The organism is Sorangium sp. So ce296 (assembly GCF_051529605.1).
Lineage (GTDB): Bacteria > Myxococcota_A > Polyangia > Polyangiales > Polyangiaceae > Sorangium > Sorangium cellulosum_D.
Window position 1 is genome coordinate 10,137,672 of the sequence record NZ_CP150325.1, and the last position, 230,686, is coordinate 10,368,357.

At 72.0% G+C, this 230,686-nt stretch carries 174 protein-coding genes and 4 pseudogenes (2 of these 178 only partly in view); 94 read left to right on the forward strand and 84 right to left on the reverse strand.

All coding sequences use genetic code 11. From position 1 onward, the window contains the following. From WME98_RS37705 to WME98_RS37715, 3 genes are all read left to right on the forward strand, one after another. Positions 1–185, forward strand: partial view of a DUF6691 family protein gene (locus WME98_RS37705; protein WP_437946527.1) — the 3' portion only. 307 nt of this gene lie to the left of the window's left edge; 185 of the gene's 492 nt are visible here — the last part of the coding sequence; its start codon lies beyond the left edge, outside the window; the stop codon is at positions 183–185. Positions 186–348: 163 nt separating this feature from the next. Continuing rightward, the gene (locus WME98_RS37710; RefSeq protein ID WP_437946528.1) at positions 349–1,731 is read left to right on the forward strand and encodes a hypothetical protein; all 1,383 of its coding nucleotides are present in this window, start codon (positions 349–351) and stop codon (positions 1,729–1,731) included. 235 nt (positions 1,732–1,966) lie between these two features. After that, positions 1,967–4,807 (forward strand): hypothetical protein, encoded by a 2,841-nt coding sequence (locus WME98_RS37715; RefSeq protein WP_437946530.1) that lies wholly within the window; start codon positions 1,967–1,969, stop codon positions 4,805–4,807. Between the two features lie 215 nt (positions 4,808–5,022). On the opposite strand, the gene WME98_RS37720 is transcribed toward WME98_RS37715, so the two are convergent. Both WME98_RS37720 and WME98_RS37725 read right to left on the reverse strand, forming a co-directional pair. Continuing rightward, positions 5,023–5,619, reverse strand: coding sequence for a hypothetical protein (locus tag WME98_RS37720; RefSeq protein WP_437946531.1), 597 nt, complete (start codon positions 5,617–5,619; stop codon positions 5,023–5,025). An 11-nt stretch (positions 5,620–5,630) separates the two neighbouring features. After that, positions 5,631–7,058, reverse strand: a complete 1,428-nt coding sequence (locus tag WME98_RS37725) for a PQQ-dependent sugar dehydrogenase (RefSeq protein ID WP_437946532.1) — start codon at positions 7,056–7,058, stop codon at positions 5,631–5,633. A gap of 367 nt (positions 7,059–7,425) precedes the next feature. Here WME98_RS37725 and WME98_RS37730 point away from each other — a divergent pair, with 367 nt between their 5' ends. Both WME98_RS37730 and WME98_RS37735 read left to right on the forward strand, forming a co-directional pair. Then, complete coding sequence (locus WME98_RS37730) at positions 7,426–7,833, forward strand: nuclear transport factor 2 family protein (protein ID WP_437946533.1); 408 nt, start codon at positions 7,426–7,428, stop codon at positions 7,831–7,833. Next, on the forward strand, positions 7,815–9,326 hold the full coding sequence (locus WME98_RS37735) for an ArnT family glycosyltransferase (protein ID WP_437946535.1): 1,512 nt from the start codon (positions 7,815–7,817) through the stop codon (positions 9,324–9,326). Before WME98_RS37730 ends, WME98_RS37735 begins: the two co-directional genes overlap by 19 nt. A gap of 282 nt (positions 9,327–9,608) precedes the next feature. On the opposite strand, the gene WME98_RS37740 is transcribed toward WME98_RS37735, so the two are convergent. Further along, the gene (locus tag WME98_RS37740) at positions 9,609–10,034 is read right to left on the reverse strand and encodes an STAS/SEC14 domain-containing protein (RefSeq protein WP_437946537.1); all 426 of its coding nucleotides are present in this window, start codon (positions 10,032–10,034) and stop codon (positions 9,609–9,611) included. Positions 10,035–10,119: 85 nt separating this feature from the next. Then, positions 10,120–10,545 carry an STAS/SEC14 domain-containing protein gene (locus tag WME98_RS37745; protein ID WP_437946539.1) on the reverse strand — a complete coding sequence of 142 codons (426 nt, stop codon included), beginning with the start codon at positions 10,543–10,545 and terminating at the stop codon, positions 10,120–10,122. A gap of 566 nt (positions 10,546–11,111) precedes the next feature. On the opposite strand from WME98_RS37745, the gene WME98_RS37750 reads away from it, so the two are divergent. The 9 genes from WME98_RS37750 (at position 11,112) to WME98_RS37790 (ending at position 20,144) form a co-directional block, all read left to right on the forward strand. Then, complete coding sequence (locus WME98_RS37750) at positions 11,112–12,245, forward strand: substrate-binding domain-containing protein (RefSeq protein ID WP_437946540.1); 1,134 nt, start codon at positions 11,112–11,114, stop codon at positions 12,243–12,245. Between the two features lie 289 nt (positions 12,246–12,534). Next, complete coding sequence (locus tag WME98_RS37755) at positions 12,535–12,978, forward strand: iron chaperone (RefSeq protein WP_437946542.1); 444 nt, start codon at positions 12,535–12,537, stop codon at positions 12,976–12,978. Between the two features lie 236 nt (positions 12,979–13,214). Continuing rightward, a complete protein-coding gene (locus WME98_RS37760) occupies positions 13,215–13,364 on the forward strand; it encodes a hypothetical protein (RefSeq protein ID WP_437337454.1) in 150 nt (49 codons plus the stop codon). Between the two features lie 929 nt (positions 13,365–14,293). Continuing rightward, positions 14,294–14,491, forward strand: a complete 198-nt coding sequence (locus tag WME98_RS37765; RefSeq protein ID WP_437954066.1) for a helix-turn-helix domain-containing protein — start codon at positions 14,294–14,296, stop codon at positions 14,489–14,491. A gap of 444 nt (positions 14,492–14,935) precedes the next feature. Beyond that, positions 14,936–15,685: a phytanoyl-CoA dioxygenase family protein gene (locus WME98_RS37770; RefSeq protein ID WP_437946543.1), complete on the forward strand. Its 750-nt coding sequence runs from the start codon at positions 14,936–14,938 to the stop codon at positions 15,683–15,685. Between the two features lie 739 nt (positions 15,686–16,424). Continuing rightward, a complete protein-coding gene (locus WME98_RS37775; protein WP_437945562.1) occupies positions 16,425–17,006 on the forward strand; it encodes a DUF6431 domain-containing protein in 582 nt (193 codons plus the stop codon). 123 nt (positions 17,007–17,129) lie between these two features. After that, positions 17,130–18,521, forward strand: coding sequence for a DDE-type integrase/transposase/recombinase (locus tag WME98_RS37780; RefSeq protein WP_437945563.1), 1,392 nt, complete (start codon positions 17,130–17,132; stop codon positions 18,519–18,521). Beyond that, the gene (locus WME98_RS37785) at positions 18,508–19,329 is read left to right on the forward strand and encodes an ExeA family protein (RefSeq protein WP_437945564.1); all 822 of its coding nucleotides are present in this window, start codon (positions 18,508–18,510) and stop codon (positions 19,327–19,329) included. Before WME98_RS37780 ends, WME98_RS37785 begins: the two co-directional genes overlap by 14 nt. 248 nt (positions 19,330–19,577) lie before the next feature. Next, a complete protein-coding gene (locus WME98_RS37790; protein ID WP_437946545.1) occupies positions 19,578–20,144 on the forward strand; it encodes a glycoside hydrolase family 30 beta sandwich domain-containing protein in 567 nt (188 codons plus the stop codon). Positions 20,145–20,169: 25 nt separating this feature from the next. Here the strand turns inward: WME98_RS37790 and WME98_RS37795 are convergent, their stop codons facing one another. The 5 genes and pseudogenes from WME98_RS37795 to WME98_RS37815 form a co-directional block, all read right to left on the reverse strand. Beyond that, entirely contained in the window at positions 20,170–21,354 is a 1,185-nt protein-coding gene (locus WME98_RS37795; protein ID WP_437946546.1) for a poly(ethylene terephthalate) hydrolase family protein, read from the reverse strand. A 684-nt stretch (positions 21,355–22,038) separates the two neighbouring features. Further along, entirely contained in the window at positions 22,039–22,698 is a 660-nt protein-coding gene (locus WME98_RS37800) for a transposase (protein ID WP_437946548.1), read from the reverse strand. Positions 22,699–22,897: 199 nt separating this feature from the next. Then, positions 22,898–23,236, reverse strand: a pseudogene (locus WME98_RS37805) (transposase zinc-binding domain-containing protein); the annotation flags it as partial. Between the two features lie 681 nt (positions 23,237–23,917). Beyond that, a complete protein-coding gene (locus WME98_RS37810) occupies positions 23,918–24,040 on the reverse strand; it encodes a hypothetical protein (RefSeq protein WP_267898722.1) in 123 nt (40 codons plus the stop codon). 193 nt (positions 24,041–24,233) lie between these two features. After that, positions 24,234–24,713, reverse strand: a complete 480-nt coding sequence (locus WME98_RS37815; protein ID WP_437946549.1) for a hypothetical protein — start codon at positions 24,711–24,713, stop codon at positions 24,234–24,236. Positions 24,714–25,811: 1,098 nt separating this feature from the next. On the opposite strand from WME98_RS37815, the gene WME98_RS37820 reads away from it, so the two are divergent. Then, the gene (locus WME98_RS37820) at positions 25,812–26,597 is read left to right on the forward strand and encodes a hypothetical protein (protein ID WP_437946551.1); all 786 of its coding nucleotides are present in this window, start codon (positions 25,812–25,814) and stop codon (positions 26,595–26,597) included. Then, positions 26,597–27,514: a hypothetical protein gene (locus tag WME98_RS37825; RefSeq protein WP_437946553.1), complete on the forward strand. Its 918-nt coding sequence runs from the start codon at positions 26,597–26,599 to the stop codon at positions 27,512–27,514. Before WME98_RS37820 ends, WME98_RS37825 begins: the two co-directional genes overlap by 1 nt. Before the next feature lie 45 nt (positions 27,515–27,559). Here the strand turns inward: WME98_RS37825 and WME98_RS37830 are convergent, their stop codons facing one another. Further along, complete coding sequence (locus tag WME98_RS37830; protein WP_437946554.1) at positions 27,560–30,880, reverse strand: beta-propeller domain-containing protein; 3,321 nt, start codon at positions 30,878–30,880, stop codon at positions 27,560–27,562. Between the two features lie 516 nt (positions 30,881–31,396). Between WME98_RS37830 and WME98_RS37835 the strand changes: the two genes are divergently transcribed. Continuing rightward, positions 31,397–32,095: a hypothetical protein gene (locus WME98_RS37835; RefSeq protein ID WP_437946555.1), complete on the forward strand. Its 699-nt coding sequence runs from the start codon at positions 31,397–31,399 to the stop codon at positions 32,093–32,095. 187 nt (positions 32,096–32,282) lie between these two features. Here WME98_RS37835 and WME98_RS37840 read toward each other — a convergent pair whose 3' ends face one another. Further along, positions 32,283–33,485, reverse strand: coding sequence for a C1 family peptidase (locus WME98_RS37840; RefSeq protein WP_437946556.1), 1,203 nt, complete (start codon positions 33,483–33,485; stop codon positions 32,283–32,285). Between the two features lie 737 nt (positions 33,486–34,222). Between WME98_RS37840 and WME98_RS37845 the strand changes: the two genes are divergently transcribed. Continuing rightward, complete coding sequence (locus WME98_RS37845) at positions 34,223–35,824, forward strand: glycoside hydrolase family 43 protein (protein ID WP_437946557.1); 1,602 nt, start codon at positions 34,223–34,225, stop codon at positions 35,822–35,824. Between the two features lie 157 nt (positions 35,825–35,981). Here WME98_RS37845 and WME98_RS37850 read toward each other — a convergent pair whose 3' ends face one another. The 6 genes from WME98_RS37850 to WME98_RS37875 form a co-directional block, all read right to left on the reverse strand. Further along, the gene (locus tag WME98_RS37850; protein WP_061623227.1) at positions 35,982–37,223 is read right to left on the reverse strand and encodes a hybrid sensor histidine kinase/response regulator; all 1,242 of its coding nucleotides are present in this window, start codon (positions 37,221–37,223) and stop codon (positions 35,982–35,984) included. A 118-nt stretch (positions 37,224–37,341) separates the two neighbouring features. Next, positions 37,342–38,520 carry a protein kinase domain-containing protein gene (locus WME98_RS37855; protein ID WP_437946559.1) on the reverse strand — a complete coding sequence of 393 codons (1,179 nt, stop codon included), beginning with the start codon at positions 38,518–38,520 and terminating at the stop codon, positions 37,342–37,344. Positions 38,521–39,260: 740 nt separating this feature from the next. Further along, positions 39,261–40,088 (reverse strand): metal-dependent hydrolase, encoded by an 828-nt coding sequence (locus WME98_RS37860; protein WP_437946560.1) that lies wholly within the window; start codon positions 40,086–40,088, stop codon positions 39,261–39,263. Positions 40,089–40,686: 598 nt separating this feature from the next. Then, the gene (locus tag WME98_RS37865; protein WP_437946561.1) at positions 40,687–41,169 is read right to left on the reverse strand and encodes a hypothetical protein; all 483 of its coding nucleotides are present in this window, start codon (positions 41,167–41,169) and stop codon (positions 40,687–40,689) included. Between the two features lie 28 nt (positions 41,170–41,197). Beyond that, positions 41,198–45,043: an RHS repeat-associated core domain-containing protein gene (locus tag WME98_RS37870; protein ID WP_437946562.1), complete on the reverse strand. Its 3,846-nt coding sequence runs from the start codon at positions 45,041–45,043 to the stop codon at positions 41,198–41,200. A gap of 155 nt (positions 45,044–45,198) precedes the next feature. After that, complete coding sequence (locus WME98_RS37875) at positions 45,199–46,098, reverse strand: hypothetical protein (protein ID WP_437946564.1); 900 nt, start codon at positions 46,096–46,098, stop codon at positions 45,199–45,201. Positions 46,099–46,844: 746 nt separating this feature from the next. Between WME98_RS37875 and WME98_RS37880 the strand changes: the two genes are divergently transcribed. The 19 genes from WME98_RS37880 (at position 46,845) to WME98_RS37970 (ending at position 68,167) form a co-directional block, all read left to right on the forward strand. Next, positions 46,845–48,773: a serine/threonine-protein kinase gene (locus WME98_RS37880; protein ID WP_437946565.1), complete on the forward strand. Its 1,929-nt coding sequence runs from the start codon at positions 46,845–46,847 to the stop codon at positions 48,771–48,773. Between the two features lie 161 nt (positions 48,774–48,934). Beyond that, the gene (locus WME98_RS37885; protein ID WP_437946566.1) at positions 48,935–49,225 is read left to right on the forward strand and encodes a hypothetical protein; all 291 of its coding nucleotides are present in this window, start codon (positions 48,935–48,937) and stop codon (positions 49,223–49,225) included. Then, the gene (locus WME98_RS37890; RefSeq protein WP_437946567.1) at positions 49,222–49,920 is read left to right on the forward strand and encodes a sigma-70 family RNA polymerase sigma factor; all 699 of its coding nucleotides are present in this window, start codon (positions 49,222–49,224) and stop codon (positions 49,918–49,920) included. Before WME98_RS37885 ends, WME98_RS37890 begins: the two co-directional genes overlap by 4 nt. Positions 49,921–49,946: 26 nt before the next feature. Next, on the forward strand, positions 49,947–50,696 hold the full coding sequence (locus WME98_RS37895) for a hypothetical protein (RefSeq protein WP_437946568.1): 750 nt from the start codon (positions 49,947–49,949) through the stop codon (positions 50,694–50,696). Between the two features lies 1 nt (position 50,697). Beyond that, positions 50,698–51,834, forward strand: coding sequence for a PEGA domain-containing protein (locus WME98_RS37900; protein WP_437946570.1), 1,137 nt, complete (start codon positions 50,698–50,700; stop codon positions 51,832–51,834). A 32-nt stretch (positions 51,835–51,866) separates the two neighbouring features. Next, on the forward strand, positions 51,867–53,474 hold the full coding sequence (locus WME98_RS37905; protein ID WP_437946572.1) for a hypothetical protein: 1,608 nt from the start codon (positions 51,867–51,869) through the stop codon (positions 53,472–53,474). Positions 53,475–53,478: 4 nt separating this feature from the next. Beyond that, positions 53,479–53,760 carry a hypothetical protein gene (locus tag WME98_RS37910; protein ID WP_437946573.1) on the forward strand — a complete coding sequence of 94 codons (282 nt, stop codon included), beginning with the start codon at positions 53,479–53,481 and terminating at the stop codon, positions 53,758–53,760. A gap of 123 nt (positions 53,761–53,883) precedes the next feature. Beyond that, positions 53,884–54,660: a PP2C family protein-serine/threonine phosphatase gene (locus WME98_RS37915; RefSeq protein ID WP_437946575.1), complete on the forward strand. Its 777-nt coding sequence runs from the start codon at positions 53,884–53,886 to the stop codon at positions 54,658–54,660. Position 54,661: 1 nt separating this feature from the next. After that, on the forward strand, positions 54,662–57,334 hold the full coding sequence (gene tssI, locus WME98_RS37920; protein WP_437946576.1) for a type VI secretion system tip protein TssI/VgrG: 2,673 nt from the start codon (positions 54,662–54,664) through the stop codon (positions 57,332–57,334). Between the two features lie 14 nt (positions 57,335–57,348). Beyond that, positions 57,349–58,329: a type VI immunity family protein gene (locus tag WME98_RS37925; protein ID WP_437946577.1), complete on the forward strand. Its 981-nt coding sequence runs from the start codon at positions 57,349–57,351 to the stop codon at positions 58,327–58,329. Between the two features lie 300 nt (positions 58,330–58,629). Further along, positions 58,630–60,036, forward strand: coding sequence for a hypothetical protein (locus WME98_RS37930; RefSeq protein WP_437946578.1), 1,407 nt, complete (start codon positions 58,630–58,632; stop codon positions 60,034–60,036). Positions 60,037–60,040: 4 nt separating this feature from the next. Next, positions 60,041–60,391, forward strand: coding sequence for a hypothetical protein (locus tag WME98_RS37935; RefSeq protein ID WP_437946579.1), 351 nt, complete (start codon positions 60,041–60,043; stop codon positions 60,389–60,391). A 137-nt stretch (positions 60,392–60,528) separates the two neighbouring features. Then, a complete protein-coding gene (locus tag WME98_RS37940) occupies positions 60,529–61,305 on the forward strand; it encodes a PP2C family protein-serine/threonine phosphatase (protein ID WP_437946581.1) in 777 nt (258 codons plus the stop codon). Between the two features lies 1 nt (position 61,306). Next, a complete protein-coding gene (tssI, locus tag WME98_RS37945; RefSeq protein WP_437946582.1) occupies positions 61,307–63,982 on the forward strand; it encodes a type VI secretion system tip protein TssI/VgrG in 2,676 nt (891 codons plus the stop codon). Then, positions 63,979–64,974, forward strand: a complete 996-nt coding sequence (locus WME98_RS37950; protein WP_437946584.1) for a type VI immunity family protein — start codon at positions 63,979–63,981, stop codon at positions 64,972–64,974. Before tssI (WME98_RS37945) ends, WME98_RS37950 begins: the two co-directional genes overlap by 4 nt. A gap of 301 nt (positions 64,975–65,275) precedes the next feature. Next, entirely contained in the window at positions 65,276–66,682 is a 1,407-nt protein-coding gene (locus tag WME98_RS37955; RefSeq protein ID WP_437946585.1) for a hypothetical protein, read from the forward strand. A 22-nt stretch (positions 66,683–66,704) separates the two neighbouring features. Beyond that, positions 66,705–66,968 carry a hypothetical protein gene (locus WME98_RS37960; protein ID WP_437946586.1) on the forward strand — a complete coding sequence of 88 codons (264 nt, stop codon included), beginning with the start codon at positions 66,705–66,707 and terminating at the stop codon, positions 66,966–66,968. Positions 66,969–67,113: 145 nt separating this feature from the next. Further along, positions 67,114–67,890, forward strand: a complete 777-nt coding sequence (locus tag WME98_RS37965) for a PP2C family protein-serine/threonine phosphatase (RefSeq protein WP_437946588.1) — start codon at positions 67,114–67,116, stop codon at positions 67,888–67,890. Between the two features lie 85 nt (positions 67,891–67,975). Continuing rightward, positions 67,976–68,167, forward strand: coding sequence for a type VI immunity family protein (locus WME98_RS37970; RefSeq protein WP_437954067.1), 192 nt, complete (start codon positions 67,976–67,978; stop codon positions 68,165–68,167). A 329-nt stretch (positions 68,168–68,496) separates the two neighbouring features. On the opposite strand, the gene WME98_RS37975 is transcribed toward WME98_RS37970, so the two are convergent. Next, entirely contained in the window at positions 68,497–68,934 is a 438-nt protein-coding gene (locus WME98_RS37975) for a nucleotide triphosphate diphosphatase NUDT15 (protein WP_437946589.1), read from the reverse strand. 213 nt (positions 68,935–69,147) lie between these two features. Here WME98_RS37975 and WME98_RS37980 point away from each other — a divergent pair, with 213 nt between their 5' ends. Beyond that, positions 69,148–69,831: a hypothetical protein gene (locus WME98_RS37980; RefSeq protein WP_437946590.1), complete on the forward strand. Its 684-nt coding sequence runs from the start codon at positions 69,148–69,150 to the stop codon at positions 69,829–69,831. 14 nt (positions 69,832–69,845) lie between these two features. Here WME98_RS37980 and WME98_RS37985 read toward each other — a convergent pair whose 3' ends face one another. From WME98_RS37985 to WME98_RS38000, 4 genes are all read right to left on the reverse strand, one after another. Beyond that, positions 69,846–70,694: a PhzF family phenazine biosynthesis protein gene (locus tag WME98_RS37985; RefSeq protein ID WP_061622005.1), complete on the reverse strand. Its 849-nt coding sequence runs from the start codon at positions 70,692–70,694 to the stop codon at positions 69,846–69,848. A gap of 111 nt (positions 70,695–70,805) precedes the next feature. Continuing rightward, the gene (locus tag WME98_RS37990; RefSeq protein ID WP_437946591.1) at positions 70,806–71,696 is read right to left on the reverse strand and encodes a tRNA1(Val) (adenine(37)-N6)-methyltransferase; all 891 of its coding nucleotides are present in this window, start codon (positions 71,694–71,696) and stop codon (positions 70,806–70,808) included. A 59-nt stretch (positions 71,697–71,755) separates the two neighbouring features. Beyond that, the gene (locus WME98_RS37995; RefSeq protein ID WP_437946592.1) at positions 71,756–72,448 is read right to left on the reverse strand and encodes a hypothetical protein; all 693 of its coding nucleotides are present in this window, start codon (positions 72,446–72,448) and stop codon (positions 71,756–71,758) included. Between the two features lie 235 nt (positions 72,449–72,683). After that, positions 72,684–73,622: an SIMPL domain-containing protein gene (locus tag WME98_RS38000; RefSeq protein ID WP_437946594.1), complete on the reverse strand. Its 939-nt coding sequence runs from the start codon at positions 73,620–73,622 to the stop codon at positions 72,684–72,686. 156 nt (positions 73,623–73,778) lie between these two features. Here WME98_RS38000 and WME98_RS38005 point away from each other — a divergent pair, with 156 nt between their 5' ends. Beyond that, entirely contained in the window at positions 73,779–75,992 is a 2,214-nt protein-coding gene (locus WME98_RS38005; RefSeq protein WP_437946595.1) for a serine/threonine protein kinase, read from the forward strand. Between the two features lie 30 nt (positions 75,993–76,022). Beyond that, complete coding sequence (locus WME98_RS38010; protein WP_437946597.1) at positions 76,023–76,670, forward strand: hypothetical protein; 648 nt, start codon at positions 76,023–76,025, stop codon at positions 76,668–76,670. Here the strand turns inward: WME98_RS38010 and WME98_RS38015 are convergent, their stop codons facing one another. The 4 genes from WME98_RS38015 to WME98_RS38030 form a co-directional block, all read right to left on the reverse strand. Beyond that, positions 76,671–78,233, reverse strand: a complete 1,563-nt coding sequence (locus tag WME98_RS38015; protein WP_437946598.1) for a 4-hydroxyphenylacetate 3-hydroxylase N-terminal domain-containing protein — start codon at positions 78,231–78,233, stop codon at positions 76,671–76,673. A gap of 386 nt (positions 78,234–78,619) precedes the next feature. After that, positions 78,620–81,091, reverse strand: a complete 2,472-nt coding sequence (locus tag WME98_RS38020; RefSeq protein ID WP_437946599.1) for a SpoIIE family protein phosphatase — start codon at positions 81,089–81,091, stop codon at positions 78,620–78,622. A gap of 17 nt (positions 81,092–81,108) precedes the next feature. Further along, positions 81,109–81,486: a hypothetical protein gene (locus WME98_RS38025; RefSeq protein ID WP_437946600.1), complete on the reverse strand. Its 378-nt coding sequence runs from the start codon at positions 81,484–81,486 to the stop codon at positions 81,109–81,111. Next, on the reverse strand, positions 81,467–81,991 hold the full coding sequence (locus tag WME98_RS38030) for a hypothetical protein (protein WP_020734683.1): 525 nt from the start codon (positions 81,989–81,991) through the stop codon (positions 81,467–81,469). The genes WME98_RS38025 and WME98_RS38030 overlap by 20 nt, the downstream gene beginning before the upstream one ends. A gap of 307 nt (positions 81,992–82,298) precedes the next feature. Between WME98_RS38030 and WME98_RS38035 the strand changes: the two genes are divergently transcribed. Together WME98_RS38035 and WME98_RS38040 are read left to right on the forward strand one after the other, a co-directional pair. Beyond that, entirely contained in the window at positions 82,299–85,502 is a 3,204-nt protein-coding gene (locus WME98_RS38035; protein WP_437946601.1) for a PQQ-dependent sugar dehydrogenase, read from the forward strand. Between the two features lie 44 nt (positions 85,503–85,546). Further along, positions 85,547–85,630 (forward strand): annotated as a pseudogene (locus WME98_RS38040) (hypothetical protein); the annotation flags it as partial. 393 nt (positions 85,631–86,023) lie between these two features. Here the strand turns inward: WME98_RS38040 and WME98_RS38045 are convergent. Further along, the gene (locus tag WME98_RS38045; protein WP_437946602.1) at positions 86,024–90,076 is read right to left on the reverse strand and encodes a serine/threonine-protein kinase; all 4,053 of its coding nucleotides are present in this window, start codon (positions 90,074–90,076) and stop codon (positions 86,024–86,026) included. A gap of 398 nt (positions 90,077–90,474) precedes the next feature. Here WME98_RS38045 and WME98_RS38050 point away from each other — a divergent pair, with 398 nt between their 5' ends. Further along, the gene (locus tag WME98_RS38050; protein WP_437337477.1) at positions 90,475–90,894 is read left to right on the forward strand and encodes a hypothetical protein; all 420 of its coding nucleotides are present in this window, start codon (positions 90,475–90,477) and stop codon (positions 90,892–90,894) included. Here WME98_RS38050 and WME98_RS38055 read toward each other — a convergent pair. From WME98_RS38055 to WME98_RS38065, 3 genes are all read right to left on the reverse strand, one after another. Further along, positions 90,891–92,564, reverse strand: coding sequence for a hypothetical protein (locus WME98_RS38055; RefSeq protein ID WP_437946604.1), 1,674 nt, complete (start codon positions 92,562–92,564; stop codon positions 90,891–90,893). The two genes, WME98_RS38050 and WME98_RS38055, sit on opposite strands and share 4 nt — an antisense overlap. Further along, positions 92,557–96,765 carry a DUF6531 domain-containing protein gene (locus WME98_RS38060; protein WP_437946605.1) on the reverse strand — a complete coding sequence of 1,403 codons (4,209 nt, stop codon included), beginning with the start codon at positions 96,763–96,765 and terminating at the stop codon, positions 92,557–92,559. Before WME98_RS38060 ends, WME98_RS38055 begins: the two co-directional genes overlap by 8 nt. Before the next feature lie 411 nt (positions 96,766–97,176). Then, entirely contained in the window at positions 97,177–97,614 is a 438-nt protein-coding gene (locus WME98_RS38065) for a hypothetical protein (protein ID WP_437946606.1), read from the reverse strand. A 159-nt stretch (positions 97,615–97,773) separates the two neighbouring features. Between WME98_RS38065 and WME98_RS38070 the strand changes: the two genes are divergently transcribed. Together WME98_RS38070 and WME98_RS38075 are read left to right on the forward strand one after the other, a co-directional pair. Then, positions 97,774–98,061, forward strand: a complete 288-nt coding sequence (locus WME98_RS38070) for a hypothetical protein (RefSeq protein ID WP_437946607.1) — start codon at positions 97,774–97,776, stop codon at positions 98,059–98,061. Between the two features lie 19 nt (positions 98,062–98,080). Continuing rightward, complete coding sequence (locus tag WME98_RS38075; protein ID WP_437946609.1) at positions 98,081–98,995, forward strand: hypothetical protein; 915 nt, start codon at positions 98,081–98,083, stop codon at positions 98,993–98,995. A gap of 47 nt (positions 98,996–99,042) precedes the next feature. Here WME98_RS38075 and WME98_RS38080 read toward each other — a convergent pair whose 3' ends face one another. After that, positions 99,043–99,579: an N-acetyltransferase family protein gene (locus WME98_RS38080; protein ID WP_437946611.1), complete on the reverse strand. Its 537-nt coding sequence runs from the start codon at positions 99,577–99,579 to the stop codon at positions 99,043–99,045. A 211-nt stretch (positions 99,580–99,790) separates the two neighbouring features. Here WME98_RS38080 and WME98_RS38085 point away from each other — a divergent pair, with 211 nt between their 5' ends. After that, on the forward strand, positions 99,791–100,231 hold the full coding sequence (locus WME98_RS38085; RefSeq protein ID WP_437946612.1) for a CBS domain-containing protein: 441 nt from the start codon (positions 99,791–99,793) through the stop codon (positions 100,229–100,231). Positions 100,232–100,309: 78 nt separating this feature from the next. On the opposite strand, the gene WME98_RS38090 is transcribed toward WME98_RS38085, so the two are convergent. The 3 genes from WME98_RS38090 to WME98_RS38100 all read right to left on the reverse strand — a co-directional run bounded on the left by WME98_RS38090 (position 100,310) and on the right by WME98_RS38100 (position 103,502). After that, positions 100,310–100,681: a hypothetical protein gene (locus WME98_RS38090; RefSeq protein ID WP_437946613.1), complete on the reverse strand. Its 372-nt coding sequence runs from the start codon at positions 100,679–100,681 to the stop codon at positions 100,310–100,312. 77 nt (positions 100,682–100,758) lie between these two features. After that, positions 100,759–101,388: a hypothetical protein gene (locus WME98_RS38095; RefSeq protein ID WP_437946614.1), complete on the reverse strand. Its 630-nt coding sequence runs from the start codon at positions 101,386–101,388 to the stop codon at positions 100,759–100,761. Then, positions 101,385–103,502 (reverse strand): hypothetical protein, encoded by a 2,118-nt coding sequence (locus tag WME98_RS38100; protein ID WP_437946615.1) that lies wholly within the window; start codon positions 103,500–103,502, stop codon positions 101,385–101,387. The genes WME98_RS38095 and WME98_RS38100 overlap by 4 nt, the downstream gene beginning before the upstream one ends. Before the next feature lie 196 nt (positions 103,503–103,698). Between WME98_RS38100 and WME98_RS38105 the strand changes: the two genes are divergently transcribed. Together WME98_RS38105 and WME98_RS38110 are read left to right on the forward strand one after the other, a co-directional pair. Then, on the forward strand, positions 103,699–104,661 hold the full coding sequence (locus WME98_RS38105) for a hypothetical protein (protein ID WP_437946616.1): 963 nt from the start codon (positions 103,699–103,701) through the stop codon (positions 104,659–104,661). Between the two features lie 69 nt (positions 104,662–104,730). Continuing rightward, positions 104,731–105,219: an N-acetyltransferase family protein gene (locus tag WME98_RS38110; protein WP_437946617.1), complete on the forward strand. Its 489-nt coding sequence runs from the start codon at positions 104,731–104,733 to the stop codon at positions 105,217–105,219. A 77-nt stretch (positions 105,220–105,296) separates the two neighbouring features. On the opposite strand, the gene WME98_RS38115 is transcribed toward WME98_RS38110, so the two are convergent. Together WME98_RS38115 and aroE are read right to left on the reverse strand one after the other, a co-directional pair. Then, positions 105,297–106,517 carry a vWA domain-containing protein gene (locus WME98_RS38115; protein WP_437946618.1) on the reverse strand — a complete coding sequence of 407 codons (1,221 nt, stop codon included), beginning with the start codon at positions 106,515–106,517 and terminating at the stop codon, positions 105,297–105,299. Positions 106,518–106,959: 442 nt separating this feature from the next. Further along, positions 106,960–107,784 (reverse strand): shikimate dehydrogenase, encoded by an 825-nt coding sequence (aroE, locus tag WME98_RS38120; RefSeq protein WP_437946620.1) that lies wholly within the window; start codon positions 107,782–107,784, stop codon positions 106,960–106,962. Between the two features lie 311 nt (positions 107,785–108,095). Here aroE and WME98_RS38125 point away from each other — a divergent pair, with 311 nt between their 5' ends. Beyond that, a complete protein-coding gene (locus WME98_RS38125) occupies positions 108,096–110,342 on the forward strand; it encodes a molybdopterin oxidoreductase family protein (protein WP_437946621.1) in 2,247 nt (748 codons plus the stop codon). A gap of 62 nt (positions 110,343–110,404) precedes the next feature. On the opposite strand, the gene WME98_RS38130 is transcribed toward WME98_RS38125, so the two are convergent. Continuing rightward, positions 110,405–111,052, reverse strand: coding sequence for a class I SAM-dependent methyltransferase (locus WME98_RS38130; protein ID WP_437946622.1), 648 nt, complete (start codon positions 111,050–111,052; stop codon positions 110,405–110,407). Positions 111,053–111,085: 33 nt separating this feature from the next. Next, positions 111,086–113,707 (reverse strand): aminopeptidase N, encoded by a 2,622-nt coding sequence (pepN, locus tag WME98_RS38135; protein ID WP_437946623.1) that lies wholly within the window; start codon positions 113,705–113,707, stop codon positions 111,086–111,088. Between the two features lie 927 nt (positions 113,708–114,634). Here pepN and WME98_RS38140 point away from each other — a divergent pair. Together WME98_RS38140 and WME98_RS38145 are read left to right on the forward strand one after the other, a co-directional pair. After that, positions 114,635–115,432: a Uma2 family endonuclease gene (locus tag WME98_RS38140; RefSeq protein WP_437946625.1), complete on the forward strand. Its 798-nt coding sequence runs from the start codon at positions 114,635–114,637 to the stop codon at positions 115,430–115,432. Between the two features lie 540 nt (positions 115,433–115,972). Further along, positions 115,973–116,896 (forward strand): Uma2 family endonuclease, encoded by a 924-nt coding sequence (locus WME98_RS38145; protein ID WP_437946626.1) that lies wholly within the window; start codon positions 115,973–115,975, stop codon positions 116,894–116,896. Positions 116,897–116,945: 49 nt separating this feature from the next. Here WME98_RS38145 and WME98_RS38150 read toward each other — a convergent pair whose 3' ends face one another. Further along, positions 116,946–118,037 (reverse strand): lysylphosphatidylglycerol synthase domain-containing protein, encoded by a 1,092-nt coding sequence (locus tag WME98_RS38150; RefSeq protein WP_437946628.1) that lies wholly within the window; start codon positions 118,035–118,037, stop codon positions 116,946–116,948. 174 nt (positions 118,038–118,211) lie between these two features. Further along, the gene (locus WME98_RS38155) at positions 118,212–119,312 is read right to left on the reverse strand and encodes a TauD/TfdA family dioxygenase (RefSeq protein ID WP_437946630.1); all 1,101 of its coding nucleotides are present in this window, start codon (positions 119,310–119,312) and stop codon (positions 118,212–118,214) included. A gap of 140 nt (positions 119,313–119,452) precedes the next feature. Between WME98_RS38155 and WME98_RS38160 the strand changes: the two genes are divergently transcribed. Then, positions 119,453–119,593, forward strand: coding sequence for a hypothetical protein (locus WME98_RS38160; RefSeq protein ID WP_437946631.1), 141 nt, complete (start codon positions 119,453–119,455; stop codon positions 119,591–119,593). A gap of 94 nt (positions 119,594–119,687) precedes the next feature. Here WME98_RS38160 and WME98_RS38165 read toward each other — a convergent pair whose 3' ends face one another. The 5 genes from WME98_RS38165 to WME98_RS38185 form a co-directional block, all read right to left on the reverse strand. After that, complete coding sequence (locus WME98_RS38165; protein ID WP_437946632.1) at positions 119,688–120,524, reverse strand: matrixin family metalloprotease; 837 nt, start codon at positions 120,522–120,524, stop codon at positions 119,688–119,690. Between the two features lie 263 nt (positions 120,525–120,787). Then, entirely contained in the window at positions 120,788–121,696 is a 909-nt protein-coding gene (gene rarD, locus WME98_RS38170) for an EamA family transporter RarD (protein WP_437946634.1), read from the reverse strand. A 134-nt stretch (positions 121,697–121,830) separates the two neighbouring features. Then, a complete protein-coding gene (locus WME98_RS38175) occupies positions 121,831–122,700 on the reverse strand; it encodes a hypothetical protein (RefSeq protein WP_437946636.1) in 870 nt (289 codons plus the stop codon). Then, on the reverse strand, positions 122,697–123,188 hold the full coding sequence (locus WME98_RS38180) for an RNA polymerase sigma factor (RefSeq protein ID WP_437946637.1): 492 nt from the start codon (positions 123,186–123,188) through the stop codon (positions 122,697–122,699). The genes WME98_RS38175 and WME98_RS38180 overlap by 4 nt, the downstream gene beginning before the upstream one ends. Before the next feature lie 111 nt (positions 123,189–123,299). After that, positions 123,300–123,614 carry a hypothetical protein gene (locus WME98_RS38185; RefSeq protein WP_437946639.1) on the reverse strand — a complete coding sequence of 105 codons (315 nt, stop codon included), beginning with the start codon at positions 123,612–123,614 and terminating at the stop codon, positions 123,300–123,302. A 1-nt stretch (position 123,615) separates the two neighbouring features. On the opposite strand from WME98_RS38185, the gene WME98_RS38190 reads away from it, so the two are divergent. The 4 genes from WME98_RS38190 to WME98_RS38205 all read left to right on the forward strand — a co-directional run bounded on the left by WME98_RS38190 (position 123,616) and on the right by WME98_RS38205 (position 127,282). Beyond that, positions 123,616–125,007 carry a sigma 54-interacting transcriptional regulator gene (locus tag WME98_RS38190; protein ID WP_437946641.1) on the forward strand — a complete coding sequence of 464 codons (1,392 nt, stop codon included), beginning with the start codon at positions 123,616–123,618 and terminating at the stop codon, positions 125,005–125,007. Between the two features lie 549 nt (positions 125,008–125,556). Next, positions 125,557–126,039, forward strand: a complete 483-nt coding sequence (locus tag WME98_RS38195) for a hypothetical protein (RefSeq protein WP_437946643.1) — start codon at positions 125,557–125,559, stop codon at positions 126,037–126,039. A gap of 22 nt (positions 126,040–126,061) precedes the next feature. After that, positions 126,062–126,532: a hypothetical protein gene (locus WME98_RS38200; protein WP_437946645.1), complete on the forward strand. Its 471-nt coding sequence runs from the start codon at positions 126,062–126,064 to the stop codon at positions 126,530–126,532. 384 nt (positions 126,533–126,916) lie between these two features. Then, positions 126,917–127,282: a hypothetical protein gene (locus WME98_RS38205; RefSeq protein WP_061629219.1), complete on the forward strand. Its 366-nt coding sequence runs from the start codon at positions 126,917–126,919 to the stop codon at positions 127,280–127,282. Positions 127,283–127,423: 141 nt separating this feature from the next. Here WME98_RS38205 and WME98_RS38210 read toward each other — a convergent pair whose 3' ends face one another. After that, positions 127,424–127,798 (reverse strand): thioredoxin family protein, encoded by a 375-nt coding sequence (locus WME98_RS38210; protein ID WP_044988165.1) that lies wholly within the window; start codon positions 127,796–127,798, stop codon positions 127,424–127,426. A gap of 100 nt (positions 127,799–127,898) precedes the next feature. On the opposite strand from WME98_RS38210, the gene WME98_RS38215 reads away from it, so the two are divergent. The 5 genes from WME98_RS38215 (at position 127,899) to WME98_RS38235 (ending at position 132,547) form a co-directional block, all read left to right on the forward strand. Next, positions 127,899–128,435, forward strand: coding sequence for an RNA polymerase sigma factor (locus WME98_RS38215; protein ID WP_437946646.1), 537 nt, complete (start codon positions 127,899–127,901; stop codon positions 128,433–128,435). Positions 128,436–128,536: 101 nt separating this feature from the next. Continuing rightward, the gene (locus WME98_RS38220) at positions 128,537–129,334 is read left to right on the forward strand and encodes an N-formylglutamate amidohydrolase (RefSeq protein ID WP_437946647.1); all 798 of its coding nucleotides are present in this window, start codon (positions 128,537–128,539) and stop codon (positions 129,332–129,334) included. 200 nt (positions 129,335–129,534) lie between these two features. Beyond that, positions 129,535–130,347 carry an SRPBCC family protein gene (locus WME98_RS38225; protein WP_437946649.1) on the forward strand — a complete coding sequence of 271 codons (813 nt, stop codon included), beginning with the start codon at positions 129,535–129,537 and terminating at the stop codon, positions 130,345–130,347. Positions 130,348–130,584: 237 nt separating this feature from the next. Further along, entirely contained in the window at positions 130,585–131,367 is a 783-nt protein-coding gene (locus WME98_RS38230; RefSeq protein WP_437946650.1) for a hypothetical protein, read from the forward strand. Between the two features lie 43 nt (positions 131,368–131,410). Beyond that, positions 131,411–132,547 (forward strand): phytanoyl-CoA dioxygenase family protein, encoded by a 1,137-nt coding sequence (locus tag WME98_RS38235; RefSeq protein ID WP_437946651.1) that lies wholly within the window; start codon positions 131,411–131,413, stop codon positions 132,545–132,547. Between the two features lie 42 nt (positions 132,548–132,589). Here the strand turns inward: WME98_RS38235 and WME98_RS38240 are convergent, their stop codons facing one another. Next, the gene (locus WME98_RS38240) at positions 132,590–136,588 is read right to left on the reverse strand and encodes an ATP-binding protein (RefSeq protein ID WP_437946653.1); all 3,999 of its coding nucleotides are present in this window, start codon (positions 136,586–136,588) and stop codon (positions 132,590–132,592) included. A gap of 499 nt (positions 136,589–137,087) precedes the next feature. Here WME98_RS38240 and WME98_RS38245 point away from each other — a divergent pair, with 499 nt between their 5' ends. Genes WME98_RS38245 through ureG form a run of 7 tightly spaced genes read left to right on the forward strand, consistent with a single transcriptional unit; the run spans position 137,088 to position 142,340 of the window. Next, entirely contained in the window at positions 137,088–137,942 is an 855-nt protein-coding gene (locus tag WME98_RS38245) for an urease accessory protein UreD (RefSeq protein WP_437946655.1), read from the forward strand. Between the two features lie 10 nt (positions 137,943–137,952). Next, entirely contained in the window at positions 137,953–138,303 is a 351-nt protein-coding gene (locus WME98_RS38250; protein WP_437319734.1) for an urease subunit gamma, read from the forward strand. 18 nt (positions 138,304–138,321) lie between these two features. Next, the gene (locus tag WME98_RS38255) at positions 138,322–138,633 is read left to right on the forward strand and encodes an urease subunit beta (RefSeq protein WP_437940528.1); all 312 of its coding nucleotides are present in this window, start codon (positions 138,322–138,324) and stop codon (positions 138,631–138,633) included. Positions 138,634–138,645: 12 nt separating this feature from the next. Then, positions 138,646–140,367: an urease subunit alpha gene (gene ureC, locus WME98_RS38260; RefSeq protein ID WP_437946656.1), complete on the forward strand. Its 1,722-nt coding sequence runs from the start codon at positions 138,646–138,648 to the stop codon at positions 140,365–140,367. Position 140,368: 1 nt separating this feature from the next. After that, on the forward strand, positions 140,369–141,022 hold the full coding sequence (locus tag WME98_RS38265) for an urease accessory protein UreE (protein WP_437946657.1): 654 nt from the start codon (positions 140,369–140,371) through the stop codon (positions 141,020–141,022). Beyond that, positions 141,019–141,699 carry an urease accessory protein UreF gene (locus WME98_RS38270; RefSeq protein ID WP_437946659.1) on the forward strand — a complete coding sequence of 227 codons (681 nt, stop codon included), beginning with the start codon at positions 141,019–141,021 and terminating at the stop codon, positions 141,697–141,699. Before WME98_RS38265 ends, WME98_RS38270 begins: the two co-directional genes overlap by 4 nt. Next, a complete protein-coding gene (ureG, locus tag WME98_RS38275) occupies positions 141,696–142,340 on the forward strand; it encodes an urease accessory protein UreG (RefSeq protein WP_061629215.1) in 645 nt (214 codons plus the stop codon). The genes WME98_RS38270 and ureG overlap by 4 nt, the downstream gene beginning before the upstream one ends. A 174-nt stretch (positions 142,341–142,514) precedes the next feature. On the opposite strand, the gene WME98_RS38280 is transcribed toward ureG, so the two are convergent. The 4 genes from WME98_RS38280 to WME98_RS38295 all read right to left on the reverse strand — a co-directional run bounded on the left by WME98_RS38280 (position 142,515) and on the right by WME98_RS38295 (position 148,997). Then, on the reverse strand, positions 142,515–144,098 hold the full coding sequence (locus WME98_RS38280; RefSeq protein ID WP_437946661.1) for a carboxylesterase/lipase family protein: 1,584 nt from the start codon (positions 144,096–144,098) through the stop codon (positions 142,515–142,517). 371 nt (positions 144,099–144,469) lie between these two features. Further along, a complete protein-coding gene (locus tag WME98_RS38285) occupies positions 144,470–144,988 on the reverse strand; it encodes a peptidylprolyl isomerase (protein ID WP_061629217.1) in 519 nt (172 codons plus the stop codon). Positions 144,989–145,195: 207 nt separating this feature from the next. Beyond that, the gene (locus tag WME98_RS38290) at positions 145,196–146,392 is read right to left on the reverse strand and encodes a lipase family protein (RefSeq protein WP_437946662.1); all 1,197 of its coding nucleotides are present in this window, start codon (positions 146,390–146,392) and stop codon (positions 145,196–145,198) included. A gap of 571 nt (positions 146,393–146,963) precedes the next feature. After that, positions 146,964–148,997, reverse strand: a complete 2,034-nt coding sequence (locus WME98_RS38295) for a WD40 repeat domain-containing protein (protein WP_437946663.1) — start codon at positions 148,995–148,997, stop codon at positions 146,964–146,966. A gap of 211 nt (positions 148,998–149,208) precedes the next feature. Between WME98_RS38295 and WME98_RS38300 the strand changes: the two genes are divergently transcribed. The 3 genes from WME98_RS38300 (at position 149,209) to WME98_RS38310 (ending at position 152,404) form a co-directional block, all read left to right on the forward strand. After that, complete coding sequence (locus tag WME98_RS38300; RefSeq protein WP_437946664.1) at positions 149,209–149,385, forward strand: hypothetical protein; 177 nt, start codon at positions 149,209–149,211, stop codon at positions 149,383–149,385. 158 nt (positions 149,386–149,543) lie between these two features. Next, entirely contained in the window at positions 149,544–151,301 is a 1,758-nt protein-coding gene (locus WME98_RS38305; protein ID WP_437946666.1) for a DUF4041 domain-containing protein, read from the forward strand. Between the two features lie 335 nt (positions 151,302–151,636). Continuing rightward, positions 151,637–152,404, forward strand: a complete 768-nt coding sequence (locus WME98_RS38310; RefSeq protein ID WP_437946667.1) for a Uma2 family endonuclease — start codon at positions 151,637–151,639, stop codon at positions 152,402–152,404. 30 nt (positions 152,405–152,434) lie between these two features. On the opposite strand, the gene WME98_RS38315 is transcribed toward WME98_RS38310, so the two are convergent. From WME98_RS38315 to WME98_RS38345, 7 genes and pseudogenes are all read right to left on the reverse strand, one after another. After that, complete coding sequence (locus WME98_RS38315) at positions 152,435–153,568, reverse strand: hypothetical protein (RefSeq protein WP_437946669.1); 1,134 nt, start codon at positions 153,566–153,568, stop codon at positions 152,435–152,437. 103 nt (positions 153,569–153,671) lie between these two features. Continuing rightward, positions 153,672–153,947, reverse strand: coding sequence for a hypothetical protein (locus WME98_RS38320; RefSeq protein WP_129574727.1), 276 nt, complete (start codon positions 153,945–153,947; stop codon positions 153,672–153,674). Beyond that, positions 153,944–154,459 carry an HNH endonuclease gene (locus WME98_RS38325; protein WP_437954068.1) on the reverse strand — a complete coding sequence of 172 codons (516 nt, stop codon included), beginning with the start codon at positions 154,457–154,459 and terminating at the stop codon, positions 153,944–153,946. The genes WME98_RS38320 and WME98_RS38325 overlap by 4 nt, the downstream gene beginning before the upstream one ends. 147 nt (positions 154,460–154,606) lie before the next feature. Beyond that, positions 154,607–160,605: pseudogene (locus WME98_RS38330) on the reverse strand (RHS repeat-associated core domain-containing protein); the annotation flags it as partial. Positions 160,606–160,891: 286 nt separating this feature from the next. Next, entirely contained in the window at positions 160,892–161,761 is an 870-nt protein-coding gene (locus WME98_RS38335; protein ID WP_437946670.1) for a hypothetical protein, read from the reverse strand. Positions 161,762–162,621: 860 nt separating this feature from the next. Further along, on the reverse strand, positions 162,622–163,770 hold the full coding sequence (locus WME98_RS38340) for a hypothetical protein (protein WP_437946671.1): 1,149 nt from the start codon (positions 163,768–163,770) through the stop codon (positions 162,622–162,624). Positions 163,771–164,149: 379 nt separating this feature from the next. Continuing rightward, entirely contained in the window at positions 164,150–164,764 is a 615-nt protein-coding gene (locus tag WME98_RS38345) for a response regulator transcription factor (protein WP_437946672.1), read from the reverse strand. Here WME98_RS38345 and WME98_RS38350 point away from each other — a divergent pair. The 3 genes from WME98_RS38350 to WME98_RS38360 all read left to right on the forward strand — a co-directional run bounded on the left by WME98_RS38350 (position 164,763) and on the right by WME98_RS38360 (position 168,247). Further along, complete coding sequence (locus tag WME98_RS38350) at positions 164,763–166,148, forward strand: hybrid sensor histidine kinase/response regulator (RefSeq protein WP_437946673.1); 1,386 nt, start codon at positions 164,763–164,765, stop codon at positions 166,146–166,148. The genes WME98_RS38345 and WME98_RS38350 overlap by 2 nt on opposite strands. A 51-nt stretch (positions 166,149–166,199) precedes the next feature. Then, a complete protein-coding gene (locus WME98_RS38355) occupies positions 166,200–167,570 on the forward strand; it encodes a hybrid sensor histidine kinase/response regulator (protein ID WP_437946674.1) in 1,371 nt (456 codons plus the stop codon). Between the two features lie 272 nt (positions 167,571–167,842). Further along, on the forward strand, positions 167,843–168,247 hold the full coding sequence (locus WME98_RS38360) for a hypothetical protein (RefSeq protein WP_061629006.1): 405 nt from the start codon (positions 167,843–167,845) through the stop codon (positions 168,245–168,247). 121 nt (positions 168,248–168,368) lie between these two features. Here the strand turns inward: WME98_RS38360 and WME98_RS38365 are convergent, their stop codons facing one another. Together WME98_RS38365 and WME98_RS38370 are read right to left on the reverse strand one after the other, a co-directional pair. Beyond that, entirely contained in the window at positions 168,369–169,373 is a 1,005-nt protein-coding gene (locus WME98_RS38365; protein ID WP_437946675.1) for an STAS domain-containing protein, read from the reverse strand. A gap of 6 nt (positions 169,374–169,379) precedes the next feature. Beyond that, entirely contained in the window at positions 169,380–170,567 is a 1,188-nt protein-coding gene (locus WME98_RS38370; protein WP_437946676.1) for an FIST signal transduction protein, read from the reverse strand. Between the two features lie 453 nt (positions 170,568–171,020). Here WME98_RS38370 and WME98_RS38375 point away from each other — a divergent pair, with 453 nt between their 5' ends. Continuing rightward, positions 171,021–171,884 (forward strand): Uma2 family endonuclease, encoded by an 864-nt coding sequence (locus WME98_RS38375; protein ID WP_437946678.1) that lies wholly within the window; start codon positions 171,021–171,023, stop codon positions 171,882–171,884. Between the two features lie 33 nt (positions 171,885–171,917). Here WME98_RS38375 and WME98_RS38380 read toward each other — a convergent pair whose 3' ends face one another. Continuing rightward, on the reverse strand, positions 171,918–172,316 hold the full coding sequence (locus tag WME98_RS38380) for a hypothetical protein (protein WP_437946679.1): 399 nt from the start codon (positions 172,314–172,316) through the stop codon (positions 171,918–171,920). Positions 172,317–172,412: 96 nt separating this feature from the next. Here WME98_RS38380 and WME98_RS38385 point away from each other — a divergent pair, with 96 nt between their 5' ends. The 3 genes from WME98_RS38385 to arfB all read left to right on the forward strand — a co-directional run bounded on the left by WME98_RS38385 (position 172,413) and on the right by arfB (position 177,753). Then, positions 172,413–173,933 carry a DUF1990 family protein gene (locus tag WME98_RS38385; protein WP_437946681.1) on the forward strand — a complete coding sequence of 507 codons (1,521 nt, stop codon included), beginning with the start codon at positions 172,413–172,415 and terminating at the stop codon, positions 173,931–173,933. A gap of 221 nt (positions 173,934–174,154) precedes the next feature. Further along, positions 174,155–177,085 (forward strand): DUF2169 domain-containing protein, encoded by a 2,931-nt coding sequence (locus tag WME98_RS38390; RefSeq protein ID WP_437946683.1) that lies wholly within the window; start codon positions 174,155–174,157, stop codon positions 177,083–177,085. Positions 177,086–177,324: 239 nt separating this feature from the next. After that, positions 177,325–177,753, forward strand: a complete 429-nt coding sequence (gene arfB, locus WME98_RS38395) for an alternative ribosome rescue aminoacyl-tRNA hydrolase ArfB (RefSeq protein ID WP_061623050.1) — start codon at positions 177,325–177,327, stop codon at positions 177,751–177,753. Between the two features lie 10 nt (positions 177,754–177,763). Here the strand turns inward: arfB and WME98_RS38400 are convergent, their stop codons facing one another. Both WME98_RS38400 and WME98_RS38405 read right to left on the reverse strand, forming a co-directional pair. Further along, positions 177,764–178,720 (reverse strand): Uma2 family endonuclease, encoded by a 957-nt coding sequence (locus WME98_RS38400; protein ID WP_437946685.1) that lies wholly within the window; start codon positions 178,718–178,720, stop codon positions 177,764–177,766. 70 nt (positions 178,721–178,790) lie between these two features. Beyond that, positions 178,791–179,300 carry an NUDIX hydrolase gene (locus WME98_RS38405; RefSeq protein ID WP_437946686.1) on the reverse strand — a complete coding sequence of 170 codons (510 nt, stop codon included), beginning with the start codon at positions 179,298–179,300 and terminating at the stop codon, positions 178,791–178,793. 230 nt (positions 179,301–179,530) lie between these two features. On the opposite strand from WME98_RS38405, the pseudogene WME98_RS38410 reads away from it, so the two are divergent. After that, positions 179,531–179,689, forward strand: a pseudogene (locus WME98_RS38410) (AraC family transcriptional regulator ligand-binding domain-containing protein); the annotation flags it as partial. A 153-nt stretch (positions 179,690–179,842) separates the two neighbouring features. Here the strand turns inward: WME98_RS38410 and WME98_RS38415 are convergent. Beyond that, positions 179,843–181,228: a lipase family protein gene (locus tag WME98_RS38415; protein WP_437946688.1), complete on the reverse strand. Its 1,386-nt coding sequence runs from the start codon at positions 181,226–181,228 to the stop codon at positions 179,843–179,845. A gap of 437 nt (positions 181,229–181,665) precedes the next feature. On the opposite strand from WME98_RS38415, the gene WME98_RS38420 reads away from it, so the two are divergent. Both WME98_RS38420 and WME98_RS38425 read left to right on the forward strand, forming a co-directional pair. After that, positions 181,666–182,340 carry a hypothetical protein gene (locus WME98_RS38420; RefSeq protein WP_437946690.1) on the forward strand — a complete coding sequence of 225 codons (675 nt, stop codon included), beginning with the start codon at positions 181,666–181,668 and terminating at the stop codon, positions 182,338–182,340. Next, positions 182,312–182,479, forward strand: a complete 168-nt coding sequence (locus WME98_RS38425) for a hypothetical protein (protein ID WP_437946691.1) — start codon at positions 182,312–182,314, stop codon at positions 182,477–182,479. The genes WME98_RS38420 and WME98_RS38425 overlap by 29 nt, the downstream gene beginning before the upstream one ends. 6 nt (positions 182,480–182,485) lie before the next feature. Here WME98_RS38425 and WME98_RS38430 read toward each other — a convergent pair whose 3' ends face one another. The 4 genes from WME98_RS38430 to WME98_RS38445 all read right to left on the reverse strand — a co-directional run bounded on the left by WME98_RS38430 (position 182,486) and on the right by WME98_RS38445 (position 187,314). After that, positions 182,486–183,310, reverse strand: a complete 825-nt coding sequence (locus tag WME98_RS38430; RefSeq protein WP_437946692.1) for a hypothetical protein — start codon at positions 183,308–183,310, stop codon at positions 182,486–182,488. A gap of 44 nt (positions 183,311–183,354) precedes the next feature. Beyond that, complete coding sequence (locus tag WME98_RS38435; protein ID WP_437946693.1) at positions 183,355–184,401, reverse strand: nicotinamidase; 1,047 nt, start codon at positions 184,399–184,401, stop codon at positions 183,355–183,357. 57 nt (positions 184,402–184,458) lie between these two features. Next, complete coding sequence (locus WME98_RS38440; RefSeq protein ID WP_437946694.1) at positions 184,459–186,375, reverse strand: hypothetical protein; 1,917 nt, start codon at positions 186,373–186,375, stop codon at positions 184,459–184,461. A 75-nt stretch (positions 186,376–186,450) separates the two neighbouring features. Then, positions 186,451–187,314, reverse strand: coding sequence for a protein phosphatase 2C domain-containing protein (locus WME98_RS38445; RefSeq protein WP_437946695.1), 864 nt, complete (start codon positions 187,312–187,314; stop codon positions 186,451–186,453). Between the two features lie 833 nt (positions 187,315–188,147). On the opposite strand from WME98_RS38445, the gene WME98_RS38450 reads away from it, so the two are divergent. The 4 genes from WME98_RS38450 (at position 188,148) to WME98_RS38465 (ending at position 196,347) form a co-directional block, all read left to right on the forward strand. Continuing rightward, entirely contained in the window at positions 188,148–194,666 is a 6,519-nt protein-coding gene (locus tag WME98_RS38450; RefSeq protein WP_437946697.1) for a DNRLRE domain-containing protein, read from the forward strand. A gap of 66 nt (positions 194,667–194,732) precedes the next feature. Then, positions 194,733–195,062, forward strand: coding sequence for a carboxypeptidase-like regulatory domain-containing protein (locus WME98_RS38455; RefSeq protein ID WP_437946698.1), 330 nt, complete (start codon positions 194,733–194,735; stop codon positions 195,060–195,062). 361 nt (positions 195,063–195,423) lie between these two features. Next, positions 195,424–195,819, forward strand: a complete 396-nt coding sequence (locus WME98_RS38460) for a hypothetical protein (RefSeq protein WP_437946699.1) — start codon at positions 195,424–195,426, stop codon at positions 195,817–195,819. Positions 195,820–195,822: 3 nt separating this feature from the next. Further along, complete coding sequence (locus WME98_RS38465) at positions 195,823–196,347, forward strand: hypothetical protein (RefSeq protein WP_437946700.1); 525 nt, start codon at positions 195,823–195,825, stop codon at positions 196,345–196,347. A 95-nt stretch (positions 196,348–196,442) separates the two neighbouring features. On the opposite strand, the gene WME98_RS38470 is transcribed toward WME98_RS38465, so the two are convergent. Then, entirely contained in the window at positions 196,443–197,132 is a 690-nt protein-coding gene (locus WME98_RS38470; RefSeq protein WP_437337552.1) for an NUDIX hydrolase, read from the reverse strand. 280 nt (positions 197,133–197,412) lie between these two features. Here WME98_RS38470 and WME98_RS38475 point away from each other — a divergent pair, with 280 nt between their 5' ends. Further along, positions 197,413–198,276 carry an STAS domain-containing protein gene (locus tag WME98_RS38475; RefSeq protein ID WP_437946702.1) on the forward strand — a complete coding sequence of 288 codons (864 nt, stop codon included), beginning with the start codon at positions 197,413–197,415 and terminating at the stop codon, positions 198,274–198,276. A gap of 60 nt (positions 198,277–198,336) precedes the next feature. On the opposite strand, the gene WME98_RS38480 is transcribed toward WME98_RS38475, so the two are convergent. Then, positions 198,337–199,842 carry a L,D-transpeptidase gene (locus WME98_RS38480; protein ID WP_437946703.1) on the reverse strand — a complete coding sequence of 502 codons (1,506 nt, stop codon included), beginning with the start codon at positions 199,840–199,842 and terminating at the stop codon, positions 198,337–198,339. 204 nt (positions 199,843–200,046) lie between these two features. Between WME98_RS38480 and WME98_RS38485 the strand changes: the two genes are divergently transcribed. Genes WME98_RS38485 through WME98_RS38495 form a run of 3 tightly spaced genes read left to right on the forward strand, consistent with a single transcriptional unit; the run spans position 200,047 to position 201,271 of the window. Further along, positions 200,047–200,178 carry a hypothetical protein gene (locus WME98_RS38485; RefSeq protein WP_257792777.1) on the forward strand — a complete coding sequence of 44 codons (132 nt, stop codon included), beginning with the start codon at positions 200,047–200,049 and terminating at the stop codon, positions 200,176–200,178. Positions 200,179–200,190: 12 nt separating this feature from the next. Next, positions 200,191–200,733 (forward strand): RNA polymerase sigma factor, encoded by a 543-nt coding sequence (locus tag WME98_RS38490; protein ID WP_437337555.1) that lies wholly within the window; start codon positions 200,191–200,193, stop codon positions 200,731–200,733. Further along, positions 200,723–201,271, forward strand: coding sequence for a hypothetical protein (locus WME98_RS38495; RefSeq protein ID WP_437337556.1), 549 nt, complete (start codon positions 200,723–200,725; stop codon positions 201,269–201,271). Before WME98_RS38490 ends, WME98_RS38495 begins: the two co-directional genes overlap by 11 nt. Positions 201,272–201,295: 24 nt before the next feature. Here the strand turns inward: WME98_RS38495 and mmsB are convergent, their stop codons facing one another. The 3 genes from mmsB to chvE all read right to left on the reverse strand — a co-directional run bounded on the left by mmsB (position 201,296) and on the right by chvE (position 205,364). After that, positions 201,296–202,561, reverse strand: coding sequence for a multiple monosaccharide ABC transporter permease (mmsB, locus tag WME98_RS38500; protein ID WP_437946705.1), 1,266 nt, complete (start codon positions 202,559–202,561; stop codon positions 201,296–201,298). A 7-nt stretch (positions 202,562–202,568) separates the two neighbouring features. Next, the gene (gene mmsA / locus WME98_RS38505) at positions 202,569–204,101 is read right to left on the reverse strand and encodes a multiple monosaccharide ABC transporter ATP-binding protein (protein WP_437946707.1); all 1,533 of its coding nucleotides are present in this window, start codon (positions 204,099–204,101) and stop codon (positions 202,569–202,571) included. A gap of 138 nt (positions 204,102–204,239) precedes the next feature. After that, positions 204,240–205,364 (reverse strand): multiple monosaccharide ABC transporter substrate-binding protein, encoded by a 1,125-nt coding sequence (gene chvE / locus WME98_RS38510; protein WP_437946709.1) that lies wholly within the window; start codon positions 205,362–205,364, stop codon positions 204,240–204,242. 256 nt (positions 205,365–205,620) lie between these two features. Between chvE and WME98_RS38515 the strand changes: the two genes are divergently transcribed. From WME98_RS38515 to WME98_RS38525, 3 genes are all read left to right on the forward strand, one after another. Then, positions 205,621–206,013, forward strand: a complete 393-nt coding sequence (locus WME98_RS38515; protein ID WP_061622771.1) for a DUF2809 domain-containing protein — start codon at positions 205,621–205,623, stop codon at positions 206,011–206,013. Between the two features lie 98 nt (positions 206,014–206,111). Next, on the forward strand, positions 206,112–206,522 hold the full coding sequence (locus WME98_RS38520; RefSeq protein WP_437946711.1) for a GFA family protein: 411 nt from the start codon (positions 206,112–206,114) through the stop codon (positions 206,520–206,522). Positions 206,523–206,550: 28 nt separating this feature from the next. After that, the gene (locus WME98_RS38525) at positions 206,551–207,669 is read left to right on the forward strand and encodes a DUF3089 domain-containing protein (RefSeq protein WP_437946713.1); all 1,119 of its coding nucleotides are present in this window, start codon (positions 206,551–206,553) and stop codon (positions 207,667–207,669) included. 56 nt (positions 207,670–207,725) lie between these two features. On the opposite strand, the gene trxA is transcribed toward WME98_RS38525, so the two are convergent. The 9 genes from trxA to WME98_RS38570 form a co-directional block, all read right to left on the reverse strand. Beyond that, positions 207,726–208,124: a thioredoxin gene (gene trxA / locus WME98_RS38530; protein ID WP_061622774.1), complete on the reverse strand. Its 399-nt coding sequence runs from the start codon at positions 208,122–208,124 to the stop codon at positions 207,726–207,728. Positions 208,125–208,263: 139 nt separating this feature from the next. After that, entirely contained in the window at positions 208,264–208,710 is a 447-nt protein-coding gene (locus WME98_RS38535) for a hypothetical protein (RefSeq protein WP_061622775.1), read from the reverse strand. Positions 208,711–208,717: 7 nt separating this feature from the next. Next, on the reverse strand, positions 208,718–209,107 hold the full coding sequence (locus WME98_RS38540; RefSeq protein WP_437337562.1) for a DUF4150 domain-containing protein: 390 nt from the start codon (positions 209,105–209,107) through the stop codon (positions 208,718–208,720). Positions 209,108–209,119: 12 nt separating this feature from the next. Continuing rightward, entirely contained in the window at positions 209,120–209,770 is a 651-nt protein-coding gene (locus WME98_RS38545; protein WP_437337563.1) for a DUF3540 domain-containing protein, read from the reverse strand. 35 nt (positions 209,771–209,805) lie between these two features. Beyond that, a complete protein-coding gene (locus tag WME98_RS38550; RefSeq protein ID WP_437946715.1) occupies positions 209,806–210,849 on the reverse strand; it encodes a pentapeptide repeat-containing protein in 1,044 nt (347 codons plus the stop codon). Continuing rightward, the gene (locus tag WME98_RS38555; protein WP_437946717.1) at positions 210,846–213,512 is read right to left on the reverse strand and encodes a DUF2169 domain-containing protein; all 2,667 of its coding nucleotides are present in this window, start codon (positions 213,510–213,512) and stop codon (positions 210,846–210,848) included. The genes WME98_RS38550 and WME98_RS38555 overlap by 4 nt, the downstream gene beginning before the upstream one ends. Positions 213,513–213,612: 100 nt before the next feature. Then, the gene (locus tag WME98_RS38560; protein WP_437946719.1) at positions 213,613–216,039 is read right to left on the reverse strand and encodes a type VI secretion system Vgr family protein; all 2,427 of its coding nucleotides are present in this window, start codon (positions 216,037–216,039) and stop codon (positions 213,613–213,615) included. 95 nt (positions 216,040–216,134) lie between these two features. After that, on the reverse strand, positions 216,135–218,879 hold the full coding sequence (locus WME98_RS38565; protein WP_437946721.1) for a DUF2169 domain-containing protein: 2,745 nt from the start codon (positions 218,877–218,879) through the stop codon (positions 216,135–216,137). A gap of 693 nt (positions 218,880–219,572) precedes the next feature. Continuing rightward, positions 219,573–223,496 (reverse strand): protein kinase domain-containing protein, encoded by a 3,924-nt coding sequence (locus WME98_RS38570; RefSeq protein ID WP_437946723.1) that lies wholly within the window; start codon positions 223,494–223,496, stop codon positions 219,573–219,575. 276 nt (positions 223,497–223,772) lie between these two features. Here WME98_RS38570 and WME98_RS38575 point away from each other — a divergent pair, with 276 nt between their 5' ends. After that, positions 223,773–224,207: a hypothetical protein gene (locus WME98_RS38575; protein ID WP_437946725.1), complete on the forward strand. Its 435-nt coding sequence runs from the start codon at positions 223,773–223,775 to the stop codon at positions 224,205–224,207. A gap of 17 nt (positions 224,208–224,224) precedes the next feature. Here the strand turns inward: WME98_RS38575 and WME98_RS38580 are convergent, their stop codons facing one another. Together WME98_RS38580 and WME98_RS38585 are read right to left on the reverse strand one after the other, a co-directional pair. Beyond that, positions 224,225–224,665, reverse strand: coding sequence for a hypothetical protein (locus WME98_RS38580; protein WP_437946727.1), 441 nt, complete (start codon positions 224,663–224,665; stop codon positions 224,225–224,227). 315 nt (positions 224,666–224,980) lie between these two features. Beyond that, positions 224,981–226,546: an AbgT family transporter gene (locus tag WME98_RS38585; protein WP_437946728.1), complete on the reverse strand. Its 1,566-nt coding sequence runs from the start codon at positions 226,544–226,546 to the stop codon at positions 224,981–224,983. Positions 226,547–226,758: 212 nt separating this feature from the next. Between WME98_RS38585 and WME98_RS38590 the strand changes: the two genes are divergently transcribed. Further along, positions 226,759–230,686: the 5' portion of an AAA family ATPase gene (locus WME98_RS38590; RefSeq protein ID WP_437946729.1), read on the forward strand. 1,091 nt of this gene lie beyond the right edge of the window; 3,928 of the gene's 5,019 nt are visible here — the first part of the coding sequence; its start codon is at positions 226,759–226,761; its stop codon lies beyond the right edge, outside the window.

Genomic DNA, 230,686 nt, shown 5'->3' on the forward strand with positions numbered 1-230,686 from the left:
TCGGCTGGGGGCTGGCCGGCTATTGCCCCGGGCCGGCGCTCGTCTCTCTCTCGACCGGCTCCGGCGCCGTCCTCGCCTTTGTCCTGGCAATGGCGGCGGGCATGGCGATCGCGCATTTCGCCGCCGCGCCGAGGAGCGCGCCGGCGGACGCGGCGACGGCGGGCCGCACAGCGCGCGACCCGTGACCCGTCGCGCCCGGGCACAGTGGCGCGCGCTCCGGGCAATGTGTCTTGCGGCGCACGCCCCCGCGATGTAATGCTCCTCTCCCAATGCTTGATGCTGGCCGCGGTCCGCCGCGGGCTGGTGGACGAGCATCATCGGCCTTTACCAACGCTGGGAGAGCGAGCCATGAAGCTTTCATTTCGCCCCTTTCTGGGGGCGACGGTTTCCCTTTGTCTGTTATCCGCCTGCGTCGAGCACGTCGACTCGACCGAGCTCGAGTCCGCCGAGGCCGCCGCCGAGACCGACGCCGAGGCGGCCCTCGAGGCGGCGAGCGACGAGCAGCCCTTCGAGGTCTGGGCCGTCGACCAGTCCGACACGAACGGGCTGACGTACGGCGGCACGCTCTACATTTACGATGGACAGGCGCTCTCGACCGGCCGCGGGGTCACGCCGGCCGTCGCGGAGGTCATCGACCTCGGGGGCGACGCCGCGTCGCTGTGCTTCGACCAGACCGGCGCCAACCCGGTCCGGCCGCACATGCTCTTCTTCAACGCCACGCGCACCCACGCGGTGCTGTCCTTCGTGGCGAGCGGCCACGTCGTGATCTTCGACGCCGCGACCCGCGCGCCGGTCGCGTGCCTCCGCGCGTCGCAGGGCGCGGACGGGGCGCGGCAGGCGCACGCCGCGGTGCCGGCGCCCGACGACTCGTACATCCTGGTGGCCAACCAGAACGGCAAGCTGCTCGAGCGCATCTCGACCAATTACGCCACAGGCACCTTCGCGTGGGATCCCGCCGCGAAGCTCAACCTGGCCACGTGCGTCGCGCCGAGCGGCGATCCCTGCCAGTTCCCGGGCATCCGGCCCGACAACGCGCCCATTTGCCCGATCATCGACCAGGCGGGCGCCCATGGCTTCATCACGCTGCGCGGAGGGGGCCTGTTCGTCGTCGACCCTGCGGCGACGCCGATCCAGATCGTGGGCGAGTACAACGTCGGCGCCGTGCACGGGAACGGGTGCGGCGGCGTCGAGGCCGGCGGCTCGATGTTCATCAACTCCGGCGGGGGGACCGCGGCGAACCTCGATCAGTTCGACGTGTACCGATTCCCGCTCGCCGGTTATGCGCCGACGAACCCGGTCAACACCCCGGCGCCCCAGGTGGTGTTCACCGACGGCTCCGCGGACCGCGACGCCCACGGCATGCTGCTGACGAAGCGCGGCCGCACCATCTGGGCGCTGGACCGGATCCAGGGCGTGGCCGAGGTCTTCAACGTCAACACGAACGCGCACGTGGCCACCGTCGACCTGAAGGGCCCGCTGTCGAGCGACCCTGCGCCGGACCTCATGGACCTGTCGCCGTCGGGCAACCGCATCTTCGTGACCCTGCGCGGCCCGACGCCGCTGAGCGGCGATCCGCACGCGTCGGTGGGCAGCACGCCCGGGGTCGGCGTGGTCCAGGTCACCCGCGGCGGCAAGCGCGGCAAGCTCAAGCGCATCACGCCGATCACCAACATCGACGCCGGCGGCGTGCAGCGGGCCGACCCGCACGCGATCCGGGTGCGCCTGCTCTGAGCGCGCTGCAGCCGGCGCCGACGCCGGCGACCGCGGCGAAGCTCTCGTCGCAGGCCGTCGCTTGCGGCAGGCGCCGCCTTCCTGACCTCTGAGCCGACAGAAGATTCTCTAGGCGATCTGGTCACCTCGGAGAAACGACGCTATATCGACATGACGCAGTTGCTGAAATCTTGGAACCTGGATTGCTCTTCGCGCTCTGCGGTGAGTCTACCAAAGCGGCCCTTCAAGAGGTTTCATGAACAAGCGTTCGCTTCATCCACGCTGCAACGTGGCGACTGTGCCATGTCCTGCGCGCTCTCGGTCGGTCCTCTCTTGGCGCACCTTTTCTGATGATTCCTCACTCCTCGCCCGGCTCTGCGGCGCGACAGCGCTGCTCCTCGCCTGTTCCGCGGGCGAGCCGACGGACGCGTCCGATGCTGCCGCTGGCGGCGGCGGAACCTCGGGTGGCGGTGGCCAGATCTCCGGCGGAACCTCTGGCGGCGGCGACGCTTCCGGCGGCGGCGGCACCTCTGGTGGCGGCGGCGACGCTTCCGGCGGCGGCGGCGACGCTTCCGGCGGCGGCGGCGACGCTTCCGGCGGCGGCGGCACCTCTGGTGGCGGCGGCGACGCTTCCGGCGGCGGCGGCGGCGTCTCCGGTGGCGGCGGCGACGCTTCCGGCGGCGGCGGCGACGCTTCCGGCGGCGGCGGCACCTCCAGCTCCGGCGGCGGCGGCGACGCTTCCGGCGGCGGCGGCACCTCCAGCTCCGGCGGCGGCGGCGATGCTTCTGGCGGCGGCGGGGCGCCGCACGATCCCTGCCCTGAGCTGAGCGCGGGCGCGGTTCTCCCCGAGCTGGACATCAACCTTCCTGCCACTACGCCGCGCGCCGGGATGGAGCTCACCCCGGCGCTGGCCTCGGACGGGATCAACTTCCTGCTCGTCTGGGCCGACGAGCCTTGGGACAGATACGGAACCGACCTTCTCGCCGCGCGCATCGCGCCTGATGGCACGGTGCTCGACCCCGAGCCCTTGGTCATCGCCGCCGGGCCCAGCGACGAGGGCGTACCGACCGTCACCTTCAATGGGACCCATTACGTCGTCGCCTGGGCCGATGACACCCGAGGTTGGGGAGCGCCGTCCCCGGCGAGCGACATCCGCGCCGCCCGGATCAGCCCCGACGGCGTGGTGCTCGATCCCGGCGGCTTCGTCGTCAGCAGCGCCGACCAGCCCGACTCCTGGCCCACTGCAGTCTCGCTCGGAGCAACGACCGTGGTGGCCTGGACTGCGGATGGCGATGACGTCCGGTTCGCCCGCATCTCGCCTTCCGGCGACGTCCTCGAGCCAGGCGGCGTCTCAGTCGGCTCGACCTCGCTCGGCTCGCGCCCTTGGCCCTCGGATGGCCGCGTGGCTCTCGCGACCGATGGCACGAGCGCGCTCCTCGCCTGGGAGAATGACGGCGTGCTCCTCGCCACGCGCATCAGCGCCGAGGGCGCGGTGCTCGATCCCGGCGGCGCCCCGGTCGCGACCGGCGGCGAATGGCAGCCGGTCGCGACCTTCGACGGCGAGCAGTACTGGATCGTGTGGAAAGGCGACGGCGTGCGCGCGACGCGCGTGACGATCGGCGGCGAAGTGCTCGATCCCGGGGGGCTCTTGGTCCACGCGGGCGAGAGCGGGAGCGACACAAACGTTGCGGCCGCCGCCAACGGCGATGATCTCGTCGTCGTCTGGGCGACGCCCAGGGAGGATGATGCCTCCGGCACGGTCGACCTCCGCGCAGCCCGGGTGAGCCGCACCACCGGCGCGGTGCTCGATCCCGGGGGCGTGGTCCTGGCTTCCGACTCGCCCATGTACACCGACCCAGCCATCGCGGCAGGTCCCGACGGCGCCTTCGTGGTCTGGATGCAGGAGGCCTGGTGGCTGGACGGGTCGTCGACCTGGGACATCTTCGGCGTGGCGCTGCACGGGGCTCCGCGCGACGCGTCCGGCCCGGTGCCCGTCGCCATCTCCCCGGCGAACCAGTTCACGCCGGCCGTGACCTTCGACGGGCAGAACTACGTCGTCGTCTGGTCGGACCAGCGCAACAAGGATCGCAGCATCTACGCGGCCCGCGTCAGCCCGTCGGGGGATCTGCTCGATCCTGCGGGCATCTTCGTGGCCAACGCGGTGGGCTGGACCGACGTTGTGCCGCGCCCCGTCTTCGATGGTCGAAACACCGTGATCGTCTGGACGATATGGGACTGCTGCGGTTTCAGCCAGGCATATGCGGTCAGGCTGAGCCCCGGGGGCGTGGTCCTGGACAACGCCCCGATCCCGCTGCCAGAGTCGGAATCGGAAGGCAGGCCCGTGCACGACAACATGAGCGTCGCCTCGGACGGGCACGGCGTCATGATCGCGACGATGAACGAGCTAGGCGAGGTCGAGCTCGTCCGTCTGAGTCAGGCAGGAGTGCCCGAGCTGCTGCCGGCAAGCCCTCCGGAGATCGGCGGACGCTCCATTTCCCTCGGCTTCGACGGCGTGAATTACCTGCTCACGTGGACCGCGTACGACAGCTGGAACGAGCACGGGCCTGTCGGTACGCTCTACGGAGCTCGGGTGCGCCCGTCAGGGGAATGGCTGGATCTCACGGGCTTCCGCATCTCGCATCAGGACGCTCTGTCGGCGGCGCCGGCCGTTCCGGCCATCACGCGGCACGGCACCGGTAGCCTGCTCGTCTGGGAGGAAGAGAACCCCGGGAAGATCGGCCTCTACGCGACCGAGATCAGCTCCGACGGGACCGTGCTTCAGCCCGGCGGCGCCTTGCTCGCCCCGATCAACCGGACGCCCAGGACCTGGAGCGATACGAACCCGGCCATCGCCTCGGACGGCGCGCGCTCCGTGGCGGTGTGGGCGAACGCCGGCGCGGACGGGCTCGATGTGCTCGGCGCCGAGATCCTGGGCAGCGAGGAGGTGCCGGCGTTGTTCACGGTCTCCGCGGCTCCGGACACGGAAGGGTGGCCGCGCATCAGCACCTGCGGTCCGGGGAACGCGTTCGTGACCTACACGCGACGCGGGCCCACGGGCATCCTCGATGTGCGCGGGCGGCTGCTCGGCGGGCGCTGAGCTCCTGGGCCGCGCGCCCTGCGCCGGGCCGGCCTTCACGCGCAGGCGCCGTGGAGCGCTGGTGCCGCGGAGGAGCGCCGCGGCACCGGCGCTCCACGGCGCTCCTTCGCGGCGAGGAGCGACGCTCTCACCGCGCCTGCCACGGGTCGACCAGCGCCGCGGCGCGCGGCCGTCCGCGCCGGCCAAGGAGCCCCCCAGCGCGGCGCGGCCCCGCCTCACACCCGCTCGCCGTAGAGGATCGAGACCGCCGCCATCTCCAGCATCAGCTCCTTGAGGATGAGCTGGTCGGTGGACTTCTCGGCCTCCACGTCGAAGGCGAGGTCGCGCAGCTCGTGATGGGCGAGGGCGAGGCCCAGCTGCTCGGCGATGGCGAAGGCGCCCATGGCGTCGAGGTTGAGCATGAGCAGGTGGTGCAGGTCCTTCCAGTTGCCCTTGGCGCCCCCCGCGACCCCCTCGACAGCGTCGAGCGCCTTGCGCGCCACGTCCATCGCGACGCCCGCGAGGCCTCGCGTCCGGTCCGCCGCCTCGCGGCCGATCGTGCGGGGGAGGCGGCGGGCCACCTCCTCGTGCCTGCGCGCGCGGTCGAGGATCTCCGCGAGGAACTGGCGGATGTTGGGCTCCTCGACCTTGGGGACGGCGATCTCCAGGGCGTTGCGGAAGGCCGTCTGCGCCGTGACGACGTTGGCGAGCCAGCGGGCCGCACGATCGAGGTGCGCGTCCCAGGTCTCATCGTCGAGATTCAGCAGATAGGGGCCTTCGACGGCCGCGGGTCCGGCACCCTCGGGATCGGCCTCTTCGATTCCATCCACCATCTCTGCCTCCCTCACCGCTTCGTCACGCGCCAGATCACGCCCGTATGGGCGTAGGCGACCACGTAGCTGCGCGTCGCCGTGTTGTTGCCAAAGTCGAGCACATAGAGGCTCTTGCCGTCAGGGCTGAACGCGCAATCCACGGGCCGCTCGATTCCACCGCTGCCTGGGGTGCCGGAAGCGGGACCGGGGGCCCGGTTTCGCAGGAACGGCTCCCCGGTGCCCGCCGCGATGTCGCAGCGGACGACCTGGAAGCCCCGGCCCAGGGCGGCCTCGCGGTTCGTGTTGAGCGGTGCGTAGGTGCCGAACTGGCAGACGAAGGCATGGCCGCGGAAGCCGAACGCATCCGAGCGGCTGAAGGCGAGCTTCCCGAGCGCCGTGTGCGGCGGGAAGAGGAAGACCGCGGGACCGGCCCACGGCGGCGGGTGCTCGAGGAAGGGCTCGGCCGCTTTGCCCCGGATCGGCCGATGGGACTCGTGCCACGCCGGGAGGCCGTCGCCGCAGAGGTCCGGATAGCCGAACCACTCGGGCGCTTCGACCTCTCCGGGCGGGACCCGGGCGTTCTTGATCCGCCAGATGCGGTCCGGGTCCTCGCCGATGGCGCGCTCGCCCTTCTCCTCGAAGTCGTTGTCGGTGGCGTAGAGGTGGCCGTCTTCCCCGAAGGCGAGCCCGAAGGGGTTGCGGATGCCCCAGGCGAGGAGCTCGAGCTCGCTCCCATCGGGCCTGGAGCGCCAGACGGCCGAGTTGCACTTGAGCTGGCCCTTGACGACTTGGCCCTTCGTCACGGGTGTGCCGAACGGTTGGAACGGTCCGGTCTCGGCATAGTAGGGGAAGGGCAGGCGCGGGTCGCGCGCCCAGACGGTGTTGCCGGTGAGCGTGACGTCCTGGCCCGGCACGTCGTGCGCGTGGGGGTGTTTGGCGACGTCCACGGTGAAGCCCTCGGGCACCACGACGCCCTGCAAGCCCACGGAGCCCTGGCCGAAATACATCCTCCCGTCGTGCGGCCCGAAGACCGGCCCCCCGGGCTCGTGCCAGCCGCCCGAGGGGATCCCGTCCACGAGCACGACGCGCTCCCTGGTCCGCAGGTCATGGCGCGTGACCCGCATGTGGTAGCCGCCCTTGAGCGAGACGTAGAGATGGCCGTCGCGGGCCGCCATGCCGCGGGGACCGCCCAGGTCCTCCACCGCGAAGACCTCCGGGGCCCGTCCCGGGGCCATGCGCCAGATGCGCGGTGTCATATAAGGCCGGGTGGGCCAGGTGCTGCCGCCTTCGGCGACGAAGAGCGTGCCGTCCTCGTCGAAGCAGAGGGCGCAGGGGAAGGAGAGGCCCGCCACGACGGGCTCCACCTCGTAGCCCTCCGGGGCCCAGACATCCGCCGCGTCCACGCGGCGGCGCACGGGCGTGGGCAGGTCCTTCAGCGCCTCCATCGAGACGCGCTTCATCTGCGGCTGCATCGAGTCCCCCCGTCGCGTCCGGCCCCCTCCCATGGGGGTCGGCGCAACGAACGTGGCGCATTCAAGACGGCCGTCGAGGGGGATCTGCGCTCTCCACGCGCCCGACGGGCAGCGGGCGTGGATGCGCTGGTTTGCCCGAAGGACATCGAGCGCAGGACGTCGACGCGCTGCCGGAGCCTCGCCGCTCGCCAGCGCCCGCGGGCTCTGCCGAGATCGCCCGCGCGCGGCGGTCGCGCGCCGAAGCGTCCCGGAGGTCTCCGGCGATGCGCGAGCGAGCGGCGGCGGCGAGCGGCGCCCGGCCCGGGGGCGGGCGGCAATTGACTTTCGGATCGCGTTTGGATTTCCTGGCCCCGCGATGGAAAGCATGGTCGAGGCCGCGGTGAAGACCTACATCGACGCGGCGAGCGAGCGGGACCCAGAAAAGCGGGCAGCGATGCTCGAGGCGTGCTTCGCGCCCGACGGGCGCGTCGTCTCACGCAGCCGCGAGATCCGAGGGCGAGCAGCGGTCGCCGACGAAATCGCGAAGCTGCTCGCGGATCCGCTGCTGGTGCGAGTCCGCATGCTCAGCGTCATCGACGCGGGGAACACCACGTTTCGGTTCCGTTCGGTCGTCGAGCGCAGTAATGGCGAGAATTTCGAGTTCTTCGACGCGGGTGAGGTAGACGCTACGGGCCGCATCTCGCTCGTGCTCACGTTCGCCGGCCCTCTACGTGAAGCTGCTGACCGCTCGGATCTCGTGGGCCCATGGGCCGCATCCGGGTAGACCGAGCGGCGTTGATGGGCGCTGCGGCGACGGCGCTGGTGCACCTGCCATTCTTGCGCGGATATGGTTACTTCCGCGATGAGCTCTATTATCTGGCCTGCGCTCGGGAGCTCGACTTCGGCTACGTCGACCATCCGCCGCTCTCGATTGCGCTGTTGTGGCTCGTGCGCCGCACGCTGGGCGAATCGGTGGTCGCCCTGCGGTGGGTGCCCGCGCTGGCGCACGCGCTCACGGTGGCGATCGCGGCGTGTACGGCGCGCACGCTGGGGGGCGGGCGCGCGGCGCAGGCGCTCGCCATGCTGGCGACCGCGCTCGCGCCCGTGGTCCTGGGGCTCAGCTCATTTTACTCGATGAACGCGCTGGATCTGGCGCTCTGGGGCGCCAGCACCTTGTTCTTCGTGCGCGTGCTTCAAGAGGACGACTCGAAGTCCTGGGTGGCGCTCGGGGCGACGCTCGGGCTCGCGCTGCTCAACAAGCTCGGCGCGCTCTGGTTGATGGCGGGCATGGGCGGCGGTCTCCTGTTGACGCGCCGCGATCTGCTGCGGACACGCGCGCCTTGGCTAACGCTGCTGGGCGCGCTGGCGTGCGGCGTTCCGTACCTGCTCTGGCAGATGAAGCACGGCTGGCCCACGGCCGCGTTCTTGCGAGGGGCCACCCAGTCGAAGATGGCGGAGGTGTCCTGGGCTGGCTTCCTGCTCGGGCAAATCGAGATGATGCATCCGCTTTTTGCGCCGATCTGGCTGGCCGGGCTCGGCTATCTCTGGATCGCTTCACGCGGTCGGCTGCGTCCGGTGGCCATCGCGTATCTGGCGATCTTTGCGCTGCTCGCCCTGAGCGGAAAGAGCCGCGCGAGCTACCTGGCTCCGTATTACACGGTGTTGCTCGCGGCGGGCTCGGTCGCCGTCGACGGCCTCCGTCGACGCTGGGTGAAGCCGCTGGTCATCGTCGCGGTCGCGCTCGGCGGGGTCGCGACGGCGCCTCTGGCGTTGCCGATCTTGCCGGTGCACCGCTATCTGGCGTACGCGAGAGCCCTTGGCGTCGCCCCGGCCACCGAAGAAAAGAAGCACGTGGAGGCGCTCCCGCAGCTGTACGCGGACATGCACGGCTGGGACGCGGTGGTCGCGGCGGTCGCCCGAGCTTACGCCACGCTCGAGCCCGAAGAACGCGCGCAGGCCGGCATCTTCACGGCCAACTACGGCGAGGCCGGCGCCGTCGACCTCCTGGGGCCGAGCCGAGGCTTGCCGCGGGCCATCAGCGGTCACAACAATTATGGGCTTTGGGGGCCGCGCGGCGTGCGCGGAAATGTGCTTTTGGTCGTCGTCTCTCCGCGCGATCGAGGGCGGCTCGATGCGCTCTTCGAAGAGGTCACGCCGGTCACTCCATTGAGCTGCGGGTTGTGCATGCCTTATGAGGCGGAGTCCTGGGTGTACCGCTGCCGGGAGCCCCGCGTGTCCCTGGCCGCAGCTTGGCCGAGCCTGATCCACTACGATTGAGCGGCGCGATACCTCCGGCTCTGCGTCCGCCGCGCCCCTCCAGGCGCCCCCGACCCCCCGGGAAGGCGGCCGAACGTAGCCGGCGGCGTCACCACTGGCGGTCAGAATGTCACTGGCCGTCTGCCTGTCTCGGTCGTCGCTGCTGTTTCCGGCGACCGCTCGTCATCGCGCGCGCCCGTCAGCGGGGGCGCTGGAGCGCCGCGGCGGCGCATAGAGCTTCGAGCACGGAAGACGCGAAGAAGGCGCACATCCGCCCCCGCAGGCGCGCCGCGGAGGGTGGCGTCACGCCTGGATCCGCCGCCCGGCCCGGAGCGCTCCCCGCTGCTTGAGGAGCCACGCGCGCGCTTCGGCTTCCGTCTCGAAGAACACGAGCAAGGGGAACCGCTTCGTGAGGAGGCTGATGCTCTTCACGACGAGCGTCGCCATGACGCGGATATGGAAGCCCGCTCCGAAGACCGCGATCCCGTCGAGGCGCGCCGTGCGCAGCCCGTCCAGGTACACCTTGCGCGCCGCCGGCGTGACCGCCCCGCAGCGACGCGCGTCGGCGAGCACCAGCACCTCGCGGCCGCTGTCCGTCAGGCGCTGGAAGGCGTCCACGAGCGCGCGCGCGTTGTCCTCCAGGACATCGCCGTCGGTCGCGATGACCAGGAGGCCATCGGGCTCCTCGCGGAGCTCGAAGCTCGCGCCCGCCGGACGGGGATCGCTCATGCCAGGCATGGTAGCCCATCCCCGCGACGCGCGTCCTGCGCGCCGGCGCTGCGCCGATGGCGCGCGCCTCGGCGGGCGGCGGGCGTCATGCGCCCTGCCGCTGCGTGGCCCGGAGCGCGTCTCGCCGGGCGAGCAGCCACGCGCGCGCCTCGTCCTCCGTGTCGAAGAACGCCAGCGGATAGACCTCGCCCGTGAAGAATTGCACGCTCCTCGAGGCGAGCGTCGTCACGACGCGCACGGAGAAGCTCGCCCCGAAGCTCGCGACCCCGCCGAAGCGCACGCCGCGCAGCTCTCCCGCCAGCGCGCTGCGCGCCGCCGCCGTCAGGGTCCCGACGCGGCGGGCGTCGGCGAGCACGAAGACCTCGCGACCGCTCTCCCACACGCGCCGGAACACGGCGCAGAGAGAGCGCGCGATCTCGTCCGAGATATCGCCCTCGATGGCGAAACAAAGAACGCCGTCGGCGTCCTCGCGGAGGAAAGGGCATGCGTCCTCGGAACGGGGCTCGCTCATCTCCAGCAGGCTAGCGCATCGGGCGCACGGCACGACGAGCGCTCGTGGGGCCGGCGCGGGAGAGCGCTCGCCGGGTGACGCGCCTCACCGAGCGCCGCTCCGCGCGCTGCCGGCGAGCGCGTCGCCCGGCGCGTATGAACGAGGTCGGCGCGGATCCGCCTCGGCGTCCTCGTGCTCACCGCTCGGCTGAGGAGCCGCCAATCACGTACAAGGAACGCGATCTCCGAGGATGGATCCTGGTCCCAGAGGTTTCCACAGCAGCTTGGCGTGATCCAGCCACCCAGATTGGAAGTTTTCGCCCTGGACGCCGCTTGACATGCGGCTCCTCGCTGTGATGCGATGTCCATCAGGTCGCGCAAGGACTCGATGTGACCTGTCGCGTCGCATCGCTCCGGGGGAACAGGCACGTGATGCGCTGGCCGCTTGTCCGCTGCCGACTCGATCGTCGTGATCGAGTGGGCCGCCTCCGAACGCCGGGCGCGCATCAGGTCTGATCTGCGCGCAAGGGTGCCGCGCGCGACCGCGCGAACCACGCACGAACGAGCGACGACGTAGCAGGGGGTCTCATGACGATGATTGGGCGAAACTGGGCAGTGGCCATCGGGCTCATGCTGACGACGGCGGCATGCGGCTCGAGCGATCCGGACGCGGCGCAGACAGCCGCGCCCATCCAGCGAACGCCGCTTCCTCGGAGCGAGTTCATCCCGCTCGAGATCGAGGCGACCATCGACGAGCTCGTCGCCGAGATCAACAAGACCTCGATCGAACCGATGCAGATCGCGGTGTTGCTGAAGTCCCTCGACGGCTTCTTTGCGCCGATCGCCACGGGCGCGAACCGAGCCATGGGTGAGCTCGGGGCCTCCGGGAGGGCCACGGGGAACGTGCTCGCGCCTTACAGCACTGAGACAGAGCTAGAGGAATTGATGAAATTCCAGACTCAGCACATCGAACGGTCGGTGGCGGAAGGCGCCGAGGGGATAGTCATCACGCCCGTCGGCGAAGGCAACGCGGCCGCGCTCGACGAGGCCATCGCGAAGGGGATCCCCGTGGTGACGCTCGACGCCGACCTGGTGAGCTCGAAGCGCCAGATCTACGTCGGGGTACTCAACGAGTATGCCGGGGCCCTGGCAGGGAACACCCTGCTCGAGATGCTGCCCGAGGGGCCGGGCACGGTGCTCATCCACGGCTGGGCCGACCCGATTTGGGTCGACGGTGTCAATCGAACTCAGGGCGCCAGGGACGTGTTCGAGGCAGCCGGTTACCACGTTCTGGTACATCAGTCCATCTATCATGACCAAGCCATGGACGTCGAGTTGATGAGAGGCGAGATCGAGGACGCCGACCCGCCCGTCGTGGGCCTGATCGGAATGTTCATCGACTCGTATCGATGCGTGCTGGCCGCGGACGCCGCGGACGCGCCGGACCTCCCCATCGTCACCTTCGACTTCGCGCCGGAGACCGCCGATTATATGCGCCAGGGTCGCATCCAGGCCACGCACGTCCAGCGGCAGTACTACGAGGGGTACCTCGGGCCCTACATCGCCTACGGCATCAAGAGCATCGGCCTCGACGCGACCAAGGAGATCCTCGCGCCGCAGCTCGTCGAAGGCAGCCAGTTCGACCTCGGCGTCGACGTGGTCACGTGGAAGAAGGTCGACGCCTACAACGAGTTCCTCTACGAGGTCGGCGCAGAGCAGTAGCGGCGCGCGGCTCGAGGAGGATCGGCTCCGGCCTCGGTTCGCCACAAGGCCCGATGAGAGGCGGGCAGCACCCGACGCGGAGGCAGGTCGGCTGCATGCAACGGTTAGGCGATGTCGTCCCCAGCAAGGAGCGCAAGTCCTCGGACCGGCAGCGAAGTTTGGGCGGCGGAGCAACTCCACCCCCTTGTAGAGTGCCTCAGCGCGATTCGCTGGTCCCGTTGTGCCGGTACGACGGGCAAGGGCAAGGTCAGCTACGCGCGCCATCGCCGGACGTGCTAGGCCTTCGCGTATGCCGACCCCCAAGCCCGCTGATGTCGATGCGTACCTCGCTGCCCAACCTCCCGAAGCCCGCGCCGCCCTCGTCAACGTCCGAGCCGCGATGCGCCGTGCTCTCCCAACCTCCGTTGAGGCCATCAAGTACGGAATGCCGGCGTACCTCGTTGATGGCCGCGCCGTTGCATCCTTCGCGGGATGGAAGGACCATTACGCTCTCTACATCGTCTCGTCTACGCTCTTTGAAGCTATCACGAAGGATCTTGAAGGCCGCGAGGCGAGCAAGGGAATCATCCGCTTCAAACTCGACGAGCCCGTGCCCGAGTCCGTCGTGGTGCGGCTCTTGGAGTGGAACGCCGTCGCCGGCGGTATCGCCTCTGACGTCCCGAAGAAGCCGACGAAACCAAAGGCAGCTGCTTCGCCTACGCCGAAGCGCAACACTCGAAGACGAGCGCCTTGACCGGTTCTATCCGCCCCTCGTCGGTGCCTCGTGGCTGCTCGACGACAAGGAGACGCCGATCCGGATCACGCTGCTCGGCGTCACCGGACCGATGGAGGTCACCGGCGCGCTGTACAACGACGTCATGCCCAACCTCGGCGTGACGCTGTCGGACGAGGAGATCGGATCGGAGCCCCGCGGAAGGCGTGGGCCCAACCCGGGCCCGATTGTCAAGCCCAGGGCCTGGGGCGCTCGCCGTGACCGATCCGTCGCCTCGGGCGGCCGTGGTCGCCTCGCTGGCCAGCACCCTGAGCCGCGCCGTCGCCCTCGGGGACGAGGTGGCGGCCCGGGTCGTTCACGAGACAATCGGTCGGCTGCTCGGGCTGCCGGTGGCACCGGAGGGGTGAGCAAGCTTGGGCCGAACGTCGAGCCCGCCGCTCGCGTCATCGGACCGCGCCCTGCGAAGCCAGAAGAGTCTACGAAGGCGGACGATGACGCCGCTCCGAAACGCAAGCGTGGCGGCTATCGGGCGATCGACAAACCGCGCCGAGCTCTTGCGCCGCGCATTTGCGATCGATGTCCTCGAGTGCCCAACTTGCAAGGGGCGGATGAAGCTCGTCGCCATGGTCACTGAGCCCCGGAACATCTCCGCTTCCTCTCCGCGCTCGGCGAGCCGACCGATGTTCCAGCACGGAGAGGAGCGCCTCCCGGTGCCAGGGCGGCAGGCTGGCCACGGCGTCGAGCACCTCACGCGCCTCGATCTGGGCGTGCATGTCGACGCCGACGGGCTCGTGCAGCAACCCGAGGGGGCTCGGATGGAGGACCGCGCGACGGACGTGCGCGCTCTCGAGGTAGCGCGAGGCGAGGCGCCACGCGATGCCGTGGAGCCACTTCCGCAGCGCGTCCCGGGGCTTGCCTCGGACGGGCCACAGGGGGCCGCCTCGCGGGCTGCTCGTGCTCGGCACGCGCCGCGGCTGGTTTCGGCGCTGGACCGCCGTGCTCGGCGGTGAGGGAAGCGATCGTACGGATGGGAGCTGTCGATGGACGGATCGATCTGTTGGCCCTTTTCGGGCCGCGGGCGTAGCTTCGCCATGTCGGACCTCGTTCCGCGGGGTTCCGGCCGCGCTCCCCGGTCGGCTGGCGCCGACGCGGGGAGCACTTTTTGTGGTCTGTACAGGGTATGGCTGGCGATCGTTCGCCGTCGATAAATATAGCTGACAGCACGTTTTTCTGCGGGCGGGGGACGGCTACGCCACATCGCGTGGAACCCTTGGGTCTCGACACGCTGCTCCTCTACATCGCAGCCAACATCCGGCGGCATCGCCAGAAACATGGCATGACGCAAGAGGCATTAGCCGAGCGCTCTGGAATAGACCTGCGTTACCTTCAACAGATAGAGAGGGGAAAGAAGATGAGCATCGATGCCCTCTTGGCCATCGCCAATGGCCTCGAAGTCTCTCCAGCGCACCTCCTACGCCCAGCCACGATGCCAGAGGTGGAGCGCGGTCGTCCGCGGAAGGCGGCGAAGGGCTAACAGTGTTAGCTGCAACAGCTCATGCCAGCGAATCGTTGCTCAGCAAACGACAGCGTCGCGCTCCTGATCTATTGGCCGGGTGTGAATGAGCGGGCTCCATCCTGATACCTAAGCTGCTGCCAGAGCGGTACACCAGAGGGGGACGCCACGAGCTCAATCTCGCGAACCTCGCCACGAGCAATGATGCTCAGCCGATAGAGGCCGGCGAGATCGGGCGCGAGCGCTCGCGGATAGGACAAGCAAACGCGGTCCGCAAAGTCAAGATTCTCGGAGCCGTTCCTGACTCGGCAGTCCGACTGTACGAGCTCATTGACAGAACCGGCCTTTGCGATGGGGGCAGGTCTTCCACGCCTGAAACGCCTGGGATTACCGCGACGTAGCACCAATCGGAAGGCATCCTACCGTATAGCTGTACCCTGCTGGTACTAAATAAGTTTTCGTTCGATGAAGCTAAGTTCAAAAGATCAAACTCTATTCGCGGAAAAGGGGATTCTTTGTTTTAAGGGTCTCGTTCCGCGAAACAAAACAAGTCCCGCCAAAGAAGCCATTCTCGATGAGCTCACGCGGCTGCGCCTGCGGGAAAACGGAAAATGGCATACCAAACAATTCGATCATGTCGCTCCATTCAACGTCACCGGCCAAATTTCACAAAGGCTTCGCCATCAAGCCGCATTTGATGAAGTTATTCCCGACGATCTTGTGCATTTCGTCCATGAGCTGGCGGGGTTTAAGCTCGGCCCTCAACCTCATCCGCAAATCCTTGTAACGCCACCGCAGAAATTTGAATGGGATGTTCCGTATTTGGGTTGGCATCTCGATGTGAACTCACCGTCTCGCGATGTGCTTCCCGGCATCCAGATTTTTGTGCTGCTGGATGATGTTCCTCCCCGAGGAGGGGCTACGTTGGCGATCGCTGGTTCCCATCGTCTGCACAGTGCGAAAGGCTCCTCTCCGGTGAGTGCGCATCAAGCGCTGCGAGAAGATCCTGTTTGCTCCGCACTCTTTTTATCCACGGAATCCAACCGTGCTCGTTTCCTTGCGCCTCAATCCGTAAACGGCGTTCCTGTGCAGATCATTGAGATGTGCGGCAAGGCAGGCGACGTTTATGTGATGGATATGCGCGTTTTGCACGCTCCGTCTATCAATGCATCCAAGAGCGCACGCATGATGCTCACCCAGCGTTACCTAAAATAATCGCGCAAAAAGCCTGGAATTGCCGCGACGTAGCACCAAGCGGAAGGCATCCTACCGTATAGCTGTACCCTACTGAGCTCGTCCAAACGGCCGCCGTCGCGGTTCGCGGCGCGTCGTGATGGCCGGCGCACGCACCTCCGGGCAGACTTCGCCCCGGCCACGTCGTCGAGCAGCGCCCCTCCCTGTCGATTTCGTCACGCGGGTTCCGCCGGGTACCGCGCGCGACACTCCAGCGGCTCCACCGCTCGGCGGTTGGGCCCGGGCTGGGTTCATGGCTTCCGAGGGGGTGCTATTACCGCGCCCTCCCAAAAGTGGAGTTCGCCCCGATCTCGATCCCTGTTCGTGATGGCTATCTCCTGAGTGGTCCGTGCTCCTCCATCATGGAGTCGGTACCGACCGGGGAGAGGAAGCCGGGGTGGATGCAGCGGCTCCGTCGTCGGTCGGCGCTCGCCGTCGTGGATTCCGTGTCCTCACCAGAAATTCTCACAGAATCTTGGACCCAAAGCTACATCGCTTCCGTTGTCATGCGTTCCGGCTCCTTGCCCTAAATTACCAGTGCACGTTGCTCCACGTCAGCACCGCCGCTGACGTAAGGCCGGGCCGACGGAGCGGAGCATCGGCGCGAGGCCGGCCACAAAATAGGTGACGAGGGGATGCGTGTTGTGGCGACCCGTCCTCCCCTCGTCGTGCTCCGAGCACCATGCAGGAGCGGAGCTCATGCAGGATCGTTCAAGCCGACGTGGATATCAAGCGCTGGATGACGGTGCTGCCAACGATTGAGCACCTGCGGCCGGCGCGCTGTCCCTGCTGCGACGCGGCCGGCCGACCCGTCGACGGCCCGCTGGTGATGCGTGGCCACGGCCTGCGCGAGCGTCAGGTGTACGGCCCGCTCGAGGCGGGCGGCGCTCCGCAGCAGGTCACGGTGCAGGCTCGGCGCTACCGCTGCAGCGCCTGCCGCGCGGTCGTGCTCGTGGTGCCTCGCGGGCTGCTGCCCCGGCGGCGCTACTCCGCGGCGGCGATCGGCTGGGTGCTCGCGCGCATCGGACTCGACGGCGCGACCACGCCCGTCGTCCGCGCCGAGGTCTGCTGCTCCACGATCCTGGGCGTCGCGGCGGCCGAGCGGTGGCTCGCGCCGTCGAGATGGATCGAGGCCAGTCGCCGCGGGCAGCTGTTCCTCCGGCTCGGGCGCCATGGCGCCGAGAGCACCCGCGCGCAGGTCGCCGAGCGGACGGCGATGCAGCTCGTCGCGCTGTCGCCGCGAGGCCGCGCCGGCGACCGTGCCGCTCACCTGGCGTTCCGCGGCGCCGCGCTCGCCGCGTGATGCCCATCCGCAGGCAAACGCGCGCTCCGGCGACTCCACCACACAGGATCGGGCACGGCGGCCGGCAGATGAGGCACGGGATCCACACGGGTCGTCGAAACGCACCCGTGGAAAGGACCGTTCGTGGACATCCTCAAACCCAAAGATCACGCGGAGGAAATCGCCATTTTCCGCCATGGTGTCATCGGGCAGATCTGCGCTCGTGATCTCGAGCACGGCGACCTCGCCCAAGCGCTACGCACCCTCTCGATGCAGCGCCTGCGTCCGCCCGGGAGCGCGTGCACGCGCTCTTTCTCGATACCGACCCTGGAGCGCTGGCTCTATGCCTATCGCCGGCGGGGGCTCGAAGGTCTGCGCCCTCGCGCCCGTCGCGACCGCGGGCGCGGCCGCGAGCTCGACCCCGTGCTGCGGCAGCTCTTGTGCGACATCCGGCGGGAGCACCCGGATGCCTCGGTGCCGCTCATCCTGCGCACGCTCCGCGCCGACGGACGGCTGTGCGCCACGGTCAGCGCCTCGACCGTGCGCCGCCTCTTCCGTCAAGAGGGGCTCGACAAGATCCCGCAGCGCGACGGCAAGGGGCCGACGACCCGGCTCAAGTGGCAAGCCGACCACCCCGATGCGCTCTGGCACGGCGACGTCTGTCACGGCCCCACACTCCATCTCGCCGGGCGCAGGGTCACCGTCCGAATCCACGCCTTGCTCGACGATGCTTCGCGCTTCATCCTGGTTACCTCGGTCGAGAGCGACGAGAAGGAAGACACCATGTTGCGGCTGCTCGTCCGCGCCCTCCGGCTCTACGGCGTTCCAAGCGCGCTTTATCTGGACAACGGCGCTACCTACCGGGGTGATGCCTTGCGCCTCTTCTGCTCGCGCCTCGGAATCACCCTGCTCCACGCGCGCCCTTACGACCCGCAGGCGCGCGGCAAGATGGAGAGATTCTGGCGGACGCTTCGAGAAAACGTGCTCGACCACCTGGGCTCGATCACCTCGCTGGAGGACATCTCCTCTCGTATTCAGGCCTTCGTCGACGTCCACTACCACCCGTCCCCGCACGCCGGTCTGATGGGGCGCGCGCCAGGGCTCGTGTACGCGCCCGGGCAGCGCGAGATCGACCCCCTCTCCGAGGCTCGTCTGCGCGAAGCGCTCACACTCCGGCAGCGTCGGCGCGTGCGCCGCGATACCACCGTCTCCGTCCGAGGGCGGCTCTACGAGCTCGATCACGGCTACCTCGCCGGCCGTGTCGTGACCGTCGCCTATTGCCTGCTCGACGAGCCTCTCGCCCCGGTCGTCGAGATTGAGGGACAGCGGATCCCGCTTCGCCTCGTCGACCCGGTACACAATGCACACGTCAAGCGGCCTCCGCGCCGCGTCACGCAGAGCGGCGCGTCACCCGCGGGGCAGCCGGTCGCCTTCGACCCAGCCGGCGCCCTGCTCGTCAAGAGCGCGCGCGACGCGGCTCTGGCCGCTGGCGCAGTCGACGTCGACGCAGAGGAGGATCTCGATGCGATCTTCTGAGCTCGGCTTCTTCGGCCTCCGCACCGCCCCCTTCTCCAAGGAGCTCGACGATGCCGAGCTGTGGCTGCCCACGTCGAAGCAGGTGCTCGTCGACGATCTCGAAGCCGCGCTCCTCGAGCGCGCCAGCGTGCTCCTCGTCGGTGAGCCGGGGGTCGGCAAAACGTGTGTGCTACGGGCCTTGCGGCATCGGCTACCCCAGGCCGGCTTCCGCCTGACCTACTGCCACAATGCGACGCTCGGCCGGCGCGACTTCTACCGCTACCTCTGCCACGCGCTCGGCCTGCAGCCGACATCGAGCGCCGCGAGCCTGTTCCTCGCCGTCGAGCGGCATGTCCATGAGTTGCGCAGGGATCAGGTGCACCCGGTGTTTCTGCTCGACGAGGCCCATCTGCTCCACCCGGACATGATGGCGCATTTGCATATCCTCTTGAACCACGAGTGGGACAGCCGCGCTCTTCTGTCGATTGTCCTTGTCGGCCTTCCGGAGCTGGAGGGCCGGATGGCGCTGCGCTCCCACCGCTCGCTGCTCACTCGCATCCACCACCGCTTCATGATCGAGCCAGCAACGGTGGACGACACGGCGGAGTACGTGGCCTTCCGGCTGAAGGGCGCCGGCGCGGACCACGAGCTCTTCTCACGCGAGTCGCTCACCGCTCTGCATGAGCTCGCGTCCGGCTCGCTGCGCGAGATCGACCGCCTCGCCTCGGCGGCGATGCGGGAATCGGCGCGCCGCAAGCGGAAGCTGGTCGACCGCGACGTGGTCGCCCGCGTTGCGGAGACGCTCACGCTCTCCTCGTCGCTCGGCTAAGCGGCGGCGTGCAGCCCGCGAGGCTCATCGGCCTCGCGGGCTAAGTCGCTCAGGTCCACGATGGCCATCGCCTCGCCGCAAGGGGCGGTGGCCGGCAGGATGCCCATCGCAACGAGCGGCGTCGGGGCAACGCCCGCGATGGCCCTCGGCGCAGATGAGACCCTGCCGAGCGGCCGCGAGATGGCCATCCTCCAGGCGGAGCGCAGTGACACTAGCCAGTCGGCTCGGTAACACTTGGCTCGGTCACCATGGCGACGAGCTTCATCCGCCCCTTGCAAGCTGGGCACTCGAGGACGTCGATCGCAAATGTGCGGCGCAAGAGCTCGGCGCGGTTTGTCGATCGCCCGATAGCCGCCACGCGCGTGGCCATCGCCCGTTGGGTGCACAGCGCGCTCGTGGTCGGCGATGCCAACGCCTGGCTCTGGTGGTGGTACTCGGGCAACACCACGAACGAAGGCTTGATTCAGCAGTCAGGCAGCGTCACCACCAAGCGCTACTACACGTTCGGAAACTTCACCCGCTACATTCGCCCCGGCTACCACCGCGTCGCCGTCACCGGCGTCTTCCCGGAAAAGGTCCTCGTCAGCGCCTACACAAACGACAGCGGCAAAGTCGTCGTCGTCGCCATCAACGAGACAACCTCCGCCCAGACCGTTCCCCTCGCCTTCGCGGGCGGCACCGCGCCAAGCGCGATGGTCCCCTTCGTGACCGCCGCTTCGAAGAACTGGGCCGAAGGAACTCCCGTCACCGTAACGGACGCCACGCTCCCGATGGCCCTCGAAGCCATGAGCGTGACGACGTTCGTGAGTCAGTGAAGCCTAGCCAGATCGGCCCCGTCGCTCAGGGGACCTTCATCAGGGCGTTCTGCTCTGCTTGCACGCGGCCATCGGTGCAGAACTTGCAGTTGTCGCCGTAGAAGAAGTTCCTGTTCGCTGTGTCATCCATCAGATGAACGCGGAACCAGGCCGCGGCCGACGACAGGGACACGCCATTTGCGCCCTGATAGACCCAGCTACCGTGATCCGCGTTGAGCTCGTTGAGGAAAAACGCGGGCTGATCGGTGACCGTCTTGAAGACATCGTGGACCCCGCTGCATTTCACCGTGGAGTCTTTCCCCCCGCAGAAGAACAACATGGGGGTGTGCACTCCCTCGAGGGCCCTGGTGCCGCAAATCGTGCCGAGGGCCGAGAAACGGGGATCGGAGGCCGTCATGCAAGTCGACATGCCCCCATAGGAATGGCCAAGCTGGCCGATCTTCGTGGTGTCGAGGGCGTGATAGTACGGGCTGCTCGCATCCTCGGCTTGTTCCAAGATCCAATCGAGGCCCGCGGTCGTGGGAAGAGGATCGCCTTCGGCGGTCGCGGTGCTGAGAGAAGCCACCACGACGAAACCGTGGGACGCGAGATGGTTGACGATCGGTCCGTATTGTCCGCACCACTGATTGCTGCCGGCGTTGACGACGCATTTCGGCGGTTTCTGCTCCGGATTGTCCCGGTAGCCATTGGCCCAGATCAGGATCGGATGGCAGTGGCCGCTGGTTGCGATATTGCTCGGGCGGTACACGTTGAAGCGCTGTTGCTCGTCCCCATAGATCGGATCGGGAACGACGCCGGCGAGGGGGCCGACGTTCTTGTCTGCGGTGACCGAGAAGGGGCCCGTCTTGGTAGGATCGGCCGTGGCGAACGGGTCGCCGACGCAGCTACCGACCGAGCCGCCGCTACCGGTCGTGCCGCCGCTTCCGGCATTTCCTTGGCCGCCGCTGCCCGATTGCCCGCCCGAAGCCGCGCCACCCGTGGCCCCACTCGAGCCGCCCGACGCCGAGCCGCCAGCCCCACCACTGGATGCGCCGCCGCTTTCGGCCGTTCCCCCAGAGCCCGTCGCACCACCGGAGGCCGTGCCCCCGCTGCCCGTCCCACCGCTGTCCGTGCCGACCGCGCCCCCGCTCGCGGCAGCGTCCCCATTCGATCCGTTACCACACGCCGCGGTGGAAACGCACACGCCCAAAGCCAGTAGCCAACGCCTCATGGTGACTCTGTCCTCGCCCAGCCGCTCAGCGTCGTCAAGCGCTTTGGCGGATAGGACAAGCAAACGCGTTCCGCAAAGTCAAGATTCTCGGAGCCGTTCCTGGCTCGTGCAGTCCGACTGTACGAGCTTATCGACAGAACGGGCCTTATGCGATCAGACAGGCCTTCCACTCGTGAAACGCCTGCGATTACCGCGACGTCGCACCAAGCGGACGGCATCCTACCGTATAGCTGTACACTACTGGCACCAAGCGGAAGGCATTCTACCGTATAGCTGTACACTACTGAGCTCGTCCAAACGTCCGCCGTCGCGGTTCGTGGCGCATCGTGATGGCCGGCGCACGCACCTCAGGGCAGACCTCCCCCCGGCCACGTCGTCGAGCAGCGTCCCTCCCCTTTCAGTTTCGTCTCGCGGGGTCCGCCGGGTGCCGCGCGCGGCACTCCAGCGGCTCGGCGAACAGACCGGCGCGTAGGTAAAAGAAGCCGGATCGCAGCGCGAAGAAGTGTAGCGCAGCAAACCGAAAGGGTGGGACCGCGAGCGTCGTGATGGCTCGGTCCTGGGTCGAAAGAGCGTGGTCCGGGCGGCGCCGAGCGCGCTAAGGGGCGCATCGGCGTGCCGTGGGCACACGTGTCCGTCCGGGCGTTGGTCTGGCCCGGGAGGCGCGTCTCGAGACGCTATGCGGCGTCACCGGGCGCCTTGCGGCGCAGAACGGTGCTCTTCCAGTACGGCGGCCGCCGCGTGGACGCTGGGAGAGCGTGCTGGAACATCGGTCGGCTCGCCGAGCGCGGAGAGGAAGCGGGCGATGTTCCTTGGCTCGGTCACCATGGCGACGAGCTTCATCCGCCCCTTGCAAGCTGGGCACTCGAGGACGTCGATCGCAAATGTGCGGCGCAAGAGCTCGGCGCGGTTTGTCGACCGCCCGATAGCCGCCACGCTTGCGTTTCGAAGCGGCGTCTTCGTCCGCCTTCGTAGGCTCTTCTGGCTTCGCAGGGCGCGGTCCGATGCGCTTGCGCGCCAACGTGGGCGACTTGCCGAGGCGAGCACGCCAGCGTACTTGACGGTGTGAAAGCGCGGCGGCGGGACGCTGGCCGCGAGGCGGCACGGGAGCGAGAGCGGATCCGTGTCCACCGCGACAGTCCCGTCAGCGAAGGCGCGCCTCCGCGACAGCCGCACCAGGCCGTCCTGCTGCGGCTCGACGCGCTCCTTTGCGATCGGGGGTCGCAGGTGACCGAGTTCGTTCCACACGAGCTCGGTGCCGTCTTCGTGATAAGCCCCGTCGAGGAAGACCACGTGCAGATGCGGATTGAGCCGCATGTCGCCGGACGTGCGTTGCACGGCGGTCACCGCGCCGCTCTTGACCGCGCCGCACGCGCCTCGGCGCGGCGCGTTTTTCGTAGAACCGCTCCACGCTCTCGACGAAGAGGCGGGTCAGCACGCCGAACAACGCCCCGTCCTGGGCGAGCCTGCGCCGCCACGGAAACGGAAACGTCAACACCCACGGACGGTGCGCCACCTCGGGCAGGATGTCCTCGATCAGGTTCGCCGCCGTGGAACACATGCGTCGGCCCAGACACGACGGGCAGAAACCGCGTCCTTTACAGCTGAAGGCCACCAGCCGACTCTCTTCGCAGCGCTCGCACCGGAGCCGCGCGAACCCGCGGCAGAGCAGCCCGCAGTCGAGGTAGGCTTCGATCTCCTTCTTCGCGTGCTTGGGTATCCGGACCGCGATGGCGCCGTCGTCGATGGCCCCGTACAGCGTCTCCACGTTGTCGCGCACGATCTCGTAGAGCGTCGTCTTCTCGGGGCGACGGCGCTCGTAGACGACGCCCGTGGTGCGAGCCGCGCTGGCCACACGGCGCCGACACCGCACGCCGCACGCCACGCGGTGAGGGCGCGTTTTCGCCGCGAATTTCGACAACCCGCCGGGCTATCGCCCATGGCGGCGCCATGGCGGAGCGGCGGGCCGGGGGGCGGCGGGCCGCGACGCTCGCTGCCGCGGCGGCGGAGGCGCTCGCCGAGCACCCGCCTCGCGCTCGATATGTCGGCGCGCGAGAACGCGAGAGCGCGAGCGCGCAGCGTTGCAGGAGGAGATCATCCGGGTGCAGCAGAGCCGGCTAGCGGAGCTGTCCACGCCGATGATCCCGATCACCGAGCAGGTGATGGTCATGCCTCTCATCGGGACCATGGATGAGCCGTGTCAGGCTCGTGCTTGAATCTGCGCTCTGGCGCCGAGGCGCATGGTGCGCGTGCCGCCTCCGCGCCAGCATGCAGGAGCCGCTTCGCCACTCGTTTTCCCACCGCTCCCCGTGGCGTCCGCAGTTCCGCCATGGCGTCGCCATGCAGCAACGCGGCGAGAGGGTCGTCGCCTGCGCACGCCGCCGCGCTTGCCTCCCGGCACAGGCCTGCTGCTTGCCGGCATCACTTTCCGGATGCCTCCGGGGCGCTTCGGCACGCAACCGCCGCGTGCGGGCGATCCCAGGTGAGCCTGCGGGCACTGGCGAGCGGCAAGGCTCCGGCAGCGAGTCGACGCGAGCGGCGGGCTCGACGTTCGGCCCAAGCTTGCTCACCGCTTCGGTGCCACCGGCAGCCCGAGCAGCTGACCGATCGCCTCGTGCACGACCCGGGCCGCCACGTCATCCCCGAGGGCGACGGCTCGGCTCAGGGTGGCGGCGAGCGACGCAACCACGGCGGCTCGAGGCGATGGATCGACCGTCGCGAGTTCTCCGAGCCCAGGGCTCGGCGGTTGGGCCGGGGTTGGGTCCATCCCTCCCGAGGGCGAGCGATCCGTCGTCACGCCCCCCTGAAATCCCGAAGAAAGCGACGGTCCGCGACGGTTCGCCCCCGCAGCGGAATCCTGGCGGGATTTCTTACCCGCGGAGCTAGCCGGATCGCCGGAACAGGTTGAGCAGCCGCCGGAGCAGCCCGGGCTTCTTGGCCGGCGCTTCCGGCGTTGCCGCCTGGTCGCGGCGTGCCGACTTGGGCGCGGCGTCGCGGGGCTTCGCCTCGGCGCCATCGCGGGGCTTGGCTGTGCCGTTGTTGCGGGGCTTGGCTGCGCCGTTGTCGCGGGGCTTGGCTGCGCCGTTGTCGCGGGGCTTCGCCGCGCCGTTGTCGCGAGGCTTCGCCGCGCCGTTGTCGTGAGGCTTCGCCGCGGCGGTGTCGCGGGGCTTCGCAGCGGACGCCCTGGGCTCCTCGCGGGCGGCCTCCGTGGCCTGGTCCGTCGCGCGCTCCGCTGCCGGGCTCGGCGCGGGTTTCGCCGCCTTCTTGCCGGCCCGCGCCTGCACCTTGGCCTTCATCGCCTCCTTGGCGGTGATCGCCGGCTTCTTCTTCTTCGGGAACGCGGGGCTGGGAGGAGGAGGCACCCACCCGGCCTCCCGGCGCGGTTCGGAGGGCGCCGCCGTTTCCGGTGCCGGCGGCGGGGCCGGGGCCGCCTTGTGGGCCTCGGCGCGCTGGGGCTGCCGGGCCGCCTTGCGGGGAGCCTCGGGCCCCTGGCCGGCCGCCGCGCGCTTCGCCGCGGCGGGCTCCGCCTTGCCAGCGCCGCTCGGCGCAGGATCCGCTGCGGCGGCCGCGCGGCGCTCCCGCTTGGCCGCACCCGGCGCGGCGCCGGGCGCGGGCGCGCGCGTGTGGGCAGCGCCGCCGACGCGGTCGGCGCCTGACGGTCCGCGGTGGGGCGCCCCCTCCCGCGGCGCCTTGGTCCTGTCCGGCGCCCCGCGCTCGGCCGCGCCGCCGTCGCGCGCCCCGCGCTCGGCCGCACTGCGGTCCCGCGCGCCGCGCTCGGCCGCGCCGCCGTCGCGCGCCCCGCGCTCTGTCGACCCGCGCTCGCGGGCCCCACGCTCGTCCGGTCCGCGTTCCCCCGCGCGTGCCGAGCGCCGCGGCGGCGGCTCCTGCGCGGGCGCCGGTGTGCGCGGCCGGCGCATGTCGATGACCCGCGGCGGGCGCGTGCGAGCGGGCGCGGCAGCGGCGGGCGCCGCGCCCGCGGACTCTGCAGCGGCGGGCGCCATGCCGGCGGACTCTGCGGCGGCAGGCGACGTGCCGGCGGACTCTGCGGCAGCGGCCGCCGTCGTAGATGCCGCCGCGCCATCGGGAGAGGCCTCCCCGCCGCCCTCCGCCGCCCTTCCGGCGGCCTCGCGGGCCTCCTGGTCCGGCGCGCGCTCCGCGACGGGCTCCGCGCGTTCCGGCCGCCCATCCCCGTTTTCCGCTGTGTTTTGCTCGACCATGGGGCTCCTCCATAGCGTTGTCCGGCGCTCCGCGAAACCGGATCCCTCCGCCTCCCTCGCGCCGCAGGGCGCCCTCGCCCGGCCCCGCGCCCCCGGCGATCGTCGCGTTGCTGCTCGCGCCCTCCACGCGCGCTTGAATCTGCGCTCGTGCATCGTCGAACATGGGTGTTCCTCTCCGAACCCACGGCCCGGCGTGAGCCACCGTCGACGTCCGCCCGGCCGAGGCGTCGAGCTCGCGTGCCCATGGTCCCCCGTCCCCTTGCCTCGCTCGCGCTCGTGTCGGTCCTGCTCGCGCCGCGCGCCCTGCGCGCGCAGCTCCCTTGCTTTCCAGGAACGTGCCCGCCGCCCGCGCCGGCTGCGCCCGCGCGGCCCCCGCCGCTCACGCCGGAGGTCGAGCTCGCGACGCGCGCTCGGCTCGAAGCCGAAGCGCGCCCGCGGCTCGAGCCGCAGGCGCGCGCGACCGCGGCGCAGCAGGTCCACGATGAGCGCCGTCGCGCCTGGATCGAGCGCGGGGTGGAGCGAGAGCCCAACCCCGTACGGATCCGGCTGCCCCTGCTCGAGGTGTCCGCCGCCGGGCGGATGCTCGCCACGTTCGGCAAGGACGCGTATGCGCAGGAGGGGGTCGGCCTGGGCGCGCGCCTGCGCCCGGGCGAGCCGCTCGCGGTCGAGATCGCGGCCGCGTACGCCTCGCTCGACGCCGCCGGGGTCGCCCGCGTCGGCGCCGTGACGCTCGAGCCCTCGGCGGTCTTCCTCTGGGGCCGGCGAGACCGCATCGACCTCTACCTGCGCTCCGGGCTCGAGGTGACGCTCCCGTTCGACGACGGCGCGCGGCCGCCGGAGGTGATGCTCGGCGGGCACGTCGGCCTCGGGTTCCAGTTCCGCGCCGCGCGCATCGGGCGCGGCGGGTTCGTGGGGTGGTTCCTGGAAGGGCGCGGGCTCGTCCGCGGCGGCCTCGGCGGCGCGATCTCCGCCATGAGAGGGCCGCACGCCGGCGTGGAGCTCCTGTTCGGCCCGAGCGTGGGGTTCTGATGCGCCCGCGCAGCCCTCTCCTCCGCCTCCGCCCCGCGATGGTCCGCTTCGCCGCGCTCGCGCTCGCGCTCTGCGCCCTCGCCTGGGCGCAGGCGGCCGCGGCCCAGTCGAACCCCTGCGTCCCGCCCTGGTGCATCGGCGGCACCGTGCGGATCGAGCCGCCCCCCGTGCGGGTGCAGCCGCCTGCCGTGGATCTGGAGGCCCAGGCCCGCGCCGAGGCCGAGGCCCGCGCCCGCCTCGAGGCGCAGGCGCGCCTCGAATGGGAGGCGTATTACCGATGGGAGGCGCGCCTTCGCCTCGAAGCCGAGGCCCGGGTGCGCGCGCAGCTCGAGGCGAGCTTCCTCGCCGAGGAGCGCGCGAAGCCCGACCCCTATCTGCAGACCCCCTCACCCGTGACCCGGTGGGTCGCGCCGAGGCCGGTCACGTTCCCCCGCGTCGAGCTCGGCGTCCTCGGTGTGTGCGTCGGCGTGTGGACCGGCCGGGGGAGACCGGCCCACCTCGGCGTTTGTCCGGACGTGCGCGTGCGGCTCGGCCGGCGGTGGGGGCTCGCGCTCGATCCCTCGATCCTGCGGATGGCCCACGGCGCCCTCGACTTCGCGACCCTGGGCGTTCATCCCGCGGCGACCTACTCGTTCGTCTCGGGCAAGGGCAGCCTCACGGGCTCTCACGGCTTCGCGCGCGCGGGGCTCGACGTCTGGGCGCCGGTCACGAAGCTCGCGAGGACGCCCGATGCCCTGCTCGGGGCCCACCTCGGCGCGGGCGCGCACCTCTTCGACGGCTGGTACGGGATGGGCGCCGAGGCGCGCCTGATCGCGCGCCTCGGCGCGGGCGACGGCGGCGATCCGCTCGCCGCCGAGATCGCCGATCTCCGCGTCGGCGCCGAGGTGCGCGCGCACCTCCTGATGATCGGGTTCTGAAGCCGGCCCGGCGGGATCGCCCGGGCCGGCTCTAGCCGCGCTCGGCTACTCGCCGAGGTAGGGGACGAGGTTGACGGTGTCGCGGTCGAGCTGGTGAATCCCGAAGCGGCCGGCGGCGAAGAGGACCTCCTCACCGCTCGCCACGAACTTCTCGGGCCAGCCCCAGGTCTGGAAGAACGCCTGCGCCTTCGGCGCCTCGGGCTGCTCGAGGGAGATGACCAGCACGCCGCCGGGCACCTCGAAGAGCGCGCGCATGTCGGTGGTGTGGCGCAGCGACGCCCACGACGCGAGGCGGACCGTGGAGAGCTGGTCGAACTCGGGGACCGTCGGGTTCTCGTTCTCGTTCTCGTTCTCGTTCTCGGGCGGCGGCGGCTCCTCCTCGGCGGCGAGGGGCGACAGCGTGGTCAGCTTCTGGTTGGGATCCCAGCCGTAGTAAATCCCGTAGACCGGCTGCCAGATCAGGCTGTGGCTCAGCACCGGCAGCCCGCGGCCGTCGATGGAGATCGCGTTGACCCGGCGGTTCGGGAACTGCTGGTACTCCTGGAGGTACGCGAGCCCCTCGTGCAGCTTGAGCCGCGCGAGCGCCGTCTCGATGTACTGCTGGCCCCACACCTTGTCCCGCGCGTAGATCGACGTGCCCTGGATCGAGATGATCTCGCCGGGCACGTTGATCCCCGGATCGAGCGCGGGCTGCGCCGGGTTGGACAGGTCGAGGTGCGTGAGGAAGTACTGCGTGTGCGGGCGCGGATCGTCCGGCGCGCCGATCGAGCGCTTGATGTTGAAGTAGAGCTCCCCGTCGTCGTTGAGGACGTTCACGGTCTCGCTGTCGTCCGGCAGCGTGACGGCGGGCCTCACGGCCGGGCTGTCCGGATCGGACAGGTCGACAACGCTGATCTCGATCTGAGCCCAGCTGCGGCGCGGCACGTATTCGTAGCAGTAGGTCGAGGTGACCCCCGGAATGTCGTTCCTGTCGACCTCGACGGGCGTGCAGGTCGTGTCGGCGCCGACGTGGTCCGTGCACTCGGCGAACCCGCCGTTGCAGTACTCGTCGTTGCCGATCTTGCGGCACTGCCGATCGCCGGCCATGTACGTGCAGCCCTCCTGCCCGAAGCAGGTCGGGGTCTGGATGGCGTTCGTCCGGCACGTCCAGCCGACCCCGAGATCCTCGATGTGGCCGATGACGCGCAGGAAGGCGAGGGCGTCGCGCCCGGCGTGCACGGTCGGGAACGAGCTCCCCCCGCCGTAGTAGCCGCCGATCGAGGGGAGATCGCCCGTGTCGAGCGTGCCCGCCAGACGCGGCGCGGTCGGATCGGACAGGTCGATCACCTGGAGATGGACGACCTTGCCCACCCAGTTCTCGAACGTGGTGGTCAGCGACACGAGCAGATCGCCCACCTGGTGGAGCTGCGCGTCGAGCGGCAGATCGAAGGTGGCCACCGGCTGCTCGAGCTGCGTCACCCCGTCGGTCGGGACGACCTCCGCCTTCAGCTTCCGGTTCTCGTACGGCATCCAGTAGGTGTCGTAGGGCAGCTTCACGCGCACGCGGTGGCTGCCGAACGCGAAGACCTTCTGGTAATCCGGCGCGAGCTCGAGCTGCCCGAGCTTGGTCGGGGCGTCGAGATCGCCCTGCGCGTAGAGGGAGAGGTGCTCGTCGGACACGTTCGCCGTGGCGATGTCCTCGGCGCGGAACGTGCGGCGCACGGGGGTCCCGTGTTCCATCAGGCCGCGGCGGGTCAGCGTCGTGTCCGAGAAGGTGAAGATCTGCACCCCCGAGAACGGGCGCCGGTAGTTGTCCACGACCCTGCTCGCGGAGAACGGGAGCAGCACGAGGCCCGTCTCCGGCTCTCCGGTCGGCGCCACGGCCTCGACGGCGTCGTCGAGCACGGTGAACGCGCGGTGATCCCAGTTGGCCTCCGACCAGCTCCAGCCGTCGGCGGCGCTGTCGACCTCGGCCCGCGCCACGAGGGGATCCGCGCTGGTCAGGTCGGTGATGTCGTAGAGGCTGGCGGCGAGGCGGCGGCCGTTCGCGTCGTTCACGCCGATGCCGATCAGGCGCGTCGCGCCGAGGACGGGGCGGAAGAAGTCGTTCCACCCGGACACGACGAACTCGCTCTCCTCGGTGACGTTCCCGGCCGGATCGATGGAGAAGGCGTGGAACGGATCCTGCCGCCGGTAGGTGACCGCGAACGCCCTGTCGTCCATGAAGATGGCGCCGTAGAGCGACTGCTCGGCGCCGAAGTCCTCGCTGTCGATCGGCGTGATGTCGTCGCGGTCGGCGGCGTTCCACGTCTCGAGGTAGCTGGGCGCCCCGCTCGCCCACCGCGGGCCGGAGAAGACGCGCAGCATGTCGTCGCGGAAGTCCATGTGGAACTGCGAGCGCACGAAGCTCTTCGCGGTGACGCTGCCGCGCTCCACCATGGATCCATCGGTGTTCGAGATGTCGATGACCGAGATCGTGCTGGGCTCCTCCGACCAGCTGAAGCGGTTGCGCGCGACGAGGAGCACGTCCGCCTCGGCGTGGATGGCGGTCACGGCGTCGTCGAGCTCGAGCCCGGGGCGCTCGGTCAGCGCGGCGGTGCCGACATCGAAGCTCCTGACCAAGGTCTTGTTGACCCAGTGGAACTGGCCTGGGGCGAACTCCTCGAGCTCCGAGCCGTTCGAGGCGATGTAGAGCGAGGTCTTGCTCGTGCCGCGCGCGAGGCGGCTCGTCATGATGCGGCCCGCGACCGGGTACTGAGACAGGATCTTGGGCGCGGTGCGGTCGGCGATGTCGATGAACAGGACCGTCCCGCCGGTCCGCCGCTCCACGGTCAAGCCGTCGGCCTTGAGCTGGTAGCCGGCCCAGTCGTTGAGGAGCACGGCCGCGCGATCGCCGACGACGTACATCTCGACCGGGGTGCCGGCGACCTGGAGCTGGCCGAGGAACTTCGGGTTCGACGGGTCCTGGATGTCGATGACCTGGAGGCCGCGGTAGGGGTTGAGGTTGAGGAGCTGCCCGCCGCCGAGGACGCGGTAGATGTCGCCTTCCTCGATCTCTCGGCTCTCTTCCTCCTCCTCTTCTTCCTCCTCTTCCTCCTCCTCTTCTTCCTCTTCCTCGCCGAGGTAGCCTTCGGTGAAGGGATCGTCGGCCGAGACGAACTCGGTGGGTCCCTCTGGGGTAGCGGGCTCTTCCTCTTCGGGCTCTTCCTCTTCGGGCTCCTCCTCCTCGGGAGGCTCGGGCTCTTCCTCCTCGGGCGGCGGGTTCTCGTTCTCTTCTTCTTCCGGCGGAATCTGCTCCTGCGGATCGGGCTTGTTCTCGTCGCCCCCGCATCCCTGTCCGTACAGCAAGAGGAACGCGGCCATCACCCTGGCCTGCGCTGACAGCACGCCTCTGAATCGAGCTCTCTTCGCCACTGCCTACTCCTCCCTAGTACCTCGCGCGAGGTACGGAGCCTGCGCACATCGATGTGTCCTCCACGGCCGAGCCGCGGTCTGAACGTCCCGGTCCGAGGTCGACGGAACCTCGGTTCCCCGGCGAGCGATCGAGGCGCGTCCGGCACGGCGCGGCCTGCGATCTCCCTGGCGTCCGTGGCCGCGCGCTACCATGAGCCGTGAAATTGCATTGCGCGGATTATCCACGTTCTGGATGACATCCTCAACGCGGAATGCGGTGACGCGACGGAGGCAAGAGCGGATCTCCCCGTGACGCGGGACGGCGAGGGGCGTACGTTCGTGCGGATCTCGGCGGAGCGGAGCGCCGGGCGTCTCACATGAGGGGCCTCGTGCTCACACGGGGCCGGGTCCGGCGGGACGGTCGAGACTCGCGCGGCGCGGCGCTTCCTGGAAGCGCTGCGGTGCGCCGCATCGAAGCGCTTCCAGGAAGCGCCGCATCGACGACCGAAGATGTGTCCGACGCGCATTTGCGGGCTGGCACCCGCCTCGGATCCGTCCTATGCGATCCGCGTGTTGCAGGAGGGGCGGCAGGGCGCCGGTCTCTTCTTCAGCATCGGAGGGGGGAACATGAAAGGTGCCAAGATCGCCATGGCAGGCCTCGGCGCAGCGCTGGCGCTGGCGCTCGCGACGAGCGCGGCGCTCGCGCAGGCGACGAGCTGCGATGTCGGGGCTGGGAGGCGGAACTACGAAGCTGCGAAGAACAAGCAGCTGCGGTACTTGGAGGATCTATTCAAGACAGCGTACGGTTGTCGCGCGTACGAGGCGTTCTCTGACAGCATGCACGACATGGCGGCGCACCTGAGCATCCAGGATCCCTGCGAGGCCAAGGGCACGCGCGACGCGATTTTCGAGACGATCGACAAGGTCCGGAACCAGTGTGTCGGCGGCGGATCCGAGGACGCCGAATTCGCGGCGGTGGGCGAGTGCACGCGGAGCGGCCAGGACGCGGGTGCCGTCGCTGCGAAGATGTTCTGTGGTGCCGGGTTCGGGGAGCGGCCGGCTTTTCCTACGATGTGCGACGTCGTCGCGGCGCAGGCATGTCGAGATCGGTTCGAACAGTATGTCATCGAAAAGTGCCCCGATCTGCGCGAGAAGTATGGGGAGCACTACAAGCGCTTTCTCGAGTCCGCCTGTGCCCTCCAGCACTGAAGAGCCATGGACGTCGCCTTCGCCGTAGGAGTCGGCGGACAGCGACTCGAGCCGCGGCGGACGGCCGCCTCGTGACGGCCGCGCAGGAGCCGCCGAGCGCCGCGCAGGCGTGAGCCGCAGGCCCGGCGGGTCGGAGCCCGCCGGGCCTCTACGACGAGAGCGACCGAACCTGCATGACGAGCGAGCCTCAATCCCACAGGGCTAGACGGCCGGGCTCACGGCTGACGTGCTCCGGCTCGAGTCGCCGGTTCGCGCCGATGTCTGTCGGCAGCGACATCAGGAAATTCTTGCTGGGAGGGCTGTCGCCGAACTGGACGTCCAATGTCATGAACTCCCGACCGCCCCTGTTCAGCATCTTGCATTGATAATCCATGTTCATCCTCAGTCGCAGCGTGCCGTTCGGTCGATCGGGGGTCGTGCCAAAGCTGTTCAGCACGTTCCAGTAGCCGCCGCGAGCATCGTGGCCGTACCCGACGGTCAGCATCGTGTGCCCGAAGGGGACCTCGGTCTCCGCCACTTCGCAGGAGTACTCTGTGTCCAGGTCCAAGACGTCCGACTCGCTCTTGTAGTTCCACCAGTACACGAATTTGCGATACTGATCGCGGGTGCTGAACTGGATCGTGGTTATTACCGGTTTGTTGTTGTCGATGGCGTTCTTTATCCTTGCGATCGCCACGCCTCGGTCCACCGCCGGATCCAGGAGCCCGGTCTCGATTCGCCGAACGCCGATGGTGCTGATGGGATATCGAACCGACATGGTGTCCAGGGTGTCGCACGCTATGTTGGTGCGATGGAGGCTCTCGCAGATCAGATCTTTGTCGGCCCACCTGGCGTTCTCCCACGGGATCGCGACTTTTTGGCTTCCCGAGAGGTCGTTGTACCAGTCCGCGAACTCGTCGGGGTTCCCGCCGCAGCAGGGGAGCACTGGCTCGAGCGGATCCTTGGGTATATGGCATGAGTTGTAGTACTGGATGGATAGGCGGTTGTTCGGGCTGGCGTTGTCATGGATGGCCCTGGCTATCTCCATGGCGCCCGTCATCGCCCATACGTAACAGTTCCCGCAGCTGCCCTGGTCGCGCTCTGTCCCTACGTACGGCATGTACATCAGCAGATCTTGCATCGACAGCTGTGGTGCCAGCGGTGATGTTGTAAACGGCCAACCCGGTCCGAGCGCCTGGCCGGCGTAGCCTATCGCCATGCTGACGTAGTCTTCGGGGGCTGCAGCGTACCGCTGCGCCCAGCGAAGATAGGTCGCGTGATCCACCCGCATGTCTGACATCTCGTGTGGGTCGACGTATCCCCGCGCGTCTTCCGCCAAGGCCTCTCCAGAGGACGCTAGCATCATGAGTATCAACTGCGATATCAGCGATCTGTGGCCGTTCTGCGTCATGGCGGTTCTCCGGTGTGGTTGGCTCGTGTGGTGTCGACGTTCTTCCGATGCATCGAGACGGGCTCGAACGGCCTCACTCGCGCGCGCGCCTCGGGCGCGAACGCTGGAGGCCTGATGGCGCGGAGTCGTGAAGCCGTGACGAAGGATGGCCTCAGGCCAGCATCCCCTGCGCCGTTACGCCGATTCCGCTGGGCTGTCTGCGAGGGCTGCGCCAAGCGCCAAGTGTGCAGAAGTGTGTGGAAGGCTGCTCGCGCCGTTGCCGTGGGGTCGAGTCGACGGGCGGAAGCCGTGGGCGACGTCCTTCGTCTCGGGCACGCGAGCCCGTCGCGTTCTCGTCCGAGACACGTCGTTGAGCAAGGGAGGACGAAGGCTGACAGGCTGTCGCCGACCGGGATGGACGCGGGCTGGAGGCAACTTTCGCTCAGCTTGGATGAGCGTCCGCAGTGGCACGGCCGTCAGGCACACACGGCGCCCGCCGCGGCCGGCGTCCGTTCAGCGCCGCGCGCTGCAGCCGCCGCGGGCGCGCAGGGTGCGTCGAGGGCGGTGCCCCACGGAGCCCGCGCAGCCTCCCGCGGCGCGCGGAGCACCCTGCCAACCCGGGTAGGGCCGCCCCGCCGTGCCCCGTTGCGCCGCCCCGCCGCCCCGCTGCAAGATGCCCGCGCGCCCGTCGCCCCGCGCCCGCCGGCGCGGCCGTCGAACCGCACCCGACTTTCCTCCTTCGGACCCTAGCCCCCGCGATGACCAGCGAACCGACCTTCATCGAGAACCCCGTGCTCCGGGGCTTTCACCCCGATCCCTCCATCCTCCGGGTGGGCGAGGACTACTACCTGGCCACCTCCACCTTCGAGTGGTTCCCCGGCGTGCGGCTCCACCACAGCCGCGATCTCCGCCACTGGAACCCCATCGGCTATGCCCTGGACCGCCGCTCGCAGCTCGACCTGCTCGGCAACCCCCGCTCGGGCGGCGTCTGGGCGCCTTGCCTCACCCACGCCGGCGGCGTGTTCTACCTCGTCTACACCGACGTGAAGTCCTGGGGCGGCTTCGTCGACGCGCACAACTACTACGTCACCGCGAGCCGCATCGAGGGGCCGTGGTCCGAGCCCGTCGCGCTGAACCGCGGCGGCTTCGACCCCTCGCTGTTCCACGACGAGGACGGCCGGGCGTGGCTCGTCAACATGGTGTGGGACCACCGCCCCGGCAACCACCAGTTCCCCGGCATCGTGCTGCAGGAGCTCGATCTCGAGCAGCGCCGCCTGGTCGGCGAGCGCCGCTGGATCTTCACCGGCAGCGGCCGCGGCTGCACCGAGGGGCCGCACCTCTACCGGCGCGGGGACCACTACTACCTCCTCGTCGCCGAGGGCGGCACCAGCTACGAGCACGCCGCCGTCGTGGCGCGCTCCCGCCGCATCGAGGGGCCCTACGAGGTCGACCCGAGCTCCCCGCTCCTCACCTCCGTCCACGACCCGGCCATCGCGCTGCAGAAGGCCGGGCACGGCTGCCTGGTCGAGACCACCACGGGCGAGTGGTACCTCGCCCACCTGGTCGGGCGGCCGCTCCCGGGCGAGCGCCGCTGCATCCTCGGCCGCGAGACGGCGATCCAGCGGGTGCGCTGGACCGACGACGGTTGGCTCGCGCTCGACGGGGCGCCGCGACCGCCCGCGCCCGCCGTCCGCGTGCCGGCGCCCCGCCTGCCGGACCACCCCTTCAAGGAGCCCCCGGCGCGCGATCACTTCGATCGGGCGGCGCTGGGCGTCGCGTACCAGACGCTGCGCGACGTGCCCGACGAGAGCTGGGTGTCGCTGCGCGAGCGCCCCGGCTACCTGCGCGTCCGCGGCCGCGAGTCGCCGCAGTCGCTGCACCGGCAGAGCATCGTCGGCCGCCGCATCCAGTCGCTCCGCTGCCGCGTCGAGACCTGCCTCGAGTTCGAGCCCGCCTCGTTCCAGCAGATGGCGGGGCTCATGTGCCTGTACGACGACGAGAGCTACTTCTACGCGCTGCTCAGCCACGACGAGCGCGCCGGGCGCTCGATCGCGCTCCTCGGCAGCGAGCACGGGCGGCTCACCTGGCTCGCGCGCCCGGCCGCCTGCGCCGCCCCGCGCGTCCACCTCCGCTTCGAGCTCTCCGGCAAGGACCTCCAGTTCTCGTCCTCGAGCGACGGAGAGCGCTTCGACCCGCTCGGGCCCGTGCTCGACGCGTCGCTCCTGTCCGACGAGCGCACCTCGCGCGGCCTGGGCTTTACCGGCGCCTTCGCGGCGCTGTGCGCCCACGATCTCACCGGCAGCGGCCTCCCCGCCGATTTCGACTACCTCGACTACGCCGAGCTCCCGCAGGAGCCCTGATCCCCTCTAGAGCGGTCTTCGCCCTGCATTACAGAGCGGCGTTCACCCGCACAGGAGACGGGTCCAGCTCGGCGTTTTCGGCGCGGAAGCGCACTCCGGTGCGCTGAGCACCGAAAACGTCGAGATGGGCCCGTATCCGAAGCGGGTGACCGCCGCTCTAGGCGGCCGCCTCGGCGTCGGGCGCCGGCGCGACGGGCAGGGCCACGAAGAACGTCGCCCCCTTCGAGACCACGCTCTCGACCCAGATGCGCCCCCCGTGCCCCTCGACGATGCGCTGCGCGATGGCGAGCCCGAGGCCCGTCGAGCGCTCTCCGCCGGTGCTGACCGTCCTCGCCCGGCCGAACGGGCGGAACAGCTTGCCGATGTCCTCCGGCGCGATCCCGGGCCCCTCGTCCTGCACCGACAGGAGCACCTCGGTCGCGCCCCCGTCGGCGGCGGGGGCGCCCTCGACCCGGACGCGGATGGTCGTGCCCGGCGGGGAGTAGTGGATCGCGTTGCTGATCAGGTTGTTGAGCACCTGCTCCAGCTTGTGGACGTCCACGTCGACCCGCGGGACGCTCTCGTCGCTCTCGACGACGAGCTTCATGCTCTTCTGCCCGGCCAGCACCATGTTGAGCGCCACGTTCGACTCGACGAGCTGGACGACATCCGTGCTCTTCCGGTCGAGGTTCAGCTTGCCGAGCTCGATCATCGACACGTCGAGCAGGTCGTTGATGAGCGAGAGCATGAACTTGCTCGAGCTCCGGATCATCTGGATGATCTCGACCCCGTCCTCCCGGAGCAGCGACGCTTGCTCCCCGCGGCGGTGGGTCATCAGCATGAAGTCGCTGTAGCCCAGGATGACGCCGAGCGGGTTCCGGAGGTCGTGGGCCGCCATGCCGACGAAGCGGTTCTTCTCCTCGTTCAGCCGGACGAGCTCGGCGTTCTTGGCCGCGAGCTCCTCGTGCATCTGGAGGAGCTGCCGGTTGCTCTCCTCCAGCGTGTCGGCGTACTGCTTGAGCTTGAGCTGGCTCCGCTTGTGCTCGATGGCGTAGCGGATCGTGCGCTCGAGGATCTGCGCGTCGAACCGCCCCTTCACGAGGTAATCCGCCGCGCCCGCGCTCATCGCGGCCATGTCGATCTCCTCGTCGCCGACCCCGGTCAGCATGATGATGGGGATCGCGCACCCGAAGCGGTTCGCCTCGTGCACGACGTCGAGCCCGGTGCGGGCGTCGAGCCGGTAATCGAGGAGACAGACGTCGTAGCCGCCGGCGAGCAGCGCCTCGATCGCCTCGTCCGAGGTGCTCAGCCAGGTGACGTCGTAGCGGGTCCGGGACACCTCGCGGAGGAGCCTGCGCGTGACGAGGTGATCGACCTCGTCGTCATCGACCACCAGGACCTTGATCTCGCTGTCGTTCATCAGGAGCCTCGACGTCGCCGACCCGTCGGTACACCGGCGATCTCGCGCCGGCGCGCGACGCGCCACGCCGCCCGCGCCGAGAGCGCCGGCGCCGTGGGCATGGTCCCCGTTTTGATAATCATTGCTTGCGCTTCTGCTCGTCTGCGACGCCCACGAGCGCGCGCGCCAGGGTGATGAGCTGCCCCGCGTCGAACGGCTTGACGAGGAACGCCGAGGCGCCGAGGCGCGACAGGCACTGCCAGTCCGCCGCGCCCCCGGTCCCGGTCGCCACGATGATCGGGAAGTCCCCCCGCGGCAGCTTCCGCACCGCCGCGGTGAGGGCGATGCCGTCCAGGCCGGGCATGTCCAGATCGAACACGCCGAGCGACGGGGGGTTCGCCTCGATGGCGGCGAGCGCCGCCGTGCCGTCGGGCGCGGTCTCGATGACGGCGCCGGGCAGCGCCTGCGCGAGGACGCTGGCGAGGAAGGTGCGGAACGACGGGCTGTCGTCGGCCACCATGACGCGCGTCGTGCGGGCGTAGGTCGGCATCGCGCTGCGGGCGTCGAGGAGCGCCTCGCGCAGCGCGTCCGCGCTCGCCATGCGCTGGTCGGGCTCCTTGGCCAGCGCCGCGAGCACCGGCGCGTCGAACGACGCCGGCAGGTCCAGGCAGAGCTCGCTCGGCGGGATCGGCGGCTGATAGGCGTGCTGCATCACCAGATCGACGGTGCTCGTGCTCTGGAACGGCAGGCGGCCGGCGAGCAGGTAGTAGGCGACCACCCCGAGCGCGTAGACGTCGATCCGCGGCAGCAGCGCAGGGTCGAGCTGCCGGCCCAGCGCCACCTCGGGCGCCAGGTACGCCGGGGTGCCCGAGAAGGCGAGCTCGACCCGGTCGCCGCGGGGGATGCGCTTCGCGAGGCCGAGATCGGCGACCACGACGCGGAGGGCCTGGCCGACGAGGATGTTGCTCGGCTTGACGTCGCGGTGGGCGATGCCCGAGGCGTGGATCGCCGACACGCCGAGGCAGGCCTGGTCGAGGATGCTCAGCGCCTCGTCGAGCCCGAGCCGGCCGCCCTTGCTGTGGACGTAGGTGTCGAGCGTGACCCCGGGCACGTACTGCATCACGAAGTACGGCGCGTTGACGTACTCCCCGAAGGCGTAGATCTCGACGACGTTCGGGTGGTGGACGCGCGCCATCGCCCGCGCCTCCGCGAGCAGCCGGGCCTGCATCTGCGCGTTGTCGAGCTGCTCCGGCCGGAGCAGCTTGATGGCGACGTCGCGCTGGAGCTGCTCGTCGCGCGCCAGGAGGATGACGCCCATCGCCCCCTCGCCGAGCCGACCCAGAATGCGATAGACCCCTCCCAGTAAAGTGCCGTCGGGAGGCACCTGAACGTGGCCTCCGCCCTCGTGCATGCTCGAGCGGGTGGCGGCCAGCGCGAGGTCCTCGTCGCTCAGCGTCGAGCTGTCGCTGTGAGGCTCGACCGGCGGCTCGACCCGCGCGGGGGACCGGTCGCGCACGACGGTGTCCACGCCCGGCAGCGTATCCGCGACGTCGGGCACGAGGGGCGCCGGGGGATCGCCGCCGTTCTCGCTTCCGGAACTGAAGCCAGGCGGGCCGCCCGCCGCATCTGCCATGGAGCGCATGATACGTGCCCTGCTCATGCCTATCAACGAAGAGCGACACGTGCTGCAGCTGCGAAGCGGCGTGCACGCGACTGCCTGTGGGCGTGTCGCAGGAGCGTCACGTCCGCCGCCATGGCTGTGCATGCGTCCGCGCGGCGTCAAGCGCGATGCCGAGAGTGTGTCGGAATGCCACGCTGCTCAGCGCGGCTGGCCCCTCGCGCGGAGCGGCGCGCGCCAGCGTGGCTGGGCGCCTCGCCGGAGGAGCGGCGCCCGGCGGGGCGGCCTCGGCAGCGGCGCTCGCTGATGCGGACTGAGCGGAGCCGCTGGAAAGCGTCCTGCAGAAGGGGCCGCGGGGGCGGGAGGCGATGTGCTCGCGGAGCCCGGAGCGGTCGGCATAGGCGCGCTGGTCGCGACCGCTCATGACGTCCGTCCGGCGCTCAAGCGGCCCCGATCCCGGCGAGGTAGGCCCTCGCGAGGTGGATGTTGTCGTTTTGCGAAGGGTGGAAGTCGCGGCGCGCGTACTCGCGAATACCGCGGAGAAACACGCCCTTCAGCACGGACCTGTGCCTGAGGGGCGGGAGGCGCGCTGTCGTCGACGCCGCGCGCGCGTCGCGCTCGCCGCGGCGGGGGAGCTCCTGGGCGAGCAGCACGAGCAGGGCGGAGAGCCAGAACATCGCCAGCGTGATCGTGGCGAGCGCGAAGCCGGCGAGGCGCAGGGCGTAGCTCGGGTTGACGAGCTTCAGCACGTCGAAGGCGACGGTCTTGTGCTCGATCTCCTCGGCGGCGTGCCAGAGCAGGAGCTCCCTCGCGGTCGGGTGGGCGAGGTCGAGCGTGCCGGCCTGGAGCGCGTCCTCCGCCATGATCGCGGTGTAGTGCTCGAGCGCCGCGGTGACCGAGAGCCGCAGCTCGGGCGAGCTGACGCGCTCGATGCCGTCGTAGGCGACCCGCTGGTAGGCGCGGAGGAAGCGGTCGATCTCGTAGCCCTGCGCGCGGAGCAGGTCGAAGAACCGCTCGTGCGCCTTGGCGTGGTGCCCTTCCTGTCCGAAGAACGCCTTCACCTGGGCGCGCAGCGCCGGGTCCTCGACGCGGTCGGCGTAGCGCGCGACGCTGCGGATGAAGAAGCGCTCGCCCGCGGGGAACAGCAGGTTGACGGCGTTGGCGACGTGGGTCGGCACCATGTGGCCGCCGAGCCAGTGGCGGGTGAGGCCCTGCTCGAACGACACGGGCGGCTTACGCGGCTTGAGGGGCGCCTTTTCGGTGATCATCGAGCTCTCCTTCCTCGCCATTGCTCCCAGCAGCGCCGGTCGCGGCGCCGGTGGAGCCCGTGCCGGGCGCGAAGCAGCGCGCTCCGGGCATGGGTGCCGGTCCGTGTCCATAGCAGCTATTGAACTGTAGTCAATAGCGCACGGCGAGGCGACGGGCCGCGTGGCAGGGCGCTGGGCGGGTGGGGTCAGGGGTCCGGCGGCCGGTGCGGTCGCGCGCGATGGCGACCGCCATCGGGGCGCGCGGGGCGCTCTCCGGCACCGCCGGGCGGATCGGAGGGGATCCGGGTTGCGAGGAGACCTGCATCCTGGGCGAGGAAGCGGGGCCTCTTGCCGGCCGCCGTTCGGGCCGGGGGTGACAGGGCATTCCATGACGGAGCGCCGAGCCGGGAGCGGCCTACACCGACGATTCGACCATGCAGCGCACCGTCGTGAACATGGCGTGGCTCACGCCGTAACCGCCCGACAGCGCAAGATGGCGCCCGGCGGGCGGTTACCCCGCACTCCTACCCCAGCGCGTGTGCCCAGCCGTGGACAGGGCCCATGTCCCGCTCGGCCATCGCCGCGCTTCCAGGCACTCCCAGACCAGCCGCGGGCATCCTCATGAGTTCTCAGCCGACCAGAAGATCCCACAACGCGCGGGCGACACCGCGAGCACACCAGCCTCGCGATCGGTAAAAAACAGACTGCGATTAAGTTGATCGAGGTATTTGCCGCGCGCCTTCGATCCCGAGACATCTCCGTTGGTCAAGAAGACCGTCTCCTCATCAAACTGACCGAGCCATGCCGTTGTCAGTGCGGCGGCCACATCACGAGGCATCTGGCGACTAGACATGACAACGTCAAACTCCGCGACAGCCATGCAGACATCCTCTGCGATGCTGCGACGCGCCTGACAGAAGTACGAGAGCTGCTCGGTCTGTAGCCGCATAAATTCAGCGTACTCGCACGCGACGATGCGAGGCTCGAACTTTGCTTCGGTCGCCGCTCGGTCGTGCGCAAAAACATGGATAACCTGCCAGCGCCGAGGATGAACACGGCTCGCGAGACTTGTTTTGATTGTCTCGAACTTGTCGTTCAGCATATAGAGCGCGCTCGTCGTCATAGGCCGATCACCTGGGGTAGGATGTCTGTATATGCACTCGATCGCCCGCGCCGGGGAGCCGGTATACTCTCACGAACGTTGTTGCGGACGATTGCTGACGTATTCTGGTGCCACCTGGCGAGGCGACTCGCGCCTCGGACTGAACCGAAGCGGTTATGTTGACCGCTGTCAAGCTAGGGTTGGAATCCAGCTGCGCCAGGGCCGCTTGCCCCTGTGGTGAATTGAGAGCGTCGAAGGTCGCTCGTGCTTGTTGCGCACAGGTGCGGTAGCTTGAACGATTCGCGTGTTCGGTATCGGCGCGAGCTTGTAGGCCAGCATCGCCAATGCTTCCATGTAGGCCCTGAGCGTGACCTGGAGGTTTCCCGACTCCTGGGCTACGCCCCTCGCTTTCTGCAAGAATTCGCCGTACTTCCGCACGACTGTAGCGTCGCGCAAAGATCAAGCCAAGCGGATCGAGCCAAAGAATAGGATTCGTGGCATAGATAAAAACGTGGATCCCGCCGTCGAGTCCTATCGGATCCGCGCTGATGAACCGCCCCGCGTCCGGGTCGTAGTACCTGAACCGGTTGTAACAGAGCCCCGTCTCCGGATCCTCGTACTGCCCCGGGAACCTGATCGCCGTCGAAGTCCTCGCCCCCGGCGCCGTCTCCGTGCGACCCCACGCCTCGCGCCGCAGCTCGCAGGCGACCTCGCCGCGGTCGTCGACGAGCCGCTCCGGGGTTCCGATCGGGTCGTTCACGTAATGGAACCACCCGCCGCCATCGCGGTGCGCGACCGGCGCGAACCCGCCGTCCTCGAAGCAGTAGGTCTTGACCTCGACCGCCGACAGCTCCCCGTCGGGCAGCACCCGTTGGGAGATCTCGTGCACGAGCACGTCGCCGTCCCACACGAACCGCGTCACCGAGCGCGGCCTGAAGGCCTGCAGAGAGCTCGCCGGCGCCTGGCCCACGCGCTTCTCCACGCGCCGGGCGAAGGGGTCGTACCGGAGCTCGATCCGATCGCCCGCCGGCGTGGTCACGCTCTCCAGGAGCCCGGCGAGATCCCACGTGTACTTCCAGGCCCGCCGCGCGCCGGTCGCCGGGTCCTCCTCCCATTTCTCGGCGAGCCGCCCCTCCGCATCCCACAGGTACCGGGTGTTCCCCTTGCGGACGAGTCGGTTGCCGCGCCCGTGCTCCCTCGGCACCGCACCCGGGCCGGCCTCGTAGCTGTTCCCCGCCGGGTCGTAGCGGAACACCTCGGCCCGGGCCTGCTCCGGCGCGCGCGCGAGGAGCTGTCCTACGGGATCATATCGATACGAAGTCCACCCCCGCCCCTGATCCCACGCGGCGCTCAGCTCGCCCACAGGATCGTACCGATACGTCATGTCCAGGGTGACGTTCTCCGGCCGCGGCCCGACCCACGCCGGCTCGCCCGGCCCCACGCGCACCTCGCGGGCCAGGCCCACCGCGCGCCGCCGCTCGACGCGACCGAAGACGTCGTACGCGCTCTCGATCCGCCCCCCGCCCGGCAGCGCCCGCGCCACCTCCCGCCCGAGCAGATCGCTCGCGTGGTCGACGACGACGCGCCCGTCCAGCACCGTCCGGCGCCGCTCTCCGAACGGCCCCCGCTCGATCGCCTCGGTGTGCCTGAGCGAGGTCTTGCGCAGAACGCGCTCGCCTTCCCGGTCATAGATGCTCTCGACCCGGTGCTCCACGCCAGCGACGATCTGGCGCTCCCGCACCACGCGTCCAGCGGCGTCGCGGTCGAGCCGGAGCTCACCGCCCGGCCACGTCACGCCCACCAAGTCGCCCAGAGCGTCGTACTCCAGCTCCTCGGCCGAGTCGTCCCAGTGCTCGCGGCGGATCAGCCGACCGGTCAGGTCGTACGCGAGCCGCACCAGGTCCCGCTCGCCATGCGACCGCCGGATCAGGTCGCCCGCCGCGTCGTATCCATAGCGGATCACCCGCCCGTCGAACGTGACCTCTTCGAGCACCTTGCCGCTGCCGTCACGCCGGAGCGCGTCCACCTCGCCCTGCTCGTTGCGCACCTCGACGAGCTCGCCCTCGGGGCTATAGCCGAGCCGCACCTCGTGGCCGTTCGGGTCACGGCGCACGCACAGCTTATGGTAGCCGCCCCACACGAACGACGTGACCCCGCCGTTCGCGTCGGCGATCTCGGTCAGGTGCTGCTCGCCATCGTAGGCGTAGCGCGTGGTCGCGCCGGTCGGGTCGGTGACCGCCGCCAGGTCGCCGCGCGCCGACCACCGGTACCGCGTCTCGGCGCCGAACGGGTCGATGACGGCGACGCGCCGGCCGAGCCGGTCGTGCCGGAAGCGCCACGTGGCGCCGCTGGCCAGCGTCACCTCGGCGCAGTTGCCGTGCGCATCGTACGACAACGCGGTGCGCTCGCCGCTCGGCGAGATCTCCTCGAGCACGAGCCCGCGCGCGTCGTACCGGCGGAACGTCGCCGCGCCCGTGGGATCGACATAGCGCGTCACGTTCCCGCGCGCGTCGCGCTCGAGCCGGTGCACGCCGCCCTTGGCATCGACGATCTCGACCGGCCAATCATTGGCGTCGCGCTCGATCGCCGTGACATGCACGAGCGGATCCGTGTACCGGATGACGCTCCCCCGCGCGTTGCGCTCGAACCGCTCGATCCCGCCGCGCTCGCTCGTGCGCGAGGTCATCCAGCCGTCCTCCCGGTAGGTCGCCGTCACGACCGCGCCGCCGATCACCTGCTTGTCGAGCGTGCCGTGCTCGTTGCCGTGAAAGCGCCGCGTCTGGCTGAAATCGACCACCTCGGTGAAGCCGACGTCCCAGTAGTTGACTTTGCAGTGGTGGATCCCCTTCCACCGCGTCTCCCCGTCGTGAAGGACCTCCGGCGGCTCGCCGGCCAGGCTCGGGTCGGCCTTGCCAGGGTAGTCTCCCCACGCCTCGATGCCGCGGCGCTGGCCGTCATAAACGAAGTGCCACGTCAGCCCATTGCGGTCGGTGTCCTCGACGAGCAGGTGCCGCTCGTCATAAGCATAGCGCCAGCCGTGGCCATCCGCGTCGGTCGCGGCCACGAGATCGCCGCGCGGGTCGCACGTCAGCGTGCCGAGCGCGAGCCGCTCGCCGCGCTCCTCATCGAGCTGCACCTCGATCGTGGTCACCCGCTGCTCGCCCGACGTCCTGTCGCGGAGCCGTACCCGCCGGCCCGCGCTGTCGGTCACCTCGACCAGCCGGCCATCCTTCTCGTCGTAGACCAGCGCGATGCGGTTGCCGTTGCGGTCCTCCACGGCCGTGAGCCGCACGCGCCGGTCGCCGTCCTGCACGCAGGCGAAACGCCGTTTCACGCCGTCGCCTGCGTCCAGGAGCCATCCGTCCGCCTCGCGCCGCAACCTGTAGCCCCACTTGCCGAGCACCGCCTCGCCCTCGGCGGGCTTCGGGAGATCCACCGCCGTGCCCAGCCCGGTCCACACGACCACCCGATGGCTCCGCACCTCGATCTCCCAGCCGAGCCTGTGCCCCCAACCGTGACCGAGCCCGGCGTCGCGATCGGCCATTGCGGCGCTGTACGAGCGCTCCCACGAGAGCGGCAGCGGCCCCGGCAGATCGCAGATCGGAACCGCGTGCGTGAAGACGCGGCCCGTGACGACATCGATGGGGTGCGAGACCGTCCCGCACTCAGGATACCGGTTCGGATCCGGCGCAGTCTTGCCCCCGCCGCCCGCGCTGCTGCCGCCGCTGCCGCCACCCGCCCCATGGTCCCCGGCGCCCCCACCGCCGCCCTGGCCGCCGCTGCCGCCGCCCCCGCCGCCTCCGCCCAGGATGAACACGCCGGGGTTCATCCCGGGGATCGCGGGGATGTTCGGCACAGGCGCAGTGCGGGCCATGGAGCCAGCAGTACCCGCCCTTCCACGGCGCTTCAATCGCCGGTCACACCCGAGCGCCGACGAACACTGGAGGGATGGTCCGCGCCATGAGCGCCGGCCGAGGCGCGTCTGCCGGCGGCACGGCGGCGATGGGGGCGCGCCGCGGCGGCGGTGGCTCAGCCGGGCGGCACGGCGGCCGGCGCGCCAGCCGGTGCAGGCGCGGCTGCGTCGGGGGACGCCGGCGCGGCGTCCGGCTGCTCCGACGGGTCTTCTTGCGGCGCGGCGTCCGTGTCGCGGGGCGACGCCCCGCGACCGCCGCGGCCCTTGTAGAGGGACGGCGCGATCGTCTCGACGTCTCCTTCGTTCCAGCGGAGGTAGGCGACGGCGCGGCGGGTCTGGTCGTACGCATTCACGAACAGCGTGAACGCGCGCGCCCTCTTGTCCGCGGCGTCGCTCGGGCCCGGGGCGGCGCCGTGCTCCCTCACGCCGAGGGCGGCGAGGAGCTCCGGCCCGAGCTCGCCGGCGCGCCTGACCTCATCCTCGGTCGCGGCGGTCTTCCCCGCGATCTCGGACCAGCTGCCGCTGAACAGCGCCGAGAGCGCGACGAGGTCGCTCGCCGTGTCCATGTGACCGTTCCCCGCCCGGATGTCCGCGACCGTCTCCGCGTCGACCAGGCCGCGGCGGGCCAGGGCCTCTGCGTCGCCGAGGAGATTCGCGCGCAGCGGTGCCGCCTCCTCGAGGAGCGGCTTCAGCCCGCTCTGCGATCCTCCGCTGGACAGCCACGCGAGGTGCGCATACCAAGCGGCGAGCGCGTAGGTCTCCAGCCGGTCGACCAGACCGACATCGTGCGTCGGCAATCGCTCGGCGATGAGAGGGCGCAGCGCCAGCAAGCCAGGGAGCACCCCGAGCACCTGAGAGACCGCGCGCGGGATATCGATGTTGATCGGGATGAGCGCGTCCCGCTCCAGCGCGTTCATCTCGGGCGCGGCCTCGTCGAACGCCGCCGCCGCATGGGGCGGCGCCGCGGGCTTCCTGGGAGCTGGCTTTTTCTTGAGCGGAGCAGAAGGCTTGGTCATGAGGGGAGCACCTCTCGCTGATGTCGGGCGCGGAGAGGCGAAGAGCCCTGTCGTGCTCTCGAGTCCCCCGCCCTGGGTTCGATACGACCGTCCGGCGCGCGCCGGGCGGTCCGCCTGGGATAATCACCCCGGTCAGGCCGTCAACGTCGCTGACTTGCTCTTCTGGATCGGGATCGATGCTCCGGAGGCAGCCAGCTGCCTGCCCGGGATCGGGATCGATGTCCCGGAGGCAGCCAGCTGCCTTCCCGGGATCGGGATCGATGTCCCGGAGGCAGCCAGCTGCCTTCCCGGGATCGGGATCGATGTCCCGGAGGCAGCCAGCTGCCTTCCCGGGATCGGGATCGATGTCCCGGAGGCAGCCAGCTGCCTTCCCGGGATCGGGATCGATGTCCCGGAGGCAGCCAGCTGCCTTCCCGGGATCGGGAACGATGCTCCGGAGGCAGCCAGCTGCCTCCCGAGGACCGTCATCAATGTCGCGGAGGCGGCCAGCTGCCCCCCGAGGACCGATGGCGGCGCGCCGCGCCGGGGACATGACGCCGGGGTGCGCCGGAGAGGGCTGGACCGGACCATCGCGGGCGTCCTCCGTGGCGCCGCGCGCCGGAGGGCGGAGCCGACGCGCGGCGTGAGCACATCGTGAACCGTTCGCGGATAACCAGCACGGACGCGATGTGGCACCGCGGGAGGGCAGGACCCGCGGCGCCGGGCCGTCGTCCAAGGGCGTCCGACCCGGGACGCGGAGGTCTACGGTGAAGCGGAGGTCACAGAACGATGGCGAGGTGGTCGCCGAGGGGCGCCGCGGCGAGGCGCCTCCGGCGGCGATCGGCCGGACCGGTCCCCCGCTCCTCAAGCCGGGCACCTGGTTCGTGCGCCGCTTCCGCGTCGATCGACTCCTCGGCCAGGGCGGCATGGGGGCGGTGTACGCCGTCACGGAGAAGGGCCAGAGCTGGGCGCTGAAGCTGGTGCGGTCCGAGTTCCTCGACGACCCGGATCAGCGCCGCCGGCTGCTGCGGGAGGGAGAGGTGCTCGCGCGGATGCGGCACCCGAACGTGGTCCAGGTCCACGAGGTAGGCCTCACCGACAACCTCACCGCCTGGTACCGGATGGAGCTGCTCGACGGCGTGACGTTCCGCGAGGAGCTCCGCCGCCGCAGGGCGCTCTCGCTCCCGCTCGCGTGCGCCACCGTCCGCGCCGCCGCGCTCGGCGCCGGCCACCTGCACCTGTTCGGCGGCATCCACCGCGACATCAAGCCGGAGAACCTCTTCATCGTGCGCGGACCGCGCGACGTGAAGCTCCTCGATTTCGGGCTCGCGCGGCTGAGCGGCGCCCCGGACACGCTGGACGCGCAGACCCACGGCTCCCCGCTCTACATGGCGCCCGAGCAGATCCGCGACGAGGTGCCGACGCCGGCGACGGACGTGTACGCGCTGGGGCTCATCGCCTACGAGGCCATCGCCGGGTTCCACCCGTTCGGCGATGCCCGCGCCGCGGGGCGGGTGGACGCCCTGTTCGCCAAGCACCTCAACGAGGTGCCGCCGCCGCTGACGCGGGTCGGCGTGCCGGAGGAGATCTCGGACGTGATCGCGCGGGCCGTCAACAAGGTCCCGCGCGAGCGGCACCGGGACGGGCTGGCGTTCGCCGACGCGTTGTGGGACGCGTTCCTCGCTATGCGCGATGCGCCAAGCACGCGCGACACCAACCCGGGCGAGCCGGAGATCTCGGAGGTCCTGCGGTGGGGCAACGAGCAGGCCGCGGCGACCACGGGGCCCGCGGCGCCCGACCGACCTCCGGCGAGCGTCGAGCGCGCCGCCGTCCCGGCGGCCGCCGCGGCGGGATCGCCGGGAGGAGCAGCGACGCGCCTGCTGCCGCGCGACCCGCAGGCCGGCCGCCAGGCCGGCGGCGAGGCCGATCCCGGGCAGCCCGGCACCGGCTGGGGCATGACCGAGCGCCTGCCGGAGCGCCTGCGGGACCCGAGCTGCGTCGCGGCGCTCGCGCAGCGGGCGCCGGACCCGCCGCTGGAGCAGGCCGCGGCGGCGTGGGTGCCCGTGGAGCACACCGTGCCGCTGCCGCGCAGGGCGCCGGTCGCCGGGGACGCCCGCGCGGGCGCGCGGCCGCCTGCCGGCGGCTCCCACGCGAGCACCGCGCGGGCCGCTGCGCCGGCGGGGCCGGTCGCGGCGCGCCCGGCGGCGGCGAGCGCGCGTGGCGCGACCGGAGCGCGGCCGCGGATCACACCGCGCACGCTGGCGATCGGGCTCTCGCTGGGGGTCGTGGTGAGCCTGCTCCTCCTCGACGTGATCCTCCGGCTCCAGAGCGCGCCGGCGGCGCCCTCGCCGGCGCGTGCGATCGACGCGCCGCCGTCGACGCCGGCGTCAGGAGCACCGCTCGCGCGCGCCGCGGGGCCTGCGGCGATCGAGCCGCCCGCCGCGACGGGGACTGTGGAGGGCGCGGGCGCCGCGGCGCCACGCGAGGCGCCCCCCGCCGACGGCGACGCCGGAGCCCGGCAGAGCGAAGGAAGCACCGCCCCGCCGACGGCCGTGCCGGCTGCCGTACCGGCGGCCGCGCCGACTGCCGTACCGACGCCGGTCGCGCCGGTCGCCGCGCCGCCGGCCACCAAGGCGAGGCCGAGGCGGCGGCCGGTCATCCGAGACCCCAAGTTCTATGACGAGTTCCTGGAGTAGCGGCCTGGCCGGGAGCGGCGTCCGACCGGGGACGCCGCGATACCGGCGGCCCGGCTCGATGTTCATGAGCAATCCCCGAAGGATCGCTGGACAACTGGTAGGAGAGGGCTCGGGACGGCGCGTCCCGGCACCACCCTGGACGGTCACGCGAGAGGTTTACGATGGCCACGAAATTGTGCGAGTTCGATCCCGTGCTGGTGGAGGTGGTGGAGCGCGCGCTGGCGCCGTACCGCGGGAAGCTGTCGCCGGAGCTCATCGAGCACATGCGCGAGGAGGCGCTCGTGCAGATGTCGACGCACCCGTATCCGGCCGCGCTGCTCGGGTCGATCCAGCAGCGGCCGCCGCCCGACGAGAGCCACGAGATCGCGCGGGGCGGCGCGCCCGGCAGCAAGGAGGAAGCCGAGCGCGGCGATCGCCGGGAATCAGGGCGACGCCGCGGGAGGAAGGGATGAGCAGGGACCGCAAGGGTCCTCCCCGGCCGCTGACGCCCGAGCAGCAGGCGCTCGTCGTGGGCGCGATCGACCTCGTCCGGGCCCGGGTGGCGGAGCTCGCGCCGTACGCGCGGCCCGAGGAGCGGGAGGAGCTCATCGCCTGGGGGTACTGGGGGGCGGTGGACGCGGCGTCGCGCTTCTCTCCGGCGAGGGGGACGCGCTTCACGACCTATGCGTATGCGTTCATCGCCGGTGAGATCCTCGACTGCTTGAAGCGGGAGCGGAAGGTCCGCCGGCTGATGCGCGCGGCGAGCTTGGCGGCGCGCACGTTCGTCGCGGAGACCTCCGATCGGTTCGACGTGATCTGGGACGACGAGGCGACGAACACCGGCAAGCTCGCGGACTACGCGATGAAGCTCGTCGCGACCATGGTCCTCGGGATCGTCGAGGCCGGGGACTCCCTCGACGACGTGGCGATCGACGTGGAGGACCGGCGCTGGGCGATCGGCCACGTGCGCGACGTGTACGCCGCGCTGGGCGACGCCGATCGCCGGCTGTATGCCCTGTACTACGTGGACCAGCGGCCGATGCACGAGGTGGCGGCGGAGCTCGGCGTCTCGGTCTCGACGGCGCGGCGCCGCCACGACGCGCTGCTCGACCGCGTGACGGCGGCGCTCGTCGAGCGCGGGGTGACGGCGCTGCCGCCGCGCGGATGAGCGACGAACGAGGGGAAGTGATGCGCATGGACGACCCGAAGCGGCCGGTGGTGAAGCCCGGCGACGATCCCAGGCTCGACTCGCTGATCGAGAAGCTCCGGCACGACGGGCAGGGCGGCGACCCGTTCTATCCCGTCGAGCAGCGCGCGGGTCTCGTGGCGGTGCGCAAGGCGGGCCGCCGCGCGGCGAAGCCGGGGGATCGGGGGGCGGACGGGGCGGAGGGGCAGGGGGGAGCGGCGGCGCCGGCGCGCGCGGCAGCGGGCTCGCCGCGCGCCGGGCTGCGCCAGGCGGCGGTCGTGCTCGCGGTGGTCGCGGTGGCCGCCGGCGCGATCGCGCTCTGGCCGGCGTCGCGCGCGGTGCGTGGCGAGGCGCCGGCGCGCGCCCCGTCGGCGGACGCGGGGGCGGCGCCCGCGCCGCCTGCGTCGGCGGCTCCTGCGTTGGCGCCCGCGCCGCCTGCGTCGGCGGCTCCTGCGCTGGTGCCCGCGCCGCCTGCGTCGGCGGCTCCTGCGCCGGCGCCGCCTGCTTCCGCGGGTCGTGCGCCCGCGCCCGCGCCGCCTGCATCGGTGGCTCCTGCGCCCGCGTCGCCTGCCTCCGCGGGTCGTGCGCCCGCGCCGCCGGCATCGCCCAAGCGAACGGTGGACGTTGCCGCGCCCAGCCCGGGGGGCCATGTCGGGATGCCCCAGGCCGCGCCGGCCGGAGTAAGCTCCGCGCGCGCAGGGGCGCCGCCGCCGGATAGCAGCGCGGTCGCTGGTCCACTGCCACCGGAGGTGTTCTGAAATGAAGGCGAGAGCGAGGAGGGCCCGCGCGGCGGGCTGGCTGGTGCTGGTCGTGGGTGCGCTGGCGGTAGCGCCGACGGCTGCGCGCGCACAGGGAGAGCAGGGTGCGCCGGCGGGCGCGCAGCCAGCGCCCGCGAGCGCGCAGCCGGCGCCCGCGAGCGCCGAGGCGGCGCAGGCCTCCCGCGAGGCGGACGCGGCGTTCGCGCGGGGCAAGGAGCTGTACCGGCTCGGGAAGCTCGACGCGGCGTACGAGCAGTACCGGACGGCGTGGTCGCTGAAGCAGAGCTACGACATCGCGGCGAACCTCGCCAACGCGGAGCTCCAGCGCGGGATGAAGGTCGAGGCGGCGGAGCACCTCGCGTTCTGCCTGCGGAGCTTCCCGGCGACGGGTAACGCGGCGCAGCACGATCAGGTCCGGGCGCAGTTCCGCGCCGTGCGCAAGGAGGTGGGGTCGATCGTCGTCAAAGCGAACCTGGATGGCGCCGAGGTGTCGTTCAACGGGACCGCGGTGGGGCGCACGCCGTTCCGGCACGAGGTGTTCGTGAAGCCCGGGACGATCGCGGTGGAGGCGCGGCTCGCCGGCCACGAGCCGGCGCTCGTCACGCTGGAGATCCCTGCCGGCGAGGTGAACACGGCGGATCTCACCCTGCTGCCGCCGTCGGCGCTCGAGCGGCCCGCGCCGCCGGCGCTGGCGCCGCCGCGCGCCGAGGCCCCGGTGCCCGCGCCGCGCGAGGGGGCGGACACGATCGGGCCGCGGCCGGAGGTGCTGATCGCGGGCGGGGCGGTCGCCGGCGCGGGCGTGATCGCGGGGGTGATCTTGACGGCGCTCGCGGTCGGGCGGGACGGCGACGCGGACGAGCAGCGGGACGCGCTGGTGCGCGAGGGCGGCCCGGCGGCGTGCGCGGTGGACTCGCCGAAGTGCGCGGCGCTGCGCGACGCGCTGGAGGGCGCGGCGGACCTGAAGAACGCCGCGCTGTGGACCTTCGTGGGCGCCGGGGCCGTCGGGCTCGCGACCGGGGCGTACGCGCTCTGGGGCGGCGGGGCGCCGCGCCAGGGCGCCGTGACGGCGCGCGCCGTCACGGCGGCGCCGGTCGTGACCGCCGGCGGCGGCGCGCTCTTGATCCGGGGGACGTGGTGAGGGGCGAAGCGGGGCGTGAGGAGGAGCGACGCATGCGTCACTGGCGCGGGCTGATGGGCATCACGGCGATGGCCTTCGGGGCGGCGATGGTGCCCGGCACGGGGTGCGTGTTCGGCGTGGATTACAACGACTGCGCGGAGTACCCGGGCGGGGTGTGCGGCGGCGGTACGGGCGGCAGCGGCGGGGAGGAGCCGCCGGATCCTTGCGAGGCGGATCCGCGGGAGGACCCGAGCGTGGTGAGCGAGGTGTGCGGGGTGTTCGCGCGGGCGGGGGCTGAGGAAGGAGGAGAGGGGACGCGGCAGAGGCCGTACGGGTCGCTGCAGGAGGCGATCGAGAAGGCGGCGGCGGAGGGCAAGCGGGTGTACGCGTGCGCGGAGGGGGAGGCGGCGTTCGAGGAGAGCGTGAAGGTCGAGGCGGGGCTCGAGGTGATCGGGAGCTTCGATTGCGCGGGGTGGGTGCTGGAGGCGGGGAAGAAGAGCGCGCTCGCGGGGCCGGCGGACCAGGTGGCGCTGACGCTCGGGGAAGGGGCGGACGGGGCGCGGGTGGAAGGGTTCGCGATCCGGGCGGCGGACGCGAAGCAGGAGGGCGGGTCGTCGATCGGGGTGGTGGTGGCCGACGTGGAGGCGGAGCTCGCGGAGGTGGAGGTGACCGCGGGCAACGGCAAGGACGGGGCGAGAGGGACGACGCCGGAAGAGGCGCCGGTGGCCGGGGCGAGCGCGGAGGCCGGGGGTGCGTCGAACGCGTGCGTGGCGGAGAACGCGGTGCTGGGCGGGGCCGCGGGCGTGACGAGCTGCGAGGACGGCGAGACGGCCGGCGGGCGCGGGGGGCTGGGCGGGATCGGGGAGACGGACGAGGGCAACGGGCAGGCGGGGGAGGACGGCGGGCCGGTGCCGGAGGAGAATCCGACAGGGCGAGGCCTTGGAGGGATCGGGGAAACGGCGAGCCAGGAATGTGAGCAAGGCGCGAACGGCAAGAGCGGCACCGCCGGCCCTGCCGGCGTCGGCGGGACGGGCGCGACGCTGGCGCTGACGGGCCTGAGCGGTGGCGACGGCGACCCGGGCAAAACCGGCGGCCGTGGTCAAGGCGGAGGCGGGGGCGGCGGGGCGAAGGCGGGGCTGTTCTGCAAGCTCGGACCGGACACCATCGACGGCGTGGGGGCCAGCGGCGGAGGCGGCGGGGCCGGGGGCTGCGGCGGGAAGGGAGGCGGCGGAGGGCAGGCGGGCGGCTCGAGCGTGGGGATCGTGAGCCTGGGCAACCGGCTGACGCTGACCGGGGTGACGGTCGCGGTGGGCAAGGGCGGCAACGGCGGCGCCGGCGCGGCGGGGCAAAATGGAGCCACTGGCGGTAATGGCGCTGTCGGTGGGTCCGCATCAGCGACCCCACCCAGCAAAGCCGGGTGCGATGGCGGAAAGGGTGGCGCAGGCGGTCCAGGTGGCGCCGGTGGTGGCGGCCGGGGCGGCTATGCCGTAGGCGTTGCGTATGCGGTGACGCCCAGCGAAGCGCCTGCGGTGCAATTCGCCGCGGGCGCAGCCGGCACCGGCGGCAACGCCGGCCCTGGAGGCGCGATGGAAAACGCCGGAGCGCCGGGGAGCGAAGGGAGCTGCTGGGACTTCGCGAAGCGGTCGCCGTGTGGAGGCTGAAGCGATGAGGGCTTCCAAGACGATGACGCCGCACGAGGTCCTGCTGTCGATGTTGGCGGACGACGCCGACGTCCAGAGAGCGCTCGTCCAGATGAGAGGCTGGGCGGAGCAGCTGGCTGCCGCCGAGCATGAGGCCGCGGCGGAGGACGATGAGGTGTGGGTGAGGGCGGCGCCGGCGGCATGTGAGGCCGACGTGCACAGGTCGCTCGTGGCGTCGCTCGGCACGGCGGTCTTGGTGCTGGTGATCCTGTGCGGCGTGGCGCTGGTGGCGCTGCGCCTGCGGTGACGTAGCGACGTAGCGAGAGGGCCGCGCGCGGCGCGGCCGCACCAATCAGGGAAACGCGCGCCGCGCAGCGCGGCGCGCCATGGCTCGGCTCGTCTCATCGACGAGCATGCGAGGAGGACGATCGTGTATCCACAGCTCGCCATCGAGGCGGCGGCGCAGTCGGACGTGGGGCGGCGGCGGAGCCGCAACGAGGACAGCTTCGCGGCGCTGCCGTACCTGGGGCTGTTCATGGTGGCCGATGGGCTCGGGGGCAACGCGGCCGGCGAGGTGGCGTCGCGGATGGCGATCGAGGTGGTCAAGAGCTGCTTCGAGGAGGGGGACGATCTCGAGGACACGTGGCCCTACGGCGCGGCGAGGCCGCGCCATCAGGACGAGGTGCGGCTGGTGCTGAGCGTGCGGCGGGCCAACCGGGCGATCTACGAGGCGAGCCAGCAGAAGGACGAGATGCGGGGGATGGCGACCACCTTCGCGGGCGTGCTGCTGGGGCCGGGGATGGCGTACATCGCGCACGTGGGCGACTCGCGGGTCTACCGGCTGCGTGAGGGGAAGCTGGAGCGGCTGACGCAGGACCACACGCTGCTGGAGGAGCTGCTCCGGGACGGCGACGGCGCGCTGGAGGCGCTCGAGGCGCTGAGCGACCGGGCGAGCGCGGTGACGCGGGCGCTGGGATGCGATGAGAGCGTGGCGATCGAGTCGCGGGTGGAGGCGACGGCGCCGGGGGACGTGTTCCTCGTGTGCTCGGATGGGCTGTGGGGGCCAGTGCCGGAAGAGCGGATCGCGGGCGTGCTGCGGGCGCACGGGGAGCTGAGCCTCGCGGCGAGCTTGCTGGTCGACCTCGCAAACGAGCACGGCGGGCCGGACAACGTGACGTGCGTACTGGCGCGCCTCGGAGGCGGGTGAGGTGCGCGGCGGCGAGGTGCTGCGGCTGGAACTGTGGCTTGCGTGCGGCGAGGCGCTCCGGGTAGATCGGGTGGCGATCCGGGAGGGCGTGTCGTCGCTCTTCGCGGTGGAGGTGGAGGCGGTGTCGCCGGAGCCGTGGGTCGACCTCGGCGCCATCGCGGGCCAGCCGGCGGCGCTGCGCATCGAGGCCGGCGAAGGCAGTGGACTGCACGGCGAGCGGGTGTGGTCGGGGGTGTGCAGTCACGTGCGGCAGGTGCACGCGCTCGAGCTGCGCGGGGGCGAGCTCGGCGTCTCGACGTACGCGCTGACGATCGTGCCGGCGCTGTGGCGGCTCTCGCTGCGCACCGACCACCGGATCTACCAGCACCAGTCGGTGCCGGAGATCGGGCGCGCGCTGCTCGAGGCATGGGGGCTCGATGCGACGTGGCGGATCGACGCGACCGAGCACCCGCGGCTCGCGTACAAGGTGCAGTACGGGGAGACGGACCTCGACTTCTTCCAGCGCCTGCTGGAAGAGGCGGGGATTGCCTACGCGCTGCTCGATGATGGGGAGCGCTCGCGGCTGGTGCTTGCCGACGCATTGCGCCAGAGCGCGCCGCAGCGGGATTCGCCGATCGCGTACGTCGACCAGCCGCGCGATGTACGCGCGCGCGCCTGGGTAACGCGTGTGGCCGTGGAGCAGCACGCGCGCGCCGACGCGGTGACGCTGCGCGATTATGATTTTCAGCACCCGGCGTGGGCGCTGGTCGGGCCGGCGCGGAGCGCCGCCTGCGGCGACGCGCGCACCGAGCGGTACCGGTACCAGCCGGGCGCGTGCGTCATCGAGCGTGGCGACGCCGCCTCGCACGACGACCGCCACGTAACAAGGCTCGCGACGCGGGCCCTGGAGGCGGAGCTTACGGGGGCGTGCTCGATCTCGTTCCAGACCAACGCGCTCGACCTGCAACCTGGCATGGTTTTCGCGGTTGAAGGCCACCCGCGGCCGGAGCTCGACCCGCGGGTGGGGCTGCTGGTGACGTCGCTGTGGATCGAGGGACGCGCCCGGGGCAATTGGTCGGTGAGCGGCACGGCGGTGCCGGCGTCGGCACCGTACCGGCCGGCGCGGCGGACGGCGAAGCCGGTGGTGCACGGGATGCAAAGTGGCGTGGTCGTCGGCCCGCCCGGCGAGGAGATCCATACGGACACGCACGGCCGGGTGCGGGTACAATTCCCGTGGGATCGGATCGGCGATCACGACGAGCACAGCTCGTGCTGGCTGCGCGTGTGCCAGGGCTGGGCGGGCGCCGGGTACGGGCTGTTCGCGCTGCCGCGCGTGGGGCAGGAGGTGCTGGTCGCCTTTCTGGAAGGCGATCCGGACCAGCCGGTGGTGGTGGGGCGCCTTTCCAACGCGCTCAACCCGGTGCCGCTGAAGCTCCCGGAGGAGCGGACGCAAAGCCTGTGGCGCAGTGCGTCGTCGCCGGGGGGCGAAGGCTTCAACGAGCTGCGTTTCGAGGACCGCAAGGGAGCGGAGCTGGTGGCGCTGCGGGCCGAGCGTCAGCTGCGCACCGAGGTGGGGCGCGACGAGGCACTCGTGGTGCGGGGAAGCCGCGCGAAGAGCGTCGGAGGGGACGAGAGTGCGCGGACCGAAGGGCGGGTGGTGGCGTATGTGGGCAAAGACGCACACCTCACCGTCGATGGGGAGCTCCGCGAGCGGGTGGGCGGCACGCGGTCGCTCACGGTGGACGGCGACCGGCACGAGCGGGTCGGCGGGGTGGCGGTGCTGGAGGCGGGCGGCGCGATCCACCTGAAGGCCGGCGGCGCAATCGTGATCGAGGCGGGCGACGTGACGCTGCGTGGGCCGGGGGGCTTTGTGCGGATCGACGCCAGCGGCGTGTCGATCGACGGTGGCGCTGTGAAGATCCAGCAGGGCGGCGCGCCCGGCGGAGCGCCGACGGCGCGGCCGGCGCTGCCGCTGGTGCCGGCGGGCGCCCCGGTGCGGGCGGATCCTTTGCGGCTGCCGCTGCTCGGCTTCGCCGGTGGGTTGCCGCCGATGCAAGCCGGGGGCCTCGGCGGCGGAGGCGGGCCGCTCACGCCGGAGGAGGGGGCCGTGTGCGGCTTCATCTGCCGGTGTAAGGAGGAGCGGCTCCGGCAGCAGTGCGTGACCAGGCACATCCGGGCGCTGGAGGACGCGTCGGCGCACTCGAGCCCGCTCAAGGCCGAGGTGCCCTACGACATGAGCAAGGATCCACCTGAGCCCATCATGAGCAAGAACGACCCGCGTCGAGCGACGCGGAGCAGTCCCAAGGGAAGCAGGATCCCGGACGTGGTGGTGGTGAAGGACGGCACGAAGCCGCCGACGCAGGACAACATCAAGGAGGTGATCGAGGTCAAGTTTCCTCCAGATAAGCTCAAAGATCTACAACGAGCGGACTATGTGGTGATTGCTGGCAGGGCGCCCTTTGTAGAACTCGGGCCTGAGCGCTGCGGCTGTCCGCCCCAGAACAAGCCGCAGCCGCAGGAGATTACCACGGGTGACGTGGCGGAAGTGGCGGCGCTGTCACTCCTGGTGCTCGCGCTGGTGCTGGATGACGCCGTGCCAGGGGGCCAGGCCGATGACGTGGCCATCCCGCCCGCGGTCGCGCGGATCCTCAGCAAACTCGCGCCGCTCCTCCGCGGTCCAGTGAGTGTTCCATGACGGATGAGGAGAGTATGTCGGAAGAAGTGAAAGAGATGATGGAGGTGCTCGATGAGCACCTGGTGGTCAGGGACAGGGAGGGGCGCCCGGTCCTGCAAGTCGCGCTCTTAGCAACCCTGTACTTCGAGAACGCCTACAAACGGGAGGTGCGCGAGGCGGTGGTCTCGTGCTGCGACGACTACTTCCGTCGTTGTGGCCATCGCCTTCGTTGGGCGCTCAACCCGGATACGGAGGTGATGGAGCCATTCGACAACGGAAGAGGTTCGAATCCTCGATCATGGCTCGTGGGGTTGGGCGAAGATGAGGGGTTTTCGCTCATCTATCACGGAGCGGAGTACGACCGAGGCGCGAGCGCTTTCTACGCGAGCGCCTTGGGGTTGCCACGAAGGCCGTTCGTGGAGCTTGGTTTTTTTCGAATGGCATTCCCCCTGCTCTGGTTTGCGGACTCGTCGGAGTCGCTGTCGGAGGTGATGCTCGAGGTGTGCCGCAAGCTGAAGCCGGTGAGCGGCTACGCCGGCATCGGCGTGGTCGAGTCCCCTGATAGTTCGATCAGTAACCTGTATGAGCCTGTCGTGTATGACTGGGCCCAGCGGTTCCCCGGGCTAGAGGTGGATTATCCCATATGTCACCTGAGTTGGCTGCGTAAGGGAAGGGGCGGTGGCGGCGGTATCAAGGGTGTTGACTGGTTGACCGTGCTCGGGGAGCGGTGGATTGTAGAGATGGGAGGAGTCGATAAGATTGAGGCCGATCTGGGTGCGCTAGATAGCCGGTTTGGGATTCGTCGGTTCGAGGGAGGCGTCCTGATCCAGGCCGGGCCACATCCACAGCTTGGTGACGCAGAGCGCAACGTCTGGCCGGAGCTGTATGTGAAGCTGTCGAAGTACCTCAAGCCGATCCGCATCACGGAGCACCGGCCGTTCCATTACGCTGGCCCGGGGCTCCGCTTCGATCTGGACCGCAGCGAGGCGTGGCTTCGGCGCTTCGACGACCGCTGAGCGTGAAGGAGAGTCCAGATGAGGATCACGATCAAGCAAGGGCCATCTCCCCTCGCCATGACGATGCGGGACGCCGATGACGGACGCACCCCTCCCAGCCCGCGCGGAGCGCGGGCTATGGGAGGGGCCGGCGGCGCGCAGGCGCGAAGCGCCGAGCACCGACGGGGGGTGGGCATCGCTCTCTTCTTCTGCTGCATTTTCTCTGTGTGGTCCTGCGGTGGCGATGAAGCATCCCCGCGCAGCCCCGGCGGGGAGGAGCCGCCGGATCCTTGCGAGGCGGATCCGCGGGAGGACCCGAGCGTGGTGAGCGAGGTGTGCGGGGTGTTCGCGCGGGCGGGGGCTGAGGAAGGAGGAGAGGGGACGCGGCAGAGGCCGTACGGGTCGCTGCAGGAGGCGATCGAGAAGGCGGCGGCGGAGGGCAAGCGGGTGTACGCGTGCGCGGAGGGGGAGGCGGCGTTCGAGGAGAGCGTGAAGGTCGAGGCGGGGCTCGAGGTGATCGGGAGCTTCGATTGCGCGGGGTGGGTGCTGGAGGCGGGGAAGAAGAGCGCGCTCGCGGGGCCGGCGGACCAGGTGGCGCTGACGCTCGGGGAAGGGGCGGACGGGGCGCGGGTGGAAGGGTTCGCGATCCGGGCGGCGGACGCGAAACAGGAGGGCGGGTCGTCGATCGGGGTGGTGGTGGCCGACGTGGAGGCGGAGCTCGCGGAGGTGGAGGTGACCGCGGGCAACGGCAAGGACGGGGCGAGAGGGACGACGCCGGAAGAGGCGCCGGTGGCCGGGGCGAGCGCGGAGGCCGGGGGTGCGTCGAACGCGTGCGTGGCGGAGAACGCGGTGCTGGGCGGGGCCGCGGGCGTGACGAGCTGCGAGGACGGCGAGACGGCCGGCGGGCGCGGGGGGCTGGGCGGGATCGGGGAGACGGACGAGGGCAACGGGCAGGCGGGGGAGGACGGCGGGCCGGTGCCGGAGGAGAATCCGATGCGTAAAGGCCTCGGAGGCGTGGGGGAAACGGCGTCTCAAGACTGCGACAGAGGAAATGACGGCAAGAGCGGCACCGCTGGCCCTGCCGGCACCGGTGGGACGGGCATGACCCTTGCGCTCACCGGGCTGAGCGGGGGCGACGGCGACCCGGGCAAAACCGGCGGCCGGGGTCAAGGCGGAGGCGGGGGCGGCGGGGCGAAGGCGGGGCTGTTCTGCAAGCTCGGTCCGGACACCATCGACGGCGTGGGAGCCAGCGGCGGAGGGGGCGGGGCCGGGGGCTGCGGCGGGAAGGGAGGCGGCGGCGGGCAGGCGGGCGGCTCGAGCGTGGGGATCGTGAGCCTGGGCAACCGGCTGAAACTGACCGGGGTGACGATCGCGGTGGGCAAGGGCGGCAACGGAGGGGCCGGCGCGGCGGGGCAAAGCGGCGCCGCTGGCGGCAATGGGGCCGCGGGTGGGACGGCTTCGGGGACGGCGCCTTCCAGGCCCGGGTGCCAGGGAGGAAACGGCGGTCTCGGCGGCCCAGGTGGCGCCGGTGGTGGCGGCCGGGGCGGCTATACCGTAGGCGTTGCGTATGCGGTGACGCCCAGCGAAGCGCCTGCGGTGCAATTCTCTGCGGGCACAGCCGGCACCGGCGGCAACGCCGGCCCCGGAGGCGCCATGGAAAACGCCGGAGCACCGGGGAACGAAGGGAGCTGCTGGGACTTCGCGAAGCGGTCGCCGTGTGGAGGCTGAAGCGATGAAGTCCCCGAAAGAGACAACGGCCCGGCGGCATCCATGGGTCGATCCGGTGTGGAGCGCGACCACGCCGGAAGCGCGGAAGGAGCAGCTTGCGCGGCTCACCCGGGCGCAGACGCGCGGCTCGCTGCTGCTCCGGATAGCGCGAGATGCGGACGTGCGGGAGGCGCTCGCGGAGGTGGCGGCCAAGGCGAAGGCGCTGAAAGCCCTGGAGCGAGAGGTCACCGAGGCGTGGGTGAGCGTGGTGCTGGTGGAGGGCGCAGGCGAGAGGCGCAGATCGCGGCTCGGCACGGTGGTCTTGGTGCTGGCGGTCGCGTGCGGCGCGGCGCTCGCCGTGCTCGGGCTGCGCTGACGTAGCGACGTAACGAACCAGCGACGTAGCGAAGGCCGCGCGCGGCGTGGCCTCACCAATCAGGGAAACGCGCGCCGCGCAGGGCGGCGCGCCATGGCTCGGCTCGTCTTGTCGACGGGCGCGCGAGGAGGACGATCGTGTATCCACAGCTCGCCATCGAGGCGGCGGCGCAGTCGGACGTGGGGCGGCGGCGGAGCCGCAACGAGGACAGCTTCGCGGCGCTGCCGTACCTGGGGCTGTTCATGGTGGCCGATGGGCTCGGGGGCAACGCGGCCGGCGAGGTGGCGTCGCGGATGGCGATCGAGGTGGTCAAGAGCTGCTTCGAGGAGGGGGACGATCTCGAGGACACGTGGCCCTACGGCGCGGCGAGGCCGCGCCATCAGGACGAGGTGCGGCTGGTGCTGAGCGTGCGGCGGGCCAACCGGGCGATCTACGAGGCGAGCCAGCAGAAGGACGAGATGCGGGGGATGGCGACCACCTTCGCGGGCGTGCTGCTGGGACCGGGCATGGCGTACATCGCGCACGTGGGCGACTCGCGCGTCTACCGGATGCGCGGGGGCCAGTTGGAGCGGCTGACGCGCGATCACACGCTGCTGGAGGAGCTCTTGCGGGACGGCGACGGCGCGCTCGAGACACTCGAAGCGCTGAGCGACCGGGCGAACGCGGTGACGCGGGCGCTGGGGTGCGACGAGAGCGTGGCGATCGAGTCGCGGGTGGAGGCGACGGCGCCGGGGGATGTGTTCCTCGTGTGCTCGGATGGGCTGTGGGGGCCGGTGCCCGAGGAGCGGATCGCGGGGGTCCTTGAAACGCACCAGGACCTGAGCCTTGCGGCGAGCTTGCTGGTCGACCTCGCAAACGAGCACGGGGGGCCGGACAACGTGACGTGCGTGCTGGCGCGGCTAGGAGGCGGGTGACGTGCGCGGCGGGGACGTGCTCCGGCTGGATCTGTCGCTCGCGAGCGGCGAGGCGCTGCGCGTCGAGCGGGTGGCGATCCGCGAGGCGCTGTCGTCGCTCTTCACGGTGGAGGTGGAGGCGGTGTCGCCCGAGCCGTGCGTCGACCTCAAGGCGATCGCGGGGCAACCGGCGGCGTTGCGGATCGAGGCCGGCGAGGGGAGCGGGCTCTCCGGCGAGCGGGTGTGGTCGGGCGTGTGCAGCCACGTGCGGCAGGTGCACGCGCTGGAGGTGCGTGGCGGAGACATCGGCGTATCGACGTACGCGCTGACGATCGTGCCGGCGCTGTGGAGGATGGCGCTGCGCACCGACCACCGGATCTACCAGCACCAGTCGGTGCCCGAGATCGGGCGCGCGATGCTCGACGCGTGGGGGCTCGATGCGACGTGGCACGTCGACGAGAAGGAGCACCCGCGGCTCGCGTACAAGGTGCAGTATGGGGAGACGGACCTCCACTTCTTCCAGCGCCTGCTGGAGGAGGCGGGGATTGCGTACGCGCTGCTGGACGATGGGGAGCGCTCGCGGCTCGTGCTGGCCGATGCGCTGCACCAAAGCGCGCCGCGGCGGGATGCGCCGCTCGCGTACACGGACCAGCCGCTCGATGTACGCGCGCACGCCTGGGTAACGCGTGTGGCCGTGGAGCAGCACGCGCGCGCCGACGCGGTGACGCTGCGCGACTATGATTTTCAGCGCCCGGCGTGGGCGCTGGTCGGGCCGGCGCGGAGCGCGGGCTGCACCGACGCGCGCACCGAGCGGTACCGGTACCAGCCGGGCGTGAGCATGGTGGAGGGGGGGCGCGACGGCGCCGCGTCGCACGACGACCGCCACGCGGCGAGACTCGCGGCGCGAGCGCTGGAGGCGGAGCATACGGGGGCGTGCTCGATCTCGTTTCGTACCAACGCGCTCGACCTGCGACCTGGCACGGTTTTCGCAGTCGAGGGCCATCCGCGGCCGGAGCTCGACCCGCGGGTGGGGCTGCTGGTGACGTCGCTGTGGATCGAGGGCAGCGCCCGGGGCGGTTGGTCGGTGAGCGGGATGGCAGTGCGGGCGTCGGACCCATACCGGCCGGCGCGGCGGATAGCGAAGCCGGTCGTGCACGGGATGCAGAGCGGCGTGGTCGTTGGCCCGCCCGGCGAAGAGATCCACACCGACGCGCATGGCCGGGTGCGGATACAGCTTCCGTGGGACCGGCTCGGCGGGCACGACGAGCACAGCTCGTGCTGGCTGCGCGTGTGCCAGGGCTGGGCCGGCGCCGGGTACGGGCTCTTCGCACTGCCGCGCGTGGGGCAGGAGGTGCTGGTCGCCTTTCTGGAGGGAGATCCTGACCAGCCCGTCGTCGTGGGGCGCCTTTCGAACGCGCTCAACCCGGTGCCGCTGAAGCTGCCCGAGGAGCGGACGCAGAGCCTGTGGCGCAGTGCGTCGTCGCCGGGCGGTGGGGGCTTCAACGAGCTGCGTTTCGAGGACCGCAAGGGGGCGGAGCTGGTGTCGCTGCGCGCCGAGCGGCAGCTGCGCACCGAGGTGGGGCGCGACGAGGCGCTCGTGGTGCGGGGGAGCCGCGCGAAGGGCGTCGGCGGCGACGAGAGCACGCGGATCGAAGGGCGCACTGTCGCCTATGTGGGCAAGGACGCCCACGTCACCGTGGAGGGCGAGCTGCGCGAGCGGGTCGGCGGCGCGCGATCGCTGACGGTCGACGGCGACCGGCACGAGCGGATCGGCAGGGTGGCGGCGCTGGAGGCGGGCGGGACGATCCATTTGAAGGCCGGCGGGGCGATCGTGATCGAGGCGGGCGACGTGACGCTGCGCGGGCCGGGGGGCTTCGTGCGGATCGACGCGAGCGGGGTGTCGATCAACGGCGGCGCTGTGAAGATCCAGCAGGGCGGCACGCCCGGCGGGGCGCCAGCGGCGCGGCCGGCGCTGCCGCTCTTGCCGGCCGGCGCCCTGATGCGATCGGAGCCTGTACGGCTGCCGCTGCTCGGCTTCGCGGGCGGCCTGCCGCCGATGCAAGCCGGGGGCCTCGGCGGCGGGGGCGGGCCGCTCACACCCGAGGAGGGGGCTGTGTGCGGCTTCATCTGCCGGTGCAAGGAAGAGCGGCTCCGGCAGCAATGCGTGACCAGGCACATCCGGGCGCTAGAGGACGCGTCGGCGCAGACGAGCCCGCTCAAGGCCGAGGTGCCCTACGACATGAGCAAGGATCCACCTGAGCCCGTCATGAGCAAGAACGACCCGCGGCGTGCGACGCGGAGCAGTCCGAAGGGGAGCAGGATCCCGGACGTGGTGGTGGTCAAGGACGGTACGAAGCCGCCGACCCAGGACAACATCAAGGAGGTCATCGAGATCAAGTTCCCTTCAGACAAGCTCGACGAGGAGCAGCGAAGGGAATATACCGAAATCGCCGGCACAGCCCGGTTTGAAGTGCTTGGACCCGATCGGTGCGGCTGTCCGCGCCAGAAGCCGCAGCCGCAGGGGATGACGGCCGGTGACGTGGCGGAAATTGCCGCGCTGACGCTGCTCGTGATGGCACTGGTGCTGGATGACGCCGTGCCAGGGGGCCAGGCCGATGACGTGGCCATCCCGCCCGCGGTCGCCCGGATCCTCGGCAAGCTCGCGCCACTTCTCCGGGGGCCTGTGAGTGTTCCATGATGGAGGAGATGATGTCGGACGAAACGAACGAGATGATGGGGGTGCTCGATGACCGTCTAAGGGTCAAGGACGACGAGGGGCGTACGATCCTCCAGGTTGCGCTCCTGGCAACCGTGTACTTCGAGGACGCCCACAAGCGGGAGGTGCGGGAGGCGGTGGTCTCGTGCTGCGAAGACTACTTCAGGCGTTGTGGTACTCATCTGCGCTGGGCGCTGCACCCAGAGAAGCGGTTGATGGAACCGTATGGCAAGGGCAAGGGGTCGGACCCTCGCGCGTGGCTGTTGGGGTTCGGAGAAGATGAGGGCTTCTCGCTCATCTATCATGCCGCCGAGTACGAGCGGGGCGCGAGCTCTTTCCTTGCGCATGCGCTGGGTGCCAAGAAGCGGCCCTTCGTCGATTTGGGGTTCTTTCGGGTTGCGTTTCCGCTGCTCTGGTTTGTGGATTCGTTGGAGTCCTTTCCGGAGGTGATGCTTGAGATGTGCCGCAGGCTGAGGCCGGTGAGCGGCTATGGAGGCATCGGCGTGGTCGAGTCTCCTGATGGCTCGATTAGCAGCCTGTATGAGCCTGTCGTCTATGATTGGGCCCAGAGATTTCCCGGGCTGGAGGCGGATTATCCAATAACGCATTCCATCTGGCTGCGTAAAGGTAGGAGCGGTAATGGCGGTATTAAGGGTGTCAATTGGCTCACGGCGCTGGGGGAGTGCTGGGTTGTGGAGATGGGAGGTGTAGACAAGCTCGAGGCTGAGTTGCGCGCGTTGGATGGGAGATTTGTTGTCCACCGGTTCGACGGAGGTCTGATGGTTCAGGCAGGCCCACGCCCGCAGCTTGGCGACGCGGAGCGCAACGTCTGGCCGGAGCTCTATGTCAAGCTGTCGAAGTACCTGAAGCCGATCCGGATCACGGAACACCGGCCCTTTCAGTATGGAGGCCCGGGGCTCCGCTTCGACCTCGAGCGGAGCGAGGCGTGGCTTCGGCGCTTCGACGACCGCTGAGCGTGGAGGCGAGATTCAGATGGAGGAGACCATGGGCAAGCCGTTTTCGACCTCCTTGGGGGCAACGCGAGACACCATCGGAGGACGCACCCCTCCCAGCCCGCGCGGAGCGCGGGCTATGGGAGGGGCCGGCGGCGCGCAGGCGCGAAGCGCCGAGCACCGACGGGGGGTGGGCATCGCTGTCTTCTTCTGCTGCATTTTCTCTGTGTGGTCCTGCGGTGGCGATGAAGCATCCCCGCGCAGCCCTTGCGGGGAGGAGCCGCCGGATCCTTGCGAGGCGGATCCGCGGGAGGACCCGAGCGTGGTGAGCGAGGCGTGCGGGGTGTTCGCGCAGGCGGGGGCGGAGGAAGGAGGAGAGGGGACGCGGCAGAGGCCGTACGGGTCGTTGCAGGAGGCGATCGAGAAGGCGGCGGCTGAGGGCAAGCGGGTGTACGCGTGCGCCGAGGGGGAGGCGGCGTTCGAGGAGAGCGTGAAGGTCGAGGCGGGGCTCGAGGTGATCGGGAGCTTCGATTGCGCGGGGTGGGTGCTGGAGGCGGGGAGGAAGAGCGCGATCTGGGGGCCGGCGGACCAGGTGGCGCTGACGCTCGGGGAAGGGGCGGAGGGGGCGCGGGTGGAAGGGTTCGCGATCCGGGCGGCGGACGCGAAGCAGGAGGGCGGGTCGTCGATCGGGGTGGTGGTGGCCGACGTGGAGGCGGAGCTCGCGGAGGTGGAGGTGACCGCGGGCAACGGCAAGGACGGGGCGAGAGGGACGACGCCGGAAGAGGCGCCGGTGGCCGGGGCGAGCGCGGAGGCCGGGGGTGCGTCGAACGCGTGCGTGGCGGAGAACGCGGTGCTGGGCGGGGCCGCGGGCGTGACGAGCTGCGAGGACGGCGAGACGGCCGGCGGGCGCGGCGGGCTGGGCGGGATCGGGGAGACGGACGAGGGCAACGGGCAGGCGGGGGAGGACGGCGGGCCGGTGCCGGAGGAGAATCCGATGCGTAAAGGCCTCGGAGGCGTGGGGGAAACGGCGTCTCAAGACTGCGACAGAGGAAATGACGGCAAGAGCGGCACCGCTGGCCCTGCCGGCACCGGTGGGACGGGCATGACCCTTGCGCTCACCGGGCTGAGCGGGGGCGACGGCGACCCGGGCAAAACCGGCGGCCGGGGTCAAGGCGGAGGCGGGGGCGGCGGGGCGAAGGCGGGGCTGTTCTGCCAGGTCGGCACGGAGATCCGCGACGGCGTGGGAGCCAGCGGCGGAGGCGGCGGGGCCGGGGGCTGCGGCGGGAAGGGAGGCGGCGGAGGGCAGGCGGGCGGCTCGAGCGTGGGGATCGTGAGCCTGGGCAACCGGCTGACGCTGACCGGGGTGACGGTCGCGGTGGGTAAGGGCGGCAACGGAGGCGCCGGGGCGGCGGGGCAAAGCGGCGCCGCTGGCGGCAATGGGGCCGCGGGTGGGACGGCTTCGGGGACGGCACCCAGCAAAGCCGGGTGCGATGGCGGAAAGGGTGGCGCAGGCGGCCCAGGTGGCGCGGGTGGTGGCGGCCGGGGCGGCTATGCCGTAGGCGTTGCGTATGCGGTGACGCCCAGCGAAGCGCCTGCGGTCCAATTCGCCGCGGGTACACCCGGCTTCGGCGGCAACGCCGGCCCTGGAGGCGCGATGGAAAACGCCGGAGCGCCGGGGAGCGAAGGGAGCTGCTGGGACTTCGCGAAGCGGTCGCCGTGTGGGGGCTGAAGCGATGAGGGCTTCCAAGACGATGACGCAGCACGAGGTCCTGCTGTCGATGTTGGCGGACGACGCCGACGTGCAGAGAGCGATCGTCCAGATGAGGGGCTGGGCGGAGAAGCTGGCTGCCGCCGAGCCAGAGGTCGAGGCGGAGGACCACGAGGCGTGGGTGAGGGCGGTGCAGGCGGCGTGTGAGGCCGGCAAGCACAGGTCGCTCGTGGCGTCGCTCGGCACGGTGGCCTTGGTGTTGGCGATCCTGTGCGGCGTGGTGCTGGTGGCGCTGCGCCTGCGGTGACGTGGCGAAGCCGCGACGCAGTGACGTGACATAGCGAGAGGGCCGCGCGCGGCGCGGCCGCACCAACCAGGGAAACGCGCGCCGCGTAGCGCGGCGCGCCTTTGGCTCGGCTCGTCTCGTCGACGAGCATGCGAGGAGGACGATCGTGTATCCACAGCTCGCCATCGAGGCGGCGGCGCAGTCGGACGTGGGGCGGCGGCGGAGCCGCAACGAGGACAGCTTCGCGGCGCTGCCGTACCTGGGGCTGTTCATGGTGGCCGACGGCCTGGGAGGCAACGCGGCGGGCGAGGTGGCGTCGCGGATGGCGATCGAGGTGGTCAAGAGCTGCTTCGAGGAGGGGGACGATCTCGAGGACACGTGGCCCTACGGCGCGGCGAGGCCGCGCCATCAGGACGAGGTGCGGCTAGTGCTGAGCGTGCGGCGGGCCAACCGGGCGATCTACGAGGCGAGCCAGCAGAAGGACGAGATGCGGGGGATGGCGACCACCTTCGCGGGCGTGCTGCTGGGACCGGGCATGGCGTACATCGCGCACGTGGGCGACTCGCGGGTCTACCGGATGCGCGAGGGGAAGCTGGAGCGGCTGACGCGGGATCACTCGCTGCTGGAGGAGCTCTTGCGGGACGGCGACGGCGCGCTGGAGGCGCTCGAGGCGCTGAGCGACCGGGCGAGCGCGGTGACGCGGGCGCTGGGGTGCGACGAGAGCGTGGCGATCGAGTCGCGGGTGGAGGCGACGGAGCCGGGGGATGTGTTCCTCGTGTGCTCGGACGGGCTGTGGGGTCCGGTGCCCGAAGAGCGGATCGCGGGTGTGCTCCGGGCGCACGGGGAGCTGAGCCTTGCGGCGAGCTTGCTGGTCGACCTCGCGAACGAGCACGGCGGGTCGGACAACGTGACATGCGTGCTGGCGCGGCTGGGAGGCGGGTGACGTGCGCGGCGGCGACATGCGCGGCGGCGAGGTGGGTGCGTTGAATAGCAGGTTCGTTGTTCGCCGTTTTTGACGCGGGATCCTGATCCAGGCGGGCTCGCGTCCGCAGCTCGGCGACGCGGAACGCAACGTCTGGCCGGAGCTGTACGTCAAGCTGTCGAAGTACCTGAAGCCGATCCGCATCGCGAAGCACCGGCCCTTTCAATACGCCGGTCCGGGGCTCCGGTTCGATCTGGAGCGCAGCCAGGCGTGGCTTCGCCGCTTCGATGAACGGTGAGTAGGAAGGAGAGATCGAGATGAGGACCACGGCCAAGCGGCCAACCCGCATGAGCACGACGCGAGAGGCTGGCGACGGACGCACCCCTCCCAGCCCGCGCGGAGCGCGGGCTATGGGAGGGGCCGGCGGCGCGCAGGCGCGAAGCGCCGAGCACCGACGGGGGGTGGGCATCGTTCTCTTCTGCTGCATTCTCTCGGTCCGGTCGTGCGGCGGCGAGGAAGCACGCCCGCACGGCCCCGGCGGGGAGGAGCCGCCGGATCCTTGCGAGGCGGATCCGCGGGATTCGCGCCTCTCCAAGATTGGGCCAGGCGCGGGCGCGACAGGCGGGATCAGGGGTTGTAGCGGCGGCCGCTGCGGTAGCTCGCGATGGCGAGCTCCACCGGGCGGAACAACGGCTCGGGCAGCGCGTCGAGCGAGTACCAGCCCCAGCCGGCGATCTTGTGGGGCTCGCGGTCCTCGGGCTCGCCCTCGAACTCCTCCGCAAGGAGCTGGATGTCCACGTAATGCTTCCCGTAGGCGAGGATGTTGCTCAGGCACAGGAACGAGAGCTTCTTGACCACGAGGCCGCTCTCCTCGCGCACCTCGCGGATGGCGCAGGACTCGAACGACTCGCCGACCTCGAGGTGGCCGCCGCACCACGAGTAGCTGCCGTCGCCGTGGCTGCCGCGCCGCCGCGCGAGCAGCACGCGCCCGTCGCGCACCAGCATGACGCCCACGCCCACCAGCGGCCGCTCCGCGGCGCTCCCTCCGACGATCGCCTCTCCCAAGGACACCTCCTCGCACGCGACGCAGGCGCGCGCGGAGCGCGCTCTAGCACGGCGCAGCGGCGCCATGCGCCGTGCTAGAACGCGCGCCGCCCGGCAGACCGACCAGACCGACCGCCGCGCCGCCCGCGGCGCGCGGAGCCACCTCGCGGGCGTACGGTACGACCGCCGGGACCGGTTGACTTTTCAGTGAACGCGCGTACCGTGCCAGCTCCGATGGATGTCGCCCTTCCCTGGGAGCTGAACCCCGCACTGCACGAGAGCCGGCTCGTCCTCCTGGCGCAGACGGCGGTCGATGTCCGCAACAAGGCGTTCAGCGAGGCGAACCGGGAAGAGGGCGATACGAGCTGGGGGATCGGCTGCAAGGCGCACGAGCGGTTCGGTCACGCCCTCTGCAAGCTGGCAGACAGCGGGAAGCACCCGTGGCTGACCGTCCACCGAGACGGCCTGTACCTGATGCCCCATATCGACGGGATCGCGGTGCGCGTGTACCGCGGTCCGGCCGACAAGCCCTCGCAGAGGCACCTCGAGGCGGCGCGCAGCGAGCACGGCCGGCGGGGCGAGCCGCGACAGATGGCCTTCTCGTTCATGGGACAAGAGACCGAGCCGGACGGCCCTTGGTTCTGGATGATGGCCGTCGAGACGGACGTCGAGGGGAGGGCGCTCCGCGCCGTGTTCTTCCAGGCCAACGAGGCGGGCGGGACCCGAAACGCATGGGAAGCCCCGGTCGAGATGGCGCCCGCCGCGCCGGCGCCAGAGCCCGGAGACAAGCCGGCGCGCCCGGCGAAGCAGCGGCCGGCCCAGGGCCAGCCGGCGAAAGAAGGGCTCCTCGGGCGCGACGGACGGCCGCTGTTCCGGGCGCAGACCGTGCCCCTGCCGCTCGTGTCGCAGCCGAGCTGACGCGCGCGAGAGGGTCAGCGCGGAGGAGGGCTGTCCGAGGGGGAGCCCTCGCCCCGGATGTTCGGCTCGGCGCGCAGCTCGCCCTCCAGGACGGTGACGGCCTGGCCGCCGAGGTCGACGCGATCGCCGCGCAGGCGCACGCGCACGACGCCGCCGCGCGCCGAGGCCTGATAGGCCAGCATCTCCGCCTTGCCGAGGCGCGCCGCCCAGAACGGCGTCAGGCAGCAATGTGCGGAGCCGGTGACCGGATCCTCGTTGACGCCCGCGGCGGGGGCGAAGAACCGCGAGACGAAATCGAACTCCCGGGACGAGCTCCGGCTCGTGATGATGACGCCCCGGGCGGGCACCGTCGCGAGCAGGCCAAAGTCGGGTTGCGCCGCGCGGACCTCGTCCTCCGAGCCGAGGAGGACGAGGTAGTCGGACGCGTTCCTGCCGATGTAGAGCGGCTCAACGCGGAGCGCCTCATCGAGGCCGGGGAGCGGCTCCGCCTTCTCCTCCCGCTTCGCCGGGAAATCCAGCTCGATCCACCCGCCGTCGCGGCGAGACGCGGTGAGCAGGCCGCTCTGCGTGAAGAAGCGGGCCTGCTCGTCGGGCGCGAGCAGGCCTGTCTCCCAGAGCACATGCGCGCTCGCGAGCGTGGCGTGGCCGCAGAGCGCGACCTCCACCGTCGGCGTGAACCAGCGGAGATCGAAGCCGCCGTCGCCGCGGGCGACCAGAAAGGCCGTCTCGGAGAGGTTCATCTCGCGCGCCACGGCCTGCATCCACGCGGCGGGGCGCGCCTCGGGCAGGACGCAGACCGCCGCCGGGTTGCCGCGGTACGCCTTGGCCGTGAACGCGTCCACCTGCGTAATCCGAAGGCTCATCGCCACCGACTACCGCGGTCTTGCGCCGCAGTCCACGCCGAAGCGGCCGGTCCCGGACTCATATGCTGGAGAACTTCGAGATCCGTAGTGCGCGGACCCGCCGTCACGCCGTCATGTCCTCACCACCGGGATTCCCATCGTCCGGCGGAGCGCGTCGAACTCCTCCGTGAAGCGTCCGTTCGGGCCGCGCAGCAAGAGGGGCGGCTCGTCGCGGCACGGCGCCGCGGCCCCGGCGCGGCGCAGGGCGTAGACGGAGAAGAGGGCGGCCTTGCCCGGCTTCGGGACGACGTCGCGCCACGCCTCGAGCGCGAGCCCGGCCGCGGCCGCCGCCGCCTCGACGCGGCCCCGCTGCCGCGCCGACGCGCAGGCCACGAACGGCGCGCCGGGCGCGAGCAGCCGCGCCGCCGCGAGGCAATAGTCCTCCACGCCGCCCCGGTGCTCGAAGCGGCACGGCCCGCACTGGACCCGATAGGACTCGATGCCTGTTCCGACCGGCAGGTAGGGCGGCGTCCCCGTCACGAGGTCCGCGGGCCCGAGGCCGTCGAGCGTCGCGGGGTCGCGCAGGTCCCCCCACCGGACCTCGCAGCGGTCGTCGATGCCGTTCCACGCGACCGACCGCCGCGCCATCGCCATGCTCACCTCCTGCGCCTCCACGCCCGCGCAGCGCGCGTCCGGGAAGCGCCACGCGGTGAACAGGAGCACCGTGCCGATGCCGCACCCGAGATCCACGGCGCGGCGCGGGGGCGCGTGCGCCACCTGCTCGGCCGCGAAGCAGGCGGTCAGGAAATCGTCGGCCGACCAGCGGTGGCCGTCGAGCCGCTGGAGGATGCGGAAATCGCCGGAGAGGTAGCAGAGGTCCTCGCCGGGGCCGGGCCAGACCTCCGGCCGCTCCGGCGTCGCCGGCCGCGGCCCAGGGGCGACCCAGCCGGGCGGCCGGCGCGCAGGGCGCACGACCCCGCCGGTCGGCGCGAGGGAGGGCTGGACGTCAGGGGGAGCGGTCATCGGCCCCCATGTACCACGCCCGGCGGCGCCGGGGGCTGGCGCCGTCCTCCGGCGCGGCGTCAAGGGCCCGCGTCGACCTCCGGGCGGATGCATTCCGTCGCGAGCGCGGGATCATCGCAGAAGCGGCACGGCGTGGTCTCGCAGTCCAGCGCAGGGCACGACGTCGGGCACGGCTCGTCCGCGCGGCAGTCGATGAGCTGCCAGGTGATCCAGCTCATGTCGTTCGGGTCGTCCGGGCATTTGCACTTGAGATCGTTGAAGGCGTGCGACGCCATCATGGTGATCGTATGACACTCCCCCTCCGTCGTGCTGTCGTTCGGGAGATCGTCGAAGTTGCGGTCTAGCGTGGCCGTGACTGGGCGCTGTCCGCCGGCGATGGTCCCCGCCGGGAATGACCTCTGGTCCAGGGCGTCGCGGTGCGGGTACGTGTCAATGAAGAGCCGCCCATAATCGATGTACAGCCTGACCTTCACGGGATCGCCGTTGTCCTCCGACAGCACCGTCGCGTGGAAGTTCGTGATCTTGTTCACCTGGTCGATGTGCACGGGCGTGTGCGGGGGCGGGAAGACCGCCGTGAGCACCGGCGGTGTCTTCTCGGGGTGATCGTACTCCGGCGGCGAGAGCACGAGGCAGCCTGTCGCCGACGCGGCGAGCGCCGCGGCCCCGAGCGAGCGCGCGAGCGCGGTAGCGGAGCGTGGGCGCGCCGCGAGGTCGGCAGCGCGGAGCAGGGAAGGGCAGAACGGAGCGGTCATGGTGGCGCTGGTGAGGGTGGAGCGGTGCAGGGTCCGAAGCTGGACGCTGGAACTCTATCCGCTGCGGCGACGCGCGGGTTGGATATAGCTGTAATCCGACCGCGGCCGCGGCCTGCCAGCGGCGCCGGCCTGCCGGCGGGCGAAGGGCAGGCCGCTCAGCCGCGGAGGCCGAGGCTCCGCCCGCGCGGTGAGCGCGCGCGACGGCCGGCGTCGAGCGGCGGCCCGGGTCGGGCGATCACTTGCGCGGGCTCGCCGGCGCGTTCTCCAGGGCGTAGATGACCTTCACCTGCGTGCCGAACTGAACCTCGCCGGGCGCGACGGGGGTGGCGGCGTCCGCGGCCATCGCGCCGGCGGCGAGGCGGGGGGCGTACATCGGGCCGCGCGGGCCGGAGTCGACGATCTCGCTGATCGCGACGACGCCCCCGAGCGAGACGCCTTGCAGCTTGGCGAGCGCTTCGGCGCGAGCGCGCGCGTCCGCGATCGCCTTCTCCCTCGCCTGCGCCTCGAGCGGCTCGGTCTTGTCGAGGCCGAACGAGACACCCCACACGTTGTTCGCGCCCGCGGCCACGACGGCGTCGAGCACCGGCCCGACCTGATCGAGGTTGCGGATGACGACCGTCACCGTGTTGCTCACCTGATAGTAGTACGCCGGAGGCGCCGGCTGGGGCGGCGCCAGATCGGGCGCCGCGGGCGGCTTCGGGGCGGGAGGCGGCGCCGGCTTCGGCCCGCGCCCCGCGGGCGCCGCGGTCGCCGTGGCGGGCGCGGCGGGCGCGGCGGGCGCGGCCGCCGCAGGCGCCGCGAGGGGCTGCGGGGGGAGCATCCAGGGCGGCACGTCGGCCTGCCGCATGAGCTGGATGGAGTAGTTGCTGGTCTGGATGTCCTTGTCCGCGACGCCGAGCTTCCTCAGCGCCGCGAGGATCTCGTTCATGCGCGCGGCGGCCGACCTCGTCGCTTCGTTCACGCTGGGCGCCAGGACCTCGATGCCCAGCTGGGCGCGGGCGACGTCGGGCTTCGTGTGGACCTCGCCCCGGCCGACGACCGTGATGGTGTGGGACTCCGGATGCACGGCCTGAGGCGGCGTCGCCTGCGCCGCGCAAGCGGCGAGGAGGGGCGCGGTCGACAGCAGGAACCCGGCGAGGCACAGCCGGCGCGACAGAGAGCTCTGGTTCTTCATGGCCGTGCAACGCGCGAGCCCCGCGCCACCTTACAGGGGCGCCGGCAGGCCGCGCGGGCGACGCGCGGGCCACGCGCGGGCCACGTCAGAGCGGGCCGCATTGCCCCCCTTCGTCAAGTTGTTCCACGGCGCGCCGGGTGCGCTATGGTCGTTCACGTGCTCACAATACCCAGCGATGAAGAGGCCCTCGGAGGACTGCAGGGGGCCACGATCCCCAGCGACCTCTCGCCAAGCATCGGCTACCGGATCGTGTCGCGCGCCGGGGCCGGGACGATGTTCGTCTCGTACTACGCGGTCCGCACCGCGCCCGAGGGCGAGACCCCGGTCGTCGTCAAGATCCTGAGGCCGTCGCTGTTCAGGCAGATGGGGCCGTCGGCGGCCGTCATCGTGAAGAAGGAGGCGGTGTCCCTCGGCCGCCTCAACGAGCAGGTCCCCCCGACCCCCTTCGTGGTCCGGCTCATCGACACCGGCACCTTCGCGGTCCGCCGCGGCACGAAGACGCTCGACCTGCCCTGGATCACCATCGAGTACGTGCACGGCGGCGTCCAGGGCGTGACGCTCCGCCAGCGGGTGCAGGGGACCATCCAGGCCACGGGCCACGCGTTCGATCCGGCGCGCGCCACGCGCGCGATCGAGTGCATCTCGAGCGGGCTGTCGGCGGTGCACGACGTGGGCGTCGTCCACCGGCAGCTCACGCCGGAGAGCATCCTGTGCTGCGGCTCCGGCGACGAGGAGCTGTTCAAGATCAGCGACTTCGGCATGGCGCGGCCGCGCGGCATCCGCGAGACGATCATGGCCGGCGTCGTCAGCAACACCGGGGTCGCGCCGCCGGAGATGCTGTCCGCCGATCCGAGCACGATCGGCCCTTGGACCGACATCTTCAATCTCGCGTCCGTCATCTTCTTCCTGCTCACGGGCGAGCAGTACATCGTCGCGGAGTCGCAGGCGCAGGCGCTCATGGCGGCCATGGCGCGCACGCGCCGGAGCATCCTCGAGACGCGGTGGCTCCACCCCGCGCTGCGCGGCAACGACCAGGCGTGCAAGTCGATCGACTTCGCGCTGCGCTGGGCCTCCGCCGGCGAGGCGCAGGAGCGCCTCCAGGAGGCCGTGGCCGTGGCCGCGATGCTCTCGCCGTACCTCCGCCCCGCCTCGCCGGTCTCCGCGCTGGAGCAGCGGATCGTGGCGAGCGCGGGCGAGCAGCGCACGCGCGCCCACGACGAGATGGCGCCCATGACCATCCCGGCGACGCACGTGAAGGCGCCGGCGCAGCTCAAGGGGGAGCTCGGCCAGACGCTGCTCTCGCCGCGCCAGCCCAAGGCCGCCGCCGCGCCCGCCGCCGCGCCCGCCGCCGTGGATCGCGCCGTCGACCGCCCGAGCCCCGATCGCGCGATCGAGGCCGAGCTCATCAGCGCGCCGCCGCGCCTCAGCCGGGAGGCGCCGCCGCCTCGGCCGTCGTTCATCGTCGAGCGCTGGACGTGGAGCGTGCTCCACCACCCGAGCCTCGACTCGGTCATCCGGAGCGTGGCCTGGGACGGCTACGGCCGGTGCCTCGCGGCGGCGACGGGCGGGCTGCTCTTCTGGAACGGGACGAGCTGGAGCGAGGCGTCGTCCGGCGGGCTCCCGAGCCCGCAGGGCGTGCGCTTCGTGCACCGGATCGGGCCCGGCCGCTGGCTGCTCGGCGGCGACGGCTCGACGCTGGCGGTGTACACGACGGGCGGCGTCACGGGCGTCTTCCAGCTGCCCGGCGAGCCGCAGAGCCACGTCGCGCTGAGCGGCGACCTCGAGGACATGGGCATCCTCGTCTCGACGACGCCGAACGATCCGCGGCCGCTCCTGCACGCGTTCATCGCCAAGCGCTGGCTGCGGCCGATGCCGGCCGAGGGGGTCGCGCTCCTCGCCGCGGTCGCGCGCGTCGAGGACGAGCGGTGGCTGCTCGTCGGCCGGTCGACCGCGGGCGAGGGGCTCGTCGCGCTCTACGCGCCGCTCGACTGGCACATGGAGCGCCTCCCCGCGCCGCCGGCGCGGGCGTTCGTCGCTTGCGCCGGGCGGCCCGATCTCGGCGTGGGCATCGCGGTCGGCGCGGACGGGAGCGTCGTCTGGCGGTACGGGCAGAGCGTCTTCACGGAGCACATCGAGCCGCGGCGCGCCCTGTCGGCCGCGACGATCGACGCGGAGGGCCGCGCCTGGGCGGGCAGCGCGGGCCGCATCTGGGTGCGGCGCGGCGGCATCCCGCCGATGGCGGGGACGTGGGAGTGCGTCTGGGAGAACGACGCCTGGGTCGGCCCGGTCGTGTCGCTGTTCGTCGACTCGGAGGTGGTCGTCGCCATCACCGCGGACGGCGGTATCATCGAGGGGCGCGTCACCGGCTGACGGCCCGCCCGCGCGCCGCGCTCCGCTCCGATGCCAGGCCACCCGCTGAACCCCGAGGCAGGCTCGACCCCGGTCCCCGACGACCCGCGCGAGGTCGCCGCGGCGCTGCGCGCGGGCGAGCTCTCCCTCGGCCATTCGCCGTACTACGGGTTTCGCTACGGCGAGCGGGGGCGGCGCTTCACCGGGAGCGACAGCGCGTTCCTCGTGACGCTCGCGACCCACACGCGCCCGGTCGTGGAGCGCCAGATCCGCTGGCTCGCTGGCCTGCTCTCCAACCGCGGCATGCCGAGCGTGCTCCTGGAGCAGCACCTCCGGGTCCTCCACCGCACGCTCTGCCGCGCGATCCCCCGGCGCGCCGCGTCCTACGAGCGCCTCCTGGAGGCGGCCGCGCTGCTGCGCGAGGTCCGGCGCGCGCACCTGCCCGACGAGGTCTGCCGCGCGATCGCCCGATCGTTCGCGCGCGACGCGGGGCTGCCGCCGACGCGGCTCGCCCTCGGGACCGGGTGGCTGCTCGCCGGGGCGGTCGCGGACGAGCGCTCCGGCATCCGGAGCGCGGTCGACAGCGTGGCGTCGTGGTTCACCGACCCCGAGCTGTTCCCGCCGGCGTTCGTCGCCGCGGTGCACCGCGCGCTCGCGGAGGCGCGGGCGGCCGCGCGGCCGGGCCCCGCGCTCCGGTGATCACCGCGCGCCGGCGCGGCCGCCGATGAGGCTGATGTCCTTCGCGTCGATCAGGTCCGGCGCGGTCCACCCCTTCTCGTCGTAGTCGGCCATGCACCGGGCCACGAGATCCTTACAGCGCTCCGTGGCGCCGGCGGCGGCGGCGGTGTGCAGCAGCTCCACCAGGCAGTTCTCCTCGTTGCCGCCGTAGCTCCGCTCGTAGAGCTCGTGCCGCCCGCCGAACTCGGTGCCCACGGCGTCCCACGTCAGCTTCATCAGCTTGGCGCGCTCCAGCGCGGAGCTGCCGTCCGAGCCGCGGGCGATCCGGTCGAGGTGCCGGCGGAGCTCGGGGACCTCGAAGTCGATCGCGTGCGACGGCACGTACACGAGGGAGCTGGCCAGGACCTTCTCGAGGATCCCCTTGATCCGCGGGTAGATCGAGGGAGCGAGGGCCCGGTAGGTCATGGCGTACTCCGCGTTGGGCAGCACCGTGCCGTCCTTCCACGGCGTCGGGGCGTGCACCATGGCGTCGGCCAGGCCCGAGAAGACGTTGCGCCAGGCGATGACCTCGCCCACCTCCGCCTGGACGCCGCGAAAGTCCTTGTTGCCCATGACCTCGACGCCCCGGAGCAGCAGCCCGGCGATGAACTCGAGCTTCACCGAGAGGCGGACGCACCCATGAAAGAAGGCGCGCGGCGCGAAGCCCGAGCGCGGCAGGAACTGCTGCGCCCGCTCGATGTCGCGGTAGATGAGGACGTCCTCCCAGGGCACGAGGACGTCCTCGAGCACCAGGATCGCGTCGTTCTCGTCGAAGCGGCTGGAGAGCGGGTAATCGAACGGGCTCCCCATGACGCCGGCCGTCATCGCGTACGAGGGCCGGCAGAGCAGCTTCACCCCGCGGGCGCCCGTCGGCACGATGAACGCCAGGGCGAGCCCCTCGTCCTGGATGGGCAGCGTCGCGTACTGGCTGATGAACGTGTAGTTGGTGAGGGCAGAGCCCGTCGCCACCACCTTGGCGCCGCTCACGACGATCCCGCGGTCGGTCTCCTTCTCGACGTGGACGAAGACGTCGCGCGACTCGTGGGGGGGCAGCCCGCGGTTGATGGGCGGGTTCACGATGGCATGGTTGAAGAACAGGACCTGCTCCTGCGCCTCCCGGTACCAGCGCCGCGCGTTCGCCTCGTAGGGAGCATAGAACTCGGCGTTGGACTCGAGCGTGGCGAGGAAGCTCGACTTGTAGTCTGGACTACGGCCCAGCCATCCATACGACATGCGCGCCCACGCAGCGATGGCGTCCCGGGTCCCCCGCAGATCGTCCACGCTCCTCGGCGATCGGAAGAACTTGTGCGTAAGCCCACCTGAGCCGGTGTCCGTCGGCGCCGTCAGGACCGGCTGTGTGTCCGGGTCGTGCAAGGCGTCATAGAGCCGGGCCAGGATGCGCGCGACGTTGCGAAACGCCGGGTGCGCGGTCACGTCGCGGACGCGCTCGCCGTAGACCCAGACCTCGCGCTCGTCGCGCAGGCTCGCCAGGAACTCCTCCCCGGTCATCGGCATCCGGGGCTTCGCGAAGGAAGCGCGGCTCATAAGGGTACCTCGTTCTATGGTTGGGCCGCCCCGTCGCCGTCACGCCGCGCGCGGTCCGCCGCGGCGCCGTCGCGCGGCGGCCCGGCGCCCGACGCCGGGGCGGGCTGCTCAAGGGAATACGGCGGATTTCACCACATCCGGCGGCGGCCGTCGACTCGAAGAGGACCGCAAGGGCGCAAGGGAGGCAAGGGACGCAAGGGGAAGAGAAGAATACAACGATACCTCTGTTCGCTTGCGCCTCTTGCGCCTCTTGCGCCTCTTGCGCCTCTTGCGCCCTTGAGGTCTCTCCGCTCGCGGCGTGCCGCGCTCTTCCAGCTGGCTCCTCGGCGGATCCAGCAGGCGCCGCAACCTGTTGAATTTAGATGATTTTCTGCCTGTTCGGTGCCCTAGGCGGCGCCCGGCGGCGCGCGGTGCCGCGCCACGAGGAGCGTGATGTCGTCGTCCTGGCTCGAGCACCAGCTCTCGACGTCCCTCAGGAGGCGGTCGCGGATGACGTCGACGGGCGCGTCCTGGGAGGCCTCGACGGCGGCGCAGAGCCGCTCCAGCCCGAACTGCTCCTGCTGCGCGTTCCGCGCCTCCGTCACCCCGTCGGTGTAGAGCACGAGGAGGTCGCCGTCCTCGAGGAGGAGCTCGGCGTCCCGGGTCATCGCGTCGACCGACGGCAGGACGCCGATCCACACGCCGGAGCTCGCGACGCACTCGCAGCGCCGCGTGCCCGCGCGGCACACGACGAGGTCGTCGTGCGCGCCGGCGAACGTCACCCGCCCGCTGCGCTCGTAGCGGAGCAGGAGCAGGGTCGCGTGCTCGTCGCGCTTCAAGCGATCCCGGATGTTCTCGTGGATCGCCCGGTTGAGCGCGGCGATGAGCTCGCCCGGGCTGGCCGTCGGGTCCTTGCGCGCCATGCACGCGACCATGCTCTGGATCATCAGCATGATGAGGCCCGCCGCGAGCCCGTGCCCCGCGACGTCGCCGATGCCGAGCCACCCGCCCTCCGGCGTGGCGATCACGTCGTAGTAGTCGCCGCCGACCTCGGCGGCCGGCCTCATCGCCGCGCAGAGCTCGAGCCCCTCGACGTGCAGCCGCGGCGGGACGAGCGTGGTCTGGATGCGCTCCGCGACGACGCTCTCCTGGCGGACCCGCTCCTGCTCCAGCCGCTCGCGGATCTCCACCTGCCGGACGATCTCGCGGTGCATCATGACCGCCTTCATCGCCGAGCCGATCTGGAGGCGCACGGCGTCGTAGACGACCTCGTTCGCGCCGCTGTTGACGAGCGCGATGCCGAAGTGCTCCGCCTCGCCGAACGTGATCGGCATCGCGATGACGCTCCATCGCTCGGCGGAGCTCAGGAACCCGGGCGGCGCGAGGCTCGAGGAGGCGAAGCTCGCGGGCGGCGGCTCCACCTCGCGGCTGTTCTCCATCAGGAAGAGCGACCGCAAGGTGGCGCGCCGCGGGTCGTCGTAGAGCGAGACGGCGACGTGCCTGAGGTCGAGCCTGGGCAGCTCCGCGGCGAGCGTGCGGCGGAGCGTGGGCATGCTCAGGCTTGTCGAGAAGCTCATGCCGGTCCAGCTCAGGTCGATCGAGGCTCGCTCCAGGCGCAGCCGCTTCTCGCCCTCGGCGCGCACGGAGGCGTGGCCGATCAGGACGCGCGCGGTGTGCCAGAGCCGCTCGAGGTCGTCCTCGGCGACGCCGGGCGCCCGGCGGACGCGCGCGCGGAGCAGCGTGATCGCGCCCTGGAGCTGATCGAGCGCGACGCCCTCGCGCCCCGCCGCGTCGAGGAGGTCCTGGAGCGCCCGCAGGAAGCGGCCCTCCTGCCCGGCGAGCTCCCCCTCGAGCGCCGAGAGCAGCTCGCGGGGCCAGTCCCTGAGCGACGCGGCCGAGGCGGTCGCCGCCCGCTCGAGCGCGCGCGTGAGGTCCTCGCGCTGCTCGGCGATCGAGCGCGGCGCGCGGCGCGACGGCGCCTCGGCGGACGCGCGCGGGAGGGCGGCGTAGTAGCCGCAGCCGCACGACTCGCGCCGCGTGAGCTCGACCGGGAGGAGGCTGCACTCCGGCACCCGCTCGCCGGCGAGCTGGCGCAGGACGGTCGCGACCGCGAGCGCCCCGAGCTCCTTGATCGGCTGGCGGACGGTCGTCAGGGACGGCCGCGCGACGCGCGACACGGCGACGTCGTCGAACCCGCACACGAGCACGTCGCCGGGGACGCCGATGCCGTGCGCCTTCAGCGTGTCCATCGCGCCGAGGGCCATGTTGTCGTTGCCGGCGATGACCGCGTCGAAGCGGACCCCGCGCGCGAGGAGCTCGCGCATCGCGCGGCGACCGCCGTCGATCAGGAAATCGCCGTGCACGAGGAGGCGCTCGTCGTAGGGGAGCGCGCGCGCCTCGAGGGCCCTCCGGTACGCCCGGGCGCGCAGCTTCGCCTCCTCGTTGTTGGGCGGCCCGCTGATGTACGCGACGCGCTGGCGCGCGTGGTCGTCGACGACGTGCGCGACCGCCACCTCCCCCCCGAGCGCGTTGTCGACGACGACGCTCGGGATGCCCTCCAGCGCGACCCCCACGCTGCAGACGGGCAGGGGCGCGTACGATCGGCAGAACTCGTGCATGCCGTCGGCGCCGAGGGCGTTCGTGAGCGCCGACGACATGATCACCGCCCCGTCGACGGTCGCCGCGCCGACGAGCGAGTAGATGCTGCCCCGGGCGTCCAGGAGGGAGTAGCCCCGGCGGGCGCGCGTCTCCCCGAAGGCGATGACGAGGTTGACGTCGTGCGCCTCGGCGGCGCGCTCGACGCCGAAGCGCGCCTCCGACTGGTACTCGCCGCAGAGATAGTCGGTCAGGAGGGCGATCGTGGGCCGCTTCGTCGCCATGCGCCGTCGCTCCCGGCTCACGCCTCGTCGATGGACACGAGGCTCGGGGACATGCGCTGGAGGGCCGCCAGGCTGCGCCGCTGCCAGCCGAGCCTCGCGTCCGTGAGGAACTTGATCTCGCACCCGAGCCCCTGCGCGGAGATGCCGCAGATGAAGGCGATGAACGCCTTCAGGCAGCTCGAGTTCAGGAAGTACAAGGCGCGTATGTCGAACTCGACGGTGGTCAGCGAGAGGCGCTTCACCTCGAGCTGGACCTCGTTGCAATAGCTGGCGAGCGGCCCGGCCGCCGCCATGTCGCCCGTCCCCGTGAGCTTGACGCTGAGCCGATCGCCGGCGAGCGCCGGCTCGATGCCGAAGCTCTCGGTGACGACGGGCTCAACCCTTAAGCTGCTCATTGGGCCTCCACCGCTCGAGCGGCGCGTGCGCGATGATCGTGAGCTCGTTGCCCTCGATCTTGTAGTCGACGTCGAGGCCCCCCTCGGCGCGGACGCGCGCGAGGCCCAGGCCGGAGACGCCCTCGACCATCGCTGTCTCCGTGATGAGCTCGTCGTAGTGCTTCAGCGGATCGATGGCGGTCTTCAGATCGAGCAGGCGCTTCTCGACCTCCCGCAGGCGCTCCGGGGACGCCTCGTTGCGCGCGCGGATCTTCATGATGTGCGAGCGCTCGTCCTCCTCCAGCGCGAGCTCGAGGCTGACGCGGGGGCCGGTGGAATACTTGGTGATGTTCTCGGCGAGCTCGTGCGCGGCCATGTAGAACCGCGAGCTCACGTTCGCGTCGTCCAGCACCGCGCCGCAGAAGCTGGACACCAGCCGCAGCACCGCCGTCGCCAGGCGCTCGCTCGGAAAGAAGGTGATGCAGAGGAATAGCGAAGCGCTCTGCGTCGGTTCGGGGGATGACACAATCTGTGACTCTACGCGGCCCTCGCGCGGAATCCAACCGCGTCTGAACGGCGTGATGTGCATCGCAGGCCGGCGAGCACCGCGCCCCACGTGGTGCGACGCGGTGCGCTGCGCTGCGCTGGCCCAGCCGAGCCGAGCCTAGCCGAGCTGCCCGAGCCGAGTGGCACGCTCGTTGATTCGATCTCGGCGCCCACCGATGGTGAGGTGTGTCCGTGGATCCGGTCGGGCCACCGAGCGCCTCGCGCACAACCGCCGTCACCTGCGGGAGAGATCCCGTCGGGCAACCCCACAAGGAGGTTCTCGCCGTATGAAACGACCCCTCGCGCCCGGGCTGCCCGGGCCATCCGACTGCCGATCTCGCCGCGGGGCGGCGAGCTCGCGCGTTCACTCCCTCATGATGCGCGGCGTCCTCGCCGGAGCCGCCGTCGCGACCGTCAACTGTAGCACCGGGCCCGGCGCCGAGGGAGACATCGCGCATGGAACCGGCGGTGTCGACGACGTGGGGGAGGGCGATCTCGGCGATTCGCCTGCGCTCGGTCTCGGTTTCGGGCTCGGGGTAGCGCGCGCGGCGCTCTCGAGCGAAGCCAAGGTGTGCGTCTCGATTCAGCGTGGAGAGCGAGGCACGGTGAGAGATGCGACACTGTGGCAAAACGCTCCGGCGTGGAGCGACTCGGCCTCTCCGAACCTCTCGACGGGAGCCGCCGGGAGCGCCGGCCGCCGCCGGTCCGTCGTGCAGTTCGACCTCTCTCCCGTGCCCACGGGCGCGACGGTCGTCTCTGCCTCGATGATCGTTCATCAGACGTACAAGGTCGATGGCAGCGCGATCGGCGTACATCGCGTCATGATCCCGTGGGAGGAGCGCACCGTCGCGTGGCGGACCTTCGGCGACGGCGGCTTCGAGCGGGAGAGCGCGGCGACCATCGCGGCGGAGGCGGGCGTCGGCCCCCGCGCGGCGGACGTGTCGTCGCTCGTCCAGGCGTGGGTGCTCGGGACCGCGCCGAACCACGGCGTGCTCCTCGACGAGGCGCCGGCGCGCTCCACCAGCCTGAGGAGCAGCGAGATCGACCGCGCGGAGGAGCGCCCCCGGCTCGACGTCTGTTACGTGACCTGCTCGGACGGCGTGATGAACGGCCTCGAGGCGGGCATCGACTGCGGCGGGCCGCACTGCGCGCCCTGCACGGGCGTGACGACGGGCGCCGCGAGCACCGCCGCGTCGAGCGTCGCGACGTCGAGCTCGACCGGCGGGGCGAGCTCGGCGGGCGATCCCTGCGCGGACCCGGCCGCGCTCCCGCCGGATCCGGTGCCGCCCGATCGGCTCTCCGAGACCGGGCTCTACGCCGACATCGCGACCCGGTCGCGCGCGGCGAACACGCGCGAGTTCCGCCCCGCGTTCGAGCTCTGGTCGGACGGGGCGGCCAAGCGGCGCTTCGTGTACCTGCCGCGCTGCTCGACGATCGACACGAGCGACATGGATCACTGGTCGCTGCCGGTGGGGACGCGGTTCTGGAAGGAGTTCCGCGCCGAGGGCGTGGCCGTGGAGACGCGGCTCATCCACCGGTTCGGGCCGGGGATCGACGACTGGGTGTTCGCCGCGTATGCGTGGGATCCGTCGGGGAGCGACGCGTTCCTTGTCGAGGACGGCGTCGAGGACGCGCGCGGGACCAAGCACGATATCCCGCGGACCGCGGACTGCTGGGAGTGCCACGGCAAGCTCCCGGAGCGCATCCTCGGCTTCAGCGCGCTGCAATTGAGCCATGCGGGACCGGGCGAGACGATCCGGTCGCTGAGCAGCGCCGGGTGGCTCACCGTGCCGATGCCGGGCGGGTTCCGGCCGCCGGGCGACGCCACGGCGGCCGCGGCGCTCGGCTATCTCCACGCGAACTGCGGCAACTGCCACAACGACACCGGCGTCGCGACGCTGCGGACTCGCCTGCTCGCGGCGGACACCACGGTGGAGAGCACCGACACGTACACGACGGGCGTGGGCGTGAGGCCCAGCTTCTGGGAGACCGGCGTGGTCCACCGGATCACGGCGGGAGACCCCGAGTCGAGCGCGGTGGTGCGCCGGATGGCGCACCGCGGCTCCAGGGCGCAGATGCCGCCGATCGGGTCGGAGGTCGCCGACGCGGCGGGGCTCGCGGCGGTCCGCGCGTGGATCGAGGACGTGCGGCCGCCGGCCGGGGCGGCGAGCGGCGGAAGCAGCGCGAGCACGAGCAGCGCGAGCGCCAGCGGCGCGAGCGCCAGCAGCGCGGCCAGCGGCAGCGCGAGCGCCAGCGGCGCGACCTCCGGCGCGGGCGGCGGGAGCGCCGGCACCGGCGCGGGCGGGAGCACCGGCGCGAGCAGCGGCAGCGGCGCCGGCGGGAGCGGCGGCGCCGGCCCCGCGTGCGCCGGGGTGCCGCGGCTGAAGCTCACGCAGGTCGCGTCGGGCCTGGAAGCGCCGCTCTTCCTCACGAGCCCGCCGGGCGACACCTCGAGGATGTTCGTCCTCGAAAAGGACGGGGTCGTCCGCCTCATCAAGAACGGTGTCCTCCTGGCCACGCCGTTCCTCGACATCCGGGGCGGGACCTCGTGCCCGCCGTCGCGCCCGGCGAGCGCGCGCCCGCTCGTGTGTACGCCGAGCCCGACCGCGGAAGGCGGGCTGCTCGGGATGGCGTTCCACCCGAGCTACGCGAGCAACGGACGATTCTGGCTCTTCTACACCGCGGCGCCCAGGGGCAACGTCACGATCGCCGAGTTCCGCCGCTCCGCCACGAACCCCGATGTCGCCGACACCGCGGCCGGGAGCGTGCCTGTCCGGACGCTCCTCGACGCGAAGCACGGCGGCTGGAACCACGCGGGCGGCACGCTCGCGTTCGGGCCCGACGGATATCTCTACGCGTCGGTCGGCGATTCGGCCGTGACGCCGTACTCGACCTCTCCGGCCAAGGACCTCTCGTCGCCCCTCGGCAAGATCCTGCGGATCGACGTGAATACCGGGCTAGGGCCGTCCGGCAACCTCTCCGGCGCCGGCGTGAACCCGCTCGTGTGGGACTACGGCCTGCGCAATCCGTGGCGCTTCAGCTTCGATCGGCGCACGGGAGACCTCTACATCGCCGACGTGGGGCAGAACGCCTGGGAGGAGCTCAACATCGAGCCGGCCCGCACCGGGCGGCGCAACTACGGCTGGCCGACGATGGAGGGCGACCACTGCGTCGCTTCCGGGTGCTCCCGCGTCGGCGTGGCGCCCGCCGTGGAGCACAGCCACTCGAGCGGGGAGGGCGGCTCGATCACGGGCGGCTACGTCTACCGCGGCTCGGCGATCCCGTGCCTGCAGGGGAGGTACGTTTACGGCGACTACGGGACGCACCGCTTCTGGACGCTGCGGTGGGACGGCAGCGCCGCGCGGGATCACGTGGAGATCACGGGGGACCTCGCGTCGAGCCTGCCGGCGGCCTCGTTCGGCGAGGACGCCGCCGGCGAGCTGTACGTGGTGATGCTCACCGGGGAGGTGTTCCGCATCGACCCGAGGTGAGGGTCTAGCGCGGTTTTCAGCCGCGGCTGACACCGTGCGTCGTCCTCGTCCCCATCTTCCGTCTTCCGTCTTCCGTCTTCCGTCTTCCGTCTTCCGTCTTCCGTCTTCCGTCTTCCGTGCTCGTCCTTCGTGCGCGTGCGCGTGCGCGCTGACTCCGGGGAATCGCGCACGCGCACGCGCACGCAGACGTGCACGGGGACGAGAGACGGGGACGAGAGACGGGGACGAGAGACGGGGACGAGAGACGGGGACGAGAGACGGGGACGAGAGACGGGGACGAGAGACGGGGACGAGAGACGGGGACGAGAGACGGGGACGAGAGACGGGGACGAGAGACGGGGACGAGAGACGGGGACGAGAGACGGGGACGAGAGACGGGGACGAGAGACGGGGACGAGAGACGGGGACGAGAGACGGGGACGAGAGACGGGGACGAGAGACGGGGACGAGAGACGGGGACGAGAGACGGGGACGAGAGATGCCTGCATTGAACCCGAGCAAACGTCGTCGTCTCCCGCGAGCTACCCCGCGAGCTGCCCGTACCCCGCCCGGAGCTTCGCGAAGCGCGGGCGCCAGGCCCTGCTCTCGGCGAGCAGCGGCGCGATGCGCGCGAGCAGCAGCGCCACGTCGTCGGGGCGGCCGGCGTCGAGCAGGGCCCGCGCGCGCCAGTAGAGGAGCTCGACCCGCTGGTCGGCGCTCAGACCGCTCCCGAGCTCGCCCGAGGGCTCGCCCTCCTCGCGGAACGCCGCCCGCGTGCGCGCGCTCTCCATGCTGTTCCTCGGGTCCTTCACGGCGAGCTGCATCACGCCGAGGAGCGCCTGCGCATAGGGCGGCAGGTCCGCGACCGCGCCCTGCGCCCGGAGCCACCGGAGCTGCCGGCTCGCGTCCGCGTGCTCGTCGCGCATCGCGTGGATCCGCGCGAGCAGGAGCGCGCTGCTGTAGACCGGCCGGTCCTTGAACTGCTCGTCCAGCGAGCGCACCTGCCGCACGAGGGGCAGCGCCTCGTCCTCGCGCCCCCAGAGGTAGAGCTGCTCGGCGAGCTTGATCGTCGCCTCGCGCTCCGCCCAGGCGTTGGCCTCCTCACGGGCGAGCTGGACCGCGCGCCTGAGGTCGGCGATCCCGCGATCCGGCGCGTCGAGCGCCGGCCAGAGCTCCGCGCGCCGGATGAGCGCCGCGCCGAGGTGGACCCGGTCGCCCCGCGCCTCGCAGGCGCGCACGGCCTCGTCGAAGCGCTGCTCCGCCTCGTCGAGGTGGCCGCACCGCACGAGCACGCACGCGAGGAGCGTCAGCCCGATCACGTGCGTGTCGTGGTCGGCCTCGCGCACCCGCTCCACGCCGAGCGTCAGCCGCTCCAGGGCGTCCTCCAGGTTGCCCTTGCGGTACGACGAGCGGCCGGCCGCGACCTCGAAGCGCGCGGCGAGCCCGGGGTCGGCGTGATCCTCGCGGACGTCGAGCAGCGGGATCACCTCCTCGACCCGCGCGGCCGACTCCTCCCAGGCGCCGGCCCAGTCGAGCGCCGTCGCCTCCTCGAGCAGCGCCTCCGCGATCATCCGCGGGTCCTTCATGGTGCGGGCGAGCGCGCCCGCCGAGCGCAGATCGTCGAGCGCCTCGCCGGTGCGCAGGACGCGGTAGCGCACGCGCGCGCGGCCGAGGAGCGCGAGGTACCGCTGGCGCTGATCGTCGCCGTCGGCCCAGAGGAGCGCGGACGAGTAGTGGCCCTCCGCCACGGCGTTGTTGTGCCGGTCGCGGTGCATGTCGCCGAGGAGCAGGTAGGCGTGCGCCGCGCGGGCGCGCGCGCCGGCGGCCGCGGCGTGCCGCGCGATCGGCTCGAGCAGGTCCGGCGCCATCGGCTGGGCCTCGGCCAGGCGCTCCCAGACGGCGAACGCGTGCCGGTGCATCCCCGCGCGCTGCTCCTCGGTGAGCAGCGCGTAGATCGCCTCCTGCAAGAGCGCGCTCCGGAAGGCGTAGCGGGCGCCCCCCCACGGGGTGCCCTCGCGCGCGGCGTCCTGCGCGCCGCGGGGGACGAGGATCCCCCGCGCGGCGAGCGCGCGCAGGCCGCTCGGGACGTCGATGCCGTCGCCGCGAGCGGCCGCCGCGCCCTCGCCCTCGAGCGCCCGCTGCACGTCCGCGGCCACGTCCTCCGAGAGCTCGAAGCCGAGCACGGCGCAGAGCCTCGCGCACGCGCCGAGCTCCGGCGGGAGCGCCTCGAGCTGCCGCGTCGCGAACCACTGCCACGCGACCGACGGCGGGAGTTTGTCGAGCTCGGCGGTCGCGAGCTGGTAGCTGCTCGACCGCGCCCGCAGCCGCACGAGGCCCGCGCGCTTGATCGCCCGGGTGAGCTCCACGAGGCAGCGGGGGTTGTAGCCGGCCCACGCGCAGAGGCGGCGGAGGGCGGCGCTGGGCGGGTGCTCCGCGGGCCGGAGGAGCTCGGCGCAGAGGAGGCGCCCGGCGGCGTCGTCGAGCGGCGAGAGCGCGACCCGGTCGCGCGCGTGATCGCGGGCGCTCAGCGCGTGGCGCCGCGCCGCGAGCTCCGGCGCGCCGGCGAGGAGCACCCAGAGCGGGAGATCCGCCTCGCGCCGCGTCGCGAGGTCGAGCGCGTCGAGCGCGGCGCCGTCGGCGAGGTGCGCGTCGTCGACGATCACGACGACGGGGCGCTCCGCCGCCCGGCGGCGCAGCCCCTCGGCGATCGCGCGGATCACGCTGCCGCGGCGCGCCGGCGGCGGTTCTTCCGCGAGGCGCGCGCCGTCGGGCCAGCCGAGGAAGGCGGCCACGGCGGGCCACACGTCGCCGCCGAGCGCCTCGCCGAGCCGCTCGACGCAGAGCGCGCGCGGATCGCGGGGCGCCGCGAGCGCGCCGCCCTCCGCGCCGAGCACCCCGGCGAGCAGGGCGGCCGCGGCCTGGCCGGGCCGGCCCCCGGCGGCGCGCCCGGGGTGCTCCGGCTCGGCGCGCAGCGCGATCACCAGCGCGCCGGGGTGCGCGCGCCGGCTGCTCGCGGCGACCTCCTCGGCGAGCCGCGACTTGCCGAGGCCGCGCTCGCCGACGAGGGCGCAGAGGCCGGGCCCGAGGCCCGCGAGCGCGCGCTCGCGGCTCTCCTCGAGGGCGCTCAGGGTGTCGCTGCGCCCGACGAGCGGCAGCGGCGGCGCGGCGCGCGCGGCGTCGCGATCGCCCGCGGACAGCGGCGCCTCCTGCGCGAAGAAGTAGCGGCCGTCCTCGCTCGCCGCGGCGACGTCGAAGCCGGGGTGGGCGGTGACGAGCTCGGCGCTGAGCGCGATCCCGCGCCACGGATCCGCGGGGAGCCACGCCTCGGGCCGCTCCACGGCGAGCCCGGTGGCGGCCAGGCCCCCGTCGGCCTCGCGCCGGAGCTTCAGCGGCGCGACGTGGATCGCGAGCGGCGCGCCGACCGACGCGACGATCTCCCGCCCCGCGAGCAGCGCGCGCTCGGCCGCGGCCTCCTTCGGCCCCGGGAAGATCGCGACGAAGCGGTAGCCGCGCTGCCGCGCGAGGTGCCCCTCGTGCCGGGCCACGGCGGCGCGGACCTCGGCCTCGGCGCCGCGGGCCTCCAGGGCGAGCACCACGGTGTCGTGCCGGTCCGCGGAGCTCGCGGCGTCGTCCCGCGCCACCTCCGCGGCGCCGGGGGCGCCCGCCGACGCGAGCGCGGCCCGCAGGCCGGCGGCGTCGCGGGGGCGGAGCGCCCGCTCCTTGGCGAGGCAGGCGAGGACGAGCGCCTCGACGGCCGGGGGGACGGGGGCGGCGGCCGGGGTGAGCTCGCTCGGCCGCGGGGGCCGCCGGCCGAGGTGCCCCTGCGCGACGTCCTCGCGATCGCCGGCGAACGGCGGGCGCAGCGTGAGCAGCTCGAAGAGGAGCGCGCCGAACGCGTAGAGGTCCGCGCGCCCGTCGAGCGGCTCGGCCCGGAGCCGCTCGGGCGACGCGTACTCGGGCGCCCCGAGCATGGCGCCCAGCGTGGTGAGCGCGCTGTCCGCCGGGTGGCAGACGACGCCGCGATCGCGCTGCGCGAGGCCGAAGTCGAGGAGCCGCACGCCGCCGCCGGGCTCGAGGAAGACGTTCTCGGGCGCGAGGTCGAGGTGGACGAGGCCGCGCTCGTGCACGACCTGGAGGCAGCTCAGCACGGCGAGCGCGACGTCGAGCGCGGAGCGCAGGTCGAGCGCGGCGGGCAGGCCCTCGAGGCGGGCGGCCAGCGTCTGGCCCTCGATCCGCTCCATGGCGATGTACGCGCGGCCGTCCTCGAGCACGCCGTTCTGGAGCAGGCGCGGCGAGACCGGGGGGCCGAGCTGCTCGAGCGCCCACGCCTCGCTGCGGAAGCGCTCGCGCGCGAGGAGCGAGTGGGCCCTGCTGACCTTGAGCACGGCGGGCGCGCCGTCCTCCAGCCGGGTCGCGTCCCACACGATCGAGAACGCGCCCGCCGCGAGCGGCGGGCCGATGAGGAAGCCCGCGAGCGACGGCGGCGTCTCGGCGCCGAGCTCGACGGGCGCGGCGCGGAGCGGCGCCAGGGCGCCGTCCGCTGGGCAGGGGGCGAAGGCTGCGAGTCGGCGATGGCAGGATGGGCAGCGCGGCAAGAAGACCTCGAATGACCTCGGATGGGGCGGCGCGAACCGTGGCCGATATTACCGGGTCTCTGCTCATCACAAGTGGGAAAAGCCGCGTTGCCCGCGCAGCTTTACGCCCCTGGTAAAAGCGCACGTCGCGGATCGCGGCGACAGCGTGGGCGTCGTGTCGACACCGGGGGACAGGTGCGGCGACCGTCGCAGTGCGCGAAATGCGCGGCGGATCTCGCGATCTCCCGCGGAGCGGCGAGGGATCCGGCAGGGGGCGAGTCTCCGGCGAGCACCTACCCGAGGAGAGGCGGAGTCGCTCGCGCTCGAGGAACGGCCGAGTCCGGTCGCCGGGGTGGCACGGCGGGCCACACGGGGCCGGGAGCTGTGGTGTATGCTGCCGCGAGCGGTCGGAGGATTGGATGATCCATCGGCAGACAGGCGAGATCGAGCTCGCGTCCGGGCTCCGCATCGGCCCCTCGTACTCGGAAGCGCAGTTTTTGTCGTCGCCGCTCGCGCGGACGGCCAACGCCCTGAGCCAGGCGCATCCGCGGAGCGGTTACCGGACGGCGCGCCAGCGCATCGGCTTCCGCACCTTCCGGATCACGCTGCACTTCTTCAGCGGCAAGCTCGCGTCGGTCGAGCTCTTCGAGGTGGGCGCGGAGTCGAAGGCCTTCTGGAACGACTGGTCCGAGAAGGAGGAGGCCGAGCGCAAGGCGAACCACGACGCGTGGCTGGAGTCGATGCTCGGCGCGCCGCCGTACGAGTATCCCTGGGGCAAGGTCACCTCCGAGCACGACCCGCGGGGCGGCTACAGCAGCATCGTCGTGCGCTTCGCCTAGCCGCCCTGGATCCGCGCGAGCGCGCGCTCGAGAGGCTCCCTGCGATCCCGGGGGAGCAGGCCGAGCATCTCCCGGCCGAGATCGAGGACCGCGGGCGAGAGCGACCTCGCGATCAGCGGATCGTACCGGGGGTCGACCTCCTCGCCGCGCTCGCGCAGCGTGCGCAGCATCGGGAGCATCACGAGGAGGCACTCCTGCGCGTTCGGGCTGGAGGACCGCCCGATCTCCAGCAGGTGCTCGGCGCGCTCGCGCAGGCACGCCGTCAGCGCGCGGCGCACCGGCTCGACGAGCCGCAGCAACAGCCCGGGACCACGGTCCGCGAGCAAGGTGGGGAAGGCGAGGGGAGCATAGGCGCCCGAGACGATGTCGAGGCAGAGCCGGAAGATCTGCTCCGGAGAGCGCTGGCCGTGGAGCGCCTCCAGCAGCGCCGCCTCGTCCACCTGCCCGCGGCGGAGCGCCCGGAGCCACTTCCAGGTCGGCCAGTCGCGGGGCGAGCCGTCGACCCGCATCGTCAGCCGCGCGTCGAGCGGCCCCGGCGGCGACAGCCCGAGGAACCGCGCGCCGTCCTGCGGCAGCCATAGCCCCCGCCGGGCCAGCATCGAGGACGCTTCCCGCGCGAGCGCCTGGAGCGCCCCCTCGGCGACCAGGAGCTCGAGGGTCGCGCGCTGCGGCGCCGAGAGCTCCTCGGGCAGCACCTCGTCGTGCTCGCGCCCCTCGTACTGTCGGAACGCGACGTCGAACAGCGCGGTGAGCAGGGCGGCCAGCGACTCGCGGTGCGGCGCGGGCGGCTCGACGCGCTCGCCGCGGACGCGCGGCAAGAGCCGCTGCCCTGCGGCGAGCCGGCGCTCCACGGCGGCGCGCAGGACGCAGAGCGCCTCCGCCGGCCGCGCCTCGCCGAGCCGGCCCAGCACCCGCGCCGCGTACGCGCCGACGTGCCCGTCGCCCCACGGGAAATCCCACCGGGCGAGCGGGCCGAGCGCCGCGGCGTCGCCGATCGCCTCGAGCGCCGCGCGCGGCATGTCCCGCGGCGCCACGTGCGCGAGCGCGATGCCGGCGCTCCCGCGCACCAGCGGATCCCGGGAGCGCAGGAGAGCCTCGAAGCGCGGCGCGTCGACCGTGGTCCCGAGCCGCCGGCCGATCAGCCCCAGGGCCACGACGGCGCTCGCCCTGTGGACGCCTTCCCCCGCCGCCTCGACGGCGCGCTCGACGGCCTCGCGGTGCTCGAGGGTCGGCCCGGGGAGGGCGGCGAGCACGCAGGCCGCGCTGGCCCGGAGCTGCGGATCGCCGTGGAGCGCGTGCCGCACGTAGACCGGGGCCCCGGCGCGCGCGGCCTCGCCGACCGCGTCGGCGAGCGGAGAGCGCTCGCGCGCGGGCGTCCCGAGGTCGCCCTCCGGCGAGAGGAGCTCCCGCACGAGCAGCAGCAGCCGGTGTCGGTCCGGGACCTCGGGGGCCGCCAGCAGCTGGATCACGAACGGGACGACCGCGAGCGAGGCCGGCCACAAGGTCCCCTGGTGCACCAGGCGCTCGAGGAGATCGAGCCAGGCGTCTTCGCGCACGTCGGCGTCCGGAGAGGCCAGATCGTGCAGGATCTCCGGGATGACGTCGCCGGGCCCGCAGGGCGTCTCGAGGGCTCCCCAGTCGACGGCGTCGAGACCCTCGAGCTCAACCACATCCGCCTCGCCGCCTCGCCGCCCGCTGCCTGCGGTCGCGCTCGGCGTTGTAATCGTCCCTCCCCAGCATGTTGGGAGGCACCGGATCCGGGCCCAGGTAGAGCGTTACCGGCATGCCCTGGCCGCCCCTGCCCGCCCCGAGGCCGGTGTACTGGATGGCCATACCCTGGTTCTCGGGCAGCTGCCTGAAGTTGTCCATCGCGTTGACGCAGTTCGCGCAGGAGTGCCACTCGCCGAAGATCCGGATCGTGGAGCCCGCCAGATCCGTGCGCCCGGTGAGCTGCTGGACGAGCATGACCTCGCTGTCCAGGAGCCGGTTCCCGGGGACGTTGCCGACGCGGAACTCCGGGATCTCGGTGCCGTCCGCGAGCGTGATCCTCACGTCGATATCGTGGCTGAGCCCGAACGGATCGACGGACCACGTGGGCGCTCCGCCGAACCCGTACAGGTCGTTGCCGCCGTAGATCCCCAGCGGATCCGGGCTGCACCACCGCGCCACCTCCGGATCGAAGTAGCGGTACCGCGTGTAGCGCAGGCCGGACTCCTCGTCCTCGTACTGCCCGAGCAGGCGGAACGGCGGCTCCACCGTCCGGCCTTGCGCCGCGCGCTCGCCGTCCACGAACGTCTCCCGCAGCTCGCCCCAGGCCGAGTAGGCGCCGGACCACGCCACCCGGCCAGCGGCGTCGATGAGCTCCCTCGGCGTGCCCACGTGGTCGGTGACGTAACAGAACACCTCCCCCTGCTCGGCCTGGAGCAGCGGCAGGAACGTCCCGGGGGCGTGGACGAAGGTCCGTGTCCCGCGCTGGCCGTGGATGTCGGCCGCGAGCATGTCGCCATCCCAGACGAACTCGACGACCTCGCGCAGGTCCGTGCCGTCGTCGAACACCTCCTTGCGGATCCGGCGCCCGAAGGCGTCGTAGGTGAACGCGACCCTGGCGCCCGACGGGAGCCTCACCTCCCGCAGCTGATCGCGGCAGTCCCACACGTACGCCGTCGTGTCGTCGGGCTGCCCGTCCGCTCCGCTGCGCGCCGAGCGCTTGAGGACGCGGCGGCCCCGCCGGTCATGGCTGTACGTCGCGCGCTCCGTGTGGACCAGGCGGTTGCCCGGGGCGATCTGCCAGGGCTCCTGCTCCGCCGGCTCCGCCTGCGGCGTCGGCTCGAAGCGCTCCAGCATCCTCCTCAGGGAGCCAGCGACGTCGTAATCGAAGACCTCGCGCCGGGCGCCCCGCTGCGCGGCGACGAGCTGGCCCATCGCGTCGTGCGCGAACGCGGTCGCGCCCCACCGGCGGTCGTCCAGCCGCTCGACAACCCCGTTCTCGTCGTAGCGCCAGGATCGCTGGGCCAGGACCGAGGACAGCGCGCCGCCCGGGGGGCCGACGCTGACCGTCCTCTCGATCAGCCTGTCCAGCGCGTCGCGCTCGCTCTGGATCGTCACCTGTCCCGGGGCGTGCCGCGCGACCTCGCGCCCGAGGCGGTCGAGGCGGATGTCGAGCCGATACCCGTCGTGCTGCACGCCCGTCAGGCTGTACGCCGCGTCGTACTCGTACCGCGTGGTCGCGCCGTCCGGCATGATCCGCTCGGTCCGCCTGCCGCGCGGGTTGTACCCGTACCGGATGCGGCGGGCGCCCTGCGTCTCGGCGATGATCCGCCCCAGCGCGTCCCGCTCGAAGACGGTGACGACCCGCTGGCCTCCCTGCTCGCTCACCGCGCCGAGCAGCCTGCCCTTCGGATCGCGGTGGAAGACCGCGGTCACGTCCGGCGAGTCGTCGCGCACGATGTTGCCGAGCGGGTCGTGCGAGAACGCGCGGAAGGTGCTGTCTGGATAGTCGATCCGGGCGAGCCGCCCGGCGCGCGAGTACGCGTAGGCGAGCTCGCGCCCATCGAAGGACGTCTCCGTCGCGATCCGCCCCGCCGTGTCGTAGGTGAACTCGTAGCGCTCGCCGCGCGGGTTCCTGACCCGCCGCAGCCGCTCTCGCGCCGTGTACGCGAAGCTCCACGTGCCCCCGCCCGGCTCGGTCACCTTCGTGAGCACGCCGGTGCCGCCGTACTCCATCTCGTGGCGATACCCCATGGCGTCGGTGGACCGGATCGGCCGCTCGAGCGGGCCGTACTCCCAGCGCTCGACGGTGCCGTCCGGGCGGCGGAGGGCGAGCAGGCGCCCGAGCCGGTCGTACTCGACCGCGCTGCGCCGGCCGAGCGCGTCGGTCCGCGCGACGGGGCGCCCCATGGCGTCATAGGCGTACTCCGTCCTGGCGCCGCGCGCGTCGACCTGCTGGACGACGTTGTGTCGCGCGTCGAACGCGAAGGATGCGAGGAGGCCCTGCTCGCCGTGGATCGCGCGGACCCGGCCGCGCTCGTCGCACGTCAAGACGTACCTCAGCCCGGAGGGATAGACGATCTCGCGCAGGCGGCCGCGCTCGTCGTACCCGTAACGCTCCACCACCCGTCCCTCCGACTCGACGCGAGCGACCGGCAGGTCGTCCTCGTGATCCCACGTGATCACGTTCCCGGCGCGGTCGATCTCCCGGATCTTGTTCCCGCGCGCGTCGTACTCGTACCGGATCGTCTCGCCCGCCCCGTTCGCCTCGGCGAGGAGGTAGAGGTCCGCGTCGTACGCGCACGTCCGGATCAGGATCCCGTCCGGCGTCTCCTCGCGCACGACCAGGCCGTCCTCGTTCCAGTGGAGGATCCGCGGCTCGTCATTGCCGCTCAGCCGCGTGATGCGACGCTCGAGATCGGGCACGATCTCGACCGCATGGATCCCGCCGTCGCCCCAGGTCCTCCTGCACCAGCCGGTCTCGGGATCGTACTCATAATGGAAGCTCACGCCGTTCTTCAGCGTGGTCTTCACCATCCGGTGGTCCTCGTCGTACGCGTAGCGGTCCGCGTACCCGAGCGCGTCGGTCGCGCTCGCGAGCTCGCCCATGGCGGTATAGCCGTAATCGACCCATTGCTCGAGGCTGTCGCCCGCCCACACCTCAAGGCGCGCGATGCGGCCGCCGTGGGTCAGCTTGACCCGCACCTCCCGGCCCGCGGTGTCGATCACTCGGCGGAGCCTCGCCCCGCTGTACTCCAGCGCGATGGCGTTGCCATACGCGTCCTCGATCGATCGCAGGAGCGCCGGCCCCTGGGGCTCGGCCGGCGCGAAGCGCCGGGTCAGGCGGCTTTCGTGATCGTAAACGGCGAAGGCGCCGTCCGGGAGCGCGGTCAGGGTGAGGCGGTCTCCACGGTGGAAGGCGCGCTCGCCCGGCTTCACCGCCCTGAAGTAGACGTCGCGCCCCTCCTGGTCGCGGAGCGTGATCCGCTGCTCGCCGCGCTCGACGTGCTGCTCGAAGCTGTGGACCCACCCGCCGCGGCCGAGCGACGTCCGTTCGAGGGCCCGCGCCGAGGAGTAATGGCGCTCCCAGGAGAGCTCGATGGCGCCGGGGAGCGAGAGATCTATCCTGGAGTCGACGACGCGCCCCGAGGTCACGTCCACCGGATGGCCGGCCTCGGCGCACTTGCTCCGCGGCGGCGCGGAGGCGCCCTGGTCGGCGAGGCCCTTGGCGCCCTTCTCGGCCGCTTCCTGGCCCGCCTCGTCGGCGTTCTTGGTCGCCGCGCGGAGCCCGTCGCCGACGACATCATCGCCCTTCCGGAACAGGGGCCTCACCAGGTCGCCCGCGAACTTCGCGAGGAGCGCGCCGCCGGCCCTCGCCACGACCTCGAAGGCGAGATCCAGGACCAGATCGATCGCCAGCGTCAGCGCCCCTTGCGCGAAATCGCTGAACGTCGGCGTCGTCTGCACCGTCCCCGGGTTCAGCACGAGCGACGTGGGCCACTTGCCGTACTCCCAGCAATCCGCGTTGAGCGACACCGGGCCGCCGATCACGCAACACGTCGCCTTCTCGCCGCAGATCTCGACGGCTCCCCGCGGCAGCCAGCACTTGTGAGAGCCGAAGAGGATGTGGAGCGGCGTCAGGGCGTCGAGCGGATCGGGGATGATCCCGAGGTGAGGCCACAGGAACACCGGCTCATGCTGGTGCGTGACCGACGGGACGCCGTTGAACAGCACCGTCGGGTGCTGCCTGTCCCCCAGCGTGAACGGGTGGAGAAGCGTCAGCTTCCAGAACCACATCGGCGCGGGCGGGAAGATGTGAAAGCCGCTGTGACCCTCGATGCCGACGATGAGCCAGCCGTTGATGTCGTGAAAGTTGTGCGCCATGCCCGACTCCCTCGCGCCGGTGGGAAAAATCAAGCTTTGGTGGAGCTGGTAGGGCAGTCCCACATCACGGTAGAAAAAGCGGCGCGATGTGGCAAGGTGTGTCCCGCGCGCTGTTCCGCGGCACCTTGGCGAAGCGCGGGTATCCGTCACGGCCCGCTCGACGGGGCGCCTGCCACGACCCTCGTCCGCCTCGTCGCCGCTTTGGGGAGCCGTCGTCCTCGCGCGGCGGCGCGGCGTTCGTGGCGGCGTGTGATCGGCGCAGCCACGCACGGCGGCTCGTGTACGCTGCGCCGCCGTGCGATGTTCCGGGAGCGCCGTGCTCCACCCGCGCCGTCTCGTGGCCGTCGCCGTGCTCGCCGGTGCCCTGGCCGGGTCGGACGCGCGGGCGGAGGAGCAGCCCCTGCGCATCACCTACGAGGCGCACGAGGGCTGTCCCAGCCCCGAGGTGTTCCTGCGCGAGCTGACCGCGCGCACGAGCCGCGCGCGCGCCGCCGCGCCGGACGAAGCGGCGCTCGAGGTGCGCGTGCGCATCACCGGGAGCGCGGGCGCTACCCGCGGCCGGATCACCCTCGGCGCGGGGGAGGGGGCGCGCGTCCGCGAGGTCGGCGGCGTCACGTGCGCGGAGGTCGTCGCGGCCCTGGCGCTCATCACGGCCCTCCGGGTCGACCCCACCGCGTCGCTCGATCCCCAGCCGCCGGCCGCTGAGCCGCGCTCTACCGAGGTTCCGGCGCCCGGCGGGGCGGCGACCGTCGGCGGGGCGGCGACCGCCGGCGGGGCGGCGACCGTCGGCGGGGCGGCGGAGGCCGCCGGCGCGGCGCGCGCGGCCGGCGCGGCGGAGGCCGCCGGCACGTCGCGGAGGAGCGCGCCGACGAGGGCCCGCCCCTGTCCGGGCCAGCCGCCCCGGGTCCAGCCGCCCCGGGTCGAGCCGCGCTGGCGAAAGCCGCGCCGGCCGCGAGCAGCCCGCGCGCGCCCGAACGGAACACGTCGACGCTGGCCTCCGAGCTGGCGTTGCTCGACACCGCGCGGCGCGCGCTGCGGCGCGGCGATCCGGCGGCCGCCCTCGCGCTGCCGGATCGCCACGCGCGCGAGTTCGCCGGCGCGCAGCTCGCCGACGAGGCCGCGGCGATCCGCGTCGAGGCGCTGGCGAGCAAGGGAGATCGTGCGGGCGCGCGAGCGGCGGCGCGGCGCTTCCTCGAAGCGCACCCCGGCAGCCCGCACGCCGATCGCGTCGAGTCGGCCGCCGGCATCGGCGCGCGCGAAGAAACCGTGATCCTGAGGGGCGAACCCGTAGATTGAACCGGCAGGAGGCTTTGTGATGAGGCTCTTGAACACCGTATCCACACTCTGTTGCTCCTCGGTGCTCTCGCTGCTCGTCGCTGCGTGCGGGATATCTTCTCTCGGCAGCGGCCTAGGAGGCGACGGCGGCGGCTCCAGCAGCTCCGGCGCAGGCACCGGCTCGAGCTCTTCGGGCGGCGCAGGCACCGGCTCGAGCTCTTCGGGCGGCGCAGGCACCGGCTCGAGCTCTTCGGGCGGCGCTGGCGCCGAGTGCCGCGGCCCGAACCCGGCCGGCTGCAGGACGCAGGGCTGTCCCGCGGGGCAGAGCTGCGTCGACGAGGGCTGCACGCCGTCGAGCTGCGGATGCGACCCAGCGACCGGATCATGGTACTGCACCGACGACTGCGGCGGCGGGACGTGCGTGGCCGACGAGCCCGCGTGTCGCGGCCCGAACCCCGCCGGCTGCAGGACGCAGGGCTGTCCCGCGGGGCAGAGCTGCGTCGACGAGGGGTGCACGCCGTCGAGCTGCGAATGCGACCCAGCGACAGGATCGTGGATCTGCACCGACGACTGCGGCGGTGGGACGTGCGTGGCCGACGAGCCCGCGTGCGGCGGCCCGAACCCCGTCGGCTGCAAGACCCAGGGCTGCCCCGCGGGGCAGACCTGCGTCGACGAGGGCTGCACGCCGTCGAGGTGCGGATGCGACCCAGCGACCGGATCGTGGGTCTGCACCGACGATTGCGGCGGCGGGACGTGCGTGCCCGACGAGCCCGACGAGACCGAGTGTCGCGACCCGAGCCCCGCCGGTTGCAAGACCCACGGCTGCCCCGCGGGGCAGACCTGCGTCGAAGAGGGCTGCACGCCCTCGGCGTGTGGATGCGACACGGCGCGCGGCGTGTGGATCTGCACCGCCGATTGCGGCGGCGGGATCTGCGTGCCCGACAGCGACGCGTGAGGCGAGCCGAACCCCGTCGGCTGCCGCGTCCGCGCTGGCAGCGGGCGTTACAGCGCGCGCCGGTAGCGGACCTCCGGCAGGCTGCCCGCGCCGACGCGCGCGCCCCGTCGCGCCCCGTCGCGGGTGAAGCCGGAGAGCTCGTAGAAGCGGCGCGCGCGGGTGTTCCCCTCGAGGACCCAGATCGTCATGGTCCGGTGGCGGCGCCGCGCGAGGTCGGCCTGCGCGGTGTCGAGCAGCGCGGCGCCGAGGCCGCGGCCCCACGCGGCGGGCAGGAGGTAGATCGTGTAGAGCTCGCCCACCGCGCGGGGATCGTCGTCGTCGTCGCGCGTCGGTCCGGCGCTCGCGAAGCCGAGCGCGGCGTCGTCGGCGCAGAGCACCCAGGCCCGCGTGCCGGTCGCGGCGCCGTGGAACAGGATCCGCTGCCAGCTCGCCTCGCGCGCCCGCACGGAGAGGGCGTTGAGGTCGGCCGCCGGAACGAGGCCGAGGTAAGCCGCCCTCCAGGAGTCGATCTCGACGCGCGCGATGGTCGCTGCGTCCGTGGGCTGCGCCCGGCGGATGACCGCCCTCGTGATCCGCTCCGACATGGTGCCTCGCGTCCCAGTATGCCTCTCGGCGCGGCGCGCGGCGCTGCCGCCGCGTGGTCCAGGGCGCTCGCCCGAGCCGGCCGCCCCGTCAAGCGGTGCCTGACGCCGCATTCATCCCGCTGCTCCATCCCCTGCCGGCGCCGGTCTCCTAAGGTCCGGGTGTGCGCGGTGACGCAACCGAGCGCTGCAAACGGAGCCGAAGGAGGAAACCATGCTGTGCAAGGAGATCATGAAGAGGGAGATCCAGTGCGTCATGACCTCGGACACGATCCAGACGGCCGCGCGCAAGATGCGCGACGCGAACGTCGGCTTCCTTCCTGTGTGCGACGACGAGGGGAAGGTGCTCGGCACGCTCACGGACCGCGATCTCGCCATCCGGGTGCTGGCCGACAGCCGCCCGCTGAGCACGAAGGCGGGCGACGTCATGACCCGCGCGGTGGTCGCGTGCCGGCCCGACGACGAGGTGCACCGCGCCGAGCAGCTGATGGGGCAGCACCACAAGTCGCGCGTCCTGTGCACGGACGCTGACGGACGGCTGGTCGGCATCATCAGCCTGTCGGACATCGCGCAGCGCGAGGACGACAAGACCACGGCGCAGACCGTCCGCCGGGTGACCGAGCGGGAGGCGGCGCACGGCGCAGGGGCGTCGTAGCGGCGCTCGCGAAGGGGGCCGCCTCGACCGCCCCCGGGGCCTGCGGCCGGGCGATCCGGCCTCAGCGGCGCTGCGCGATCACCCCGGGCCGCGCAGCGCTTCGACCAGGGCCTCCACCAGCGCGCGAACCGGCAGCGAGGGCGCCCGCTCGCCGAGCAGCTCGAGCACGTCCTCGTCGTCCTCGCCGCACGAGAGCTGCACGGCCGCGACCACGGCGCCATCGCGCTCGACCGCCAGGTCGAAGATCCCTTCCTCGTCGCTCACCGGCGCGCCGAGCAGCGCCGACAGGCGGCGGCCGAGCAGCTCGGCCAGCGGCTCGTCGCCGCCGAGGCCTGCCTCGTCGGGCTCGATCCTGGCCTGGACCGGGCGCGCCGGCCCCCCGCTCACCTCGGCCCCCTCGCGATCGAGCCGGAAACGCAACCCACGCGCCTCGAAGATCCCCGTCGTCACGCGCCCGATCAAGGCACGCCGCGCGCGCCCGGGCAAGCCGGTCCGAGCGCGATCGCTCTCCGCGGCCCGCGTCGGGCTCACAGCACGCTGACGAGCGGCCCGGCGTCGCCGTCGAGCCATTGCTCGGAGATCACGAAGCTGGTCGAGATCCCGAGCTGGCCGCGGTACGCCCACACGCCCGTGAGGATCTCGATCACCCTCCGGTCGCCGCGCCGGACGGGGAAGACCACGGAGACGCCGCTCGCGAGCTCCTCGCTGTTCTTCTGGTCCAGCCGGAACCACGCCTCGCCGGCGCTCGCTCCGAGCGTCCTCACGGCGGCCAGCGAGGGCGCCGTGCAGTCGATGCGCAGCCACTCGCGCCGCATCCGCGCCTTGCACGCGGCGCCGCTCTTGTCCCTCGCGAGCCGCACCGGCTCGGCGTCGTCCCACTCCGCCATCGCGGGCCGCGGCGTCCGCTCGGGCGCGGGCGGCGCCTCTTCCAGCGCGCGCGCCTCGGGCGCCGCCGCGCCGTCCCCCCCGTCCGGCGCGCCCTCTCCCCCGTCCGGGAGGGCTGCCCCCGTCTCTGCCCGAGGTCCGGCCGCGGCGCCGTCCGGCGCGGCGGCCACGGCGCCGGGCGGCGCCGCGGTCTGAGCGCTCTGCGGCTCTGCGGCTTGCGCCGGCGCGAGCGCGCCGAGCAGGACTGTCCCGATCCAAAGGAGCTTCTTCATAACGTCCTCAAGAAGGCGACGAGCGCCGCCTTGTCCTTCTTCGACATGTGGCTTGTGCGGCCCATGCGATCCTCGTTGTTCTCGACGAGCTCCTCGAGCGTCCTCGCGGAGCCGTCGTGGTAATAGGGCGCCGTCCCGGCGACGAAGCGCAGCGATGGCGTCTTGAACACCTGGTCCTTCTTCTCCCTGTAAAACCCCGGCTGGGCGACGAAGCGCGGCATCGGGTAGCCCATCCGGTCGGTGTACTCGGTCTCGGGCACATGGCAGCGGGAGCACTGGGCCGCCTCGCTCGTGAAGAGCGCGAATCCGTGCTTCTCCTGCGGCGTGAGCGGCCGATCCTCCCGCGGCGGGGGCGCGAGGCCCTCGCGCAGGAAGCTGGCGAGGTAGGTCGCGCGCAGCCCGAGCGCGCCGTCCTTGGCGCCGCCCGTCCCCCATCGATGCAGGCCGAAGCCCTCCAGGATGCGCGCGGCCAGGCTCTCGCTCTGTGCGTTCCAGCCATAAGGGCCCACGGCCGAGACGCGCCCCGCGAGCATGGGTGTCTGTCGCGCCACGCCGCCGGCGAGCCCTTCCATCGGCCGGTTGTCGGCGGATCCGAAGAAATTGGCGAAGTCGCCGCCGCTGACCTCGTGCCACACGTGGCCGTCGTCGCGCCCGTCGGGGTGGCACCCGGCGCACCCGAGCCCGCCGCTCGTGAGCCAGTCGGTCGCGTTGTAGAAGAGCCTCCGGCCGACGGCGGCGTGCTCCAGGACCGGAGGCTCGGCCAGCCGGATGAACGGCACGGGCCCCGGCTCGTAGCGCGCGCCCGCCCTGTGCTCGTCGAGGCGGACGATGGCGAGCGTGTCGGTCGAGCGGCAGTACACCCACGCCACGGACTCGTCCCCGGAGAGGGCGACGCCGCTCGGCGCGCCGCACAGGGTCGCGGCGCCGACGTCGCGCGAGAGGGCGTCCACGGATCCCGGCGCCGCGGCGACGGTCGCCGGCGAGCTGCCGAGCCGGTAGGTGGCGAGGGGCCGGAGCGCCGGATCGATCGAGAGCGCGTCGAGCTCCACCAGGGCGTCGGTGCCCTCGCTGGCGACGAGCAGCGTGCGGGTGCTCTCGCGGACCACGAGGGCGCGCGGCTGGACGAACGGGGCGAGCTCGGTCTTCGGCGCCTCGAGCTCCGGGTCGCCGGCGATGTCGAGCTCGAAATCCCGCGCGATCCGGCTCGGGGCGCCCTCGCGGCGGCGGGGCGCGAGGGGCTCGTCGTTGCCCGTCTGCAGGGCGTCGACCGTGGCGGCGCCGAACCACGAGAGCTCGCCGATCGCGCCGAGCGCGTGGCGCGCGACGAACAGGCGGCGGCCGTCCGGGGAGAGCGCGGCCGCGTATCCGAGCGAAGCGGCGCGCGGCTCGTCCGGAGGGGCGCGGTACGGCGACGGGGGGAGCGCGATCGAGCGCGCCTTGGGCGGAGAGCGCAGCTCGATCCGGGTGAGGGCCGCGGACGTGAGGTGCGTGACGTACGCGGCCGCGCCGTCCTCGCGGACCACGACGCCGCGGGGCTCGCGCGCGACGTCGATCGACCATGATGTCGAGGCGGTCGCGAGATCCACGGCGGAGACCTTGGCGGTCCAGGCGCTGGTGACGATGGCGGTGCGCTCGTCCGGTGTGATGGCCAGCCCCCAGGCGTCGGCCGGCAGCGGCACGCGCGCGACCTCCGCGAGGCCTGCGGTCGGATCCGGGCGCATGACGAGCAGCAGCCCGGGGTCTCGGATCGTGACGAGCACGCGGTCGTCGAGCGCGAGGACCTGCGCGGGGCGCCCTGGCATGGCGATCGCGACGGGCGGTGTGCTCACGTCCACGGGCAGCGGGATGCGGCGGACGACGCGGTGGTCCTCGTCGGCCAGGTAGAGCGCGTCGCCCTGGGGCGCGCGCACGAGCGCGCCGCCGGCGCGCAGGGCCGCGCGGCGCTTCGCGGACGGCGGCGTCGTGGACGGCGCTTGGGGGGGAGACGGCGGCGGCGTCGCGGTCTCCTCGGCTCCGGCATTCCGCTCGTCCGGCGCGGGTTGCCTGGAGGGGGGTGAGCAGGCCGCGGCGAGGAGGGCGGCGGCCAGAAGGAGAGTCGGTGTTCGCGGGTTCATCGGGCGCCCGCAACAACGACACCGCTCGGTGGGGGTATTCCAGGAGTTGTCGGGTCTGGGGGGCTCCTCGCGGCGCCGTTCGAGAGGCCGCCATCCGCCATGGCGCCGCCACCCGGCCGGCGTCGCGCCTGACCCCGGAAGCCCCTGATTTCAGCCGTCCGAGCGGCTGGTACGCCTTCTGCCATGGGCGCCGCGCATGGGAGACGCCGACATCACGTTGCGCCACCTCGCCCGACGGCGCCCCGAGGACCTGGTGCGCGCCCTGGTCCCCGAGGGATCCATCGAGGTCCTCGGTTGGCTCGACAGCCAGGTCACGAACATCGAGCGCCGCCTCGACAAGGCCCTTCGCCTTCGGGTCGGCGGCGAGCCGCGGGTGTTACATGTCGAGTTCTGCTTCGCGCTCCGGGGCGACGTTCCGGATCGCATCTTCGAGTACCTCGGCTTCCTCTTCGCCGCGCTCCGTCTCGAAGCCCCCGGCGAGCCGGTGCCGCCGATCGAGAGCGTCGCCGTGGTCCTCTCGGGGCGCAGGCGGCGCTTGCCGAAGGCCGCGGAGCGCCGCATCGCCTGGCCGGGGCGACCGTTCAGCGGCGCGCGCTTCCGGATCGACGCCGTCTACCAGCGCACGGTCGCCGAGCTGCGGGCGCGCGGCAGCGTGCTCTGGCTGGTGTTCGCCCCGCTTGCACGCAACGCGACCGCGGCGGCGCTGCGGGAGGTCGTCGCGGAGATCCACGCGGGCGCGAAGACCGCGGAGGAGCGGGCCGAGCTCTACACGGCGCTCCTGGTGATGGCGACGATCGATCCCTGGCGGCATAATCTGCTGAAGGAGCTCATCATGATGGTCGAGGACGAGGAAGAGGGGCTGCTCCGTCGCACGCCGATCATCGGGGAGATGATCCTCGAGGCCGAGCGTCGAGGAGAGGAGCGCGGCGTGGAGCGAGGAGAGCGTCGAGGGGAGGAGCGCGGCGAGGAGAAGGCGATCGCCGAGCTGCTCGGCCGCCTCTTCGCGCGGCGGATCGGGCGACGACCGACGGCCGAGGAGGAGCGCTCGATCGTCGAGCGAGCCCGCGCGCTCGGTCCGGGCGAGGTCGAGGACGCCCTGCTCGATCTCGAGGCCGAGGCGCTGGTTCGCTGGCTCGCGGAGCCGATCCGCCCCTCGTGAGCCCCGTGGTACCCTGCCGCGCGACGAGCGCTGAGCCGAGCCGGCGCCTCGCTTCTTCCGGGAGACGCCATGCCTGACGCCACGCCGCCCGTTACCCTGCGCGAGATCACCCGCGATAACCTCGGCGCCATCCTCGAGCTCTCCGTGGCCGAGGGCCAGAAGGGCTTCGTCGCGAGCAACGCGGTCTCGCTCGCCCAGGCGCATTTCGCGCCCGAGGCCTGGTACCGCGCCATCTACTGTGGCGACGAGCCCGCCGGCTTCGTCATGCTGGAAGACCAGTCGATGGCGTCCCCGCCGCCGGAGAGGCCCGAGATCGGCGTGTGGCGCTTCATGGTCGACCAGCGCTTCCAGCGGCGCGGCGTCGGCCGGGCGGCGATGCTGCAGGTGATCGAGCACGTGCGGCGCCTGGGGCGCTTCTCGTCGCTGCTGCTGTCGTACGTGCCGGGCCCGGGCAGCCCCGAGGGGTTCTACCGCAGCCTGGGCTTCCGCCCCAACGGTCGCATGGACGGGACGGAGGTGGTCATGGAGCTGCCGCTCGACGGCGCATCGTCGCCGTAGCGCGCCGCCGCGCCGCGCCGCGCCGCGAGCGGCGGCGGCGGCGGGATGATGCGTGCGAGCGACGCGCGGCCTCCGGCTCAGTACGCGAGCACCTCGCTGCCGGACGAGAGCGCGCACGCGCCGTCCTCGGGATCGCCGCCCGTGCGGAGGATCTCGGACGGCACCGGCTCGCGGTGGACGCCGGAGAGCTCGATGTCGACCATGCGCAGGATCGCGCGATCGAGCTTGGTCACGTAGTAGCAGGGGATCGTCGGCTCCTTGTGGGCACCGCCGACCCCGGAGTCGTCCGTCAGGAAGAGGTATCGGCCGCCCGTCAATTGCGCGGCTGAGCGCATGGTGATCTCGGTGAGCTCATCCACGCCGCTCGACGCGACGGGATAGACATGCACGCCGAGGTCCTTGAGGGCGCGTATCCCCTCTGCCATGGCGCCCGCGTTGGCGTCGTGGTGGGGCGCGTCCGCCACCCAGAAGGCGAGGCGCGCGGTGTCGTTGCCGGTGCGCCAGGCGAGGTCGGCCGCCTTGGACAGCGCCATGTCGGGCGCCTCGGGGAAGTCGCCGCCGCCGCCGGCCGCCTGCGCGGCGAGCTTCGCCTGGAACTCGTCGGGATCGTCGCGGAAGTCGAACCACCGAACGATGTAGTCGTCCTCGGTGTCTTTATAAACGACGAGCGACCAGCGCTGCGCGGCGTTCGGGTACTTGGCGAAGATGGATTCCGAGAGGGCGATGAACTCCGTCTGGAGATACGTGATCTCGTCGCCCATGCTGCCGGTCGTGTCGATGATGAGCGAGACGTCGAGCGTCTCCTTCGGTCCGGGAGGCGTCGCGAAGAGGCTGTTGGCGGCCTGGTGGTCGGCCTCGGTGAAGGGCAAGAAGCCCGGGAGCTGCTGCGCGTAGAGCGTGCTCCGGTACGAGAGGAAGAAGTCGAAGTTGCGGTTGTCGTCCCAGACGCCCGCGGTGAGCGTGCCAGGCTCGGCGCTGCCGCCGCCGGTGCCGCCAGCGCCGCCGGTGCCGCCAGCGCCGCCGCCGCCGCCGCCGGCGCCGGGGCCGACGCCAGTGCCGCCGCCGGCGCCGACGCCTGCGCCGGTGCCGCTGGAGCCGCCGGAGAAGTCGCCCCCATCCGACACACCGCCCGCAGCGGCCGAGCCGGAAGCGCCGACGTCAGCGCCGGCGCCGGCGCCCGGGATCTCGCCGTCGCCGCCTTCGTCCGAGCTCGGGTCGCTTGAGCTCGCGCCGCCCGAGCACGCCGCCAGAGCCAGAAGGCTTCCCACCATGAAAGCGAAGCGGAAACGGATGCGCATGGGGTCTCCTTGGCCGCCGGGGCCTCACGTGCCCACGTCGGACGCGGCCGGGCGTGCCAAGGTGCATGCAGCGTGCCGCGTTCGAATCGTGCGATTTCCGGCACTTACGCGGCTGTATAGTGAGCGTTCTGTGCCAGGACGCGCCAGGGCGGCACCGGCAACCCGACCCAGGTTGGGGCGACCGACCCAGGTTGGGGCGACCGACCCAGGTTGGGGCGACCGACCCAGGTTGAGGGAACCGACCCAGGTTGAGGGAACCGACCCAGGTTGAGGGAACCGACCCAGGTTGAGGGAACCGACCCAGGTTGAGGGAACCGACCCAGGTTGAGGGAACCGACCCAGGTTGGGGGAACCGACCCAGGTTGGGGGAACCGACCCAGGTTGGAGCAACCCAACCCAGGTTGCGCACGGCGGAGCGCCCCCCCGGGAAGACGACCTCCGCTCAGGCCCCCCGCAGCGCGGCGATCACCGGCGCGGTGTCGGGCCGCACGCCGCGCCACAGGGTGAAGCACTCGGCGCCCTGCTCGACCACCATGCCGAGGCCGTCGGCCGTCTGCCTCACGCCGGCCGCGCGCGCCGCCCGCACGAACGCGGTCGACTCCTTCTTGTAAGCCATGTCGTACGCCAGCGAGCTCTCGTCCCACACGCCGTCGGGCAGCGGCGGCACCTCGTTGGTCATCGACGAGGCCGAGCCGTTGATGACCACGTCGAACCGCCCGACGATATCGGCGAAGCCGCCGCCGGCGAGCCGGGCGGCGCCCGCCTGCGCGCCGAACTCGGCGGCGAGCTCCACCGCCTTGCTGGCGGTGCGGTTGGCGATGAAGATCTCGGCCGGCCGCTCCTCGAAGAGCGGCAGCAAGGCGCCGCGCACCGCGCCCCCCGCGCCGAGGAGCAGCACGCGCGCGCCCATGAGCCCGCGGCCGAGGTTGTACGTGATGTCGCGCAGGATGCCGACGCCGTCGGTGTTGTCGCCGAGGATGGTGCCGTCGCCCCGGAAGGTGAACATGTTGATCGCCCCGGCCGCACGGCCGCGCGGCGTCAGCTCGTCGGCCAGCGCGAAGGCCTCGAGCTTGAAGGGCATGGTGATGTTCATGCCCTTGCCCCCGCTCCCCTGGAACTCGCGCACGGCGGCGGCGAAGCCGTCCAGCTCGCCGAGGATCGCGCCGTACTCCATGTCCTGCCCGCACTGCTTGGCGAAGGCGGTCTGCAGCGCCGGCGACTTGGCCTGGGCGATCGGGTTACCGATGATGGCATAGCGGTCGGTCATGGTCGTCTCCACGCCTCAGCAACGCGAGCAACGCGCGGGCCACACGCAACCTCGCCAGCGCGCGCCGCAGATCTACGACAGCGCCGCGCCTCTCGCCAAGCGCGCGCGGCGGTGCCCCTCCGTCCAGCGCCGCGCCCTTCGCCGTCACGCGCGTCTGTACACAGCGTCAACCCGAGGTTGACGCCGCGAGCGATCGCCGTCGCCCGAGCGCGCCCCGGCGCGAGCCTCGCCCCGCCGCGCGCCGCGCCGCCCCGCGCAGCTCGAGCTCCGTCGCTCGCGGGCCGCGCCGGGCGCTGATACCCTCGCGCCCCATGCCGAGCCACGGGACCGCGCGCACGCACCACCGCACCTGCAACATCTGCGAGGCGATGTGCGGGATCGACATCGAGGTCGACGGCGACCGGATCACCTCGATCCGCGGCGACGAGCGCGACCCGTTCAGCCGAGGGTACATCTGCCCGAAGGCGCTCGCGCTCCAGGACCTGCACGAGGACGCGGATCGCCTCCGGGCTCCGGTCCGGCGCACCGCCTCCGGCTTCCAGCGCATCTCGTGGGACGACGCCCTCGACGAGGTCGCCGGGCGGCTCCGCGACGTCCAGCGGCGCCACGGCAGGGACGCCGTCGCGGTCTACCTGGGCAATCCAAGGACGCACAACTACGCGTCGCTCCTCTACCTCACCCCGTTCCTGCAGGCGTTGCGGACGCGGAGCTGCTTCTCCTCGAACTCGGTCGACCAGCTGCCGCACCACCTCGTCTCCACCCTGCTCTTCGGGCACCAGATGCTCGTCCCCGTGCCCGACATCGACCGCACCTCGTTCCTGCTCATCGTCGGGGCCAACCCGGTCGTCTCGAACGGCAGCCTCATGTCGGCGCCCGGCATGCCGCGGCGGCTCAAGGCGATCCGCGCGCGCGGCGGCACGATCGTCGTCGTCGACCCGCGGCGCACCGAGACCGCCGAGATCGCCGATCGCCACCACTTCATCCGCCCCGGGACCGACGTCTTCCTGATGCTCGGGCTGCTCTCGACCCTCTTCGCCGAGCGCCTCGTCGCGCCGGGCCGGCTCGGCGATTTCATGAACGGCGTCGCCGACATCGAGCGGCTCGTCCGCGACTTCACGCCCGAGCGCGTCGCCCCGAAGGTCGGCATCCCCGCGGCGCAGATCCGCGAGCTCGCGCGCGCCTTCGCCGCGGCGCGCCCGGCCGTCTGCTACGGCCGGATCGGCGCCTGCCTCCAGGAGTTCGGCGCGCTCACCACGTGGCTCATCGCGGTGCTCAACCTCGTCACCGGCAACCTCGATCGCCCCGGCGGGGCGATGTTCGCCCGGCCGGCCGTCGACGTCGTCGCGATGCAGGACCTGCTCGGCCAGCGCGGCGAGTTCGGCCGGAGCCGCAGCCGCGTGCGGCAGCTGCCCGCGTTCGCCGGGGAGTACCCCGCCGCCGCGCTCGCCGAGGAGATCCTCACGGAGGGCCCGGGGCAGGTCCGCGCGCTCCTCACGATGGCGGGCAACCCGGTGCTGTCGACGCCGAACGGCCGGACGCTGGATCGAGCGCTGGCCGGCCTCGATTTCATGGCCAGCATCGACTTCTACATCAACGAGACGACCCGGCACGCCCACGTGATCCTGCCGCCGACCGGCCCCCTGGAGCGCGACCACTACGACCTCGCGTTCCACGCGCTCGCGGTCCGGAACACCGCCAAGTACGCCCCCGCGCTGTTCGCCCCGGCGGACGACGCGCGCCACGACTGGCAGATCCTCGTCGAGCTCGGGGCGCGCCTCGCGGCGCCCGGGCCCGCGGCGCCGCTCGCCGGCCGCGCGGCGCGCCTCCTGTCGCGGGTGCTCCCGCCGACGCGGCTGCTCGACGCCGCGCTCCGCTTCGGGCCTTATGGCGCCGGCGTGCGCCCGCTGTCGGGCGGCCTCTCGCTGCGGAGGCTCGAGCGCGAGGCGCACGGCGTGGATCTCGGGCCGCTCGTGCCGTGCCTGCCCGAGCGGCTGTTCACGCGGTCCGGGCGCATCGAGCTCGCGCCGGAGGTCCTCGTCGCCGATCTCGAGCGGGCGCGCGCGGCGCTCGACCGCGAGGAGCGCGGGGGGCCCGGCCACGAGGAGCGCGGGGCGGGGGAGGCGGGCGAGCCGGGGCAGCGGGGCGAGGCGGGGTACGACCTCCAGCTCATCGGGAGGCGCCAGCTCCGGAGCAACAACTCGTGGCTGCACAACAGCCGTCGCCTGGTGAAGGGCAGGAACCGGTGCACGCTGCTCATGCACCCGGAGGACGCCGCCCGCCGCGGCATCGCGACCGGGCAGCAGGTCCGGGTGCGCTCGCGGGTCGGGAGCATCGACCTCGAGGTCGAGCTGACCGACGAGGTGATGCCCGGCGTCGTCAGCGCCCCGCACGGCTGGGGCCACGGCCGCGACGGCGTCCGGCTCGAGACGGCGCGGCGGCACGCCGGCGAGAGCGTCAACGATCTCACGGACGACCGCGCGATCGACGCGCTCTCGGGCACCGCCGCGCTGAACGGCGTCCCGGTCCGCGTCGAGCCGGCCGGGGCCCCGTCGGCGTAGCCCGGCAGCCCCCGTCGACCGGCCGACGCACGGCGCGCCGCCTCCGCCGCGGCCGTCGCCCCTCAGCCGATAGCCTCGGCCGTGAGCAGCCGCGTCCGCCGGCCCGACGCGAGCGTGAGGTGCTGCCCCCAGCTCGTCTGGTGCGGGACCTCCCCGTCCACGATCTCGCTCGCCCGGATCTCGAACCCCGCGGTGCGGTAGGCGGGGCGCAGCGCGTCGTCGATCCACGCGTCCGAGAGCTCGGGGAGGCCGAGCCGGGCCGCGTAGGGCCGGTCGTCGAAGACGCTCTGGTTGAGCAGCGCGATGAGCTCCCCGCCCGGCCGGACGAGCCGGCGCAGCGCCTCGAGCACGGGCGCCTCCGGGAGCACCAGGGCCGAGAGCAGCGACGCCCACGGGAAGTTCAGGGTCAGGGTGTGGGCGAGCCCGGCGAGCTCCTCGGGCAGCGCCTGCACCGACGCGACCACGAAGAGCGCGTTCGGCCGGCCGCCGCGGGCGGGCTTGCGGCTGGCGCGCCACGACACCTCGCGCATCCGCTCGCCCGCGGGGTCCACGCCGATGCAGTACGTGTCCGGGTGGGCGCCGGCCGAGCGGTACACGAAGCGCCCGTCGCCGGTGCCGACGTCGATGAGCACGCGCGCGTGGCCGGCGAGCTTCGCCTCGAGGTCCGCGCGCGTCCACGTGACGGACGCCTTGCCGAGCTGCACGATCATCGCCGCCTCGAGGCCGCCCTCCCGGCCGCCCGCTCAGCGCGGGGCGCCGCCGCTCCCCGCGCGGGCGCCCTGGGGCGCGCTCGCCGCCGCGAGCTCCCGGCAGCCGATCGCCCGCGCGAGGTCGTCGATGGACTCGCGCAGCATCCGGACCAGCATCGGCAGCCGCGGCGCCGCCGGCGCCGCGCCGTCCGGGGCCCGCTGGAGCGCCGCGAGCCGCGCCTCGGCGGCGGCGAGGAGGTCCCGATCGACGCGGTACGACGGGAACAGGTGGGTGAAATACGCGGACGCGAGCTCGTGCGTCCGGGTCTCGAAGACCTGCTGCACCCGCTCGAAGAAGCCCTGCGCGTACGGCTCGAGCAGCGCGCGCTGGAACGACCAGTTGAAGCCCGACATGGCCGCGCTCGTCAGGTGCAGCGAGCCGTACCCGCCCTCGTGGAAGCGCTCCCACGCCGCGGCCTTCGCCGCCGGATCCGGGCGCGCCGTCTCGGCGCGCAGCGCCGCGCGCTGGCCGCGATCGGACGGGTCGCGCTCGCGCTCGGCCGCGAGCCGCGCGTCCGCGCCGGCCATGCCGCGCGCGATCCACTTCACGGCGACCGTCCAGCGCATCTCCTGGTCGATCTCGAGCCCCTCCACCTCGATCTCGCCGTCCACGAGGCGCGCGGCCAGGGCGAGATCCGGCGCGGCGTAGGCCGCGTTGAGGAGCGCCCGCGCCCACACGATCTGCGCGTCGCCGCGGGGGGCCGCCCGGAGCGCCGCGAGGGCGAGGGCGGTGAACGCGCTCGCCTCGACCTCGCGCATCGGGTCGGGCACGTAGCGCGCGAGGGCCGTCACCGCGTTCGAGAGCACGGGCTCGACGAGCGAGAGGTCGGGCTCGACGGGCAGCTTGTCCCTCACCAGCGCGAGGTACGCGGGGGAGGCGAGCTTCTGGTCGCGCACCATGCTCCAGAGCGACGACCAGAGCAGCTGGCGCAGGAGCGGATCCTCGACGCGGCCCATGTGCTCGCGCACGAACGCGAGCGAGCCCGGGTCGAGCGCGATCTTGGCGAACGTGAGGTCGTTGTGGTTCGGGAACACGAAGAGCGGCGCGCGCTGCCCCCGCGCCGCGGCGACCTCGGTGGCCGCGCCGTCGATCTCGGCGGGCACCGCGTCGACGACGAGCGCGCCGCCCTCCTCGCGCGCGAGCGCCACGTCGATGCGGTGCGGCCGGAGGGTCGGGTAGTCCTCGGGGGCCGTCTGCAGCACGCGGAGCCGGCCGATGCGGTCGCCGTCGGGCTCCCACTCGGCGGTCAGCGTGTTGAGCGACGCCTGCTCCAGCCAGACGCGCGACCAGGCGCCGAGGTCGCGGGCGGAGCCCTCCTCGAGCGCGGACAGGAACTCGCGCAGGGTCGCGTTGCCGTACTGGTAGCGCTTGAAGTACCGGCGCATCCCGTCGCGGAAGGCGGGCAGGCCGATCGCCGCGACGAGCTGCTTCATCGCGGCCGCGCCCTTGCCGTAGGTGATGCCGTCGAAGTTCAGGAACGTGTGCTCGGTGTCCGCGAGCTCCCCGGCGATGGGGTGCGTCGTCACGAGCTGGTCTTGCCGGTAGGCCCAGCTCTTCATGACGTTGAACGCCTTCCACACGGCCGGCTGGAACCGGGTCGCCTGCTCCATGGCGAGGAAGGCCATGTACGTGGCGAAGCTCTCGTTGAGCCAGAGATCGTTCCACCACCGCATGGTCACGAGGTTGCCGAACCACATGTGGGCCATCTCGTGGAGGAAGACCTCCGCGCGCGTGAGGCGCTGGTGGTCGGTCGGCGGGTCGCGGAAGATCATCCGCTCGCTGTGGGTCACGGCGCCGGCGTTCTCCATGGCGCCGGCGTTGAACTCCGGGACGAAGACCTGGTCGTACTTGGTGAAGGGGTACGGGTAGTCGAAGAACTCGGGGTAGAAGTCGAAGCCCTGCTTGGTGATCGTGAAGAGCTCGTCCGGGTCGAGGTGCTTCTCGAGCGATCTGCGGCAGTAGAGCCCGAGCGGGATGCCGCGGTGCTCGTCGCGGACGCCGCTGTAGGGGCCGGCGATCAGCGCGAAGATGTAGGTGCTGAACCGGGTCGTCTCCTCGAACACGCGCGTCGAGCGCCCCAGGCCGGCGCCGATGGTGCGGCGGATGCGGGCGTTGCCGATGACCTCCCAGTCCTCGGGCGCGGTGACGGAGAGGCGGTAGCTCGCCTTGATGTCCGGCTGGTCGAAGCAGGGGAACAGGCGGTGGGCGCTGAACGGCTCGAGGTCCGAGTAGAGGTAGTCCTCGCCGTCCTCCGGGTCGCGGAAGTGGTGGAAGCCGTCGCCGGTATGGTCGTAGTCGTTCTCGTAGACGACGCGCACGCGCGTCTCCGGGTCGAGCAGCTTCCCCGGGAGGCGGATGCGGCAGTCGGACCACTCGGGCTCGACCGGGACGCCGTTGATCTCGAGGCGCTCGATGCGCCGGCCGCGGAAGTCGATGAAGGTGTCGCCGCTGCCGCGGACGTCGAAGTAGGCGATCGCCTCGCCGCGGTAGCCGCTGTCGCCGCGCGACAGGTCGAGGGAGAGCTCGTAGCGCGCGTTGCCGATGCGCGCGGCGCGCTCCTCGGCCTCCTTCTGGGTGAGCACGTCCCGTCCAGGGCCGCCGGTCTTTTCCGTCATGACGTGCACACCCTAGGACGAACCCCCGGAGGGTGGCCAGCGATCTGGCGCGGTCGCGCGCGCCGCCCCGCCGGGAGGCGCGGGAGGGAGGCCGCCGCCGGGCGGCCGGTGGAGGGATGGGGGAGCGGACGGTCGAGGGACGAGGGGGCGGACGGCCGGGTGAAGGAGCCGTCCCGCGGGGGAGCCGACCCGGGTTGGGGTACCGACCCAGGTTGGGGAGCCGACCCAGGTTGGGGAGCCGACCCAGGTTGGGGAGCCGACCCAGGTTGGGGAGCCGACCCAGGTTGGGGAGCCGACCCAGGTTGAGGTACCGACCCAGGTTGGGGTGCTGCCGACGCCGCGGGCGGCCTCCGGACGGAGCAGCGCGCCCTGGTTCTGTGCCAGAACGGCGTTGTTTTGTGCCAGGGAGGTTGGGGAGCCGACCCAGGTTGGGGTACCGACGCCGCGGGCGGTCTCCGGACGGAGCAGCGCGCCCTGGTTCTGTGCCAGAACGGCGTTGTTCTGTGCCAGGGGAGGGGGGGTCCGGCACCGGCACAAACGCAATGCATTGCGACACACCGGGGTCCGGACCCCTCGAGAACGCTCGGCGGAGCGATTTTCAGGGCAAGATTGTGCCAGAAAACGCGTTTTTTGAGGATTTTCTGTGCCAACGACCCCGCGTACCCCCTCCTCTTTGTGCCAGAAGGGGGTGCCGGACCCCTTCGGACCGCAATGCAGAGCGCTGGCGGGGGTGCCGGACCCCTCCCGGGACGCAGTGCAGAGCACGCGCGGAGGTGCCGGACCCCTCCTGGCGCAAGGCCGCGCGAGTGGGGGAGCGCGGCGCTTGCTCGGCGCGGCCCTCGAACGCCCCGACGGGCCGAGCCCGAGCGCCTACCAGGCCGGGCGCGTGCCGTGGTGGCGCGTGCGCGGGCTCGCTATGCTCGGGCCATGGAGCGCGCGCCGGTATCCTGGGTGATCGACCCCGACGACCCGCGGGCCCCGCCGCAGGAGATCTGGGACCGGATGACCCCGGAGGAGCGGCAGCGCGTCGTCGATGCGCTCCCGTCGGAGCTCGAGATCTCCGAGGCGAGCCCGCCCGAGGGCGACTTCCACTTCAACGCCAAGCTGGCGGCCCGGGACACGCTGGGCGGATACTTCCAGAGCATCGGCAAGCGCGTGTACCTCGCGTGCGAGCTGCCGGTCTACTACCCGGCAGGGCGCATGGTCGCGCCGGATCTCATCGCGGTGCGCGACGTCGAGGTGAAGGAACGCGCCTGCTGGTCCGTGAGCGCGGAGGGCAAGGGGGCCGAGCTGGCGCTGGAGATCCTCTGGAACGAGCGGAGCCAGGAGGAGCTCGAGAACCTCGCCGTCCGCTACGCGTCGCTCGGGATCCCCGAGTACTTCGTCTTCGATCGCCGGCGCCGCCAGCTGCGCGGCTTCCGGCTCGCCCAGGGCAGCGCGCGCTACGAGCCGATCGCCCGGAAGGGGGGCCTGCTCGCGAGCGCCGTGCTCGACCTGGACCTGGGCCTGGAGGGTGACCGGCTGTGCTTCTACCACGCGCTGGCCCGTCTGCCGGAGCCGCGCGAGGTGCTCGCCAGGCTCGGCGCGATGGTGAACGACCTCATGGCGTTGCGTGAAGAGGCGGAGCAGCGGCTCGATGAGGAGCGGCAGCGCGCCGACGAGGCCGAGCGGAGGTTGGCCGAGGCTCTGGCCGAGCTGGAGTGCCTCAGGCGTGAGCGCGGCTGAGTGCGCGCGGAGCGCCTGCGTGGCATCACGCTCGGCTTATCGACCAGCACCTTCCAGGTCCCGCTCGAAGCGCACGTGGGTTTGCAGCCGGCGCTCCTGCGCGACGATCCCGAGCTAGTGATAGGTACCCCCGCACCGCGCTCGTCGCCGTGCTTCTCATTGATCTCGAGCGCCAGCGCCTGGAACGCCCGCTGCCCCCACGCGCGCAGCGCCGTGAGGACGCGCTCTGCGTGATCCGTCTCCGGCGAGAACGGATAATCGAGGAAGCCCTCGAGGCACCATTGCAGCTCCCCGAGAAGGTCGCTGTTCGGCCGTCCCTCCACTGGAAACGCCTCTGCACCGGAGGCATCCTCGGACGCGCACGTGTCGCTTCTGCGGCGTCTACAGATCCTCGAGCGCGCGCGGCTGCACGGCGCTGCGGGCCCGAAGCCGGCGAGCGGCGTCCTTCCGAACGGCGGCCTGCTTCCATCGCGTGGCTCGCGCGCGGGGCTGCCAGCCCCTGGCTGGTCGCGCCCGCGCGGGCTCGCTATGATTCGGACCATGCAGCGCGCGCCGACGTCCTGGGAGATCGACCCCGACGATCCTCGGGCTCCCCCGCAGGAGCTCTGGGATCGCATGACGCCGGAGGAGCGGCAGTGGGTCCTCGACACGCTCCCGTCGGAGTTCGAGGTCTCGGAGGCGAGCCCTCCCGAAGGCGACTTCCACTTCAACCCGAAGGTGGCGGCCCGGGACACGCTGGGCGGGTATTTCCAGCGCATCGGGCGGTGCGTGTACCTCGCGTGCGAGCTGCCGGTCTATTACCCGGCAGAGCGGATGTTCGCGCCGGATCTCATCGCCGTGCTCGACGTGGAGGTGAAGGAGCGGGCCCACTGGTCCGTGAGCGCCGAGGGCAAGGGCGTCGACTTTGCGCTGGAGATCCTCTGGAGAGGAAAGAGCAAGAAGGATCTCGAGGACAACGTCACCCGCTACGCGTCGCTGGGCATCTCCGAGTACTTCGTCTTCGACCGGCGCCGCCGCCAGCTCCGCGGGTTCCGGCTCGTCCAGGGCAGCGGGCGCTACCAGCCGATCGTCCCGCAGGAGGGGCGGCTCTCGAGCGCGGTGCTCGCCCTGGACCTCGGCCTGGACGGCGATCGGCTGCGCTTCTTTCACGGGCAAGATGCGCTGCCGGAGACGCGCGAGCTGCTCGACAGGCTCGGCACGATGGTGGGCGACCTCGAGGCGCGCATCGAGCGGACCGAGCTGCGGCTCGATGAGGAGAGACGGCGGCTCGATGAGGAGAGACGGCGGCTCGATGAGGAGAGACGGCGGCTCGATGAGGAGAGACGGCGGCTCGACGAGGAGCGGCAGCGCGCCGACAAGGAGCGGCAGCGCGCCGACGAGGAGCGGCAGCGCGCCGACGCGGCCGAGCGGCGGCTGGCCGAGGCCCTCGCCGAGCTCACGCGCCTCAAGCGCGAGCGCCGCTGAGCGCCCGCCGGAGGCGCGCGCGACCTCCCTTGGCCCACCCGAGCCCGGCTCACCGCCCCGGCGGGCTGCGCCGCCACGCCAGCGCGGCGGCGATCCCCGCGAGCGCGAACGCCGCCTGGAGCAGGTGCACGAGCAGCGACACCGCGATGGCGGAGCTCGCGGTGAGCCCGAGCAGCGGGGCGGCGAGCGTGAAGGCGCCGTCGGTGGCGCCGATCTGCCCCGGGATGAGGTCGCCGGCCGCCGTGCCCGCCGCGCCCACGCCGTACGCGGCGAGCGCGCGGAGGGGGCCGCTCTCGGCGCCGACGGCGGCGAGGAGCACGGCGTACTGCGCCGCCTGGAGCGCGCGGCCCGCGACGCAGGCGGCGAACGGCCACGCCGGGACGGGTGCGCGCTCGCGGACCGCCTCCTGGAAGGCGGCGGTGAGCTGGCCGGCGCGGGCGAACCGCCGGGTGATCCACGCCGACGCGGCGCGCTGCCGCGCCGCGAAGGCGACGCCGAGGCCGCTCGCGACGAGGAGCGCGGCGTGCGCGAGCACGCCGAGGGCGAACGGGGAGGCGCCGCCGCCGATCCGGAAGAGCGCCGCGGCCGCGAGGAGCGACAGCGGCGCCGCGCCCAGGAGCGCGAGCGACTGGTTCGCCGCGGCGATCGCCGCCGCGCGCGGGGCGCCCACGTAGGGGGAGAGCAGCGCGGCCTTGACCGCCTCGCCCGCGGCGCGGCCGGCCGGCATCAGCGCCATGACCGGGTAGGTGACCGCGTGGATGCGAAGGAGCTCGGCGGTCGGGACGCGCCGCGGGGCGCAGAGCACGCCGGTCGCGAGCGCCTCGCAGCCGACGCGCGCCGCCTCCAGCGCGACCAGGAACGGCAAGAACGGCGCGGCGCGGATCACCGCGGCGAGCATCTCCGCCGCACCGACATGGCGGATGAGCGCGGCCAGGGCGGCCAGACCGAAGGCCGCGAGCGCCGCGTGGAGCAGCGCCCTCCACCGCGCGCGGCGGGCGGCGGGCGCGTTCAGGGCGGCGGGCGGAGCGACCGGGACGAGCGCCCCGCCGACCGGCGCGGGCCCGGGGTCGCCGCCGGAGCATTCCTCTGCCGCTCGGGCCGGAGGCAAGGGAGCCATGGGGAAGAGGGCTGCGAGGCGCATGCCGGCGCCGTGTGGGCGCGGCGTGCGCACGCGGCGGTGAGCTGCCTCGCGGAGCAGGCACCCTGGGCAGGCAACGCGCGCGCGGTCGTGACGCGGTAGTGAGCTGCCTCGCGGAGCGCAGGCGCCCTGAGCGAGCAGCGCGCGCACGCGGCGGGCCCGCGTGCGCGCGACCGCTCACGCAGGCGCGAGCGGCGCGTGGAGGCGCGCGCCCGGCACCACGATGCCCCCGCGGTCGCCGGGGGTGAGCGAGCCGAAGCGCTCGCGGAACACCGGCGGCAGCGGCCGCGCCCCGGGCGGAGCGAGCCACAGGCGCAGCAGGTGCCGCTTGCGATCCGGCTCCGGCCAGTCCTCGAACGCCGTGCGATCGTGCAGCAGCGTGTGGTTGTGCACGAGCTGGATGTCGCCCGGGCGGAGCTCCATGGTCATGTGGAGCGCCGGGTCGTTGGCGAGCGCGTCGAACAGGTCGAGCGCCTCGACCTGACGCGCCGTGAGCGGCGGGACGTCGGGAAAGCGGCGCGCCGACTCGATGTACTGTCGCTGGTAGATCGCGGACAGGAGCCCAGCGTGCCAGTTGAGCACGGGGATGCGGAAATACGGCCTCTCGCCCGCCGGCACCTCGCCGCGGCGATCGGTCTCGATCGGCGCGAACAGCGCCTCCACGAGGTCCGGGCGCGCGCGCCGCATCTCGTTGTACAGCGTGATCGAGCTGACCAGGGCCGAGAGCCCGCCCGCCCGCGCGGTCCGGAGGCAGAGCAGCGCCACGACGTCGCACGAGTCGGTGTGGAACGTCTGCCGCTCGCGCGTCTGGTAGACGCGCACGCTCGGGTCCTGGCTCGACAGGCCGAGGTCCTTGACGTGACCGAGGACGTGCCCGCGCGCGTTCTGCGAGCGCGCGCTCCCGAGGTGGCTGCCGATGCCGAGGAACGCGATCGCGGCCGCGCGCAGGTCGTCGCGGCCGCCGCGGTCGAGCCAGCGGCCGCGCAGCCCGCGGAGCAGGGCGAAGCCGCGGCCGTCGAGCACCTCGTCGAGCACGCGGCGGAGGCGCGCGGCGAGCGAGGGCAGCGGGAAGTCCTCGCCGCGGATCTGCGCCGGATCGGCGCCCGTCTCGCCGAAGCGGCGGACGGCGGCCTCGACCTCCTCGACCTCCGCGGGCGTGAGGTGCTCGATCCAGCCGTCGCCCCGCGCCATCGCGGGGCCGTACCAGGCCGCGGGGCCGGCGATGTGCGCCGGGATCTGCGAGAGGTCGGCGATCGGTGCGGTCGGTTCGGAGCTCATCGTCTGCCCTCGGGTCGCGGCGCGGCGGGCGCTCGCCTCGCGCGCGGGGAGGGAGGGGGAGCGCTGCCGCCGGCGTCGCAAGGCGATCCTCGTGCCGCTTTGCCTGGAGCGGACAATATCAGGGGACGTATCTTGCCGCGATGCCGATCCCCGATCTGGCCCGCGTGGGCGCCTTCCTGGAGGAGGTCGCGAGCGAGCACATGCTGCCGTTCTGGCGGCGCCTCGCGCCGGGCGACGTGACGTCGAAGGCGCGACGGTCGCCGACCCCGGCGACGTCGTGACGACCGTGGATCTCGCGGTGGAGCGGCGCCTGAGCGAGGGCCTGCTCTCCGCCGGAGCCGGCGCCTAGTCGCGAGCCGCCCAGGCTCGTCCTGCTCAGGGCCCGTAGAGCAGCGCGGCGCCGTCCTTGTCCTTCTGGGTCAGCGTGAGCGCCCACGTGTTCGTCCCGTTGCAGTGCGGATAATGCATGACCGAGCTCGAGTCGTACGTCGTGAGCGCGCGCCAGCTGTTGTCCTCGAAGCACGTGCCGGACTCGGGTCGCGTGTGCTCGTGGCGGAAGCCCAGCGCGTGGCCGAGCTCGTGGCGCAGGATGCCCGCCAGCGTGAGCGGCGGGGCCGTGTCGAACGACGACGCGTCGATCAGGACATTGCGATCGGCGCGCGAGAAGCTCGGAAAGAACGAGCGGGCGAGGTACTTCCCGGAGCGGACCGGTCGGACGTCGAACACGACGTTGTTGTTGCTGGCCCTGCAGCGCGCGTCCTCCGCGCTGACGTGCACGAAGTCGACCTGCGCCGCCTGCTCCCAGGCGCCCGCTGCGTCGGTCATGGCCTCGACCACGGCGTCGTAATGGGCGTTGAAGCTCGTGCTGACACAGTAGGTGATGTTCAGCTTCTCCACGTCGTTCCATCTCGCGTCGACGCCGCTCACCTGATGCACGATGAGCGCCCCGTCGCGTACGTGCCGGTCGAAGAACCGGCGGAGCTCGAGCTCATCCTGGAGGGGCGTGTCACCGTCGACGATGTACAGGCCGCTCTCCGGTTCGCGGTACACCGTCGCGGCGAAGGCCTCGAAGCTCTCCGCGGTGTCGTCCACAGCCTCGGCGCCGGCGAGGTCCGGCTCGGCGATGCAGCCGACGCCGAGGAGCGCCGCTCCTGCAGTCACGGCTACGCGATTGAAGGTCGAGAAGGCGGGGTGAAAAGGGATCCAGCTCATCGACATCGCTCCTCCGGAGGCGGACAGCGCCCGCCGCTTGCGGGTGACAGGACATCCAGCAGAGTCGTTCGCGGGCGCCCGGCGCGGCTCAGGAAAATGCGCTGTCCCACGGAGGACCGGATCCAGGACACGAGTCGCACGACCGGGGCGAACTCGCCGACGATCGCGCGGTACGGACTGCGCGCGTCTCGGTCGGCCGCAGCTGGCCTGAGCCTGGGACGATCAGCGCGCGCGCGATCGGCCGGCAGGTCAGGGCCGCGAGATCACGCGCGGCGGGCGCGCAGCGCGGCGTCGGCGCTGAACACGGCGAGCCCGGTCCAGATGCAGGCGAAGCTCACGGCCTGGGTGGCCGTGAACGGCTCGCCATAGACCAGCACGGCCAGCAGGAACTGACCGCTGGGCGCGAGGTACTGGAGGAAGCCGAGGGTGGTGAGCGACAGGCGTCGCGCCGCGTTCGTGAACCAGACGAGCGGCAGCGCGGTGATGATGCCGGTGGCGGCGAGGAGGAGGTCGGTGCGGAGATCCACGCGGCCCATGGCGCCGGCGCCCTGGGCGTGGAGGGTGGCCAGGTAAGCCGCGCCGAGCGGGGCGACGAACAGGGTCTCCAGCGTGGAGCCCGGGAGCGCGTTGACGGCGACGACCTTCCGCAGCAGGCCGTAGACACCGAACGTCCCGGCCAGGGCGAGCGCGATCCAGGGGACCGAGCCGGCGCGCGCGGCGAGGTGTACGACGCCCGCGGCGGCGAGGCCGAGCGCGATCCACTGCGCCGGGCGCGGCCGCTCGCGCAGGAAGACCATGCCGAGGAGCACGCTGAGCAGCGGGTTGATGAAGTAGCCGAGGCTCGCGTCGAGCACGCGCCCCACCGCGACGGCGTAGATGAAGAGGACCCAGTTCGCCGAGACGAGCGCGCCGGTCGCCGCCATGGCCCCGACGACGCGCCGGTCGCGGAGCGCCGCGCCGAGCGCGCGGAGCTGCCCCGTGGCCAGCGTGAGCGCCGCGAACGCGAGCAAGCTCCACACCGTGCGGTGGGCCAGGATCTCGACCGCGCCGACGTGGCGGAGCTGCTTCCAGAAGACGGGGACGACGCCCCAGGCGCTGTAGGCGGCGATGCCGTAAACGACGCCCAAGGCCGCTTCACGGCGGCTCTCGCGAGCGTTCTCGGGCGTGCGCATGAACGGTGATGCCTTCCCGGGCGCGATCCTTCCGGCCCGGCGCAGCCGTCGCGGGGCGCCGCTCGCGTCCAGCCGCGGCGAACATGTCCAGGTTGCTCCCGGATTTCAAGCGTCTTCTGCGGGCGGGCCCGCCGTCATCGCGGGTCGCTCCTCAGCTCCGGCACGAGGACCTCGATCCGGCGGCGGTAGGCCGAGCTCGGGTGCTCCGCGACGAAGCGATCCGCGCGGGCGCGCGCCTCGCCGCCGCGGCCGAGCGCCTTCAAGGCGCCGATCGCGATCACCTCGCGCTCCTGGGAGAGCGCGCCGCTCGGGAAGCGCGCGCGGTGGACGTCGGTGAGCGCGAGCGCCTCGGCGGGGCGCGCGCCGAGCGCGTCCTGCGCGCGCTGCAGCAGGCCGGTCTCCGTCTCGGCGTCGGGCAGCGCCGCCTGCGCCGGGTCCCCCGCGACCTTCGCGTCGGTCGCCGGGGCGGGCGCGCGCGGGGGCGCCGGCGCGCTCGCCGGAGGGCGCGGCGGCTCCGGATCGAGCCCGCGCGCCGGCGGCGCCGCAGGGGGGGCGTCCGCGGGGACCGCCGGCGCTTCCGCGACGGGGGCGGCGATGGGCGCCGCTTTCGGCGCGGTCGCGACCGCCGCGGCGCGGGGCGGCCCGGGCGGCGGTTGCGAGCGCGACGGCATGAGCCATACGGCCCCGACGAGCACGGCGCCCACGGCCGCGCCGATCGCCAGGCCGGAGAGGACCGTCGGCGGCGCGGCGGCCACGGTTGGAGCGAGCCCCGACGGCGCGGCCGAGCCGCCCGACGGCGACGCCGAGCTGCCCGACGGCGCGGCGGAGCTGCCCGACGGCGCGGCGGAGCCGCCCGACGGGCCTGGCCCCCCGAGCGGGAGCCGCGCCGCGAGCCGCGCCAGCCGGGCCTCGTCCGGCCCGTCGCGCCGCGCGGCCTCGAGGCCGCGCCGGAGCGCGTCCGGGCTGCCGTCCGCGTCGATCAACCTGGGAAGCTCGTCGCTCATGCGCTGCTCCTCGCGGTCATCCGCGCGGCCTCGGCCGGCGCCGCGACGAGCTCCTGCCGGCGCATCGTCGCCTCGATCTGCGCCCGCGCCGCGCGCAGCCGCGAGTACGCCGTCTGCAGCGGACACCCCGCCGCCTGCGCGATCTCCGCCATCGGCATCTGCTCGATCTCGTACAGGACGAACACGGCGCGCTTGTCGTCGTCGAGCTGATCGAGCGCCGCGTCGAGCCGATCGAGCGCGCGGCGGCGGTCGAGCGTCTCGTCCTGAGGCGCCGCCATGATCTGCTCGGGGACGGTGCCCGCCACCTCCTCGCGCCTCCGGTGCGGCCGCCGCCGGTACTCCGACGCGAGCCGCAGGCAGATGCCGTAGAGCCATGTGCGCAGCGCCGAGCTGCCATCGAAGGTGTCGAGCTTCCGGTGGACCACGAGGAACACCTCTTGGCAGACATCCTCGACGTCGGCGTCGCGAACGCCGAGCCTTCGCAGCACGCGCCACACGTAGGCCGCGTTCTCTTCGAAAATCTGCTGGAGGGTCATCCGGAGGGGCCGAGGCAGCGACGCCCGCGGCCCTCCCTGGATGGCCCGGGGGGCGAGCCTTTATCAAGGAAAGTGAACGTCGAGAAAGACGTCGACCGTTCCCGCCAGCGGGGCCGCCCGGAAGACCTGGCGGCCCCGGTCCTGTGCGTCGATGTAGCAAAACGTGTCCCGCGCGAGCGGTGTCGCACGGAAGGCACGGATCCGACGCGACGAGAGCTGGTGTGAACGGAACAAAGCCTGCGCCGCGCGGAGGATGTTTGGTAGCATGGCCCACACGATGTCCGGCGACAGAAGCGCATCGACAACGACGTTGAACACCACGGCATCGATGCGACTCGGCGCGCCGACCGCCGGGCGGGTGAGCTCGGGGGCAGGCATCGTGCTGCTCTATGCGCCCAATTACGAGCAGTTTCGCCCGGCGTACAGCCTCTCCGAGTCGGGCTCGGTCCTCGGCCGCGACCCGAGCGCGGACATCTACATACCGACGCGCACCGCGTCGCGCCACCACGCCCGCATCGAGCGGCGCGGGGGCGTCTGGCAGCTCCTCGATCTCGGCGGCCGCAACGGCACGCTGCACAACGGCGAGTTCGTCGCCGAGGCCGTCCTCGCGCACCTCGACGAGATCCGGATCGGCGACGCCATCTTCAAGTTCGTCGAGAGCGACGCCGAGAGCTACGCGCACTACCGCATCGACGGCGCGTATTTCGACGATCCGGACGCGCCGGCGGGGGCTCGGCCGCGCGCCTCGACGAGCCGGATCGTCGGCGGCTACCAGAGCCAGCGCCTCGCCGGGAGCCTGCGCGAGATCGCGCGCAGCGAGCTGTCGGTGCTGATCCTCGGCGAGAGCGGGACCGGAAAGGAGATCTTCGCCGAGCAGCTCCACGACTGGAGCGGCAGGCGCGGGCCGCTCCAGGCCGTCAACTGCGCGGCGATCCCCGCCGCGCTCATCGAGGGGGAGCTCTTCGGGCACCAGCGCGGCGCCTTCTCGGGCGCCGACCGCGACCGGCTCGGCATCCTCCGCGCGGCCCACCAGGGCACGCTCCTGCTCGACGAGATCGGGGATATGCCGCTCGAAGCCCAGGCGAAGCTCCTCCGGGTGATCCAGTCGAAGGAGATCACGCCGCTCGGCGCGTCGCAGCCCGAGCAGGTCGACGTGCGGATCGTCGCCGCGACCCACCGCGATCTCGACGCGCTCCAGCAGACGGGCGCCTTCCGCGCCGACCTGTTCGCTCGCCTGAACGAGCTCCGCATCACCCTCCCGCCCTTGCGCGAGCGCAAGGAAGACATCTTCTCGCTGTGCATCGCGCTCGCGAGGCGCCACGGTCGGCCCGTGGCGCGGCCCAGCATGGCGTTCATGGCGGGCCTGCTCCACCACGATTTCCCCTACAACGTGCGGGAGCTCGAGGCGCTGATCAAGCGCTGGGCCGCGAGGGATCGCGGCGCCGAGCTCGACGTCGAGGACCTCAGCGACGAGATCCGGCGCACGATGCGGGGCTACGGGGCCCGGAGCTCGGCGTCGCAGCCGCCGCCTTCGGACGAGGCCCGCGCCACGCCGATCCCGGACGAGGCGCCGATGCCTGCAGGCGAGGGGGCGTACGCGCCGAGGGCGACGCTGCCGCCGAGGATCTCCCCGGACGAGAAGGTGCTGCGGGAGCTCCTGGTGCAGCGGCGGGGGAACGTCGCCGCGGTGGCGCGCGAGCTCGGGAGAGATCGCGCGCAGGTGCACCGGTGGATCCGGCGATTCAACATGAACATCGACGACTTCCGCTGATCTGCGCGGCGCGGTGATCGAGGCCGGCTGATCGCGGGCCGGAGCGGCGAGCGGATGGCTCATCGCCGCGCGCGTCGACGCGCGTGGGCGGCAACTTCCGCCGAGCTGGATACGTCCATCGCTGGGGGAAAATGGCGCTGTCGCAGGCGGCGAGCGCAACGCCGAGCCCATGTCCGCGAACGGCGATCGTGAGATGTCACGTGACGAATCGGTCTGCGAGCGTGACATGTCACGATGCGAGCGTGACATGTCACGATGCGAGCGTGACATGATGGTTCATGATCGAAGCATTCATGTTGTCGGCTTGACGTAGATAGGAGCTCGCGCTAGACCGTCAGCGCGAGTCGAGGACGGCCGGAGGGTCTAGGCCGTCGCGAGGAGCCCGGTGCTCGGTCCTCCTGCGGGCGCTCTGCAGGCTCGCGGGGGTCGGTCCGCCACCGATTCGTGGTCCACTCTTTGGATTGTGGAATGAGGGGTATCTCCATGGCGAGAATGCGCGCGTTGAGGGAGCGGTGTGCCGGTTTTTCGGCTCGTTTGACGTTGCCGAGGGTGCTCTTCGCGGGGTCGCTCCTCGTCGGGGCGGTGCTCGCGACGACGACGTCCGACGCCGCGGTGCACGGATCGATCTGCCAGCCTCAGTATGGGACGGACGAGGAGGTCACGAGCCACCTGCTGAGCGGGACCTACGGTTTTCAGGGCGCCTCCTTGCTGTGCCCGGTGCCGATCGAGGCGAACCTCGGATCGGGGACGATCAATTTCTCTGCTGTCGTGGACGATCAGACGGACGATGGGGTTCTGGGCGTCATGTCGTGCCGAGGCCGCGTCTATGACGGGTCGGGGAACGTGCTGGGGACGACCCCCTTCGCGAGCACGACGGGGGTGTTCACCGGCGTCACGACGCTGAATTTCAGCGTCAACATCGGCACCGGCTCGGCGTCGAACAGCTACGTGGTCGAGTGCGTGCTTCCGCCGGTGCTGGGCGGCACGAGCGGCAACACTCAGTCGGGTGTTCGCTCCGTTCGTGTGTTCTAATCCTTCACCGTCTGGCAAGGCCGTGCGCTACTCAACTATGCTGAGCCTCGTGGCCGTCGCCTGCTCGATCGGCGCGGTGGGGTACGTCGAGCATCGGCTGCGTACGGTCGATCGGGCCACCCTCGCGGCGGCCGGGCCGGGTGGACCTTCCGCCGGAGAGGATCCGGCCGCGCGGGCGCGGGCGATGGATGCTTTCTATCAGGAGCTCAGCGATCGGGTGGAGAGGGAGCCTCCGGATCCACGCTGGCGCGCCGAGGCGGAGGAGGAGCTCGGCGCGAAGCTGCGCGAGGCGCTGCCGCGGGAAGTGCAGGTGACCGCGCTCGCGTGCGCGTCGACGCTGTGCCGCCTGGAGCTCTCGCACCCGCAGATGGACACGCTGTCGAGCGCCCTCGTGGAGAAGCTGATCGCGCGCGCCGTCGTCGGCGATATGGGCACCAACTTTCAGCGGTTCCCCGGCCGCACGCGTGTCTACCTGAGCCGTCCACCCGGGTAGCCGCGGCGGCCGGCCCAGGGCGACGCTCGGGCGACCGGCCGCATGGGAAGGAGCGCGCCCTCCCCGCCGAGCCCCGCGCCCGCCGGCCCGATGGTGTGGCCCTGCGCGCCGGCGCGCAGCCACGCGGGCAGAACCGCGGCTCACGCCCGGCGGGCGAGCTCTCGTCGCTCGCCGCCGCGCCGCGAGACCAGCGTGGCACCCGCGTTGCTGGCGCGGAGCGCGGCGCCGGGATCTGCGCCGAGCACAGCGAGGTTGAGAATGCGAAGTATCTACTCTGTGGCAGGGCTATGCGCATGCGCAGCGATGATGGTCGCGTGCATGCACAACACGAGCGACGAGACGGAGCCTGGAGAGACACGGCCGGGGGAGACAGAGCCCGAAAAGATGGGATTCGTCACCGTCCAGTGGTCGATCGAGGACAAGACCGACGCCTCTCAATGCAAGGCGTACGGCGCGAGCGCGGTCGAGCTGATGCTCATCGACGCGAAGAACAACCAGGTCACCAGGCAGGTGGTCCCGTGCGAGCGGTTCGACACGAGCGTCCAGGTCACCGCCGCTGACTACGTCGGGACGATCACGCTCGTCGACGAGAACGGTAGGCCGGTCAGCGAACCGCAGCCGGTCGGGCCGTTCGAGGTCTCCGCAACCGAGCAGGCGACGCGCCGGGTCAGCTTCCCCGCCGCCGAGGGGCAGCGGGACAACCAGGGGCAGCGCGGTACGCATCGACCGCGCGACCGGCAACGACGGTAGAACGCGGGCGGGGCGCGCCGCCGGCGCGGCCCCCGGAACGAGCCAGATCGCGGGCCGAGCCGCCGCGGCAGGATCGGGCCGAGCCGCCGCGCCGCCGCCAGGCCAGGGGAGCACCGGCGAGACGTCCTCGGCGAGACGCCCTCAGAGCGGCGAGGGCGCCGCCCGGTCTCGCCGCGCCCCCGCGGAGAGCTCTCGCCCCTCGACCAGCTTCAGGAGCTTCTCCTTCGTGGTCAGCCCCACGTGGCGCGCCACCTCCTTGCCCCCGGCGAACGCGACGACCGTGGGGAGCCCGCGGATGCCGAAGCGGCGGGCGAGCGCCGGGCTCCGGTCGCCGTTCACCGCCACCACCTTCAGGCGACCTGCGCCCTCCTCCGCCACCTTGTGCAGGATCGGCGCGAGCGCGCGGCACGGCGGGCACCACTCCGCGGTGAACTCGACGAGGACCGGCACCCCGGCCTCCAGCACCTCGGCGTCGAAGTCGAGCTCGTTGATCTCGTGGATGGGATTCGTGGACATTGCGCGAGCCTCCATGCCTTGGCAGGTCTCGACGCGGGCATCCATTACAGCGCGCGCCGGTGTAATGTGGGCGCGGCTCGAGACCTGACCTCCGTAGACCATGGAAGCCATCAAGGACGCGGACGACATCCTGGGTCGCGTGTCGCACCTTGTGCGCGTCGAGCGTGCGGCGCTCGCCGCGCTGGCGCGCGCCGAGGGGGTGACGCCCGAGGATGCGGTCGACTGCGTGCAGGAGGGCCTCTGCACGCTGCTCACCGTCGTGCAGCGCGGCGAGCTCCCGGAGGACGCCGGCGCGTGGGGAGGCGTGCTCGCCGGCATGGTGCGGAACGCCGCGCGCAACCGGCGCCGCCGACACTTCCGCGCCCGGCCGCACGAGGACCTCGACGCGCACCCGGAGGCCGCCGGGGTCGTCCCGGCGACCGACGAGGCGATCGCGCGCGCGGAGGAGCACGTGCGCTTGCGCGCGTGCGTCGAGGAGCTCTGCGAGATCCAGAAGGCGGTGGTGACCCTGCGCATGCTCGAGGAGCAGCCGGGGGAGGACGTGGCGCGCGCGCTCGGCATCTCGGCCGGCCACGTCGCGGTCCTCCTGCACCGCGCCAAGGCCGCGCTGCGCGCCTGCATGACGGCGCCGCCCTGATCGCGGCCGATCGCGGGCGGCGCGCTCGCGGAGCGCGCGCTCGCTCCCGATCGCGCGCGGCGCGGCGGCGCTCGGGTCTGCTATGTCTCGGGCGAGACGCCATGAGCTCCTCCCCGCCTGCCTTGCGCATCCTCGCGCCCGACGAGCCGCCCGCGTTCGAGGTGGTGAATCCCCAGGGTCGATCCAGCGCGGTCCTGCTCTGCGATCACGCCTCCAACGCGGTCCCGCGGCGCCTCGCCGAGCTGGGCGCGCAGAAGGAAGCGCTCTGCCAGCACACCGGCTGGGACATCGGCGCGGCGCGCCTCGCGCGGCGCCTGTCCGCCCTCCTCGACGCGGCGCTCGTGCTCTCCGGCTACTCCCGCCTGGTCATCGACTGCAACCGGCCCCTGGGCTCGCCGACCTCCATCCCCGAGATCAGCTGCGGCGTGCCCATCCCCGGCAACGCCATCGACGCCGCGGAGGCCGCGGCGCGCGCGGACGCGTGCTTCTGGCCCTACCACCGCGCCATTGACGCGCTCCTCGACGAGCGGCGGGAGCGCCGGAAGAGCACGGCGATCCTCAGCGTCCACAGCTTCACCCCGTCGATGCCCGGCCAGGACCGGCCCTGGCACGCCGCGGTCCTCTACGGCCGCGATCGGCGGCTCGCCGCGCCGTTCCTCGAGGCGATGCGCCGCGAGGCCGGGCTCTGCGTCGGCGACAACGAGCCGTACCGCGTGACCGATGGGGGCGATTACGGGATCCCCGTGCACGGCGAGGCCCGCGGCCTGCCGTGCGTGCTCCTCGAGATCCGCCAGGACGGGCTGCTGAGCGACGACGGCGTGGAGGCCTGGGCGCAGCGCCTCGCCGCGATCTACCGGGAGATCGAGCCCGGGCTCTTCCCCGGGGCCGGCGGCGCGTGACCGGGGCCGCGCGCGGCCCCGCCCCCCGCGGGGACCGCCGGGCCGACGTCATTGACAAAAAAAGTTGTCAAGTTTAAGCCTGACGTGTGGCTGACGTTGACGTCGGGATCCGCCCCGGCCACGGCGGCCGTCGAGCTCGTCGAGAGCCGGCGGATCGCGGAGCTCGGCTCCCGGATCGCGACAATTCGAAAGGAGCCAACATGCCAGTGAAAAAAGACGCGTCCGGCCGCCGGAGCGTCCAAGCGGAGGTCGAGGTCCCCGGCAGCCCCGAGGAGGTGTGGCGAGCCATCGCGACCGGACCCGGGATCTCGTCGTGGTTCGTGCCGAGCGACGTGGAGGAGCGCGAGGGCGGCGCCGCCGTGTCTCACTTCGGCCCGGGCAACAGCATGGACTCGGTGTCGAAGATCACGGCCTGGGATCCGCCGCGCCGGTTCGCCGCCGAGAGCCCGGAGGACATGGGGCCGGGGAGCCCCGCCGTCGCCACGGAGTGGATCGTCGAGGCGCGGTCCGGCGGGAGCTGCGTCGTGCGCGTGGTGCACAGCTGGTTCGCGAGCACCGACGACTGGGACAAGCAGTTCGAGGGTCACGAGCAGGGCTGGGTCGCCTTCTTCCGCATCCTGCGGCTCTATCTCTCCCATTTCCGCGGAGAGCCCAGCGCGGCGCTCCAGGTGATGGGCGCCGGCCCCGCGCCGCTCGCCGCGACGTGGGACGCGCTGGTCGGCCAGCTCGGGCTCGCGGGCGCCGCCGAGGGCCAGCGGGTGAGCACCTCCGCCGGCGCGCCGCCCCTCGCCGGCGTCGTCGAGCGCGCCGGGCCGAGCGAGCATCCGGAGCTGCTCCTGCGGCTCGACGAGCCGGCGCCCGGCATCGCCCACATCTTCGCGCTCCCCATGGCCGGCAAGATCTTCCTGCCGATCCGCCTCTACCTGTACGGCGACCAGGCCAAAGCCGCGGCCGCCCGCGCCGAGCCGTCGTGGCAGGCGTGGATGGCCGAGCGCTTCTCTCCTGGCCAGTGAGCCGGGGAGGCCGCCGAGGCGGAAGGGGGGGAGCTCCCTGGGAGGCCCGGCCTCGTTCGCTCCAGCGCGGCGGCGCTGTGGCGTAGGACCAAGGTCCCATGGCGCGCAGGGCCGCCATGACCCCACCATGGCCGCGACATGCATTGCGAGAGGCGAGCCCTGGACGTGGGAGCGGTCGCGCCGTCGGCAGCCGGGCAGCGCCCGTCCCTGGCGAGGCCCGGAGTCGGAATCCCGGCCGTGGACCTGGTCGTGCTCATCGACTCCGCCGACGCGATGAGGGATCTGGCCGACACGCTCAGCAAGGTGGTCGGTACGGCCATCGGCGCCGCGAGGCGGAGGCATCCGGCGGACCTCCGCGTCACGTACCTGGGCACCGAAGGCGCGTTTCCTCATACCGTCTTCATGATCTCGGCGCGCGGCTATCTCACCGTGGCGTGCAGGATCGACGGAGCGCTGCTCATGAGCCGCCACCGCGGGTCGCGGAGCGCCGAGCAGGAGGGGCAATCTGCCGGCGCCCCGGGGAGCGCGGGGCACGCCATCCTGGACATCGTCACCCACTTCGACTGGCGGTCCGGGGCCACTCGCAACGTCCTCTTTCTGGGCGATGGACCGCTCGATGGCGTCGATTCTCTCACGCCGGCAGGGCAGGGCGAGGCTCGCGGGGCCGCGAGCCGCATCATCCAGGTCGCCAGGCGGATGGGAGCCCGCGTGCATATGTGTCCGAGGCTCGACCGGTCCCGCGGCGACGCGGAGCTAAAGGAGCGGCGGCGCGTGGGCATCGAGGCCGAGTGCGCGCGCGTGGCCGTCCAGACGGGCGGCCGGTTCTTCGTCGCGCAAGACAGCCTGGGCGCCTGCCTCACGATGCTGGAGAGCGTCATCGGCGGCAGCACGGCGGCCCCGCGCATCCCCGCGGCGGAGCCCGTACCCAGATACCCAGGTAGCGGCGGCGGGCCGTGGGGCCACGGGGCGCTGGCTTCGCGCGCCTTCGGCGCCCGGGCGCCGAGCCGTGATGTTGGTTGATGTGCCCGCCGCTGAGGGTGTATATGCCATCGTCAGGACGGCCATGAATCCAAGGTGCCAGCGACTCATCGAGATGCACCTGCAGCACGGCGAGAGCCTCCTGGCTCGCTCCGAGGGGGGAACGTCGGTCGGCTGCGAGCCGCACCCCGATCTGCCGCATCTCTACACCGTCGACGCGGGCCAGCTGGCTCCCGGCGAGCCGTTTCGGTACGTGGTGCGCGGCGCGGACGGGACCGAGAGGGCGGAGCGGTACTTCGCCCACTCGCTCGACCAGGGAGGGCCCGTGGACGTGTGGGAGGGGATCCGCGCCGTCGACAACGCCTTTTACACGGCCGAGGTCCAGCGTCACTTCGAGCGCCGCGGGTTTGCCGTGGTCCGAGGCGTCCTGTCCGCGGACGTGGTGAGCGCCCTGCGCGCCGTCGTGCACCCCCTGATCGCCGACGTGTGGGCGGAGGACAGGGCGGCCTACCGCGACAAGATCAACCTGGAGAAGGTGCTGCTCCAGGTGCCTTATCTGCTCCAGGCGCTGGCCGAGAAGCTGGGGCCGCTCCTGCGGAGCGTCGTCGGGGACGAGGTGTTCCTCGAGTACGAGCAGGTCATGGTGGTGCGCGCGGGCTCATCGTACGCCACCCGGCGCCACCGGGACGTCGACGGCGGCAAGGAAGGCTTCTCCGAGGCGTCCAGGCGCCACAAGGGCTCCGTGCACCTCTGGATCCCCCTCGTCGACATCGATGAGACGCGGGCGTGCCTCTATGTCGATCCGTTCGACGCGCCGGAGCGGTCCCTCGATGTGACGATGCGGGCCGGCGACGCGCTGTTCCTGCACAACTACGTATGGCACGGGAGCCGCGCCAACGGTTCCGCGGTGGATCGCGCCTCGTGGCTCCTGAACTTCGCCCCCGCGCCCAGCCGCGACGAGGCCAACCCGGGCGCCGATCTCAACCTCCAGATCCTGCGCGGCGGGGCGCCCGCCGATCTCGGCCCCGAGGTGTGCTCCCGGCTGGTCCGGGAGAAGCACGCGTTCTTGAACCTCTTCGATGCGTTCTTCACGTACGACCCGTCCTTGAGGCGGATGGCGCACCCCGACAACCGGCGCGCGCGGACCCCGACGCGCGACCGCGAGCACCGGCTGTCGCGGGCCAGGAGCGACGACCCCCTCGACGAGAGCCTCGCCGGATAGCGAAGGAGAGGTCCTCGCCGGAGCGCGAAGACCTGCGGATCGTCAGACGTCCCCGGACCTCACGCGCTCCTCGGCGCCGCCCTCGGCGCGCGGCTCGCCGCGCGCGGCCAGCCGCGCGCCGAGCTCGTGGATCCGGAACTCGTCGGCCAGCCAGCGCACCTCCCGGAGCCAGGGCGCGAGCCGCGGCTCCTCCGCTTCGAGCGCGGCGAGGCGCTGCACGAGATCCGGGATGCGACCGCGGTCGACGAGCTCGGCGAGCCGCGCGAGCTCCTCCGGCGGCGGCGGTACCACCAGCTCACGAGACGGCGCGCCGCCGCCACGACCACCGTCCGCGCCGTGCGCGCCGTCGGGCGCCGCGCGGACCCAGGTGAGCGCGAGGCGGCGCTCCAGGAGAGCGAGCAGGGCGCCGAGCTCGATCGGCTTCGGGAGGAAGCCGTCGCAGCCGGCGGCCGCGCTGCGCGCGCGCTCGGGCGCCTCGACGCTGGCCGACGTGGCCAGGATCGGCACATCCGCCAGCCCGGGGAGCCGGCGGATGCGGCGCGCGGCCTCGTCGCCGCCGAGGTCGGGCATGTGCAGATCCATCAGCACGAGGTCCGGCCTGCGCCCGGCCGCGAGCGCGACCGCCGCCTCTCCGCCCGCGGCCTCCAGGACATCGAAGCCGAGCGGGGCGAGCGCGTCCCGCAGGAAGGCGCGGTTGTCCTCGTGGTCGTCGACGACGAGGATCGACCGGCGCGCTCCCTCGTAGCCCGTGATCGCCTCGGCCCCGCGCCGCTCGCCCGCCGACGATTCGCCGGAGAGGACGGGGAGATCGAGCGCCACCGTGAAGGCGCTGCCCTCGCCGGGCGCGCTCTCCACGTCGACGCGGCCGCCCATCTGGTCGACGATGCGGCGCGTGATCGCGAGCCCCAGGCCCGCGCCCTCGCCCTGCGCGCGCCGCTCGCCGGCCTGCTCGAACGGCTCGAAGATGCGCGCGAGATCCGCTGGCGCGATGCCGGGGCCGGTGTCCTCGACGCGGAGCACGACGCCGCCGCGCGCGTGCCCGTCGCGCGGCGCGACCCGGAAGGTCACCCGCCCCGCGCGCGTGAATTTGATGGCGTTGCCGAGCAGGTTGAGGAGCACCTGCGTGAGCCGCTTCTCGTCGACACGGACCCACGCCGGCGTGCCCTCCGCGACCTCGAGCTCGAACGCGAGGCCCTTCTGCGCCGCCCGCACCTTGCACAGCTCCGCGACCGTCCGCGCGAGCGACGGCAGGTGGACGTCCGCCGGCGCGAGATCCATCCGGCCGGCCTCGATGCGGGCGAGATCGAGGACGTCGTCGATCAGCGTCAGCAGGTGCTCGCCCGACCGGCGCACCACGTCGACGCTCCGCCGATCCTCGGCGACAAGGCGCCCGGAGCGCTGGAGGAGCTGCGCGTACCCGAGGATGCCGTTGAGCGGGGTGCGCAGCTCGTGGCTGATGCTCGCGAGGAAGGTGGTCTTCGCCTGGTTCGCGGCGTCCGCGGCGTCCTTGGCGGCCTTGAGCTCGGCCGTGCGCTGCTCGACCAGGAGCTCGAGCTCGCGCGTGCGCCTCCGGAGCGCCCGGAGCCGCAGGCGCACGCCGACGTAGGCGAGCGCGGACAGCGCCGCCGCATAGCCGAGGTACGCCCAGGCGGTGCGCCACGGCGCGGGCTGGACGCGGAAGGCGACGGTCGCGGGGCCGGCCACGTTGCCGGCGTGATCGCGGCCCCAGACCTGGAAGGTGTACGCGCCGGGCGCGAGGTTCGTGTAGCGCGCGCTCGCGTCCGCGCCCCACGCGCTCGGCGCCGCGTCGAAGCCGACGAGCTGGGTGCGGTAGCGCGTGCTGCGCTCGTGGAAGAGGCTCAGGAGCGCGTACTCGAACGCGACGGTGTTCTCGTCCCAGGCGAGCGACGCGCCCGGCGAGAGGGCGAGCGCGCCGCGCGGACGTTGCGCGCGCGCGTCGAGCGCGAGCGGCTTCGGCGCGACGTCCGGGACCTCCTCGGCCGGATCGAGCACCGCCACCCCGCCGGTCGTGCCCGCCCAGACGCGGCCCTGGCCGTCGATGAACGAGCCGTTCTGGTTGCACTCGTCGCTCGGCAGCCCATCGTCGGTGGTGAAGGTGTACGCGGCGAGCTCGGCGGGGTCGTCGGGCGTCGCCGCGCGCGGGGTGAAGCGGGTGACGCCGCGGTCGGTGAAGGCGTAGATCCGGCCCTGCGCGTCCGCGCGCACGCCGTAGACGATGCCGTCCGGCAGCGCCGGCCGGCTCCGCGCGTTCAGCGGCTCGAGCCACGCCTCCGCGTCGAGGTCGTAGCGCGAGATCCCGCCCTGGGTGCCGATCCAGAGCGCCCGCGCGCCGCGCGCGCCCCGGATCTCGGCGAGCGCGGCGACCGCGTTCGAGGCGAGCGGCGCGTCCGCGGCCGTGTAGCTCTGCCATCGCCCGTCCCGGAGGCGCGACAGCCCCTTCATGGTGCCGAACCAGGTGGAGACCTTCCCGCCCGGGCCGACGGTCTCGAGGACGCCGGTCACGTGATCGTCCGCGAGCGGCACCTGCGCCCTCGTGAACACCTGCCACGCGCCGTCCGCCTCGAGGCGCGCGGCCCCGCCGACGGTGCCGACCCAGAGCGCGCGCCCGTCCAGCGACTCCGACAGCCACCGGATGCCGTCGTGAGGGAGCGGGGAGCTCCGCGCCGTGTACGTGGTGAGCTGCCCGCCGGCCCAGCGGTGGAGCCCGGTGGTGTCGCTGCCGAGCCAGACCACCCCGGGCTCGCGCGCCGACGGAAGGAGGAAGGTCAGGAGGTCGCCGAGCTTGCCGGCGAGCTCGGGCGCGTCGAGCGGCGCGAAGCCATGCCCGGAGGAGCGCACCACGGTGTCGTTCATGGCCACCCAGAGCTCGGGCGGGCCGCCCTCTGCGCCCGGCGCGCGCACCTCGGCGATGGAGGTGATGCTGCCGGACAGGCCCGCGTTCCGCTGCGTGAACCCGACCCACCCGTCGTGCCGCAGGCGCGCGAGGCCGCCGGCGTTCGTGCCGATCCAGAGCGTGCGGCCGCCGTGCGCCGCGCCGGCCGCCGCGAGCGCCATCACGTGGTCGTCCGGCAGCGTCGAGCTCGCCTTGGTCAGCGCCGTCCACGTGCCGCCCTGGAGCCGCGCGAGGCCGCCGCCGTACGTGCCGGCCCAGAGCGTCCGCGCGCCCGTGCCGCTCACGGTCTCGGCGAGCGCCCGCACGGGCTGCGAGAGCTCGGGCACGCTCGCGGGGGTGAAGCTCTCCCACCGCCCATCCGCGAGCCGGGCGACGCCACCCCTCGTGCCTGCCCAGAGCACGCGGCTCCCCGCCTCCCCGGAGGTCTCGAGGAGGCTCATGACCACGTTGCTGGGCAGCCCGTCGGCGGTGCTCGCGAGGCGGGCGCAGCCCCGGGCGTCGCAGCGGAAGATGCCGTCGCCGGTGCCAGCCCAGAGCCCCTGCGCCCCGCCGGGGATCGTGGCCGCGTGGAGCGAGCGGACGTCCGGGTGCTCGAACCCGGGCCCCAGGTCGACCCGCGTCCACCGCTCGCCGTCGAGCCGGTAGAGGCCGTCGATCGTCCCGACCCAGACCGCGCGCCCTCCTTCCGTGGGCGCCTCGAGGAGCGTCCGGATCGGCTTTTCGGCGGTGAGCCCCTCGGCGGCCCCGAAGCGCGTGAAGCGCCCCTCGGCGTAGCGGATGACCTGGCCGGTCATCATCCCGAACCAGACCGCGCCGTCCTGCCCCACCGCGATCCCCTGCACCCAGCTCGACCCCCCGCCGGTCGGCAGGGGGAGGGGCGTGAAGCGGCGCCCGTCGTAGGAAGCGGCGCCGTTCTGGGTGCCGATCCACAGCCGGCCGCCGGGCTCGAAGGCGATCGCGTTGATGGTGATCTGGGGGATGCCGTCCTCCACGTCGAAGACGCGCATCGCCGGCACGCCGCGCGCCCGGAGGTCGGCCGCGGCGGGCGCGGGCGCGAGGGCCACGCCGAGGCCGAGCGCGAGGGCGACGCGCAGGCGCCCGCAGGGGAAGGGGGATTGGCCGAGCATGCCGGCCGCACTCTAGACGAGATCGCGGCGACGGATCTGGCCCCTCGAGGCGTCGCCCGAGCTCATCCCTGGTTTCACGAGAGAAGGAGAGAATGAACCACAGAGGCACAGAGGAAGAGAGAAAGGTTATATCTCTCTCCTCTGTGTCCTCTGTGTCTCCGTGGTTCGAATCCGTCTCCACCGAGGAGCCGGAGGCAAGCCTGGGAAACGTCGTGCTGTAGATGAGCCTGTCGAGGATGACAGGACCGTGACCGGGCGCCTACACGACAGACATGCGGCTCGACCCTCGGCCTCCTGACGCCAGAGCGCCGGCTGCGCATCGCACGTCGCGGCGAGCGTGAGCCCCGCATGCGCGCGGCTGGCCCGCTCGCCGAGAGAAGCGACCAGCATGGGACCAAAGTCCTATGGACAGCGCTGCATCGGCTGGAGTACAAGCCCGAGGCCGGATCGGCGAGCGGCGGCGAGGCGGGGCACTTTGCACGATCGACAGGGGCTCTCATTGGCTGATCCGACGGACTACCCCGAGCGCCGCCTGGGGCTGCAACGGGACAACGGGTTTCTCGAGGTCCGCTTCGAGCGGCACGATCGCACGAGGCCGGTGCACGTCGCGCACCGCGCCCCGTGCCGCATGCTCTTCCCGCGGCAAGAGCCGGACGAGCCGCTGCTCGGGGTGTTCATCACGACCTCCGGCGGGACGGCCGGCGGCGATGTCCTCCGGGTCTCCATCGAGGCGTCCCGCGGCGCCACGGCCACCGTGACGAGCCAGGCCGCCGAGAAGATCTATCCGTCGCTCGGCGCCCCGAGCCGGCTGTCGCTCGAGCTCCGCGCGGAGGAAGGCGCCGAGCTGGAGTGGCTGCCCCAGGAGACGATCCTGTTCGACAGCGCCCGGCTCGAGCGGCGCGTCGAGCTCGACGTCGCGCCCGGCGGGAGCCTCCTGGCGCTGGATCTCGTCGTCTTCGGCCGGCTGGCGCGGGGCGAGCGCTTCACGGCCGGCGCGCTGCACGACGTGTGGCGCCTCCGGCGCGGAGGGCGGCTCACGTGGGCGGACGCGCTCGACCTCTCGGGCGACGTCGCCGCGCAGATCGCGAGTCCCGCGGGCTTCGGGGGCGCCACGGCGGCGGGGCTCCTGCTGCTCGTCGCCGACGACGCGGCGGCGTGGGTCGACGAGGCGCGCGCGCGGCTCTCGCGGGGGTCGTCCCGCGCGGGCGTCACGCTGGTCGGCGGGGCGCTCGTGGCCCGGGCGCTCGGCGCGGAGCCGGCGCACGTGCGGCGCGATCTCGCCGATCTGGTCTCGTGGCTCAGGGCGGCGCGCTCGGGCCACCCGGCGCGCATGCCGCGTTTCTGGTCGATCTGAGGAGGAGTCGATGAATCTCACCCCGCGAGAGAAGGACAAACTGCTGATCTCCATGGCCGCGATGGTCGCGCGCCGGCGGCTCGAGCGCGGCGTCAAGCTCAATTACCCGGAGGCGATCGCGCTCATCTCCGACTTCGTGATGGAGGGCGCCCGCGACGGCCATTCCGTGGAGGATCTGATGCGCAGGGGCGCGCGGGTGGTCTTCCTGGAAGACGTGATGGAGGGCGTCGCCGAGATGATCCACGACGTCCAGGTCGAGGCGACGTTCCCCGACGGCACGAAGCTCGTCACGGTCCACAACCCGATCGGCCCGCGGCTCGGGGTCATGTCGGCGCCCCAGGACGAGCACGACAAGCCGTAGAGGCGAGGAGGAGGTTCCATGATCCCTGGAGAGATCATCAGCAGAAGAAAAGACCTGATCGTGCTCAACGAAGGGAAGCCGAGCGTGACGGTCACCGTCAAGAACACCGGCGATCGGCCGATCCAGGTGGGCAGCCATTACCACTTCTACGAGGTCAACGGGGCGCTCGCGTTCGACCGCGAGAGGGCGCGCGGCATGCGGCTCGACATCCCGGCCGGCACGGCGAGGCGCTTCGAGCCGGGCCAGACGTACGAGGACGTGCCCCTGGTGGCCTACGGCGGCGCCCGTGTCGTCGTGGGGTTTCAGGGGAAGATCAACGGTTCACTCTAGGAGACCCGGGCGATGGCTTCCACGATCACTCCCTTCAACTACGCGAGCCTGTACGGCCCGACCGTCGGCGACAAGGTGAGGCTCGCCGACACCGACCTCTTCATCGAGGTCGAGCACGACCTCACCGCCCTCCACGGCTATGGAGAGGAGGTCTCGTTCGGCGGCGGCAAGGTCATCCGCGACGGCATGGGCCAGTCGCAGAGGACGCGGGCCGAGGGCGCCGTCGACACGGTGATCGTGAGCGCCGTCATCCTCGACCACTGGGGCATCGTCAAGGCGGACATCGGCCTCAAGGACGGCCGGATCGTCGCCATCGGCAAGGCCGGCAACCCCGACGTGCAGGACGGCGTGACCATCGTCATCGGCCCCGGCACCGAGGTGATCGCGGGCGCCGGGAAGATCGTCACCGCCGGCGGCATCGACACGCACATCCATTTCATCTGCCCGCAGCTCGTCGAGGAGGCGCTCTGCTCGGGCCTGACCACGATGATCGGCGGCGGCACCGGGCCGGCGGCGGGCACGACCGCGACGACGTGCACGCCCGGCCCCTTCCACCTCCGGCGCATGCTCCAGGCCGCCGAGGCGCTGCCGATCAACATCGGCCTGTTCGGCAAAGGGAACACGAGCCGGCCCGCAGGCATCATCGAGCAGATCGAGGCTGGCGCCTGCGGGCTGAAGCTCCACGAAGACTGGGGCAGCACGCCCGCGGCCATCGACAACTGCCTCTCCGTGGCCGACGCGTACGACGTCCAGGTGGCGATCCACTCCGACACGCTGAACGAGGGCGGCTTCGTCCAGGATACGATCCGGGCCTTCAAGGGCCGGACGATCCACTCGTTCCACACCGAGGGGGCCGGGGGCGGCCACGCGCCCGACGTCATCGCGCTGGTCGGGGTGCCCAACGTGCTGCCGGCGTCCACGAACCCGACCCGGCCGTTCACCAGGAACACGGTGGCCGAGCACCTCGACATGCTCATGGTCTGTCACCACCTCAAGAAGGACATCCCGGAGGACGTGAAGTTCGCCGAGAGCCGCATCCGGAAGGAGACGATCGCCGCCGAGGACATCCTGCACGACCTCGGCGCCATCTCCATCATGTCGAGCGACAGCCAGGCGATGGGGCGCATCGGCGAGGTCGTCCTGCGGACCTGGCAGACGGCCGACAAGATGAAGCGCCAGCGCGGCAAGCTGCCGGAGGAGAGGCAGAACAACGACAACTTCCGCGCCAAGCGGTATGTCGCGAAATACACCATCAACCCGGCCATCGCCCAGGGCGTCAGCCGGCACATCGGCTCGGTCGAGGTCGGCAAGCTCGCCGATCTCGTGATCTGGTCGCCGGCCTTCTTCGGGGTCAAGCCGGACATGGTGCTCAAGGGCGGCTCGATCGTCATGGCGCCGATGGGCGATCCCAACGCCGCGATCCCGACGCCGCAGCCCGTGCACTACCGGCCGATGTACGCGGCCTATGGCCGGAGCGCGATCGAGAGCTCGGTCCTGTTCGTCAGCCAGGCGTCGCTCGCGCGCGGGGTCGGGGCGGCCGCGGGGCTGTCGCGCCCGCTCGTCGCGGTGGAGAACACCCGGTCCGGGATCTCGAAGGCGAGCATGATCCACAACAGCGCCACGCCGCGCATCGAGGTCGACCCGGAGCACTACACCGTGAAGGCCGACGGCGAGCTGCTCACCTGCGAGCCGGCGGAGGTGCTCCCCATGGCCCAGCGCTACTTCCTGTTCTGACATGCGACGCGCCATCCACGTCATCCCCCGCGGGAGCACGCCCGAGACCGCCGCCGAGGCGCGCGTGACGCTCGCCTACGACGACCGCCACCGCCGGCGGATCCGGCTCGCGACCGACGCGGGGTGGGAGTTCCTGCTCGACCTGCCGGAGGCGACCGTGCTCGGCGACGGGGACGGCCTTCGCCTCGAGGACGGCGGCTGGCTCCTGGTCCGCGCGGCGGACGAGGAGCTCGTCGCGGTCACGTGCCGCGAGGCCGCGGACCTGCCGCGCATCGCCTGGCACATCGGCAACCGTCATATCCCGGCCGCCTTCGACGGCGCGCGGATCCTCATCCGGTACGATCACGTGATCGTGGACATGGTCCGGGGGCTCGGCGCCGAGGCGACGCCGCTCCGCGCGCCGTTCACGCCGGAGCGCGGCGCGTACGACCAGAAGGCGCCTCACGGGCATGGGCACCCGCACGCTCACGATCATGGGCATTCCCATGGGCACGGGCACTCTCATGCTCACGAGCATGACCACGCCCATTCCCACGATCATGGGCACTCCCATGCTCACGAGCATTCGCACGACCATGATCATGGGCACGCTCACGATCATGGACACCCCCACGCACACGGGCATTCGCACGATCACGGGCGCGGACACAGGTGATCGCCGTGGGTGAGGGCGCGCTCTATCGCCTGATGAGCTGGATGTCGCCCGCCTACCCGGTCGGCGGCTTCAGCTACAGCCACGGCCTGGAGTGGGCGGTCGAGGCAGGCCTTTTGACCACGGCCGAGCAGCTCCGGGCCTGGGTCGCGGCGATCCTCGGCGAGGGCTCCGGCCGGGTCGACGCGGCCCTCCTCGCGGCGGCCTACCGCGCGGAGCACGACCGAGAGCTCGACGAGGTGGCCGAGCTCGGGGCGGCGCTCCGGGGCACCCGCGAGCTCGCGCTGGAGAGCGCGCAGCAGGGGGCCGCGTTCCTCGCCATCACGCGCGCCGCCTGGCCGCACCCGCGCCTCGACGCCTTCGCGGAGCGCCACGCCGGCGAGGCGCCTTTCCCGGTCGCGGTCGGGCTCGCCGCGGCCGCGCACGGCGTCCCGCTCGATCCGACGCTGACGGCGTACCTGCACGCCTTCGGCTCCAGCCTTGTCTCGGCGGGCATCCGCCTGGTCCCGCTCGGCCAGACGGACGGCCAGCGCGTCGTGGCGGCGCTCGAGCCGGTCATCGTCGATGCCGCCCGGCGCGCCCGCGACACGCCGCTCGACCGCATCGGCGCCGCGACGCCGGGGGTCGATCTCTCGTCGATGCACCACGAAACCCAACACACGAGGTTGTTTCGATCATGACAGCAAGCACTCACGGTCCCCTCCGCGTCGGTATCGGAGGGCCGGTCGGCTCCGGCAAGACGGCGCTCGTCGATCGCCTCTGCAAGCGCATGCGCGACGAGTGGCGCGTCGCCGTGGTCACCAACGACATCTACACGAAGGAAGACGCCGAGTTCCTGACCCGCTCGGGCGCGCTCAGCCCCGAGCGCATCGTCGGCGTCGAGACCGGCGGCTGCCCCCACACCGCGATCCGCGAGGACGCCTCGATCAACCTGGCGGCCGTCCGCGAGATCGCGCAGCGCCTGGCCCCGCTCGATCTCGTGTTCGTCGAGTCCGGCGGCGACAACCTGGCCGCGACCTTCTCGCCGGAGCTCGCCGATCTGACCCTCTATGTCATCGACGTGTCGGCCGGCGACAAGATCCCGCGCAAGGGCGGCCCCGGGATCACCCGGTCGGACCTGCTCATCATCAACAAGATCGACCTCGCGCCCATGGTCGGCGCGAGCCTCGAGGTGATGGACCGGGACGCCCGGAAGATGCGTGGCGACAGGCCGTTCCTCTTCACCAACCTGAAGGAGAACAAGGGGGTCGAGGAGATCGCCGCGTTCATCGTCAAGAAGGGCGGCCTCGATCCCAAGAGCCTCGCCTCCGCCGGCGGCTGAAGGGCGAGCGAGAAATCAACCGCCAAGGCGCCAAGGACGCCAAGATTGGATTCTCTTCTTGGCGTTCTTGGCAGTTCGAGGTCCGCGACGTCCTTCATCCCGATCGCGTGAACGTCGTGCTGAACCAGCACCGAGCGCAGCTCGGCAGCGCGTCGGCGAGGGCCGGCGAGCCCCCTACCGCTGCCCGCCGCCCGAGCCGGCGCCCGCCGCGAGCGCCGCCTCGAGCTTCGGGTACTGCGCGATGAGCGCGTCGAGGCGCACCTTCCTGAAGTCGTACGCGACCTCGATCGTCTCGCCGAGCTTCAGGGTCTTGTCCCGCATGAGCAGCCCCCCCGTCTCGTGCTTGGGCCACGCCACGTCGCCCTCCGGCGTACCCTTGCTCGCGAAGGAGAACCAGTACTTGCTGACCTTCTCGGACATCGTCCGATCCGCCGCGGTGAACCTGGGCTTGATGCCCCCGAACGGGAACATCATCTCGCCGCCGTGCGGGACGCCGTGGGGCTGGTCTTGGCGGTCCCCCTCGGGCACGTAGCTGAAGTAGTACCACCGCGTGTCGGCCGCCTTCGAGTGCTTGTCCGCGAGCCATCGGGCCTGCGCGGTGAACAGCATGTCGCGCAGCACCAGGCCGGCGAAGCGGCTCGGGTCCTTGAGGTCCTCCTCGGTCACCTCGGGGTCGCTGCGGTAAAGACCCTTGAGCTGTTCCAGCGCGTTCTCGGCGTCCTCCCCTCCCGCATCGATGATCTTCTGCATGATTTCCGCCGGATCCATGTCGAACGCCTCGAGGACGCTCGCCTCGTCGCTGTTGGTGCCGATGATGAGCGGCTTTTTCGCCTGCTCGCCGGCCTCGAAGGTCGCCCTGAGCCCCGTCGGCAGGACCGTGTCGCCGCGCACCGGGCTCGGCCCCAGGAACGGCACCTGGCCGCGCGGGTTCTCCGGGGTCGGCATGAGCTTCTCGGTGAACTTCTCGGCTGGCACCGCCCGCAGCTCCTCGGCCGTGGCCTGCGCGCCATTGAGCCCGAACAGCCCGGAGGCGACCTTCACGCCGAGCTCGGACGCCTTCACCCGGGTCTGCTCCGGGATCGCATAGGGGCTCTGCGCGATGCCCTTGTGGAACAGGGCCGGGCTCCTGTCCCGCGAGAGCGGGGAGGCGAACAGGGCGAGGACGCTCTCGGCCCCCGCCGACTGGCCGAAGATCGTCACGTTGCCAGGGTCGCCGCCGAACGCCGCGATGTTGCGCTGCACCCACTCCAGCGCGGCGATCTGATCGAGCAGGCCGAAGTTGACCGGCCCGAGCTCCCTGTCGAGGGCCGGGTGGGCGAAGAACCCGAGGAGGCCCACGCGGTAGTTGATGGTCACCACCACCGCGCCCTTCCTGGCCAGCGGACCCCCGCCGTAGATCTTGTCGCTGCCGACGCCGATCTTGAAGGCGCCGCCGTGGATCCACACCATGACGGGCTTGAGCGCGCCGGGGTCCACGCCGCTCGTCCAGACGTTCAGGTAAAGGCAATCCTCGCTCTGCGGACCCACGCTGCCCGCGCCATCCATCGAGGGATAGGTGGGCTGGAGGCAGGCCAGGCCGAAGGTGTCGGCCTTGCGGGTCTCCTTCCAGCGCTCGACCGGCTGGGGCTCCTTCCAGCGCAGGTCGCCCACCGGCGGCCTGGCGTATGGAATGCCCTTGAACACGAGGATCTCGCTCTCGACGACGCCCTGGACCGGGCCCTCTACCGTGTTGATGATCGGCGTGCTGTTGCTCGTCATGGACTCGTCTCCTTGCAATTCGATGGTTGCTGGTCTGGCGCGCCGAGGCGCGCTCCCGTGAAAGCTGGGGAGTTGGACCGCGCGCGCCGCGGCCCGGCGGAGCGCACGTCCCGGGCGGCAGCGCGCGCGAGGGCGCGATCCCTGCATGGGAATCGATGCCTCCGCGCACCGTCGCGCGGCCCGCTGGATCTAGTCCGGGGAGCTGGGATCGCGCCATGGGACCTTGGTCCCATAGGCGCGTCGCAGGCAGACGATGTGATGTGTCGGGAAGGGCTGGCTCACGAGGCGCTGCGAGAGCGCGGAGCCGGCGCTGAGTCTCGGGGCTGGGGGGATGGGGCGGGAGGCGCGCGCCGCGAGCGCGGCCGCGCGGATCAGGCGTCCTGCACGACGACGCGGTTCATGCGGATCGGGGTCACGGGCCGGTCGCTCCCGTCGGTGGGCGACTTCTCGATCTTGTGCACGACGTCCATGCCCTCGATCACGCGGCCGAACACGGGGTGCTTCGAGGGGCCGGGCGTGAACCAGTCGAGGTAGGCGTTGTGGACCGTGTTGATGAAGAACTGGCACGAGCCGCTGTTGGGGGAGCCCGTGTTGGCCATGGAGAGCGTGCCGGGCTCGTTCGAGAGCTTGGCGCCGGCCGGGTGCTCGTCCTTGATGCAGCCGTCGGGCCCGTCGCCCGTGCCCGCCAGCCGGCTCTTCGGATCGCGGCTGTGCGGGCAGCCGAACTGGAGCATGAAGCCGTCGATGACGCGGTGGAAGTGCAGCCCGTCGTAAAACCCGCTCTTTGCGAGCTTGAGGAAGTTTCCGGCAGTGACGGGCATCTTGTCGACGTAGAGCTCGATCTTGATGTTGCCCAGGGAGGTCTCGAGGAGCGCGGTGGGGTTGGCCATGGGCGAGAGGGTAGGTGAAAGCGTGGGCGGGCGGCAAGCGCGGGGAGCGCGCCGCCAGCTGGCCCCGGTGCCTCCGAGGCCGCCATGAGCTCCCCTGCCGGCGCCACCCGCAGCTCCTCGGCCGTGGCGCGCTGCCGCTCCGCCTGACAGCCCCGAGGCGGCCTTGACGCCGAGCCCGGCCCGCGCCCGCCGCGGGCCGCCCGGCCGCTACCGGGGGCTGGCCGTCGGCGCCTCCGGCTCGGCGTCGGCGAACCGCTCCTCCAGCCACCTCGTCAGGCTCGGGAGGTCCGTGTCCATCAGGCCGAAGTGGAAGCCGAGCTCGACCGGATCGTGCGTCGCGGAGACCTCTTCGTACTCCTTGTAGGTCACGTTGACGGGGCCGTTCAGCGCGGCGAGCTGGTGGTGGAGCGTCCTCGTGAAGTCCGCCCGGATGCGTTGATCCTTCGCGCCCTGGGAGATCCGGATCGGGGCGAGGATGCGGAGGGCGGGGTTCATCAGCTCGAGCTGGTCGAAGAACGCCTTCTTGCTGGGGTTCGGCTCCGGGCGCAGCTGCTCGTTCCCCTTGAGCCCGCCCCAGGAGTCCTCCTTGGCCAGCTCGACGCGCGCCCGCTCGTGGATGTGGTGCCACACGCTGTACGCCTTCACCGTGAGGAGCTCCTCCGGATTGATGTTCGGGTTGCCGGCGATGGCGCCCGCCAGGAACAGCGCGGTGAAGGCGAAGCCCGGCTGCGCGTAGTCCAGGGTGGTGCCGGCGGCGACGAGGAGGTGGACCCCCGAGGCAGGGGCCATCGCCGCGACCCCGCGCAGGTCGAGATCGGGCGTCCAGATCGGGGCGTGGTGCGCGCCGAACAGCGCCGCCTGGCCGCCCTGCGAGTGGCCCACGATCGCCAGCTTCCTCGAGAGCTCCGCGGGGAAGAGCCGGCGCGCGGCGAGCGCGATGTCGAGGATGCCGTGCGCCTGGGACTCGCCGAGCAGGTACGGGTGCAGCCCGTCCGTGCCGAGCCCCTCGTAATCGGTCATCGCCACGGCCCAGCCCCTGTCCAGGAACGCGCTGAGGAGCCCGTGCGGGTACTCGTTCCAGGGGTGCGCCGGCGACGTGACCGTGTCGCGCGACGGCGCGCACGTGTCCGCGCAGCCCACCGTCCCGTGCGCCCAGCTCACGATCGGATAGCCGCCCTCCGGGGCGGGCTTGCGAGGCAGCGCGACGATGCCGGAGACCGCGATCGGCTTGCCGTGGACATCTCTCGATCGGTAGAGCACGAGCTGGTTGAGCCGCGCCGACGCGATCGCCGCCTCGCCCGAGAGCGGGCGCGACCAGATCACCTCGCCGTGCTCGCCCTCGAGCAGCGACTGTGGCGGATGGTAGAATGTGTCGTCCTCGGGGACTGTCACGCTGGTCGTCATGGCTTCCTCTCCAGGGCAAGTGAATCGATGCCTCCGCGCACCGTCGCGGGGCCGGCCGTTTGTCGCGGGCCGGCCGTTTGTAGAATCGAGCGCCGGGCCTCGCCATGGGACCTTGGTCCCATAGAGGCCGTCGCGGCGCGCAGGGGGTCAGGGGATCCCCCCTTCCGGCGCGGGCGCATTTGGGCCTGGCCGTTCGAGCTGCCTCGGCGCGTGAGATGGTAGGGGCGCCTGCCCGTCGTGGCCTGCACGTGACCATCGAGGCCCGAAAGGCGCGTCGAGCGGCTTGGCCGGCGCCGAGGAAAGGTGAACCACGTCAGCCGCCTGCCGCGCGCGTCGGGCGCGCGCTGGCTCGGCGATGAACGGGCATGGCACCGGCGGCATCCATGAGACCATGCACATGAAACGGATCGAGCTTCTCGCGGCAAGCGGCGGCGCGGCGGACCTGGTAAGCAGCTGCTCCGGGAGCGCGACACGGCATAGGCGAGCGGGGCCGCGACGGCGCCTTCGGCGGCGCGTCCCCGGCTTCCCAGGGGGCCTTCGACGACGAGGGGCCATCGTCGGCCACGCTGTCTCAGCGCGGCGGGGGAGCAGGAGAGGGAGACGCGGGCGAATCACCGAGGCAATACACGCGCACGCCGGGGACCCCGCCCACGATGACGTGACGCGCGTCGGGGGAGAAGCTCACGTTCCCCATGTTCGCCTCGGCGAAGGAGTACAGGCGACGAACAGGCTCATGCTTCTCGATGTCGAAGATCGTGATCGTGCCCGTGTGGCCGGGCGTGAGGCCCCAGTTCGCCGCCGCGCTCGCCAGGTAGCGGCCGTCGGGCGAGAGGGCGATCTCGCCGTCGTGGATGTCGATGTCGCCTGCGCCGCCGCTGCTCCGCTCGAGGAACTCCTCGATCAGCTCGCCGGTCTGGACGTCCCAGAAGCGGATGCTGCCCCGCTCGTCGGCGGTGGCGAGGCGTTGATTGTCGGGGAAGAAGGCGAGCGTCCGCACCGGGTGCTCGTGGCCGACGAGCTCGTGGAGCACCTCGCGCGTCGCTGCGTCGTGGATGCGGACGGCGATGCCGGTGTACGTCGTGGGAATGGTGGAGTCGTCGCTCGCGGCAAACCCAGCGACCGCGATGAGCCTTTGATCCGGAGACCAGACCCAGGCTGTTTGATTGCCCTCGAAGCCGGGGAAGGTGGCGACGCGCGCGCCGGTCGCGGCGTCGAATACCCGGAAGATCCCCCTCGTGTTGGCGTCATGGGTGCCGAGCATCAGCGTGCCGTCGGGGGACATCCTGAGGTCTCCCGACCACTCGGGGTCCGAGGACGAGGTCGTGGGCAGGTCCTCGTCCGTCTCGTAGGTGACGGTCCGCGTCGGATCGCTCTTCTCGAGGTCGTAGTAGCGACCGACGCCGTCATGGTTGATGAGCAGCTCGCCGGAAGGGTGGAAGGCGACGAGGTGCTGGTTGCCAGGCGGCCTCGGAAAGACGCGCAGGCGGGCGCCCGTCTCGTAGTCCCACACCTCGGCGGGCTGCCCCACGCCCGCGAACGCGACGTAGGGTCGTGTCCTGTCCAGGTCGTGGCTCCAGACGAAGCCGTTGGCGAACCGCTCGTAGATGACCTCGCCCGAGCCGGTGTCGTAGATGTGGAGGCTCTGCGCCGCGACCGCGAGGCGCGAGCCGTCGGGGGACACGGCGAGCTGGCGCGGCGAGAACCCGGCGGGATACTCCATCTCGACCGCGCCGCCCTCGAGAGCGAGCCGCTCGATGTGGCTCGGGTGGGCGACGTAGACGGCGCCGGTGTCAGGGCCCAGCGCGAGGGCCTGCACGACGTCGCGCGCCCGCACCTCCGCGCGCTCCGGGATACCCTCCTTGGCCTCGAAGACGATCACGTCGTCGTCCTCGGCCCAAGCGAAGCGCGTCCCGTCGGGGGAGAAGGCGCCCACGCGGTCGCCGAAGGTCGTCTCCCCGACGAGCGTCCCGTCCCTGGCGTCGCGGAGCTGGGTGCCGCGGTCCTTGCCGAGAGCGAAGAGGCTGCCGCGCGGCGACGCGATCAGGGGCGCGACAGGGCCTTCGCCGACGTCGACCGACCAGCGCTCCTCCCATGAGGCGGGGTCGAGCGCCTTGACGGTGCCGTCGCCGAACCCAACCAGGATGACGCCGCCCTCCTCGGAGCGGGCGAACGCGGTGATGCCGGCGATCGTCGGGCTCTCGGCGAGGCGCTTGCCGGACGGGGCGTCCCAGATTCGCACGACCTCGTCCTCTCCGAAGCTCGCGGCCACGCGGCCGTCCGACGAGAGAGCGGCGCCGTAGACCGTGCCGCGGTGATCCGCCGCGGTGCGCTCGACGGCCCACGTCCGCGTGTCGACCGCGCTCGTCCCGAGCGTATCGCCGACGAGCAGGCGCTCGCCGTCGCCCGAGAAGTCGACGGTCATGGCGGCCGACGGGAGGTCGCGGCAGGGGGTGAGATCGAAGCCGCCATCGGGGTCGATTCCGCCGCCGAAGCTGTCGCCGCCGGAGCCGCTCTCGCCCGGGTCAGCGGGGGGCTCGCCGGACTCGCCGCAGGCGGTGAGGATCGAGAAGAGAAGGATTGAAGATGCACCGAGAAGCTGTCTCATGGTGAGAGGCAGTGTAGCGACGTCCTCGGTTTGCGGGAAGGCCAGCAGGGTATCGGGTGTGGCATGTCACGGTTCGAGGGCGTGACATGTCACGGTTCGAGGGCGTGACATGTCACGGTTCGGGACGTGACATATCGAGCTCGTCGCGTTCGACCCTGAGGCCGCGTTCGGGGAGCGGCTGCGGGTCTGGGATCGCATCGACGGCGATCTGGTGGAGCGGGGCGTCGAGGGGGAGCGCAGCCCGTGCGCCGTGCTCGATCTGCACTGCCACGGTGAGGTCGAGGCGCGCTCGGTGCTGGCGCTGCTCTGCATTCAAAAGGCGTTCTGGGACGGGCGAGCGGCGCTCGCCGGGCGAGCGCCGCTGTTCGGCGTAGGACGTCGGGTGTGATGGCGCGATGTGGGACGCCCCTGATGTGGTGAAGAGTGTTGAGGGATGCCCCCGGCGATTGACAAAGATGCGCCGTCATCAGATTCGAGCCGGGACGCGCGATACGACGGTCGCGTACTCTGCAAGCGCGGCGTACTGCCGTCCGCAGAAGGAGCATCGTGGAGCTCGTTCTCATCGTTCTGTTCGTGGTCGCGCTCGCGGCCGCGGCGTTCTTCGCGTCCAGGGAGCACAAGACGAGCGGCTCGCTCCGGCAAGCGCAGGGCTCGCTCCGGCAAATGGAGAGCTCCCTCCAGCAGGCGAACGGCGAGCTGAAGCGGGCGCTCGACACGAACGGAGGTCTTTGCCAGCACGTCGCGAGCCTGCAGGCGCAACTCCAGCATCTGAGCCGCTACCAGACGATCGTCGACGCCGAAGCCGCCGCCGCGGGGATACGAGCGCAGACGGAGACGTGGGCAGCGCAGCTCAGAGCGCACGCGCAGGCCGCCGCGACGGAGCTCGCCGCCGGCGCCCGACGGGAGGCCGATCGCCTCCTCGCCGACGCGCGCGCTGCGCACGCGCAAGCACACACCGCGGCCGACGCCTTGAAGGCGCAGGTCTCGGCGGAGGCGCAGGCCGCCCAGGCGGCGGCGCGCGCCTCCGTTCAAGCGACGCTGGCCCAGGCTTCTGCCGACGCGGCGCGCATCGTGGACAGCGCGAACCGGCGCGCCGAGGAGATCGCCGGCGCTGCGCTCACCGCGCAACGGGAAGCGAAGCGCCTCGAGCAGACCGCGCAGGCGATGAAGAACGTGATCGAGGGCTACGGCGATCGCTACGTCCTGCCGACGGCGGGTCTCCTGGACGAGCTCGCCGAGGAGTTCGGCTTCGCCGAGGCAGGACAGCGCCTCAAGGCGGCCCGCGGCAAGTGCCGCGACATGATCAGCGACGGCCTGGCGGCGACGTGCGAGTACGCGGAGGCGAACCGGCGCACGACCGCCATCGCCTTCGTGCTCGACGCATTCAACGGCAAGGTGGACACGATCCTCGCCGACGTTCGGCACGACAACTTCGGGACCTTGCAGCAGAAGATCCGGGACGCGTTCATGCTGGTGAACCAGGGCGGGCGCGCCTTCCGCGAGGCGCGGATCCTGCCCGAGTACCTCGACGCTCGGCTCGAGGAGCTCCGATGGGCCGTGGTCGCGCAGGAGCTGAAGGTAAAGGAGCGCGAGGAGCAGCGGCAGATCAAGGAGCGTATCCGCGAGGAGGAGAGGGCGCAGCGCGAGTTCGAGAAGGCGAAGAAGGAGGCCGAGAAGGAGGAGGAGACGATCCGGAAGGCGATGGAAAAGGCGCGTCGGGACGTGGAGAAGGCGAACGACGATGAGCGCGCCAGGTACGAGCAGAAGCTCCTCGAGCTCTCCGAACGGCTCCGCGCGGCGGAGGAGAAGAACCAGCGCGCCATCTCGATGGCGCAGCAGACGAAGGCCGGGCACGTCTACATCATCTCGAATGTCGGCTCGTTCGGAGAGCACGTCTACAAGATCGGCATGACGCGGCGGCTCGAGCCCCTGGACCGGGTCCGTGAGCTGGGCGACGCGAGCGTGCCGTTCGAGTTCGACGTGCACGCGATGATCTCGAGCCAGGATGCTCCGTCCCTCGAGCGCGTGCTTCACCAGCGGTTCGTCCGGAACCAGGTGAACAAGGTGAACCCCCGCAAGGAGTTCTTCCGTGTGCCGCTCCACGACATCCGCCAGGAGATCGAGCGGATGTCGTTGGAGGTGACGTGGACGCTGGCGGCCGAGGCGCGGGAGTTCCGAGAGACGCAGGCCATCGAGCGTGCAATGGCGAACAAGACCTTCGACGAAGCCGCCTGGCTGGACGCGCAGGCGAAGGCCGAAGCCGCACCGACGTTCGAGCGCGATCTCGCCGAGGCCACCGCCTGATACGAGGCCATCAAGCTGGCAGCAGAGCGGCCGAAGCACGCCGCCGCCGGCGCCTCGTCCGGCGGCGCCGTCGTGGTGTCGGTGTCGGTGGACGGCGTCGCGCGGCCCGTGCGCCGCTTGCAGAGCGACGGGGCGGTCGCGTCGGCGTCCCTCTCGTCCCAGCGCAGGTAGGCGGCGGCGCGGCGGACCTGGTAAGCACCTGTTCCGGGAGCGCGACACGTCAGGGGAGCCGCCCTTCCGAGGCGGGCGCATCTGGGCGACCGTTCGAGCCGCCCCGGCGATGCTGCTCTGCACGGTATGACCGGGGAGGCTATACTCCCCCCATGCAACCCGCCGTGCACGCGCGTCGTCTCCGTCACGTCCGCGCGCCCTCGCCGCTCCACTTCCCGGAAGAGGCCCTCGTGCCGGAGACCAAGCGCCACCTCGATCTGCGGACCCTGCTCTACCTCGTGCTCAAGACCTTCTCGGATCGAGCGGCGATCGGCTCCGACCAGTTCGTCTACTGGTCCGCGTCCGACCCGAGCCGGTGCCTTGCGCCGGACGCGTTCGTCCGGCTCGGCACCCCGGACACGCCGTTCGGCTCCTGGAAGACGTGGGAGCGCGGTGCCCCGGAGCTCGCGGTCGAGATCGTGAGCGAGCACGACGCGGATCCGCAGATCTGGGCGGAGAAGCTCGGCAAGTACCACGAGCTCGGCGTGCTGGAGCTCGTCGCGTTCGACCCCGAGGCCGCGCCCGGGGAGCGGCTGCGCGTCTGGGATCGCATCGACGGCGATCTGGTCGAGCGGGTCGTCGAGGGGGAGCGCAGCCCGTGCACGGTGCTCGATCTGCACTGGGTCGTCGTCCCGGCCGCGGGCCAGCCGGCCGCGCTTCGGCTCGCCCGCACCCCCGACGGTGCGGAGCTCGTCCTCACCCCCGAGGAGGCCGCGCGCGGGCGCGCAGAGGCCGAGCGCGGGCGCGCAGAGGCCGAGCGCCGGCGCGCGGAGGCCGAGCGCGGGCGCGCGGAGGCCGAGCGCCGGCGCGCGGAGGCCGAGGAGGCCGCCCGCGCGTCGGCGGAGCGGCGCATCGCCGAGCTCGAGGCCGAGCTGCGCCGGCGCGGCGGCTGACCGCGCGGACGCGGCGGCGGCGGTGCAGCCCTATGCCTGGCAGCAGAACGTCGACGGCTCGGCCGGTAGCAGCTCGCCGACCGGCTCGCCGCCGCTCGGGGCGCAGCCGCCGGGGTCGACGGCCACGAGCTCGGCCGACTTGCTGCCGAGGGCGACCCCGGGCGGCGTGACGACGCAGAACGACGCCATGGAGCTGACGAGGTTGGATGCGACTTGGTCCGCGCACGCGCCGTCGCTGTAGACCGAGGCCATGATCGTGCACGACGCGCCCTCGGGCTCCCCGCAGCCGCACTCGGAGCAGCCGCGGGTGTCGTCGGCGCCGCCGTAGAAGACGTGGCGATCGAGGTAGGGCTCCTCGCACGTCACGTCGCCCTCGTGGAACACGCAGGTCAGGAAGCCGCCGGGCGGCGGGACCCCGGGCTGCTCCGGCGACGGCATGCAGGTGCTCCGGTCGCCCGGGCATTCGGCGTAAGCGCCGGGCAGGCAGGCGAGCGCGCGCGTCTGCCAAGGATCGAGGCGGGCAGGCGGCGGCGGCTCGTCGACCCTGGGCGTGCACGCGCCGGTCACCAGCACGGCCGGCGCGTCGACCGAGAGCGCCCGCACGCACGGCTGCCCGCCGCAGTCCTGGCCGGCGGGGATCGCGTTCACGGCGGTGCAGGCGCCGTCCCAGGCCGCGGGCGCCGCGAAGGAGGTCACGACAGCGCCGGAGGCCTCGCCGGAACACGCCGTCGCCGTGTGAGCGGACCAGCCGAGCGGGAGCTGGCACGAGGCCGTCGCCAGGTCCGGCGGGTCGCACCGGCAGGCCGCGCAGGCGAGCGGCTCCGGCGCCAAGTCGGCGAACCCCTGGTAGCCGACATTCGGCGCGGCGGCGGGGCAGCCCGGCGCCTGGTCCGGCGGGCCGAACCAGAGCAGCACCGGGCCGAACCAGCCGAGCGGCGCCGGCGGGATGCAATCGCCGGCGCAGGCCTGCTCCTCGCCGCCGCCGGCACCGCCGCCGCCGGCACCGCCGGCACCGCCACCCCCGGTGTCGCCTGCGTCTCCCGCATCTCCTGGGCCCGCCTCGGGCCAGGGGCAGCCCGGGTAGCCGTATTCGATGGGGTAGCAAGCCAGCGTGGCCGCCGTGACGGCCAGCGCGCCCGCGGCGCCCAGTAGCCCGTGCCCCACGCCGAAAGGAATCAACCCAAGCAACAACCTGGCGACGAACCCTCCCTCAACCTGAACATAGGAGTTCTGCGATCAGTCGTCATGTTTCTCCGCCTGCGCATCGTCACTGCGCCGTCGGATCTAATCTTGTTCTGGTCCATGCGAGCCCTACTGAGCTGCGCTCCGCCTCCCAGTTGTTTGGCAGATTGAGCACGTCGCGCAATGAAGGGTCAGCGTCAAGAATGTGATTCATCCCGACCACCCGTGGAATCGCATCCGAGCCATGAGAATCGCCACACAAGAACTGCCACGCGCCGTCTTCGTGTGCCACCAGCAGCACAGGGCGGCTCCCCTCGAATACGTGGTCACAAACGTATGCTGCAAATTCGCGATCGCTCATCGGCGTCTCCACTCCTCGGGCGTCTGTGCTCCCTTCGAACGGTTGCACGTGCGGCATGTGGGATCCAAATTCTTGTCCATCGTTGGACCTCCACGCGAATACGGAATGCGATGATCTGCCTCGTAGGTATTGGGTTCCCCAGGTTTTGTCGTTAGCTCAGTGCCGCAATGTTCGCACCGTGGCACACCATCCGCGTCTCGGGCACGTTCAAGACCTCGTTCGCGCTGTTCGGGTGAGAACCTCCGCGGTCCTCGCTCCGTTGCAGTGGGCGCCGTCCCCTGCGGACCCTTGCTCCCCGACCCTTGCGACATCAGCGCCTGCGATAACCCCTGGATCCCCGCTGCGATGTTCCCGACTCCACCGACGACGAGCCCGCTCGACACCGCGATCGCAGGCACACCGATCGCCGCGCCGATTCCGGTGGCGCTCGTGATGCCCCCGAAGACCTCCCCCGTCAAGCCTCCGATCGTGATGGCGAGCCCACCCACGATCTGCCCAACAGCCAGGCCCATCCTGGCTTGCGGCGTCCCAGGGGCCAGCACGCCTGCAGCGTCCAGCAGCTCATGACCCACGCCGGCGAAAGGAACCGCCCCCAGCAGCAACCCGGCGACGAACCCTCCCTCGATCTGGACATAGGGATTCTGCGACCAGTCGATCGGCGCCGTGGTCACCGGCTGCGGCACATACCCGGACGCGCTACCGGTCGTGCTGACGTCGATGGGCGGCATGGCGCCGCCCGTCTCGGCAGCCACGATATTACTATCGGCGTCGGCGCGCGCTTCGTGCTCCGAGGACGGGACGACACTCAGCTTGAGTCCGATCGGCGCCAGGTCGAGCACTTGCCAAGTGAACTCCGCGCCGGCCGGCAGCGGTGAGCGAGCCCCGGCCTCCGGGAGCGCTTCCTGAAAGCCGCCCGGATCGACGTACGCGAGCGGGTTGTTCAGCACGTAGCTGTACGGATTCCAGCTCTGCCCGAAGGACGGAATCGAAACGATCGGGTCCGTGGTCAAGAACCGCCCGATCTTGGGATCGTAGAGCCTGCCCTTCATGTTCACGAGCCCGAGCTCGTCGTCGCTCTCGTGCCCGGTGAATCCCTGCGTCGTCTCGCTGGAGAACGACGCCGGCGCGGGCCCTCCCCACACTGGGTTCCTGCGCTGGCCGAACGGGTCGTAGCTCCGCCGCTCGATCACGTCGCCGTCTTCGTCCGTGAGCGCGTCGACCGAGCCGAGATGATCGACATGCACGTACCGCGTGCCGGCGTCCGAGCCTCCTCGCGTCACAATCACCACCACGCGCTCCGGCGAGCGGACGTGGTACCGGTGCTCCACGGTGCCCGATGCCGCCTTGGTGATCCGCTCGTACAGATCGTCGAAGTAGAGCGTCTCCTGCTCCGGGGTGGTCTTGCGGATCCGCTGCTGGTCGCCGTCGTAGCCGAACGTGACGGTGCTCGCGCCCTGCGTGATGCGCTCCGGCAGGTCGAACGGCGTATAACGCACGGTCGTGCCGCCGGGCCGCGCGAGCTGATTGCCAACGGCGTCGTAAGAGAAGCTGTCCGTGCCCGCGCCCGTGACCGCGTGCGGGTGTAGCGGGTCATCGTACGAGAGCGTTCCGACGTCCGACTTGAAGGTGAGGTTGCCGTTCGTGTCGTGGCCGTACCGGAGCGCGCAGGGCGCCGACGCGCTCTCGACGTCGCCGAAGTACGCGCAGGTCAGCCGCTGGAGCGGGTCGTAACGGAAGCGCTCCGTCCTTTTCTCGGGCTGGAGCGCGTCTGTGCGGCGCGTGAAATTAAGGAGATCGTCATAACCGTAGTCCAGGTCTTGCACGTTGGCCGCGCCGCTCTGCGTCGCCACGTGCCTCAAGCGCTGCTTGTCGGCGAAGTAGCTCCGCTCCGTGACGACGCCGTTGCCGAACACCTCCTCCCGGACGCGCCCCGCGTCGTCCACCTCCGTCAGTCGCCAGTAGGCGGAGCCCGTTCCGCGGTCGCGCACGGCGATCACGTGGCCATGCGCGTCGTGGTCGTAGGCCACGACGAACGGCGCCGCGCCGGCCGGCGCCGGATACGTGACCGCCTCGACGCGGCCGAGCTCGTCGTAGCCCAGCCTGGCCTCCAGGGGAGCGCGCTCGCCGTCGATGCGGAGTGAGATCGTGTCGAGCTGGCCGCGATCGGTGTACCCGTACGTCTTCTCCGCGTCAGGGCTCGCGAGCGCGTGGAGCTTTCCGATCCCGTGCGCCGCGGTGTCCCAGGTCCACGTGGTCGTCACGCGCTCGGCGCCCTCTTGGTCCACGCGCGTGCGCGGTCGCCCGAGCGCGTCGTACGCCCACGCGGTTTCTCGCCCGAGCGCATCGGCCGATGAGATCAGCTCGCCGAAGCCGTCATGGATCGAGACCGTGGTGCCCCGATCGGGGTCGTCGAGCTGCCGGACGCGGCCGAGCGCGTCGCGCGTCGTGCGCGTCACCGCCTCGCCTGGATCGGTGACCGTGAGCAGCATGCCGAACGGGCCGTAACTGTAGCGGGTGATCCCGTCGGCTGCGTCGGTGATCGACTCGGTTCGCCCCAGCGGATCCTGCTCGGTCACGGTCACGTATCGAGCGGGTCGGTGACGCGCACGCGCCAGCCATCGTACTCGGTCGTCGTGACCGCATTCCACGGCGTTGTATGCCGCACCTCGCGGCCTACCGCGTCGTACTCGAAGCGATCGTACAGCCTCTCGCGCTCGGGGGTATCTTCGCGGACCGGCACCGAGCGCCGCGCGATGTGCTCTCCCAGCGCGTCGTAGCCGATCTCTTGCAGGATGCGCTTCGCACCGCCCGCCCCCTGCGCCGGCTCCGGCTCGGGCCCGTACCACCACCACCGGATCGGGCGGCTGAGGCCGTCGAGCTCGATCGTATCGTCGGCCCCGCCGGTCGCCGTGCGCCGCTGCCTCACCCGCCACGCGTCCTGCGCCGGGCCGCCGTCCTTGGTGCGGGAGAGCGTGACCGTCGTCGTGCCATCCGGGCGGGTCTCGACGCCGAGGCGCCCGAAGCCGTCGTACGCCCACGCCGTCACGAGCTGATTCGGATCGACCCTCTTGAGGAGCACGCCGAGCGCGCCGTCGAACTCCACGAGGGTCGTATGCTCGGCCGCGTTCACGTATTTCTCGGGGAACATGCCCTCCTCGTCGAAGTCCGTGCTGGAGGTCCGCTGGTGGCCGAAGGCGTCCTCCGCCGTGACGCCGGTGATGTTCCCGAAGCCGTCCCGCGCATAGGCGATCGTCAGCTTCGTGTCCGGCAGGCCGTCGTCGCTCTCGGTGGACTCGGTCTCCACCTCGCCGTAGATCGTGGTCGTTCGCGTGAGGGTCCGGCACTGCGACATTCCCGCCGCCGCGCTGCACTCCTTCTGCGTCTCGAGCTGGCCGAGGACCCAGCGCTCGGTGTCGTTCTTGAACGTCCGCGTGACCTTGAACGTCAGGTCGACGCCGCTCGTCGAGCCCTCCTCGGCGCGCACATTGCCGAACGTGTCGAAGTCCATCACCGTCGACACCGAGTCGCGCAGCAGCGTCGCGCCGTCGCCTCCGGCCTCGACTTCCCGCACGTACGCCTCGATGGTCGGCGTCGCGCCGTTCGGGGGTGGATAGATCCCTTGCGCTCGCCTCACGCGGCGCTCGGTGGGTAGCGTGAAGTACGTCGCGCCGTCGTTCGTCGGAACGAGCGTCCGCGTCACGTCGACGAACGAGAGCTCGATCTGCTCCGGCCTGGGCTGGCTCGGCAGCCCCGGAGCCCAGCGCCATGTCCGCTGGACGCTGCCCGCGAAGGGAAAGACCTGGAGCTCGTCGTCAAAGGTGGCGTGATCGTACACGTCGAGCGTCGCGGCGCCCGTATCCAGGTCGGTGACGATCCGCTCGCCGAAGCCGAGAAATCCGCGGCCCAGCCGATGGTAGCGCCCGTCGCGGTAGCTGACCTCGAAGCGCCGCGGTCGATCGGCACCGTTGTTGAGGGCGTACGCGCTCACCACCCGCCGCGGCCCGACCACGCAACGGCGCGGATAGCCGCAGTCGTCCGCCGCGCCGGAACGCGCGAGGTACAGCGGGCTCTCCCGCGCCGGATCCTCCGCTCCGTCGCCCGTCGCCGCCGACGCGTCGGTCAGATGCCCGTACGAGATGCTCACATTGGGCACGAAGCCCGGCTCGGTCGGGTCGTGTGCGTTCATCCCGTCGGAGACCGCGACCAGGAGATCCTGATCGGCCGAGAGGTTCCGGAACACGTTGAACACGCCGCCGAGCGACAGGATCACGTCCTGCGCGCCGTCCCCGTCGACATCGCCGGTGCGCGGCCCGCGCGGATCCGCCAGGGTGACCGCGTCGCCGAGGCTGGCCTCGAACGGCAGCCCCGGGTCGACGAGCCTGAAGGGCGGCCCGGCGCGGTCGCCCGTCGCGAGCAGGACGGCCCACGACGGGAGCGCGTCGGAGCCGCCCAGCAGCATGCCTGGTGGAACCGGCATGAGGAGATCCTGCCGCCCGTCGCCGTTGACGTCGAGCGGCACGGCGAACCGGAAGAACGCGTCCTGATCGGGAAGGCCGAACAGATCGCCGAAGCTGAACGCATCGACGGTCCGGAACGGCGAGGCCACGAAGGTCGGCCCCGTGTTGAAGTAGGTAGTGAGCTGGTGGTCATCCGGACCGGACTCGACGGCATCGGGCAGGCCGTCTCCGTTCGCGTCGAGAAAGACGACGCGACCCCCGGGCCACACGACGGGAAGCTCGGTGTCGATCACCTCCCAGCGCCTCTCGCCCCGGCGCATGATCGCGTCGTAGCTCGATCCGACGACGACCGTCCCGTCACCGAACCGTTGCAGCGCGGGCACGATGAGATCGATCCTGCCGTCGGCGTCGATGTCGAGCGTGTGGAGCTCCGTATCGCAGGGATGGCCGGTGAGCAGCTCGATCGATTCGCCCGCGGGGTCGAAGCCCGCGGGCGTCGCGCCGCGCGCAGGGCGCCAGGGGTGGACGGCCCACACGGCAGCGAGCGGGAGCGGTGCCTGTCCCTCGCGTGCGTGGTCCTCGCACTGGATCAGATCCGGCACGCCATCGCCGTCCAGATCGGCGAGGTGCATCGACGCGCCGGGGCTGCTCAGGCTCGGCGGTGCGGGCGTGAATCCGAGCGGGAAGGGTCGGCGGATGCCCGTGTCATGGAGCGCGAAGGTCCAGTCCGGCCGGGACAGGAGCACATGCCACGTGACCTCGGTGCCGTAAACGTCGTGGAGCAGTACGTCCATCCGCCCATCGTCGTCGTAGTCCAGGACCGTCCCGAGCTCGGGCTGAAGAAGGGCCGGATCGGAGGGTCCCACCGGATCGGCGACCGTGGGCCACTCTTCGAGGAAGGCGAGCTCCGCCGGTGCGAAAAAGGACGGCGAGGCGCGCGCCCCGACGTTTCGCGCCACCCGCCACGCGGTGATCGGATTCCTCGGTGTGCTGAGCCCCGCGACCATGTCCGGGATCACGAGGTCGTCGAGCCCGTCGGCGTCGATGTCGAACACCATCGGGCTCGCCCTCTCGGAGACCGGCTCGTCGATCTCCGTCGTCACCCGCTCGAATCCGGGCTTTGCGTGGCTGTACTGAAAACGTGTGGGAGGCTTGCAGACCCTGTCGCTCGCGCACTCTTCGACCTGGGTCAGCAATGTGCGGCTCGTCGTCGGGCTGAGCTCATAGCGGAATCCGTAGCTCCGGACCAGCGCGTCGCCCGGACCGAGCATCTGGATCTCTTCGAGGCGAAGCGAGCGCTGAAGCGCCATGCCGCCCGAGTAGCCGGTGCGAATGGCGGCCGGATCCATGGTCCCATACACGAAGCGCACCGCCCGGGAAGGCTCGAGCGACGGCGCGCCCTCGAAGCTCGTATAGCGGATCTCGTCGACCGCGTACTCGGCGGCATGGCCGTCCTCGGCCTCGGCGAGGCAATACGCGTACGTCATGGCGTTGCCGCGGCCGTCGTGGGCCTTGTTCGCGAGCCAGGCGCGCGGGACGCCGCCCCGCGCGAGCGGCTTGCTGCCCTCGGAGCGTCCGTACTCGACGACGCGGCCGGTGGGCAGGGTTGCCTCGAAGAAGAGCGCCTCGGCAGGCGCACCACCTTCCGGAGGGTAGTGCCCAACCACCTTGACGAAGGTATCCGGGAACGTCCGGTACTCGATGGTTCCCGGCCCCTCTCCCACGGGGACGAGGCGCTGGCCGTCGAGGCAGAGCGCGTCGTCGCCGTCGTACCGCACGCCGCGGATCTCCCCGTCTTGCGCGAGGCTCTTCGGACATCGCGTGATCGCGGACAGCCCGGCGATCGAGAAGCCGGCGCCGAGCACACCGTCGCCGCCGTCGCTGCGATAGACGAGCTCGATCCGAGGACCCATGCCCGCGCGTGGCGGAGGGGAGGCCAGCACCATGGTGTACACGGCCTCCCCGGTGCTCGTGATGGAGAACGTCCCCGGGATGGTGCCGGCGGCGACGGTCTCGACTTCCGGCGCGGGGCGAGCCGCGGCAGGGCTGCGTGCGCTCTGGGTCCGACAGGCGACGAGGCCAGGCGGCTCCAGGGGCGGGTCGCCGGAGATGCACTGGCACCCGCCCTGCGCGAGCACGCAGGCGAGAAACATCAAGAGCGGGGTGAGGGCCCGCAGCACATACCGCAGAACGAGCGCCATTGCAGCCTCCGTCGCACCGAGGAGGCCATGGCGCCGCGACCCGAGTCAAGCGATGAGTTGAGCCGGTACCCCTTGCCTATGCTGAGCTCTAGGCATTCATCAGGGGGTCTGTGCTCGGTTGACGTCCATGCGGCAACAGGGATTGCGCTGTGCCGAAAACGCTTTCGGCCGTCCGCGCTGGAGGCGCAGCAAGGCCCGATCGATCGGACGGTGCATCAATATCATCGCCCGCCCATCGCCCTGGGTGTGGCCCTGGCGGCGCTCAGCGGGGGCGACCATGCCATCACTAGGACCATGATGCAGCGCTCGATGAGCTTCCTCCTGCGACCGCCGCCGGTCCAGCCGGCGCCTCGTCCGGCGGCGCCGTCGTGGTGTCGGTGGACGACGTCGCGCGGCCCGTGCGCCCCTTGTAGAGCGACGGGGCGATCGCGTCGGCGTCCTCCTCGTCCCAGCGCAGGTAAGCGACGGCGCGGCGGATCTGGTCGTAGGCATAGACGAGCAGCGAGAAGGCGCGCGCCCGCTTGTCCGCGGCCTCGGTCGGCCCGGGTCCCTTGCCGTGCTCCCTGATCCCGAGGGCCGCGAGCAGCTGCGGCCCGACCTCCCCGGCGCGCTTCACCTCCTTCTCGGTCGCCGCCGTCTTGCAGGCGATCTCGGACCAGCTCGCGGTGAAGAGCGCCGAGAGCGCCACGAGGTCGTTCGCCGTGTCGATGTGCCCTTGCCCCGCGCGGATGTCCGCGACCGCCTCTGCGTCGAGCAGGCCGCGGCGAGCGAGCGCCTCGGCGTCGCCGAGCAGGTTCTCGCGCAGCGGCGCCGCCTCGGCGAGGAGCGGCTTCACCGCGCTCTCGGCATCTCCGCTGGACAGCCACAGGAGGTGCGCGTACCAGGCGGCGAGCGCGTAGATCTCGAGCCGGTCGAGCCGCGCGAGCTCGAACGTCGGCAGGTGCTCCGCGACGGCGGGGCGCAGCGCCCGGAGGCCGGGCAGCACGCCGAGCACCTGGGAGACCACGCGGGGAACGTCGAGGTTCAGGGGGATGAGCCGATCCGGGCTCAGGGCCTCGATCTCGGGAAGCGCCTTGTCGAACGCCGCCGCCGCCTGGGGCGGGGCCGAGGGCTTCCTGGGAGCGGGCTTTTTCTTGACCGAAGAAGATTTCGCCATGAGGGGATCACCTCTCGCTTGTATTCATCGCCGAGCAGTGGAGGACAGGAAAGGACACGCCCTCTACCCCCCGCGATGGATGTTGTCGTGAGCGCCCGGCGCGCGCCGGACGTTCCGGGCAGGCATAACGACGCGTCTCCATGCGTCAACGTGCCTGGCAAGATCCTGACGACAGGCCGCCCGAGCTCGTGAGCTTGCGCGTGGGCAGCGCGGCAGCCCTGCCAGGAGCGGTTCCGGTCCCGCAGGACAAGCTCAGCTAAGCTGTTCGGACCGTTTCCGGTGGGTCGAGGGCAGCGCGGCAGCCTTTCCCGGACCGTTTCCGGTGGGTCGAGGGCAGCGCGGCAGCCTTTCCCGGACCGTTTCCGGTAGGTCGAGGGCAGCGCGGCAGCCTTTCCCGGACCGTTTCCGGTAGGTCGAGGGCAGCGTGGCAGCCTTTCCCGGACCGTTTCCGGTAGGTCGAGGGCAGCGCGGCAGCCCTTCCCGGACCGTGTCCGGTGGCGGGAAGGCAGCGCGGCAGCCCTTCCCGGACCGTGTCCGGTGGCGGGAAGGCAGCGCGGCAGCCCTTCCCAGACCGTGTCCGGTGCCTCCAGGGCACCGCGCGGCCCGGGTCGAGCGCTCACTTCGGTGTGGGTGTCTGCTCCTCGGGCACCTCGTCTCTTTCCCAATGAATCGATGCCTCCGCCCACCGTCGCGAGGTCCGCGAGCCGTCGTCGCAGGTGCAGGGGCTTCGCCATGGGGACCTCGGTCCTATAAAGGCCTTCGCGGCGGGCGAAGGGACGCTCCTGCCCGTCGCCCGCCCTCCTCGCGGCCGCCTGGTCGCGACCGCACCTCGCGCGGCCACGACCAGGCGCCGACCTCGATCACTTGGCCTTGATCATCCGCCACGAGCCGGTGCCCTGGCCGGCTCGGTCCGCGTACGCTCCGGTGACCACATCGTACTTGTTGCCGACGGCGCCGCCGTAGGTGTCCAGGAAGCCGCCAGGCGCGTTGTTGTAGGTCGTCGCGTTGAAGAAGTTGACGACGTCGAGCTCTCTGATCTTCTTGTCGCCCGGATACGAGCTCTTGGCGAGGACCTTCCACTTCGCCGTGCCGACGCCGGCCCGATCCTGCTGGGCAGCCGTCCCGACCTGGTAGATGCACGGGGCGGGGGAGGCGGTCCCGCAGGCGTCCAGGTACCCGCCGTCACCGCCGTAGAGGTTCTTCAGGTAGATGACGTCGCCGCTCTGGACGTCACCGCCGCTGGGCTTCCCTGTCGCGGAGAGGATCTCCCAGGTGCCGGTGCCCGGAGCACGCGTGGGCGTGTCCGACGTCGACACGTCGTACTTGATGCCCGTGTTGCTCGCGTTGCACGTGTCGAGGTAACCCCCCTGCCAGCTCTGGTAACCGTTCTGGATGTGAACCTTGTCGCCATACTTCAGCACGTCCTTGAGCGGCACCTTCGTGAACCGCCAGGAGCTCGTGCCTTCGCCGGACCTGTCCGCGTAGGCGCTGGTGACCACGCCGTACTTGTTGACGGAGGCGTTGCCGGGGGGAGCTCCGTAAGTGTCCAGGAAGCCGCCGGGCGCGTTGTTGTACGTGGTCTCGTTGAAGAGGTGAACGACGTCGCTCTCCCTCACCTTGTTGTCCGTGGGCGCCGAGGTCTGGGCGAACACCCGCCACCGCGACGTGCCGTTGCTGTCCCGGTCCGGCTTGGCTGCAGTCCCGACCTGGTAGATGCAGGGATCCGGGGAGGCGTCCCCCGCCACGTCCAGGTACCCGCCATCGCCGCCGTAGAGGTTCTTCAGGTAGATGACGTCGCCGCTCAGCACGTCCTGCCCCCTGGCTTTCCCGGTCGCGGAGACGATCTCCCACGTGCCGGTGCCGTCGGCGCGCGTGGGCGTATCGGAGGTCGACACGCCGTACTTGATGCCTGTGTTGCTCGCTCCACACGAGTCGAGATAACCTCCCTGCCAGTTCTGGTAGCCGTTCTGGATGTGGACCCTGTCGCCGTACTTGAGCACGTCTCCCATGGTATTCTCCTCTGTTGGATCGTCTGTCCGTGCAGATGCCGTCTTCGCCGGCCAAGACGCGTCCGTGTGCGCCAGCGCCGTCGGCGCGGTCTCGCCGCCGGTCAGCGCACCCCCCCGGGCCCGCGTTTCCCGCCTAAGACTGGCGCTTGTTTAGAAACTGCGCGCCTTGCCCGCAATGGGACCTTGGTCCTACGAGGTCTGTCGAACCGGCCGCGCGCGCCTGGCGAGCACCCCAGATGCTACGCCCCTCCTCCGCCGGCAAACGCCTGGACCTCGGGGATCGTTCGACGCGTCTTGATACCCCACGGCGAGCGCCTGCGTCGGGCTCGGCGGAGCAGCTCGGCGCGTCGCCGCCGCCCGCGCCCTCCGCGCGCCGGGCTCAGGGCCCCTGGAGCCGATCCACGAGCCGCACGAGCTCCGCCACCGACTCCACGCCGAGCTTCTCCATCACCCGGCCGCGGTGCACCTTGATCGTCTTCTCCGCCGCGCCGAGCTCATCGGCGATCTGCTTGTTCAGGAGCCCCTGCGCGACCCGCAGGCACACCTCGCGCTCGCGCGGGGTCAGCGCCTCGAAGCGCGTCCGCAGCGCCTGCTGCTCGCCCCGGGCGGCGCGCGCCTCGGCGTCGCGCGCGATGGCGCGCTCCACCGCCGCGAGCAGGTCGGTGTCGTCGCAGGGCTTCGTGAGGAAGTCGACCGCGCCCGCCTTCATCGCCCGCACCGAGCTCGACACGTCGCCGTGGCCGGTCAGGAACACGATCGGCAGGGGGCACCCCCGCCGCGCGAGCTCGTCCTGCAGCTCGAGCCCGCCCAGGCCGGGCATGCGCAGATCGACGACCACGCAGCCCGGCCGCTCCGAGGGGGCGCGCTCCAGGAACGCTTCGGGCGACGCGTACCCCTCCACCGCATACCCCGCCGAGCGCAGCAGCCGCTCGAGGGCGCGCAGCACCGAGGGGTCGTCGTCCACAACGAACACGGTGGGCGAGGTCGCATGCATGGCGGCGGCCGCATTTCACGCCGAACCCGCCGAGGGCGTCAACCGCGGGCAGGGCGAGGCGGCAGCGAAGCGCTTGACGCACCCGACGGCGCGCTGGCATCTGCTCTCCACCATGGCGTCGGACCGCCGCGCGCTCGTCTTGCTGGTGGACGACGACCCCAGCAGCCTCAAGCTGCTCTCCGAGGCCCTCGCGGGCCAGCCGATCACCCTCGCCGTGGCCATCGACGGGGAGATGGCGCTGCGGCAGATCCGGCGCGAGGCGCCCGATCTCGTCCTGCTCGACGCCGTGATGCCGGGCCTCTCCGGCTTCGAGGTCTGCCGCCGGCTCAAGGAAGATCCGGCGACGCGCGCCGTCCCCGTCCTGTTCATGACCGTGCTCTCCGACACGGCGAGCCGGGTGCGCGGGCTCGAGCTCGGCGCCGTCGATTACGTGAGCAAGCCGTTCGTCCGCGAGGAGCTCGTGGCCCGCGTGCGGGCGCAGCTCGCGATCCACGCCGCGGCGCGGGCGCTGTCGGAGAAGAACGAGGAGCTCGCGGCCGCCCGGGCGTCGCTGGAGCTCGAGGTGGCGCGGCGGACGGAGGAGCTGCGCGCGGCCAACCAGCGCCTGGAGCGCGAGCTCGAGCTCAACCGGGCCGCCGAGCTCAAGGTGCGGAAGGCCCAGGAGGAGCTCGCCCACCTCAACCGGGTGTCGGCGATGAGCGAGCTCGCGGCCTCGATCGCGCACGAGCTGAACCAGCCGCTCGCCGCGATCCTGAGCAACGCGCAGGCGGCGCAGCGGCTCCTCGGGCAGGCGCCGCCGGACATCGCCGAGGCGCGCGCCGCGCTCGACGACATCGCGGCGGACGGCCGCCGCGCCGGGAAGGTCATCGAGCGGATGCGCGCGATGCTCCGCAAGGGCGAGCTCAGCGCGGTCGCGCTGGACCTCCGCGAGCTCGTCCGCGAGGTGGCCCGGCTCCTGGCCAGCGCGGCGCTCCTCGCGGGCGCGACCCTGCGGATCGAGCTCGCGCCGGGCCTGCCGCGCGTCCGGGGCGACGGGATCCAGCTCCAGCAGGTGCTCCTCAACCTCCTCGTCAACGCCCTCGACGCGGTCTCCCGCCGTCCGCCCGAGGCGCGCCTCGTCGTGGTGCGGGCCCGCCCGGCCGACGGCGGCAGCGTCGAGCTCTCGGTGGCAGACTCCGGCGAGGGGGTCCCCCCGGCGGACCTCGAGCGGATCTTCGAGCCGTTCTTCACGTCGAAGGCCCAGGGGCTCGGCGTCGGCCTCGCCATCAGCCGCTCGATCGCCGAGGCGCACGGCGGCCGGCTGTGGGCCGAGTGCGGCCCCGGCCAGGGGGCGACGTTCCGCTGTACGCTGCCGGTGTGGCGCGAGGGCGAGGGCGCGCCCTGAGACCAAGGTCCCATGGTCGACCGCGGGGAGGCGTGGCACAGATTGTCTGTCATGGCAGCACCTCGATCCCGCGCTCAGGCCGCCGAGGGGGTCCAGGGCGGCGAGGCGCTCGACGCGCGCGCCGACCCGCTGGCGTCGGGCTCCCGGCTGGCGCGAGCCCGACCGCCGCTCGTCCTGATCGTGGACGGCGATCCCGAGAGCCGCGGGTCGCTCGCGGACGCCCTCTCGGGCCAGCCGTTCGACGTCGCGGAGGTCGGCGATGGAGAGGCGGCGCTCCAGCAGATCCGCTGCGAGGAGCCCGATCTGGTCCTGCTCGACGCCGCGGTGCCGGGCCTCTCCGGGTTCGAGCTCTGCCGCCGCCTCAAGGAGGAGCCGGCGACGCACGAGATCCCGGTCCTCTTCGTGACCGCGCTCGCCGACGCGGCGGGCCGGGCGCGGGGGATCGAGCTCGGCGCGGTCGACGGCGTGGCCAGGCCGTTCGTCCGCGAGGAGCTCGTGGCCCGCGTGCGGGCGCAGCTCGCCGCGCGCGCGGCGGCGAGGGCGCTGTCGGACATGCACGAGGAGCTCGCGCGCTCCCGGGCCTCGCTGGAGCTCGAGGTGTCGCGGCGGACGGAGGCGCTCCGCGCGGAGATCCAGCGCCTCGAGCGCACGATCGCGCTGAGCCGGGCCGCCGAGGGCGAGGCGCAGGCGGCGCGGGAGGAGCTCGCGGGCCTGAGCCGGGTGTCGGCGATGCGCGCGCTCGGGGCGTCGATCGCGCACGAGCTGAACCAGCCGCTCGCCGCGATCCTGAGCAACGCGCAGGCGGCGCAGCGGCTGCTCGCGCGGACCCCGCCGGACGTCGTCGAGGTGCGCGCCGCGCTCGACGACATCGCGGCGGACGACCGTCGCGCCGCGGAGATCATCCGGCGGATGCGCGCGCGGCTCGGCGAGGGCGAGCTCGGCGCGGCCGCGCTGGACCTGAACGAGCTCGTCCGCGAGGTGCGCCGGCTGCTGGCGGGCGCCGCGCACCGCGCCGGCGCGACCGTGCGGAGCGAGCTCGCGCCGGGCCTGCCGCGCGTCCGGGGCGACGCCGCCGGGCTGCAGCTGGTGCTCAGCAACCTGGTCGCCAACGCGCTCGATGCGGTCTCCTGCCGCCCGCCCGAGGCGCGCCGCGTGGTGGTCCGGACGCACGCGGGCGGAGAGGGCCGCGTCGAGCTCTCGGTGACGGACTCCGGCGAGGGCGTCCCGGCCGAGGATCTCGAGCGGATCTTCGAGCCGTTCTTCACCACGAAGGCCCGGGGGCTCGGCGTGGGCCTGGCGATCGGCCGCTCGATCGTCGAGGCGCACGGCGGCCGGCTGTGGGCCGAGCGCGTCCCCGGCGAGGGGGCGACGCTCCGCTGCGCGCTGCCGGCGTGGGACGAGGGCGCGCGCCCCGCTGGGTGACCCCGGCGCGTCGCGCCCGGCGCCGGGGCTGCCCGGAGCCTCCGGGGATGCGCTGAGGCAGCTTGTCTCATCCGTGGCTGCCTGCCGCGGGGGCGCCTCCTCCAGCCGCGGAGCGACGGCGAGGCGGCGGCCCGGACGCTGCTCTAAGCGTTTGTATTTCCTGGTCATTTCTGCATGCGCTCGCGGCGGCACCGTTCGTGTAACGGCCCCCCTCACGCGCCGGGCTCGGCCTCCGTGCTGGCCCCTTTCCGCGCGCCCGATGGGAGGTATCCATGACGCAGTCGATCAATCCGAGGTGGTGGGATGAGCACAAGACGTCCGGCTGGGAGCGCGTGAAGGAAGCGCTGCGCCGCGACTGGGAGCAGACCAAGGCGGACTTCACCAACAACAAGGGGCAGGAGCTCAATCAGGACGTGGACGACACGGTAAAGCAGGCGCTCGGCAAGCAGCCGATCCCGCCGCGGCACGTGCCGAACAGCGACTGGGACGACGTCGAGCCGGGCCTGCGCTACGGCTGGGGCGCGGCGAGCCAGTACACCGAGCACCGCGACTGGGACGACCGGGTCGAGAGCAAGCTCCGGGAGGAGTGGAACGACCTCAAGAGCGGGCGCACGTGGGACGAGGCCAAGAGCGCCGTCCGGCGCGGGTGGGATTCGGCGCGCCGCAAGGCGTCCTGAGCCGCACGCGGGCAGCGGGCCCGGCGGGCGGCGCGCGGGGCTGGGCGCGCCGTCCACCTGGCCGATGCGCCGGCGGCCGCTATCTACGCCCGCGAGCGGCTACTGCGCCCGCGAGCGGCTACTACGCCCGCGAGCGGCTACTACGCACGCGGGCGGAGAGCAGCGTCCGCAGCGCGTCGTGCAGGCGGCGGTGCGTCGTGATGTCGCCCCACGCGAAGCCCTCCCGCGCGAGCTCCCGGGCGACCTCGGGGCCGATGCCGGCGAGCACGCAGGCGCTGCCGAGGAGCCTCACCGCCGCCGCCACGCGCAAGAAGAGCGTGAGCGCGTTCGCCTCCATCCGGTCGAGCCCGGTGACGTCGATGACCACCGCGCGCGCCCTCGTGGCGTTCACGGCGGCGAGGAGCCGCTCCATCAGGTGCCCGCAACGCTCCTCGTCCATGGAGCCGATCACGGGGACGCAGAGGATCTGGCTCCACACCTCGAGGATGGGCACGGACAGGGCGCGCATCGCGGCGCGCTGGTGCTCGATGAGCGTGAGCTTCTCCTGGATCTCCCGCTCGTGGGCGAGCTCGCGTGCCCGGGCGAGCTCCTCCTCCGCGCGGACGCGCGCGAGCGCCTGCGAGGCCGCGGGCAGGAGGCGACGGACGAGGCTGACATGGCGCGCGTCGAAGTAGGCGCGGGCGGGATGGGTGAGCACGAGCAACGCCCGCTCTGGCCCGGCCTGAAGGGGCGCGTGGAGCGCGGAGCCGCACCGCTCCAGGACGGACGCCGGCTGGCGCTGCCACTCGGCGAGCTGGGCGAGGTCGAAGCTGGCCACCGGCCGGCCCGCGAGGGCGCGATCGAACGCGGGCCCGCGCCGCCACACGGTGGCTGACAGGCGCGGATCGGTGGAGGCGACGACGTGGCCGTCAGCGCCTTCGGCGAAGGCGATCACGAGCCCGGCGGCGGCCCCGACGGTCCGCGCGGTCGCCTCGACGATGCGCGCCAGCGTCTCCGCGAAGGTCCCCGGCTCGGTGAAGAGCAGGAGCGCCTCCGCCAGCCCCTCGGCCTCCAGGCGGAGCGCCCGCTCCTCCTCGCGCGCGCGTTGCAGCTCGGCGATGGTCTCTCGGGCAGCCTCGTCCTCCATCACATCTCACTGCCCGAGCAGGAGGACGGCGATGGAGAGGTTCGCGTGCTGGTTCCTGCCCCGCGTGAAGCACCCTTGTTCACCGAAGGTGAACCTGCCCAGGAAGGGTGTCGCTCCGAGCGACGCGATCACCCCCTCGACCACGCGGTCGAGCTCGTCGCGCACGGCGAGCATGCACCCCGCGCAGAAGATCACGAGCGCGCCCTGCGCGCGGAACGGGCGCGGCGCGGACGCCAGCGCGGCGTCGACCACGGAGCGGACTCGGCCGATCAGGCTCTCCCGCGATCCGCTCATGAGCACGAGCTCGTCGCCATCGTGGATGTTCGCGCTGAACGTCATGGATTTGTCCTCCTCCACGGTGCTCGGATGGATGAGCAGGAACTGGGGGACCTTGCCGATCCAGCCCGAGGGCCGCCCGAGCGGGTGCAGCGCGGTCTGCTCCAGGATGGTGCCGCCGCCCAGCTGCGCGGAGATCAGGCCGCCGGTCCATCGGTCGTAGACCTCGGCGGCCGGGAGCCCGTCGATCTCGGGCAGGCGCCTGCCCGCGGCGCGGGTGACGCGGCAGCGGTGCTCGGTGGGGGCGTAGCCGCTGCTGAATGCATAGGAGATCTCCCCCGACGGGTAGAGGGCGGAGAGCAGCGCCGATCCCTTGCAGGCGCGCCCGCGCTCCAGCTGGGATTGCTGCCCGTCGAGGGAGTCTGCTGCAGAGGAGCCGCCGAACACAGGCACGTTGGGGCCGACCACGTCCGCGATGCCGAGCAGGATGTCCTCCTCCGCGCCGGTCTGCGCGGTGAGCCAGAACAGGGCCGGGAGCTCGCCGGCTCGCCCGGCGTCCTCGATGGCGCGGCGCGCGGCGCGCGCGCCCGCTTCGCGCGGCGCCCCGCCGATCGGCTCGGCGGCGACTCCATAAGCACCTTGCGCGTCGGCGACCCCGAGCAGGGCGAGGCCGGGACCGGACATGCCGTGGACTCCGGCAGAGGTCATGACGGACAGGCATGAGCTCGAGCCGTGGACGCGAACCGACGCCGGGAGCGCCGCGGTGGCGCGCGCGAGCTCGTCCACATCATAACGCTCCGTGTAGCTCAGGAAGATGTGGTCGGGGGCTGCGCCGAGGCGCGCGTGGAGCGCGGACATGGCCTCGTCGAACGCCGCGCCCGCCGTCGCTGCGGTCGACGCCGAGGTCGCTATCTTCATCTGCCCTGTCCTCCCTGGTTCACGGTCCGGCCCGCCGAGACCGGCGCGCTCGCCGGAGATGCGGAGTCGTCCTCGGTCGTGGTCCTACCATCTCTCTCCCGCGTGTCGCTCTCCCGCTGGCGAGGAGCGGGGCGGTCATCAGGTACCTATACACGAACGGGCGCCGTCCCTCGCCGCGATTCGGCTGCGTCCCGGGCGCTGGCCAGGTCGGGGCGCCCACCGCCGACCCGACCCGGGCTGCCGGGCGCACGTGAGCGACCCCGGCGGCGCGGAGCCCGCTTACGTCCGCTGCCTGCGGCTCGTGCAGGGGAATCCGACATGCGCTGTCCTTTCTGCCGCCGCTATCTCGGCGAGGACGGTGCTAAGGTCCTCGGCATGGTCCAACCCGCCTCCGGAACGCCGCGGCCGCCCGCCCCCCCGCCGATTGCTCCGACGGAGGCCGAATGGCGCGCGATGACGCCGGCTGAGCGCGAGCGCCTGCTGGTGCAGATCCTCGACGCCCTGTCGGACCCGAAGAGCGCCATGGCCGAAGGTCGGCCCCACCACAAGGCCAAGGGGCGAGCAATCGACATGCTCACCCTGCACTTCGGGACGACGGGGCGCGCCATCTACCTCGCCGAGGAGTTGGCGGTCCTGTACCCGGGCGAAGAGGTGTTCGCGCCGGACATCCTCGCGGTGCTGGATGTTCCGCAGCCCGAGGATGACCCTCGGATGGCGTGGGTGGTGGCCGACGAGGGCAGGGGGCTGAGCATGGTGCTGGAGGTGCTGCACCAGGGCGACCGGAAGAAGGATCTCGTCGCCAACGTCGAGCGCTACGCGCGCCTGGGGATCCCGGAGTACTTCGTCTACGACCGGCTCCGGCAGCAGGTCCACGGCTACCGGCTGCCCGCGCCGGATGCCGAGCGCTACCAGCGTATCGTGCCGCAGATGGGGCGTTACGCTTCGGCGGTGCTGGGCCTCGATCTGGCGGTCGTCGGCGACCGGCTGCAGTTCTTCTACGGCATGGCCGAGCTGTTCGGATCCGCGGATCTGATCGGCCGCTTGAAGGGGATGATGGCGAGCCTGGAGTCGAGGGCCGAGCAGGCGCAGGCGCAGGCGGAGCAGGCGCAGGCGCAGGCGGAGCAGGCGCAGGTGCAGGCCGAGGCGGCCATGGCGGGCCTGCGAGAGGCCCTCCTGGCCGCGCTCGCCATGCGCGGCATCCCGTGCCCGGACGAGGCGCGCGCGCGTCTGCTGGCCTGTCAGGACCCCGCGACGCTGCAGCGCTGGCTGCTGCGGGCGATGAGCGCCCGCTCGCTCGATGAGGTCCTCGCCGGATAGGCGAAGCGGCAGGCTCGCCCTGCACGGGAGACGCTACCGCGCGAGCCCTTCCTCCCCGCAGAGCGCGTCGTACCAGCGCGCGTAGCTCGTGGACGCGACCAAGCGTCGGTTCTCGTCGGGCGCGCCGTCGCTCCACCACGGCGGTCCCCGCTCGCCCAGCGCGATCTTCGCCTCGTTCACGCTACGGCGGGCCGCGCGCAGCGCCCCCGCGTCGCCCGCGCGCAGCGCGCGTCCGACCTCGCGCCGCGCCGCCATGAGATCGGAGACGAGGCGCCTCCGCGCGTCCTCCGGCAGCGCGGGGTTGGCCCGACGCCACAGGCGCCCGCGCACGATCAGGTAGCGGCCGTCGGGCGTGACGAGCGGCCCCTGCGAGGCGCCTCCGCGCGGCGAGGCGGTGCCGGGGCGCTGCGCGCCGGTGATGCGCGGGCTCATGCCGCGCCTGCAAGCAAGTCCCGGGCACGCCGCGAGCCGGGGCTGGCACGGCCTTCGCCTGTCGTCGCCCATCCGATGGGTGCAGAAGGAGAACGGATGATGAAGGTTCTGGTGACCGGCGGCACAGGGGTGGTGGGCCCGGAGGTGGTGCGGCGGCTCCTGCGGAGAGGGCACGGCGTCCGGCTCCTGTCGCGCCACGCGAGCGACGATCGCAAGCCGTTCGAGGGCGACGTCGAGGCGTTCGACGGCGACATCGGCGACGCCGCGTCGATCCGCGGCGCCGCCGACGGGTGCGACGCGGTGATTCACCTGGCGGCGACCGTCGCCGAGCGGCCTCCGCAGGTCACGTTCGAGCGCGTGAACGTCGAGGGCACACGCAACATCGTCGCCGAGGCCGAGCGAGCGCGCGTCCAGCGCTTCGTCTACGTCTCGTCGCTCGGCGCCGATCGCGGCGAGTCGGATTACCATCGCTCGAAGAAGGCGGGCGAGGAGATCGCCCGCACCTTCTCGCGCGCGTGGATCATCCTCAGGCCCGGCAACGTCTTCGGGCCGGGCGACGAGCAGATCTCGCTCCTGCTCAAGATGGTGCGCACGCTGCCGGTCGTGCCGCTCGTCGGCAAGGGCGACGACCCGTTCCAGCCGATCTGGTGCGAGGACTGCGGCGAGGCGCTCGCCATGGCGGCCGAGCGCGCCGACCTGGCGGGGCGCGAGCTCGACCTGGCGGGCCCGGAGCTGACCTCGATGAACCAGGTGCTCGACCGCTTCGAGGCCATGACCGACCGGCACCCGACCCGGATCCCGCTGCCGGCGTGGATCGAGTCGACGGGGGCGAAGCTCGCGGCGAAGTTCGGCATCGAGACGCCGGTCAACGCCGACCAGATCACGATGGTGACCGAGGGGAACGTCATCCCCGAGGGCCGCGAGAACGCCCTCGACGTGCTCGGCGTGAAGGCGACCCCCCTCGACGAGAGCCTGGCCAAGCTCGGCGATTCGCTCCCGGAGCGGCTCCCGTCCGAGGGGCTCGGCCCGATGCACCGCAAGATCTACCGCGCCGTGATCCGCGGCGCGCGCCTCGACGCCGAGGGGCTCATCGCGCTCGTGCGCGACGAGTTCCCGGAGCTGACGCCGCGCAAGACGGTCGTCGTCGGCGCCGAGCCCGAGAGCCCGACGCGCATCGCGCCGGGCGCGACGCTCACGATGGCCCTGCCGCTGCGCGGGCACGTCCAGGTGCGCGTCGAGGAGGTCTCGCCCCGCGCGATCACCCTCGCCACGCTCGAGGGCCACCCGCTGGCCGGCGCCGTGCGCTTCCTGGCCGAGCCCGCGCCAGGCGGCGACGGGTCGGTGCGCTTCGAGGTGCAGACGTGGAACCGCGCCTCGACGCTCGCCGACCTCCTGGTCATGGAGACGCTGGGCGGGGCGATCCAGACGTACACGTGGACCTCGCTCGTCGAGACCGTCATCGAGCGCAGCGGCGGCCGCGCCGAGAAGGGCGTGGAGGTGATCCGCGACGACCCCGACGAGCGCGAGGGCAACGCGTTCGAGCGCTGGCTGGAGGAGCTCATCCACCGCCGCGTCCGGCGCGACGGCGCCCCCGCGCCCGCGATGGCCGCGGGCTGAGCGCCGAGGGCGGAAAGCGGAAAGCGGAAAGCGGAAAGCGGAAAGCGGACACGAGACGCGGTCGGCGCGGCCGAGGCCTGGGTGTGGGCTGGCCCGCGCCAGCCCCGAAGCGCTCCGCAGGAAAGCGGCGCCGCGCGGTGTCGCTTCGTGCCTCGATCGGGCGCGGACCGAGGCAGCCCGCTACGGCTCGCGCTTGTCGTCCGCGGGGCGGCGGGCTTAGAGTGGACGCTCGCCCTCGCGTCTGCCTCGCCGGGCCCGATCCGCCGCACGTGACCTCGCCGTGGCCTGTCCAAGTCGTCGCGCTGAACGCCGTCTCGTGCGGCTCGGTGCTGTGGCAGGCCGGGAGCGCGCAGCGGGTCACGGTCATCGTCAAGGCCACGCTGGCCCTCGCGCACGATCGCCTCGCCTGGCCCATCGCGCCGCTTTCGATCGTGCGCGAGGACCGTCACGGGCCCTCGGGCTCGCTCGAGGCGGCGAGCGAGGTCGCGCCGTACCTGCCGAGCGTGGGGGTGGTGCTGACCGGCCACGCTTACGCGCCGGGCGGGCAGCCGATCGCGACGATGATCGCCCGGCTGGCGATCTACCGCGGGGAGGCGCGCCTGCTCGACAAGCGGCTCAAGATCGTCGGGGATCGCGCCCCCGTCCCGCCGTGGAGATCGCAGCCGTTCCAGCGGATGCCGCTCGTCTACGAGCGCGCCTTCGGCGGGCCCGGGGTGCCCGAGAACCCCGTGGGGGTCGGCGCCGCATCCAGCGCCGCGCCGGCGCTGCCGAACCTGCTCGACCCCGTCCAGCCCACGCGGCCGGCCGGGATGGGGCCGATCTCGCCGCGGTGGCCCGCGCGGCAGCGGCTGCTCGGCGGCGCGGAGCCGCGGGGGGGCGAGCCGCAGCAGGCCGGGCCGACGGCGGGCTTCGACTGGCGTTATTTTCACGCGGCGCCGCCCGATCAGCAGCTGCCGTTCCTGCACGGGGACGAGTGGCTCGTGCTCGACGGGCTGCACCCCGAGCTGCCGCGGGTGCAGACGCAGCTCCCCGCGGCGCGGGCGATGGCGCGCCGCTATCCGGCGGGCGGGGGCGGGCAGGGGCAGCCCGTCGATCTGGCCGCCGACACGCTCGTCATCGATGTGGATCGCCAGATCTGCTCCATCGTGTGGCGCGGCAGCTTCGCGCTCGAGCGCGCCGAGGAGGGGGCGTCGATCCGGGTGTGCGCCGGCCTCGAGATGCCGGGCCATCCGCTCTCGTGGCCCAGCCTGGAGCAGGCCGCGCCTTCGCCGCACGGCCGACCGATCGCGCCGGGCGATCTCGGCACGACGCTCCCCGTCGGCGGCGCGTCGAGGTCGAGCGCGCCGGGCGATCTCGGCACGACGCTCCCCGTCGGCGGCGCGTCGAGGTCGAGCGCGCCGGTGCTGCCGTTCTTGCCGAGCCCAGCAGCCCAGGCGCAGGCCTGGCCCGCCGCGAGCGCCGCGCGGGAGTCGCGGCCGTCGCGGTGGTCGGGCGCCACCCTCGTGGACGAGGAGACGCGGATGCAGGACCCGGCGGAGCTGGCGATGCAGCTGCAGGCGCCGCTCGCGCCGTTCGCGCTGGCGCCGCCCGGGTCGCCCGCGCAGCCGGCCGCGCCCATCCCGGGAGCGCCGTGGGCTCCCCCGGAGCCCGCGCTGCAGCCCAGGCCCGCCGCGCTGCTCCGGCCGATGGACGAGAGCGCGACCGCGCTCGTCGACCTCGATCCGCCGGACGCGCAGGAGGTCGTGCCGGAGACCGAGGACGCGCCTGTGCCGCTGCGGCCATCGGCAGCTGGGTCGGCCGGGAGCACGTCGGCCGGAGAGGGCGCTCCGCCGGCGGTGGAGGCGCCGCGGGTGGTGGCGGCGGTGGAGGCGCCGCCGGCGGTGGAGGCGCCGCCGGCGGTGGAGGCGCCGCCGGCGGTGGAGGCGCCGCCGGCGGTCGTGCCTCGAGCCGCCGATCCGCCGGCGGCCGGCGTCGTGGCGCCCCCGGACCCCGCGGGCGCCGCCGGCGCGGCACCGGCCGCGGGCGCCGCTGCCGTGGACCCCGCGGACGAACGCCTGCGGGCCGAGGTGATCGCGCGGCTGCGGGCCGGCGAGCTGCTCGGAGGGCTCGAGCTCGCGCACGCGGACCTGAGCGGGCTCGACCTGAGCGGCGCCTCGCTGTCCGCGCTCGATCTCCAGGGCGCGAGCCTGCGCGGGACCAAGCTCGCCGGGGCGCGCCTCGCCGACGCGAAGCTCGCCGGCGCGGATCTCGGCGGGGCAGACCTCTCGGGCGCGGATCTGACCCGCGCCGACCTGTCGCGCGCCGTGCTGGAGGGCGCGCGGCTCGACGGCGCCACGCTGCACGAGGCGATCCTCGCCTCGGCCCGCGGCTCAGGGGCGAGCCTCGCGGCCGTGACCGGCGCGCGGGCGAGCTTCGCGCGGGGAGTCTGGGACAGCGCCTCGTTCGAGGGCGCGGACCTGCTCGCCCCCAACCTCTCCGGCGCCTCGCTCGGGGCAGCGCGGTTCACGGGCGCGTCGCTCCCGGAAGCCCGCCTCGACGACGCGCGCGGCGCCGGCGCCGCGTTCGACCGGGCCAGGCTGGGGAACGCGCGCGCGCCGAGCGCGGAGCTCACGGGGTGCTCGTTCCAGGATGCGGCCGCGCCCGGATCGGTCTGGCAGGGCGCAAAGCTCGACGGTTCGCGCTTCGAGGGCGCCGACCTGACCGGCGCCGACCTGTCGCGCACGAGCTGCGCGTCGTCGGTCTTCGCGGGCGCTGACCTGACGGGCGCCAACCTGCAGCGCGCCCAGGGGAACGGCGCCGACCTCGAGGGCGCTCGCCTGACCGGCGCGGATCTGCGGCAGGCGCGGCTCGCGGAGGCGCGCTTCGACGGCGCGTCGCTCGGTCGGGTGATCGCCCACCGCGCCGATCTCGGCGGCTGCCGCCTCGTGCGCGCCGATCTCTCGGGCGCGAACCTGCGCGCCAGCCGGATGCGCGGGGCCGACCTCTCCTTCGCCCGGCTCGATGGGGCGGACCTGCGCGACGCGGAGCTCGACGGGGCGAACGTCTACGGGGCTTCGCGGCAAGGCGCGAAGCTGAGCAAGCGCGACGAGGCGCGGCTGGTCGAGGTCCCGCCCCGGTCGGGGGATCCCGGCGGCGGGGCCGCGGGGAGCTGACGCTCCACCGGGAGCCAGCGCCCCGCGGGCGGTCGACGCTCCGCGGGCAGCCGACGCTCCGCGGGCAGCCGACGCTCCGCGGGCAGCCGACGCTCCGCGGGCAGCCGACGCTCTCGCGGCGCGCAGCGACGCTCTCGCCGCCGACAGCCTGCGCTGCGCTCTCGCCGCGGGCCGGCGCGTGCTACGCGTCAGGTGCCCCGCGCGGCGCTCACGCCCGCCGCGGGGAGGAGCGAGCCGCCGTGTCCCACCCCCTCGTCGTCAACGATGCGCTGACCGCCCCGGCCGCGCTCCTCAGCTGGAGCGCCGTGCGCGCGTCGGGGCCCGGCGGCCAGAACGTCAACAAGGTCGCCTCCAAGGTCGAGCTGCGCTTCGACTTCGCCGCGTGGCCGGAGCTCGACGAGGGCGCCAAGGCGCGGCTGCGCGCGCTGGCGCGCGGCCGCCTCGACGCCGAAGGGCGGCTGCTCATCGTGAGCCAGTTGACGCGCGATCAGCAGCGCAACCTGGACGACGCGCGCGAGAAGCTGCGCGCGCTGATCCTGCGCGCGCTCGAGGTGCCGGCGCTGCGGAGGCCGACGCGGCCGACGCGGGCGTCGAAGGCGAGGCGGCTCGACGACAAGCGGCGCACGAGCGAGAAGAAGCTCGTGCGCCGCGGCGGGGGCGCCGACTGACGGCCGACCCTCAGCGCTTGCGCCGGGTGCCCGCGACGACCTCGGCCGCCGTCGCCGCGGTGGCCGCGCGCTTGAGCCATCGGCGCAGCTTGCTCGGGTCGTCGCAGCCGGCGATCGTGCGCGCCACCTTGGCCGGCACGGCGACCCCGCGCGCCTGGAGCACCGTGGTGATGGCATCCTGCGCCATCCGGATCTCGCCGAGCAGCGCGCCGCGCGCCTCTCCGCGCGCCTCGCCGAGCGCCTCGCCGAGCGTCACGCCGCGCGCTTCTCCGCGCGCCTCGCCGAGCGCCACGCCGCGCGCCTCCCCGCGCGCCTCGCCCTCTGCGAGCGCCGCCTCGAGCGCGGGCACGCGCTTCTGGAGCAGCGCGCGGGCCACGGCGTCGTCCGAGGACGCGGCGTCGAGCAACGCCTGGAGCGGCAGCGGGCGCACGAGGCACGGGTCCTCGATGACCGCATCCTTCGGGAGCGTCCGCCAGCCATCGGTCTCGCGCGACCATTCGAGCACCCGGTGCTGCTTCACCAGGATGCAGAACACCCGCCGCACGCCTCGATCGATCAGCCGGCGCGCCTTGCTGGTCGGAACGGCGAGGGCCTGCTTGTCGCTGACCTCGAAGGCCAGCTCCTCCAGCCGCCGGTGGCCCCCCCGGTCGGGCTTCTGCGCGAAGACGCTGGCGTCGGGCGCGTAATCGCTGCCCTCGTCGGCCCGGGTGAGCATGTCGACGGCGCCCCGGTAGCCCGGGGCGACGTGGGCGCCGAGGACATAGGTCAGATCGAAATGCTGCGTCGCGTGCGGCGTGTCGGCCGGGGCGGCGAAGATCTCGGCGCCGTCGAGGTACTCCACCCGCGTCTCGGGCGGGGCCAGCCGGTCGTCGACGTGCGGGCGCGCCCTGGACGAGGGCGCCTTCAGCGTGCGGCCGGACGCGTCTGCGCCGGGAGCGAGGAGGACGTGGTCGTGCCTGCTGCGCATGCGCTCCAGCATAGCCCAGCCGGCGCCCGGCAGGGCTCGCGACGCCCGCGACGCGGGAGGCGGGCGCGGATCAGGCGTTCGCCCTCAGACAGCCCAGCTCGTACAGCCCCATCCACCCGACCTCCGGATCCGTGCAGGCGCCCTCCCTGAGCTGCGCGACGAAATCCTCGATCGGCTTCTCGATCACGTCGATGAACTCGGTCTCGTCGAGCGTCTGCGCCCCCCCGCGCACGCAGTCCACGGCCAGGAACGCGTGGCGCTCGATGGTCGAGTAGGCGCACTCCAGCGGGCGTCCGAGCGGCAGGAGCCGCCCGGCGACATACCCGGTCTCCTCGAGCAGCTCGCGCGCGGCCGCGTCCTCCGGCGTCTCGCCTGGTTCGACGCCGCCGCCGGGGAGCTCGTCGAGGATCCGATCGGGGCCGGGCCTGTACTGGCGCGCCAGGATCACCCGCTCCTCGCGGGAGATGGCGAGGACGCAGACGACCCGCCCCTCCTTCTTGAGCGAGAACGTGCGGATCTGCCCGTCCGGGAGCTCGAAGGTGACGTCCTCGATCCTCCGCCACGGCGAGTGCTGGGTCACGCGCCGCTCCAACGCTCTCCACCGCACGACCGCCATCGGAAACCACCTCGGAGCCCCGCGCGCGCCGGCGCCGCCGCGAGGCGATGAGGGCCGCAGGACGGGCACGGCTACCAGGCGTCACCGCGGACGGCAAGGGGAGGGGAGAGCTTCCGCGCGCCGCCTCGCCCCCGCGCGACGGCGCGCCGCCGTGATGGCGGGCGCAAGATCGGATACGACAGGGGGCGAGCGCCATGGGCCCCACCGGCTGCATCAAGGCCATCCGACTCTGCGTCCTCACCGCGTCGCGCGCCGGCGTCGACCCGCGCGAGGCCCTCGCGGTCGCCGGCGTCGACCCCGCCCTGCTCGAGGATCCCACCGCCCGCGTCCCCCACGACACCGTCGTCCGCGCGTGGACCCGCGTCCCCGAGCTCGCGCGCGACCCGGCGTTCGGCCTGCACGCGGCCGAGCTGCTCGTCGCTCGGCATGAGCGCGCGGACGCTGCAGCGGAGGCTCGGCGACGAGGGCGAGAGCTACACCGCCTGACGGCGCGGAGGCGGGCCCGGTCAGTCGAACTCGGTCACCGAGTCCCTCCGCTGAGACACGCGCAGATAGGTGAGCGGCGAGTGGTCGGCCAGCGAGAAGCGCAGCTTGATCCAGTGGAGGAAAGGCAGCTGCTCGATGACGAAGGCCGCGACCCCGAGCGCGAGGCCCAAGGTGGCGGACCAGGTCTGGTTCACCTTCCCGGCGTGCTCGCCCCAGCCGGACCCGTTGGCGCGCAGCTCCTGGCCGAAATGCGAGAACGCCCCCGTCGAGATCGGCGGGAGCGACGGCACCACGTCCACCCCGTAGACATGACGGAACAGCTTGTCCCCGAAGCACCGGCCGAGCTTGTCGGCGAACACCTTGTTGCCGACCATCGGCTGCCCGAAGGTGTAGACGCCGCGCAGGCTCCCCTGCAGCGCCTGGAGGTCTTCCACCGCGTCTTCCGGAGCCTCGTTGGCCATGAAGAGCTGCGACGCGGCGAGGACCGCCAGCGCGCCGCCCAGGCTGTGGCCGGTGATGTAGAGCGCCTTCAGCTCGGGCTTCTCCGCGCGCTTCGGCCCGGCCTCGCGCGCGCGCAGATGTCCAGCCGCCGCGTGGGGCGCCAGGGCCGCCGACGGCGCGGACGAGGTGCTCTCGTCACACCCGGGCGTCGCGGGGGCGTCCTCCGGCCGCCCTCTGCCGGCGCTCTCCGGAGCGACCTTGTCCAGCAGCCGCTCCCTGGCGTCCTGCACGATGAGCTTCTTGACCGCGCGCACCTCCTCGAGGACCTTGTCGAGCCGCGCCTCGTCGACGCTGCGCACGAGCCCGTCGAGCGTCACCGAGCGGACGGCGGTCCTCTCGATCTCCCGCGAGAGCTCGTCGTCGACGCGGCGCCCGTGGAGCGCGCCCCTCAGCATCACCAGGAGGGGTGACCACACGGCCCGGGCGGCCCGGTAGAAGCCGCCATGCACCGTCCCCGCCGCGTGGAACGGCTCCGGCTTCACGGCCGCGTCCGTCAGCCAGGTGATCACGTTCCTCAGCCTCGTCCCGCGGAAGCAGAGGATCGCCAGCTGTTTGCACGGGCTCTGGACGAGGTATGCGCTCGTGTCGACGAAGAGCTCCTCGTTGGTGAGCGAGACCTCGACGCACGTCGCCCCCTGGAGGCCCCGGCGGCCCATGATCCTGGTGAAGGTGTCGATATCCGAGTACGCCCACGCCGACGCGGTGGCGAGGAGCTGCGCCGCCCGGCTGTCGTACTCCCCCGGCCTGCTCTTGAGCAGGTGCTCGACGATCCCGCGGGCGCTCGGCGCCTCCTGACCGTCGAGCATCGTCTGTTCTCCGGCGCTGCCCCGCGTCGCGGTGATGACCCGGGGTCGTCGAGGGACCGCGAACGGCCCATCGCTGCTGTCCGCGCGGTCGGCGCTCACCGTCTCTGCGCGTCCAAGCTCGCGATCGATCTCGGGATTATCACGGTTCGTACAAGCGACCTGAAACCTCATGGCCACCCCCCATCTCTCCTGTCGATTGCCGGCTGTCGCGGCGAAGGCGCACGTCGTCGCCCGTTTGCGCGATCGAGGCCCTCTGTCGATCCGCGCTCCGCGATCTGCGAGGCACGAGCGCGGCCCAGCAGCGGCGGAGAAGCGACGCCCACCGTACCACGGCCGCCCCGCGCGCGGTGAGTCGCGATCTGGCTACGGCACCACGCTCTCGGGCGCGTACTCCCGGGACAGAACAACGGGACAGCGGCGTGGACAGAGGCCCTCGAGGCGCCGCTGCCCGCGAGCCGCCCTGGCGGCGCGCCCGGTCAACACATTGGCGCCGCCGGTCAAGGACGGGGCGCGCGCTCGTCCTCATCCTCTCCGGCATGACCTACCTCATTCCGAGCCAAGAGCAGGCGCACGCGGGTCTGCGTGCCATCAAGGGCGTCCTCACCTCGGCCGGTCCCCTCGACGGGCCGCGGCGCGACGCGATCGCCGCGGTGCAGCGGCACCTCCTCCACACGGCGCACGACATCGACGCGCTCGCCCCGATCGCGCCCGAGGCGCTCGCGGCCGCCGTCCGCGAGCCCGCGCTCCGCGAGCAGCTCGTGAGCGGCCTCTGCGCGATGACCCTGTGCGGCGAGCGCATCGACGAGCGCGAGCTGCTCGAGGTCGAGCGCTTCGCCGCGGCGCTCGGGGCGCGCCCGCCCGCGGTCCGCCAGCTCCAGCGCCTCTACGAGCGGCGGCTGCTCCTCCTGCGCATCGACATCAGCCGCAACGCGCTGCTCGGCAAGAGCGTGCGGCGCATGCTCGACGAGGGCGGCGCATCCGGGCTCGCCAGGAACCTCGCGAGCTTCCCACGATCTCAGCCACATCATCGCCGGCTACGGCACCGACCTCCGCAGCGAGGCGCTGACGATCGCCTTCCAGGCGGGGTATCGCCGCGAGAACCCGTTCGGCATCCTCGTGTTCCTGCTGGTCCAGCTCCAGCAAGGGATAAAGCTCACGGTGCTCGCGCCGTCGCAGCAGGGGATGCTGGCGACGCCGGGGCTCGCCGATGATCTCGTGCGCTCGTTCGTTCGAGGCACGAAGATGAACATCGACCTGATGGATGACTGGGATTTCTGGTCGGTCATGGACGTGGACGTCGAGGAGCTGCGCCGCCGTTACGGCGTCCTTCCCTGGGCGGCCGCGGCCTGACGCGGCTCACGCGCCGAAGCCGCCGGCGGCCGTCTTCGAGAACGACGCGCCGCCCTGGCTGGCGCGCACCGCCGACTGCGAGAACAGCGCGAACGCCTTGCGGATGTCGGCCGCGTCGCTCTTCGGCGTCAGGATCCAGCGGTCCTCGATCCCCATGTCGCGGAAGGCGGCGCGGAAGTCGGTGTTCTTGTCGTCGATGCCGATCGCCGCCACGATGTGGGCCTCGGCGCGGCGCATGTCGCGGACGAGCGCGCACACGTCCTTGGCCTTGGCCCACGTCGATCCCGCGTCGGCGCCGTCCGAGATGATCAGCGTGACCGTGCGCGCCGGGACGCCGCTCAGCGCGAACTCCTGCGCCTTCGCGATCACCGTTCCCAGGAGCACCACCGTCTGGTCGTAGAGCGGCGTGCCGAGCGCGGGGTCGTAGTTCTTCATGTCCATCTTCACCGCCTGGGCGATCGGGCAATACGGATACAGCACGGTCCCGTTCAGGTAGCGGTTGTGCGCGAGGATGGAGTCGCGCTGCTTCGAGTCGGCGAGGGCGCTCACCACCAGGTTGTGCCCGTCCCGCACCGCCCGGGCGTTGCCGGCGAACTTGATGGATCCCGAGTCGTCGGGCATCACGGTGACGAGCACCACCTCCGACGACGTCACGTCGTCCACCTGCACGCCGAAGCCCGCCTGGATCTGGGCGCCCAGGTCCGTGATGTGCAGCGCCTGCATCGCCTCGGGCGAGAGCGCGCCCTCGTCCCGCGCGGCCTCGAACAGCTGCTCGATGTCGAGCGAGCCACCGCCATTCATCGTCTTACCGTCGTCTTTGCTCATGATCATCGCCTCTCTCCTCTTCTTCGCTTCACCGCGCGGTCAGCGCTGCGCTAGGCGAGCCAGCGCGCGATCGGGTCGGTGCTCTTCACGAGGTTCATCCCGGCGGCGGCGAACCGGCTCAGCGCCTTGTCCGCCTCGGCCGTGAAGTCGGCGACGAACCCCCCCTTGCCGTCGGGCACCGTGACCGGCGACATGCAGTCCGTCATCACGTAGATCTTCTTCGCGAGCGCGCGATCGGTGAGCGCGATCTCGGTCAGGATGTCCTCGATCGAGCTGCGCACGCAGTGGCTCGCCGCCTGGCCGGCGATGAGCACCGCGTCCGCGTGGAGCAGCGTCTTCAGGAACGCCGTGCTCCGCTGCGCCAGCGGCTGGCCGTCGTGGCGCGTCAGGACCTCGGGCTGCATCACCGAGTAGTTCTCGGTGAGCGGGTTGCCGCCCTTGACCTCCACCCACGACTGCACCCCGCGCGCGAAGGCGTGGAACATCCGCGCCTCGTGCACGACGCCGGCGAGCGCGTGGCCGTCGCTGCCGAGGATGCAGTGCGGCGGCCACAGGTACAGCTTGTATTTGCCCGCCTTCTCGAGCTCCTCGCAGTAGTACCGGACCTGCTTCATCAGCCACGGATAGCTCCCGCCGCAGAGCCACCGCGCCACGGCCGGGTTCGGCCGCACCTCCCCCGCGTCGATCTGCGCCGTCGTGATCTCGCGGTGCGCCGAGAGCGGCCGGTCCTCGCGATCCACCCAGAAGGCCGGGAAGAAGATCTGGTACGCAAAGTGGGTATCCATCGTGACCGTGACGTTCGTGATGGACGCGAGGTTCTTGTAGATGAACTCGGCGATGCGGCGGCTGTCGTCGACCGCGCCCGTGCCGCTCCTGCCGGCGACGTAGAGCGACCCCTGCGGGAAGCAGAAGTCCTTCTGCACGTCGATGAGCAGGAGGTGCACGTTCCGCGCGTCCGCGGCCGACGGTTTGACGCCGTGCGCCTTCCGCCACGCGGCGGCGGCGCCGTGGAGCGCCGTCTCGTCGGGGTGGTAACCCCACCGCTCGGCGTTCCTCGGATCGTAGAAGGCGGGCAGCGGGAGCTCTGTCGTTGTCATGGTCTCTCTCTCCTCTCGTGCGGCCCGCGGAGGCGGGCCGATCAGGTCAGCGTTGGTTTACGCAATACGAAGCAAAGTGATCGCCTGGGCGTCGACGACGAACAGGCCCTCTGGCCCGACGAGCAGCCGGGAAGACTGGGTGACGAACGGCTCGGTGCCGGGGAACTGCCGCGTCTCCACGAGCGCCCCCCCGCGGACCTCGACGCGGACGACGCCGCCGTCGGTCGCCGAGAGCAGGAAGCCGGACGCCGCGCACTTGCCCGTGAGCGCCCCGAGCCACGAGCCGCCGCCCCCCTCGCCGTCGGCGACGGCCTCGACCGCGCCGTCCTCGCCCACGACGATGCACCGATGCACCGTCCGGCCGGCCAGCTCGGCCGCGAGGAAGAGCCACGCGCGCCCGCGGCCGGCGCGCGGCGCCGCCCCGTCGAACACGCAGGTGGCCGAGGTGAGCTTGCCGCCGGGGAAAGGCAGCTTGACCGTGTCCTTGAGGCCCGGCCGCTCGGCGTCGAAGACGAACGCGATCGAGACGTTCCCGGCCCGGTAGAAGCCGAGCCCGAAGCGGGGACCGACCCAGAACACCGTTTGCCCGGCGAGGACATCGCCCATCGCGACGGCGCCCGCCTCGCCCGAGAGGGCGGCGGCGCCGGGCCTGCCGCTGCGCAGGAGCTTGCCGCCACGGGTCCAGTAGCGGGCGCGCTCGTTGACGCCGAACGCGGGGCTCGTCCCCAGGCAGTCCACCTGGATCCGCTCGGGCGGCGCTCCCGGCGAGAGCACCACGAGCTCGCCGGCGCGGCCGATCAGCGTCACCCGCCCTTGCACCGCGAACCGCATCGCGGGGTGGGGCGCGCCGGACAGGACGACCGACCCGTCCTCCCGCAGGAACCGCCCGCCCTCGTGCACGAGATAAGCGAGCCCGCCCGGCCCGGCGGACGCGGCGAGGATCACCCCGCGCGTGCTCAGGAGCCGCGTCGCGAGCACCTCGCCGTGGACCACCGTCGACGCCTTGACGGCGGCCGGCGCCGCGCCCGCGCAGGTCGGACAGGCAGGGCGCGCGTGCTCGACGCCGCACGACGCGCACCGCTTCCACGCGAGCCCCTCGAGCAGCCGGCGCGGGAAGACGCCGCGCTCATCCTTGACGAAGACGCGGTACAGCGCGTCGAGGAGATCGTCGGGCAGCACGCGGTAGGGGATCGCCGGCTTCGGATACCGCACCTCGCGGTCGAACACGGTGATGCGGCGGAGCGGCCTCGCGCACTCGGGCACGCGCGCCGCCGCGGACCGCGGCCGGAAGACGCCGCCATACGGCCCGACGCAGAGCAGGCTCTGCATGACCATCACGGCGAACGCGTACCAGTCGGAGTCCGGCGAATAAGGCCTCCCCAGCGCCGGCCGGGGCAGGGAAGGGTCGCAGAGCAGCGGATCGACGAAGCGCTCGGTGAACACCTGGCACAGGAATGGGCCGAACTGGAAGCTGTCGGCGTCGATGACGAACGCCTCGCCGCCGGCGACGAGGACGTTGAGATCGTTGAAGTCGCCGATCACCACGCCCCGGCCGTGGATCGCCTCCACGGTCCGGTGGAGCCCCGCGAGCACCTCGGAGACCGCGGCCGACGAGAGCCCGCCGTGGCGCATCGACGGCTCGCCGTACCGCAGGAGCGGCTCGGCGCCCCGCACGAGGCGCATGGCGTAGCCCACGATGCGCTTCTTCGATCTGTCGGTCGCGAGCTCGGCGGGCGCGATCACCTGGGCGGGCAGCGCGCCGGGGAAGGCGCGCAGCTTGTCCTGGTGGCGCTCGATGCGGTCCTGCGCGGCCCGCTGCTCGGCGTCCTGTCCGGCGTAATCCGGGTGATCGGGCGTCTTCCAGACCTTGAGCGCGCGGCCGTCGCCGAGGTCGAACACGTCCGCCTCTCCGCCCTTGCCGATCGAGGCCCGAGGGTCGAGCCGAACCCGCTTTGCACCGAGATAAACGTCCACCTTCGCCTCCTCCGGGCGCCCCGAGAGCCTCGTTGTCCACGCCGCGATCCGCGCGATCCCGCGCAGGGCCGCGGGTCAATCGCGCGCGCCCTGCGCCCTCCGCACGACGACGAGCGTCGTGTCGTCGCGCAGCAGCCCGCCCTCGCGCTCCATCCGCTCTTCCTTCCACACCGGCCGCGTCACCGCGCGGTTGATGAGCGCGAGCCGCCGCCTCACCGCGTCCGGGTTGGCGAACATGCGATCGTCCTCCCAGAACCTGGAGAGCGGGCCGACCGCGCCGCCGCCGCCCGGGATCTGCCGGGACGACGACTCCAGGAGATCGAGCGCGCCGTCCGTGCCGAGCAGGGCAGTCCGGAGGGCGCTCGATGGGAAGGCGCGGTGCACGGTGAAGCGCGGCGCCTCGCCGCCCGGAGGGCGCTCGAGCAAACCGTACGCGAGGTACGGGGGCTCGTTCCGCGGGAAAGGGCCGAGCCGCAGGAGCTCGTCGCCGAGGGCGATCAGGCCGTCGCCGAGGGAGAACGCGCACGCCCTGTCCCCGGAGACGGCGAGGCCGACCACGGTGAAGAGGAAGTAGGTCGACACGACCTCGGCGAGGCTCCCGCCCATGCCGGCCGCCATCGCCCGGAGCGGCGCGAGCGCCCCGCGCCGCACCTCTTCCCAGGTCTCCGGCGACTCGACATCTGCGCCCCGCCGGAGCGCGCCGAGCACCTGCTCGGTCACGAGCCGCGCCCCGAGCGCGGCGCCGACCTCGCTGCGCGCGCCGCTGCCGCAGCCGTCGCAGACCACCGCGGCCAGACAGCCGCCCTCGGCCCGGAAGGCAAAGGCATCCTGGTTGGGCCGCCCCACCGCGAGGTGGTCCGTCCCGGTCACCGTGCCGCCGGCGACCTCGAGGCGTGGTCCCGCCCCCAGGTCGGCAGAGAAAGCGGCCTCGCGAGACATGAACATCCCTTCTGCGCCCGGCGAGGGCGCGCTGAGAGCCCGAGAGCGAGCAGCGCTTCCGGGCGCGCGGCTGCGGAGATCCGCTCGCGATCGAAGTCGAGCGCCGGCGTGTCGCCCGCGGCTCCGCAGGCGCCGGCCGGGGGCTCCGGCTCTTCGTGTGACTGGTACACGAAGCATAGTGTCCTGTGTACACTATGTCAACCCCAGGCACGCCAGCCTGATCGCTTCGCGGTCGTGTGGGGTCAGGGCATGGAAGGGCGCGCGACCGTCGCTCCGCCCGGCGCTGGCACGCACGCACGCACGCACGCTGGCACGCACGCTGGCACGCACGCACGCACGTGGACTTTTGCCGTGCTAACGGTCATCTGCTGAGAGCGTTCTCGGAACGAGGGACGATCGAGCGCCGCCGATGCCGAGCGAGGGAAGGGACGTCGCCTGGTACGTGGGTTGCCTGGTCGCGCGCCGAATGTTCTCAGGCGCTCGTGTGCCCTCGCGCGTCAATGCGGCTAGGCGTGATTGACCGGGGCGACTGCGGGCGCGAGGCGAGGCCGGCGCGCATGTTACGTTCCTGTGACGTATGCGCTCCGGACTGCGGAGGTGCAATGACGGTTGAACGTGCAGCCAGATTGCTCACGAGACGACATCGACGAGCACTCCTTCAAGCGCTCGAGATCTTCGAGCCGCGGAGCAGGCATCGGCGAAGGTACCTTGTTCTCGCGAGCGGCGTCCTCCTGAGCGCCATCGCATTCGGCGCCGGCTGCGGCTCGGGCTCGCCGAACGAGGAGCTCCACGGCACGGCAAAGCTCGCGGCGGGCGCGGAGGACCCGACCTGCGTGACGATACAGCGCGGGACGGCCGGCGCGGTGGAGGACGCGACCATCTGGGAGACCTTCCCGACCTGGAGCGACTCGACCGTGCTCCTCCGCACGGGCACCCTGGCCGAGTTCGGCGTGCGGCACGCCGTCCTCCGCTTCGATCTCTCGCCGGTGCCCGCCGGGGCGAACGTCGTCTCCGCGACGCTGCGGCTCGAGCAGATCTTCCGGGACACCACGAGCTCGAGCACCATCAACCTCCACCGGATCCTCTCGCCGTGGACCGAGTCGACGGTGACCTGGCAGAGCCTCGGCAACGGGAGCGCCTTCGACCCGGCGATCGCGGCGTCGTTCCAGTCGCTGCCCGGCGTCGGGATCCGCTCGGCCGACCTGACCTCGCTCACCGCGGCGTGGCTCGCGGGCACCGTGCCGAACAACGGCGTGCTCCTGGAGGAGGCGCCGGTCCTCACCACGAGCTTCCCGAGCAGCGAGGAGCCGACGGTCAGCAGGCGGCCGAGCCTCGAGGTCTGTTACACGACCGAGTCGACCTGCACCGGTACGCTCGACGACGGCGATGCGTGCACGACCGATACGTGCGATCCGGTGCTGGGCATCGTGCATACGCCCATCTCGACCGACGACAGCGACCCGAGCACGATCGACACGTGTGACCCGGCCACCGGCGCGGTGACGCACGTGGCCTGTCCGGCGCTGGATCCGACCGTGGCCACCCGGCTCATCGACGCCGTGGGGTGCATCTACCAGGGGCCGAGCGCGCCGCAGACGGGCGTGACCGCGACGTTCGAGCCGGGCACGGTCGCGGTCGTCAGGGGCAAGGTCGCGACGAGGGCGGGTGTCCCGATCTCGGGCGTAGAGGTGAGCGTGCTGGGGCACGACGTGGAGGACGCCGAGAGCTTCGGTCGGGTGCTCACGCGCGCCGACGGGGCGTTCGAGCTGGTCGTGCGCGGCGGCAAGCCGCTCACGATCAGCTATGAGAAGACCGGATACCTGCCGTCCCAGCGGCAAGTGGCCACCTCCTGGCAACGCTGGTCCGACGCGCCCGACGTGGTGCTGATCGAGCGCGATCCGGTGGTGACGCCCGTCGAGCTGGGCAGCGCGACGGAGATCCAGGTGGCGCGGGGGAGCGTGCAGACCGACGAGAGCGGCACGCGCCAGGCCACGTTGCTGTTCCCCCCCGGCACCTCGGGGACGATGACCGTGCCGGACCCGAACGGCCCGCCGGGGGCAACGACGACCGTGGCGTTGCCGGCCGAGGTGCACGTGCGCGCCACCGAGTACACCGTCGGCCCGAACGGCCCCGAGGCCATGCCGGGTACGCTGCCACCGGCCAGCGCGTACACCTATGCGGTGGAGCTCGGGCTCGACGAGGCGGTCGCCGCCGGGGCGACGAACGTCGAGTTCACGCAGCCCGTCCCGTTCTACGTCGAGAACTTCCTGAACTTCCCTGTCGGGATGGCCGTCCCGCTCGGCTACTACGATGCGCAACAGGGGATATGGGTGCCGTCGGACGACGGGCGCGTCATCCAGATCCTCGACGTGAGCGGCGGCGTGGCGTCGCTGGACACCGACGGCGACAACGCGGAGGACGATCCGAGCGCGCTCGACGACCTGGGCATCACCGCCGAGGAGCTCGAGCAGCTCGGCGGCTTGTACACGGCGGGGACGAGCCTCTGGCGCGTCCAGGTGACGCACTTCACCCCGTGGGACTGCAACTGGCCGTTCGGGCCGCCGGAAGACGCGGTCCCGCCCCCCGCCGGCTCCGGTGTGGCGACCGGCCTTCCGGACAAGACCTGCAATGCGACCGGCTCGATCATCGAGTGCGAGAGCCAGGTCCTCGGCGAGCGGCTGCCCGTGAGCGGCACGGCGTTCAGCCTGCATTACCAGAGCGACCGGACGCCGGGGCGAAGGGACCAGTTCCGCCTCCCGATCCCGCTGACCAAGGAGACGGTCCACTCGAAGATCCGGCGCATCGGCGTCGCCGTGAACATCGCCGGGCGTAGCTTCGGGTACGCCCAGTCGTGCCCCTGCCTGCCGAACCAGGAGTATGTCTTCGAGTGGGACGGTAAGGACGCTCTCGGCCGTGACGTCGTTGGGAAGCAGCCGGCCGTGGTGGACGTCGGCTACACGTACGAGGGAGAGTACAAGAAGCCGATGAGCAACGCCACGATCGGCTCGGGATCGGGGAGGTCGTTCGGCCGCCTGGGCGGCAGCGGGATCACGGGGAACAGGACGCGGCAGGAGATCACGCTACACCGGAAGTGGGAGACCACGATGGGCGCCTGGCACAACGGCTCCGACGCGCTCGGCGGGCTGAGCCTCAGCGAGCACCATGCGTACGATCCCGTCACCTCGATCCTCTATCGAGGCGACGGCGCGCGGCGCACCGGTCGCGACTTGCCGAGCAGCCTCCGCCGAGTGGCGGGCGAGATCTCCTCGAGCAGCGCCGCCGACGCGGACGGCATCAGCGCCGCGGCCGCCTACATCGGCGTTCCCTACGGCGTCGCGGCTGGGCCCGACGGCAGCGTGTATTTCCCCGACCCAGACACTCTGCGCCTCCGGAAGATCGGCCCCGACGGGATCATCAGCACCGTCGCCGGCGTCTACAACCAGTACGGATACAACGGGGATAATCGGCCTGCCACGAGCGCGCTCCTGGGGAACCCGAGGCTCACTACGGTGGGGCCTGACGGAAGCGTCTATTTCAGGGACTTCTGCCGCATCCGGCGCATCACACCGGACGGTATGATCTCGACCGTCGCCGGGAATGGCAGCTGCGGTATCTTTACCATGCCCAACAACGTGCCCGCGACCTCCGTCCCGCTGGGCGATAACGTCGAATCCATCTCGGTCGCGCCGGATGGCACCCTGTACTTGGCCATGCGCACGCGTGTCCGGATGGTGACCCCCGACGGGATCATCAACACGGTGGCGGGTACAGGACAGGCAGGCTATTCCGCCGATGGTGTCCGGGCCACCGAGGCTCAATTCGCGTGGCTCACCGCCGTGGCCGCCGCCCCCGACGGCGGCTTCTACCTCGCCGAGTCCGGCGGTGCGACCGGTTCTGCTGGCAACTTCATCCGGCGCGTCGACCTCAACGGAGTCCTCAGCACGGTCGGAGGGGTCCCCGGCAGTTTCACGGCGCAGACGGGCGACGGGGAACCGGCGACGTCCGCGTTCCTCGGGTCGCCGCAGGCGCTCGCGCTCGGAACCGACGGCAGCCTCTACTTCACGACCCAGCGTCTCGGGACCTCCGACAACCCCACGGTGCGTCGCATCTCGCCAGACGGCATCATCACCACGATCGCAGGCAACCGTACCTATCTGACGGGGTGCACGTCGATGCATTGCGGGATCGACGGGCCGGCGACGAGGGCCTGGCTCATCCGGCCGCAGGGCCTCGCCGTCACGCCGGGCGGGGAGATCCTCATCGCCGACGGGAACGCGGCGTCCAACTCGCTCATCCTCCGTGTGAAGGCGCCCTTCCCGGGCGTGGCTCCCGGCAACATCACGGTGCCGAGCGAGGACGGCACGGAATACTACGTGTTCGACGAGCGGGGGCGCCACCTCGCAACGAAGGACGCGCTGCTCGGGGTCACGCGCTACCAGTTCGGCTACGACCCCGAAGGCCGACTGACGACGGTCACCGACGTGGACGGCCAGGTGACGACGATCCAGCGCAACGCGAACGGCGTCGCGACGGCGCTCGTCGCGCCCACCTTGCAGACCACATCGCTCGCGATGAGCGCGGAGGGCTACCTCTGGACGCTGACGAACCCCGCGAACGAGACGACGACGCTGGAGTACTACCCGGGCACGGGCCTCCTCATGTCAATGCTCGAGCCGCTCGGACGCCTGCACGAGTTCGAGTACGACGAGGGGCGGCTCATCAGGGACGATGATCCGGCGGACGGCTTCAAGACGCTCAGCCGGACGGACACCAGCTCGGGCTACTCGGTCACGCTCACCACGGCGGAGGGCCGGACGCGCACGCACGCGATCGAGAAGCTCGCCGCCGGCGGCGAGCGGCGCACGCATACCGGATGGAACGGTCTCTCGACCATCGTGCAGACCGACGCGAGCGGATCGAGGACGGTCACGACGCCGGACGGCATGGTGGTCTCCACGGAGCTGACGGGCGATCCGCGCTTCGGCCTGCAGTCGCCCATCCTCAGCAAGGAGACCTACACCACGCCACTCGGGAGGCAGATGCAGATCACCCGAGCGCGATCGGTGCTCCCGCCCAACGATCTCGACATCACCTCGCTCACCGAGACCGTGACCGTCAACAACAAGACGTTCACGAGCGTGTTCAGCAAGGCCTCGAGCACCCTCGTCTCCACGATGCCGAGCGGGCGGCAGCTCACGACGACCCTGAACCCAGAGGGGCGGGTGGCCGAGATCGCGATCCCGGGCATCCTTCCCGTCGAGGTGACGTATCATCCTGACGGCCAGCTCCACACGCTCGCTCAGGGATCCAGGACGTGGACGTACACCTACGAAGACAACGGCTGGCTCACCACGATGACCCATCCGCTGAACGGCACCACATCCATGGTGCACGATCCGGTCGGCCGGGTCACGCAGGTGACGAGGCCGGACGATGAGATCTTCGGGATGGGCTACCACGCCGGCGGGCTCCTTCACACCGTGACGCCGCCGGACCGGCCGGCGCACTCGATCGATTTCACGCCGACCGGCCTGTTGGAGGAGTACCTGGCGCCGGAGGTTGGAGGCGTCGCCCGGACGACGTCGTGGTCTTATGATCGGGATCGCCTGCTCACCAGCTCGACACGGCCGGGCGAGCCCGCCATCGTGTACACGCCGGATCCGGTCACCGGCCGACCCGGGCTCGTGACCCTGCCGCTCGGGATGGGCACCATCCAGTACGGCTATCACCCCACGACGGGCAACCTCCAGAGCGTCACCGGTCCCTCCGGGATCTCGCTCGCGGTCGGCTACGACGGCGCGCTCCCGACCAGCCGGACGTGGACGGTCACCGGGTCCGGGGCCGGCGTGGGATCGGTGCAGTGGACCTACAACAACGACTTCCGCATCGTCAGCGAGACGGTCAGCGGCGGAGCGGCGACGGCCTTCGGCTACGACGCCGACGGCGTCGTCAACCAAGCCGGCGGCCTCACGCTGAGCCGGCACCCGCAGAGCGGGCAGTACACGGGGAGCAGCATCGGCGTCGTCAGCGACACCGTCACCCCCGACGCCTACGGCGGCGTGCAAACGTACGTCGCGCAGGCGGGCGGGTCGACGGTGTACGAGGTGAGCGTTACCCCGGACGCGCTGGGGCGTATCGATCAGCGGACGGAGACCATCCTGGGAGAGACGCACTCGTACGACTATGAGTACGACCTCACCGGCCGGCTGACCGACGTGGTTCGAGACGGCGCGCTCGTGGCGCACTACGACTACGATGCGAACGGGAACCGCCTCGTGCGCACGTCACCGGCAGGGACGGAGGGCGGCACCTACGACGATCAGGACCGGCTCCTGACGTACGGGACCAAGACCTACGTGACCAGCCCGGCGGGCGACCGGACGAGCGTGACCGACACGGCCACGGGCGAGACGACGACCTTCACGTACGACGCCCTCGGCGCCCTGCGGCACGTCGGGCTGCCGGACGCCACGTCGATCGACTATCTGGTGGACGGCGAGGGTCATCGCATCTGGAAGCAGCGGAACGGGGTCAAGGTCCAGGGCTTCCTGTACCGGAGCGCGCTCCAGCCGGCGGCGGAGCTCGACGGCGCGGGCAACGTGGTGGCGCGCTTCGTCTACGGGCGAGGGCAGAACGTGCCGGACCTGATGACCAAAGGCGGCGCGACGTACCGGATCTTCACGGATCACGTCGGCAGCCCGCGGCTCGTGGTGAACTCCGCGACCGGCGCTGTGGCACAGCGAATGGACTTCGACGAGTTCGGTCGCGTGCTGCTCGACACGAACCCGGGCTTCACGCCCTTCGGCTTCGCCGGTGGGCTGTACGATCCAGAGACGAAGCTCGTGCGCTTCGGGGTCCGGGACTACGATCCGGCGGCGGGAAGGTGGGCGAGCAAGGATCCGATCCTGTTCGCTGGGCGCAGCTTGAATCTCTACGCTTATGTCGGGAATGATCCGATCAACCGGACCGACCCTGCAGGGTTGTTCGACTCGGGAAGCTGGCTTGGCGAAGCGCTCGCGGTGCTCAATTTCTGGTCGATGTGGAACGACACGAGCGTAAGCTGGCGGTGGAATGGAGGGGATCCCATCGTTCTCGTGGAGAATGCGAAATATATCAACGGCAACGATGGTCTGACGCTCGGGCATTTCGTGTTCTTACAGAGGGACGCCGAGACGGACCCCGAGACATATCAACATGAGCTTGCGCACGTGAAACAGCACGACATCCTCGGGCCCGCGTATCTGCCCCTGCATATTCTTGCACAGGCGTATTCGTTGATGACGACGGGTAGCTATAAGAAGGCGAACCCGCTGGAGCACGGCCCTCGCAAAAAACCGCCGTGCGCGTTCTAGGTCAGTATCATCTCCGGAGGAGTTGTCATGCGTTCTCAAGTGCGGTATGCGTTGCGGAGTGTGTCTATGGCTGTCGTTGCGGCTTCAGGGCTCATCGGGTGCGACCCGGGGATCGATGTCTCTGGCGTCGTGCGTGACGCGGCGGGCAGTCCGATCAGCGGCGCCGAGGTCACGCTGACGTGCCCCGAGGCGGACCTTAACGCCACGACGTCCACCGACGCTTCGGGGCATTTCCAGGTACCCAGGAAGCTCGGCTGCCTGGAGCTCGATTGCAAGGTGTCGATTCGAGCTGCAGATAGCAAGGCGAAGGACTACACGGTCCGCGATCACTGCAAGGACAAGAAATATCAGTGCCGCGCAGGGTGCAATGTCGTCTCTCTGGATGCCGTCCTGTGACGCTTTGCAGTGACGAATGGATGGCGGCGAACCCGTGAGCCTCTCGGCTCGGCGCTGTCGGCGAGCGCCGAGCCGAGGTCCGCGTCCAGGCGTGTCGCCATCGCGCTGCAGCCCTTCCGCTCTTGTCAGGAGCTCATGGGCTACATCGCGGAGCGGCTCCGCCGCGCAGGGCGCGACGGGCTCGTCCAGTAGGCACGGAGCGCCTGAGGCGCTCTCGCCTGCGCTCCACCATGGTAGGGACGGAGCGCAGGCGCGGCCGCGCAAGCCGCTCAGGGCGATTCGAAATTCCTGCCGTGTCTTCGGACGCCATGGTGGCGTCGTTGGAATGGTTGTGTGTTTCTTTTGTGCCAAGAGGTGCTTCATGAAATTCGATAGGATCAAGATCGTAGCAGCCGTCGTCGTGCTCGCGAGCGTCGCCGCGACGGGCAGCGCCATCGCCGGGAACACGTACTACGGCGAGGTCTTCATCGACACGGTGGCGTTGGAGGCGAGCGGGACCGCGTATGCCGCCCGGACCTCGTCGAACTCGGAAGAGAGGATCGACTGCCTGGTGAACGGCTACTCGAGCGGCACCGCCGGCGTGCGCTGCTTCGCCGTTAACGCGGCTGGTGTATTCAAGGAGTGCTCTTCGTTTTCGGCGGGGATCGTGGCCGCGGCTCAGGCAATCTCCGACTACTCCGCCATCTCGTTCAGCTGGAACGCGCAGGGGACCTGCACGTCGCTCAGCGTGCACACCGGGTCGCGCTTCCTGCCCTGAGCCATGCATCCCTGGTTGCGCGATGTTGTTCTGATCGGAGCAGGGGTCGCCGCTGGGACACTCGCGGCGACGCTCTGCTGGGCGCCTGTTCGCGCTGACCTGAGGTCGGTCCGGGGTAGCTTGGGCATCGTCCACCAGCAACTCGAGGGGCTGAATGCACGGTGCGCCGAGAGCTCGCCTGGCAAGACCGATATGGACGCGCTGGCGCGAGGCCTCTCGTCCCGGCTCGCCCAAGCGGCGACCGGGGTGCAGGCCGCCGGGGCGGGCTCCGAGCCTGCCGAGCAGCCGGATCCTCGAGAGGCCCCGGCCGCGCCGGCCGAAGAGGGCGACTGGGAGGTCGTGAGCCAGGCCGAAGGGCTCGTCGCACAGGCGATCTCGACCGGTCGATGGACCGAGGCCATGCGGCACCGTTTTGATAGGCTGCTCGTCGACGCACCCGAGAGCGAGCGGCAGCGCCTGCATGCCGAGGTCGCACAGAAGGTCAACGCCGGTATCCTCGTCCCGGACGGCGCGCGGCTGCCGTATTGAAGATCAGCGCGCGCCGGGGCCTCCGCGCCCCGGCGCGCGCTGGCCGCGCACCCGGCGTCGGCCGGGGAATGTCGCCGGGCGCCGCCCGCCCCGCCTCAGATCTCGAAGCTGAACCCGTCCTTCTCGAGCCGCTCGTACTTCCGCCGGTCGAACCGGTAGAGCCGCGCGGCGCGGTGGGCGACGTCCTGCTCGACCTCGTCGAGCTCCACGAGCAGCCCGGTGCCGAGGACCTTCTTGCGGAAATTGCGCTTGTCGAGCGGGCGCTCGAGGATCTTCTCGTAGAGCCGCTGGAGCTGCGACAGCGTGAACTTCGGCGGCAGGAGCTCGAACCCGATCGGCCGATACCGCACCTTGCCCTTCAGCCGTTCCAGCGCGGTCGAGAAGATCTCCTCGTGATCGAAGGCGAGCGCCGGCGTGTCGTCCACCGAGAACCACGCGGCCTCGCGGGCGTCGGTCGCCGCCTTCACCCGGTGATCCCCGAGCTTGACCAGCGCGTAGTACGCCACCGACACGACGCGCTCGCGCGGGTCGCGCCCGAGCGCGCCGAAGGTGTAGAGCTGCTCCAGGTACACCCCCGAGAGCCCCGTCTCCTCGGCGAGCTCCCGCCGCGCGGCGTCGTCCAGCGGCTCGTCGACGCGCACGAAGCCGCCCGGGAGCGCCCACCGGCCGCGGAACGGCTCGAGCTCCCGCCGGATGAGGAGGACCTTCAGATCCTCCTCATCGAGGCCGAACACGACGCAATCCACCGTCAATGCCGGCCGTGGGTGCTCGTATGCGACGGACATCCGGACCTCCGTGTAACCTGGACACGAAGCTTTGTGTAATCCGGACACCATGTCAACCCGCACCGCGCCGCGTCGCGCCCGGCCTCGCGGCGCGGCGCGGCGCGGCGGCACGGCGACTGCGGGCCTCGATAGCTTCACCGGGACACCGGGACATCGCGTCTGCGAGGGCCAAGCGGCCTCAGCAAGCGGTGCGATGTTTCCCCCGGTGGGTTCACGAAACTTGCCGTCCACCGTCGACAAACGCTCGACGGCCAGCGCGCACGCGGGGTAAAAAACTCTCATGACGGGGGACGAGGCGTCGGTCGCGGCGGGCGCGGAGATCCAGAATGAGCCCGAGGTGGAGCTCGGAGAGGCGGAGCTGCTCCTCCGGGCCGTGCTCGACAATCTCCCGGTCGCCGTGTGCAGGTACGATCGCGAGGGGATCTTCAGGTTCCACGACGGCAAGGGGCTGGAGCTCTCCGGCGGCGTGCGGCCGGGAGAGCTCCTCGGCAAGAGCGTCTACGAGCTCTATGCGGGGGCGCCGGACGGGGTGGAGGCCATACGGCAGGCGATCGAGGGGAAGGGGTCGCACGTCGTCACCGAGGCGCACGGCCTCACCTGGGAGACATGGTACGTCCCCGTGCGCCACGGCGGGGAGCCCGGCGCGGTCAGCATCACCATGGACGCCACCGCGGCGAGGCAGCGCGAGCAGGAGCTCCGGAACAAGCTCGAGCTGATCGAGAAGCAGCAGAGGGTCATCCGCGATCTCTCGACGCCGATCATCGAGGTCTGGGACAAGGTGCTGACCTTGCCCATGGTGGGCGTGGTGGACAGCCTGCGGATCGCCGAGGTGATGGACAACCTGCTGACGGCGATCGTGAACAAGGACGCCCGCTACGCGATCCTCGACCTCACGGGCGTCGACGCGGTCGACACGCGGACGGCCGGGTACATCATCGAGATGATCAAGGCGATCCGGCTGCTGGGCGCGGAGGGGATCGTCACCGGGATCCGGTCGAACGTGGCCCAGACGATGATCGCGCTCGGGCTCGACCTGTCCGGCGTCACGACCGTCGGCAACCTCCGCGCCGGCCTCAAGCTCTGCATGCGGCGCATGGCCGCGGCGGGCGACCCGGGCGCCGCCGGCTGCGTCCCGGTGAAATAGCCGCCTTCGCGGGCGCCCGCGAGGCGCGACGCGGGCGCGCCTCGCGCTCGGCCGCGGCGATCAGCGGTGGATCACGACGCGCGTCGACGCGTCTTTGCGCGTGACCTGGACCGCGTACCACCCCTCCGGCACGGGGGGCTCGGTCCAGTGGAACAGCCACTTGGCGTCGACCGGCGAGAGGTTCACGCAACCGCCGCTCTGCCCGTCGCCCCAGTTGTTGTGCCAGTACGCCGCGTGGAGGAGATACTTGCTGAAGAAGTGCTGGCTCCACGGCACCTCCGCCTCGATCCAGTCGTCCTCGTCGACGTGAGGGGTGATGAGCGTCTTCGTCACCCACTTGCGGTTGATGCGGTACTGGCCGAGCGGGGTCGTGGAGGGCGGCACGAACGGCTCCTCCCGCTCCGGCTCCTCCGCCCCGTTGCGCCCGGCCGAGATGAGCGTGGCGAAGACGGGCCGGTCGTCCTCGTAGGCGATGAGCCAGCCTTCGAGCGCCGCGATCTCGATCCACGTGTTCCTCGGCCCCTCCACCGGCGCCGCGGGCGCCGCGCCGCCGAGCTGGATGCGGCGCCCCCACGGGTTCTTCGCCTTCCGCGGCTTGATCACCACCGCATCTCGCTCGAGCACCCAGTGCCCGTCGTCGCGGGTCTCGAGGTACGTCAGCTTGCCGACCTGCCGCGATTTGCCCGTCAGCCCGACCCGGTCGAGGCGCTCCCACACGGCGTCCGTCTTCGCGAGCTGGTTCTCCTCGGTAAGGCGGTACTTGGGGCGCGGCTTGCGGCGAAAGAACGCGATCGGGAGCCGCTCGTCGGCGCCGAGGTGGACCCCCTCGAAGGTGGCGGGCTCATACGGCTTCACCTTGTCCTTCGGCACGAACGTCAGATCGGAGGCCCAGAGCCACGTCGCCCCGCCGGCCTCGACCTCCTTCGTCCATGCGACCGACGAGCGCGGGCGGACCTGCATGTGCCGCAGGTCGTGCATCCCCTCGGGCCACGCCGGCGCGTCGATGCCCTCGACGTTCAAGAGGCGCTTGAGACCGAGCGACTCGCCGTAGCGGTACGGCACGGGCTGATCGACGAGCGGGGCGTGCTCGCTCAGCGTCTTCAGCAGGGGATCGGCCGCGTCGAGGGTGGCGCGCTCGCCGTCGACACAGACGTACCCGCGGGGCTCCACGGCGTAGAACGCCGGGCAATCGCCGGCGGCCCGGACGGGCTCGGGGCTCTTCAGGCGGACCGAGCCGCCGATCGAGAGATACCCGATCCACTGGGCCTTCGGCCGCGGCGCGGACCGGATCCACACCTCGCGGGTCCTCGCGTACACGCGGGAGGGGACCTCCGGCGCCGCCTCGGCCGCGGCGAGCGGGGCCTCGGCGGCGGGCGCCTTCGGCGGCTCGGGGGTGACGATCGGCCCGGCGGCGCCCGGGTCGGCTGCCGGGCGCTCGCTGGACGGCTCCGCGACCGCGACACCCGCGCGCCCGGCCGGGTCGGCGCCCGAGCCGGCGTCGTGCCGCGACGGCGTGCAAGCGAGGCAGAGCACGCCGACGGCGGCGAACCACGAGCGGCCGGACATAGGCGCGCCACCCTAGCACGCCGAGCCTGCCCGGCGGAATGATCTGCCAATGCCGTGACGGGGGCCGGCGGCGCGCGCACCGGTGAGGTCGCGTCCGGCCGCCGCGATTTTCGATCGCGCGGGTGTCACGCTCGGCCCCGCTCGCGCCTAGAGCCGAGGAAGGCCGGTGAGGACCGCCGGCCGGAGAAGACAAGGAGACCTCCCATGCGTCGTTGGCTCAAGGTGACCCTGTTCGCGGCCGTCCTCGGCATTCCGGCGATGGCCTATGCTGGAACGCAGCTCGCCGGCGGCTGTCCGTGCGCGGATTGCCCGTGCCCGGACTGCCCCTGCGGCTGAGGACCCAGCCTCTTGGAACCGCGCGCGCGATCGCTGCTCAACGCCTCGATGAGGCGCCTCGCCGACGGCGATCGCGCGGCGTTCGACCCTGTCTATGCCGCCCTCTGGCCGGCGATCCGCGCGTTCTGCCGCCGCATGCTCGCGGGCGACGCGGACGCGGAGGACGCGGCGCAGCAGGCGCTCCTCAAGGTGTTCGACCGCGCCAGCTCGTTCGATCCCGAGGCGGACGCGCTCACCTGGGCGCTCGCCATCGCGGCGTGGGAGTGCCGCACGGCGCGGCGGCGGCGGACCCGATCGCGGGAGGCGCCGGACGAGCAACTCCCGTCGCTCGCGGCCGACACGCCCACGCCGGAGGACGCGGCGATCGCCCGGGATCTGGACGACGCGGCGCGCGAGGTGCTCGGCGCGCTGGGCGAGGCGGATCGCGAGACGCTGAGGGCGACGCTGCTGGAGGGCGATCGCGATCCATCGGTCTCGGGCGCGGCGTTCCGCAAGCGCCGCGAGCGCGCATTTGCCCGCCTCCGGGAGGCGTGGAGGAGGATCTATGGAACCTGAGGCGCTCGCCGGCCTGAAGGAGAGGGCCTATCGAGCCTACGAGCGCGGGAGGGCGCGACAGGCGGCCTGGGCGGCGACCCCGACGCTCGCCGTGGCGCTCGTCGCCGCGCTGATGAGCGACCGCCCGCTCACCACCGCGATCATCGGCGCGGCGCTCTACGTCGCCGCGGCGCTGCTCTCGTGGCGGGGGCGCGAGCTCGGGCGGGGCGTGCTCCCGGGCGTCGCGGCGGGGCTCGTGCCCTTCGCGGCGGCGCACGCCGCGCGCGTCTACGGTCACCTCTGCACGCCGGAGGGGTGCGTCTCCATCTGCGTCCCGGCCTGCCTGGCGGGCGGGGTCGCCGCCGGCGTGCTGCTCTCGCGCGCGCTCCGCCGGTCGGACCGGCTCGGGGCCTCCTGGGCCTCGGCGTGCGGCGTCGCCGCGCTGACGGGCGCCCTCGGCTGCGCCTGCGTCGGCTTCGGCGGCGTGGTCGCCCTCGCGGCGGGGCTGCTCACCGGCACGGCGCCGCTCGCGCTCCGCCCCGCGCGCGGCGGCGCGTGACGGGGCGAAGCGGGGCGCGGGCGGTCAGCGGGTCGCCCCGGCGCGTCGCTTCGACCACACGTCGAAGGCCACCGCGGCGAGCAGCACCAGGCCCTTGACGAGCATCACCCGCTCGGACGGAGAGCCGATCAGCGACATGCCGTTGTTGATCACGCCCATCATCAGACCACCGGTGATCGCGCCGGCCACCTTGCCGACGCCGCCCTGCACGGCGGCGCCTCCGATGAAGGCCGCGGCGATCGCGTCCAGCTCGAAGTTGATCCCCGCGGTCGGGCCCGCCTGGTTCAGCCGGCCGGCGAAGATGATCCCCGCGACCGCGGCGAGCACGCCCATGTTCACGAAGATCCAGAAGGTGACCCAACTGACCTTGATCCCGGACAGCATCGCGGCGTGCACGTTGCCGCCCACCGCGTAGATGTGGCGGCCGAAGATCGTCCGGTTGGTCATCAGCGTGTAGCCCAGCGCCAGGGCGGTCAGCAGGATCAGCACCCACGGCAGGTTCTTGAACCGGGCCAGCTGCACGAGGACGAACAGCACCACGGCCGACGCGGCGGCGAGCTTCGCGACGAACACCGGCAGCGCATCGACCTGCTGCCTGTAGCGGAGCCGGGCGGCCCGGGCGCGCCACTGGGTGGCCACGATGCCGGCCACGCCGGCGGCCCCGACGAGCAGCGTGACCACGTCGACCCCGCCGAGCGCCCCGAGGCGAACGTTGCCCAGGTATCCCTCGGTGAAGCCGTTGGCCAGCGTGCGCACCTCGTCCGGGAACGGGCCGATGCCCTGGTTGCCCAGGATCGTGAGGGTCACGGCCCGGAACAGGAGCATGCCGGCGAGCGTGACGATGAACGCCGGGATGCGGAAGTAGGCGACCCAGAAGCCCTGCCAGGCGCCGATCAGGGCGCCCACGACGACGGTGATGCCGGCCGCCAGCGGCCAGGGCACGTGGTTTTCGACCATCAGCACGGCCGCGACCGCGCCGGTCGCCGCCACGACCGAGCCTGCCGACAGGTCGACGTGACCGGCGATGATGATCAAGATCATCCCGATGGCCAGAATCAGGATGTACGAGTTCTGGACCATGATGTTCGAGATGTTCTGGGGCGCCAGCAGCTGACCGCCGGTCAGGCCCGTGAACAGCGCGACGATCAGCGCGAAAGCGACGTAGATGCCGCTCTGCCGCAGGTTGATCGAGAACCGGTGGCTCAGCGGCCGCTCGGGAGGTGACTGCATGTCGGCGGGCAGGGCCTTGGTGGTGGGGGCCGTGCTGCCGGTGGGCGCGACGCTGGCCATCTCGCCGCTACTCCTTTGCCTTGGTCATGTATTGCATCAGCCGTTCCGGTGTGGCGTCGGCGCGGGCGAGCTGACCGGTGATCCGTCCGGCCGACATGGCGTAGATCCGGTCGCAGATGCCGAGCAGCTCGGGCAGCTCCGACGAGATGACCAGGATCGCCTTGCCCTGGTCGGCGAGCGCGTTGATGAACGTGTAGATCTCGTATTTGGCGCCGACGTCGATGCCGCGGGTGGGCTCGTCCAGGATCAGCACGTCGGGGTCCGCGAACATCCACTTGGCGAGGACGACCTTCTGCTGGTTGCCGCCGCTCAGCGTGCCTGTGACCGTGAGCACGCTGGGGGCCTTGATGTTCAGCCGCCTCCGGTACTCGTCGGCGACACGGTACTCCTCGTTGTCGTCGACCCAGCCCAGCTCGGCGAGCTTCCGCAGGGCGGCCGCCGAGACGTTGCGCTTGATGTCCTCGATCAGGTTCAGGCCATAGGCCTTCCGGTCCTCGGTCGCGTACGCGATGCCCTGGTCGATCGCGTCGCTCACCGTTCGCAGGCGGATCTCGCGGCCGTCCTTGAACATGCGCCCGCCGGCGCGGACGCCGTAGCTGCCCCCGAACACGCTCATCGCCAGCTCGGTGCGGCCCGCCCCCATCAGGCCGGCCAGCCCGACGATCTCGCCGGCGCGCAGCGTGAGGCTCGCGCCCGACACCACCACCCGCCCGTGCCGGATCGGGTCGTGCACGGTCCAGTCCTCGATCCGCAGCACCTCGGGGCCGATCTTCGGCTCGTGCGGCGGGAAGCGGTGCTCCAGATCCCGGCCGACCATGCCGGCGATGATCCGGTCCTCGGTCACCTGACCGCTCTTCATGTCCAGCGTCTCGACCGTCCGCCCGTCGCGCAGGATCGTCGTCGAATCGGCGATGGCCTCGATCTCGTTCAGCTTGTGGGAGATGATCACGCAGGTGATGCCGTCGTCGCGCAGCCCCCGGATCAGGTCGAGCAGATGCGCGGAGTCGTCGTCGTTGAGGGCGGCGGTCGGCTCGTCGAGGATGAGCAGCCGGACGCGCTTCGACAGCGCCTTGGCGATCTCGACCAGCTGCTGCTTGCCCACGCCGATGTCCATCACGGGGGTCACCGGGTTCTCCGGCAGCCCGACCCGGGCGAGGAGGGCTTCGGCCTCTGCGTTGGTGCGGTTCCAGTCGATCAGCCCACGGTGGACCCGCTCGTTGCCGAGGAAGATGTTCTCGGCGATGGACAGGTGGGGGCTCAGCGCGAACTCCTGGTGGATGATCACGATGCCGCGCTTCTCGCTGTCCCGCACGCTGGAGAACTTGCAGAGCTCGCCGCTGAAGTAGATCTCACCCGCGTACGAGCCGTGCGGGTAGACGCCCGAGAGCACCTTCATCAGGGTGGACTTGCCGGCGCCGTTCTCGCCGCAGATCGCGTGGATCTCGCCGCGGCGCACCGACAGGCTGACGTCCTGCAACGCCTTGACACCCGGGAACGTCTTGGTGATTCCGTGCATCTCGAGGATCGCGTCGTCGGCCATCCCGGTCTGCCTCCTTGAGGGGGTCGCACGCGAGCCGGGCGGCGCCGGCCCGGCCGGCGGTCCCAGGCGGCGCGCCGGCCGGCGTCGCGCGGCGCGATCGCCGCCGGCCGGCCCCGCGCGGCCGGCGCCGCGGCGCGGCTACTTGAGCTCGTCCTCCTTGTAGTAACCGCTGTCGACCAGCACCTTCTTGTAGTTGCTCTTGTACACGATGATCGGCTCGAGCAGGTACGACGGCACGACCTTCTTGCCGTTGTCGTAGTCCTTGGTGTTGTTCACCTCGGGCTTGCCGGCCTTGAGCACGGCGTCGGCCATCTTCACGGTGACCTCCGCCAGCTGGCGAGTGTCCTTGAAGATGGTGGCGAACTGCTCGCCGGCGATGATCGACTTGACCGACGCCTTCTCGGCGTCCTGCCCGGTGACGATCGGGTACTTCTGGCCGCCGGCGCCGTAGCCGTTGCTCTTCAGCGCCGACAGGATGCCGATGGACAGCCCGTCGTAGGGCGACAGCACGCCGTCGACCTTCGCGCCGCCGGTGTACGTCGCGGTGAGCAGATCCTCCATGCGCTTCTGCGCGGTCGCCGGGTCCCACCGGAGGATGGCCACGGTCTTGAAGTCCTTCTGACCGCTCTTGACGACGAGCGTGCCCTTGTCGATGTAGGGCTTGAGCGTGTCCATGGCCCCGTTGAAGAAGAAGGTCGCGTTGTTGTCGTCGGGCGAGCCGGCGAACAGCTCGATGTTGAACGGACCCTGGGCGGCGCCGTCGGAGCCGTCCTCCTTCTTCAGCCCGAGGCCCACGAGGAGCGAAGTGGCCTGCTGCACGCCCACCTTGTAGTTGTCGAAGGTGGCGTAGTAGTCGACGTTCGGCGAGTTGCGGATGAGCCGGTCGTACGCGATGACCGGGATCTTCTTGTCCGCCGCCTGCTGAAGCTGCGTGGTGATCGCCGTGCCGTCGATGGAGGCGACGATGAGCAGCTTGGCGTCCTTGGTGATCTGGGTCTCGATCTGGTTGACCTGAGTCGGGATGTCGTTCTCCGCGTACTGCAGGTGGACCTGATAGCCCAGCTTCTCCAGCGCCGCCTTGACGTTGTTGCCGTCGGAGATCCACCGCTCCGACGATTTGGTCGGCATGCTGACGCCGACGAGGGGGCCCGCCTTGGAGCCGGAACCACCCTTGTCGGCCGTCTTCTCGCTGGAGTCGCAGGCGCCCATTCCCGCGGCCAGGGCCATGGCCACCGCGGCGGCGGCAAACCTCGCAAGCTTCATCGTCGCTCCTGCTGCAAACGGTGCAGATCCGAGCCGGTCGAACCGGCCAGTGAGGTAAGGAACTCGGCCCATGGCCCGCGTCTCGCCGGACATCGCGCGAGCTTCCGCGTCGGTGAGGCATCGTCCCGTCACGACCGTGGCGAAGCAAAGATGCCCTTGAGGACCGCATTGTGAGCGTTCACATTTTGCTTGTCAATTCCAAACGGCCGGTCGCCGGAAGCTGCACTGGCGGAGAGGCTGCGGTTAGGCTCGTCTCATGCCGGAAGCCGCCCGCAAGCGCCTCGCGCTGGCCCTCCTCATCGTCGCCGTCGTTCCCGTCGGCCTGGCCGCGCGCTTCCACGGCGGTCCGGTCTGGCTGCGCAACAGCGCGGGCGCCGTGCTCTATGAGGTCGTGTGGATCGCCGCGGCGCAGCTCGTGTGGATCTCCGCCCGCACCCACCGGCTTGCGCTCGCGGTCTTCGCCGCGACGTGCGCGATCGAGCTGCTCCAGCTGAGCGAGCTGCCCTGGCTGTGGGCCGCGCGCAGCACCACCCCGGGGCGGCTCCTGCTCGGCGCGAACGGGGGATTCGATCCCGCCGACCTCGCGCTGTACGCCGTCGGCTCCGCCCTCGGTCTCGCGCTCTGCCGGCCGCTCCGGGTCGCTGCGTGACGCGCCGCCGCGCCGCTGCGCCGCTGCGCCGGTTGCGCGGTGCGCCGGCCGGGGCCAGGCTGGCGAGCGCGAGTTCCAGGAGCAAGGAGGCGACGTCCATGACCGAGGCTCACCACACCGGCGGCTGTCTGTGCGGCGCGATCCGCTACCGCGCCCAGGGCGCGCCGGCGAGCGTCAACGTTTGCTACTGCAGCCAGTGCCGGCGCCAGACCGGCGCGCCGATGCCGTCGTTCGCCACCTATCCCGACGAGCAGTTCGAGCTGCTCTCGGGCGCCCCCGCGACGTACCGGTCGTCCAGCTTCGCCATCCGCCAGTTCTGCGCGACCTGCGGCTCATCGCTCTTCTGGCGCCGCGACGGGGCCCGGGAGCTCGACATCTTCCTCGGCACGATGGACCGGCCGGGCGACCTGCCGCCGCCGTCGTTCCAGCTCTGGACCGTGCACCGCGTGCCCTGGCTGCCCGCCATCCCCGGGGCCACCGACTACCGCGGCGCCAAGACCACCACGTAGTCTAGATGCACCGAGGCGAGGTATTCCCATGAAGAGATCGGTGAGGATCGCGCTCCGGGTCGCGCTGGGCGTCGTCGCCTGCGGGGCGATCGCGGCGCTGAACGTCGGCGCGCTGACTCGAAGCGCGTTGACGCCGGGGGCTCCCTTCGACGCGGCGGCGCTGCCGCCCGCGCCGGACTACGCGGATCCGCGGAGCTGGAGCGCGCTCCCGGAGCGCGACGACGCCGGCGACGCGGCGCCCCCCTCCGCGCCGGCGGTCGACCAGCGCCGGGCCGCCGCCGACGTCTTCTATGTCCACTCGACCTCTTACGTGGGCCGCTCCTGGAACGCCGACACGAACGACACAGCCGTCAACGACGCCACCGACCGGGGCGCGACAGGGATCCAGGCGACGGCGTTCAACGGCTGCTGCGCGGTGTACGCGCCCCGGTACCGGCAGGCGAACGGCATGGCGTTCACGCGATCCTCCGCCGACGGGGACCGCGCGATCGACGTGGCCTACGGCGATGTCCGGCGGGCGTTCGACGCCTTCAACGCGCGGCGCGGCGCCGGCCGCCCGTTCCTCCTCGCCGCCCACAGCCAGGGGACCGTCATGGCCGAGCGGCTGCTGCGCGAGGCCATCTCCGGCACCGCGCTCCGGGACCAGCTCGTGGCGGCCTACCTCATCGGCGGCGCGGTCACCGTCGACGGGCTGCGCGAGCGCGCGCCCGACGTTCCGCCATGCCAGGCGGCCGACGACGTCCGCTGCGCCGTCGCGTGGAACGCGCGCGGGGCGGCGTACGTGCCGACCGACTTCGAGATGCACCGGCCGGACCCGCGGGAACGGCTCTGCACCAACCCGCTGTCATGGCGAACGGACGGGGCCCGCGCGCCCGCGGACCTGAACCCTGGCACGGTGTTCCTCGAGAGCGACGACAAGGCGCCGCGCGCGGGGCTCGCGGGGGACGCCCAGTGCGTGGACGGCACGCTCATCGTGCACGACGTCGGCGCCACGCCCCGGGACCTGCCGAGCCGCATCCTCGATCGCGTGCTCGGCGAGGAGAACTACCACGCGATCGAGTTCCAGCTCTTCTTCATGAACCTCCGGGAGAACGCCGCGTCGCGGCTGGCCGCGTTCCTCGCGGCGTCGGCGCGCCAGTCCCGGTAGGAGGACGCTGGCGCCCCCGCCGGCGCGCCCGGCGCTCCCTCGCGGCCGCCTGTCCCTCAAGGCCCTTCGGCGGCCTCGCCTCCCTCGGCGCCCTTCGCCTCCTCCTCGGCGATCTTCGCGCGCACCTCGTCCATGTCGAGCGAGCGCACCTTCTCGATCACCTGATCGAGCGCCGACGCGGGCAAGGAGCCCGCCTCCGCGAACAGGAGGACCTTCTCGCGGAAGATGAACAGCGTCGGGATCGAGCGGATGCCGAACGCCTGGGCCAGCTCCTGCTGCTCGTCGGTGTTGATCTTCCCGAACACGATGTCCGTGTGCTTCTCGGACGCCTTCTCGAAGACGGGACCGAAGACCCGGCAGGGGCCGCACCAGGGCGCCCACCAGTCGATGAGGACGATGTCGTTCGACTCGACCGTCTGCTCGAAGTTCGCCGCGCTGAGCTCTTGGGTACTCATCCGCGGAGCATAGCCCTGAAACCCACCCCTGTCGCTGAGCGGCCGGCCCTCGACTCCGCGCCTCCGCTCCCGCGCCGAGCTCTGCCCTCCGCCGTCTCCCGCGGACTCCGTTCCTGCTGACTCCGCTGCTCCGCCCCGCTCAGGGCGCGTTGCAGACCATGATCTGCTCGATCGCCTCGACGAGGAGCTGCTCGACGCGGTCCGGCCCTATGTCCGCGGCGCGAGCGAACCGCTCCAGATCGAACGGCGTGGGGTTGACCTCGAGGTAGGCGAGGATCTGGAGCGGATAGCCGGTCCAGCGGATGACGCAGAAGCCGACCACGTTGCGGCTCGCCTTGGCCTCGCGCAGGCCGAGGGCGAGCTCGATGCTCGGCGTGTCGTGCCCCTCGTCGAGCACGATGCGCGGCGCGTGGCCCGCTCTCCTCAGCTCGGCGGCGAACTCCTCCATCTGGGGGCGGAGCACGCGCTCGCGCAAGTCTTCGAATTCACGGAGGAAATCGGCCTCCGCGGGGGCGCGCGCAGCCTCGATGCGCCGCGCGTAGCGGGCCGTGAGGCGCTCGATGCGGAGCCGGTTGTGCTCTTTCATCGGCGGCCTACGGGGCGAGGAGCAGCACCTTGACCTGGCTCGGGACGAGGCTGACCCCGACCGCGTTGACGGAGTTCTGCGTCGTGATGCTCGTCATCCGCGTGGCGGGCGCGCTGCCCACGAGCACGGTGAACGCCGCGGTGACGTGCCGCGAGGGGCCCATCACCGTGTGCGAGACCAGGCCCATCTCCAGGCCGGCGTTGTCGCCGTTCGTGAGCGGCACCTGCGTCGTCAAGTTGTGCGCCGGCGTGCACATGAACAGCACGTTGTAGGCCGCCGGCACCCCCATCGGCTGCGCCGACAGGTTGGGGTAGGGCACCGGCAGGTGCGCCGGCGGCGTCAAGCACACGTCCGGCCCGCCCAGGGCCAGGCCCCCCATCTGCGTGTTCGCGAACATCGGTGCCTCCTGTCAGCCGAGGTGGATCTGCCCACCGTCGATCTTGGTCAGCTCGCCGCTCGAGACGAGCGTCGCCTGCGCCTTGATGTTGACCGCGGCCTTCGCCGTGACCTCGTAGTACTGCGCCCGCACCTGCTCCGACTCGGCGATGAACCGGTACGCCCGATCGAGCCGCTGCACCCAGCGCTCCGCGATCGACTCGACCGACCGCGCGACCGTCTTCACGCGATCCACCTGCGCGACCAGCCGCTCGCCCACGTACGTCATCGCCCCGACGGCGAGCGACCCCTCGCTCGCGGCGACGCGCACCTTGCCCGCGGCCACCGACGCCTCGGCCGGCGTGACGAGGCGCACGCCCTCGCCCGCGGCGACCGTGACGCGCCCGCCCGGGGCGCTCACCTCCAGATCCCCCTCGGCCACGAGCCGCGTCGGCGCGTCGCCCTCGCGGTCGAGCACCGCGAGCACGTGGCACCCGGCGTCGTGCAGCGCGACGAGCACCCGGTCGCCGAGCGCCGGCTCGACGAGGCAGCTCACCGCCCGCTTCGCGGCGTAGTCGCCCGACCCGACGCGCACCTGGAACGACCGGTCCACGGCGCCGATGACCGTACCGACCTCCTGGATCGCGAAGGTCTCCACCCTTTGTCTCGCCAGATTGTCTCGCATGGTCTCGTTCTCCTGCTGTCGGGAGGGGCATCCCCTCAGGGCGTCCAGCGCTCGGCTTCGAGCAGATCCGGGTCGTCTCCGAGCGCGGCGGACCGGCTCGTGAAGGTCGCGCCCGCGTCGCGGGCCTGGTGGAAGCGCGCGCGGAAGAGCTTCGCGTGCGAGAGATCCGCCTTCTCGATGCTCGCGTGCGAGAGGTCGGCGTAGGTCAGGTCCGCGCCGCGGAAGCTCGCCAGCGGGCAGGCCGCCCGGTGGAAGATGGCCTGGTAGAGGTCGGCGCCGGCGAGGTTCGCCGCCTCGAGGTCGGCCTCCGAGAAGATCGCCTGCCGCGCCTTGAGGCCGGCGGCGGAGACCCCGGCGAGCCGCGCGCCGAAGAAGAGGCCGCGCTCGGCGTCGGCGCCGTCGAGCTTCGCCGCGGTGAGGTCCGCGCCCTTGAAGCCCGCCTGGACGAGGCGGGCGCCGCGCAGGTCGCACCCGGCGAGGTCGGCGTCGGTGAGCTGCGCCAGGGTCAGGTCCATGCCCGACAGATCCTGCCCGCGGAGGCGGGCGCCGACCAGCACCGCGAGGTGCATCGTCGCGCCGCGCAGGCTCGCGGTCGACAGGTCCGCCTTGAGCAGGCAGGCCTGCTTGAGCCTCGCCCCGTCGAGCGCGAGGCGCGCGGCCTCGGTCTCCACGAGCGAGAACCGGTCCAGGTCGGCCTCGCGGAAGCTCGCCTCGTCGGCGCGCCCCTTGATCATGCTGCCGATCGTGAGGTTCGCGCGGTCGAAGCTCGCCCGCGACGCGTCGCACTCGGCGAAGCTCGCCGAGACGAGGTCGGCCTCGTCGAGGCGCGCGTGGAGCAGCGCGCACCCGCTCCACACCGCGTGGCGGGCCCGCGCGCCGGACAGGTCGGCGCCCGAGAGATCGCACCCGTTGAACATGGACTCGCTGATCTTCGCGCCCCTCAGCCGGGCGCCGCGGAACGTCGCCTTCTCGAACACGACGCCCGACAGGTCGAGCCCGGACAGGTCGAGCCCGGACAGGTCCTCCCCGGCGATGACCTCGCCCTCGTCCACCTTCGCGAGCAGCTCGTCGCGGGTCACTTGCCCTGCCCCGTGAACACGACGTGCTTGATGTGCGCGTCGGAGAAGGAGGTCCGCGGATCGCCCTTCGCGTCGAGCAGATTGGCGCGGAACAGGTTTGTGTTCTCGAAGCGGGCGCCGGGCACCTTCGCCTTCTGCAGCATGGCGTCCATGAGGTTCGCGCCCGTCAGATCCGCCTCGGCGAGGTCCGACCGCATGAACCGCGCGCCCTTGCCCGAGATCTGCGCGAGGCGCGCCTTGCGGAGGTTCGCCTCGCTGAAATCCGCGCCGTCCGCCGAGGCGCCCTCGAAGATCGCGCCCTCCAGGTCGACCCCGCGGAGGTTCGCCCGCGCGAGCTCGGCCCCGGAGAAGTCCGCGCCGGGCAGCGCGGAGGCGGAGACCACGCGCAGCGCCGTGGCCTTCGCCTTCCGGAACGAGGCCTTCTCGCCCTTGAACTCGACGAGGGCCGCGTCCTCGAGGTCGGCCTCGCCGAAGTCCGCGCCCGCCCCCGCGCACTGGAAGAACGTCGCCTTGCGCAGGCTCGCGCCGGCGAAGCGCGCGCCCGTGAGGTCGAGCTGGAAGAAGAGGACGTCGTCCGCGGCGGCGCCGCTGAAGTCCGCGCCTCGCACGCGGGCCTCGAGGAAATCGGCCCCGGCGAGGTCGGCCCCCGAGAGCCGCGCCTCCTCGAGCCACGCCTTGTGGAGCACCGCGCCGCGGAGGTCGACCCCCTCGAAGCTCGCGCGCGCGGCGCGCGCCTCGCCGAGGTTCGCCCCGCGCAGCGTCGCCTTCCCGAGCCGCGCGCCCTCGAGCCTCGCGCGCGTGAGCACCGCGCCCGTCAGATCGGCCCCGCCGAGATCGCACCCCGACAGATCCGCGCCCTCGAGGAGCGCCTCGCGCAGATCGGCGCCGGCGAGGCCGAGCCCGTGGAGGTCGGCGCCCGTCAGATCGCGCCGCGCGAGCGACTCGCCGGCGGCGAGCGCCCGCTCCACCTCGGCGCGCAGATCGGATTTCTTCGGTTCCTCCGCGGGCTCGGTCGGCGGGTACAGGTGCGCGAAGGCGCGGTACGCGCCCAGGACCCTCTCCTCGGTCCTGCGGAGGCTCGCGGCGAACTCCGGATCCGCGAGCTTCGCCTCGAGGTCATCCATCGGCGCGCCCGCCTTGCGCCCCGCCTCGGCGAGCTCGCGCAGGCGGGCGAGCTCCTCGTCGGCGCTGAACCTCGACGGGCCGCCCCCCTCGCGCTTGCTCTTCGCGACCACCTTGTCGAAGTCGAGCCCCTGCTCGGCGCAGAGCTTCCGCGCCTCGTCCTCGGCGTCCCTGCGCTGCGCGTCGGCCTGCTTCTGGAGCTCCGCGGCCTCGAGATCCATCCGCGCGGCGAGCTCCGCCAGCTCGTCGGGCTTCGGGTCCTCCGTGCGCTTGATCTCCCGCGGGAGCTTCTCGTCCGGGTTCATCCCGAGCATGCGCAGGGTGAGGCGCGCCTGATCGAGCTCGCGCTGCGCCCGCGTGAACGACCGCTGCTCCAGGGCCCGCTCGCGGCGGATGAGCTCGTCCATGTCGCTGATCGCCTCGTCCGGGAACGACGGGGCGTCGGGCTCGGCCTCGGGCAGCAGCTCCTTGTCGTTCAGGGCGTGGAGGTGCCCCTTGTCCTTGTCGAGCCGCCTCGCCACCACGGCGCGGTAGTGCTCGACGGGCTTCGGCGCGTCCGCCCGCTCCAGGCCGGCGATCAGCAGGCGCACGTCGTCGGCGTCGTCCTCGGCCACCTGGACGACCCCGCGGAAGATCGCGACGCCGCGCTCCAGGTCGGGGAAGAGGATCACCGTCTCCAGGCGCGTCGCGACCTCCCGGAGGCCCTCCTCGCCGTCCGCGTCCTCGGCGCCCCGCTGGCGCACGAAGCACCGGGCGCGGAGCGTCGGCGCGCGGGTCCAGAGCTGCGGCCGCGTCGGGTGGAGGTGCTTGAGGCTGATCGGCTCTCCTCCCTGGAAGTAGTCCGGCAGCCGCTGGTCCTCCGGGGCCACCTGGAAGTACTCGGGGTCGAGATCCCGGGCGTAGCCGGGGAAATCGTGCTGCAGCCACTCGGCGCCGTACGTGCCGAGCTTGGCGATCCGCGAGGCGAGCGTGGGATCGAGCGCGCCGAAGCACGCGGGCGGCGGCCTGTCGCCGGGCGACTTGAGGAGGTGCCGCGGGTCCTCGAGGTGGGGCAGGTAATGCACCCTGGCCCCCTCTTCCTCGATCGCCCCGAGCCCCGTTCCCTTCGGGTTCAGCGGGTAGTCCGGGCCGCCGAACGCATGCTCCCAGACGAGCGGCATCTCGGTGATCGGCTCCGGCTCGGTCGGCGCGCCGTGGTGCCACCGCCGCTTGCCGACGACGGCGATCGTCTTGTCGACGAGCGGCTTGTCGGCCGGGCCGACCGTCAGGCCCGCGGCGAAGGCCGGCCGGGGCTCCCCCCCGGGAGAGAACGCCTTGCCGAAGACGAGGACCTCGCCGCGCGGCTTGGGCATGCCTTCGTCGAGGAGACCGTCCTTGCCGAGCGCGGGCGTCACCCGCTGCCACATCGAGGCCTCGGGCAGCGGCACCTCCGGGGCGTCGAGCGGAAAGAACATCAGGAGCCCGACGCTCAGATGATGGCTGCGCCGGATCGTGAGCACCCGCTGCAGGACGGAGAGGCGAAGAGGCTTGATGACGCGCATGGATCTCGAAGTGGATGTTGTGCCCGGAGCGCCTGGCGAGGGCCCGGCGCGGGCGAGCGCCGGCGGGAGGCGGGCGAGCGCGGCGCAGCTCGCCCGAGCGTCAGGTGACGATGAAGATGCCGCTCTTCTTGATCTCGGCCGCGACGTTCTTCAGCTTGAAGTTCTCGTTCTCGATGGTGACCGTATCGGCCTTGAAGATGGCGTTCTGGATGACGAGCTCCGGACCGTTCTTGATGGTCGCCGTGGGCCCCAGCTTGAGGTCCAGCGTGCCTGCGAGGTTCATCGACGACTTGAACCCAGCGACGACCTCCGCGGTGGCGCTGAGCGACAGCGACAGCTTGGTTCCGAAGGTGAACTCGTAGGCCTGCGTCAGCTTGACGTCGGTGGACGCCCCCTCGGTGATCGTCTTGAAGGAGCCGATCTTGTGGTCGTACGTGCTGCCGTTGGTGACGCTCTCGGCGTCGCTGTGCTTGTACTCCTTCGTCGATCCGTGCGTGTGCGACTCGAACGTGCCCATCTTGACGTCGCGCCCGTTCCCCATGGTGATCGACGCGGCGCTCCCGAGGACGATGGCGCGGACGCTCCCGATCGTGGTGAGGTTGTAGTTGCCGAACCTCGTCGTGTTGTGGTTGCCCGAGATGGTCTCGTTCTTGTCGCCCTTCGCCTCGATGTTGTAGTGGCCCTGGGCGAAGACGTTCACGTCGGCGGCCAGGGACTTCACGTGGACGCTGCCGGCCTCGGAGATGAACGTCGCGTCCCCCTTGGCCTTGTCGGTGAGGGTGCCGGCGACGGCCTGCGTCGTGATGTCGCCCGCGGTGGCCGTCGTCGTGATGTCGCCCGTGGTCGCCGTCGTCGTGATGTTGCCTGACGCGGCGGTCGTCGTGATGTTGCTCGTCACGATGCTGGTCCAGCTGGCGCCGACCAGGAAGTCCATGTTCACCCCGCTGTCGAGCAGGATGTTGCCGTCCGTCTTGCCGATGAGCTCGTGCCCGTCGTTGGGCGACCCCATGCGCATGTACGTGTTCGAGTACGGCGTCGAGAGCGTGATGCGCTGCGCCCCGGCCTGGTCCTCCAGCTCGAGGCGGTTCCGGCCGCCGGTCTGGACGACGTTCTTCGTGTGGTTGCCGCTCGTGACCGGGCTCGGCGTGAGCACGTTGGGCACCACGCCGGAGATCACCGGCCGATCCGGGTCGCCGCCGAGGAAGCTCAGCACGACCTCGGTCCCCCGGCGCAGCGGGAAGTGGAACCCTTCGACGCCGCCGCCGTGCGGCTGCATCATGCGCACGTACGTGGAGCCGCTGCCGTCGCGCGGGCTCGCCTCGTCGAACTTGAACTTGACGAGGTAGCGCCCGTGGTCGTCGATCTGCGCGTACTCGCTCGCCGCGGAGCCGTCGACCGTGCCGTTCTCGTAACCGTAGATGCGCGGCCACGGCGTCCGCGACTCCGCCCGGAACTGCGTCGACGCCGGGATGGCCGCGATCTCGACGAAATAGACCTCCTCGTGCGTGAGCCCGGTGAGCTCCTCGAAGTCGCTGTGCCCCGCGGACTGGTTGCCGTGGTGGCGCAGCTCGACCGCGAGGTACTTCGTGTTGAACCGCGCGCGGGGGTGGTCCTCGAGCTCGAACGTGTACCCCGAGCGCAGGTGGAGCCGCGAGCCGGTGGCCTGATAGACCGCCTCGCGAGCGAGGTATTCCTCCGCGCGCAGCTGGGCCAGCCGCTTGCCGGCGTCGGCGCTGAAGAAGCGCTCGCCGTAGAGGCTGATCTCGCCGGTGCCGTACTGGGACACCGGCGCCGCCCCCGCGAGGGGGAAGTGCGGCCGGACATAGTCGTAGTCCTTGAGCTTCACCCGCGACGGCAGCGCCCCGTGCTGGCAGGAGAAGGTGCGGAACGAGGCCGAGGCGCTGCGGTCCTCGCCGGTCTGCGGGTGGTAGCGGACCGGCGCGCCGAGCGGCCCTGCGGGGTAGCTCTTGTCGTCGCAGAGGACGAGCTTCTCGCCGTCCTCGGTGTGCTCGAAATAGTAAAAGATGCCTTCCCGCTCCATCCAGCGCGAGACGAAGTCGAAGTCGCTCTCGCGGTACTGGCAGATGTGCTCCTCGGTCTCGTAGCTGCCGAGGTTGAGCTCGACGTCGCTGCCCGTGATGCCGTTCTCCTCGAGGACGAGCTTGATCACCTCGGGCACGGTCTTCTTCGTGAAGATGCGGCTGTGCTTCGACAGGGTGAGCCCCCAGAGCCGCGGCACGAGCACCGCCCGCAGGAGCGCGCGGCCGCCGAACTCGTGCACGAGGTCGACGCCGGCGAGCACGCCGGTGAACACGTAGGGCGGATTCGTGTCGTCCTGGCGGTCGATCGCGAGCCGGGCCTTGGCCCCGACCATCTCGGCGAAGTCCGTGTCGTCCTCGCCCTCGCTCGGGATCGACAGGAAGATCTCGAACCGATAGGGGCGCGAGATCGCCTCCACGCCGCGAAAGCCGACGACGCGCGTCGGGCCTTGCAGGATGCTCGAGGAGAACGTGATGAGGTCGCTCATGGTCGTGTCTCTTCCAGGGTGCGAGGAGGTGAATGCTCCGCCTTCGTTCCCGAGGGATCGCGTTCCATGGAGCTAGACGTAAAGGAGTCCGCGAGTCAACCTTGTGAAGAAACGTTAATATCGTCTCCCTCCGGCGGTATTTCGACGATGGACCGCAGGATCGCGCCGCTCGACTTCGCGTTTGCGAGCGTGACTCCATAGAGGTTGGCGCCCGCGAGGTCCGCTTCGCGCAGATCGGCGCCATCGACGTTGGCGCGGGGGAGGCTCGCCTCCTTGAGCTTCGCCGCGCGGAGGATGGCGCCGGCGAGGCTCGCGTTCGCGAAGCTCGATCGGGAGAGCTCCGCCTTGGTTGCGTTGATGTCGGCGAGGCTGGCCCCGTCGAAGACGGCATGGGTGAGGCGCGCTTGCCGCAGGTCGGCGCCGTCCAGCGACGCGCCGTCGAAGCGCGCGTGCGCGCCTCTCGTCGAGGTGAGGTCTGCGCTCCTGAGGATCGCCGAGGAGAGCTGCGCGCGGTCGAGGGTGGCGCGGGAGAGATCGGCGCGGGTGAGGTCGGCGGCGGTGAGGCGCGCGTCGGTGAGGTCGGCGCCGCTCAGGTTCGCCCTGGCGAGGCGGGCCGAGGTGAGGTTGCACCGGGCGAGCGTCGCGCCGGCGAGGTTGACGCGCTCGAGGGAGGCGCCGCTCCAGTCGATGCCGTCGAGCTCGGCGCCCGCGAGCTCGAGGTCGTAGAGCGGCTGGCCGCTCTTGAGGCGGGCGAGCACCGCCGCGCGCAGGCCGCGCGCCTCTGGCTCGGGCGGGGGCGGCTCGGGCGCGGGCGGCTCGGCGGGGGAGGCGTCCGAAGGCGAGGGGGCCGAGGGAGAGGCGTCCGAGGGGGCGTCAGGGGGCGCGACGTTGGCGGGAGCCGCTTCGACCGGCGCGGTGGCGCTGGCCGGCGCGGGCGTCTCGGCCGCGGGCGCCGCGGCGTCCGGAGAGCGTGTCTCGTCCGCAGCGGGGCCGGTTTCGTGGACCGGCGCGGGCCACGGCTGCGCCTGCGAAGGCGGCGGTTCGGCGACGGCGGCCGCCTCGCCAGGCGGCGGTTGTGCCTGCGAGGGCGGCGGTTCGGCGACGGCGGCCGCCTCGCCAGGCGGCGGTTGTGCCTGCGAGGGCGGCGTCTCGGCGACGGCGCCCGCCTCGCCAGGCGGCGGTTGTGTCTGCGAGGGCGGCGTCTCGGCGACGGCGCCCGCCTCGCCGTCCGGCGCGGGCGCCGGCTGCGCCTGCGCAGGCGGCGGGTCGATGACGGGGTGCGTCTCGTCGAGCCCGGCGAGCGGCGGCTGCACCCGGGGCGGCGGCGCGGCGTGGGCCCCCGAAGCGGCGAAGGGCATCGCGAACGGCACGGAGCCCGGGGCAGGCTCGGGGCGCGGCGGCGGCTCGGGCGCGGGCGCGAAGGGCAGGGGAGGCGGCGGCTGCAGCGGCGCCACCTGCTGCGTGACGGCGCTCCAGTGCGGCTCGGGCGCGGGCGCGAAGGGCAGGGGAGGCGGCGGCTGCAGCGGCGCCACCTGCTGCGTGACGGCGCTCCAGTGCGGCTCCTGCCGCTGCGAGAAGGGCAACGGGGGCAGCGCATGCAGCTGCGTCACCTGCTGCGTGACGGCGCTCCAGTGCCCCACCGGCAGCTCCGCCCCCCGCTCGGCCAGCGCACCCCCCGGATCCACGATCGCGACAGGCGCGAGCCGCAGATCGATGCCCGCCGCCGGGCCGCGCGCGCCGGCCGCGGGCCTGCCCTCGCCGTCGGGCGCCGTCCGCCGCTCGGCCCCCCTCCCGTCCCCGGCGAGCGCCGGCGCCGGACACGCCGGCCCGGCCGCCGGGGGCCACGGGCGCGACGAGGCGCGATCCGCCGCGACCGAAGGCCAGGCGAGGGGCCGCCCGGGCATCTCGACGCCTGCGACCACCCGCATCCGGGCCGGCAGGTCGCCCGGCAGGAGGGCGACGTTCCCCCGCCAGATCAAGGAGCAGAGCAGGCGATCCGCATCGATGGTCAGCGTGTCGGCGACGAGCTCGACCGGCTGCCCCGGGTCGTCGCCTCCCGGCCCGGTCCGATGCAGCCGCGCGAGCGCGCGCGCCGACGGCAGCCTGGACCGGATCCACGGCGCGTGCGGGTGCAGCCCCTGGAGGAAGATCCACTCGTCGCCGCGGAGGCGCTCGATCTGCTGGTCCGCAGGGGCGGCGTGGAAGTAGCGAAAGTCGAAGCTGCCATCGAGGTCCGGCGCCAGGGGATCGGGCGCCTCGCCGCGCGAGAGGAGCGCTCTCCTCGGCGCCCAGTGCCCCGCGATGGGCCCGAAGCCCGCGGGCCGCGTCGGGTCGGCCGGATCGAAGATGCTCGGCAGCGCAGCCCCTGGGGGCACGCCCACGGGGTTCGCGTCGAGGTGCGGGCCGCCGTAGGCGCGCTCGTACACGAGCGGCACGAGGCTGAAGGGCCGCGGGCTCGGCGCATGTGGCGTGAATTCGCCGTAGACGTGGAGCTCCTTGTTGAGGACCCAGCGATCGTCGCGGAAGAGCGCGACCCGCACCGAGAGCGCCGTCGCGGTCGTCCCCGCGGGCGCGGCCGCGTGTCCGCGCACGAGGACCCCGGCGCCCGGCAGGTAGGGCGCTGTCTCACACGCCTCCTCCAGGCTGCCGCGCCCCTCTCGCAGCTGGTCGGAGCGGACCAGCGGCGCCGGGGCGGCGAGCTCCGCGTGCCGATCGTGGACGAGGGCGAACGTGGCTTTGACGATGACGGTGAGCCGCTCTGCGCCCTGCATGCGCCACAGCACGGCCCCGCAGGAGGCCGGCGTCAGGGCGACGATCGGGAGGGGCCAGGGCGATTGCACGGCGTGATCTCGGCTGGCCCGCGCGCCTTCACCGCCGCGGAGGGCTCTCGAACTGACGACGATACGCGGCGCGTCTCTCGGACGCAAGCGCGGGAGTCCACGGTGAGGACATCGCGTGTCGAGCGCTCGCGCTCACGGGACCATGGCGCTGTGAAGATCGGCGGAGGCGCTGAATTTGTGGTGCATGGTAGGCAACTCCCTGCGGGCTCGCCGGTGCGTCGCAGGCCGCGCGGCGGGCATCCATGGTTTGCTGGATCGCTTTATGTGTTTTGCTGGGCTGAAAACTTCGAGCTCGTGGGGGAGAGTTCAACGCAAGGTCGCAAAGGCGCAAAGGCGCAAAAAGGAAAGATAAAAGGGCGTGAGAGGGGGGCTCTTTCTCGCCTCTATGTCCTCTGTGCCTCTGCGGCTCCCTCTCTCCTCCAACCACGAACGAGCCCGGGCGACGCGGCACGACATCGAACCTTGCTGCGGGGTACGGTCGCCAGGGCGCGTCGCGGTCCTTCAGCCGCGCGCTCGGAGGCGGAGCGGCGCGCCGTCGCTCGACACGGGCCGCGCGCCCTGCGATCGTCGGCGGCGATGGACAGGATCGAGCGCCTCTTCGCGCTCATGGACGCGCTCCGGCGCCACGCTCGCCGCCGCCGCCGCCGGGCGCGAGATCCGGCGGCGTTCGCGGCGTAGGGCGCAGCGCGGCGCCTACCCGGGCGGCGCGCCGTCCTGCTCGTCCAGCCACGCGCGGGCGAGCAGGAGCGTGCGGGCGTTCTCGGGCACGTTGTCCAGGAAGCTCGCCCGCCACGCCGCGTTCGCGATCTTCGCCGCGCGCTCCAGCAGCCGGCCGCGGGCGATCGCGATCGCCCGGCGAGCCTCCACGCGCGCGCCGCACGCCGCGAGGGCCTCCGCGCGCACCAGGTAGATCTGCGACTCGCCCTCCTCGAGGTGGCCCTGCGAGGCGATGATGGGGGCGGCGAGCTCTGCGGCCTTGTCCGCCGCCTCGCGCGCCCCTTCGGCGCGCCCCGCGGCGAGCAGCACCCCCGCGAGCGTGCCCAGGGCGCACGGCATGAGCGGCGGACACTCGGCGAGCAGCTCGCAGCCGCGGCGCGCCTCCGCCTCGGCGCGGGCGAGATCGCCCGCCAGGCGGGATGCCTCCGCGAGGTAGACGTAGGTGCCGCCCTCCATGCGCCGGTCGCCCGACGCCACGAACGAGCGCAGCGAGTCGTCCAGCAGAGCGCGCCCCTCGTCGAGAGCGCCGAGGTGGACGAGCGTGCGGCCGAGGTTCTCCTTCACGAAGGCCGCCATGTGCGGCATGCCGAGCCGCTCCGTGTCGGCCAGCGAGGCGCGGAGCAGGTGCACGGCCTCGGCGTACGCGCCGATCTCGTTGCAGAAATGACCGGCGTTGCCGCGCGCGATGCAGGCGTTGCGCATGTCGCCCGCCGCCTCGTAGCAGCTCACCGTCGCTTCCCCGAGCTCACGCGCGGTGCCGACGTCCCCGGCCACGATCGCGAGGTGCGTGCGCAGCCGCAGGACCGGCGCGGCCACGGTCGGGTCGTGCCGGAAGCGCTCGAAGGTCGCGTCGATCCGGCGGCAGAGCGCCTCGGTCTCGTCGCTCTGGCCCATCATGTAGTGCAGGGCCAGCGCCGCCTGCGCCATGGAGATGAGCACGGGCCCGGTCACCGTCTCCTCCGACCACCGCGCGCACAGCTGCCTGGCGAGCGCGATGACCGCCGCGGCGCGCCCCGCCATCTGGAAGGTCCAGAGCGCCACCCCCGTCGCGCGGCTCCACCACGCGCTCCCCTCGGGCAGCGCCCGCATCGCCGCCGTCGCGTGCTGCTCGGCCGCCGCGCTCTCGCCCCGGAAGCGGCACGCCTCCGCCCGGATCGTCTCGAGCTCGCCGAGCGCCTCGCCGGCCGCGCCGCACGCGACCGCGCGCTCGGCGCGCTCGAGCGCCGCCGCGTAGTCGTTCCCCCCGAGCGCCTGCTCGGCCGCCCGCCGGTAGCACCCGATCGCGCGCTCCAGATCGCCGCCGCGCTCGAAGTGCGTGGCCAGGACCATCGCGTCGGTCTCGCCGGCCTGGGCGAGCCACGCGCCCGCGAGGCGGTGGCCGAGCCGCCGGTCCTCGTCGGTCAGCATCTCGTAGGCCGCCTCGCGCACGAGCGCGTGCCGGAAGGCGTACTCCACCTCGCCCTGGAACGTCGACTCGTGCAGGCGGGAGATGAGCTCGCTGCGCGCGAGCTCCGAAAGGCAGTCGTCGAGGAGCGCCTCGTCCGCCTCGGGGCCGAGCAGCGCGCGCGCCGCGCCGCGCCAGAACGCGCCCCCGAACACGCTGCCCGCGCGCAGCGCCCGCCGCGCGTCCGGCGCCAGCCCCTCCAGGCGCGACTGCGTCATCGCGAGCACCGTCTCCGGGACGCCGCCGACGTGGCCGTCCGCCGCGGCGCGCACGAGCTCCTCGAGGAAGAACGCGTTGCCGCCCGAGCGGTCGACGATGCGGGCGACGTCCTCGGCGTCGAGCCCCCCGAGCGCCTCGCTGACGAGCTTCTCGCACGTCTTCCGCGACAGCGCCGTGAGCCGCAGATCCGTCAGCGCCCGCTTGGTCCAGAGATCCGGGAATGCCTCGCGCACCTCGGGGCGCGCGAGCGCCAGGACCATGAGCCGCTCGCCCTCGAGCAGCCGGAGCGCCGCGTCGACGTACTCGACCGTGGGTCGGTCGCCCCAGTGCAGGTCCTCCAGCACGAGCACGAGCGGCCGTACCCGGCACTCGGCGCGCACGAGCTCCACCCACGCCGCCTGCATCTGGTCGCCCATGAGCTTGGCGTTTTGCCGCGCCGCCCGGAGCAGCACGTTGTCGTCCTCCGGGAAGGGCGTGCCCGCCATCTCGCCCAGGAACTCGGCGACCTGCCGCCGCAGCGGCTCGGGGACGTGCTCCGCCACGCGCGCGGCGAGCTTCTGCCGCCGCGCGTCGAGCGGCTCTCCGTCGAGCAGCCGCGCCGCCCGCCGGACCACCTGGCCCAGCACGCCGAACGGCGCTCCCTCGCGCATCGGGTCGCCGCGCGCGATCCACAGCTCGAACGGCTCGCCGCGGGCGGCGAGGCGCCGCATCAGCTCGTGGCGCAGGCGCGACTTGCCCACCCCGGCCTCGGCCGTGACCAGCACCGCGCGGGCCTCGGACTCGGCCACGCACTCGTCGAAGGTCGCCTGGAGGAGGAGCAGCTCGCGCTCCCGCCCCACGCACCGCGTCGGCTTCCCGAGCAGCTTGCGCGCCTCGTCCGCAGGCTCGCGCTCGCCGACGAGCGCGAGCCCCGCGCCGTCGAGGGACACGTCGAAGCGCTCGCCGAGGAGATCCGCGGTCATCCGGTCGAGGAGGACGGGGGCCGCGCCGGCCGAGCTCGCCGCGAGCAGCGCGCTCGCGCGGTCGATGACCTGCCCCATCGGCTGCGTCTTCTCGAGCTCGTCCCAGCCGGTCGTGAGCGCGACGCGCGCGTGCGGCAGGAGGTCGCGGAGGGCGAGGGCGCAGCGCGCGGCGTTCACGGCGAGATCCGTCGGCGAGCCCGAGCCGGCGAGGACGGTCGCGAGGGAGCCGTCCCCGAGCAGCTCGAGCTGCGCGCCGTGCCGGGCGGCGACCTGCCGGAGCGCCTGCGACGTGTTGAAGAGCGTGCTGAGCAGCGGGGAGTCGCTGAGCGAGGCGGTGAGCTCGCAGGAGTCGGCGCTCGCGGGGAGCTGGCCGCCGCCGGGCGCCTCGGACGCGAGGATGACGCTGACGAGGCGCCGCTCGCGGCGCGTCAGGCCGGCGACCGAGGCGGGCGCTGTCGAGGACGACCCGGCGACGAGCTCGGCGAGCGCGCGCAGCTCGTCGACGGCGGCCCGCGCGGCGGGGCGATCGCCCGGCCGCTTGGCGAGCAGCCGCGCCGCGAAGGCGTCGAGCTCCCGCGGCAGCCCGGCCACGAGCGCGCTCGGGCGCGGGGCCTCCTCGAAGACCACCCTGGCCAGCAGGGCGAGCGGGTGCGGCGCGGCGAAGGGCGGCCGGCCGGTCAGGCAGGCGTACAGGACGCACCCGAGCGAGTAGATGTCCGCGCGGGCGTCGACCTCGCAATCGCCGATGATCTGCTCGGGCGCCATGAACGACGGCGTGCCCACCGTCGCCCCGGTGCGCGTCAGCGACGACGTCGCGTCCTCGAGGCGCGCGAGGCCGAAGTCGACGATCGTCGCCCGCTCGATCTCGCCGCCCGGGAGGAAGATGTTCTGGGGCTTGATGTCGCGGTGGACGATGCCCTGCGCGTGCGCGAACGCGAGCCCGTCAGCCACCCGGAGAAGGAGCCTGAGCGCGGCGGTCGGCTCCAGCCGGCCCCGGGAGATCCGCGCCCCGAGGTCTTCCCCCTCGAGCCACTCCATCGCGAGGTAGAGCTCGCCGTCCGGCGTCGTCCCGTGGGCGACGTACCGGACGATGCTCGGGTGCGACAGGGCGGCGAGCGCGCGCGCCTCGCGGGCGAACCGGCTGCGCTTCTCTTCGGTCGGCTCCCGCAGCACCTTGATCGCCACCGGCGCGCCGCTCTCGACGTCGCGCGCGCGGTAGACGGTCCCGAGGCCGCCCTTGCCGGCCTGCCGCTCGATCGTGTAGCGCGCCCCCAAGCGCTCCCCCGGTATCATGCGCGCTCGAGTATCTCACGGAACGAGGGCGTGTCCGCCAGCGGCGTTCGGCGTTCGACAGCCGCGCCCCAGCGCGTCCGATCCTCGCCGGGGCCGCGGCGAGGCCTGATCGGCGGCCATCCGCGCTCCTGAGCGCCGTGAAATCGTGTCGCGCCGCCGTTGCGCGCGCCTCGCGAGGCGGTCGCGCGGCCGACGTCCCGTGCCGGGCGGGCGCTGTGCTACAACGTAAGCAACGCCTGCCGTGAAGGAGCGTGCGCCATGGGGAACGCGTGTGTTCAAGCCCTCGCCGATGCGATGGATCTCGGTTCGCTGCTGCAGGAGGTCCGGGATCGACATGGCGAATTCGAGCTCCTGGCGCACTGGACGCAGGGCGAGTTCCACCACGACGTGGTCCTCCGGATCCATCGCTTCGCGCCGCTGCCGGGTCCGGTGCTCGTCGTGAGCACGAACTGCAACGGCGGGGTCAAGGAGGTGCTGTGCTTCGGCGAGGTCCCGGACCGCTATGCCCTCTGGCACCATCGCTGCCCCGAGGTCCCGGAGTTCTCCGGCGCGCTGCCGCCCATCGCCGCGCAGGCCCGGACGTCGCATTACTTCGACCCGTGCGAGCTGCTCGCGGCCGACGCGCGCAGCGAATTGCGCGCCGAGTTCCGCGAGCGCGACGTGGGGGGCGGCTGGCGCCCGCGGTGCGGATAGCGGGCCGGTGAGGCCGCTCAGCGGCGCTCTGCGTCAGCGCCCGTCGCGGCCTCCCCCTCCGCGCGGGCCGTGCGGAAGGCCGCGTCGCGCCGCCACGCCTCGCGCGCCGCCTCGCCGGCCGTCAGCCCGCGGGCCCCCGCGGCCGCGGCGATCGCCTTGCGGAACCGCGCCCCGGCGCGGCGGTACTCGAGCGTGACGAGCGTCAAGCAGAGCGCGACGAGCAGGACGTCGCGCGTGTTCGGCGCGGGCAGCGACCAGGCGAGCCACCCGGTGGCGAGGGCGAGCAGCGCGCCGCACAGCTCCCAGGACTCGGAGCGCTCAGCGCCCTGCGCCTCCGCCGCGGCGGTCAGCGCGCGCGCGACCGAGGGTGGCGGCTCGGCGTCCTTGTCGGCGGGCGTACACCCCGTTGCGTTAGGAACGACCGACCCGCCGCCGGTCATCAGGGGCGTCGAGGACACCACGACAGCGTTCGTTGCCGCACCGCGATGCATTGAGCTCATACCAACACCCTCCTCGCTTTGCCGTCCGGCCCTGCATACCGTCCGCGCTTGCACGCCGCGCGCCGTCGGCTAAATACGCGAGCCCACGTCGTTCTTGCGGCTGAGGCCGCATCGCGTGCGCATCTGTCGCGCCGGGCACGCAATCGATGCGCGTTCGTCGAAATCTCGGCCGCGCCGAGGCGCACCGAAGGCGCAGAGGTGGGTGCGCGGGGCTGCGCCCTCTCCGCCGCCCGCGCGGCGGAGAGGGCGGCGCGGCCCGGGGGGCGCAGGCGCTCAGGGGTAGACGTAGGGCGCGTCGAGCCCGAGGGGGAGCCCGAGCTGCCAGTAGGCGAGGAGGAACAGGCTCCACGCGACGAGGAACGTCATGGAGTACGGCAACATCAGCGCCATGAGCGTGCCAATCCCGGTGCCTTTCACGTACTTCTGGCAGTAGACCACCACCAGCGGGAAATACACCATGAGCGGCGTGATGATGTTGGTGGTCGAGTCGCCGACGCGGTAAGCCGCCTGCGTGAGCTCCGGCGAGATGCCGAGCGACATGAGCATGGGCACGAAGATCGGCGCGAGCAGCGCCCATTTCGCCGACGCGGAGCCGATGAAGAGGTTCACCGTCGCGGTGAGGGCGATGATGCCCACGATCGTCACGGTGCTCGGGAGCGCCATGGCCTGCAGCGCCGCAGCGCCCTTGAGCGCCACGAGCGCGCCGAGGTTCGACTTGTTGAACAGGTAGATGAACTGCGCGGCGAAGAAGGCCATCACCAGGTAATAGGCCATCGTACCCATCGTCTTGCTCATCCCGCCGATCACGTCGCGGTGGCTCGTGAACGTGCCGGCCGTGTAGCCGTAGACGATCCCGGGGATCAAGAAGAACAGGAAGATGAGCGGCACGATCGCGTTCATGAGCGGCGCCGTGCTGATCGTCAGTTGACCGCCCGGCGCGCGCAGGGGCGACGACGCGGGCGCGCTCGCGGCGACGAGCAGGCCGATGCAGATCGCCATCGCCGCGAGCCCCGCCCAGAGCGCGCGCGCTTCGCGCGGCGTGAGGTCCGCCGCGCGAGGCTCCTGCTCCGGCGCGGCGTCGACCGGCGTGCGGGCGATGCGCGGCTCGATCACACGGTCGGTGATGAACCAGCCGAGCCCGACGATCAGCAGGCATGAGGCGCTGCAGAAGAACCAGTTGCAGAGCGGGTTGACGGTGCGCTTCGGATCGAGGATCCCGGCGCCGGCCTGGGTCAGGCCTTGCAGCAGCGGGTCGAGGCTGGAAGGGACGAAGTTGGCGCTGAAGCCCCCGGAGACGCCCGCGAACGCGGCGGAGATGCCCGCGAGCGGGTGGCGGCCCGCGGTGTGGAAGATGACCGCGCCGAGCGGGATGACGAGCACGTAGCCCGCGTCGGCCGCCGTGTGGCTGACGATGGCCACGACGATCAGCATCGGCGTGAGCAGCGCCCTCGGCGTCACCGCGAGGAGCTTCTTCAGGCCGGCGTTGATGAACCCCGAGTGCTCGGCGATCCCGACGCCGAGCAAGGCCACGAGCACGACGCCGAGCGGATGGAAGCCCGTGAAGGTCGGGACCATGCTCGCCAGGAACTCGGTGACGGCCTTGCCCGAGAGCTGGCTCTGGATCACGAGCGGCTGCTTCGTCCTCGGGTCGATCTCGCTGAACTGGAGCGGCGCGAGCGCCGCGGACAGGACCACGACCACGGCGGCGAGCACGACGAAGAGCAGGGCGGGATCCGGGAGCTTGTTGCCCGCCCGCTCGAGCGCGTCGAGGGCGCGGCTCGCCCGTCCCGCCCTGATTTCGGGCGGGACCGGGGCGGGCTCGGATTGCTGGTTGGACATGCCGCGCATGGTAAGGCGATTCACGCTGCGCGTCGCCAGTTTCGTAGCGGACGGGTCCAGGCCGTCGCAGTCGAACGCGATCGCGCGCGCGCCGTCGCGACGCGGCCCGACTCCACACCTCATTCCGTCGTCTCTTCAAACAGGGCTGCTCAACAGGGCAGGTGGAACTCAAGCGTTCGACTGCTGTACGATGGCCCAGAGGGGCTCATTACATGCTGATTCTTCAGGACTACACTGCCACGGAAAAGATCTACGAGGGCATCACGTCCGTTCTTTATCGTGGTCACCGCAACGCGGATCGGCTGCCTGTCGCGGTGAAGCTCCTCAAGAGCGAGTACCCGGATCCGCGAGAGCTCGCCAAGATACGGCACGAGCACGCGCTCATGCGGGACCTCCGTGTCCCGGGCATCCCCGTGGTGATCGAGGTGGGGAAGCACGGGAACGGCCTCGCGCTGATCATGGAGGACAGCGGCGGGCGGTCGCTGAGCGACATGATGCGGTCGCAGCGGCTCAGCCTCGCGTCGGCGCTGCGGATCGCGGCGTCGGTCGCCCACATCATCGACTCGGTCCACCAGCGCCACGTCATTCACAAGGACGTCAAGCCGCACAACATCCTCGTCGACCCCGAGACGATGCAGGTCAAGCTGATCGACTTCGGCATCGCCACGCGGCTGTCGCGCGAGAGCCAGGCCGCGCTGGCGCCGGAGGCGCTGGAGGGGACGCTCGCGTACATGTCGCCCGAGCAGACCGGGCGGATGAACCGCGTCGTCGACCACCGCAGCGATCTCTACTCGCTCGGCGTCACCCTCTACGAGATGCTCACCGGCGTGCTCCCGTTCCAGGCGAACGACGCGATGGAGCTCGTGCACCACCATATCGCGAGGAGGCCGGCGCCGCCGGCGGAGGTGAGCCCGCAGCTCCCCCAGATCGTCTCCGATATCGTGATGAAGCTCCTCGCCAAGACCGCCGAGGCGCGTTACCAGAGCGGCGCCGGGCTCAAGGCCGATCTCGAAGAGTGCCTGAGCCAGCTGGAGGCGACCGGCGAGATCCAGCCGTTCGCGCTCGGGCGCTCCGACCGCGTCGGCGAGCTCCGGATCGTCCAGAAGCTCTACGGCCGAGAAGAGCAGACGGCGACGCTCCTCGCGGCGTTCGACCGCGCGAGCCGGGGCGCGGTCGAGCTCCTCCTGGTCTCGGGCGAGGCGGGCGTGGGCAAATCCGCGCTGGTGCAGGAGCTCCACAAGGCGATCGCGCACCGCCGCGCGTACTTCATCGAAGGCGCGTTCGAGCAGATCGGCCGCAGCACCCCGTATGCCTCCGTGGCGAGCGCGCTCCGGAGCCTCGTCCGGAGCCTCCTGGCCGAGCGCACGAGCGCCCTCGAGCTCTGGAAGGAGAGGCTGCTCGAGGCGCTCGGCCCGAACGGCCAGGTGCTCCTCGACCTCGTCCCCGAGCTCGCGCTCGTCATCGGCCCCCAGCCGGCCGTGGCCGAGCTCGGACCTACCGAGTCCCAGAACCGGTTCAACCTGGTGTTCCAGAACTTCCTCCGCGTCTTCGCGACGCGGGAGCACCCGATCGTGCTCGCGCTCGAGGACCTCCAGTGGGCGGACGCGGCCTCGCTCAAGCTCATGTACGCGCTGATGACCGGGCCGGGCACCGCGCATCTGCTGGTCATCGGCGTCATCGGCACCACCCGGGAGGGCGAGATCGCCGCGGCCCACCCGCTGCGCCTGCTGGTCGACGCGCTGCGGAGCGCGAGCGTCGCCGTCCACGCGATCGCCGTCGAGCCGCTCCCGCGGCCCGCCGTCGCTCAGCTCGTCGCCGAGGCGCTGGACTGCGCGGCGGAGCAGGCGGCGCCGCTCTCGGAGGTCGTCTTCGACAAGACCCGCGGCAACCCGTTCTTCGTGAGCCAGTTCCTGAGGTCGCTCCGCCAGGACGATCTCCTGCGCTTCGACGCGCGCTCCCGCTCCTGGACATGGGAGCTCGCCCCGATCCAGGCGATGCAGATGACGGACAACGTGGTGGCGCTCATGGCGGGCAAGCTCCAGAGGCTCGCGCCGGACACCCAGCGCGCCCTCATGCTCGCGGCGTGCCTCGGCCACGAGTTCGAGCTGGAGGTGCTCTCGGCGATCTGCGATCGATCGCGCCGGGACACGGCCGGCGATCTCTGGGAGGCCCTGCGCGACGGGCTCATCCAGCCCACGGGCACCGAGTACCGCTTCGTCCACGCCTCTCCCCGCGGCGACGCGGCGGACGACGTGCCCTCGACCAGGTTCAACGTGTCCTACCGGTTCTTGCACGAGCGCGTCCAGCAGGCCGCGTACTCGCTGCTCGACGACGAGCGCCGGAAGGCGGCGCACCTCCGGATCGGCAGGCTGCTCCTCTCGAACGCCGGCGCGAGCCCGCGCGACGACGCCCTGTTCGCCGTGGTCCACCAGATGAACCTCGCCGTCGACCTGATCTCCGAGCCGGGCGAGCGCGCGGAGCTCGCCAGGCTGAACCTGGCCGCGGGGAGGAGGGCGAAGGCGGCGAACGCCCACCAGGCGGCCGCCGGCTACCTCGCGGTCGGGGCGTCGCTGCTCGGCGAAGAGGCGTGGGCCCGCGACGGCGAGCTGATGTTCGCGCTCACCGTCACGCTCGCCGAGTGCGAGTACATGTGCGGTAACTTCGATCGCGCCGAGGCGCTCTTCGATCTCCTGCTGTCCCGCGCGAGCTCCACCCTGGAGCGAGCGCAGGTCCACGACCTGCGGATCGTCCTCTACCTCACCCTGTTCAAGGTCGCGGACTGCATCAGCGTCGGGCGCGCGGGCCTCGCGCTGTTCGGGATCGAGCTGCCTCGCTCCGAGGAGCAGGTCCAGGCGGCGCTCGACGCGGAGCTCGCGGAGGTGCCCGTCAACCTGGCGGGCCGGCGGATCGAGGACCTGGCCTTCGCCCCGGCGCTCCGGGACCGAGAGGCGCTGATCGTCCTGAAGCTCCTGACGAACCTCTCCTCGCCGGCGTACCTCACCGACGCGAGGCTCGCGGCGCTGGTCACGGCGAAGCAGGTCAACCTCTCGCTCCGGCACGGGCACTCGGAGGTGTCCGCGTTCGGCTTCGTGCTGTACGGCCTCTACATGGCGGTGCTGCGCGATGGGTACGACGAGGCGCGGCGGTTCGGGCGGCTCGGCATCGAGCTCAACCGGAGGTTCGACAACGTCGAGCTGGCCTGCAAGATCCACTTCACGTTCGGCGTCTACGCGCATTTCTTCTCTCCGCTGCGCGAGACGGTCGAGCACCTCCGGAGCGCGCTCGAGGCAGGGATGGTGTCCGCGGACTTCGCCTACCTCTCGTACACGTGCAACGCGATCGTCATGGCCCGCCTCGGCCTCGGCGACGAGCTCGCGTCGGTCAGGAAGGAGATCGACCGATTCCTGGGCCTGATGGCGCGGACCAAGAATGCCCTGTCGACGGCCTTCCTCTCCATCGCGAGGCAGATGGTCGCCTGCCTCGAGGGGCGCACCGACGGCGGGGCGTCGCTCAGCGACGACGAGTTCGACGAGGCCGAGCTCGTGGCGACGCTCGGCGCGCCGAGCGCGATGTTCACGGCCTTCTGGTATCACGTGGTCAAGCTGGAGCTCCTGTTCCTGGACGAGGAGTACGCCGCCGCGCTCTCGGAGGCGCTCGCGGCCGAGCGGGCCCTCGGGAGCAGCATGGGGTATGTCTCCACGACCGATCTGTCGTTCTATCTCTGCTTGACGCTGCTCGCCCTGGGCGAGGCCGCCCCGGAGGGGCCGGCGCGGGGCGCGGCGATGCTCGAGGAGCATCACGCGCGGCTCGCGCGCTGGGCGGAGAGCTGCCCGGAGAACTACCGGCACAAGCTCCTCCTGGTCGCCGCCGAGCGCTCCCGCGCGTCCGGCGACGAGCTCGGGGCGATGGCGCGCTATGAAGAGGCGATCGAGGCCGCGCAAGAGAGCGGGTTCGTCCGGGACGAGGCGCTCGCGAGCGAGCTTTGCGCGAAGTTCCACCTCGCGAAGGGCAGGCGCAAGACGGCGCGGTTCTACCTGGCGAGCGCGTGTTACGGGTATGTCCGCTGGGGGGCCACGGCCAAGGCGCAGGCCCTCGTGGACAGGTATCCAGCGCTCGCCCTCCAGCCCGCGGCCGGCTCGG

Coding starts and splice junctions, on each gene's coding strand:
- WME98_RS37710 (WP_437946528.1), top strand. CDS start 349: ATGAAGCTTTCATTTCGCCCCTTTCTGGGGGCGACGGTTTCCCTTTGT.
- WME98_RS37715 (WP_437946530.1), top strand. CDS start 1,967: ATGAACAAGCGTTCGCTTCATCCACGCTGCAACGTGGCGACTGTGCCA.
- WME98_RS37720 (WP_437946531.1), bottom strand. CDS start 5,619: ATGGTGGATGGAATCGAAGAGGCCGATCCCGAGGGTGCCGGACCCGCG.
- WME98_RS37725 (WP_437946532.1), bottom strand. CDS start 7,058: ATGAAGCGCGTCTCGATGGAGGCGCTGAAGGACCTGCCCACGCCCGTG.
- WME98_RS37730 (WP_437946533.1), top strand. CDS start 7,426: ATGGAAAGCATGGTCGAGGCCGCGGTGAAGACCTACATCGACGCGGCG.
- WME98_RS37735 (WP_437946535.1), top strand. CDS start 7,815: ATGGGCCGCATCCGGGTAGACCGAGCGGCGTTGATGGGCGCTGCGGCG.
- WME98_RS37740 (WP_437946537.1), bottom strand. CDS start 10,034: ATGAGCGATCCCCGTCCGGCGGGCGCGAGCTTCGAGCTCCGCGAGGAG.
- WME98_RS37745 (WP_437946539.1), bottom strand. CDS start 10,545: ATGAGCGAGCCCCGTTCCGAGGACGCATGCCCTTTCCTCCGCGAGGAC.
- WME98_RS37750 (WP_437946540.1), top strand. CDS start 11,112: ATGACGATGATTGGGCGAAACTGGGCAGTGGCCATCGGGCTCATGCTG.
- WME98_RS37755 (WP_437946542.1), top strand. CDS start 12,535: ATGCCGACCCCCAAGCCCGCTGATGTCGATGCGTACCTCGCTGCCCAA.
- WME98_RS37765 (WP_437954066.1), top strand. CDS start 14,294: ATGACGCAAGAGGCATTAGCCGAGCGCTCTGGAATAGACCTGCGTTAC.
- WME98_RS37770 (WP_437946543.1), top strand. CDS start 14,936: ATGAAGCTAAGTTCAAAAGATCAAACTCTATTCGCGGAAAAGGGGATT.
- WME98_RS37785 (WP_437945564.1), top strand. CDS start 18,508: ATGCGATCTTCTGAGCTCGGCTTCTTCGGCCTCCGCACCGCCCCCTTC.
- WME98_RS37790 (WP_437946545.1), top strand. CDS start 19,578: ATGGCGACGAGCTTCATCCGCCCCTTGCAAGCTGGGCACTCGAGGACG.
- WME98_RS37795 (WP_437946546.1), bottom strand. CDS start 21,354: ATGAGGCGTTGGCTACTGGCTTTGGGCGTGTGCGTTTCCACCGCGGCG.
- WME98_RS37820 (WP_437946551.1), top strand. CDS start 25,812: ATGGTCCCCCGTCCCCTTGCCTCGCTCGCGCTCGTGTCGGTCCTGCTC.
- WME98_RS37825 (WP_437946553.1), top strand. CDS start 26,597: ATGCGCCCGCGCAGCCCTCTCCTCCGCCTCCGCCCCGCGATGGTCCGC.
- WME98_RS37835 (WP_437946555.1), top strand. CDS start 31,397: ATGTGTCCGACGCGCATTTGCGGGCTGGCACCCGCCTCGGATCCGTCC.
- WME98_RS37840 (WP_437946556.1), bottom strand. CDS start 33,485: ATGACGCAGAACGGCCACAGATCGCTGATATCGCAGTTGATACTCATG.
- WME98_RS37845 (WP_437946557.1), top strand. CDS start 34,223: ATGACCAGCGAACCGACCTTCATCGAGAACCCCGTGCTCCGGGGCTTT.
- WME98_RS37850 (WP_061623227.1), bottom strand. CDS start 37,223: ATGAACGACAGCGAGATCAAGGTCCTGGTGGTCGATGACGACGAGGTC.
- WME98_RS37855 (WP_437946559.1), bottom strand. CDS start 38,520: ATGGGCGTCATCCTCCTGGCGCGCGACGAGCAGCTCCAGCGCGACGTC.
- WME98_RS37860 (WP_437946560.1), bottom strand. CDS start 40,088: ATGATCACCGAAAAGGCGCCCCTCAAGCCGCGTAAGCCGCCCGTGTCG.
- WME98_RS37865 (WP_437946561.1), bottom strand. CDS start 41,169: ATGCTGAACGACAAGTTCGAGACAATCAAAACAAGTCTCGCGAGCCGT.
- WME98_RS37870 (WP_437946562.1), bottom strand. CDS start 45,043: ATGGCCCGCACTGCGCCTGTGCCGAACATCCCCGCGATCCCCGGGATG.
- WME98_RS37875 (WP_437946564.1), bottom strand. CDS start 46,098: ATGACCAAGCCTTCTGCTCCGCTCAAGAAAAAGCCAGCTCCCAGGAAG.
- WME98_RS37885 (WP_437946566.1), top strand. CDS start 48,935: ATGGCCACGAAATTGTGCGAGTTCGATCCCGTGCTGGTGGAGGTGGTG.
- WME98_RS37890 (WP_437946567.1), top strand. CDS start 49,222: ATGAGCAGGGACCGCAAGGGTCCTCCCCGGCCGCTGACGCCCGAGCAG.
- WME98_RS37895 (WP_437946568.1), top strand. CDS start 49,947: ATGGACGACCCGAAGCGGCCGGTGGTGAAGCCCGGCGACGATCCCAGG.
- WME98_RS37900 (WP_437946570.1), top strand. CDS start 50,698: ATGAAGGCGAGAGCGAGGAGGGCCCGCGCGGCGGGCTGGCTGGTGCTG.
- WME98_RS37905 (WP_437946572.1), top strand. CDS start 51,867: ATGCGTCACTGGCGCGGGCTGATGGGCATCACGGCGATGGCCTTCGGG.
- WME98_RS37910 (WP_437946573.1), top strand. CDS start 53,479: ATGAGGGCTTCCAAGACGATGACGCCGCACGAGGTCCTGCTGTCGATG.
- WME98_RS37925 (WP_437946577.1), top strand. CDS start 57,349: ATGTCGGAAGAAGTGAAAGAGATGATGGAGGTGCTCGATGAGCACCTG.
- WME98_RS37935 (WP_437946579.1), top strand. CDS start 60,041: ATGAAGTCCCCGAAAGAGACAACGGCCCGGCGGCATCCATGGGTCGAT.
- WME98_RS37950 (WP_437946584.1), top strand. CDS start 63,979: ATGATGGAGGAGATGATGTCGGACGAAACGAACGAGATGATGGGGGTG.
- WME98_RS37960 (WP_437946586.1), top strand. CDS start 66,705: ATGACGCAGCACGAGGTCCTGCTGTCGATGTTGGCGGACGACGCCGAC.
- WME98_RS37980 (WP_437946590.1), top strand. CDS start 69,148: ATGGATGTCGCCCTTCCCTGGGAGCTGAACCCCGCACTGCACGAGAGC.
- WME98_RS37985 (WP_061622005.1), bottom strand. CDS start 70,694: ATGAGCCTTCGGATTACGCAGGTGGACGCGTTCACGGCCAAGGCGTAC.
- WME98_RS37990 (WP_437946591.1), bottom strand. CDS start 71,696: ATGACCGCTCCCCCTGACGTCCAGCCCTCCCTCGCGCCGACCGGCGGG.
- WME98_RS37995 (WP_437946592.1), bottom strand. CDS start 72,448: ATGACCGCTCCGTTCTGCCCTTCCCTGCTCCGCGCTGCCGACCTCGCG.
- WME98_RS38000 (WP_437946594.1), bottom strand. CDS start 73,622: ATGAAGAACCAGAGCTCTCTGTCGCGCCGGCTGTGCCTCGCCGGGTTC.
- WME98_RS38010 (WP_437946597.1), top strand. CDS start 76,023: ATGCCAGGCCACCCGCTGAACCCCGAGGCAGGCTCGACCCCGGTCCCC.
- WME98_RS38015 (WP_437946598.1), bottom strand. CDS start 78,233: ATGAGCCGCGCTTCCTTCGCGAAGCCCCGGATGCCGATGACCGGGGAG.
- WME98_RS38020 (WP_437946599.1), bottom strand. CDS start 81,091: ATGGCGACGAAGCGGCCCACGATCGCCCTCCTGACCGACTATCTCTGC.
- WME98_RS38025 (WP_437946600.1), bottom strand. CDS start 81,486: ATGAGCAGCTTAAGGGTTGAGCCCGTCGTCACCGAGAGCTTCGGCATC.
- WME98_RS38035 (WP_437946601.1), top strand. CDS start 82,299: ATGAAACGACCCCTCGCGCCCGGGCTGCCCGGGCCATCCGACTGCCGA.
- WME98_RS38050 (WP_437337477.1), top strand. CDS start 90,475: ATGATCCATCGGCAGACAGGCGAGATCGAGCTCGCGTCCGGGCTCCGC.
- WME98_RS38060 (WP_437946605.1), bottom strand. CDS start 96,765: ATGGCGCACAACTTTCACGACATCAACGGCTGGCTCATCGTCGGCATC.
- WME98_RS38075 (WP_437946609.1), top strand. CDS start 98,081: ATGAGGCTCTTGAACACCGTATCCACACTCTGTTGCTCCTCGGTGCTC.
- WME98_RS38080 (WP_437946611.1), bottom strand. CDS start 99,579: ATGTCGGAGCGGATCACGAGGGCGGTCATCCGCCGGGCGCAGCCCACG.
- WME98_RS38085 (WP_437946612.1), top strand. CDS start 99,791: ATGCTGTGCAAGGAGATCATGAAGAGGGAGATCCAGTGCGTCATGACC.
- WME98_RS38095 (WP_437946614.1), bottom strand. CDS start 101,388: ATGAAGAAGCTCCTTTGGATCGGGACAGTCCTGCTCGGCGCGCTCGCG.
- WME98_RS38100 (WP_437946615.1), bottom strand. CDS start 103,502: ATGAACCCGCGAACACCGACTCTCCTTCTGGCCGCCGCCCTCCTCGCC.
- WME98_RS38105 (WP_437946616.1), top strand. CDS start 103,699: ATGGGAGACGCCGACATCACGTTGCGCCACCTCGCCCGACGGCGCCCC.
- WME98_RS38110 (WP_437946617.1), top strand. CDS start 104,731: ATGCCTGACGCCACGCCGCCCGTTACCCTGCGCGAGATCACCCGCGAT.
- WME98_RS38115 (WP_437946618.1), bottom strand. CDS start 106,517: ATGCGCATCCGTTTCCGCTTCGCTTTCATGGTGGGAAGCCTTCTGGCT.
- aroE (WP_437946620.1), bottom strand. CDS start 107,784: ATGACCGACCGCTATGCCATCATCGGTAACCCGATCGCCCAGGCCAAG.
- WME98_RS38125 (WP_437946621.1), top strand. CDS start 108,096: ATGCCGAGCCACGGGACCGCGCGCACGCACCACCGCACCTGCAACATC.
- WME98_RS38130 (WP_437946622.1), bottom strand. CDS start 111,052: ATGATCGTGCAGCTCGGCAAGGCGTCCGTCACGTGGACGCGCGCGGAC.
- pepN (WP_437946623.1), bottom strand. CDS start 113,707: ATGACGGAAAAGACCGGCGGCCCTGGACGGGACGTGCTCACCCAGAAG.
- WME98_RS38140 (WP_437946625.1), top strand. CDS start 114,635: ATGGAGCGCGCGCCGGTATCCTGGGTGATCGACCCCGACGACCCGCGG.
- WME98_RS38145 (WP_437946626.1), top strand. CDS start 115,973: ATGCAGCGCGCGCCGACGTCCTGGGAGATCGACCCCGACGATCCTCGG.
- WME98_RS38150 (WP_437946628.1), bottom strand. CDS start 118,037: ATGCGCCTCGCAGCCCTCTTCCCCATGGCTCCCTTGCCTCCGGCCCGA.
- WME98_RS38155 (WP_437946630.1), bottom strand. CDS start 119,312: ATGAGCTCCGAACCGACCGCACCGATCGCCGACCTCTCGCAGATCCCG.
- WME98_RS38160 (WP_437946631.1), top strand. CDS start 119,453: ATGCCGATCCCCGATCTGGCCCGCGTGGGCGCCTTCCTGGAGGAGGTC.
- WME98_RS38165 (WP_437946632.1), bottom strand. CDS start 120,524: ATGAGCTGGATCCCTTTTCACCCCGCCTTCTCGACCTTCAATCGCGTA.
- rarD (WP_437946634.1), bottom strand. CDS start 121,696: ATGCGCACGCCCGAGAACGCTCGCGAGAGCCGCCGTGAAGCGGCCTTG.
- WME98_RS38175 (WP_437946636.1), bottom strand. CDS start 122,700: ATGAGCGACGAGCTTCCCAGGTTGATCGACGCGGACGGCAGCCCGGAC.
- WME98_RS38185 (WP_437946639.1), bottom strand. CDS start 123,614: ATGCCTGCCCCCGAGCTCACCCGCCCGGCGGTCGGCGCGCCGAGTCGC.
- WME98_RS38205 (WP_061629219.1), top strand. CDS start 126,917: ATGGGATTCGTCACCGTCCAGTGGTCGATCGAGGACAAGACCGACGCC.
- WME98_RS38210 (WP_044988165.1), bottom strand. CDS start 127,798: ATGTCCACGAATCCCATCCACGAGATCAACGAGCTCGACTTCGACGCC.
- WME98_RS38215 (WP_437946646.1), top strand. CDS start 127,899: ATGGAAGCCATCAAGGACGCGGACGACATCCTGGGTCGCGTGTCGCAC.
- WME98_RS38220 (WP_437946647.1), top strand. CDS start 128,537: ATGAGCTCCTCCCCGCCTGCCTTGCGCATCCTCGCGCCCGACGAGCCG.
- WME98_RS38225 (WP_437946649.1), top strand. CDS start 129,535: ATGCCAGTGAAAAAAGACGCGTCCGGCCGCCGGAGCGTCCAAGCGGAG.
- WME98_RS38235 (WP_437946651.1), top strand. CDS start 131,411: ATGAATCCAAGGTGCCAGCGACTCATCGAGATGCACCTGCAGCACGGC.
- WME98_RS38240 (WP_437946653.1), bottom strand. CDS start 136,588: ATGCTCGGCCAATCCCCCTTCCCCTGCGGGCGCCTGCGCGTCGCCCTC.
- WME98_RS38250 (WP_437319734.1), top strand. CDS start 137,953: ATGAATCTCACCCCGCGAGAGAAGGACAAACTGCTGATCTCCATGGCC.
- WME98_RS38255 (WP_437940528.1), top strand. CDS start 138,322: ATGATCCCTGGAGAGATCATCAGCAGAAGAAAAGACCTGATCGTGCTC.
- ureC (WP_437946656.1), top strand. CDS start 138,646: ATGGCTTCCACGATCACTCCCTTCAACTACGCGAGCCTGTACGGCCCG.
- WME98_RS38265 (WP_437946657.1), top strand. CDS start 140,369: ATGCGACGCGCCATCCACGTCATCCCCCGCGGGAGCACGCCCGAGACC.
- ureG (WP_061629215.1), top strand. CDS start 141,696: ATGACAGCAAGCACTCACGGTCCCCTCCGCGTCGGTATCGGAGGGCCG.
- WME98_RS38280 (WP_437946661.1), bottom strand. CDS start 144,098: ATGACGAGCAACAGCACGCCGATCATCAACACGGTAGAGGGCCCGGTC.
- WME98_RS38285 (WP_061629217.1), bottom strand. CDS start 144,988: ATGGCCAACCCCACCGCGCTCCTCGAGACCTCCCTGGGCAACATCAAG.
- WME98_RS38290 (WP_437946662.1), bottom strand. CDS start 146,392: ATGACGACCAGCGTGACAGTCCCCGAGGACGACACATTCTACCATCCG.
- WME98_RS38295 (WP_437946663.1), bottom strand. CDS start 148,997: ATGAGACAGCTTCTCGGTGCATCTTCAATCCTTCTCTTCTCGATCCTC.
- WME98_RS38320 (WP_129574727.1), bottom strand. CDS start 153,947: ATGAGCGATCGCGAATTTGCAGCATACGTTTGTGACCACGTATTCGAG.
- WME98_RS38325 (WP_437954068.1), bottom strand. CDS start 154,459: ATGGGCCTGGCTGTTGGGCAGATCGTGGGTGGGCTCGCCATCACGATC.
- WME98_RS38335 (WP_437946670.1), bottom strand. CDS start 161,761: ATGGCGAAATCTTCTTCGGTCAAGAAAAAGCCCGCTCCCAGGAAGCCC.
- WME98_RS38340 (WP_437946671.1), bottom strand. CDS start 163,770: ATGGGAGACGTGCTCAAGTACGGCGACAGGGTCCACATCCAGAACGGC.
- WME98_RS38350 (WP_437946673.1), top strand. CDS start 164,763: ATGGCGGCGGCCGCATTTCACGCCGAACCCGCCGAGGGCGTCAACCGC.
- WME98_RS38345 (WP_437946672.1), bottom strand. CDS start 164,764: ATGCATGCGACCTCGCCCACCGTGTTCGTTGTGGACGACGACCCCTCG.
- WME98_RS38355 (WP_437946674.1), top strand. CDS start 166,200: ATGGCAGCACCTCGATCCCGCGCTCAGGCCGCCGAGGGGGTCCAGGGC.
- WME98_RS38360 (WP_061629006.1), top strand. CDS start 167,843: ATGACGCAGTCGATCAATCCGAGGTGGTGGGATGAGCACAAGACGTCC.
- WME98_RS38365 (WP_437946675.1), bottom strand. CDS start 169,373: ATGGAGGACGAGGCTGCCCGAGAGACCATCGCCGAGCTGCAACGCGCG.
- WME98_RS38370 (WP_437946676.1), bottom strand. CDS start 170,567: ATGAAGATAGCGACCTCGGCGTCGACCGCAGCGACGGCGGGCGCGGCG.
- WME98_RS38375 (WP_437946678.1), top strand. CDS start 171,021: ATGACGCCGGCTGAGCGCGAGCGCCTGCTGGTGCAGATCCTCGACGCC.
- WME98_RS38380 (WP_437946679.1), bottom strand. CDS start 172,316: ATGAGCCCGCGCATCACCGGCGCGCAGCGCCCCGGCACCGCCTCGCCG.
- WME98_RS38385 (WP_437946681.1), top strand. CDS start 172,413: ATGATGAAGGTTCTGGTGACCGGCGGCACAGGGGTGGTGGGCCCGGAG.
- WME98_RS38400 (WP_437946685.1), bottom strand. CDS start 178,720: ATGCGCAGCAGGCACGACCACGTCCTCCTCGCTCCCGGCGCAGACGCG.
- WME98_RS38420 (WP_437946690.1), top strand. CDS start 181,666: ATGACCTACCTCATTCCGAGCCAAGAGCAGGCGCACGCGGGTCTGCGT.
- WME98_RS38425 (WP_437946691.1), top strand. CDS start 182,312: ATGCTGGCGACGCCGGGGCTCGCCGATGATCTCGTGCGCTCGTTCGTT.
- WME98_RS38430 (WP_437946692.1), bottom strand. CDS start 183,310: ATGATCATGAGCAAAGACGACGGTAAGACGATGAATGGCGGTGGCTCG.
- WME98_RS38435 (WP_437946693.1), bottom strand. CDS start 184,401: ATGACAACGACAGAGCTCCCGCTGCCCGCCTTCTACGATCCGAGGAAC.
- WME98_RS38445 (WP_437946695.1), bottom strand. CDS start 187,314: ATGTCTCGCGAGGCCGCTTTCTCTGCCGACCTGGGGGCGGGACCACGC.
- WME98_RS38455 (WP_437946698.1), top strand. CDS start 194,733: ATGGCTGTCGTTGCGGCTTCAGGGCTCATCGGGTGCGACCCGGGGATC.
- WME98_RS38460 (WP_437946699.1), top strand. CDS start 195,424: ATGAAATTCGATAGGATCAAGATCGTAGCAGCCGTCGTCGTGCTCGCG.
- WME98_RS38465 (WP_437946700.1), top strand. CDS start 195,823: ATGCATCCCTGGTTGCGCGATGTTGTTCTGATCGGAGCAGGGGTCGCC.
- WME98_RS38470 (WP_437337552.1), bottom strand. CDS start 197,132: ATGTCCGTCGCATACGAGCACCCACGGCCGGCATTGACGGTGGATTGC.
- WME98_RS38475 (WP_437946702.1), top strand. CDS start 197,413: ATGACGGGGGACGAGGCGTCGGTCGCGGCGGGCGCGGAGATCCAGAAT.
- WME98_RS38480 (WP_437946703.1), bottom strand. CDS start 199,842: ATGTCCGGCCGCTCGTGGTTCGCCGCCGTCGGCGTGCTCTGCCTCGCT.
- WME98_RS38485 (WP_257792777.1), top strand. CDS start 200,047: ATGCGTCGTTGGCTCAAGGTGACCCTGTTCGCGGCCGTCCTCGGCATT.
- WME98_RS38495 (WP_437337556.1), top strand. CDS start 200,723: ATGGAACCTGAGGCGCTCGCCGGCCTGAAGGAGAGGGCCTATCGAGCC.
- mmsB (WP_437946705.1), bottom strand. CDS start 202,561: ATGGCCAGCGTCGCGCCCACCGGCAGCACGGCCCCCACCACCAAGGCC.
- mmsA (WP_437946707.1), bottom strand. CDS start 204,101: ATGGCCGACGACGCGATCCTCGAGATGCACGGAATCACCAAGACGTTC.
- chvE (WP_437946709.1), bottom strand. CDS start 205,364: ATGAAGCTTGCGAGGTTTGCCGCCGCCGCGGTGGCCATGGCCCTGGCC.
- WME98_RS38515 (WP_061622771.1), top strand. CDS start 205,621: ATGCCGGAAGCCGCCCGCAAGCGCCTCGCGCTGGCCCTCCTCATCGTC.
- WME98_RS38520 (WP_437946711.1), top strand. CDS start 206,112: ATGACCGAGGCTCACCACACCGGCGGCTGTCTGTGCGGCGCGATCCGC.
- WME98_RS38525 (WP_437946713.1), top strand. CDS start 206,551: ATGAAGAGATCGGTGAGGATCGCGCTCCGGGTCGCGCTGGGCGTCGTC.
- trxA (WP_061622774.1), bottom strand. CDS start 208,124: ATGAGTACCCAAGAGCTCAGCGCGGCGAACTTCGAGCAGACGGTCGAG.
- WME98_RS38535 (WP_061622775.1), bottom strand. CDS start 208,710: ATGAAAGAGCACAACCGGCTCCGCATCGAGCGCCTCACGGCCCGCTAC.
- WME98_RS38540 (WP_437337562.1), bottom strand. CDS start 209,107: ATGTTCGCGAACACGCAGATGGGGGGCCTGGCCCTGGGCGGGCCGGAC.
- WME98_RS38545 (WP_437337563.1), bottom strand. CDS start 209,770: ATGCGAGACAATCTGGCGAGACAAAGGGTGGAGACCTTCGCGATCCAG.
- WME98_RS38555 (WP_437946717.1), bottom strand. CDS start 213,512: ATGCGCGTCATCAAGCCTCTTCGCCTCTCCGTCCTGCAGCGGGTGCTC.
- WME98_RS38560 (WP_437946719.1), bottom strand. CDS start 216,039: ATGAGCGACCTCATCACGTTCTCCTCGAGCATCCTGCAAGGCCCGACG.
- WME98_RS38575 (WP_437946725.1), top strand. CDS start 223,773: ATGGGGAACGCGTGTGTTCAAGCCCTCGCCGATGCGATGGATCTCGGT.
- WME98_RS38585 (WP_437946728.1), bottom strand. CDS start 226,546: ATGTCCAACCAGCAATCCGAGCCCGCCCCGGTCCCGCCCGAAATCAGG.